At 53.9% G+C, this 229289-nt stretch carries 214 protein-coding genes, 12 tRNA genes, 1 other RNA gene, 2 pseudogenes and 1 riboswitch (1 of these 230 cut by a window edge); of the genes and pseudogenes, 112 read left to right on the forward strand and 117 right to left on the reverse strand.

Annotated elements, in window-relative coordinates; genetic code table 11:
- The 3 genes in view from fes to entF are tightly spaced (at most 10 nt apart) and all read left to right on the forward strand, a layout consistent with a single transcriptional unit that may run on beyond the window.
- A protein-coding gene (gene fes / locus ACT9TW_RS11020) for an enterochelin esterase (protein ID WP_446492377.1) crosses the window boundary here: on the forward strand, window positions 1-85 show its 3' portion. 1163 nt of this gene lie to the left of the window's left edge; the window shows 85 of its 1248 coding nt (coding positions 1164-1248); its start codon lies beyond the left edge, outside the window; it ends in the stop codon at window positions 83-85.
- 10 nt (window positions 86-95) lie between these two features.
- Entirely contained in the window at window positions 96-308 is a 213-nt protein-coding gene (locus ACT9TW_RS11025; protein ID WP_446492378.1) for an MbtH family protein, read from the forward strand.
- Window positions 305-4165 (forward strand): enterobactin non-ribosomal peptide synthetase EntF, encoded by a 3861-nt coding sequence (gene entF / locus ACT9TW_RS11030; RefSeq protein ID WP_446492379.1) that lies wholly within the window; start codon window positions 305-307, stop codon window positions 4163-4165. The genes ACT9TW_RS11025 and entF overlap by 4 nt, the downstream gene beginning before the upstream one ends.
- Window positions 4166-4224: 59 nt before the next feature.
- Here entF and fepC read toward each other — a convergent pair whose 3' ends face one another.
- The 3 genes from fepC to fepD are packed head-to-tail and all read right to left on the reverse strand — an operon-like array spanning window position 4225 to window position 7009.
- Complete coding sequence (gene fepC / locus ACT9TW_RS11035; protein WP_446492380.1) at window positions 4225-5019, reverse strand: iron-enterobactin ABC transporter ATP-binding protein; 795 nt, start codon at window positions 5017-5019, stop codon at window positions 4225-4227.
- Window positions 5016-6005, reverse strand: a complete 990-nt coding sequence (gene fepG / locus ACT9TW_RS11040; RefSeq protein WP_446492704.1) for an iron-enterobactin ABC transporter permease — start codon at window positions 6003-6005, stop codon at window positions 5016-5018. Before fepG ends, fepC begins: the two co-directional genes overlap by 4 nt.
- Window positions 6005-7009 carry a Fe(3+)-siderophore ABC transporter permease gene (gene fepD, locus ACT9TW_RS11045; protein ID WP_446492381.1) on the reverse strand — a complete coding sequence of 335 codons (1005 nt, stop codon included), beginning with the start codon at window positions 7007-7009 and terminating at the stop codon, window positions 6005-6007. Before fepD ends, fepG begins: the two co-directional genes overlap by 1 nt.
- A gap of 112 nt (window positions 7010-7121) precedes the next feature.
- On the opposite strand from fepD, the gene entS reads away from it, so the two are divergent.
- Window positions 7122-8375 carry an enterobactin transporter EntS gene (entS, locus tag ACT9TW_RS11050; protein ID WP_446492382.1) on the forward strand — a complete coding sequence of 418 codons (1254 nt, stop codon included), beginning with the start codon at window positions 7122-7124 and terminating at the stop codon, window positions 8373-8375.
- A gap of 60 nt (window positions 8376-8435) precedes the next feature.
- Here the strand turns inward: entS and fepB are convergent, their stop codons facing one another.
- Window positions 8436-9395: a Fe2+-enterobactin ABC transporter substrate-binding protein gene (fepB, locus tag ACT9TW_RS11055; protein WP_446492383.1), complete on the reverse strand. Its 960-nt coding sequence runs from the start codon at window positions 9393-9395 to the stop codon at window positions 8436-8438.
- Window positions 9396-9582: 187 nt separating this feature from the next.
- Here fepB and entC point away from each other — a divergent pair, with 187 nt between their 5' ends.
- The 9 genes from entC (at window position 9583) to ACT9TW_RS11100 (ending at window position 18002) form a co-directional block, all read left to right on the forward strand.
- Window positions 9583-10758 (forward strand): isochorismate synthase EntC, encoded by a 1176-nt coding sequence (gene entC / locus ACT9TW_RS11060; protein WP_446492384.1) that lies wholly within the window; start codon window positions 9583-9585, stop codon window positions 10756-10758.
- 9 nt (window positions 10759-10767) lie between these two features.
- Window positions 10768-12378, forward strand: a complete 1611-nt coding sequence (gene entE, locus ACT9TW_RS11065; protein ID WP_446492385.1) for a (2,3-dihydroxybenzoyl)adenylate synthase EntE — start codon at window positions 10768-10770, stop codon at window positions 12376-12378.
- 11 nt (window positions 12379-12389) lie between these two features.
- Window positions 12390-13244 carry an isochorismatase family protein gene (locus ACT9TW_RS11070; RefSeq protein ID WP_446492386.1) on the forward strand — a complete coding sequence of 285 codons (855 nt, stop codon included), beginning with the start codon at window positions 12390-12392 and terminating at the stop codon, window positions 13242-13244.
- The gene (gene entA / locus ACT9TW_RS11075; RefSeq protein WP_446492387.1) at window positions 13244-13999 is read left to right on the forward strand and encodes a 2,3-dihydro-2,3-dihydroxybenzoate dehydrogenase EntA; all 756 of its coding nucleotides are present in this window, start codon (window positions 13244-13246) and stop codon (window positions 13997-13999) included. The genes ACT9TW_RS11070 and entA overlap by 1 nt, the downstream gene beginning before the upstream one ends.
- Window positions 13999-14412: a proofreading thioesterase EntH gene (gene entH, locus ACT9TW_RS11080; protein WP_446492388.1), complete on the forward strand. Its 414-nt coding sequence runs from the start codon at window positions 13999-14001 to the stop codon at window positions 14410-14412. Before entA ends, entH begins: the two co-directional genes overlap by 1 nt.
- Before the next feature lie 158 nt (window positions 14413-14570).
- Window positions 14571-15089 (forward strand): LptM family lipoprotein, encoded by a 519-nt coding sequence (locus tag ACT9TW_RS11085; protein ID WP_446492389.1) that lies wholly within the window; start codon window positions 14571-14573, stop codon window positions 15087-15089.
- Window positions 15067-15429 carry an outer membrane protein assembly factor BamE domain-containing protein gene (bamE, locus tag ACT9TW_RS11090; protein ID WP_446492390.1) on the forward strand — a complete coding sequence of 121 codons (363 nt, stop codon included), beginning with the start codon at window positions 15067-15069 and terminating at the stop codon, window positions 15427-15429. The genes ACT9TW_RS11085 and bamE overlap by 23 nt, the downstream gene beginning before the upstream one ends.
- Window positions 15430-15639: 210 nt before the next feature.
- Entirely contained in the window at window positions 15640-17745 is a 2106-nt protein-coding gene (gene cstA / locus ACT9TW_RS11095) for a pyruvate/proton symporter CstA (RefSeq protein ID WP_446492391.1), read from the forward strand.
- A 59-nt stretch (window positions 17746-17804) separates the two neighbouring features.
- Window positions 17805-18002, forward strand: a complete 198-nt coding sequence (locus ACT9TW_RS11100; RefSeq protein WP_006809671.1) for a YbdD/YjiX family protein — start codon at window positions 17805-17807, stop codon at window positions 18000-18002.
- Here the strand turns inward: ACT9TW_RS11100 and ACT9TW_RS11105 are convergent.
- The 4 genes from ACT9TW_RS11105 to ACT9TW_RS11120 form a co-directional block, all read right to left on the reverse strand.
- Entirely contained in the window at window positions 17999-18403 is a 405-nt protein-coding gene (locus ACT9TW_RS11105) for a helix-turn-helix domain-containing protein (RefSeq protein WP_446492392.1), read from the reverse strand. The genes ACT9TW_RS11100 and ACT9TW_RS11105 overlap by 4 nt on opposite strands.
- Entirely contained in the window at window positions 18384-18680 is a 297-nt protein-coding gene (locus tag ACT9TW_RS11110) for a type II toxin-antitoxin system RelE family toxin (protein ID WP_446492393.1), read from the reverse strand. The genes ACT9TW_RS11105 and ACT9TW_RS11110 overlap by 20 nt, the downstream gene beginning before the upstream one ends.
- Window positions 18681-18863: 183 nt before the next feature.
- A complete protein-coding gene (locus tag ACT9TW_RS11115; RefSeq protein ID WP_182059982.1) occupies window positions 18864-19607 on the reverse strand; it encodes an SDR family NAD(P)-dependent oxidoreductase in 744 nt (247 codons plus the stop codon).
- A gap of 57 nt (window positions 19608-19664) precedes the next feature.
- Entirely contained in the window at window positions 19665-20753 is a 1089-nt protein-coding gene (locus tag ACT9TW_RS11120; RefSeq protein ID WP_446492394.1) for an oxidoreductase, read from the reverse strand.
- Between the two features lie 162 nt (window positions 20754-20915).
- Between ACT9TW_RS11120 and ACT9TW_RS11125 the strand changes: the two genes are divergently transcribed.
- The 4 genes from ACT9TW_RS11125 to ACT9TW_RS11140 all read left to right on the forward strand — a co-directional run bounded on the left by ACT9TW_RS11125 (window position 20916) and on the right by ACT9TW_RS11140 (window position 25836).
- Window positions 20916-22418: a sugar ABC transporter ATP-binding protein gene (locus ACT9TW_RS11125; protein ID WP_446492395.1), complete on the forward strand. Its 1503-nt coding sequence runs from the start codon at window positions 20916-20918 to the stop codon at window positions 22416-22418.
- Window positions 22415-23410: an ABC transporter permease gene (locus ACT9TW_RS11130; RefSeq protein WP_446492396.1), complete on the forward strand. Its 996-nt coding sequence runs from the start codon at window positions 22415-22417 to the stop codon at window positions 23408-23410. The genes ACT9TW_RS11125 and ACT9TW_RS11130 overlap by 4 nt, the downstream gene beginning before the upstream one ends.
- A 30-nt stretch (window positions 23411-23440) precedes the next feature.
- Complete coding sequence (locus ACT9TW_RS11135; RefSeq protein WP_446492397.1) at window positions 23441-24505, forward strand: sugar ABC transporter substrate-binding protein; 1065 nt, start codon at window positions 23441-23443, stop codon at window positions 24503-24505.
- Between the two features lie 89 nt (window positions 24506-24594).
- Window positions 24595-25836, forward strand: a complete 1242-nt coding sequence (locus ACT9TW_RS11140) for an LVIVD repeat-containing protein (RefSeq protein ID WP_446492398.1) — start codon at window positions 24595-24597, stop codon at window positions 25834-25836.
- Between the two features lie 90 nt (window positions 25837-25926).
- On the opposite strand, the gene mtnK is transcribed toward ACT9TW_RS11140, so the two are convergent.
- Window positions 25927-27126 carry an S-methyl-5-thioribose kinase gene (gene mtnK, locus ACT9TW_RS11145; protein ID WP_446492705.1) on the reverse strand — a complete coding sequence of 400 codons (1200 nt, stop codon included), beginning with the start codon at window positions 27124-27126 and terminating at the stop codon, window positions 25927-25929.
- Between the two features lie 105 nt (window positions 27127-27231).
- Between mtnK and mtnA the strand changes: the two genes are divergently transcribed.
- Together mtnA and ACT9TW_RS11155 are read left to right on the forward strand one after the other, a co-directional pair.
- Window positions 27232-28248 carry an S-methyl-5-thioribose-1-phosphate isomerase gene (gene mtnA / locus ACT9TW_RS11150; protein ID WP_315688101.1) on the forward strand — a complete coding sequence of 339 codons (1017 nt, stop codon included), beginning with the start codon at window positions 27232-27234 and terminating at the stop codon, window positions 28246-28248.
- A 43-nt stretch (window positions 28249-28291) separates the two neighbouring features.
- Entirely contained in the window at window positions 28292-28762 is a 471-nt protein-coding gene (locus ACT9TW_RS11155; protein ID WP_446492399.1) for an SRPBCC family protein, read from the forward strand.
- 59 nt (window positions 28763-28821) lie between these two features.
- Here the strand turns inward: ACT9TW_RS11155 and ACT9TW_RS11160 are convergent, their stop codons facing one another.
- Complete coding sequence (locus tag ACT9TW_RS11160) at window positions 28822-29094, reverse strand: helix-turn-helix domain-containing protein (RefSeq protein WP_446492400.1); 273 nt, start codon at window positions 29092-29094, stop codon at window positions 28822-28824.
- Between the two features lie 107 nt (window positions 29095-29201).
- Here ACT9TW_RS11160 and ACT9TW_RS11165 point away from each other — a divergent pair, with 107 nt between their 5' ends.
- On the forward strand, window positions 29202-29426 hold the full coding sequence (locus tag ACT9TW_RS11165) for a helix-turn-helix transcriptional regulator (protein ID WP_446492401.1): 225 nt from the start codon (window positions 29202-29204) through the stop codon (window positions 29424-29426).
- A gap of 592 nt (window positions 29427-30018) precedes the next feature.
- Here ACT9TW_RS11165 and ACT9TW_RS11170 read toward each other — a convergent pair.
- From ACT9TW_RS11170 to ACT9TW_RS11180, 3 genes are read right to left on the reverse strand one after another with little or no spacing between them, the layout of a single operon-like run.
- The gene (locus ACT9TW_RS11170; protein ID WP_182059991.1) at window positions 30019-30561 is read right to left on the reverse strand and encodes a 1,2-dihydroxy-3-keto-5-methylthiopentene dioxygenase; all 543 of its coding nucleotides are present in this window, start codon (window positions 30559-30561) and stop codon (window positions 30019-30021) included.
- Entirely contained in the window at window positions 30558-31247 is a 690-nt protein-coding gene (gene mtnC, locus ACT9TW_RS11175) for an acireductone synthase (protein WP_014069291.1), read from the reverse strand. The genes ACT9TW_RS11170 and mtnC overlap by 4 nt, the downstream gene beginning before the upstream one ends.
- Window positions 31244-31858, reverse strand: a complete 615-nt coding sequence (locus ACT9TW_RS11180; protein WP_446492402.1) for a methylthioribulose 1-phosphate dehydratase — start codon at window positions 31856-31858, stop codon at window positions 31244-31246. The genes mtnC and ACT9TW_RS11180 overlap by 4 nt, the downstream gene beginning before the upstream one ends.
- 125 nt (window positions 31859-31983) lie before the next feature.
- Here ACT9TW_RS11180 and ACT9TW_RS11185 point away from each other — a divergent pair, with 125 nt between their 5' ends.
- The gene (locus ACT9TW_RS11185; protein WP_446492403.1) at window positions 31984-33144 is read left to right on the forward strand and encodes a pyridoxal phosphate-dependent aminotransferase; all 1161 of its coding nucleotides are present in this window, start codon (window positions 31984-31986) and stop codon (window positions 33142-33144) included.
- Here the strand turns inward: ACT9TW_RS11185 and ACT9TW_RS11190 are convergent, their stop codons facing one another.
- From ACT9TW_RS11190 to citR, 3 genes are all read right to left on the reverse strand, one after another.
- The gene (locus ACT9TW_RS11190; protein ID WP_315688104.1) at window positions 33145-33783 is read right to left on the reverse strand and encodes an IbrB-like domain-containing protein; all 639 of its coding nucleotides are present in this window, start codon (window positions 33781-33783) and stop codon (window positions 33145-33147) included.
- On the reverse strand, window positions 33756-34979 hold the full coding sequence (locus tag ACT9TW_RS11195; RefSeq protein WP_446492404.1) for a phosphoadenosine phosphosulfate reductase: 1224 nt from the start codon (window positions 34977-34979) through the stop codon (window positions 33756-33758). The genes ACT9TW_RS11190 and ACT9TW_RS11195 overlap by 28 nt, the downstream gene beginning before the upstream one ends.
- A 174-nt stretch (window positions 34980-35153) precedes the next feature.
- Complete coding sequence (citR, locus tag ACT9TW_RS11200; RefSeq protein WP_315688106.1) at window positions 35154-36053, reverse strand: DNA-binding transcriptional repressor CitR; 900 nt, start codon at window positions 36051-36053, stop codon at window positions 35154-35156.
- A gap of 635 nt (window positions 36054-36688) precedes the next feature.
- Here citR and ahpC point away from each other — a divergent pair.
- Window positions 36689-37252, forward strand: coding sequence for an alkyl hydroperoxide reductase subunit C (gene ahpC, locus ACT9TW_RS11205; protein WP_062934976.1), 564 nt, complete (start codon window positions 36689-36691; stop codon window positions 37250-37252).
- 241 nt (window positions 37253-37493) lie between these two features.
- Window positions 37494-39059 (forward strand): alkyl hydroperoxide reductase subunit F, encoded by a 1566-nt coding sequence (ahpF, locus tag ACT9TW_RS11210; RefSeq protein ID WP_446492405.1) that lies wholly within the window; start codon window positions 37494-37496, stop codon window positions 39057-39059.
- A gap of 61 nt (window positions 39060-39120) precedes the next feature.
- Here the strand turns inward: ahpF and uspG are convergent, their stop codons facing one another.
- The 3 genes from uspG to rnk form a co-directional block, all read right to left on the reverse strand.
- The gene (gene uspG, locus ACT9TW_RS11215; protein WP_166717371.1) at window positions 39121-39549 is read right to left on the reverse strand and encodes a universal stress protein UspG; all 429 of its coding nucleotides are present in this window, start codon (window positions 39547-39549) and stop codon (window positions 39121-39123) included.
- Between the two features lie 129 nt (window positions 39550-39678).
- Window positions 39679-39768 carry a small membrane protein YldA gene (gene yldA / locus ACT9TW_RS11220; protein WP_446492406.1) on the reverse strand — a complete coding sequence of 30 codons (90 nt, stop codon included), beginning with the start codon at window positions 39766-39768 and terminating at the stop codon, window positions 39679-39681.
- Window positions 39769-39905: 137 nt separating this feature from the next.
- Window positions 39906-40316 carry a nucleoside diphosphate kinase regulator gene (gene rnk / locus ACT9TW_RS11225; RefSeq protein ID WP_446492407.1) on the reverse strand — a complete coding sequence of 137 codons (411 nt, stop codon included), beginning with the start codon at window positions 40314-40316 and terminating at the stop codon, window positions 39906-39908.
- Between the two features lie 253 nt (window positions 40317-40569).
- On the opposite strand from rnk, the gene ACT9TW_RS11230 reads away from it, so the two are divergent.
- Window positions 40570-41400: an alpha/beta fold hydrolase gene (locus ACT9TW_RS11230; RefSeq protein WP_446492408.1), complete on the forward strand. Its 831-nt coding sequence runs from the start codon at window positions 40570-40572 to the stop codon at window positions 41398-41400.
- 89 nt (window positions 41401-41489) lie between these two features.
- Window positions 41490-42107, forward strand: coding sequence for a flavin reductase family protein (locus ACT9TW_RS11235; protein WP_446492409.1), 618 nt, complete (start codon window positions 41490-41492; stop codon window positions 42105-42107).
- Here the strand turns inward: ACT9TW_RS11235 and rna are convergent.
- Together rna and dcuC are read right to left on the reverse strand one after the other, a co-directional pair.
- Entirely contained in the window at window positions 42101-42910 is an 810-nt protein-coding gene (gene rna / locus ACT9TW_RS11240; protein ID WP_446492410.1) for a ribonuclease I, read from the reverse strand. The two genes, ACT9TW_RS11235 and rna, sit on opposite strands and share 7 nt — an antisense overlap.
- Before the next feature lie 89 nt (window positions 42911-42999).
- The gene (dcuC, locus tag ACT9TW_RS11245) at window positions 43000-44373 is read right to left on the reverse strand and encodes an anaerobic C4-dicarboxylate transporter DcuC (protein ID WP_182060002.1); all 1374 of its coding nucleotides are present in this window, start codon (window positions 44371-44373) and stop codon (window positions 43000-43002) included.
- A 342-nt stretch (window positions 44374-44715) separates the two neighbouring features.
- On the opposite strand from dcuC, the gene ACT9TW_RS11250 reads away from it, so the two are divergent.
- The 7 genes from ACT9TW_RS11250 (at window position 44716) to cspE (ending at window position 52208) form a co-directional block, all read left to right on the forward strand.
- Window positions 44716-45117: a hypothetical protein gene (locus ACT9TW_RS11250; protein ID WP_446492411.1), complete on the forward strand. Its 402-nt coding sequence runs from the start codon at window positions 44716-44718 to the stop codon at window positions 45115-45117.
- Window positions 45118-45171: 54 nt separating this feature from the next.
- Window positions 45172-45486 (forward strand): copper-binding protein, encoded by a 315-nt coding sequence (locus tag ACT9TW_RS11255; protein ID WP_182060004.1) that lies wholly within the window; start codon window positions 45172-45174, stop codon window positions 45484-45486.
- Between the two features lie 11 nt (window positions 45487-45497).
- Window positions 45498-46754, forward strand: a complete 1257-nt coding sequence (locus ACT9TW_RS11260; RefSeq protein WP_182060005.1) for a TolC family protein — start codon at window positions 45498-45500, stop codon at window positions 46752-46754.
- The gene (locus tag ACT9TW_RS11265) at window positions 46751-47956 is read left to right on the forward strand and encodes an efflux RND transporter periplasmic adaptor subunit (protein ID WP_315688112.1); all 1206 of its coding nucleotides are present in this window, start codon (window positions 46751-46753) and stop codon (window positions 47954-47956) included. The genes ACT9TW_RS11260 and ACT9TW_RS11265 overlap by 4 nt, the downstream gene beginning before the upstream one ends.
- Window positions 47953-51069 (forward strand): efflux RND transporter permease subunit, encoded by a 3117-nt coding sequence (locus ACT9TW_RS11270; RefSeq protein WP_446492412.1) that lies wholly within the window; start codon window positions 47953-47955, stop codon window positions 51067-51069. The genes ACT9TW_RS11265 and ACT9TW_RS11270 overlap by 4 nt, the downstream gene beginning before the upstream one ends.
- A 163-nt stretch (window positions 51070-51232) precedes the next feature.
- A complete protein-coding gene (gene pagP / locus ACT9TW_RS11275; protein ID WP_446492413.1) occupies window positions 51233-51808 on the forward strand; it encodes a lipid IV(A) palmitoyltransferase PagP in 576 nt (191 codons plus the stop codon).
- A gap of 190 nt (window positions 51809-51998) precedes the next feature.
- Window positions 51999-52208 (forward strand): transcription antiterminator/RNA stability regulator CspE, encoded by a 210-nt coding sequence (gene cspE, locus ACT9TW_RS11280; RefSeq protein WP_000034825.1) that lies wholly within the window; start codon window positions 51999-52001, stop codon window positions 52206-52208.
- 220 nt (window positions 52209-52428) lie between these two features.
- On the opposite strand, the gene crcB is transcribed toward cspE, so the two are convergent.
- Window positions 52429-52812, reverse strand: coding sequence for a fluoride efflux transporter CrcB (crcB, locus tag ACT9TW_RS11285; RefSeq protein WP_446492414.1), 384 nt, complete (start codon window positions 52810-52812; stop codon window positions 52429-52431).
- A 67-nt stretch (window positions 52813-52879) separates the two neighbouring features.
- Here crcB and ACT9TW_RS11290 point away from each other — a divergent pair, with 67 nt between their 5' ends.
- Window positions 52880-53668: a deaminated glutathione amidase gene (locus tag ACT9TW_RS11290; RefSeq protein WP_446492415.1), complete on the forward strand. Its 789-nt coding sequence runs from the start codon at window positions 52880-52882 to the stop codon at window positions 53666-53668.
- 126 nt (window positions 53669-53794) lie between these two features.
- Window positions 53795-53998 carry a twin-arginine translocase subunit TatE gene (tatE, locus tag ACT9TW_RS11295; RefSeq protein ID WP_014069320.1) on the forward strand — a complete coding sequence of 68 codons (204 nt, stop codon included), beginning with the start codon at window positions 53795-53797 and terminating at the stop codon, window positions 53996-53998.
- Window positions 53999-54081: 83 nt separating this feature from the next.
- Here the strand turns inward: tatE and lipA are convergent, their stop codons facing one another.
- The 14 genes from lipA to leuS form a co-directional block, all read right to left on the reverse strand.
- Window positions 54082-55047 carry a lipoyl synthase gene (gene lipA / locus ACT9TW_RS11300; protein WP_006809637.1) on the reverse strand — a complete coding sequence of 322 codons (966 nt, stop codon included), beginning with the start codon at window positions 55045-55047 and terminating at the stop codon, window positions 54082-54084.
- Window positions 55048-55254: 207 nt separating this feature from the next.
- Window positions 55255-56208 carry a YbeF family transcriptional regulator gene (locus ACT9TW_RS11305; protein ID WP_446492416.1) on the reverse strand — a complete coding sequence of 318 codons (954 nt, stop codon included), beginning with the start codon at window positions 56206-56208 and terminating at the stop codon, window positions 55255-55257.
- Window positions 56209-56509: 301 nt separating this feature from the next.
- Window positions 56510-57151, reverse strand: coding sequence for a lipoyl(octanoyl) transferase LipB (gene lipB / locus ACT9TW_RS11310; protein WP_182060011.1), 642 nt, complete (start codon window positions 57149-57151; stop codon window positions 56510-56512).
- 92 nt (window positions 57152-57243) lie between these two features.
- A complete protein-coding gene (gene ybeD / locus ACT9TW_RS11315; protein WP_182060012.1) occupies window positions 57244-57507 on the reverse strand; it encodes a DUF493 family protein YbeD in 264 nt (87 codons plus the stop codon).
- Window positions 57508-57613: 106 nt separating this feature from the next.
- Window positions 57614-58825, reverse strand: coding sequence for a D-alanyl-D-alanine carboxypeptidase DacA (gene dacA, locus ACT9TW_RS11320; RefSeq protein WP_182060013.1), 1212 nt, complete (start codon window positions 58823-58825; stop codon window positions 57614-57616).
- 139 nt (window positions 58826-58964) lie between these two features.
- Entirely contained in the window at window positions 58965-60074 is a 1110-nt protein-coding gene (rlpA, locus tag ACT9TW_RS11325; RefSeq protein ID WP_446492417.1) for an endolytic peptidoglycan transglycosylase RlpA, read from the reverse strand.
- A gap of 16 nt (window positions 60075-60090) precedes the next feature.
- Window positions 60091-61203: a peptidoglycan glycosyltransferase MrdB gene (gene mrdB / locus ACT9TW_RS11330; RefSeq protein ID WP_182060015.1), complete on the reverse strand. Its 1113-nt coding sequence runs from the start codon at window positions 61201-61203 to the stop codon at window positions 60091-60093.
- Between the two features lie 2 nt (window positions 61204-61205).
- On the reverse strand, window positions 61206-63107 hold the full coding sequence (gene mrdA, locus ACT9TW_RS11335) for a peptidoglycan DD-transpeptidase MrdA (RefSeq protein WP_446492418.1): 1902 nt from the start codon (window positions 63105-63107) through the stop codon (window positions 61206-61208).
- Window positions 63108-63135: 28 nt separating this feature from the next.
- Window positions 63136-63603: a 23S rRNA (pseudouridine(1915)-N(3))-methyltransferase RlmH gene (gene rlmH / locus ACT9TW_RS11340; RefSeq protein WP_014069327.1), complete on the reverse strand. Its 468-nt coding sequence runs from the start codon at window positions 63601-63603 to the stop codon at window positions 63136-63138.
- A gap of 3 nt (window positions 63604-63606) precedes the next feature.
- Window positions 63607-63924, reverse strand: a complete 318-nt coding sequence (gene rsfS / locus ACT9TW_RS11345) for a ribosome silencing factor (protein WP_182060017.1) — start codon at window positions 63922-63924, stop codon at window positions 63607-63609.
- Window positions 63925-64193: 269 nt separating this feature from the next.
- Window positions 64194-64859, reverse strand: coding sequence for a nicotinate-nucleotide adenylyltransferase (gene nadD, locus ACT9TW_RS11350; RefSeq protein WP_446492419.1), 666 nt, complete (start codon window positions 64857-64859; stop codon window positions 64194-64196).
- Complete coding sequence (gene holA / locus ACT9TW_RS11355) at window positions 64852-65883, reverse strand: DNA polymerase III subunit delta (RefSeq protein ID WP_182060019.1); 1032 nt, start codon at window positions 65881-65883, stop codon at window positions 64852-64854. Before holA ends, nadD begins: the two co-directional genes overlap by 8 nt.
- The gene (lptE, locus tag ACT9TW_RS11360) at window positions 65883-66452 is read right to left on the reverse strand and encodes an LPS assembly lipoprotein LptE (protein WP_182060020.1); all 570 of its coding nucleotides are present in this window, start codon (window positions 66450-66452) and stop codon (window positions 65883-65885) included. The genes holA and lptE overlap by 1 nt, the downstream gene beginning before the upstream one ends.
- 14 nt (window positions 66453-66466) lie before the next feature.
- Entirely contained in the window at window positions 66467-69049 is a 2583-nt protein-coding gene (leuS, locus tag ACT9TW_RS11365; protein ID WP_182060021.1) for a leucine--tRNA ligase, read from the reverse strand.
- Window positions 69050-69263: 214 nt separating this feature from the next.
- Between leuS and ACT9TW_RS11370 the strand changes: the two genes are divergently transcribed.
- Window positions 69264-69746, forward strand: a complete 483-nt coding sequence (locus ACT9TW_RS11370) for a zinc ribbon-containing protein (protein ID WP_041162199.1) — start codon at window positions 69264-69266, stop codon at window positions 69744-69746.
- A 79-nt stretch (window positions 69747-69825) separates the two neighbouring features.
- Here the strand turns inward: ACT9TW_RS11370 and rihA are convergent, their stop codons facing one another.
- The 10 genes from rihA to miaB form a co-directional block, all read right to left on the reverse strand.
- The gene (gene rihA / locus ACT9TW_RS11375) at window positions 69826-70767 is read right to left on the reverse strand and encodes a pyrimidine-specific ribonucleoside hydrolase RihA (RefSeq protein ID WP_446492420.1); all 942 of its coding nucleotides are present in this window, start codon (window positions 70765-70767) and stop codon (window positions 69826-69828) included.
- Window positions 70768-70887: 120 nt separating this feature from the next.
- Window positions 70888-71613: an amino acid ABC transporter ATP-binding protein gene (locus ACT9TW_RS11380; RefSeq protein WP_014069335.1), complete on the reverse strand. Its 726-nt coding sequence runs from the start codon at window positions 71611-71613 to the stop codon at window positions 70888-70890.
- Window positions 71613-72287, reverse strand: a complete 675-nt coding sequence (gltK, locus tag ACT9TW_RS11385) for a glutamate/aspartate ABC transporter permease GltK (protein WP_182060023.1) — start codon at window positions 72285-72287, stop codon at window positions 71613-71615. Before gltK ends, ACT9TW_RS11380 begins: the two co-directional genes overlap by 1 nt.
- Window positions 72287-73027, reverse strand: coding sequence for an amino acid ABC transporter permease (locus ACT9TW_RS11390; RefSeq protein WP_182060024.1), 741 nt, complete (start codon window positions 73025-73027; stop codon window positions 72287-72289). Before ACT9TW_RS11390 ends, gltK begins: the two co-directional genes overlap by 1 nt.
- A gap of 154 nt (window positions 73028-73181) precedes the next feature.
- Window positions 73182-74087 (reverse strand): amino acid ABC transporter substrate-binding protein, encoded by a 906-nt coding sequence (locus ACT9TW_RS11395; protein ID WP_182060025.1) that lies wholly within the window; start codon window positions 74085-74087, stop codon window positions 73182-73184.
- A 371-nt stretch (window positions 74088-74458) separates the two neighbouring features.
- Window positions 74459-75997: an apolipoprotein N-acyltransferase gene (gene lnt / locus ACT9TW_RS11400; RefSeq protein WP_446492421.1), complete on the reverse strand. Its 1539-nt coding sequence runs from the start codon at window positions 75995-75997 to the stop codon at window positions 74459-74461.
- Window positions 75998-76002: 5 nt separating this feature from the next.
- Complete coding sequence (gene corC, locus ACT9TW_RS11405) at window positions 76003-76881, reverse strand: CNNM family magnesium/cobalt transport protein CorC (protein ID WP_182060027.1); 879 nt, start codon at window positions 76879-76881, stop codon at window positions 76003-76005.
- Window positions 76882-76970: 89 nt separating this feature from the next.
- Complete coding sequence (gene ybeY / locus ACT9TW_RS11410; RefSeq protein WP_003858677.1) at window positions 76971-77438, reverse strand: rRNA maturation RNase YbeY; 468 nt, start codon at window positions 77436-77438, stop codon at window positions 76971-76973.
- Window positions 77435-78481 (reverse strand): PhoH family protein, encoded by a 1047-nt coding sequence (locus ACT9TW_RS11415; RefSeq protein WP_217186159.1) that lies wholly within the window; start codon window positions 78479-78481, stop codon window positions 77435-77437. The genes ybeY and ACT9TW_RS11415 overlap by 4 nt, the downstream gene beginning before the upstream one ends.
- A gap of 154 nt (window positions 78482-78635) precedes the next feature.
- Complete coding sequence (gene miaB / locus ACT9TW_RS11420; RefSeq protein ID WP_182060029.1) at window positions 78636-80060, reverse strand: tRNA (N6-isopentenyl adenosine(37)-C2)-methylthiotransferase MiaB; 1425 nt, start codon at window positions 80058-80060, stop codon at window positions 78636-78638.
- A 135-nt stretch (window positions 80061-80195) separates the two neighbouring features.
- Here miaB and ubiF point away from each other — a divergent pair, with 135 nt between their 5' ends.
- Complete coding sequence (gene ubiF / locus ACT9TW_RS11425; protein WP_446492422.1) at window positions 80196-81371, forward strand: 3-demethoxyubiquinol 3-hydroxylase; 1176 nt, start codon at window positions 80196-80198, stop codon at window positions 81369-81371.
- Between the two features lie 92 nt (window positions 81372-81463).
- Here the strand turns inward: ubiF and ACT9TW_RS11430 are convergent.
- From ACT9TW_RS11430 to nagB, 12 genes are all read right to left on the reverse strand, one after another.
- Window positions 81464-81538, reverse strand: a tRNA-Gln gene (locus ACT9TW_RS11430).
- Between the two features lie 36 nt (window positions 81539-81574).
- A tRNA-Gln gene (locus ACT9TW_RS11435) sits at window positions 81575-81649 on the reverse strand.
- A 44-nt stretch (window positions 81650-81693) separates the two neighbouring features.
- Window positions 81694-81770 (reverse strand) — tRNA-Met (locus tag ACT9TW_RS11440).
- A 16-nt stretch (window positions 81771-81786) separates the two neighbouring features.
- Window positions 81787-81861 (reverse strand) — tRNA-Gln (locus tag ACT9TW_RS11445).
- 32 nt (window positions 81862-81893) lie between these two features.
- Window positions 81894-81968: transfer RNA gene (locus ACT9TW_RS11450), tRNA-Gln, on the reverse strand.
- A gap of 23 nt (window positions 81969-81991) precedes the next feature.
- Window positions 81992-82076: transfer RNA gene (locus ACT9TW_RS11455), tRNA-Leu, on the reverse strand.
- Window positions 82077-82084: 8 nt separating this feature from the next.
- Window positions 82085-82161 (reverse strand) — tRNA-Met (locus ACT9TW_RS11460).
- 226 nt (window positions 82162-82387) lie between these two features.
- The gene (gene asnB / locus ACT9TW_RS11465) at window positions 82388-84052 is read right to left on the reverse strand and encodes an asparagine synthase B (protein ID WP_182060031.1); all 1665 of its coding nucleotides are present in this window, start codon (window positions 84050-84052) and stop codon (window positions 82388-82390) included.
- Window positions 84053-84301: 249 nt separating this feature from the next.
- Window positions 84302-85054: a ribonucleotide monophosphatase NagD gene (nagD, locus tag ACT9TW_RS11470; RefSeq protein ID WP_166717394.1), complete on the reverse strand. Its 753-nt coding sequence runs from the start codon at window positions 85052-85054 to the stop codon at window positions 84302-84304.
- A gap of 45 nt (window positions 85055-85099) precedes the next feature.
- Entirely contained in the window at window positions 85100-86320 is a 1221-nt protein-coding gene (nagC, locus tag ACT9TW_RS11475) for a DNA-binding transcriptional regulator NagC (RefSeq protein WP_446492423.1), read from the reverse strand.
- 8 nt (window positions 86321-86328) lie between these two features.
- Window positions 86329-87477, reverse strand: coding sequence for an N-acetylglucosamine-6-phosphate deacetylase (gene nagA / locus ACT9TW_RS11480; RefSeq protein WP_182060033.1), 1149 nt, complete (start codon window positions 87475-87477; stop codon window positions 86329-86331).
- Between the two features lie 55 nt (window positions 87478-87532).
- A complete protein-coding gene (nagB, locus tag ACT9TW_RS11485) occupies window positions 87533-88333 on the reverse strand; it encodes a glucosamine-6-phosphate deaminase (protein ID WP_014069347.1) in 801 nt (266 codons plus the stop codon).
- A gap of 328 nt (window positions 88334-88661) precedes the next feature.
- Between nagB and nagE the strand changes: the two genes are divergently transcribed.
- The 4 genes from nagE (at window position 88662) to chiQ (ending at window position 94677) form a co-directional block, all read left to right on the forward strand.
- On the forward strand, window positions 88662-90614 hold the full coding sequence (nagE, locus tag ACT9TW_RS11490; RefSeq protein WP_446492424.1) for a PTS N-acetyl glucosamine transporter subunit IIABC: 1953 nt from the start codon (window positions 88662-88664) through the stop codon (window positions 90612-90614).
- 171 nt (window positions 90615-90785) lie between these two features.
- A complete protein-coding gene (gene glnS / locus ACT9TW_RS11495; RefSeq protein ID WP_182060035.1) occupies window positions 90786-92453 on the forward strand; it encodes a glutamine--tRNA ligase in 1668 nt (555 codons plus the stop codon).
- Between the two features lie 449 nt (window positions 92454-92902).
- Window positions 92903-94300, forward strand: a complete 1398-nt coding sequence (chiP, locus tag ACT9TW_RS11500; RefSeq protein ID WP_446492425.1) for a chitoporin ChiP — start codon at window positions 92903-92905, stop codon at window positions 94298-94300.
- Window positions 94301-94347: 47 nt separating this feature from the next.
- A complete protein-coding gene (gene chiQ / locus ACT9TW_RS11505) occupies window positions 94348-94677 on the forward strand; it encodes a ChiQ/YbfN family lipoprotein (protein WP_182063535.1) in 330 nt (109 codons plus the stop codon).
- Between the two features lie 109 nt (window positions 94678-94786).
- Here the strand turns inward: chiQ and fur are convergent, their stop codons facing one another.
- The 5 genes from fur to ybfF form a co-directional block, all read right to left on the reverse strand.
- Window positions 94787-95233, reverse strand: a complete 447-nt coding sequence (fur, locus tag ACT9TW_RS11510) for a ferric iron uptake transcriptional regulator (RefSeq protein WP_014069352.1) — start codon at window positions 95231-95233, stop codon at window positions 94787-94789.
- Complete coding sequence (locus ACT9TW_RS11515; protein ID WP_182063536.1) at window positions 95226-95312, reverse strand: ryhB-regulated fur leader peptide; 87 nt, start codon at window positions 95310-95312, stop codon at window positions 95226-95228. The genes fur and ACT9TW_RS11515 overlap by 8 nt, the downstream gene beginning before the upstream one ends.
- A gap of 212 nt (window positions 95313-95524) precedes the next feature.
- Window positions 95525-96055: a flavodoxin FldA gene (fldA, locus tag ACT9TW_RS11520; protein ID WP_003858653.1), complete on the reverse strand. Its 531-nt coding sequence runs from the start codon at window positions 96053-96055 to the stop codon at window positions 95525-95527.
- A 155-nt stretch (window positions 96056-96210) separates the two neighbouring features.
- A complete protein-coding gene (gene ybfE, locus ACT9TW_RS11525; protein WP_041162017.1) occupies window positions 96211-96498 on the reverse strand; it encodes a LexA regulated protein in 288 nt (95 codons plus the stop codon).
- 129 nt (window positions 96499-96627) lie between these two features.
- The gene (ybfF, locus tag ACT9TW_RS11530) at window positions 96628-97401 is read right to left on the reverse strand and encodes an esterase (RefSeq protein WP_446492426.1); all 774 of its coding nucleotides are present in this window, start codon (window positions 97399-97401) and stop codon (window positions 96628-96630) included.
- Between the two features lie 183 nt (window positions 97402-97584).
- Between ybfF and seqA the strand changes: the two genes are divergently transcribed.
- The gene (gene seqA / locus ACT9TW_RS11535) at window positions 97585-98133 is read left to right on the forward strand and encodes a replication initiation negative regulator SeqA (protein ID WP_014069356.1); all 549 of its coding nucleotides are present in this window, start codon (window positions 97585-97587) and stop codon (window positions 98131-98133) included.
- Between the two features lie 24 nt (window positions 98134-98157).
- Window positions 98158-99798 (forward strand): phosphoglucomutase (alpha-D-glucose-1,6-bisphosphate-dependent), encoded by a 1641-nt coding sequence (gene pgm / locus ACT9TW_RS11540; RefSeq protein ID WP_446492427.1) that lies wholly within the window; start codon window positions 98158-98160, stop codon window positions 99796-99798.
- Window positions 99799-99890: 92 nt separating this feature from the next.
- Here pgm and potE read toward each other — a convergent pair whose 3' ends face one another.
- The 9 genes from potE to kdpF form a co-directional block, all read right to left on the reverse strand.
- Complete coding sequence (potE, locus tag ACT9TW_RS11545) at window positions 99891-101204, reverse strand: putrescine-ornithine antiporter (RefSeq protein ID WP_446492428.1); 1314 nt, start codon at window positions 101202-101204, stop codon at window positions 99891-99893.
- Window positions 101201-103399, reverse strand: coding sequence for an ornithine decarboxylase SpeF (gene speF, locus ACT9TW_RS11550; RefSeq protein ID WP_446492429.1), 2199 nt, complete (start codon window positions 103397-103399; stop codon window positions 101201-101203). Before speF ends, potE begins: the two co-directional genes overlap by 4 nt.
- Window positions 103400-103655: 256 nt before the next feature.
- Window positions 103656-103760, reverse strand: a complete 105-nt coding sequence (gene speFL, locus ACT9TW_RS11555) for a leader peptide SpeFL (RefSeq protein ID WP_003858645.1) — start codon at window positions 103758-103760, stop codon at window positions 103656-103658.
- Window positions 103761-104037: 277 nt separating this feature from the next.
- Window positions 104038-104715 (reverse strand): two-component system response regulator KdpE, encoded by a 678-nt coding sequence (kdpE, locus tag ACT9TW_RS11560; RefSeq protein WP_014069360.1) that lies wholly within the window; start codon window positions 104713-104715, stop codon window positions 104038-104040.
- Window positions 104712-107399 carry a two-component system sensor histidine kinase KdpD gene (gene kdpD / locus ACT9TW_RS11565; RefSeq protein ID WP_446492430.1) on the reverse strand — a complete coding sequence of 896 codons (2688 nt, stop codon included), beginning with the start codon at window positions 107397-107399 and terminating at the stop codon, window positions 104712-104714. Before kdpD ends, kdpE begins: the two co-directional genes overlap by 4 nt.
- Complete coding sequence (gene kdpC, locus ACT9TW_RS11570; RefSeq protein WP_446492431.1) at window positions 107400-107975, reverse strand: potassium-transporting ATPase subunit KdpC; 576 nt, start codon at window positions 107973-107975, stop codon at window positions 107400-107402. It lies immediately after the preceding gene.
- A 12-nt stretch (window positions 107976-107987) separates the two neighbouring features.
- On the reverse strand, window positions 107988-110036 hold the full coding sequence (kdpB, locus tag ACT9TW_RS11575) for a potassium-transporting ATPase subunit KdpB (RefSeq protein WP_446492432.1): 2049 nt from the start codon (window positions 110034-110036) through the stop codon (window positions 107988-107990).
- 18 nt (window positions 110037-110054) lie between these two features.
- Window positions 110055-111734 carry a potassium-transporting ATPase subunit KdpA gene (gene kdpA / locus ACT9TW_RS11580; protein WP_446492433.1) on the reverse strand — a complete coding sequence of 560 codons (1680 nt, stop codon included), beginning with the start codon at window positions 111732-111734 and terminating at the stop codon, window positions 110055-110057.
- Entirely contained in the window at window positions 111734-111823 is a 90-nt protein-coding gene (gene kdpF / locus ACT9TW_RS11585; protein ID WP_014069365.1) for a K(+)-transporting ATPase subunit F, read from the reverse strand. The genes kdpA and kdpF overlap by 1 nt, the downstream gene beginning before the upstream one ends.
- Before the next feature lie 308 nt (window positions 111824-112131).
- Between kdpF and ACT9TW_RS11590 the strand changes: the two genes are divergently transcribed.
- The 7 genes from ACT9TW_RS11590 (at window position 112132) to nei (ending at window position 118242) form a co-directional block, all read left to right on the forward strand.
- Window positions 112132-112338, forward strand: coding sequence for a YbfA family protein (locus ACT9TW_RS11590; RefSeq protein ID WP_013097552.1), 207 nt, complete (start codon window positions 112132-112134; stop codon window positions 112336-112338).
- 602 nt (window positions 112339-112940) lie between these two features.
- Window positions 112941-114353, forward strand: a complete 1413-nt coding sequence (gene phrB / locus ACT9TW_RS11595) for a deoxyribodipyrimidine photo-lyase (RefSeq protein ID WP_446492434.1) — start codon at window positions 112941-112943, stop codon at window positions 114351-114353.
- Window positions 114354-114363: 10 nt separating this feature from the next.
- A complete protein-coding gene (locus ACT9TW_RS11600; protein ID WP_446492706.1) occupies window positions 114364-115107 on the forward strand; it encodes a type 2 GTP cyclohydrolase I in 744 nt (247 codons plus the stop codon).
- Between the two features lie 14 nt (window positions 115108-115121).
- Window positions 115122-115778, forward strand: a complete 657-nt coding sequence (gene pxpB, locus ACT9TW_RS11605; protein ID WP_182060050.1) for a 5-oxoprolinase subunit PxpB — start codon at window positions 115122-115124, stop codon at window positions 115776-115778.
- Window positions 115772-116704 carry a 5-oxoprolinase subunit PxpC gene (gene pxpC, locus ACT9TW_RS11610; protein ID WP_446492435.1) on the forward strand — a complete coding sequence of 311 codons (933 nt, stop codon included), beginning with the start codon at window positions 115772-115774 and terminating at the stop codon, window positions 116702-116704. The genes pxpB and pxpC overlap by 7 nt, the downstream gene beginning before the upstream one ends.
- Complete coding sequence (gene pxpA, locus ACT9TW_RS11615) at window positions 116691-117428, forward strand: 5-oxoprolinase subunit PxpA (protein WP_446492436.1); 738 nt, start codon at window positions 116691-116693, stop codon at window positions 117426-117428. Before pxpC ends, pxpA begins: the two co-directional genes overlap by 14 nt.
- 22 nt (window positions 117429-117450) lie before the next feature.
- The gene (nei, locus tag ACT9TW_RS11620) at window positions 117451-118242 is read left to right on the forward strand and encodes an endonuclease VIII (RefSeq protein WP_446492437.1); all 792 of its coding nucleotides are present in this window, start codon (window positions 117451-117453) and stop codon (window positions 118240-118242) included.
- 99 nt (window positions 118243-118341) lie between these two features.
- Here nei and ACT9TW_RS11625 read toward each other — a convergent pair whose 3' ends face one another.
- Window positions 118342-119625, reverse strand: a complete 1284-nt coding sequence (locus ACT9TW_RS11625; protein WP_182060054.1) for a citrate synthase — start codon at window positions 119623-119625, stop codon at window positions 118342-118344.
- A 639-nt stretch (window positions 119626-120264) separates the two neighbouring features.
- Between ACT9TW_RS11625 and sdhC the strand changes: the two genes are divergently transcribed.
- The 27 genes and pseudogenes from sdhC to pnuC all read left to right on the forward strand — a co-directional run bounded on the left by sdhC (window position 120265) and on the right by pnuC (window position 142264).
- Window positions 120265-120669, forward strand: coding sequence for a succinate dehydrogenase cytochrome b556 subunit (sdhC, locus tag ACT9TW_RS11630; RefSeq protein WP_020684965.1), 405 nt, complete (start codon window positions 120265-120267; stop codon window positions 120667-120669).
- A complete protein-coding gene (sdhD, locus tag ACT9TW_RS11635; protein ID WP_008501088.1) occupies window positions 120663-121010 on the forward strand; it encodes a succinate dehydrogenase membrane anchor subunit in 348 nt (115 codons plus the stop codon). The genes sdhC and sdhD overlap by 7 nt, the downstream gene beginning before the upstream one ends.
- Window positions 121010-122776 (forward strand): succinate dehydrogenase flavoprotein subunit, encoded by a 1767-nt coding sequence (gene sdhA, locus ACT9TW_RS11640; protein ID WP_014069375.1) that lies wholly within the window; start codon window positions 121010-121012, stop codon window positions 122774-122776. Before sdhD ends, sdhA begins: the two co-directional genes overlap by 1 nt.
- A 15-nt stretch (window positions 122777-122791) precedes the next feature.
- The gene (gene sdhB, locus ACT9TW_RS11645) at window positions 122792-123508 is read left to right on the forward strand and encodes a succinate dehydrogenase iron-sulfur subunit SdhB (RefSeq protein ID WP_182060056.1); all 717 of its coding nucleotides are present in this window, start codon (window positions 122792-122794) and stop codon (window positions 123506-123508) included.
- A gap of 269 nt (window positions 123509-123777) precedes the next feature.
- Window positions 123778-126585 (forward strand): 2-oxoglutarate dehydrogenase E1 component, encoded by a 2808-nt coding sequence (gene sucA / locus ACT9TW_RS11650; protein WP_446492438.1) that lies wholly within the window; start codon window positions 123778-123780, stop codon window positions 126583-126585.
- A gap of 14 nt (window positions 126586-126599) precedes the next feature.
- Entirely contained in the window at window positions 126600-127820 is a 1221-nt protein-coding gene (gene odhB, locus ACT9TW_RS11655) for a 2-oxoglutarate dehydrogenase complex dihydrolipoyllysine-residue succinyltransferase (protein WP_446492439.1), read from the forward strand.
- An 85-nt stretch (window positions 127821-127905) separates the two neighbouring features.
- The gene (gene sucC, locus ACT9TW_RS11660; RefSeq protein WP_014069379.1) at window positions 127906-129072 is read left to right on the forward strand and encodes an ADP-forming succinate--CoA ligase subunit beta; all 1167 of its coding nucleotides are present in this window, start codon (window positions 127906-127908) and stop codon (window positions 129070-129072) included.
- The gene (gene sucD, locus ACT9TW_RS11665) at window positions 129072-129941 is read left to right on the forward strand and encodes a succinate--CoA ligase subunit alpha (RefSeq protein WP_182060059.1); all 870 of its coding nucleotides are present in this window, start codon (window positions 129072-129074) and stop codon (window positions 129939-129941) included. Before sucC ends, sucD begins: the two co-directional genes overlap by 1 nt.
- Window positions 129942-130673: 732 nt before the next feature.
- A complete protein-coding gene (gene cydA / locus ACT9TW_RS11670) occupies window positions 130674-132242 on the forward strand; it encodes a cytochrome ubiquinol oxidase subunit I (protein WP_446492707.1) in 1569 nt (522 codons plus the stop codon).
- A 15-nt stretch (window positions 132243-132257) separates the two neighbouring features.
- On the forward strand, window positions 132258-133397 hold the full coding sequence (gene cydB / locus ACT9TW_RS11675; protein ID WP_014069385.1) for a cytochrome d ubiquinol oxidase subunit II: 1140 nt from the start codon (window positions 132258-132260) through the stop codon (window positions 133395-133397).
- Between the two features lie 14 nt (window positions 133398-133411).
- Window positions 133412-133525: a cytochrome bd-I oxidase subunit CydX gene (gene cydX / locus ACT9TW_RS11680; RefSeq protein WP_182060060.1), complete on the forward strand. Its 114-nt coding sequence runs from the start codon at window positions 133412-133414 to the stop codon at window positions 133523-133525.
- Window positions 133525-133815, forward strand: a complete 291-nt coding sequence (ybgE, locus tag ACT9TW_RS11685) for a cyd operon protein YbgE (protein WP_182060061.1) — start codon at window positions 133525-133527, stop codon at window positions 133813-133815. The genes cydX and ybgE overlap by 1 nt, the downstream gene beginning before the upstream one ends.
- 153 nt (window positions 133816-133968) lie before the next feature.
- Window positions 133969-134040, forward strand: a pseudogene (locus ACT9TW_RS11690) (tol-pal system-associated acyl-CoA thioesterase); the annotation flags it as partial.
- Complete coding sequence (gene tolQ, locus ACT9TW_RS11695; protein ID WP_182060062.1) at window positions 134037-134729, forward strand: Tol-Pal system protein TolQ; 693 nt, start codon at window positions 134037-134039, stop codon at window positions 134727-134729. The pseudogene ACT9TW_RS11690 and the gene tolQ, both read left to right, overlap by 4 nt.
- A 3-nt stretch (window positions 134730-134732) precedes the next feature.
- Entirely contained in the window at window positions 134733-135161 is a 429-nt protein-coding gene (gene tolR, locus ACT9TW_RS11700; RefSeq protein ID WP_003858589.1) for a colicin uptake protein TolR, read from the forward strand.
- A 41-nt stretch (window positions 135162-135202) separates the two neighbouring features.
- Window positions 135203-136501 (forward strand): cell envelope integrity protein TolA, encoded by a 1299-nt coding sequence (gene tolA, locus ACT9TW_RS11705; protein ID WP_446492440.1) that lies wholly within the window; start codon window positions 135203-135205, stop codon window positions 136499-136501.
- 134 nt (window positions 136502-136635) lie between these two features.
- Window positions 136636-137928, forward strand: coding sequence for a Tol-Pal system beta propeller repeat protein TolB (gene tolB / locus ACT9TW_RS11710; protein WP_446492708.1), 1293 nt, complete (start codon window positions 136636-136638; stop codon window positions 137926-137928).
- Window positions 137929-137963: 35 nt separating this feature from the next.
- Window positions 137964-138485, forward strand: coding sequence for a peptidoglycan-associated lipoprotein Pal (pal, locus tag ACT9TW_RS11715; RefSeq protein WP_003858578.1), 522 nt, complete (start codon window positions 137964-137966; stop codon window positions 138483-138485).
- Between the two features lie 9 nt (window positions 138486-138494).
- Window positions 138495-139289, forward strand: a complete 795-nt coding sequence (gene cpoB, locus ACT9TW_RS11720) for a cell division protein CpoB (protein WP_182060065.1) — start codon at window positions 138495-138497, stop codon at window positions 139287-139289.
- Window positions 139290-139450: 161 nt separating this feature from the next.
- Window positions 139451-139526: transfer RNA gene (locus ACT9TW_RS11725), tRNA-Lys, on the forward strand.
- A 127-nt stretch (window positions 139527-139653) separates the two neighbouring features.
- Window positions 139654-139729, forward strand: a tRNA-Val gene (locus ACT9TW_RS11730).
- A gap of 3 nt (window positions 139730-139732) precedes the next feature.
- A tRNA-Lys gene (locus tag ACT9TW_RS11735) sits at window positions 139733-139808 on the forward strand.
- A gap of 42 nt (window positions 139809-139850) precedes the next feature.
- A tRNA-Lys gene (locus tag ACT9TW_RS11740) sits at window positions 139851-139926 on the forward strand.
- A gap of 31 nt (window positions 139927-139957) precedes the next feature.
- A tRNA-Lys gene (locus ACT9TW_RS11745) sits at window positions 139958-140033 on the forward strand.
- 29 nt (window positions 140034-140062) lie between these two features.
- Window positions 140063-140188, forward strand: a non-coding RNA gene (locus tag ACT9TW_RS11750) — RtT sRNA.
- Between the two features lie 290 nt (window positions 140189-140478).
- Entirely contained in the window at window positions 140479-141522 is a 1044-nt protein-coding gene (nadA, locus tag ACT9TW_RS11755; RefSeq protein WP_446492441.1) for a quinolinate synthase NadA, read from the forward strand.
- Between the two features lie 22 nt (window positions 141523-141544).
- Window positions 141545-142264, forward strand: a complete 720-nt coding sequence (gene pnuC, locus ACT9TW_RS11760; RefSeq protein ID WP_182060067.1) for a nicotinamide riboside transporter PnuC — start codon at window positions 141545-141547, stop codon at window positions 142262-142264.
- Here pnuC and zitB read toward each other — a convergent pair.
- A complete protein-coding gene (gene zitB, locus ACT9TW_RS11765) occupies window positions 142261-143193 on the reverse strand; it encodes a CDF family zinc transporter ZitB (RefSeq protein ID WP_182060068.1) in 933 nt (310 codons plus the stop codon). The two genes, pnuC and zitB, sit on opposite strands and share 4 nt — an antisense overlap.
- Window positions 143194-143377: 184 nt before the next feature.
- On the opposite strand from zitB, the gene aroG reads away from it, so the two are divergent.
- Window positions 143378-144430 carry a 3-deoxy-7-phosphoheptulonate synthase AroG gene (aroG, locus tag ACT9TW_RS11770; protein ID WP_446492442.1) on the forward strand — a complete coding sequence of 351 codons (1053 nt, stop codon included), beginning with the start codon at window positions 143378-143380 and terminating at the stop codon, window positions 144428-144430.
- A gap of 61 nt (window positions 144431-144491) precedes the next feature.
- On the opposite strand, the gene gpmA is transcribed toward aroG, so the two are convergent.
- The 7 genes from gpmA to modE form a co-directional block, all read right to left on the reverse strand.
- On the reverse strand, window positions 144492-145244 hold the full coding sequence (gene gpmA, locus ACT9TW_RS11775) for a 2,3-diphosphoglycerate-dependent phosphoglycerate mutase (protein WP_014069398.1): 753 nt from the start codon (window positions 145242-145244) through the stop codon (window positions 144492-144494).
- 226 nt (window positions 145245-145470) lie between these two features.
- Window positions 145471-146514, reverse strand: coding sequence for a galactose-1-epimerase (galM, locus tag ACT9TW_RS11780; protein WP_446492443.1), 1044 nt, complete (start codon window positions 146512-146514; stop codon window positions 145471-145473).
- Entirely contained in the window at window positions 146508-147656 is a 1149-nt protein-coding gene (galK, locus tag ACT9TW_RS11785; RefSeq protein WP_446492444.1) for a galactokinase, read from the reverse strand. The genes galM and galK overlap by 7 nt, the downstream gene beginning before the upstream one ends.
- Window positions 147657-147661: 5 nt before the next feature.
- Window positions 147662-148708, reverse strand: a complete 1047-nt coding sequence (gene galT / locus ACT9TW_RS11790; RefSeq protein WP_446492445.1) for a galactose-1-phosphate uridylyltransferase — start codon at window positions 148706-148708, stop codon at window positions 147662-147664.
- A 9-nt stretch (window positions 148709-148717) separates the two neighbouring features.
- Window positions 148718-149734 carry a UDP-glucose 4-epimerase GalE gene (galE, locus tag ACT9TW_RS11795; RefSeq protein WP_182060073.1) on the reverse strand — a complete coding sequence of 339 codons (1017 nt, stop codon included), beginning with the start codon at window positions 149732-149734 and terminating at the stop codon, window positions 148718-148720.
- Window positions 149735-149933: 199 nt separating this feature from the next.
- A complete protein-coding gene (gene modF / locus ACT9TW_RS11800; protein ID WP_446492446.1) occupies window positions 149934-151406 on the reverse strand; it encodes a molybdate ABC transporter ATP-binding protein ModF in 1473 nt (490 codons plus the stop codon).
- A 67-nt stretch (window positions 151407-151473) separates the two neighbouring features.
- Window positions 151474-152262, reverse strand: a complete 789-nt coding sequence (modE, locus tag ACT9TW_RS11805; protein WP_446492447.1) for a molybdenum-dependent transcriptional regulator — start codon at window positions 152260-152262, stop codon at window positions 151474-151476.
- Window positions 152263-152389: 127 nt separating this feature from the next.
- On the opposite strand from modE, the gene ACT9TW_RS11810 reads away from it, so the two are divergent.
- The 4 genes from ACT9TW_RS11810 (at window position 152390) to modC (ending at window position 155241) form a co-directional block, all read left to right on the forward strand.
- Window positions 152390-152539: an AcrZ family multidrug efflux pump-associated protein gene (locus ACT9TW_RS11810; RefSeq protein ID WP_014069405.1), complete on the forward strand. Its 150-nt coding sequence runs from the start codon at window positions 152390-152392 to the stop codon at window positions 152537-152539.
- 178 nt (window positions 152540-152717) lie between these two features.
- Window positions 152718-153491 (forward strand): molybdate ABC transporter substrate-binding protein, encoded by a 774-nt coding sequence (modA, locus tag ACT9TW_RS11815; protein ID WP_446492448.1) that lies wholly within the window; start codon window positions 152718-152720, stop codon window positions 153489-153491.
- The gene (gene modB, locus ACT9TW_RS11820; protein ID WP_315688134.1) at window positions 153491-154180 is read left to right on the forward strand and encodes a molybdate ABC transporter permease subunit; all 690 of its coding nucleotides are present in this window, start codon (window positions 153491-153493) and stop codon (window positions 154178-154180) included. The genes modA and modB overlap by 1 nt, the downstream gene beginning before the upstream one ends.
- A 2-nt stretch (window positions 154181-154182) precedes the next feature.
- On the forward strand, window positions 154183-155241 hold the full coding sequence (gene modC, locus ACT9TW_RS11825) for a molybdenum ABC transporter ATP-binding protein ModC (protein ID WP_446492449.1): 1059 nt from the start codon (window positions 154183-154185) through the stop codon (window positions 155239-155241).
- Here the strand turns inward: modC and ACT9TW_RS11830 are convergent, their stop codons facing one another.
- Window positions 155242-156060 carry a pyridoxal phosphatase gene (locus ACT9TW_RS11830; protein ID WP_182060079.1) on the reverse strand — a complete coding sequence of 273 codons (819 nt, stop codon included), beginning with the start codon at window positions 156058-156060 and terminating at the stop codon, window positions 155242-155244.
- A 140-nt stretch (window positions 156061-156200) separates the two neighbouring features.
- On the opposite strand from ACT9TW_RS11830, the gene pgl reads away from it, so the two are divergent.
- Window positions 156201-157196, forward strand: coding sequence for a 6-phosphogluconolactonase (pgl, locus tag ACT9TW_RS11835; protein WP_182060080.1), 996 nt, complete (start codon window positions 156201-156203; stop codon window positions 157194-157196).
- A gap of 101 nt (window positions 157197-157297) precedes the next feature.
- Here the strand turns inward: pgl and ACT9TW_RS11840 are convergent, their stop codons facing one another.
- A complete protein-coding gene (locus ACT9TW_RS11840; RefSeq protein WP_446492450.1) occupies window positions 157298-158581 on the reverse strand; it encodes a putative acyl-CoA thioester hydrolase in 1284 nt (427 codons plus the stop codon).
- 224 nt (window positions 158582-158805) lie between these two features.
- On the opposite strand from ACT9TW_RS11840, the gene hutI reads away from it, so the two are divergent.
- From hutI to hutH, 5 genes are all read left to right on the forward strand, one after another.
- Window positions 158806-160029 carry an imidazolonepropionase gene (gene hutI / locus ACT9TW_RS11845; protein WP_446492451.1) on the forward strand — a complete coding sequence of 408 codons (1224 nt, stop codon included), beginning with the start codon at window positions 158806-158808 and terminating at the stop codon, window positions 160027-160029.
- A complete protein-coding gene (hutG, locus tag ACT9TW_RS11850; RefSeq protein ID WP_446492452.1) occupies window positions 160026-160964 on the forward strand; it encodes a formimidoylglutamase in 939 nt (312 codons plus the stop codon). The genes hutI and hutG overlap by 4 nt, the downstream gene beginning before the upstream one ends.
- 19 nt (window positions 160965-160983) lie before the next feature.
- The gene (locus tag ACT9TW_RS11855; protein ID WP_182060084.1) at window positions 160984-161718 is read left to right on the forward strand and encodes a histidine utilization repressor; all 735 of its coding nucleotides are present in this window, start codon (window positions 160984-160986) and stop codon (window positions 161716-161718) included.
- A gap of 136 nt (window positions 161719-161854) precedes the next feature.
- Window positions 161855-163540: a urocanate hydratase gene (gene hutU / locus ACT9TW_RS11860; protein WP_446492453.1), complete on the forward strand. Its 1686-nt coding sequence runs from the start codon at window positions 161855-161857 to the stop codon at window positions 163538-163540.
- Window positions 163540-165060, forward strand: a complete 1521-nt coding sequence (gene hutH / locus ACT9TW_RS11865; protein WP_446492454.1) for a histidine ammonia-lyase — start codon at window positions 163540-163542, stop codon at window positions 165058-165060. The genes hutU and hutH overlap by 1 nt, the downstream gene beginning before the upstream one ends.
- 85 nt (window positions 165061-165145) lie before the next feature.
- On the opposite strand, the gene ACT9TW_RS11870 is transcribed toward hutH, so the two are convergent.
- Together ACT9TW_RS11870 and bioA are read right to left on the reverse strand one after the other, a co-directional pair.
- Entirely contained in the window at window positions 165146-165622 is a 477-nt protein-coding gene (locus ACT9TW_RS11870; protein ID WP_446492455.1) for a kinase inhibitor, read from the reverse strand.
- A gap of 70 nt (window positions 165623-165692) precedes the next feature.
- Complete coding sequence (gene bioA, locus ACT9TW_RS11875; protein ID WP_446492456.1) at window positions 165693-166982, reverse strand: adenosylmethionine--8-amino-7-oxononanoate transaminase; 1290 nt, start codon at window positions 166980-166982, stop codon at window positions 165693-165695.
- 86 nt (window positions 166983-167068) lie between these two features.
- Between bioA and bioB the strand changes: the two genes are divergently transcribed.
- Genes bioB through bioD form a run of 4 tightly spaced genes read left to right on the forward strand, consistent with a single transcriptional unit; the run spans window position 167069 to window position 170696 of the window.
- Complete coding sequence (gene bioB, locus ACT9TW_RS11880; protein ID WP_446492457.1) at window positions 167069-168109, forward strand: biotin synthase BioB; 1041 nt, start codon at window positions 167069-167071, stop codon at window positions 168107-168109.
- The gene (gene bioF / locus ACT9TW_RS11885; RefSeq protein ID WP_446492458.1) at window positions 168106-169263 is read left to right on the forward strand and encodes an 8-amino-7-oxononanoate synthase; all 1158 of its coding nucleotides are present in this window, start codon (window positions 168106-168108) and stop codon (window positions 169261-169263) included. Before bioB ends, bioF begins: the two co-directional genes overlap by 4 nt.
- A complete protein-coding gene (bioC, locus tag ACT9TW_RS11890) occupies window positions 169247-170002 on the forward strand; it encodes a malonyl-ACP O-methyltransferase BioC (protein ID WP_446492459.1) in 756 nt (251 codons plus the stop codon). The genes bioF and bioC overlap by 17 nt, the downstream gene beginning before the upstream one ends.
- The gene (gene bioD, locus ACT9TW_RS11895) at window positions 169995-170696 is read left to right on the forward strand and encodes a dethiobiotin synthase (protein WP_182060092.1); all 702 of its coding nucleotides are present in this window, start codon (window positions 169995-169997) and stop codon (window positions 170694-170696) included. The genes bioC and bioD overlap by 8 nt, the downstream gene beginning before the upstream one ends.
- On the opposite strand, the gene ACT9TW_RS11900 is transcribed toward bioD, so the two are convergent.
- On the reverse strand, window positions 170659-171381 hold the full coding sequence (locus tag ACT9TW_RS11900) for an ABC transporter ATP-binding protein (RefSeq protein ID WP_446492460.1): 723 nt from the start codon (window positions 171379-171381) through the stop codon (window positions 170659-170661). The genes bioD and ACT9TW_RS11900 overlap by 38 nt on opposite strands.
- 751 nt (window positions 171382-172132) lie before the next feature.
- On the opposite strand from ACT9TW_RS11900, the gene uvrB reads away from it, so the two are divergent.
- Window positions 172133-174148 carry an excinuclease ABC subunit UvrB gene (uvrB, locus tag ACT9TW_RS11905; protein WP_182060094.1) on the forward strand — a complete coding sequence of 672 codons (2016 nt, stop codon included), beginning with the start codon at window positions 172133-172135 and terminating at the stop codon, window positions 174146-174148.
- Between the two features lie 674 nt (window positions 174149-174822).
- On the opposite strand, the gene yvcK is transcribed toward uvrB, so the two are convergent.
- Entirely contained in the window at window positions 174823-175731 is a 909-nt protein-coding gene (yvcK, locus tag ACT9TW_RS11910; protein WP_182060095.1) for a uridine diphosphate-N-acetylglucosamine-binding protein YvcK, read from the reverse strand.
- Between the two features lie 226 nt (window positions 175732-175957).
- A riboswitch (molybdenum cofactor riboswitch) is annotated at window positions 175958-176092 on the forward strand.
- On the opposite strand from yvcK, the gene moaA reads away from it, so the two are divergent.
- The 6 genes from moaA to ACT9TW_RS11940 all read left to right on the forward strand — a co-directional run bounded on the left by moaA (window position 176080) and on the right by ACT9TW_RS11940 (window position 179559).
- A complete protein-coding gene (gene moaA / locus ACT9TW_RS11915; protein ID WP_446492461.1) occupies window positions 176080-177069 on the forward strand; it encodes a GTP 3',8-cyclase MoaA in 990 nt (329 codons plus the stop codon). Its footprint overlaps the riboswitch before it by 13 nt.
- 24 nt (window positions 177070-177093) lie before the next feature.
- A complete protein-coding gene (moaB, locus tag ACT9TW_RS11920) occupies window positions 177094-177606 on the forward strand; it encodes a molybdenum cofactor biosynthesis protein B (protein ID WP_446492462.1) in 513 nt (170 codons plus the stop codon).
- A 3-nt stretch (window positions 177607-177609) separates the two neighbouring features.
- Window positions 177610-178095, forward strand: a complete 486-nt coding sequence (gene moaC / locus ACT9TW_RS11925) for a cyclic pyranopterin monophosphate synthase MoaC (RefSeq protein WP_166717434.1) — start codon at window positions 177610-177612, stop codon at window positions 178093-178095.
- Entirely contained in the window at window positions 178088-178333 is a 246-nt protein-coding gene (gene moaD / locus ACT9TW_RS11930; RefSeq protein WP_182060098.1) for a molybdopterin synthase sulfur carrier subunit, read from the forward strand. Before moaC ends, moaD begins: the two co-directional genes overlap by 8 nt.
- Before the next feature lies 1 nt (window position 178334).
- Complete coding sequence (gene moaE / locus ACT9TW_RS11935) at window positions 178335-178787, forward strand: molybdopterin synthase catalytic subunit MoaE (RefSeq protein ID WP_446492463.1); 453 nt, start codon at window positions 178335-178337, stop codon at window positions 178785-178787.
- Between the two features lie 64 nt (window positions 178788-178851).
- On the forward strand, window positions 178852-179559 hold the full coding sequence (locus ACT9TW_RS11940; RefSeq protein WP_182060099.1) for a Bax inhibitor-1/YccA family protein: 708 nt from the start codon (window positions 178852-178854) through the stop codon (window positions 179557-179559).
- Between the two features lie 91 nt (window positions 179560-179650).
- On the opposite strand, the gene ACT9TW_RS11945 is transcribed toward ACT9TW_RS11940, so the two are convergent.
- Genes ACT9TW_RS11945 through ACT9TW_RS11955 form a run of 3 tightly spaced genes read right to left on the reverse strand, consistent with a single transcriptional unit; the run spans window position 179651 to window position 182609 of the window.
- Window positions 179651-180613 carry a lysylphosphatidylglycerol synthase domain-containing protein gene (locus tag ACT9TW_RS11945; RefSeq protein WP_446492464.1) on the reverse strand — a complete coding sequence of 321 codons (963 nt, stop codon included), beginning with the start codon at window positions 180611-180613 and terminating at the stop codon, window positions 179651-179653.
- On the reverse strand, window positions 180613-181851 hold the full coding sequence (gene clsB / locus ACT9TW_RS11950; protein WP_446492465.1) for a cardiolipin synthase ClsB: 1239 nt from the start codon (window positions 181849-181851) through the stop codon (window positions 180613-180615). Before clsB ends, ACT9TW_RS11945 begins: the two co-directional genes overlap by 1 nt.
- Window positions 181848-182609 (reverse strand): endonuclease/exonuclease/phosphatase family protein, encoded by a 762-nt coding sequence (locus ACT9TW_RS11955; protein WP_446492466.1) that lies wholly within the window; start codon window positions 182607-182609, stop codon window positions 181848-181850. Before ACT9TW_RS11955 ends, clsB begins: the two co-directional genes overlap by 4 nt.
- A gap of 133 nt (window positions 182610-182742) precedes the next feature.
- Here ACT9TW_RS11955 and ACT9TW_RS11960 point away from each other — a divergent pair, with 133 nt between their 5' ends.
- The gene (locus tag ACT9TW_RS11960; RefSeq protein ID WP_182274205.1) at window positions 182743-183153 is read left to right on the forward strand and encodes a YbhQ family protein; all 411 of its coding nucleotides are present in this window, start codon (window positions 182743-182745) and stop codon (window positions 183151-183153) included.
- Here the strand turns inward: ACT9TW_RS11960 and ACT9TW_RS11965 are convergent.
- The 5 genes and pseudogenes from ACT9TW_RS11965 to cecR form a co-directional block, all read right to left on the reverse strand.
- Entirely contained in the window at window positions 183115-184221 is a 1107-nt protein-coding gene (locus ACT9TW_RS11965; RefSeq protein ID WP_446492467.1) for an ABC transporter permease, read from the reverse strand. The two genes, ACT9TW_RS11960 and ACT9TW_RS11965, sit on opposite strands and share 39 nt — an antisense overlap.
- A 9-nt stretch (window positions 184222-184230) precedes the next feature.
- A complete protein-coding gene (locus ACT9TW_RS11970; RefSeq protein WP_315688152.1) occupies window positions 184231-185364 on the reverse strand; it encodes an ABC transporter permease in 1134 nt (377 codons plus the stop codon).
- Window positions 185354-187093, reverse strand: a complete 1740-nt coding sequence (locus ACT9TW_RS11975) for an ATP-binding cassette domain-containing protein (protein ID WP_446492468.1) — start codon at window positions 187091-187093, stop codon at window positions 185354-185356. Before ACT9TW_RS11975 ends, ACT9TW_RS11970 begins: the two co-directional genes overlap by 11 nt.
- A complete protein-coding gene (gene hlyD / locus ACT9TW_RS11980; protein ID WP_446492469.1) occupies window positions 187086-188081 on the reverse strand; it encodes a secretion protein HlyD in 996 nt (331 codons plus the stop codon). The genes ACT9TW_RS11975 and hlyD overlap by 8 nt, the downstream gene beginning before the upstream one ends.
- Window positions 188078-188754, reverse strand: a pseudogene (gene cecR, locus ACT9TW_RS11985) (transcriptional regulator CecR). The gene hlyD and the pseudogene cecR overlap by 4 nt, the downstream one beginning before the upstream one ends.
- A 239-nt stretch (window positions 188755-188993) precedes the next feature.
- Here cecR and rhlE point away from each other — a divergent pair.
- Both rhlE and dinG read left to right on the forward strand, forming a co-directional pair.
- Complete coding sequence (rhlE, locus tag ACT9TW_RS11990; protein ID WP_182060109.1) at window positions 188994-190379, forward strand: ATP-dependent RNA helicase RhlE; 1386 nt, start codon at window positions 188994-188996, stop codon at window positions 190377-190379.
- Window positions 190380-190476: 97 nt separating this feature from the next.
- Window positions 190477-192654 (forward strand): ATP-dependent DNA helicase DinG, encoded by a 2178-nt coding sequence (gene dinG / locus ACT9TW_RS11995; protein ID WP_446492470.1) that lies wholly within the window; start codon window positions 190477-190479, stop codon window positions 192652-192654.
- On the opposite strand, the gene ACT9TW_RS12000 is transcribed toward dinG, so the two are convergent.
- The 5 genes from ACT9TW_RS12000 to ACT9TW_RS12020 all read right to left on the reverse strand — a co-directional run bounded on the left by ACT9TW_RS12000 (window position 192641) and on the right by ACT9TW_RS12020 (window position 197998).
- Window positions 192641-193141 carry a fimbrial protein gene (locus ACT9TW_RS12000; RefSeq protein ID WP_446492471.1) on the reverse strand — a complete coding sequence of 167 codons (501 nt, stop codon included), beginning with the start codon at window positions 193139-193141 and terminating at the stop codon, window positions 192641-192643. The two genes, dinG and ACT9TW_RS12000, sit on opposite strands and share 14 nt — an antisense overlap.
- Window positions 193142-193151: 10 nt before the next feature.
- On the reverse strand, window positions 193152-194141 hold the full coding sequence (locus ACT9TW_RS12005; protein WP_446492472.1) for a fimbrial protein: 990 nt from the start codon (window positions 194139-194141) through the stop codon (window positions 193152-193154).
- Window positions 194142-194158: 17 nt separating this feature from the next.
- Window positions 194159-196654: a fimbria/pilus outer membrane usher protein gene (locus ACT9TW_RS12010; RefSeq protein ID WP_446492473.1), complete on the reverse strand. Its 2496-nt coding sequence runs from the start codon at window positions 196652-196654 to the stop codon at window positions 194159-194161.
- A 74-nt stretch (window positions 196655-196728) separates the two neighbouring features.
- The gene (locus ACT9TW_RS12015; RefSeq protein ID WP_446492474.1) at window positions 196729-197403 is read right to left on the reverse strand and encodes a fimbrial biogenesis chaperone; all 675 of its coding nucleotides are present in this window, start codon (window positions 197401-197403) and stop codon (window positions 196729-196731) included.
- A gap of 61 nt (window positions 197404-197464) precedes the next feature.
- Complete coding sequence (locus ACT9TW_RS12020; RefSeq protein ID WP_182060114.1) at window positions 197465-197998, reverse strand: fimbrial protein; 534 nt, start codon at window positions 197996-197998, stop codon at window positions 197465-197467.
- A 346-nt stretch (window positions 197999-198344) separates the two neighbouring features.
- Between ACT9TW_RS12020 and ybiB the strand changes: the two genes are divergently transcribed.
- On the forward strand, window positions 198345-199307 hold the full coding sequence (gene ybiB / locus ACT9TW_RS12025; protein WP_446492475.1) for a DNA-binding protein YbiB: 963 nt from the start codon (window positions 198345-198347) through the stop codon (window positions 199305-199307).
- Window positions 199308-199423: 116 nt separating this feature from the next.
- On the opposite strand, the gene ybiJ is transcribed toward ybiB, so the two are convergent.
- The 3 genes from ybiJ to mcbA form a co-directional block, all read right to left on the reverse strand.
- Window positions 199424-199684 (reverse strand): DUF1471 family protein YbiJ, encoded by a 261-nt coding sequence (gene ybiJ / locus ACT9TW_RS12030; protein ID WP_446492476.1) that lies wholly within the window; start codon window positions 199682-199684, stop codon window positions 199424-199426.
- Between the two features lie 285 nt (window positions 199685-199969).
- Window positions 199970-200236, reverse strand: a complete 267-nt coding sequence (locus ACT9TW_RS12035; RefSeq protein ID WP_446492477.1) for a DksA/TraR family C4-type zinc finger protein — start codon at window positions 200234-200236, stop codon at window positions 199970-199972.
- A gap of 123 nt (window positions 200237-200359) precedes the next feature.
- Window positions 200360-200623, reverse strand: coding sequence for a DUF1471 family periplasmic protein McbA (mcbA, locus tag ACT9TW_RS12040; RefSeq protein ID WP_182060118.1), 264 nt, complete (start codon window positions 200621-200623; stop codon window positions 200360-200362).
- A 241-nt stretch (window positions 200624-200864) separates the two neighbouring features.
- Between mcbA and rlmF the strand changes: the two genes are divergently transcribed.
- Window positions 200865-201782, forward strand: coding sequence for a 23S rRNA (adenine(1618)-N(6))-methyltransferase RlmF (gene rlmF, locus ACT9TW_RS12045; RefSeq protein WP_182060119.1), 918 nt, complete (start codon window positions 200865-200867; stop codon window positions 201780-201782).
- A 41-nt stretch (window positions 201783-201823) separates the two neighbouring features.
- Here rlmF and ybiO read toward each other — a convergent pair whose 3' ends face one another.
- The 6 genes from ybiO to rhtA form a co-directional block, all read right to left on the reverse strand.
- Entirely contained in the window at window positions 201824-204037 is a 2214-nt protein-coding gene (gene ybiO, locus ACT9TW_RS12050; RefSeq protein ID WP_446492478.1) for a mechanosensitive channel protein, read from the reverse strand.
- A 135-nt stretch (window positions 204038-204172) separates the two neighbouring features.
- A complete protein-coding gene (gene glnQ / locus ACT9TW_RS12055; RefSeq protein ID WP_014069454.1) occupies window positions 204173-204895 on the reverse strand; it encodes a glutamine ABC transporter ATP-binding protein GlnQ in 723 nt (240 codons plus the stop codon).
- Window positions 204892-205551, reverse strand: coding sequence for a glutamine ABC transporter permease GlnP (glnP, locus tag ACT9TW_RS12060; protein WP_010428919.1), 660 nt, complete (start codon window positions 205549-205551; stop codon window positions 204892-204894). The genes glnQ and glnP overlap by 4 nt, the downstream gene beginning before the upstream one ends.
- A gap of 123 nt (window positions 205552-205674) precedes the next feature.
- A complete protein-coding gene (glnH, locus tag ACT9TW_RS12065) occupies window positions 205675-206418 on the reverse strand; it encodes a glutamine ABC transporter substrate-binding protein GlnH (RefSeq protein WP_014069455.1) in 744 nt (247 codons plus the stop codon).
- A 361-nt stretch (window positions 206419-206779) separates the two neighbouring features.
- A complete protein-coding gene (gene dps, locus ACT9TW_RS12070; RefSeq protein WP_182060121.1) occupies window positions 206780-207283 on the reverse strand; it encodes a DNA starvation/stationary phase protection protein Dps in 504 nt (167 codons plus the stop codon).
- Between the two features lie 301 nt (window positions 207284-207584).
- Window positions 207585-208472: a threonine/homoserine exporter RhtA gene (gene rhtA, locus ACT9TW_RS12075; RefSeq protein WP_182060122.1), complete on the reverse strand. Its 888-nt coding sequence runs from the start codon at window positions 208470-208472 to the stop codon at window positions 207585-207587.
- Between the two features lie 355 nt (window positions 208473-208827).
- On the opposite strand from rhtA, the gene ompX reads away from it, so the two are divergent.
- Window positions 208828-209352 (forward strand): outer membrane protein OmpX, encoded by a 525-nt coding sequence (gene ompX / locus ACT9TW_RS12080; protein ID WP_446492479.1) that lies wholly within the window; start codon window positions 208828-208830, stop codon window positions 209350-209352.
- Window positions 209353-209491: 139 nt separating this feature from the next.
- Here ompX and ACT9TW_RS12085 read toward each other — a convergent pair whose 3' ends face one another.
- Together ACT9TW_RS12085 and mntS are read right to left on the reverse strand one after the other, a co-directional pair.
- On the reverse strand, window positions 209492-211075 hold the full coding sequence (locus tag ACT9TW_RS12085) for a phosphoethanolamine transferase (protein ID WP_446492480.1): 1584 nt from the start codon (window positions 211073-211075) through the stop codon (window positions 209492-209494).
- A gap of 279 nt (window positions 211076-211354) precedes the next feature.
- Complete coding sequence (gene mntS / locus ACT9TW_RS12090; protein WP_182060124.1) at window positions 211355-211483, reverse strand: manganase accumulation protein MntS; 129 nt, start codon at window positions 211481-211483, stop codon at window positions 211355-211357.
- A 183-nt stretch (window positions 211484-211666) separates the two neighbouring features.
- On the opposite strand from mntS, the gene mntR reads away from it, so the two are divergent.
- The 6 genes from mntR (at window position 211667) to ACT9TW_RS12120 (ending at window position 218010) form a co-directional block, all read left to right on the forward strand.
- The gene (gene mntR / locus ACT9TW_RS12095) at window positions 211667-212140 is read left to right on the forward strand and encodes a manganese-binding transcriptional regulator MntR (protein WP_446492481.1); all 474 of its coding nucleotides are present in this window, start codon (window positions 211667-211669) and stop codon (window positions 212138-212140) included.
- Complete coding sequence (locus ACT9TW_RS12100) at window positions 212137-213237, forward strand: anion transporter (RefSeq protein ID WP_446492482.1); 1101 nt, start codon at window positions 212137-212139, stop codon at window positions 213235-213237. Before mntR ends, ACT9TW_RS12100 begins: the two co-directional genes overlap by 4 nt.
- Before the next feature lie 101 nt (window positions 213238-213338).
- Window positions 213339-214379 (forward strand): aldo/keto reductase, encoded by a 1041-nt coding sequence (locus ACT9TW_RS12105; protein ID WP_182060127.1) that lies wholly within the window; start codon window positions 213339-213341, stop codon window positions 214377-214379.
- A gap of 149 nt (window positions 214380-214528) precedes the next feature.
- On the forward strand, window positions 214529-215905 hold the full coding sequence (locus ACT9TW_RS12110) for a glycoside hydrolase family 1 protein (protein ID WP_446492483.1): 1377 nt from the start codon (window positions 214529-214531) through the stop codon (window positions 215903-215905).
- Between the two features lie 50 nt (window positions 215906-215955).
- Complete coding sequence (locus ACT9TW_RS12115; RefSeq protein ID WP_446492484.1) at window positions 215956-217278, forward strand: PTS sugar transporter subunit IIC; 1323 nt, start codon at window positions 215956-215958, stop codon at window positions 217276-217278.
- A gap of 15 nt (window positions 217279-217293) precedes the next feature.
- Window positions 217294-218010 carry a GntR family transcriptional regulator gene (locus ACT9TW_RS12120; RefSeq protein ID WP_446492485.1) on the forward strand — a complete coding sequence of 239 codons (717 nt, stop codon included), beginning with the start codon at window positions 217294-217296 and terminating at the stop codon, window positions 218008-218010.
- A gap of 15 nt (window positions 218011-218025) precedes the next feature.
- Here the strand turns inward: ACT9TW_RS12120 and ACT9TW_RS12125 are convergent, their stop codons facing one another.
- Window positions 218026-218835 (reverse strand): glycosyltransferase, encoded by an 810-nt coding sequence (locus ACT9TW_RS12125; RefSeq protein ID WP_182060130.1) that lies wholly within the window; start codon window positions 218833-218835, stop codon window positions 218026-218028.
- Between the two features lie 242 nt (window positions 218836-219077).
- Window positions 219078-219998, reverse strand: coding sequence for a L,D-transpeptidase (gene ldtB / locus ACT9TW_RS12130; protein WP_182060131.1), 921 nt, complete (start codon window positions 219996-219998; stop codon window positions 219078-219080).
- A 221-nt stretch (window positions 219999-220219) separates the two neighbouring features.
- Between ldtB and ACT9TW_RS12135 the strand changes: the two genes are divergently transcribed.
- The gene (locus ACT9TW_RS12135) at window positions 220220-221815 is read left to right on the forward strand and encodes an ABC-F family ATPase (protein WP_446492486.1); all 1596 of its coding nucleotides are present in this window, start codon (window positions 220220-220222) and stop codon (window positions 221813-221815) included.
- An 83-nt stretch (window positions 221816-221898) separates the two neighbouring features.
- Here ACT9TW_RS12135 and ACT9TW_RS12140 read toward each other — a convergent pair whose 3' ends face one another.
- Both ACT9TW_RS12140 and ACT9TW_RS12145 read right to left on the reverse strand, forming a co-directional pair.
- The gene (locus tag ACT9TW_RS12140; protein WP_446492487.1) at window positions 221899-224262 is read right to left on the reverse strand and encodes a TIM-barrel domain-containing protein; all 2364 of its coding nucleotides are present in this window, start codon (window positions 224260-224262) and stop codon (window positions 221899-221901) included.
- Between the two features lie 17 nt (window positions 224263-224279).
- Window positions 224280-225581, reverse strand: a complete 1302-nt coding sequence (locus ACT9TW_RS12145) for an MFS transporter (RefSeq protein ID WP_446492488.1) — start codon at window positions 225579-225581, stop codon at window positions 224280-224282.
- A gap of 290 nt (window positions 225582-225871) precedes the next feature.
- Here ACT9TW_RS12145 and ACT9TW_RS12150 point away from each other — a divergent pair, with 290 nt between their 5' ends.
- The gene (locus tag ACT9TW_RS12150) at window positions 225872-226945 is read left to right on the forward strand and encodes a LacI family DNA-binding transcriptional regulator (RefSeq protein ID WP_446492489.1); all 1074 of its coding nucleotides are present in this window, start codon (window positions 225872-225874) and stop codon (window positions 226943-226945) included.
- Here ACT9TW_RS12150 and ACT9TW_RS12155 read toward each other — a convergent pair.
- Window positions 226942-228204 carry a DUF1479 domain-containing protein gene (locus ACT9TW_RS12155; RefSeq protein WP_446492490.1) on the reverse strand — a complete coding sequence of 421 codons (1263 nt, stop codon included), beginning with the start codon at window positions 228202-228204 and terminating at the stop codon, window positions 226942-226944. The genes ACT9TW_RS12150 and ACT9TW_RS12155 overlap by 4 nt on opposite strands.
- 149 nt (window positions 228205-228353) lie before the next feature.
- On the reverse strand, window positions 228354-229169 hold the full coding sequence (locus ACT9TW_RS12160; RefSeq protein WP_014069478.1) for a Cof-type HAD-IIB family hydrolase: 816 nt from the start codon (window positions 229167-229169) through the stop codon (window positions 228354-228356).
- Window positions 229170-229289: the final 120 nt, after the last annotated feature.

Here is a 229289-nt window from a genome sequence, read left to right on the forward strand (position 1 = left end):
GGTTGACGGCGGACATGATGCGCTTTGCTGGCGCGGTGGGCTGACACAGGGGCTGATGACGCTCTGGCAGCCGCTTATTCAATAACGGAGTCTGTATGGAATTCAGTAATCCTTTCGATAATCCGCAGGGACAGTTCGCCATTTTGTGTAACGACCAGGTGGAATTCAGCCTGTGGCCGCAACAGTGCGCATTGCCTGCTGGCTGGCGTGTGGTGTGCGAACCGCAATCCCAGGAAGCGTGCCAGCAGTGGCTGGCAGAACACTGGCATACGCTTACACCTTCCCATTTTGCGGGAGAACGCGCATGAGCAAGCATCTTCCCCTCGTCGCCGCGCAGCCGGGGATCTGGATGGCAGAGCAACTTTCCACGTTGCCGAACGCCTGGAGTGTGGCGCATTACACCGAGCTGAAAGGCGATGTTGATGCGCCATTGCTGGCAAAAGCGATAGTCGCAGGCATGATGCAGGCCGACACATTACGCACGCGCTTTACAGAAGATAATGGCGAGGTGTGGCAGTGGGTAGACGATGCCATGTCGCTGCCTGAGCCGTCGATCGTAAAGGCCGGTTCTCACGCCGCAGCCGTGGCGCTGATGGAGGCCGATCTTAACCAGAACCTGCGCGTGGACAGCGGTCATCCGCTGGCGTTTCATCAGCTGATTCAGGTCGGTGAACGTCACTGGTACTGGTATCAGCGTTATCATCACTTAGTGGTGGATGGCTTCAGTTTCCCGGCCATTACCCGCCAGATCGCTGCCATTTATACGTCATTGAGAAAGGGCGAAACCCCGCCAGTATCACCCTTTACACCGTTTGCTGAGGTGGTGGATGAGTACCAGCGCTATCGCGACAGCGAGGCGTATCAGCGCGATGGCGCATTCTGGGCAGAGCAGCGTAAGCAGCTCCCTTCTCCGGTGTCGCTTTCTTCCGCGCCGTTGCCGGGGCGTGCAGCCACTACCGACATTCTGCGGTTAAAAGTGGTTGCCGATAGCCGCGCCTTTAGCCAGCTGGCACAGGCAGCAGGGCAGGTGCAGCGTACCGATCTGGCGCTCGCGCTGGTGGCGCTGTGGCTTGGGCGCTTGACCGGGCGGCTGGACTACGCCGCCGGGTTTATCTTTATGCGCCGCATGGGTTCGGCGGCGCTCACCGCAACTGGCCCGGTACTTAACGTCTTGCCGATGGCGGTCAATATCGCCCCGCAGGAGAGCCTGCCGGAGCTGGCACTGCGTCTTGCAAATCAGCTGAAAAAGATGCGCCGCCATCAGCGTTATGACGCCGAACAGATTGTTCGCGACAGCGGGCGTGCGGCAGGGGATGACGCCCTGTTTGGCCCGGTGCTTAACGTCAAAGTGTTTGACTACCAGCTGGACATCGACGGCGTGGAGGCCACGACCCACACGCTGGCAACGGGGCCGGTGAACGATCTGGAGCTGGCGCTATTCCCGGATGAACAGGGTGGGCTGAGCATTGAGATCCTTGCCAATAAACAGCGCTACGACGAGGCAACGCTCACACGCCACGTGGCGCGCCTGAACGCGATGCTGACGCAGTTTGCCGCCAACCCGGACCTGCGCTGTGGTGAAGTAGAAACCGTCTCTGAAGCAGAATATCAGCAGCTCGCGCGCATCAATGACACCGGGCTGGCGTTACCCTCTGCCACGCTTGCCCAACTGGTGGCGGAACAGGCGAGCAAAACGCCGGACGCGCCCGCGCTGGCGGATGCGCATATCGAGCTGAACTACCGCCAGATGCGCGAGCAGGTGGTGGCGCTGGCAACCCTGCTGCGTGAACATGGCGTGAAGCCGGGCGACAGTGTGGCAGTGGCCTTGCCGCGCTCGGTGTTCCTGACTCTGGCGCTGCACGGCATTGTGGAAGCGGGGGCCGCCTGGCTGCCGCTGGACACCGGCTACCCGGACGACCGCCTGCGGATGATGCTGGAAGACGCGAAGCCGTCTCTGCTTATCACCACCGACGAACAGCTTCCGCGCTTTAGCGATCTGCCGATAACGTCATTTAGTTACAACACACTATTGCCTGCTGCGGGCCACGAACCGCTCAACCTGGCGAAGCCGGAGCAGACGGCGTATATCATCTTTACCTCCGGCTCCACGGGCCGCCCGAAAGGGGTGATGGTCGGGCATACCGCCATCGTCAACCGCCTGATGTGGATGCAGGATCACTATCCGCTGGACGCGCGTGATGTGGTGGCACAAAAAACGCCGTGTAGCTTTGACGTGTCGGTGTGGGAATTCTGGTGGCCGTTTATCGCTGGCGCGAAGCTGGTGATGGCCGAGCCAGAGGCGCATCGCGATCCGCAGGCTATGCAGAGTTTCTTCGCCCATTACGGCGTCACCACGACTCACTTTGTGCCGTCGATGCTGGCGGCATTTGTGGCCTCGCTGACGCCGGAAAATGCCGACTGCTGCAAAACGCTGAAACAGGTGTTCTGTAGCGGGGAAGCGCTGCCAGCCGAACTGTGCCGCGAGTGGGAACAGCTTACCGGCGCACCGCTGCATAACCTGTATGGCCCAACGGAAGCGGCTGTGGACGTGAGCTGGTATCCGGCGTTTGGTCCTGAACTGGCGGCGGTTGACGGCAACAGCGTGCCGATTGGTTTCCCGGTGTGGAATACGGGGCTGCGCATTCTGGATGCGATGATGCGCCCGGTGCCGTTTGGCGTGGCGGGCGATCTGTATCTTACCGGGATTCAGCTGGCGCAGGGCTATCTGGGGCGCCCGGATCTGACGGCGAGCCGCTTTATTGCCGACCCGTTTGCGCCGGGCGAGCGTATGTATCGCACCGGGGACGTTGCCCGCTGGCTGGATAACGGCGCGGTGGAATATTTAGGCCGCAGCGACGATCAGCTGAAAATTCGTGGTCAGCGTATCGAGTTGGGTGAAATCGACCGGGCGATGCTCTCGCTGCCGGACGTGGCGCAGGCCGTGGCGCACGCCTGTGTGTTCAACCAGGCGGCGGCAACCGGCGGCGATGCCCGTCAGCTGGTGGGGTACATCGTTTCGGAATCCGGTTTACCGCTCGACAGGGAGGCGCTTCTGGTCGCGCTGAAAGCACAGTTGCCGCCGCATATGGTGCCGGTGGTGTTGTTGCAAATCAGTTCCCTGCCGCTCTCGGCCAACGGTAAGCTTGACCGCAAGGCACTGCCGCTACCGGAGCTGACCAGCAAAACCTCTGGCCGTACGCCGGAAAGCAAAACCGAAGTGGCCGTGGCGCAGGCGTTTTCCACCTTGCTGGGCTGCGAGGTGAATGATACTGAAGCCGACTTCTTTGCGCTTGGCGGGCATTCGCTGCTGGCGATGCGCCTGGCGGCACAGCTTAGCCGCGCGTTCGGGCGCAAGGTGACGCCGGGGCAGATTATGGTGGCCTCGACGGTCAGCAAGCTTAGCGGTTTGCTTGAGTCGCAGATGAGCGATGAACAGGCACAGCGTCTGGGGTATGAAACCCTGTTGCCGCTGCGTGAAAGCCACGGCCCGACGCTGTTCTGTTTCCATCCGGCATCCGGTTTTGCCTGGCAGTTTAGCGTGCTGGCGCGCTACCTCAGCCCGCGCTGGTCGATAACAGGCATTCAGTCCCCGCGTCCGGACGGGCCGATGCAGCAGTGCGCCGATCTGGATGGCGTAATCGGGCATCATCTGGCGACACTGCGCGCGCAGCAGCCGCACGGGCCGTACTATTTGCTGGGCTATTCGCTGGGCGGCACGCTGGCGCAGGGGGTTGCCGCGCGTCTGCGTGAGCAGGGTGAAACGGTCGCATTCCTCGGCCTGCTGGATACCTGGCCGCCGGAAACGCAAAACTGGGCGGAGAAAGAGGCCAACGGTCTTGACCCGGCAGTGCTGGCGGAAATTGAGCGCGAGCGTCAGGCGTTTATCGCGGCGCAGCAGGGGCAGGGTTCCAGCGAACTGTTTACCGCTATTGAAGGCAACTACGCTGATGCAGTGCGGTTGCTGACCACGGCACACAGTTCGCGCTTTGACGGCAAAGCGACGCTGTTTGTCGCCGAGCGCACGCGAACCCAGGACCCGCGTCAGGCATGGGCGCCGTGGGTGGGGGAACTTGAGGTTTACAGCCAGGATTGCGCCCACGTGGATATCATTTCACCGCAGGCGTTTGAGAAGATTGGGCCGGTATTGAAGGATATACTGGGATAGTGCGAATGCCCGTTGGGAGCACAATGTAGGCCGGGTAAGGCGAAGCCGCCACCCGGCGTTTACCGCCGTCCCAACGGCACCACCAGCGGCGTAGCCGCCACAGGATCTGCAATAATCATGCAGCGCATTCCGTAGATCCGCTCGATAAGCTCCGGCGTCACAATCTCTTTCGGCGCGCCCTGCGCCACAATCTGGCCATCCCGCAGTGCAATCAGGTGCGTGGCGTAACGGCAGGCCTGATTTAAATCATGCAGCACCGCCGCCAGGGTATAACCCTGCGTGCGGTTCAGTTCGCTTAACAATTCCAGCAGATCAATCTGGTGGCTGATATCAAGCCAGGTCGTGGGCTCGTCCAGCAGCATAATCGACGTTTCCTGAGCCAGCACCATGGCTATCCACGCGCGCTGGCGCTGCCCGCCGGAAAGGGTATCCACACTTTGCTGAGCGAGTTCAGTAATGCCCGTCGCCTGCATTGCGCGATTCACCGCGTCGTCATCCTCTTTACGCCAGCGGGTGAACAGCGGCTGATGGGGATAACGCCCGCGCGCCACCAGCTCCTGCACCGTGATATCCCCCGGCGTGGTGGCATTTTGCGCCAGCAGCCCGATGCGCCTGGCCACCTCTTTACTGGCAAAGCGCTGGATCTGCTCGCCATCAAGGTACACGCTGCCGTGAACCGGCGTCATCAGGCGGCTCAGCGTTCGCAGCAGGGTCGATTTACCGCAGCCGTTCGGCCCGATAATCGCCGTAAAATGGCCGTCCGGGATCGCCACGGTCAAATCCTTAGCAATGATTTTTTTACCGTAGCCGAGGGTTAAGTTGTCGCCGCGCAAGCGGGTTGCTGTCTCTGTCATTTCTTGCGTGACTCCTGAACTAACAAGATGATGAGGTAAATACCGCCCAGGCTGACAGTCACCACGCCCACCGGAAGTTGATAAGGCATAAACAGCTGCTGAGCGCACAGGTCGGCGGCCAGCAACAGCAGCGAACCGCACAGCGCGGCCTGGGTTAACCCCCAGCGTGCGGTGCCGGAAAGACGCCGGGCAATATGTGGCGCAACCAGCGCAATAAATGAAATTGGCCCGGCGATGGCGGTGGCGGCAGCGGTCAGCAGCACGGCCACCAGCATCAGTATCAGACGTGAACGCTCGACGCTGACCCCCAGCGCGCACGCGCTGTCATCACCCATCTCCAGTAAACGCATCCGGCGGACCAGTAGCAGCGCGCCGATAAACATCAGCAGGATCAGCGGTGCGGCAGGCCAGGTTTTAGCCCATGTCAGGCCGTTCAGCGAGCCGGCATACCACAGCCCTGCGGAAAGCGCCGTTTCCAGAGACGCCTGCAATAACAGCCAGGTGTTGAAGGCCATCAGCATGGCGCGCACGCCAATACCGATGATGATCAAACGGAAGGTGTCGATGCCGTTACGCCAGGCCAGCGCCCAGATAACCAGCGACGTCAAAATGCCCCCGGCCATCGCGGTAAAGGTAATGGCCGTCAGGTGCTGACCAAACAGTACCATCGCCACCAGCACGCCACTCCAGGCACCGGTATTGAGGCCCATCACGTCCGGGCTGCCGAGCGGGTTGCGCATCAGTGACTGGAAAATGGCCCCGCTGACGCCCAGCGCCGCCCCCACCAGAATGGCCATCGCGACGCGTGGCAGCCGCCATTCGGTGACGACCATGGTGATATTACGCGGTGCGCTGCCGGTCAGGGCGTTAAAGACCTGGGCAAAATCGAGCGTCACCGCGCCGCTGCGCAGGCTCCAGACCGCCAGCAACACGCTGGCGAGAGTCAGCAGGAACACGCTGGTGAGTAAACGACGGGACGGGGCCATCATGCGCCACCTCCACGTTTACGCCGTACCAGGAAAATCAGCACTGGCGCACCAATAAACGCGCTCACCACCGACACGCGCAGTTCGCCGGGAACCAAAAGGCGACCCACAACATCGGCAAATAACAGCAGGGCAGGGGTGGCAAGCAGCGTGACGGGTAGCGACCAGCGGTGATCGGCGCCCACCAGCCAGCGTGCCATATGCGGCATCATCAGGCCGATAAAGGCAATCGGGCCAACCACTGCCGTTGCGCTGCCGCACAGTACGGTGATCGCGAGAAGTCCAATTAATTGCGTGCGTGCTACCCGGTTGCCGAGAGCGGTGGCGGTGTCGCTGCCAAGACTCAGGCTATTGAGCGAGCGGCTCAACAACAGCGCCACGGCGGCAGCAAGCGTCACCGGGATGATGACGGCCTTCAGGGTCTCAAGCGTGCGGATATCCAGCGAACCGGCCTGCCAGAAACGCAGCTGATCGTAAACGTCCGGGTTCAGCAGGGCGATGCCGCTGGTTAACCCTTCCAGCACCGCCGCAAGGGCAACGCCCGCCAGCGTCAACCGTACCGGGCTGAGCTGCCCTCCGCCCTGGCTGCCGGTAAACGCCACCACCAGTGATGCCGCCAGTGCGCCGCAAAAAGCCATCACCAGTTGTTCAGAGGGCGACGTTAAACCAAACAGCGCTGCGCCAAGCACGATGGCAAAACTCGCGCCGGAGTTAACGCCCAGAATGCCCGGGTCGGCCAGTGGATTACGGGTGAGCGTTTGCATCAGTGCCCCGGCAAGACCCAGCGCGCCACCGGCCAGCAATCCGGCAAGAGTTCGGGGCAGGCGAGCATCCAGCACGATGGTGCAGTCGGCACTCTGACAGGTGCCAGAGAGCGCATCGGCAATAACGGAAGCCGGCAGCGATTTCGCGCCAACCAGCAAACTGAGTGCAATCGCAAGGATCAACAGCAGCAATAAAACGGGCACGGCAATGGCGCGCACCGCGGAAGAGGAAAACGACATAGCAACGTCCATGATTTGATAATGATAGTAATTATCGTTATCTATCTTATTTGGCTATGTTAGCATGTGCCGCCATGGAATTGGTATAAAAGAAACCAGACAAGGCCTTGTAATGACCCAAAAATCCTGGCTGCTCAACCTCAGCCTGCTCAAAACACATCCGGCGTTTCGCGCCGTCTTTATCGCCCGTTTTATCTCTATTTTATCCCTCGGCCTGCTCGGCGTGGCCGTGCCGGTACAAATCCAGGCGATGACGCACTCCAGCTGGCTGGTGGGGCTTTCCGTCACCTTAACCGGCGGGGCGATGTTTATTGGCCTGATGGTCGGTGGAGTGCTGGCAGACCGTTACGAGCGTAAAAAGCTGATCCTGCTGGCGCGCGGTACCTGTGGAGTGGGGTTTATCGGGTTGTGTCTGAATGCCATGCTGCCGGAGCCGTCGCTGATTGCGATTTACGCGCTGGGGCTGTGGGACGGCTTTTTTGCCTCCATCGGGGTGACGGCTCTGCTGGCGGCAACGCCTGCGCTGGTCGGGCGTGAAAACCTGATGCAGGCGGGGGCGATCACCATGCTGACCGTGCGTCTGGGCTCGGTGATTTCGCCGATGGTGGGGGGGCTGCTGCTGGCTACGGGCAACGTGGCCTGGAACTACGGCCTGGCAGCGGCGGGGACGTTTATCACCACCTTAACGCTGCTGCGTTTACCTGTTCTGCCGCCTCCGCCACAGCAGCGTGAGCATCCGCTGAAATCGCTGATGGCCGCGATCCGTTTTCTGTTCAGCAATCCGCTGATTGGCGGCATCGCCCTGCTGGGCGGTTTACTGACAATGGCGAGTGCCGTGCGCGTGCTCTACCCGGCGCTGGCAGGCGAGTGGCAGATGAGTGCCTCCGAGATTGGCGTGCTGTATGCGGCTATCCCGCTGGGTGCGGCGTTTGGCGCACTGACCAGTGGTAACCTGGCGCAGAGCGCGCGCCCGGGGCTGATTATGCTGGTGGCAACACTGGCTTCGTTTATCGCAATTGGCTTCTTCAGCCTGATGCCGGTGTGGGCGCTGGGCGTGATGTGTCTGGTTATCTTTGGCTGGTTGAGCGCCATCAGCTCACTGTTGCAGTACACCCTTATCCAGACGCAGACCCCGGAAGGGATGCTGGGGCGGATTAACGGCCTGTGGACGGCGCAGAACGTCACGGGTGATGCGATTGGCGCGGCGATCCTCGGCGGGCTTGGTGCAATGATGACCCCGATGGCATCGGCGAGCAGCAGCGGTTTTGCGTTGGCTGTTGTTGGTGGGATCCTGTTAATGGGATTAGCAGAATTGCGCCGGTTCAGGCAGGAGGGGGAAGGATTCTGTAGGTCGGGTAAGGCGTAGCCGCCACCCGACAAAACGCCCGGTGGCGCTGCGCTTACCGGGCCTACGGGAACGTGCCTCTTATTTGAGAATTGAATTCAAACGCTGCAAGACTAACATCGCGCTGTAATAATCCAGACGGAACGTCTCCGTGCCTAATGCCCAGACGCGTTTATTCTGCACCGCTGGCAGGTGTGCCAGAAGCGGATTGGCATAAATCGCGTCCACATCTTTCTGGTCACCGGCAAACAGGAACAGGCCTTCGCCGTTCAGCCCGGTCGCCAGATTTTCCCCGCCTAACTGAATAATGTCGTGGCGCTTACCCTGACTTTTTGAGGTCTGCAATCCGGCAGGCAATTGTGCAAGGGCAAAGCCCAGTTGATGCAGCAACTTGCCCTGCGCCGATTCAGCCGTCCACAGGTTTGCGCTGTGCGCGGCGGCGGTATAGACAATGGCATTCACCGGCTGCGGCGGCAGCTTCATCTGCTGTTTCACCAGGGCGAGCTGTTTATCAAATTCCGCAATGCGGGCCGCAGCCTGTTTTTCCTGCCCGGTAATGGTGCCGAGTTGTGTCAGCAGTTCCTGCCAGCTTTTGTCGTCGTAGTTGATGACAAGCGTTGGCGCGATGGCAGAAAGCTGTTCATAGAGGGCGAGGGCAGAATCACCGCCCGTAGCGCTAATCAGGATCAGGTCCGGCATCTGAGCGGCAACGGCTTCGGCGCTTGGCTCGCCAATATACAAACGCGTGAGCTTACGCTGTTTCGCGATATCCCCCCACTGACGCAAAAAACCCTGGACATCCGCCACCCGATTATTTGGCGTGGTCGCACCGCTGGCGATGACCGGCGCATCAATCGCCAGCAGAGAGCCGGTCAGGGTCACGCTGGTTGAAACAATGCGGGTGGGTTTGCTTTCAAGCGTGTGAATGCCGTGGCTGTCGGTCACCTGGCGTGGCCAGTCGGCGGCGGTGGCTGAGGTAAGTCCTAAAACAAAAAGTCCTGTTAAAAGAAGGGCATTACGGTAAACGGCAGGGAGTTTCACAACGTCACATCCTGTTTTTATTGAGGTTAATGCTTCTCATTTTCATGATTGCAGCGAAGGGATGCAAGCGATAGTCGCACAAGTTGTTTGCTCCGCGGTTGACACCGGGGCGTTGTACGATTAGGTTAGCCATCGAAATATAAATGATAATCATTATTACTGCTTTTATCATTTTAAGGAGGATGATATGGATACGTTATTGGCTGAGGACATCCAGCACACCGCGACCACGCTGCAATCAGACAGCTTTTTCTTTATGTCGCCTTATCGCAGTTTTACCACGTCAGGCTGTTTTACCCGCATATCTGAATCCGCCGTCGGCGGTGATGATCCGGCAGGTGCCTTCCAGCAAAAAGTCGCCCAGGCTTTCCAGAAAGCGAAAACCAGCGGAATTGCTCACCCGATCATGGTGGGGGCTATCCCGTTTGATACGCGCGAACCGTCGTCCCTGTTTATTCCGCAAAGCTGGCAGGCCTTCTCTCGCCCGGCGCGTCAGCAGTCTTCCCGTTATTTCTCTGACGCTCAGGCCCTGACAGTAAACACCCGCACTGACATTCCACAGCAGCCGGTCTTTGAACAGATGGTTGCGCGCGCGGCTGCGCTGACCGCCACGCCACAGGTGAACAAAGTGGTGCTGTCTCGACTGATTGATATCTCAACCGAAGAGAAAATTGACAGCGGCGCGTTGCTGGAACGGCTGATCGCGCAGAACCCTGCCAGCTTTAACTTCCACGTCCCGCTGGAAGATGGCGGCGTGTTGCTGGGCGCAAGCCCTGAACTGCTGCTGCGTAAAGAAGGCGCGCACTTTAGCTCGCTGCCGCTGGCAGGCTCGGCGCGTCGTCAACCGGATGATGTGCTGGACAGAGAAGCGGGCAACAAGCTGCTGGCCTCGGAAAAAGATCGCCACGAGCACGACCTGGTGACCCAGGCGATGAAAACTATTCTGACCCCACGCAGCCACCATCTGAGTATGCCGGCATCTCCGCAGCTCATCACGACCCCGACGCTGTGGCACCTGGCCACGCCGGTTGAAGGGGAAGCGCGTGAAAACGAAAACGCACTGACGCTGGCGTGTCTGTTGCACCCTACGCCTGCATTAAGTGGTTTCCCGCATCAGGCGGCAAAACAGCTGATCGCGGAGCTGGAGCCGTTCGACCGCGAACTGTTTGGCGGCATCGTGGGCTGGTGTGACAGCGAAGGTAACGGTGAGTGGGTGGTAACCATCCGCTGCGCGCGCATTCACGACAAGACCGTTCGTCTGTTTGCCGGGGCGGGCATTGTTCCTGCCTCATCACCGGTGGGCGAATGGCGTGAAACCGGAGTGAAGCTCTCCACCATGCTGAACGTTTTTGGTTTGCACTAAGGAACAATTATGACTGTCCCCTTTACCCGTTGGCCGGACGAGTTCGCCCGCCGCTATCGTGAAAAAGGCTACTGGCAGGATCTGCCTCTGACCCGCATTCTGACACGCCACGCCAATAATGACGCGGTGGCCATCATCGACGGTGAGCGCCGTTATAGCTACCGCCAGTTGAATGAGGCGGTGGATAACCTTGCCAGCGCGTTACAGTCCCGGGGGCTGAAACGCGGCGATACCGCGCTGGTGCAGCTGGGGAATGTGGCTGAGTTTTACATCACCTTCTTTGCGCTGTTGCAGGCGGGTGTTGCGCCCGTTAACGCGCTATTTAGCCATCAGCGCAGCGAGCTAAATGCCTACGCGATGCAGATCAAACCGGCATTGCTGATTGCCGATCGTGACCACGCGCTGTTTGCCGGCGATGAATTCCTCACGGCATTTGTGAATGAACATCGCTCGGTACGCGTGGTGTTGCTGCGTGGCGATAACGGCGAGCACGCGCTGGAGGCGGCGATTGCCCGTCCGGCGGATAATTTTATCCCCAACCCGACCCCTGCCGACGAAGTAGCGTTCTTCCAGCTTTCTGGGGGGAGTACCGGCACGCCGAAACTGATCCCGCGTACCCACAACGATTACGACTACAGCATTCGTCGCAGTAACGAGATTTGCGGCATTACCGCAGACACCCGTTATCTGAACGCGCTGCCTGCGGCGCATAACTACGCCATGAGCTCGCCGGGATCGCTTGGCATCTTTACGGCAGGCGGCTGCGTGGTGCTGGCGAACGATCCAAGCGCCACGCTCTGTTTCCCGTTGATTGAAAAACACCAGATTAACGTGACCTCGCTGGTGCCGCCTGCGGTCAGCCTGTGGTTACAGGCAATTGTTGAAGGCGCGGGCAACGCACAGTTGCGGTCGCTGAAGCTGTTACAGGTGGGGGGCGCACGCCTCTCTGCAACACTTGCCGCGCGAATTCCGGCAGAGATTGGCTGCCAGCTCCAGCAGGTATTTGGTATGGCGGAAGGGCTGGTGAACTACACCGCACTCGACGATTCCCCGGAACGGATCATGAACACTCAGGGCCGCCCGATGTGCCCGGATGACGAAGTGTGGGTAGCCGATGAGCACGGCAACCCACTGCCTCGCGGTGAAGTGGGGCGGCTGATGACGCGTGGGCCATATACCTTCCGTGGCTATTTCAACAGCCCGGCGCACAACGCCAGCGCCTTTGATGCCAACGGTTTTTACTGCTCCGGCGATCTGATCGCCATTGATGAACAGGGTTACATCACCGTGCAGGGGCGCGAGAAAGATCAGATCAACCGTGGTGGCGAGAAGATCGCCGCAGAAGAGATCGAAAACCTGCTGCTGCGCCACGCGTCGGTGATCCACGCGGCACTGGTGAGCATGGAAGACAGCCTGCTGGGTGAGAAAAGCTGCGCTTATCTGGTGGTGAAACAGCCGCTGCGCGCGGTCGAAGTGCGTCGCTTTCTGCGCGAACAGGGCGTTGCCGAATTCAAACTGCCGGACCGCGTGGAGAGCGTTGATGCGCTTCCGTTAACGCCCGTCGGCAAAGTCGATAAGAAACAGTTGCGCCTGTGGCTTGCTGAACGCGCCCAGGGCTGAGGAACAAGAACATGGCCATTCCAAAATTAACCGCTTACGCACTGCCCACTGCCGCAGACCTGCCGAACAACAAAGTGAACTGGGCGTTCGAACCAGAGCGTGCTGCGCTGTTAATCCACGACATGCAGGAGTATTTCCTGAACTTCTGGGGCGAAAACAGCCCGATGATGGTGCAAGTTGTGGCGAACATCGCCAAAATTCGCGCTTACAGCAAAGAACACAACATTCCGGTTTACTACACCGCCCAGCCGAAAGAGCAGAGCGATGAAGATCGCGCCCTGCTGAACGACATGTGGGGGCCGGGTCTGACCCGTTCGCCGGAGCAGCAGCGTATTGTGGCTGAACTGGCGCCAGATGAAGCCGACACCGTGCTGGTGAAATGGCGTTACAGCGCATTCCACCGCTCGCCGCTGGAATTGATGCTGAAAGAAACCGGCCGTAATCAGCTGCTGATCACCGGGGTTTACGCACATATCGGCTGCATGACCACCGCCACCGATGCATTTATGCGTGATATCAAACCGTTCTTTATTGCCGATGCGCTGGCCGATTTCACCCGTGAAGAACACCTGATGTCGCTGAACTACGTGGCAGGGCGTTCCGGCCGCGTGCTGATGACCGAGGAACTGCTGCCATCCATTCCGGTCTCAAAAGAGGCGTTGCGCGCCATTATTCTGCCGCTGCTGGATGAGTCCGACGAGCCAATGGATGACGAAAACCTGATCGACTACGGTCTGGATTCCGTGCGCATGATGGCGCTGGCCGCACGCTGGCGCAAAGTGCATGGCGATATCGACTTTGTAATGCTGGCGAAAAATCCAACCCTCGATGCCTGGTGGGCGCTGCTCTCCCGCGAGGTGAAGTAATGGAAGGATTCGATTTTACCGGCAAAACCGTCTGGGTGACGGGGGCAGGTAAGGGCATTGGTTACGCAACGGCCCTGGCATTTACCGGCGCAGGTGCGCAGGTGACCGGGTTCGATGTGGCGTTTCCGCTGGGGGATTATCCCTTCGCCACTGAAACCCTGAACGTGACGGACTCTGCGCAGGTGAGTGAGGTGTGTGGGCGAGTGTTCGCCTCTGTTGATCGCCTCGATGTGCTGGTCAATGCCGCCGGGATCTTGCGTATGGGCGCAACGGACCAGCTTTCGCAGGAGGACTGGCAGCAGACCTTCGCCGTGAACGTTGGCGGGGCGTTTAACCTGTTCCAGCAGACAATGGGCCAGTTCCGCCGTCAGCAGGGCGGGGTGATTGTTACCGTCGCGTCTGACGCGGCGCACACACCGCGTATCGGCATGAGCGCGTATGGTGCGTCCAAAGCAGCGCTGAGAAGCCTGGCACTCACCGTCGGGCTGGAGCTGGCGGGGAGCGGCGTGCGCTGTAATCTGGTGTCGCCGGGTTCAACCGATACCGATATGCAGCGCACGCTGTGGAAAAGTGACGATGCAGAACAGCAGCGTATTCGCGGTTTTGGCGAGCAGTTTAAGCTTGGTATCCCGCTGGGTAAAATCGCCCGTCCGCAGGAGATTGCCAACACCATTCTGTTCCTGGCATCCGACTACGCCAGCCATATCACCTTGCAGGATATTGTGGTGGACGGCGGCTCCACGCTGGGGGCGTAATGATCTGGAAACGTCATTTATCTCTCGAAGCGCTGAACGCGACCAGCCAGAACACCATGGTGGCGCATCTGGGTATTGTCTATACCAAAATCGGTGACGGCACGCTGGAGGCCGAAATGCCGGTGGATGTGCGCACGCATCAGCCGTTCGGGTTGCTGCACGGCGGCGCGTCTGCCGCACTGGCCGAAACGCTTGGCTCAATGGCCGGTTTTCTGATGACCCGCGACGGACAGAACGTGGTAGGCACAGAACTGAATGCCACGCATCATCGCGCGGTGTCTCAGGGCAAAGTGCGCGGCGTGTGTCAGCCGCTGCATCTGGGGCGTTCCAGCCAGAGCTGGGAGATTGTGGTGTTCGACGAACAGGGACGGCGCTGCTGTACCTGTCGGTTGAGTACCATGGTGCTGGGTTAAGAACAGGGCGAGGCGATCCTCGCCCTGAACATATTGCGCGACCTCACTAAAATTAGCCATATTATTTCCTTAAAACCCCTTTTTTAATACCAGCATGATGGCAGCGTTTAGTCATTGCCGATATGATGCCAGGCGGGATTAATTGACTGGAAAAAATAATGAAGAAAATGGGATTTATTTCGCTAGCGCTCGCCGCTACGTTTTTATTATCAGGGTGTGCAACCTACTGGGATAAAGTACCCTATACGCCGCCGCCAGAATCAGAGAAAAACATTGCTAATGTACGAATGATTGGCAATCCGCCAGGATTTACCATTAGTCAGAACGGTAATAAAGATGGTGCTGTTGATTTCACAAGCGTCGTTATTCTTCGTCCTACTCACGATCTTGGCTTCCCAAAAGCCAGCAACGATCCTGACCGCTATAAAGAAACGTATTACGATGCAAAAGTGTATGCCGGAACGCCAACCCGCGTAGGCTTCAGATTCCTCTACGGCTGTAGCTTTGTGAGCTATACCTTTGTGCCGCAAAAAGGGGAAACCTACGAGTTTCGCCTCTCTGTATCGGATAAAAGCGGCTACTGCGTGCTGTATGCAACCCATCTAAAATATGACAGTGAAAACCAGATCTACCTGGACGAAAAGGTTGAGCAATATGAAGGCTACACCAGTAAATAAGGGTCGTGTGTTGGTGGGGCTGCTTTTAATCTCTTTGCTGAGTGGGTGTATCGGCCATATCGACCGCACCCATGAGGGGAGTGTCAGTAAATTACAGGAAAGCGAACTGGATAAAAAACTGGTTCCGGGTAAGACGACGAAAAAAGAGGTATTACTTTTGCTGGGTCGTCCAGATATTCCTGCGGATTACAACCACCAGAATATGTGGTTTTATCATTCCAACACGAAAGGTCGTGCACTCTACGTGCTCGTTCCAGTGAATTATGATGAAACGATCACGTTGGTGTTGACCTTTGATGAAAATAAAATACTCACCCATCGTGAATATAAAAAAGTGTAATAACGAACCGTTACGCTTTCTCTTCTAAACATCCTCGCACTCTGCGGGGATTTTTTTTGGTCATCGGCCTCTGGTCGTGATCGGCTTAACAATGTGATGTAAATGTCTGGTTTGACCACACATTATTGCGTTTCAAAGTTGTTAAATTTTGGGCGTTGTTCTAGAAACAAAATGTAACATCTCACTGTTTCACAACAACGGATAACCACTATGAACAACTCAGGGAAATACCTTACATGGGCAGTGCTCTCCGTTGTGGGAGCATTTGCCCTGGGCTATATCGCCCTCAACCGGGGGGAACAGATCAATGCGCTCTGGATAGTTGTCGCCTCCGTCTGCATTTATCTGATCGCGTATCGTTTTTATGGCCGCTTTATCGCTAAAAATGTGCTGGCGGTTGATGCCACGCGCATGACGCCTGCCGTTCGTCATAACGACGGGCTGGACTATGTTCCCACCGATAAGAAAGTGTTGTTCGGCCACCACTTTGCCGCTATTGCCGGGGCAGGGCCGCTGGTGGGACCGGTGCTGGCCGCCCAGATGGGGTATCTGCCGGGGATGATTTGGATCCTGGCAGGCGTTGTGCTAGCAGGGGCGGTGCAGGACTTTATGGTGCTGTTCGTCTCTACCCGCCGCGACGGGCGTTCGTTGGGTGAACTGGTGAAAGAGGAGATGGGCGCAACCGCCGGTGTGATTGCGCTGGTGGCGACCTTTATGATTATGGTGATCATTCTGGCGGTGCTGGCAATGATCGTGGTGAAAGCGCTGACCCACAGCCCGTGGGGGACGTACACCGTCGCCTTTACCATTCCGCTGGCGCTGTTTATGGGTATTTATATCCGCTATCTGCGTCCGGGGCGTATTGGCGAGGTCTCGGTGATTGGCCTGGTGTTCCTGGTATTCGCCATTATCTCTGGCGGCTGGGTAGCGGAAAGCCCGACCTGGGCACCGTTCTTCGACTTTACCGGTGTGCAGCTGACCTGGATGCTGGTGGGCTACGGCTTTGTCGCGGCGGTTCTGCCGGTGTGGCTGCTGCTGGCCCCGCGTGATTATCTCTCCACCTTCCTGAAAATCGGCACCATTGTTGGGCTGGCTATCGGCATTCTGATTATGCGCCCAACGCTGACCATGCCTGCGTTGACTAAATTTATTGACGGTACTGGCCCGGTCTGGACCGGCAACCTGTTCCCGTTCCTGTTTATTACCATTGCCTGTGGTGCGGTGTCTGGCTTCCATGCGCTGATTGCCTCTGGTACCACACCGAAAATGCTCGCCAATGAAAATCAGGCCTGCCTGATTGGTTATGGCGGGATGCTGATGGAATCCTTCGTGGCGATCATGGCGCTGGTATCTGCCTGTATTATCGACCCCGGTGTGTACTTTGCGATGAACAGCCCGATGGCGGTACTGGCACCAGCCGGAACCGTAGACGTGGTGGCATCTGCCGCGCAGGTGGTGAGCGGCTGGGGCTTTGCCATTACGCCGGATACCCTGACCAGTATTGCTAATGAGGTGGGCGAGCAGTCGATTATTTCACGCGCGGGTGGTGCGCCTACGCTGGCGGTAGGGATGGCGTATATTCTGCACGGTGCGCTTGGCGGGCTGATGGATGTGTCGTTCTGGTATCACTTCGCCATTCTGTTTGAAGCCCTGTTTATCCTGACGGCGGTAGACGCAGGTACACGTGCGGCGCGCTTTATGTTGCAGGATCTGCTGGGCGTTATCTCACCGAACCTGAAGCGGACTGATTCGTTACCGGCCAACCTGCTGGCAACGGCGCTGTGTGTCCTGGCGTGGGGTTACTTCCTGCATCAGGGCGTGGTGGATCCTCTGGGCGGGATTAACACCCTGTGGCCGCTGTTCGGTATTGCCAACCAGATGCTCGCCGGAATGGCGCTGATGCTCTGTGCGGTGGTGCTGTTCAAGATGAAACGCCAGCGTTACGCCTGGGTCGCGTTGCTGCCAACCGCGTGGCTGCTGATCTGTACGCTGACCGCTGGCTGGCAGAAAGCCTTCAGCCCGGATAACAAAGTGGGCTTCCTGGCGATAGCTAACAAGTTCCAGGCAATGATCGACAGCGGTAAGATCCCGGTGCAGTATACGGAATCACAGCTGTCGCAACTGGTGTTTAACAACCGTCTGGATGCCGGGCTGACCATCTTCTTTATGGTGGTGGTCGTGGTGCTGGCGTTGTATTCTCTCAAAACCGCGCTGGCGGCGCTGAAAGAAGACAAGCCAACAGCGAAAGAGACACCGTATGAGCCAATGCCTGAAAACCTGGAAGAGATTGTGACCCAGGCGAAAGGGGCGCATTAACTTTTGTGCCGGGTGGCGCTCGCGCTTACCCGGCCTACATTCCCTGTGAGACCCATACTATGTTCGACACCCTCTCCAAAGCAGGCAAATACTTAGGCCAGGCCGCCAAAATGATGATTGGTGTGCCGGATTACGATAACTACGTCGAGCATATGCGCGTCAACCATCCCGACCAGACGCCGATGACCTACGAAGAATTTTTCCGCGATCGCCAGGATGCCCGTTACGGCGGCAAGGGTGGCGCGAAGTGTTGTTAACCCTCTTTCGGTAAATAGAGGCTTATCTGTTGCTGCTTACAGCCGTAGATTGCCGCGAGTTTTTCGCGGGTGCGCTTTTGCGGGCGGGAGTCCAGTGCTTCAAGTTGTGACACCGCAGACTGGCTGATGCCAAGTTTATCAGCCACCTCCTGCTGGGACATGCCGCGCAGAATGCGCCAGGCGGCCTGCAGGCTGACGTCCTGCCAGGTCATGATGCTGCACACTTCTCCGGGCAGTTCGACATTATCATACTCATCGTGTTCGACTTCGATATCCTCAAGATCCTCATCAGTTTCGTCGTCGATCTCTGCCATCTGTAAGCACATGCGAAAGTATTCATCATAGGGTATGACCACGTACTGCGTTTTTCCGTTATCGTCCTTAATTAGCTGAACAGCCATAGGGAGTTTTCTCCTCGTGAAGGTATGTCGTTGATGTTCTGCGTTTGACGGCTAAAACATAACAATCGTTATCGGGATCGTCCCGAAGTGTAATCAGAATGCGGTAATCGCCAACGCGTAGCCGAAAATGATTTTCTGTCGCCGATATTTTTTTGATATCGGGCCGGGGAGCCGAGCGGTCATCCAGCTCGCTAAGCTTTACCTCAATCCGGCGTTGATATCGCTCGTCAATTCTCGAAAATGCCTTCTTTGCACTATTGGACCAGACAATCTTCATCCGTACCTCCACTGTACGCCCACACAAAATATAAGGGAATAATAAGACTATTAGATAAATTCCGAATTTCTTATGGGGGACTGTAGAGCGGAGAAACGGCGGTGAATAGCGGCAAAACGCGGATCGTCGGGGTGGCTCGAAAACACCTCTGCCGGGCGGCAGAGGTGTGCATGAAAAGTGCGATCAGGCGTTCAAACCGCCATCGACATCCAGGCCCGTCCCGGAGATCTGCCCGGCGGCTGGGCTTGCGAGGAATGTGACGGCAGCGGCAATATCTTCCGGTTGGCCATAATGCCCTATGGCAATCATCTGGCGCTGGGCTTCTGCCTGCTCGCCATCTTCCGGGTTCATATCGCTATTAGTTGGGCCAGGATGCACAAGATTAACGGTAATACCGCGCGGCCCCAGATCGCGGGCAAGCCCCCGGGTGAAGGAGTTGAGGGCAGATTTGGTCATAGCGTAAACGGCGATACCGGGCATCGCCACGCGGTTAGCGAGGCAACTGCCGATGTTGATAATGCGCCCGCCGTCAGACATATGTACCAGCGCTTCCTGAGTGGTAAGCACCACACCACGAATGTTGACGTTAATCATCGCGTCAATATCCACAATCGTCAGGGCTTCCAGTGGGCCGCCGCGTGCAATCCCGGCGTTGTTAACCAGGATATCCAGGCCTCCGAGGGTACGCGCTGCGTGAGTTACGGCTTCCTGAATGGCCTCGGCGCTGGCGCTGTCGGCCTGAACCGCCTCGCTGTGCCGCCCAAGCGCTTTGATTTCACTGGCGACGGCCTGGGCTTTATCAGCGGATTTTTCATACGTAATAACCACATCGGCACCGGCGCGTGCCAGCGACAGTGCAATAGCACGACCCAATCCACGGCTGGCACCGGTGACCAGCGCCTTCTTACCTGTTAAATCGATCTGCATGATGACCTCGTTGCGAGAGTGATGAGAATCATCATTAGGTATAGACGTTTCGGTTGATTAGCGGTTGAAGGATTCCACTTTCTCAAACGCCGCGCGCAGAATTTCAGGCGTGAGCGTAACCGGCAAATAGTGAATCGACTCCACCGGGCGCAGGGTGTGGGCAATAATCTTGTCCAGCTCATCGTGGTTGTTGATATCGACGTCCAGCTCGCGAAGCCGGGTCGGCAGGTTAAAGCGTTGGTACGCTGCCACCAGTTGTGCCAGCACATCGTCCTGGCCTAGCAGGGCGCTTTGCACCAGGATGCCGTACGCCACTTTGGTACCATGAAGGTATTTTTCGGTTTGTGGCAACACGGTTAACCCGTTATGTACCGCATGAGCGGCCGCCACGCGGGTATAGCGTTCACCCAGACCGCCCACCATGCCGCCACCGGCGATAATTGCATCCACCACATCGCGGAATGCCTGCGTCTCTTCGCCATGCTGCTGGTCAGCCAGTGCCTCTTCGCTGCGCTCCAGCAGCACATCACGGATTGCCAGCGCGCCGTTGATCCCCAGACGCACGGTCAACGGCAGGTTTTCCGGCTGTGGTGCCAGCACCACCGCTTCGTACCATTTCGCGAGCGTATCGCCGATGCCCGCCAGCAGGTATTCCGCAGGGGCATTCAGGATGATTTTCGGCTCCACCAGCACCAGGAAGTTGGCATCGTCGAAGATTTCGAACTGCAGCGCCTGGCCTGCATCGTTATACCAGACGGAAAGCGGCGTCCATGCCGCGCAGGTAGCGGCAATGGTCGGGATCGCCACCACCGGCACACCCAGGCGGCGCGCCACGGCTTTGGCGGTATCGAGCAATGCGCCGCCACCGACGCCAATCACCACGCTGCGATCATCACCAGAGTCATTCACCAGATGGGTGACATCCCGCTCGCTACAGTGGCCTTTAAATAACAGATGCTTTGCGCCCGCAGCGTTAAAGCTCTCGGGCAGGAAAGGACGGGCACCCTCAATGGCGCGTTCGCCGTAAATCCACACCGCGCTGGAAAGCTGCTCCGGGGTAAAGAAATCATTCAGATGCGCAAGGCTTCCGGGGTGTGAGAAGTAATTTGCAGGGCCGGGAACGACGCGGATATCGGTATTGCTCATGGTGTTGTCCTTAATTTTAGGAAGCGCTAACCTGATGTTATGTCCGGACATCCAGATGGCTAATAATATTTTGCTTTATCTTATGCCTTTTCCGTCGTTGTCAGTCAACCAGAGCTGTGAAAAATTCAATAAATCAAAATATTAATGAAGGATTTAACGCGGATGGTTTCCAGTCGCCTTGAGATGCGCGGTATCAGCCTGGCCTTTTCTGGCTTTCAGGCGCTGTCGCGCGTGGATTTCACGCTGATCGGCGGAACCGTACACGCGCTGACCGGTGCTAATGGTGCAGGAAAATCGACGCTGATGGCGGTGCTGTGCGGGACTCACGATCATTATGAAGGCGAGATCTGCATAAACAACCAGCCGGTAACAATCCGCGAACCACTCGATGCCAAACAGCTGGGTATCCATCTGGTGCAGCAGGAAGTGGACGTGGCGCTGATCCCGGGTTTAAGCATTGCTGAAAACATTATGCTCGATCAACTGGCGCAGCCGGGACATGGCTACAACTGGCGTGCTATTCGCCAGCAGGCGCGACAGGCGCTGGCGCAGCTGGATGTGGCGCTGGATGTGCGCCGCGGTATAGACAGCTGTACCCTTGCCGAAAAACAGCAAATTTTGCTGGCGCGCGCGTTGTCGCATCACTGCCGTTTTTTGATCCTCGACGAACCCACCGCCCCGCTGGATGCCCATGAAAGTGAGCGTCTGTTTACGGTGGTCAAACGCCTGCAACAGCAGGGGATCGGCGTGGTGTTTATCTCCCACCGTATTCACGAACTGAAAGCCATCTGCGACACCTTAACGGTTCTGCGCGACGGCAAGCTGATTGAGTCTGGTCCAATGGCGACGCTCAGCGGCGAAGAAATTGTCGAGAAGATGCTTGGCCACGAGCTGAGCGATATCTACCCGCCGGCGCGCCCTCCTCACAGCGAAGAAACGCTGCTGCGGGTTGAAGGATTGCACGATGAAGCGCTGCTGAAAGATATCTCCCTGCATTTGCGTAAGGGCGAAATTCTTGGCATTGCGGGCCTGGCGGGGGCGGGGAAAACCGAACTCTGCAAAGCGCTGTTTGGGGCCAGCAAAAGCCGCGTGACGCGTGGTGAACTGAATCATCAGCCCTGGCAGCCGCGCAGCCCGGCAGATTCAGTACAGCGTGGTCTGGCGCTGGTGCCGGAAGAGCGGCGCAAAGAGGGCATTTTTATTGATGAACCGGTGAGCATGAATCTGGCGGTGACGGCGGATAACTCTTTTTCGCGCTGGAGCCTGTTTGGCCACCGCCAGGCGTGGCGCTGGGCGGAAGAGGTGATTGCCCGCGTGGGCGTCAGGGCGCGTGGGCCCGGCCAGGTGTTACGTCGGCTTTCCGGCGGTAATCAGCAGAAAGTCGCCATCGGCAAATGGCTGCGCAACGATGCCAGCGTACTGATTTTTGATGAACCCACCAAAGGCGTGGACGTGAAAGCCAAAACCGATCTGTTCCAGCTTATCGACGGGCTGGCGCGTGAGGGCAAAGGGGTGATTTATGCCTCCGGCGAATTTGCCGAGCTGGTGGGATTGTGCGATCGCATCTGCGTGCTGTGGGATGGCCGCGTTGTGGCGGAAATCGCCGGGTCCGAGGCCCGTGAAGAGACATTACTTTATTATTCAACCGGAGGAACGGCGTCGTGAGCAAGGCCCTTTCAGTGACTGCGGCGGCGTCTGGCCGTCAGCAAATTTTTGATTTTCTCTATAAGTGGGGCATGTTGCTGACTGTCGTCGCGCTGGTGGCCGTCTTTGGCCTGGCGTCGGACAACTTCCTCGATCCAAACAACATCATCAATATTCTGCGCTCAATTGCCATTGTGACGGTAATCGCCATCGGGGTGTCGATTTCGCTGACCATCGGCGGATTTGACCTCTCGGTAGGATCGACTGCGTCGCTGGCTAACGCGCTGGTCATTTCGCTGTTCGTCTGGCACGGCTTCGGCACCACGGAGTCGATTCTGATCACGCTTGCGCTCTGTACGCTGGTCGGGTTGTTCAATGCCTTTCTGATTGTCATCCTGCGTATTCCGGACATGCTGGCAACGCTTGCCAGCCTGTTTGTTATCCAGGGGGTGGCGATGACCTACAGCTATGGCGGGTCGATCACTGAAAACATGGTTCTGCCGAGCGGCGACATGGCGGAAGGGACCATTCCTGCGGCGTTCAGCCTGCTAGGGCAGGTGCCGATCATTGTCATCATCATGTTGGTGGTGACCATTCTGGCCCAACTGGGGCTGTCGCTGACTACCCACGGACGCCGCATGTATGCCATTGGCGGTAACCCGGAAGCGGCGCGTCTGTCGGGCATTCGCACCACGCGTTACAAGGTGGCGGCCTACGTGATTGCCTCTTTGCTGGCCGGACTCGGCGGCATTTTGCTGGCCTCACGTATTGGCTCATCGCAGGTGAATGCAGGTGGGGGATATCTGATGGATGCGGTGGCCGCCGCGTGGATCGGTTTCTCGCTGGCAGGCTCCGGTAAACCAAATGCGCTCGGGACGCTGGTCGGGGCGGTTATCCTCGGCGTGCTGTCGAACGGCCTGGTGATGCTGTCGGTGCCGTACTACGCAATGGACATTATAAAAGGGCTGGTGCTCGCAGTAGCGCTGGCGATTACTTACATACAAAAACGCTAACGACTTATAACAACACAACGGGATAACAGAATGAAAAAAATTGCACTCTCTTTGGTGGCATTAGGGTTATTGACTGCACTGCCAGGCTATGCGGCAACGCTGGCACCAGTTCCGGCAGCCATTGCAAACCACGACGGCCCGATCCGCATTGCCGTGATCCGAAATCTCGGCTCAGACGACAACACCACCCAGTTTGTCGCCGGTGCCATTCAGGAAGGGAAAAAGCTCGGCTTTAAGGTCAGCACCTTTTTAAGTAACGGTGATGACGCCAAATTCCAGGATTTCGTGAACCAGGCAATTAGCCAGAAGTATGACGGGATCATCCTCTCCCAGGGCCGCGATCCGTATTCGACCGCGCTGGTGAAGAAAGCGGTGGATGCCGGGATTAAAGTTTCAGTGTTTGATACCGCCGTTAACGGCGAGATCCCGGGCGTGACCGTTACCCAGCAGGATGACGCTTCTCTGACCAATCTCTCTTTCGGCCAGCTGGCGAAAGATTTCAACGGCAAGGCGAACATCGTCAAGCTGTGGGTAGCAGGCTTCCCGCCGATGGAGCGCCGCCAGGCTGCGTATAAAGAGCTGCAAAAGCAGTATCCGGATATCAAAGAGCTGGAATCCATTGGCGCAGTGTCTTCTGACGTGCAGGGCGACACCGCCAACAAAGTGGGTGCGATTCTGGCGAAATACCCGAAAGGCAAAATCGACGCTATCTGGGGAACCTGGGATGCGTTCAGCCAGGGCGCGTATAAGGCCCTGAAAGAGAATGGCCGCACTGAAATCAAACTCTACAGCATCGATATTTCTAACCAGGATTTGCAACTGATGCGCGAATCCGGCAGTCCGTGGAAAGTGAGCGTGGCCGTCGATCCGAAGCTGATTGGCGCGACGAACGTGCGTCTGGTTGCCAACAAGATTGCCGGTGAAACCACGCCTGCGACCTACGATTTCAAAGCCGCGGCGATCCCGCAGGCGCTGCTGACCGCGCAGCCAGGTGCGGTGAACGTGGCGTCGCTGGGTAAAATCATCCCGGGCTGGGGCCAGACCGAAGATTTTATCGCGCCGTGGTTTGCGACGCTGGAAGCGAAAAATAAATAAACCCCTGCCCGGTGGCGCTGCGCTTACCGGGCCTACGGATTTGTAGGCCGGGTAAGGCGCAGCCGCCACCCGGCAAAAAGGAGCCAGAAGTGACCCAATTACCGCCTCCTGAATACAGCCGCAATATGCGGCTGATTGGCCATAGCGACCAGGGTGGTCGCCCGGATGGCGTACAGCTGATGGTGCATCGCGGTTTTGCGTATATTGGCCATATGGTGTCGCAGGGGTTTTCGATTGTGGACGTGCGCGACCCGAAAAATCCAAAAGCGGCGGGCTACGTGCCTGCGCCACCCGGCACCTGGAATGTGCATCTTCAGGCGCACGACGACCTGCTGCTGGTGATTAACGCCCGGGATCTGTTTGCCGATGCTCGATTTGCGGATGAAAAGGTGTATTACACCCGCCAGGTGGGGGAAACCGTCAGCGACGTGCAGGATAAAGGCTGGAGCGCGGGGCTGCGGGTGTTTGATATCTCCACCCCGGATAAACCACGCGAAATCGGTTTTTTGTCGCTGAACGGCATCGGTATTCACCGTATCTGGTATGTAGGTGGACGCTGGGCGTACGTGTCAGCGCTGATCGACGGTTTTACCGATTACATCTTCCTGACCATCGATCTGACCGATCCGCGTAAGCCCGAGGTGGCGGGGCGCTGGTGGCTGCCGGGGATGCACCAGGCTGAAGGTGAGCAACCTAACTGGCCGGAAGGTAAACGCTATGCGCTGCACCACGCGATTATCGCCGGGGACACTGCCTACGGCAGCTGGCGTGATGGTGGGCTGACATTGCTGGATGTGAAAGACAGAACCCAGCCGAAGCTGATTAGCCATCGTAACTGGAGTCCGCCATTTGGTGGTGGCACGCATACTGCGCTGCCGTTGCCGGATCGCGACCTTCTGGTGGTGCTGGACGAAGCGGTGCTCGATAACCAGCAAGATGGCGAGAAGCTGATCTGGCTGTTTGATATTCGCGAGCCGTCGAACCCGGTGAGTATCTCTACTTTTCCGCAGCCGGATGAGATTGACTACGTGGCAAAAGGGGCGCACTTCGGCCCGCATAACCTGCATGAAAACCGGCCGGGAAGCTTTGTCAGTTCAACGCTGATTTTCGCCACATATCAGAATGCCGGTGTACGTGCGTATGACATTTCTAATCCGTTTCGCCCGGTTGAAACGGGGGCGCTGGTTCCTGCGGCACCGGCGAAGATGATGGATACGCGGCCGCATCGCCCGCAGGTGATCCAGTCGTGCGATGTGTTTGTGGACGCCCAGGGGATTATTTACAGCACGGATTATAATAGTGGGTTATCGGTGATTGAGTATTTGGGATGAGTTTTTGCCGGGTGGCGGCTTCGCCTTACCGGGCCTACATTCGAATCGTAGGCCCGGTAAGCGCAGCGCCACCGGGCACAAAGCCGGCACTCAGCTGTACTGACGCACTCGCGCCACCAGCTCTTCCGCGCTGTCGATGCGGTCGGCAATGACAATCAGCGCTTTACCGAGCGTTAACGCGTGGCGCAAGCACTCGTGGCGCATGGCCTCGTCCTGAATAGTGTCGATATCGGCCACGTGCGAGAGCCCTACGCTGCGGCGAATCAGTTCGGTGCCGCAAAAGCCGATGGCATCTTTCCACACTTTTTTCAGGAACTCAGAGGCATAACCTGGTGCGCTCAGCGCGGCATCGCGCGTTTTCTCATGTGCCAGCGCCTGGAAGCGTTCTGAGAAGGTATTCCACAGCACCTGGATATCGGTCAGGCGTTGTTCGCGGGCGGCGGCGGCGTCACGAATACCCAGATGTCCTGGCAGGCCGCAGAAGTTCAGCAGCAGGTTGCCGATAGCCGTACCCACGTCGAAACCGATCGGGCCGTAATAGCCAAATTCCGCATCGATAGCTTTCAGGCTACCGTCAGCCACGAAGATAGAGCCACTATGGATATCGCCGTGCAGCAAGGCTTCGGCCTGGGAGAAGAAACGGTGCTTGAGTGAGGCCACCGCGACTTTTAACTGAGCGTCATCACGCAGGGCGGCCACGTCGTTTTCCAGTGCGGCAGGGTAGTTGTTACGCTCGTGGATCTGATACGGATCGTTGAAGAACAGATCTTCGGTTATCTCGCACATCTCCGGGTTAATGAACTTCGCCACCTGCGCTTTTTTATCGTGCGGGTGCAGATAAAAGTCACTGGTGTGGAACAGCGTGTGGGCGAGATATTCCCCCAACTGGCGTGCGGCCTGTGGGTAGAAGGTGTTTTTAATCAGCTCGCCGCGCCAGATGTTATGGCTGGAGAGATCTTCCATCACCATTACTGCCAGTTCCGGGTCGAAGTGGTGAATTTTAACGGTGTGCTGCGGGCTGTGCTGGTAATGTTCAACCAGGGTTTGCGCCTCCAGACGGGCGCGGTCAAGCGTTAGCGGCCAGGACTCGCCAACACAGCGGACGTAAGGCAGAGCCTGTTTTACGATGATGCGGCTTACACCTTGCGTATCGTAAATTTTGAAAACCAGATTGAGGTTGCCGTCGCCCACTTCCTGCGCCTGTACCAGTGAGGAGGGATCGTCAAGGCCGCCAAACTGCTTTGCATACTCCACGGCGTCCTGGGCGGTAAAGGTACGGTATTGCGACATTGCCTGATCCTCACTGATTTTGGTAATAAAGACATTTAGACGTCTATACATCTGGATTTCATCCTGACACAATGTGATACATCAACGCAACAGAGAATTAACGACATGCAGACATTACAGACGACCAGCCTGCGGGTGGCGGAAAATCAGCTATTTATTCTCGATCAGCAGGCGCTTCCGCAGGAGAAACGCTGGCTGGATGCTTCCACCACCGAGGCGCTGGTGGGGCATATCCACGCCCTGCGCGTGCGTGGTGCGCCGTTGATTGGGCTTTCTGCAAGCCTGCTGCTGGCCCTGCTGGCTGAAAATGGCAAAAGTCGTGACGAGCTTTCGCAGGCGCTGGAAACGCTGCGCGCCTCCCGCCCGACGGCGGTTAACCTGATGAATAACCTCGACCGTATGAAGCTGGCTCTGTGGCAGGAAGATTTTGTTCCGGCGCTGGTGGCAGAAGCGCTGCGTCTGATTGACGAAGATAAGCAGTTGTGCGACGCCATTGCGAAAGCCGGTAGCGCGCTGGTTAAGCCCGGTAGCCGCCTGCTGACGCACTGCAATACTGGCGGGCTGGCGACTGCGGGTGTGGGTACGGCGCTTGGGGTGATTGCCCGTGCTCATCAGGAAGGCAATGTCAGCAACGTCTGGGTAGACGAAACACGTCCTCTGTTGCAGGGCGGAAGACTGACCGCATGGGAGCTGGGTGAGCTTGGCGTACCCTATCAGCTGATTACCGATTCCATGGCCGCCAGCCTTATGGCAAAAGGGCAGGTGGACGCCGTATGGGTAGGTGCAGACCGCATTGCCGCTAACGGAGACGTGGCGAACAAAATTGGCACTTACTCGCTGGCGGTACTGGCGAAATTCCATGGTATTCCGTTCTACGTTGCCGCCCCGCAAACCACGCTCGACCCGGACTGCCCGAACGGTGACGCTATCCCAATTGAACAACGCGCCGCCAGCGAAGTGACTGGCGTGGCGGGCAGCTTTGGTGCAGTGCAGTGGGCGCCTGAAAATGCGCAGGTTTACAACCCGGCATTTGACGTCACACCGGCGTCGCTTATCAGTGGGTGGGTGCTGGATACCGGCGTAGTGACGCCAGAGGACGTGGCAAAGGGGAAATTTGCCTGAGCCGGACTATCCTTTAAGGGTTTCCCTTAAAGAGGACCGTAACGTGACTCTTGATCCTGATACTGACCTAAAACTGGAACGCGTGGTGGATGCGCCACGCGACCTGCTGTGGCTCTGCTGGACCTCACCGGAACACATCAAAAACTTCTTCATCCCCGTTCCTCATAAAGTAACCGAATGCGACCTCGACCTGCGTGTGGGCGGGCGGTTTAACACCGTTTTTGAGGTGGATGGGCAACGGATGGACAACAAGGGCGTCTTTCTGGAAATCGACCCAGGCAGGAAACTGGTCTTTACCGATGGCTACACCGAAGACTGGAAACCGGCTGAAAAACCCTTTATGACGGCGATCCTGCTGCTGGAAGATGCGGGAGAAGGGAAAACCCGCTATACCGCGATTGCGCGTCATCCAACGGCGGAAATCCGTGAACAGCATGAACAGATGGGCTTCCACGAAGGGTGGGGCATTGTGCTGGATCAGCTTGTGGCGTATGTGAAAGGGCTAAAACTGTAGTGCTCTTAGACCCCCTCTCCCTGAGGGAGAGGGCTGGGGTGAGGGGGGGAATGCAGTGATTATGTTGAAGAAAGATTTCTCTTCTTGGTATTCCTCATCTGACGAAATATTGGCTCTCCCTTTTCATCGAAGTACCTTTCCGGCCATATCATATCCGGTGGAATGTTGAGCGCCTGAGTGATAAGTAATTCTCCTTTCGGCCAGGGACGGGAGAGTGCATTTGCTAGTGTGGATGAGGAAAGCCCAGCCTTACGGGACAATGCTGCGAGGCTTGTCCCATGTTTTTTTAGTGCAGCAATGATATCGGCAGGATGCCAGTTTTGATGGTGCATGTCGTACTCCTTTACTGGTGTTCGTTACGTATCTAATTATCCCATTTTGGGATAAAAACGCAATCAGAGGATATTCGATTTCAGGATATTTTTATGGAATCGGAACAATGGCGTCTGTCTACTCAGATGAATACCAGCGTGTTATCAATGCGTTGAAGAAAGCTCGTAAAGAGAAGGGAATTACTCAGGCACAACTAGCTGAGGCGCTGGGCAAACCGCAGTCGTTTATCGCTAAAGTGGAAAATGGTGAACGCAGGTTAGATGTGGTGGAGTTTGTGCATCTGGCGAGATTGGTTGGGGCGGATGTACAGAGGATTATTAACAGTATTTGATCTGCATCTGGAGGTGGGGAATTAGGTTGTGGTCTGATGCCCTCACCCCAACTCTCTTCCACAGGGCTGAGGGTTCCCCAGTAATGCTTGTCTTTATTCAGCGATGACATTACGCCATTGAAATGCAAGACTTACCGCGGCGCTATGGTCCGGGCGAAAATCGCCGAAGCGTTTCCTGTAGGCCGGGGCGAGGCGCAGGGATGCGCCGAGAGGGCGCGACTTGCATGGATGCTTCATCGCGCCCGACCCGAAAGCCGAAAGGAATAAGCTGAGGACAAAATTGCCAGGAGCAATTTTGGCCAGCGCTTGCGCTGGCCCCGAAGGGGTGAGCCCCAGGGATGGGGCGAACAATTCGCGTAGCGACGATTTTCTTGCCGGGAGCCCGGGTCGCCAGGGTAGCGGCGGTGAGCTACCCTGGCACGTTCACCGGTATTGTGGTGACAGAGTAGCAAGGAACGTAAAGTGAACGGAATGACCACCTGAGCCGTATGTTCCCCCTCACCCCAGCCCTCTCCCCAAAAAGGAGAGGGAGCCGTCCGTGCTCGTATTTTTGTGGGGATCCCTCAACCCACCGGGAGAGGGAGCTTAAGCATTACGCGAGTTTCGGATACCCATCCGCAATCGCATCACCGGTAAACTGTGCCACCCAGCCTTCCGGGTTATCGAAAATACGGATCGCCGTAAAGTTCGGCTCTGAACCCATATCAAACCAGTGCGGCGTGCCTGCCGGTACAGAAATCAGATCGTTTTTCTCGCACAGCACCTGATACACCTCGTTGCCAATATGCAGGCAAAACAGCCCGGCACCTTCCACAAAGAAACGCACTTCGTCTTCACCGTGGGTGTGCTCGTTCAGGAACTTCGCACGCAGCGCCTCTTTTTGCGGGTTATCGGCGCGCAGGCTGATCACATCCCAGCTCTGATAGCCTTTCTCGGCCACCAGTTTGTCGATCGCGTGCTGATAGGCGTTGATCACCGTTTCCGGCGCAGGATCGCGGCCTAAATCACGATCGGCGGCCCAGCGTTCAAAACGGACGCCTTTTGCATTGAGCTGTTGGGCGATCCCGTCGGCATCGGTGCTGTGCCAAAGGTGTTCGCTCGCGTCTTTATCAGAATAAATGGTTAATGCGCTCATGAAGGGATCTGCTCCGGGTTAATCTCGTCAAACTGGTGAACCTGATGGTGGTGGCTTGCGCCATCATCATCGCCACGAATCAGTTGCAGGGTACGAAAACCTGCCTGTTCGGCGGCGTCCAGCTCCTGATGAATATCCGACAGGAACAGGATCTGCGACGGGGCAATGCCCGTTTGCGCCGCAATATTCTGATATGACTGCACTTCTCGCTTGGCACCAATGTGAGTATCAAAATATCCGCTGAACAGATGAGTAATATCACCTTCGTCGCTGTAGCCAAATAACAGTTTCTGCGCGGCTACCGAGCCTGAGGAATAAACATAGAGATCAATGCCTTGCGCTTTCCATTTTTCCAGCGCAGGCAGCACATCCGGATAGAGATGGCCGGTAAAGTCGCCATTCACGTAGCCGTCATGCCAGATGATGCCCTGAAGGGCCTTCAGGGCCGTCGATTTACGGTCTTCATCCATAAACGCAAACAGCGCTTCGGTCAGTTCGCTGGCGCTGGCGTGCGGATTGCTAATTTCATCACGCAGGTTGTCCAGAATGGATTTGACCGGCTCGGCGTACTGCTGAGCGGTCACAAAGGCCGCCAGACGCTCACGCGCATAGGGGAACAAAACATTATGGACAAAACGGATATCGCTGGTAGTCCCTTCAATATCCGTCACAATCGCGCGAATCATACTCTCTCCAGTTGTCGTAAACGCATTTCGCATTCAAATAAGAATTCAAGGCCTTCCAGATGGCGGCGGGCTTCTGCCACGTCACGCCCCCAGCAGGTTAAGCCATGACCGCGCAGAAGAAAACCATAATTAAGCGTACGTTCTTGTGCGTAATGGGCGATTCGCGAGGCGAGGGTGTCAATATCCTGGTCGTTGTCGAAGACCGGGATCACAACCGTATCCAGATGCGTGGTCTGCCCGGAGAGGGATTTTTGCATTTCAAAACCGCTGATGTGCAGCTCTGGCGTTTTTACCAGACGCGACAGTACCGTGGCGTTTACGGTATGGACATGCAGCACGGCGTTGGCCTGCGGGAACAGGCGGTAGATCAGGGTATGCAGCCCGGTTTCTGCCGAAGGTTTACGCCCCGATGGCGCACGGTTCGTGGCGATCTCCACTTGCAGGAAATCATCCGTGGTAAGGCTGCCTTTATCTTTGCCGGATTCACTGAGCCAGCACAGAGCGTCGTCCTGGCGAACGGACATGTTGCCGCCGGTTGCCGGAGCCCAGCCTTTTGCGCCAATCCAGCGGCAGGCGTCAACCAGGTGTGTGAGTTGCAGGTTGTCTGTCATGTTCCTTTTACCCTCTGTCGGCCAGGAATAATTATATGATATAGACGTCTAAGCGTCTTGATTGCCAAAGACTAACATCGTGTTATAGTGGCAGCAACATAAGTATTACAAGCAGGCACGACACAATGAGCAATAACGCATTGATTCCGCAGAGTAAACTCCCCAACCTTGGCACAACAATCTTTACCCAGATGAGCGCACTGGCACAGCAGCACAATGCCATTAACCTGTCGCAGGGGTTCCCGGATTTTGATGGCCCGGCGTATTTGCAGGAGCGGCTGGCGTATCACGTTGCGCAGGGCGCGAACCAGTACGCCCCCATGACGGGCGCACCGGCATTGCGCGAAGCTATTGCGGATAAGACTGCGGAGTTATATGGCTACAAACCTGACGCTGGCAGCGAGATCACGGTAACGGCAGGGGCGACTGAGGCGCTGTATGCCGCCATCACGGCGCTGGTGCGTACGGGCGATGAAGTTATCTGTTTTGACCCAAGCTATGACAGCTACGCCCCGGCGGTTGAGCTATCCGGCGGTGTGGTGAAACGCGTGGCACTACAACCACCGCATTTCCGCCCGGACTGGCAGGCGTTTGCCGGGTTACTGAGTGATAAAACCCGTCTGGTGATCCTCAATACCCCGCACAACCCGTCAGCAACGGTCTGGCAAAAAGCCGATTTTGCTGCACTGTGGCAGGCGATTGCCGAACATGAAATCTACGTGCTGAGTGATGAAGTTTACGAGCACATCTGTTTTGCCAAAGAAGGCCACGCCAGCGTCCTGGCGCATCCTGAACTTCGCCAGCGCGCCATTGCGGTGTCGTCGTTTGGGAAAACCTACCACATGACCGGCTGGAAAGTGGGTTACTGCGTGGCCCCTGCGGCGATAAGCGCAGAGCTACGTAAAGTGCATCAGTATCTGACATTTGCCGTAAACACTCCTGCGCAGCTGGCACTGGCCGATATGTTAAGAGCGGAGCCTGAACACTACCGCGCGCTGCCGGAATTCTACCGGGCGCGTCGTGACCTGTTTGTGGATGCCCTGAGTGCCAGCCGTCTGGAGATTTTGCCGAGCGAAGGGACTTACTTCCTGCTGGTGGATTACAGTGCGATATCCGACCTGGACGACGTGAGTTTTTGTCAGTGGCTGACCAAAGAAGCCGGCGTAGCGGCGATCCCGTTGTCGGTATTTTGCGCCGATCCCTTCCCGCATAAACTGATTCGCCTCTGTTTTGCGAAACAGGAATCGACGCTGCTGGCGGCGGCAGAGCGCCTGAACCGACTCTGATTATTTCACCGTCCAGGCTTCTGAATAACGACGGTCTGCAAACAGTTCCAGCAGGCCGTTAATTTGCCTCAGACGTAACACCTCGTCATCGTCCATTCCCAGTTCTTTGCCGATTTTCGTATCGTCCCAGCCCAGTAATGCCAGCTCGCGCACCAGTTCTGACATGGCGTTAATCTGGTGTCGCCCGCGAGCGCGGTTGTGGCGGACAGTGGCCGCGATCTGGTCAAATTTTTGATGACGCTCTTTACGCAGGCAGGCGATCGGCTGATACCCTTTGAGCTGGCGCTTCATCGCGGCCCTGTTTTTACCGATCTCATGGCGGTGGAAACCGTCCACTATTTCGTAATGCTGCGGTTCATTTTCCGTCACCACGATGGGCTGAGTGAAACCGTCGAGTTCCAGCGATTTGCTGAGCAGGCGCATTTCAGGCGGCGCAACGTTGTTGGGGTTGTAATCATTCGCGGAAATATGCTCTTGCTTGACCCACAATACGCAGTCGATGGGCTGTTCGCGAAAGGGACTGTTGTTATGAATGGCCAGGCGAAATGCATTGATGGCATTGATACGCTCCTCTTCCGGGAGCGATTGCAGGTAGCTTTCCATTTCATTGATCAATCGTTGTTGCATAAGATCCCCCATTTCTGGCGTTTCGATTTCATCCGTTCACTGTAGCGCTGATAATGCTTGGGTTTGTTCGGGCTAAACGAGAGCGCCCGGCACCAGTAGTCGTTATTCAGAAGCACTTTGCAGACACGTCGCCAGGAGGGGATATCTTTTGTGCCGATGTCGCCTTCCTGAGTGTCGGGAATATCAGTCATCCCTCGCTTTTGATACCAGTGCAGATAGATGGCGATTTTATTGCGGTAATGTTCGGCGGTTTTTTGCGGCATACTCTCGAGCAGCAGCATGGCGTAATCTCGCCAACAGAGGTGGTCAGGCTTGAGGATTTTGCGGTGGCCATAAAAGTGGTTATCGTGCCCGGCGTAGATACCACCGCTACGTACACCGCTGACCCGTTCGCACATGGACGCCCAGCGTTCCGGCTCGACAACATGGTAGAGCCACAACCCCTGGCGCTGCTCGGGGCCAAAAGGTTCACAAATGCGCATATTACGCAGCGGAACACCCGCCTGAAACATCAGATTGTAGAGCGGGTTGTAGCAGTTGCCTGTTCTGGCAAGCCATGTCCAGATATCAGCGGTTTTCCAGTCATAGATCGGATAGATATACCAGGCATGACCGCCTGGCGCGGTGGTGGTCCAGGGTTTATCGTCGGCAAAACGCTGTTTATGCGCGTTCGCGATAGTCAGAAAACGGTTGTAGGATTCATCGGCACGAATGCCGACCATAACCGCAGCAGGGCGATTCTGGGCAAACCAGTCGGAAAATTCACGAACGAAGGCTTCAAATGTCATTCCTGACTGGTAAAAATCAAAATAGCCGGGGTCGGTAATCGCCTCTTCCGGGGGCTGGCGCACCCAGGTTACGCCAGACTCCCAGCACTGCCATTCGGGTTGATACTGAGACAGCGCATTTTGTGTGGTGAGTGGCAATGCCACCCACCAGCATTGCTCAATAACATCGGCGTATTGCTGCTTCATGTTATTCACGTGCTGAATGGTGCATGTGAACTGAGCTTCCCAGTCGATAAATAACAGATGAATTTTCTTGCCTTTTTTTCGGGCCAGTTGAGCCGTTAAATGCAGCATGATGGTGGAATCCTTCCCGCCAGAAAACGAAACGCAGACTCTGGGTAAATTATCAAAGACCCATGAAATACGGTCTATAGCGGCCTCAAGGACGTTTTTATCAAGTGGATATTTGTAGATTGACAAAAGCAAGCTCCTCCTGGAAATGAATACCGGATGGGTGTGTCAATACAAGAAGAGAGTAATAGTAGTGAAAAATTAATGCAGGTAAATGAAAAAAAGAATTGTTTTTATAAACTATAAATGAGAGCTATATTTTAACAAAAATGTAATAGCTGTGAGAACCACAGCTATCCTTGTTTATTTCTCGGTGATCTGCTCAATAAATGTAGCGAAAATCGAGCTGTTTAGTGCAGAGCGGTTATAAATCATGAACACTTCCATGACGGGGAGTGTGTAGGGGGCATCGATTTTTTTGAGTCTTAACACTTCCTTGTATTTTTCATACAGAACTTCAGGGATATATCCGATGAGGTGGGAAGCGCTGATCATGGTGAGAATTGTGAAGAGTGAGTCACAGCGAAAACCGATGGTTTTATTTGTATGTATTTGCTCGGCTTTGGACTGATACGTTTTGACGCCAGGTTCATCACTCAAGAATAACGAAAATTTCTCTTTCTGGAGTTCTTCCATCGTGGCGGAATCATGTATGCGCGGATGGTCCAGACTGCAGACCATGATCATGTTGTAGTTAACATACGGAACGCACACCATCGAACGGTTGTTTACCGGTGCCATTGAGAAAATTAAGTCTGCTTTGCGGTAAGCGAGCAGGTCTTCCGATGAGTCTGCTGATAGCAGCATATCATGTAGCTCGATTTCGTAATTATGCTCTCTCATCAATAGTTTCATTGGATTGAGAAGGTTATTTGTGGTCAGGATTTGTGGGCAATAGATGATAAAATTCTTCTTCAGCTCTGAACCATGCATGATGTTAATGGTCTGCTCAAGCTGGTTCAGGTTTTGCTCAAGATGATGATGCAGATTGACCCCCACAGTAGTCGGTGTGATCCCTTTACCGGAACGAATAAACAGAGGGTCGTTGAGCTGATTACGCAGCCGCTGGAGCGACTGACTGACTGCCGAAGGTGTGATAAAGAGTGTTTCAGCCGCCTTGCTGATGCTCAGGTGCTGGTAGATACACTCGAAAATCACCAGCAGGTTAAGGTCGAATTTTTTGAGATCATAAAGATTTGCCATGTTTCATCCTGAGTGAGTTGCATTGTGTTATCACATCACTGATAACTATAGAACGAAGTTAACCATTTACCATCCATGTGATTAATTCGCTTAAATCAATTTGAATGTTTACTTAATATATCATGGTGGCGGATTAATGAAATAGAGCTTCACGTAATATTAAGATAATTTTATCTTTAAAAGGTAAATGGAGCTTTAGTGAATGTGGTTTAATTTATGTGTTGATACTTAATTATCATTCATTTTTATTCTTCGTAGGGTTGTGAAACTATTCCCGATAGCAACAATGTTCGGTAAAACCTATCGCAGCTATAGATATGACTACCTCTCCATTGCATTGCTCTGTGCCTTTGTGGGTGGTGTAATCAGGGCGCTGTTACGGCCTTGATATAAAGGTATGTAGAGCGCAACGCAACGCCAGTGTTTCTGGCACTGAAAGTTCCTGTGGGAAGTTCAGGTAATAGGGCCGCCCACCAGGGCGGCCTTTTTACTTTGGGCTTTTATTCATTCAGTTCACATGGTGGTCTTGTTCGGGTTGTTAGGTATGGCTGATTGATTTGATAAAGCAAACGCATTAGCCCACTCAACGAAAGTTGGTTACCTTACATCTCAACGAAAACACGGAGGAAATACAGATGTCCTTAATTAACACTAAGATTAAACCTTTCAAAAACCAGGCGTTCAAAAACGGTGAGTTCGTAGAAGTGACCGAAAAAGATACCGAAGGCCGCTGGAGCGTCTTCTTCTTCTATCCGGCTGACTTCACCTTCGTATGCCCGACTGAACTGGGCGACGTTGCAGATCACTACGACGAATTGCAGAAACTGGGCGTGGATGTTTACTCCGTATCAACTGATACCCACTTCACCCACAAAGCATGGCATAGCAGCTCTGAAACCATCGCAAAAATCAAATACGCGATGATCGGCGACCCGACTGGCGCCCTGACCCGTAACTTCGACAACATGCGTGAAGATGAAGGCCTGGCCGACCGCGCCACCTTCGTTGTTGACCCGCAGGGTATTATCCAGGCTATCGAAGTTACCGCTGAAGGTATCGGCCGTGATGCATCTGACCTGCTGCGTAAAGTGAAAGCGGCTCAGTACGTTGCTTCTCACCCAGGCGAAGTCTGCCCGGCAAAATGGAAAGAAGGCGAAGCAACGCTGGCTCCATCCTTAGATCTGGTCGGCAAGATCTAAATTTCCGTCGTCTTTCACGCCATAGCTGCGTTGGCGTCGCCTGCTCACCCCGGTCACTTACTTCTGTAAGCTCCCGGGGATTCTCAGGCTAGCCGCCTTGCTCTGACGCGAAATACTTTGGAAATTATTTCAGTCATGGGCGCGCCCGCGCCCATTTCATTCCAGCACCATGATGCAAGTTGCATTCAGGCCGCCTGTATAAGGCAGCTTGCATGATGACGTTTTAAGAGAGGGAAGAACAATGCTCGACACTAATATGAAAACCCAGCTCAAGGCCTACCTTGAGAAACTGACTAAACCTGTTGAGCTGATTGCCACGCTGGACGACAGCGCTAAATCGGCAGAGATCAAGGAACTGCTGGCGGAGATCGCCGAACTGTCAGCGAAAGTGACCTTCAAAGAAGATAACAGCCTGGCAGTGCGTAAACCGTCATTCCTGATAACTAACCTAGGCTCTGACCAGGGGCCGCGCTTTGCCGGTTCCCCACTGGGTCACGAATTTACCTCACTGGTGCTGGCGCTGCTGTGGACCGGTGGCCATCCGTCGAAAGAAGCGCAGGCGCTGCTGGAGCAGATCCGCGATATCGACGGTGATTTCGAGTTTGAAACCTATTACTCGCTCTCCTGCCACAACTGCCCGGACGTGGTGCAGGCGCTGAACCTGATGTCGGTACTGAACCCGCGTATTAAGCACACGGCGATTGACGGCGGTACCTTCCAGAATGAAATCACCGATCGCAATGTGATGGGTGTTCCGGCGGTATATATGAATGGTCAGGAGTTCGGCCAGGGCCGTATGACCCTGACGGAAATCGTTGCCAAAGTGGATACCGGCGCAGAAAAACGTGCGGCAGAAGAGCTGAACAAACGTGATGCTTACGATGTGCTGATTGTTGGCTCCGGCCCGGCGGGTGCGGCAGCGGCGGTATACTCTGCACGTAAAGGCATTCGCACTGGTCTGATGGGCGAACGTTTTGGCGGCCAGGTGCTTGATACCGTGGATATCGAAAACTACATCTCCGTGCCGAAGACCGAAGGCCAGAAACTGGCAGGCGCCCTGAAGGCGCACGTCAGCGATTACGAAGTGGATGTGATCGACAGCCAGAGTGCCAGCAAGCTGGTTCCGGCGGCGGTTGAAGGCGGTTTACACCAGATTGAAACTGCCTCCGGTGCGGTGCTGAAAGCACGCAGTATTATCATTGCCACCGGCGCAAAATGGCGCAACATGAATGTGCCGGGTGAAGATCAGTATCGTACCAAAGGGGTGACGTACTGTCCGCACTGCGATGGCCCACTGTTTAAGGGGAAACGTGTTGCGGTGATTGGCGGCGGTAACTCCGGCGTGGAAGCGGCAATCGACCTGGCTGGCATTGTTGAGCATGTGACGCTGCTGGAGTTTGCGCCAGAGATGAAAGCGGACCAGGTGCTCCAGGATAAAGTGCGTAGCCTGAAAAATGTCGACATCGTGCTGAATGCGCAGACCACAGAAGTGAAGGGCGATGGCAGCAAAGTGACGGGGCTGGAATACCGCGACCGCGTAAGTGGCGATGTGCACAACGTTGCGCTGTCGGGCATCTTTGTGCAGATTGGCCTGTTGCCAAACACCACCTGGCTGGAAGGGGCAATCGAGCGTAACCGCATGGGTGAAATCATCATCGACGCGAAATGCGAAACCAGCGTGAAGGGCGTATTTGCGGCGGGCGACTGCACCACCGTACCGTACAAACAGATTATCATCGCCACCGGCGAAGGCGCTAAAGCCTCCCTGAGCGCATTTGATTATCTGATCCGTACGAAGACAGCATAATAAAAGAAAGTAAGACGACACCTGCAATACTAAAAGGCCACCGAAAAAGGTGGCCTTTTTTTTATCTTACAACCAGCACCGGGATGTGGGTGTGGCGGATCACGCTGGAAGCATTCGAGCCCAGCAGGTGAGTGGTAATTGATGGGTTACGTGAGCCGATGACGACCATATCAGCTTTCAGTTCGTTCGCCAGTTCATTCACGGCATCACGCACATTGCCAAATCTGACATGCGTTTTGATGCGGGCCGGATCGATGCTGAAATGTCCCACCATGGTTTGTAAGCGCGTTTCCGCTTCGTGTTGCAGATGCTCTTCGAAACGCCGTACGTCGGCAGCAAAGCGATGCAGGCTAAGACTGGCGGAACCCGGTAAAACATGCAAAAGATGAATAACTCCGTTCTGCTGCGCAAGGAACTCGGCGTGGCGTACAGCCTTATCGCTTAGCTCCATTTCAAAAACATCAACTGGCATAATGATTCTCTGATACATACCCGTTTCTCCTTGTTTATAAACGCTAAAACTATTAAAGCACAAAATAATTGTGGTTTCTGATAGCTGTCTGGCACTTTTTCATGTCATACATTTTTTACTATTTGAGAGGTTAAGCAGAAGGAGGGGTTACCAGTGACGTTCAAGATAAAGCACGGCCGTGACGATAATCGCCAATAAAAACAGAAAAACCAGTACGATAGCCAGTTCTTCAAGCATGACCGTCCCCGCGGCACCAAAACAGATTAAGCGTGGATTAAGGAGGTTTTGCGCGATATAAGACGAATGGGTGAATTTCGGAAAGAGGATGCGCGGGCATCCTCCGGGCAAAGCGGTGGTCGCTTGTTCAGAAGGGATTAACGAAGGTAATCGCCGGCCGCTTCTGGCTGGTAAAGCAGTTCGAGCACTTCAAGATGCGTAGCGGTACCGCCGGGCAATTCCCAGTGGATGGTGTCGCCGGTACGCAAACCAATTAACGCCGCGCCTACAGGAGCCAGAACGGAAAGCTGCGTGCTGCTGTCGGTCATTTGTGCTGGGTAAACCAGGGTGCGGGTACGCTCTTCACCGGTGGTCAGGTCGCGGAATTTTACCTTGCTGTTCATCGTCACCACATTCTGCGGCATCGACTCTGGCGTACACATTTGCGCCCGATCCAGCTCAGCATTCAGTGCATCTGCAATGGGCAGTGCAGCAAATTCTGGCTTTTCAAGAAGCCTGTCGATACGTTCTGCGTCGAGTTCATTAATGATAATAGTGGGTCTGGACATTTATTACTCCATGTCGTTAATGCTGCGTGTAACGCAGAAACCAATCCAAAAGAAAACCCTCGCCGTCTGGCAGCGAGGGTTTAACTCTCCCGATGATACTCACTGAGCACGCAAGTTTGAAGTGATGAAGGTCACATTCATCGGTCATATGAATTTTTGGCGAAAAACGTGATCACTCGCAAATTTGCATTATCCTTTTTAAGCGCCCTTATTCGGCGACTATCCGCATTCAGTGTTCCGTTAAGGAGATCTCATGAGCGATTACGACAAACTTACCTTGAAAGACGGCAGTTATTTGCATTTTAAAGACTGGGGAAGTGGGCAACCCATCGTGTTCAGTCACGGCTGGCCGCTGACGGCTGATGCCTTTGAAGATCAAATGTTGTTTCTGGGGTCAAAAGGATTTCGTGTGATTGCGCATGACCGACGTGGTCATGGCCGCTCGGCACAGCCTTGGGACGGGCATAATATGGATCAATACGCTGACGATTTGGCTGAACTGACGGCGCATCTTAATCTGAAAGATGCGGTGCATGTGGGTCATTCAACAGGCGGTGGGGAAGTGGCGCGCTATATTGGCCGTCATGGCACACAGCGCGTGGCGAAAGCCGTGCTGATTGGCGCTGTTACACCGATTATGATCAAAACCGATTTCAACCCGAATGGGGTGCCGAAAGAGGTCTTTGATGGTATTCGGGAAGGCGTGGTTAACGATCGTGCGGCATTCTTCTACGAGCTGACCGCCGCGTTTTACGGTTATAACCGCCCGGGCGCGAAAGAGTCAAAAGCGGTACGTGAAAGCTTTGTTGAGCAGGGGCTGCAGGGTTCTATTAAGGCACTGTACGACTGTATTAAAGCCTTTTCGGAAACCGACCTGCGTGGCGATCTGAAAAAGATGGCCATCCCGACGCTGGTCATTCACGGTGATGATGATCAAATCGTACCGATCGATACCTGTGGACGGGTGGCGGCGGAGCTCCTGCCTGATGCGCAACTCAAGGTGTATGCGGGTGGCTCACACGGTATCTGTACCACCCATAAGCACCAGATTAACGACGATTTGCTGAAATTTATTCAGTCTTAATTTCTGGCGGATTGCGTTACGCTGATTGTCCTGAAACAGGGCAATGAGCGAAGCGTAATTCGTGTACGCCCTATCCACCAGAGATAACTATGTACTTCTATGAACCTTCTCAGGGGCACGGCCTGCCGCATGACCCGCTGAATGCTATCGTTGGCCCGCGCCCGATTGGCTGGATCGCCTCCTGTGACAAAGAGGGGCGGCCAAATCTTGCACCTTATAGTTTCTTCAACTGCTTTAACTATCGCCCGCCGATCATTGGGTTTTCCAGCAATGGCTGGAAAGACAGCGTGCGTAATATTGTCGAAACGGGTGAGTTTGTCTGGAACCTTGCAACGCTGGATCTGGCGCATGCAATGAATGAAACCTCTGCAATGCTGCCGCAAGGTGAAAATGAGTTTGCCTTTGCCGGGTTAAAGACCGCCGAGAGCAAGCTGGTTAAGGCACCTCGCGTGGCAGAAAGCCCGGTGAATTTCGAGTGCCGCCTTTCACAGTGCATTCAGCTGACGGGGGCCGATGGGTCGCCAATAGAAACCTGGCTGGTGTTGGGGGAAGTTGTCGGGATCCATATTCAGGAATCGCTACTGGAAGAGGGGATTTACCAGACCGCCAAAGCCCGTCCAATACTGCGAGCGGGTGGGCCGACGGCCTATTATGCCATTAGCGACGAGCACCGGTTTGATATGGTGCGCCCGGGGGCAGGTCAGTAACCGACTTTATCGATAACGAATTGCTTACCGCAGTTACCGGGATGTGGCTGCGCGGCAAAAGAGGTCGCTGAAAGCGGATTGTTAATGGTGTCGGCGTTCAGCGAGAGCTGCAATTCAGTGAGATAGGCCGGATTACCGTTACAGGTCAGTTTGATGGCTTTGATACTCTCTTTCCCCCATCCTTTGCCGACGGCATCATCAAAATCGCTACGCTTAACGGTTTTCCCGTAGTTATTGGCCAGGAATTGCCCCAGCGGGCTGCTTTTCACTTCCTGATTCATCCGCACCATGGTGCCGAAATAGGCATCGGGGTCGAAGCCAAAGCAGACGCCATGTTTGGCATATTCGTAGCGCTCAAGACAAGAGTTACCACCGGCTCCCGGCATCACGCTGTTGAGTTTTGCTGCGCCCGACAGGGATAACCCGGTTTCGGCGGCTGAACATTTACGGCTGGCTTTCACTTCCGGCATGTTGGGGATCGGGCGAGTGGCGCAGCCAAAACGCATCCAGCGGCGTTCATCCACCCCGCGCGAGGCAATGGATTTTGGCAGGCCAGGCCACAGACCGTGCACGGTCAGGAAATCGGTTTTGGTCTTGCTCTCTTTTTGCAGGCGACACTCGTCCGGTTCGTTACGGTTGCGCTCGACCATGCTCTGACAAAACCCGGTTTGCCAGGAGAGCGCCAGAACGTAGCGATCGAAATCCCCGTACTGCGTTGCCTTAAGAGGTTCTGCCTGTGCGGAGAAAACGCAGAGTGCAAGCGCCATAGCGCCAGACGGAAAAACAATATCCTTCCTGAACATTTGAATTCCTGAATGATTGAAAACGGATTATTTCTGGAAGTTATTAAAGCACAAAAAGCGCCCGCAGGCGCTTTTTGCAGGTGAGTAACTTATCCCACCGCTGTGCCAGGCACCAGCACTTCGGTTGCAATGATGACCACGATCAGGCCAACAAGAACGGGAACAGAGGTACGTTTCACCACTTCAAACGGTGATATTTTTGCCATCCCGGCAACGGCAACCACCACACCGGAAACCGGAGAAATGGTGCGGCCCAGGTTGGATGCCTGCAACATCGGAATGGAAAGATAAGCCGGGTTGATACCGGAGGAGTGCGCCAGTTTAGGGATCATCTCAACAAAAGCGTAGAACGGTGCATTACCAGAACCGGTGGTCATTGCAGCCAGCATGGTCAGAATTACCAGCACCAGCATCAGGATAATGCTGGCAGAGCCGAAGGAGGTGGCAATGGAGATCAGGCTCTGGATAAAGCCGATGGTGCTCAGCCCCTGAGCAAACACGCCAGCAGCCACCAGCAGCATTACTACACCTGCAAAGGCATCCGCCATACCGCGGTAGGCCACTTCCAGCCCGGAAAACACCTTCTGAGTATTGAAGCCACGCACAAATTCCAGCATCGCCGCCAGCAGGATGCAGATAACCAGGATCGTAATGATATGCAGCTGTGGACCCCATTTGCCGTCAAAAATCAGCACGCCAATAATCGGTGTAAAGGGCAGGATGGCGTAAAAGGTTGGTGCGGTAGTGGTGATCTCACCCACATCCAGCATTTCGTGGCTGATGTTCTCTTTTTTGTCGAGATAGCGCTGCCAGAAAAAGTGGGCAATCGCCATGGCAATAATGGCGGCAATCGAGATAGGCAGCGTGGTTTTAAACGCAAAATCGATCAGCGACATTTCAGCGGCTTTTGCTGCCAGCACCACATCACCGGAAGTTGGTGAAAGAATAATGGCCGCCGGAGAGGCGCAAATAGCAGCAGCCGCGCCACGGCTGATCCCCACGTTGACCATGATGGGGAACAGTGTCGCCATTAATAGCACGCCAAGACCTGTGGCAGACGAGACGGCCAGTGACATCAGGCAGGCCAGGAAATAAGCGGCGATCATCAGCAGGTATGGGGAGTTGATGAATTTCAACGGCCGGGATGCCAGCTTAACGACCATGTCGTTCGCGCCGATGTGGGTCATAAATGCCGCAAAACCGCACAGCATCATGATCATCATACCCAGGTCGCCGCCACGGCTCATGAGCAGAATTTTAATGTATTCGACAATGTCGGTCGCGGTATAGCCCGTACTGGTTTCGCTGGCGGGTAAGACTTTATGGCCCAGTAAGGCGCTAATAATGAGCAGCGTCAGACCGCCGACAAACAAGACCCCAGTGGCTGAGTAGCCTTTAATGATGTAGCGGGCTACACCGACAATGACGACGACTCCGATAAGGAGCTCAATAAACGTAAGCATGGTTTCCCCTGTATCCCTGCTGCCCGAGAGCACAAATAATCAATAAAAAAAGAAGGATGAAATGTGCCGAATTAATGGCCTGTCATTGCTGATTAAAATCAATAAATATACTACTAAAGGAGAGAGTAACGATATTTTGCCATTACCCTATCATTTGCATCATGGGGTTATTGACTCAATGAATCATTATTATATGTCATATAAATGATATTGAAGTGTTAATGCATTTGGGGCTATTTATCAGGGGATTGATAAAGAACGTAAATCTCTTTAAAAGCACTTTCTATTCTTTCTTTTCCCTGCATATACTCTCAGCACTTTTTTCAACCTGATGACGCCGATATGCACGCCAGCTGGACTTATCGCCTGCGCTTTTTCAAAAAACATCTGCTGATGTTTTTGATAGCCTTTGGCTGGCTGTTGATCCAGAGTCAGGTTGCTGTTGCCTCTCACGATTGTTCTATCGACCTTCGGGGTAACGTCGCGGCAATTCAGCATATGGATATGATGGCTAAACCTGGCCCTGTTCATACCGCTGATGTTTCGCCGCTGTGTGAAAAACACTGTGTGCCCGATCAGGCACCAAAAGATCCTGCTCATCCTCAACTGGTGGCGCTACCTGCCACTATGACCCTTACCCTGAACACGCCGGAATGTACGGATGTAAGCCCGTCTGCGTGGTCAATCACCCCTCCCGCTGTGGGGCCACCGGCAACCATTCTTTTTTGCCGGTTCAGAGAATAAAAACCTGTTAATTCGTTGATTTTATTTTAATTTACGTTTAACAGGAGCTTTATCATGCGTGCTTTATTTCTTTCCGCGCTGCTTGGCGCGTCCGTCTCTTTTTCTTCTTTTGCCGTCCAGGCGAATGAGGTAACCACTCCGACTGCACAACGCTGGCAAGGCCATGGCGTTGTCCAGGCGTTTTCCGCCCAGTCTGTCACTCTCGAACATGACGCCATTCCTGAACTGAAATGGCCTGCCATGACGATGCCATTTACCTTGTCATCCGGTGCCGTGCTCAATGGTGCGAAACCCGGCGATCGGGTGACGTTCATCCTTGAACGTTCAGGTGACGGGTTTCAGATCGTCTCGCTGACACCACAGCGCTAAGCGAGGACTTCATGAAACAACACACACTGGGCCTATGGCTCGGTGGGGTGATGTTCGGGTTACTCAGCTCAGCCGTACAGGCAGAGCCGTGGACGCTCGACCAAACCCTGACCGAAGCGCAACGCTATTCCGCGGAGCTATCTGCCAGCCGTAATGAAGCACAGGCGCTGGATGCGATGGCGGATTCCGCGACCCAACTACCCGACCCCAAACTGAAGTTTGGTATTGAAAACGTGCCAGTACAGGGGAACAACGACAGGCGTCTGACGCGTGAAGGCATGACCATGCAAAAAATTGGCATCATGCAGAGCTATGTCAGTTCTGAAAAACGCGAACGTAAAGCGCAAACCTTCCAGGCGCAGGCACGAGGCGTGCTGGCAAAAGGGGAGGCTATCCGCGCGGTACTTCAGCGTGATACCGCTCAGGCCTGGCTCGAACTGGCGTTAACGCAGCAGGCGCTGAAAAAAGCGAAAGCGCTGGTCAGCGAAACCGGGCGTCAGCGCGGTGTGCAAAAGGCAAGCGTAGGGGCGGGCAGTTCTACGCCAGACAGCGTACTGGCGCTGCAAATGACCCTGAGCGCAATGCGCGATAAAGAGACGCTTGCTCAGCGCGATGTGCAACTGGCACAAAGCCGCCTGTTTCAGCTGACGGGGCAATCAATCACCGATGTGAGCGGGCCTTTGCCACGTTACCAGCGGCTCCCCGCCGATGAAAAAACGCTGGAAGAGGGGATAGTCCAACACCCGGAAGTGGAAGCCGCCCGACGGGAGGCCGACACCGCGAAAGCCCGTTCTGCACAATCGGCCATCGCCGCCATACCTGACGTGGATGTTGAGGTGTTCTACGCCCATCGTGCTGAAGGGTATGACGATATGGCAGGGGTCATGTTCAGCGTTGATTTACCGATCTTCCAGTCCAAAAGGCAGGACAAAGATTATGCCGCTGATGTCTCCCGGTCGATGCAGGCGGTAGACCAACTCACGCTGATTAAACGTGAGCATATCGCGCAGGTGCAGTCGCTGGTGGCGCAGTATCAGGCGGCGCAAACCTTATGGCAGCGCCAGAGCGAGGAGATCCTCCCGTTACAGCGCCAACGGCTGGAGGTGATGACGGCGCAATATCGTTCGGGGCAGTCAGAGCTGCCTGCATTACTGGAGGCGCGCCGAAGCGTACTGGATACGGAACTCGCGGCGAATCAGGCGGAGCGCGAGATGGCGCGGAACTGGGCGGCGATCCAATGGCTGATCCCACAGGAGCTGGCAAAATGAAAACAACGACCTTATCCGCAGTTGCGATTGCGGTGTTAGTGGCGGCCGGGGGCGGGTATTTTGTGGGGCAAAAGCAGTCTCATCAACCTGTGGCGCAGTCGCAGCCCACTGAGCGTAAAGTGCTTTACTGGTACGATCCCATGATGCCCGGACAGCGTTTTGATAAGCCCGGGAAATCACCCTTTATGGATATGCAGTTGGTGCCGCGCTATGCAGATGAAGAAAAGGCTGCGTCCGGTGTTGGGATCAGTGCGCAGCAGCAACAAAACCTGGGCATGAAGACAACGAAAGCGCAGCTACATCAGCTGAATGTCCCATTCTCCGCTTTTGCCACGGTATCAACGGATGAACGGGGGGTGACCGTGGTTTCGGCGCCCGCCAACGGCGTGGTGAAACAGTTGTATGTCAACGCCCCACAGCAGCAGGTGAAAGCCAATGAAGCGCTGGCGCAGCTCTGGATCCCACAATGGACTACCGCACAACAGGAGTATCTGGCCGTCCGTCAGCTTGGTGACGCCGGGTTGACACGCGCCGCACGTGAGCGACTGGCGCTGCAATTTATGCCGGAGGAGGTGATCCGGGCGCTGGAACGAAGCGGCAAACCGCAAACCACGCTGACACTTCGGGCGGCGAAAGCAGGATATGTCGTTAAGCTGGATGTGCGCGAGGGTGCGCAGATTACGGCAACGGCCCCGCTGTTCGAAATCGCCAGTCTTGACCCGGTGTGGCTGGTTATTGACTACCCGCAAACGCAGGCGCAATCCCTGAGTGTGGGCACTGAAGTGGTTGCCACGACACAGAGCTGGCCGGGCGAGCAATTCCACGGCACGGTCAGTGAGCTACTCCCGCAGATGGAAACCACCACGCGCACCCTGAAAGCACGCATCGTGCTGAACAACGCCGGGCAGAAATTAAAACCCGGAATGTATCTCAGCGTATCGCGCGCCCAGGCAGCACAACGTCCGCCAGCCCTTGCCGTACCTGAAGAAGCGGTCATCAACAGCGGGGAATCTACACGTCTGCTGCTGGCTACCGGGGACGGTTATTTCCGCCCGGTCAATGTCAAAACAGGGTTGACTGCCCAGGGCTGGACGGAGATCACATCGGGCCTGAAAGCGGGGGATGAAGTTGTCACCTCTGGTCAGTTCCTGATTGATTCAGAAGCGAATCTGCGCAGCGTGATGCCGGAGGTGACCCAATGATTGCTGCGGTGATTCGTGCCTCCTTACGTAACCGTCTGCTGGTGATCCTGGCTGCGCTGATCATGGCCGGGTGGGGCTGGTGGGCGGTGCAGCGTGCGCCGCTGGATGCACTTCCCGATCTCTCTGATGTGCAGGTTATCGTCAAAGCGAGCTATCCCGGCAAAGCGCCGCAGGTGATAGAGGATCAGGTCACCTGGCCGCTGACCACCTCGATGCTCTCTGTGCCTGGGGCTAAAACGGTGCGCGGCTTTTCCATGTTTGGTGATGCCTATGTCTACGTGCTGTTTGAAGATGGCACGGATTTGTACTGGGCTCGCTCCCGTGTACTGGAGTATTTAAGCCAGGTGCAGTCGCAATTTCCGGCGGGGGTTAAAGTCTCGCTGGGGCCAGACGCCACCGGGGTTGGCTGGATTTACGAGTACGCTCTTGTCGATCGCACTGGAAAACACAGTCTGGCAGACCTGCGAGCTATCCAGGACTGGACGCTGAAGTTTGAACTTAAAACCGTGCCGAACGTGTCGGAAGTCGCCAGCATTGGCGGGATGGTGCGCCAGTACCAGATTGTCGCCGATCCTGCCAGGATGCGCGCGCTGAACATTACGCACAGCCAGCTCTCCAGCGCGGTACAGGCTGCTAACAAAGAGGGTGGCGGCGCATTGCTGGAAATGGGAGAGGCCGAATATATGGTGCGAACCACCGGCTATTTGCGGTCGCTGGATGATTTTCGCAACGTGGTGATCACCAGCCGGGACGGTGTGCCTGTCCTGTTAAAAGACGTTGCGACCATTGGATTTGGCCCGGAGATCCGCCGGGGTGTGGCGGAACTGAATGGTGAGGGTGAGGTTGCCGGGGGCGTGGTCGTGATGCGCTATGGGCAGAATGCGCTGGACACCATTCACGCGGTGAAAGCAAAGCTCAGTGAATTGCAGAAAACGTTGCCAGAGGGTGTGGAAATTGTACCGGTCTATGACCGCTCAACCCTGATTGAAGAGTCGGTTAAGACGCTGACGCATAAGTTGCTTGAAGAGTTTGCGGTCGTGGTGGTGGTTTGTGCGCTGTTTTTATTCCATTTCCGTTCGGCGCTGGTGGCTATTGTCTCTTTGCCGCTGGGGATCCTGGGGGCATTCGTGGTGATGCACTATCAGGGGATCAACGCGAACATCATGTCGCTTGGCGGGATCGCCATTGCTATCGGGGCGATGGTCGATGCCGCGATTGTCATGATTGAAAACATGCATAAAGTGCTGGAGCAATGGCGACATGATAACCCGGATAAAACACCGTCGTCCGGGGATTACTGGCACCTTGCGGAGCGTGCCGCCGTGGAAGTTGGTCCGGCGCTGTTTTGTAGTCTGCTTATCATCACCTTGTCGTTCATTCCGGTGTTTTCGCTTGAGGCGCAGGAGGGGCGAATGTTTTCCCCGTTGGCATTTACCAAAACCTGGTCAATGGCGGTGGCGGCAGGCCTTGGCATTACCCTGGTGCCGGTGCTGATGGGCTATTTTATTCGCGGCAAGATCCCTGACGAAAAAGCCAACCCCATCAACCGGGTACTGATTCGCTTGTATGAACCTTTGCTGGATAAGGTGCTCTCGTTTCCGAAAACCACACTGATGCTGGCGTTTGCGCTTTTAGTGGCGACCCTCTGGCCGCTAAGCCGGCTGGGAAGTGAGTTTATGCCGCCTCTGGATGAAGGGGATTTGCTGTACATGCCATCCACGTTACCGGGGATTTCCGCCCGGGAAGCATCGCGGTTATTGCAGCAAACAGACCGGTTGATTAAAAGCGTGCCGGAAGTGGAAAGCGTATTTGGTAAGGCCGGAAGGGCGGAATCGGCAACCGATCCGGCACCGCTCACCATGCTGGAAACGACCATCCACTTTAAACCCCGCGCTCAGTGGCGCCACGGAATGACAACGCAAAAACTGGTAGAGGAGCTGGACAAAACGGTGTCCGTACCCGGAATTGCTAACGTGTGGGTGCCGCCTATCCGTAACCGGCTGGATATGCTGGCCACCGGGATAAAAAGCCCGGTAGGCATAAAGGTGAACGGCAATAATATCGTGGATATCGAGCGGGTCGCCCAGCAGATTGAACAGGTGGTGAAGCAGGTGCCTGGCGTCACCTCGGCCCTGGCGGAACGCCTGGCTGGCGGGCGCTATGTGGATATTCGTATCGACAGGCAAAAGGCTGCGCGATATGGCGTGTCCGTCGATGAACTGCAAAGTATGGTCTCTACGTTAGTGGGGGGCGATAACATTGGAGAAGTCATTCAGGGACGTGAACGTTATCCCATTAACCTGCGTTATCCACGAGACCTTCGCGATAATGTGGATAAATTGCGCCTCTTACCCGTGATTGCCGCGAACGGTAGCCAGATTGCGCTTGGCGAGCTGGCGGATATTGTGGTGACGGAAGGACCGCCAATGTTAAAAAGCGAAAATGCGCGACTGTCTAACTGGATTTATGTCGATTTGCGCGGGCGTGATCTGAAGTCAGCGGTAGATGAAATGCAAAAGCGGGTGGCGGAGCAGGTCGTTTTACCGCAGGGGGTGTCGCTCTCCTGGTCCGGGCAATTCGAATATCTTGAGCGGGCAACGGCAAAGCTAAAAATAGTCCTGCCAGTTACCCTCATGATTATATTTATACTGCTCTGGCTAACCTTTAAACGCGTGTCAGATGTCCTGATAATAATGGGGACATTACCTTTTGCACTTATTGGGGGGGTGTGGTTGCTGTGGCTGCTTGAATATAATCTGTCAGTGGCGGGGGCGGTAGGATTTATAGCACTTTCCGGTGTCGCGGCGGAATTCGGGGTAATAATGGTCCTCTATTTAAATCATGCGCTGGATAAGTATCGTCTGCGGGAGCCTGACGGCGGGAGTGCTATGGTGATGCGCGCTATCCATGAAGGTGCGGTGCTTCGAGTCCGCCCGAAAGTGATGACAGTTGCCACTATCATGGCGGGGTTGCTACCCATTATGTGGGGAGGCGGCAGCGGTTCGGAGGTGATGCAACGCATCGCAGCTCCTATGATAGGTGGCATGGTAACTGCGCCGTTGCTGTCAATGCTGGTTATTCCTGCACTTTATAAGTTGTTACATCGACGTTAAATATGCATCCTGTATGCGCTTATTCAGGCATACGGGATAATGTAACTTCGGAATATTCCCAGAATAAGTGGCATTAATTAGGAATAACGCTGATGTCGTTAAGTCACCATTCAACTATTCTATGGTAAACTTTGCCCCGAATACTAAGAATGGTAATTGCATTGTGATCGTACGAAATAATTTTTCCTTGATTTTATTGTTTATTTTTGGGTTGTTAACATTTTCTTCTGGTGCCATGGCAGAAGAAAGCGCGACGGATAAAGGTTGGTTCTCAACTTTTACGGATAACGTCGCACAAACCTGGAAGGAGCCAGAGCACTATGATCTTTATATTCCGACCATAACGTGGCACGCACGTTTTGCGTATGACAAAGAAAAAACAGACAAATACAACGAACGTCCGTGGGGGGCTGGTTTTGGCCAGTCGCGCTGGGACGAAAAAGGGAACTGGCACGGCATCTACCTGATGGCCTTTAAAGATTCCTTTAACAAGTGGGAACCGATTGGCGGCTACGGTTGGGAGAAAACCTGGCGACCATTAGCAGACGATAACTTCCACGTGGGTCTGGGCTACACCGCTGCGGTCACTGCGCGCGATAACTGGAATTACATCCCTATTCCGGTGATCTTGCCACTGGCGTCCATTGGTTACGGTCCTGCAACGTTCCAGATGACGTATATTCCAGGAACTTATAACAACGGTAACGTTTACTTCGCGTGGATGCGTTTTCAGTTTTAACTGAAAAAACTTTACGTGCTGGTGAAAAAGTGTACTGTCTTTGAATCGTAAAGGATAAAAATCCTTCAGTGAAAATTAACGCGACTTTTGTCACTTTTTATCAAAGATCCGCTGGACAAAACGTCCCACAATTGTTGTACTGATACCCGACACAGCATTTGTGTCGTTTTTTAATGTAAAGGTAATTTTGATGTCTAAGATTAAAGGTAACGTTAAGTGGTTTAATGAGTCCAAAGGATTCGGTTTCATTACTCCAGAAGATGGCAGCAAAGACGTGTTCGTACACTTCTCTGCAATCCAGACTAATGGTTTCAAAACCCTGGCTGAAGGTCAGCGCGTTGAGTTTGAAATCACTAACGGTGCCAAAGGCCCTTCTGCTGCTAACGTAATCGCTCTGTAATTCAGACGCGTCAGCAAGAATTTCAAAACCCGCTCCCTGAGCGGGTTTTTTTTCGTTTTGAATCAGCCAAGAAAATAGATTTTCAGGAAGCTGGCGATGATCAACACGCTCAGCAACACCATTCCTGCGCTCATCAAACTGTCTTTCATTCCGTCACCCTCGTTCAGTATTGCAACCAGAGTGACAGAGAAAAGTTAAGCCAACATTAACGCTCCCGACGTTACTGCGGGCTGGCTGAGGAAAATAACCAAAATGCGATAGCCGTCATCGCAAACGAACCCAGCATGTTGATTGCAATGTTCGTCAATGCCCAGGTGAATCGGCCTTCCTGGAACAGGAACACCACCTCGGCAGAGAAAGTAGAGAATGTTGTCAGACCGCCACAGAAACCGGTGGTGATCAAAACCTTCCACACCGGGTCGATATGCGTCATTCGGTTGAACCAGGCGAGCCCCATACCAATGATAAATGCGCCAATCAGGTTAGCAGTAAGCGTACCCATGGGGATCGCCTGATGCATGGGATTAAACCGCATACTTAAGAACCATCGCGCAACGCTCCCTGTACCACCACCAATAAAAACGGCTAAAAGTAGTTGTAACACGCTAAATACCTGCTATTTGATGTGTAAGAGCATCAAGTTTAACGCTGATTATGAGTAGGGGACAAATATGTATGTTGCGGTTGGGCAGTTTGCGGTAACGCCACTCTGGGAAGAGAATGCGCAAAAATGCGTGGCCCTGATGGCTCAGGCTCAGCAAAAGGGGGGGTTGTTGCTGGTGCTCCCTGAAGCGCTGCTGGCACGTGATGATAACGACCCAGATATGTCAGTGAAATCAGCTCAGCCGCTGGATGGCGGCTTTTTGCGGCTGTTGCTTCAGGAAAGTGCGGGTAATCAACTGACCACAGTTCTGACGGTCCATGTTCCGTCTTCGCCGGGAAGGGCGGTGAACACCCTTGTGGCGATCCGTGAAGGTGCGATTATCGCGAGCTACGCTAAATTACATCTCTACGATGCGTTCAGCATTCAGGAGTCACGCCTGGTTGACCCTGGAGACATCATTCCGCCATTGATTAACATCGACGGCATGAACATCGGATTGATGACCTGCTACGATGTACGCTTTCCTGAGATGGCGATGAGCCTCGCCCTTAAAGGGGCTGATGTGCTGGTATTGCCTGCGGCGTGGGTAAAAGGCCCGCTTAAAGAGCACCACTGGGCGACGCTGCTTGCCGCCCGTGCGCTCGACACCACCTGTTATATTGTGGCTGCCGGGGAGTGCGGGAATAAGAATATTGGCCAGAGCCGGGTTGTTGATCCGCTGGGGGTGACGGTCGCTGCAGCTGCGGAAGCACCGACGTTGTTGATGGCCGAGATATTTTCAGCCAGAATTTCTCTTGCGCGCCAGCAGTTACCCGTTCTGCAAAATCGTCGGTTTGCGCCACCGCAATTATTCTGATGTTTTTTTCAACAATGCTTGATTCACCTTGTTACAGATTGCTATTGTGTGCGCGCGTCAAATGACCGTTAATAAGATCAGGTTTTTGGCGCTGAATGCAGCCTGTTTTATGTAAAGAAGGTATCTATGGGTGAGATTAGTATTACCAAACTGCTGGTGGTTGCCGCACTGGTCGTCCTGCTGTTTGGTACCAAGAAGTTACGCACACTGGGCGGTGACCTGGGTGCAGCAATTAAAGGCTTCAAAAAAGCGATGAATGACGATGATGCGGCTGCGAAGAAAAGCGCCGAGGATGACGTCCCTGCTGAGAAGCTTTCTCACAAAGAGTAATAGCAATGCCTGAGGGCTTGCGAAAAAAAACCGGCTCAATGGCCGGTTTTTTTATGACGTAACTGTAAATAAATATTTCTATATTATTTAACTTCTTCGCCTTTCGCCTGCATATCAGCGTGGTATGACGAGCGAACAAACGGGCCACAGGCTGCATGGGTAAAGCCCATTGCCATTGCTTCAGCTTTCATTTCGTCGAACTCATCCGGGCTAACATAACGCTGTACCGGCAGGTGATGGCGGCTAGGCTGCAGATACTGGCCCAGCGTCAGCATGGTTACGCCATGACGACGCAGATCGCGCATCACTTCAATGATCTCGGCATTGGTTTCACCGAGGCCAACCATCAGGCCTGATTTGGTCGGGATATGCGGATGCGCTTCTTTAAAACGCTCCAGCAGCTTCAGGGACCAGTTGTAATCTGCACCAGGGCGAACCTGACGGTAGATACGCGGTACGTTTTCCAGGTTGTGGTTAAACACATCCGGCGGTGTTGCAGTCAGGATATCCAGCGCACGATCCATGCGTCCACGGAAGTCCGGTACCAGCGTTTCGATTTTAATGTTTGGACTTTTCTCACGGATAGCAGTGATACAGTCAGCAAAGTGCTGAGCGCCGCCATCACGCAGATCGTCACGGTCAACAGAGGTAATCACCACATAGCGCAGTGCCATGTCGGCAATCGTCTGAGCCAGTTTTTGCGGTTCGTTAGCGTCAGGCGCAACAGGGCGGCCATGCGCTACGTCGCAGAACGGACAGCGGCGGGTACAAATTGCACCCAGAATCATAAAGGTCGCTGTGCCGTGATTGAAACATTCAGCAAGGTTGGGGCAAGAGGCTTCTTCACAGACAGAGTGAAGGCCATTTTTACGCATCGCCGCTTTGATCCCCTGGATACGCGAAGAGTCTGCCGGTAGTTTGATTTTCATCCATTCCGGTTTTCTTAACAGCGCTTCGCGCTCTGTAGCCACGTTTTTAACCGGGATAAGGGCCATTTTATCGGCATCGCGGTATTTAACACCGCGTTCCATCACAATGGGTTTACTCATAGCGTGCGTGTTCCAGTTGCGAATATCGAAGGAAAGCGTTTCAATTCAAGGGAATGTTGTATTTATCAACTATTTTTGAACGAACGACAGGCAGTATATCATTGAAACGGTCGATAAAGCAGCCTGCCAGGTCGCCAAATTGTAAAATAGTTGTTGTTTTGTGCCTTTTGCCCCGCACCCGGCAGGGGCTTGTTCTGAATGAGCCTGTCAGAAGGCCTGGCGGATGACGTTGATGACGTTTTCGAGTACCGGATCGCGCAGGCTGAGTTTGTTGTAATGCAGGGAAATTTCAACAGATTCAGTGTTCAGCTGCGGTAAGGGGATGCTCTCCAGCGGCCAGCATTTACACAGTAAAGAGTACAGCCGGGCGGGCATAACGCAAAGCATGTCGCTGCTGCTAATCAGGGATGCCATCGTAAACATATTGTAACTGCTGAAGCTCACCTGACGTTCCGGGAAAAGCTCGTCTAAGCGCTGACGAAGAACGTTCATGCTTTGCCCTTCGGTCATGAACGATGAATGCTCGTAGCCACGTAAGTTTTCCAGCGTCAGTGGTTGACTGAGTGCCGGGTGATGCTGTCGACATACCAGCGTCAGGCTATCAGCATAGAGAACATTCTGCCCTAATGCTCTGGCGTTAAAATTATTGCTGTCGATAATTAGGTCAGTCTGAAACTGTGCGAGCTGAATTTCAGGCTCACTGACGGGAACATTACGTAGCAGCAGTTGTGGAGCGTGTTGTTTCACCGCCTGATAGATGATGGGCATAACCAGAACGCCAACAGAAGGCGATGTACCAATGGTAATCGTTCTTTGCTTGTCATAGCTTCCAGTCAGGTCCAGCGCGCCCAGAATCGATTCCAGCCCCTGGCTGATGTACTCATGCAGGTGAGTCGCATAGGCTGTGGGCGTTACGCCCTGGCCTTTACGTATAAATAAGGGGTCGGGAAATATGGCGCGCAATTTCTGAATTGACTGGCTAATTGCAGAGGGCGTGAGATTAAGAATTTTCGCAGCGTTAACGATACCCTTGTGGACATAAACTGCCTCAAAAATAGTCAGTAAATTGAGATCAATATTACGTAATGTCCGAAAAATTTGCGGTTTATCTTCACTACCGGGTTCATTCAGGCGTTTGGCTGGTAAATTATTATACTCCACGCTTTCACTCCGTATTCATTCACAATATGAATGATAGTTGAAATTATTTATTATGCCTGTAGAGATTCGTAAAGTGTTTTGTAGGTGTCACTTGTTTATCAAAAACAAACAGTTGTGTGATTATCACGCAAGCTACTTGAGCCTCTCAATCAGCTCAGGCAGTGGGCTAAATAATTTATAGCGCTAATATGCGGGTGCGTTCAGGCGCTTCGAAAATATAGAATCTGCGGATTATTGTAAAGCGTAAAAGCGGCAAATAAGTGATGGCTCGTCAAATAATCAAGCCATCATGTATGATATATTAAGCAGGGATATATTCGTGGGGTGGATTGTTAAGTAGCGCTAACAAGTTGTTCAACAGCACCGGTCGAATAATATCAGGTGTGGCTGTTTCGACCCACTGGCGCATTTGCGTCATTTCCATTCCGGCATATCCACACGGGTTGATACGTAAGAACGGCGCGAGATCCATATTAATATTTAACGCCAGCCCGTGAAACGAACAGCCCTTACGAATACGCAGACCCAGCGAACAGATCTTCATTTCTCCAACGTACACGCCTGGCGCATCGGCCCGGGGATGGGCATCAATACCGTATTCCGCCAGTGTGTTCACCACGGTTTGTTCCAGCAGCGTGACCAGTTCACGAACGCCAAGTTTTCTGCGTTTCAGGTTCAGAAGAACATACATCACCTGCTGACCCGGACCGTGATAGGTGACTTGCCCACCGCGATCGCTCTGAATGACTGGAATATCACCGGTCGTCAGCAGATGTTCTGCTTTGCCAGCTTGCCCCTGAGTAAACACCGGAAGATGTTCAACCAGCCAGATTTCGTCAGGTGTCGTTTCATCGCGGGAATCGGTGAAGTCATGCATGGCCTGGGAGACAGGCTCGTAAGGTTGCAGCCCGAGTTGGCGGACAAGAATTTTATCCTGGTACAAAACTGTGTCTCCGAAGACAGGGAGAAAAGATGAGGGGATTATACCACAGCGGGGAGAGGGGTTACCCGGCAAACCGGGTAACCGCAAAGGGACTACAGCACCATACGAACAATTTCGATATTGCCGAGCTCTTCGTACAGCGTCTCAACCTGCTCAATATGCGTGGCAGTGATGGTAATAGAAACCGAGTGGTAGTTGCCCTTGCTGCTTGGTTTTACTGACGGAGAGTAGTCGCCCGGCGCATGGCGCTGTACCACTTCAACCACCTGATCAACCAGCTCAGGCAACGCCTGCCCCATTACTTTGTAAGTAAATGAGGTAGGGAATTCAAGCAGTTCGTTAAGTTTGGTTTTCATGTCAGCTCCGGCGTAACGTCAAAAAATAATAACTCCCACATCAGGTGGGAGTTATCAGGATAGTTAGTATATGGGGATCAAAATCACACTTTCAAGTGTTCAATTTTTATCCAAACCAGTGATGGAACATCAATTTAATGTAATCAATGATTTTGCCGAAGAAATTGCCTTCAGGAATTTCTTGCAACACCACCAGTGGGCGCTGATCGATGGTTTTGCCATCCAGCTGGAAGTTAATGGTGCCCACAACCTGGTTTTTCTGCAGCGGAGCATGGAGTTCAGTGCTGTTCAGCACGTAGCTGGCTTTCAGATCTTTCATGCGGCCGCGTGGAATGGTCAGATACAGATCTTTGTCCACGCCCAGTGATGCACGATCGTTGTCACCAAACCAGACTGGCTCAGAAGCAAACTCTTTACCTGCTTTCAGTGGGTTCACGGTTTCGAAGAAACGGAAGCCCCAGGTCAGCAGTTTTTTGCTTTCGGTTTCACGACCTTTAAAGGTGCGACCACCCATAACGGCAGAAATCAGGCGCATCTGGCCTTCAGTGGCAGAGGCAACCAGGTTATAACCCGCTTTATCGGTGTGACCAGTCTTGATGCCGTCTACGTTCAGGCTGTTGTCCCACAGCAGACCGTTACGGTTGGTCTGGCGGATACCGTTGAAGGTAAACTCTTTTTCTTTATAGATGGAGTATTCGTTAGGCACGTCGCGAATCAGCGCCTGACCAATCAGCGCCATATCACGTGCGGAGCTGTACTGGCCATCAGCATCCAGGCCGTGAACGGTCTGGAAGTGGCTGTTTTGCAGACCCAGAGCGGTCACGTAGCTGTTCATCAGGCCAACAAACGCGTCCTGGCTACCGGCAGCAAAGTCGGCCATTGCCACACAGGCATCGTTACCGGATTGCAGGTTGATACCACGAATCAGCTGAGATACAGGAACCTGCATTCCAGGTTTAAGGAACATCAGGGATGAACCTTTAAACACCGGGTTGCCGGTCGCCCAGGCATCGTTACCGATAGTCACCAGATCGCTTTCTTTGAACTTACCGGCTTTCATGGCCTGACCGATAACGTAGCTGGTCATCATTTTGGTCAGACTGGCGGGATCGCGACGGGCGTCGGCATTCTGTTCTGCCAGAACTTTGCCAGAGTTGTAATCGATCAGGATGTAGGATTCCGCGTCGATTTGCGGAACGCCAGGGATCATGGTCTTGATATTCAGGTCATCGGCGTGAGCCGCAGAAAGTGCAGCTGCGCAAAGGGCCGTGGTCAGCGCCATGCGCTGCACAAAACGAGCAGAAAAAGTGGTCTTCATGGTCAGAACTACGACATCCGTGATGGAATTAAAAAAAGTGCCTTACTATAGCAAATGCTATACAGGCAGGCATCCGACTTTCAGTGCGAGTTTGTGAATGTTAGTTACACAAATCGACAATTCGGATACCGCCGATGAGTTATTTTGCAACAGCGATAAACGATTGCAATTGCGCTTCGCTTTGCAGGCGTTGTTGCAGGGCGGACGCCTGTGATTTGCTGGCAAACGGCCCCATCTGGATACGCCAGACTGCGCCATTTTGCTCAACACGCCCAGGAACGCTGAATTGCTGACTCAAACGCTGTTGATACTGTTTCGCTCGCGCCTGGTCACTTACCGCACCCACCTGAACGACAAAACCACCGCTTGCAGCAGCTGGCGCAGCAACTTCCGCGCTTTGTGTTGCCACTGGCGCTGTCACCGCAGCGGGTTGCGTTACCGGCGCTGCAACGACCGGTGCGGGTGTTGGCTCGCTACCTTCAAGTACACCTGACGCTAAGGTTGTTGGCGCACCGAGAAAACCACTGCTCTTCACTGGCGCGCCAGTGCTGTCATCGCTCTGCAAGGTATCATTGCTGATTGCACGGACTTCACCCTGCGGTGCAGCAGGCTCTGCCGGAGAAGACGCGCCACCCATACCACCGCTTAAATCCGGGCGTGAAGGAAGGGCATAGGTCTGTTTGGCAACGGTTGTACAGGCAGTACCCGGGCCAGACAGCGTACCATCCTGCGCCACGATGATAGGGTCGATACGCACCTTGGTGTTGTTAGACGTGTTCAGACGGTCAGCGGCAGCGCGAGACAGTGAAATCACACGGTCGTTACCGTAAGGACCACGATCGTTGATGCGCACGACAATCATGCGACCATTTGCCAGGTTCGTGATACGGGCATAGCTTGGGATTGGAAGCGTCGGGTGTGCCGCGGTGATCTGCGCGGGATCGAACGTTTCGCCAGAGGCCGTCAGGTTGCTACCCGGCTCTGCATCGTAGATGGCGGCAAAACCGGCCTGGCTAAAGCGTGACGGGTCTTGCACAATCTTGTAGCTCTTACCATCGCGCTGATAATCCTGATTTGCTGTTGCGTTCAGCGGCTCATAACTTGGATCGGCGCCGCTGATTTCAACAATCGGGCCGTTACAGACCGCAGGCTGCGGCGGCGCGACGGTCGCCTGCTGCTGACCATCATCACTTGAACAGGCTGCAAGCAAACTTGCTGCGATGCAGATACCCAGCCACTGCTTACGCATTGCGATCCCCTTATTTTTATACGCTTTTGGACAACATTTTTCTGTGGGTATGGATCGACATCACGATACCAAACCCGGCCATCAACACGATCAGTGCCGAGCCCCCGTAACTAACCAGCGGTAGCGGTACGCCTACAACCGGCAGAATACCACTCACCATACCAATATTTACGAAGACATAAACGAATAAAATCAACATCAACCCGCCGGCCATCACGCGGCCAAACGTGGTTTGCGCGCGCGCCGCAATCCAGAGCCCGCGCATAATAAGCAGCACGTAGAGCGCCAGCAGGATTAAGATGCCAACCAGCCCCAGCTCTTCCGCCAGAACCGCAAAGATAAAGTCGGTGTGGCGTTCTGGTAAGAACTCAAGCTGTGATTGCGTGCCGTGGAGCCAGCCTTTACCGCGCAGACCGCCGGAACCAATTGCAATCTTCGACTGAATAATATGATAGCCCGCGCCCAGGGGATCGGTTTCCGGGTCGAGAAGCATCATCACGCGCTGGCGCTGGTAATCATGCATCAGGAAGAACCAGAGGATCGGGATGAAGGCCGCGACCAGGACCACTGCGATACCAATCAGGCGCCAGCTCAGACCCGACAGGAACAGCACAAACAGACCGGAAAGCACGATAAGAATCGATGTCCCGAGGTCAGGCTGTGCGGCAACCAGCAAGGTTGGCAGGAAGATTAACGCCAGTGCGATGGCGGTGTTCTTCAATGAAGGCGGGCAGACGTCGCGGTTGATAAAGCGTGCCACCATCAGAGGGACGGCGATTTTCGCTATCTCTGACGGCTGGAAACGGACTATGCCCAGGTCCAGCCAGCGTTGCGCGCCTTTGGATATCGCACCGAAGGCATCTACCGCCACCAGCAGGATAATACAGAAAATATACAGATAGGGTGCCCAGCCTTCGTAGACGCGCGGCGGGATTTGCGCCATCACGACCATAATCACCAGACCCATCGCTATCTGGCCGACTTTACGCTCCATCATGCCGATATCCTGGCCGCTGGCGCTCCAGATAACCAGAGCACTGTAGAACAGCAGAGCCAGAAGGATCAGCAGCATGGCAGGGTCGATGTGGATTTTATCCCACAGCGATTTTTTATTTGGATTATCCGTCATGATTATTGGTCCTCCGTCGCTGCGGATGCCGGGTTTTCAGTCGGCAGTTCAGTGTTGTTGTCACCCAGCATAATATGGTCGAGGATTTGGCGCATGATCGTACCAACAGCCGGGCCTGCTCCGCCGTTTTCCAGGATCATTGCCACCGCAACCTGCGGGTTATCATAAGGGGCAAACGCCGTCATGAGCTTGTGGTCACGCAGACGCTCAGCAATACGGTGCGCGTTATAGGTTTCGTTCGCCTTCAGGCCAAATACCTGCGCGGTACCTGATTTAGCTGCCACTTTATACGGCGCACCGGCGAAGTATTTATGGGCCGTACCGTTCGGACGGTTGGCTACGCCGTACATACCGTCTTTTGCGATCTCCCAGAAACCAGAGTGAATATCCCCAACCGGCGCTTCATGTGGCTGGTTCCACGGCACTTTCTTACCGTCTTCCACCGTGCTCATGAGCAGGTGCGGCACTTTTACCACGCCATCGTTGATGAGGATCATCATCGCTTTGTTCATCTGCAACGGCGTTGCCGTCCAGTAGCCCTGGCCGATACCCACAGGAATGGTATCACCCTGATACCACGGTTTTTTAAAGCGCTTCAGCTTCCACTCACGGGTTGGCATGTTGCCAGAACGCTCTTCTGACAGGTCAACACCGGTGTAATGCCCGTAGCCGAACTTACTCATCCACAGTGAGAGCCGGTCAATACCCATGTCATAGGCGACCTGATAGAAGAAGGTATCCGCCGATTCTTCCAGCGATTTAGTGACGTTCAGATGACCGTGGCCCCATTTTTTCCAGTCACGGTAGCGTTTATCGGAACCTGGCAACTGCCACCAGCCGGGGTCAAACAGGCTGGTATTACGGTTAATGACACCCGCGCTCAGGGCCGAAACGGCAACATACGGTTTAACCGTTGATGCCGGAGGGTAAACACCCTGGGTCGCACGGTTTACCAGCGGGGTGTTCGGGTCGTTCAGCAGGCCAGAGTAGTCCTTGCTGGAGATCCCGTCGACAAACAGGTTCGGATCGTAGCTTGGCATAGAAACCATCGCCAGGACGCCGCCACTGCGAGGGTCGGTCACGACAACTGCGGCACGGCTGCCTGCCAGCAGGGTTTCGATATATTGTTGCAGTTTCAGATCGAGCGTAAGGTAAACGTCGTGTCCCGCCTGCGGAGGCACTTCTTTCAACTGGCGGATCACGCGACCACGGTTATTGACTTCAACTTCTTCATAACCGGTCTGGCCGTGCAGGACGTCTTCGTAATAGCGCTCAATCCCCAGCTTACCGATATCGTGCGTTGCGGCGTAGTTTGCCAGCTTGCCGTCTTTATCGAGCCTGTCGACGTCTTTATCGTTAATTTTGGACACGTAGCCAATAACGTGCGTCAGCGCCGAGCCGTACGGGTAGAAGCGGCGTTTATAGCCTTTAACTTCAACACCGGGGAAGCGGTACTGGTTGACCGCAAAACGGGCAACCTGGACTTCCGTCAGGTTCGTTTTTACCGGAATGGAGGTGAAGCGGTGTGAACGCGCGCGCTCTTTTTTGAAGGTTGCGATATCGTCATCGTTAAGATCGACAACGCTTTTTAGCGCGTCCAGCGTATTCTGCACATTGTCCACTTTCTCAGGCATCATCTCGATTTGGTAGATGGTGCGGTTGAGTGCAAGTGGCGTGCCGTTACGATCGTAAATAATGCCGCGGCTCGGGGCGATAGGAACCAGTTTGATACGGTTTTCGTTGGAACGCGTCTGGTAATCGGTAAAGCGGACAATTTGCAGATTATAAAGGTTGGCGATCAGCACGCCGGTAAGCAGCAAAATCCCCGTAAAGGCGACCAGCGCCCGGCGCACAAACAGCGCGGACTCAGCCGTATAGTCGCGAAAAGAATTCTGTAGTTTCATCCGCTGCTTAATCTACCCTGGTCAGTCACTACTCGCGGTGATATGGGTGGTTGGTAGTAATGCTCCACGCGCGATACAGGCTTTCTGCCACCAGTACCCGTACGAGCGGGTGGGGAAGCGTCAGCGCGGAGAGAGACCAACTTTGTTCTGCTGCCGCTTTACAGGCAGGGGATAACCCTTCTGGCCCGCCAATCAACAGACTGACGTCACGACCATCCTGCTTCCAGCGCTCCAGCTCGTGCGCCAGTTGCGGCGTATCCCAGGGTTTACCTGGAATATCGAGGGTGACGATGCGGTTTTTGCCTGCGGCAGCCAGCATCAGTTCGCCCTCTTTCTCGAGAATACGTTTGATATCAGCGTTCTTGCCGCGCTTTCCTGCTGGGATCTCCACCAGTTCGAACGGCATGTCTTTCGGGAAACGACGCAGATATTCAGTAAAACCCGTTTGTACCCAGTCTGGCATTTTTGTGCCGACGGCTACTAGCTGCAACTTCACGCATTAACCCCAGAGTTTTTCCAGCTCATACAGGCGACGGCTCTCATCCTGCATAACATGGACAATAACATCACCGAGGTCGACAACTACCCAGTCAGCGGTGGCTTCACCTTCAACGCCAAGCGGCAACAGCCCTGCTGCGCGCGATTCCTGAACAACGTGATCAGCAATCGAAACCACATGACGAGTAGACGTACCGGTGCAGATAATCATGCAGTCGGTGATGCTGGATTTACCCTTAACGTCGATAGTGATGATGTCCTGACCTTTCAGGTCATCAATTTTGTCGATAACAAAATCCTGGAGTGCTTTACCCTGCAAGTTTTCCCCCTGGGAGAGTGAGATTGTGCAACTATGAATTCGTGGCCAGACAGTATACCTGAACTGACGCCTGTGTCGGGACAAATGTCACCGGCCGGGCTTTTGAAGGCGGGTATCATCCCACCCTCCGCCTGAGATTGCATCGCCATTTTTGTAAAACAATTTCTGTAAAGCAATGATCGGCGGGAAAGTCTGGCAGCGGAGAATATCAGCATGGTCAGGCCTGTCAAGGCAGGATAGCGAATAACAGGGTTTTTCGTGCATCATGCTTATTCTTCGGTGCTTTTCTGATACAGCCCATGCTGGTGAATATATGCCAGTACAGCCGTTGGCAGCAGGTCATCACAGGCAAGCCCTTGTTGCAGGCGTTCGCGGATGATAGTAGCCGAAATATCAAACCAGGGTGTTTCTGCCAGATAAATCTTCCCGGCAGGCTGATTATGGAGATCTTCCACATTGTCTGTCAGGTGTGCTTCCAGCCACTGCTGATGCTGTTCTTCCCGCATGGTCAGCGGATAACCCGGACGGCGGCAAACCAGCAAATGACTGTTTTCCAGAATGGTTTCGTACTTATGCCAGCTGGGGAAATTGAGCAGAGAATCCTGTCCAATAATAAACGCCAGGGGCTGATGCGGCCCTTTTTCGACGCGCCATTCCTGCAAGGTTTCGGATGTCCAGGAGGGGGTGTCGCGGCGCAATTCCCGTTCATCAAGCGTAAACAGCGGCTTATCCTCTATTGCCAGCGCCAGCATTTCTTTGCGTTGTTCGCTTGTGGCTTCAGGCTGAGGGCGATGTGGCGGAACGTTATTTGGCATGATTATCACGCGTTGCAAGCCTATCTGATTCGCCAGTATTTCCACCGGTTTCAGATGCCCGTAATGAACCGGGTCGAAGGTGCCGCCATACAGTGCCTGAAGAGAATGCATATTATCCATCGATAAAAACGTCTGCCAGCGCCTTGTGGCAAAGCAGCAGAGAAAGGCTTTCCAGCTCAGCCCAGACCGACTGGCCATAATCCTGTTTTAGCGTCAATTCGGCACGCATCAGCAATTGCACGGCCTGGCGAAGCTGTTCATGACTGAGGCGGTTTACCGCCTCAGTGGTCATGGCGCGGCGGTTTTGCCACACGCGATGCTTGTCGAACAGGGAGCGCAGCGGCGTATGTGCAGATTGACGTTTCAGGTTGGTCAGCAGTAGCAGCTCGCGCTGAACCGTCCGCAGCAGGATAACCGGCTCACTGCCTTCAAGACGCAGCTGCTGCAAAATATGCAGGGCGCGTTTACTCTTTGCCGACAGCAGAGCATCAACCCAGTGGAAAGGGGTAAAGTGCGCGGCATCATTCACCGCCTGCTCAACGCGCGGCAGCGTAAGTTTGCCATCTGGCCACAGCAAGGAAAGTCTGTCCAGCGCCTGCGCCAGTGCCAGCAGGTTACCCTCGTAGCAGTAGCAAAGCAGCTGATTGGCTGCATCATCCAGCTGGAGATTGTGCTGTTTTGCCCGCGCGGCAACCCATTTCGGCAGATGTGCCTGTTCGGGTGTCTGACAGGTGATCAGCACAGAGTGCGCCGCGAGTTGGGTAAACCATGCCGCGTTTTCCTGAGCTTTGGTCAGCTTATTGCCGCGTACAATCAGCAGCAGATCGTTGTGTAACAAACTCACCAGCGTCGCCAGTTGTTCATTGATGGCCGCGTTAGGACCATTGTCTGGCAGCAGGATCTGAATCGTCTGGCGCGATGCGAACAGGCTCATCGCCTGGCAAAGCGAGAAGAGGGCATTCCAGTCTGTGTTGTTATCAAGCTGGAAGGTGTGGTGTTCATCAAAGCCCTGCACCGCCGCAGTCTGTTTGACGGCATCAAGACTTTCCTGAAGCAATAACGGATCGTTTCCGAGCAGCAGATACGCCGCGCGCAGCCCTTCATTGAGCTGCGCGCGGAGTTGTTCAGGATACAACCTGATCATCAGTTACCCATCGAGGTAGAAACCGGCAGCGCATTGGCATCCGGTTTATCGATGATATCAGCACCTTCTTTAGAAGTTGCCTCAATGCTAGGCAGTTTACGGATCAGCTGTTCTGCTGCTTTGTCGTACATTTCGTTAATGATAATTTGCTGCTCGGCGTCTTTTGCCAGCGCAGTTTGTGGGTTATCAAAGAACGAACGGTAGACCTTCGTGCTGATTGGATAAATGTCTTTACCCGGGATCAGTACAGCAGCGTTTACCGACATCACCATTTGGTACTCAGCGGTACGGCCGTCCTGGAAGATAGACGCCGTGTCTTTGCTCAGGGTCATACCCAGAACACGAAGAGACGGTACATCCTGGCGCAGCGTTCCTTTCTCGATAAGCTCAACACCGTTCAGGCGCAGCTGGCTACGAATTGCCCGGCTAAGCGGACCGTTTGGATCCGATGAATCGAAGATCATGGTTTTCATCTGGGCAGGCACTGCCGTGGTATTGCGCAGGTGCCAGCCACAACCAGCGGTGACAAGCACCGCCAGAGATAAGAGTATTGTTGCCAGTTGTCGCACGTTTCCTCCCGCGCTTAGCCAACGACCAGATTCAGCAGTTTACCTGGTACGTAGATAACCTTACGTACGGTAACGCCCTCAAGATACTTCGCAACCAGATGTTCCTGACCCGCGCGCTCGCGAACCTGTTCTTCGGTCGCATCAACAGCAACGGTAATTTTACCGCGTACTTTGCCGTTTACCTGCACCACCACAAGCGTAGTGTTTTCCACCATGGCTGATTCGTCGGCAACCGGCCACGGCGCGTTGTCGATATCGCCTTCGCCTTTCAGTTCATGCCACAGCGTGAAGCTTGCGTGTGGTGTGAACGGGTTCAGCATCCGCACGACGGCCAGCAGCGCTTCACGCATCAACGCGCGATCCTGCTCGCCTTCCTGTGGCGCTTTCGCCAGCTTGTTCATCAGTTCCATAATAGCCGCAATTGCGGTGTTGAAGGTCTGACGACGACCAATATCATCGGTCACTTTGGCAATAGTTTTATGAACATCACGGCGCAGCGCCTGCTGATCGTCGCTCAGTGCCGCCGCGTTCAGCGCAGGTGCATCGCCCTGAGAGGTGTGCTCGTAAACCAGTTTCCAGACACGTTTCAGGAAGCGGTTAGCACCTTCTACGCCAGATTCCTGCCATTCCAGGGTCATATCCGCAGGGGATGCGAACATCATGAACAGACGAACGGTGTCTGCGCCGTAACGCTCAACCATCACCTGCGGGTCGATGCCGTTGTTTTTGGACTTGGACATCTTGCTCATGCCGGTATAAACCAGTTCATGACCTTCGGCGTCTTTCGCCTTCACGATGCGGCCTTTCTCGTCGCGCTCAACGATGGCATCAACCGGAGAAACCCAGTTGCGCTCGCCGTTCACGCCAACATAGTAGAAGGCATCAGCCAATACCATGCCCTGACACAGCAGCTGTTTTGCTGGTTCATCAGAGTTCACAAGGCCTGCATCACGCATCAACTTATGGAAGAAGCGGAAGTAGAGCAGGTGCATGATAGCGTGTTCAATACCACCGATGTAGATATCAACCGGCAGCCAGTAGTTAGCAGCTTTCGAATCCAGCATCCCGTCCTGATACTGCGGGCAGGTGTAGCGCGCATAATACCAGGAAGACTCCATGAAGGTGTCAAAGGTGTCGGTTTCACGCAGCGCAGGCTGGCCGTTCACGGTGGTCTTCGCCCACTCAGGATCGGCTTTGATCGGGCTGGTGATGCCGTCCATGACCACATCTTCCGGCAGAATAACCGGCAGTTGATCTTCTGGCGTTGGCAGCACGGTACCATCCTCCAGAGTGACCATTGGGATTGGCGCACCCCAGTAACGCTGACGGGAAACGCCCCAGTCACGCAGACGGAAGTTCACTTTACGCTCGCCAACACCCTTCGCCGTCAGTTTGTCGGCAATAGCGTTGAAGCCGTCTTCAAAACTCAGGCCGCTGAATTCGCCAGAGTTAAACAGGGTGCCTTTTTCGGTCAGTGCTTGTGCGGACAGATCAGGTTCAGAACCGTCAGCCGCCAGAATGACAGGCTTGATGGACAGACCGTATTTGGATGCAAACTCGTAGTCGCGCTGATCGTGGCCCGGAACGGCCATCACTGCACCTGTGCCGTATTCCATCAGAACGAAGTTTGCCGCCCAGACTGGGATAGCTTCGCCAGTCAGTGGGTGAATCGCTTTAAAGCCAGTATCGACGCCTTTTTTCTCCATCGTTGCCATGTCGGCTTCGGCCACTTTAGTTGTGCGGCATTCGTCGATGAAGGTAGCCAGTACCGGGTTGTTTTCGGCGGCTTTCTGCGCCAGAGGGTGACCTGCGGCAACCGCCAGGTAGGTCGCGCCCATGAAGGTATCCGGGCGAGTGGTGTAGACGGTCAGCGTCTGATCGTAGTTTTCAACGTTGAAGGTGATTTCCACGCCTTCAGAACGACCGATCCAGTTACGCTGCATGGTTTTAACGGTATCTGGCCAGTGATCCAGATTATCCAGGTCATTCAGCAGTTCGTCAGCGTAGGCGGTGATTTTGATAAACCACTGCGGGATCTCTTTACGCTCAACTTTGGTGTCACAACGCCAGCAGCAGCCATCGATAACCTGTTCGTTCGCCAGAACGGTCTGGTCGTTCGGACACCAGTTAACGGCAGAGGTCTTCTTGTACACCAGGCCTTTTTTGTACAGCTCGGTGAAGAATTTTTGCTCCCAGCGGTAGTACTCCGGGGTGCAGGTTGCCAGCTCGCGGCTCCAGTCGTAACCAAAGCCCAGCATTTTGAGCTGGTTTTTCATGTAAGCGATGTTGTCGTAGGTCCACGGTGCTGGCGCGGTGTTGTTTTTGACCGCAGCACCTTCAGCAGGCAGGCCGAATGCATCCCAGCCGATAGGTTGCAGAACGTTTTTACCCAACATGCGCTGGTAACGCGCAATCACATCACCGATGGTGTAGTTACGCACGTGGCCCATGTGTAGTCGGCCAGAAGGATAGGGAAGCATCGACAGGCAGTAATACTTCTCTTTGCTCTCGTCTTCGGTGACTTCAAAAGTGCGCTTCTCGTCCCAGTGTTGCTGGACTTTAGATTCTATCTCTTCCGGGCGGTATTGCTCTTGCATGGCAGCCAGTGGTCCTGTTTTCAATACAGCTACAAATGTAGCCAATGGATGTGGTATCTCAGATCCGCATAGCATAGCCCAAACGCCCGCGTCAAAACAGCCTTTCACGCAAATGCGCTTTGCAGGAATTTACCGGGTCTGTGCTGTACCTGGCAAAGCGGCGATGAAATAAGGTCTACTATTAGAGATAGTTACTTACCCGGGAGGCAAAATGATGAACAAGGTTGCTCAATTTTACCGCGAACTGGTTGCCACACTCACGGAACGCCTGCGTAATGGTGAAAGAGATATTGATGCGCTGGTTGAACAGGCGCGAGTGAGAGTGATGCAAACGGGTGAGTTAACACGAACGGAAGTGGATGAGGTAACACGTGCTGTGCGGCGCGATCTGGAAGAGTTTGCGCGCAGCTACGAAGAGAGCCAGGACGAAATCACAGACAGCGTTTTTATGCGCGTGATTAAAGAGAGTCTGTGGCAGGAACTGGTCGATATCACTGACAAAACACAGCTGGAGTGGCGTGAGGTGTTTCAGGATCTCAACCACCATGGTGTATATCACAGTGGTGAAGTGGTGGGACTGGGAAATCTGGTGTGTGAGAAGTGCCATCACCACATTGCGGTTTATACACCTGATGTGCTGCCGCGTTGCCCAAAATGCGGGCACGATCAGTTCCAGCGCCGCCCGTTTGAGCCCTAGGTAAAAGCAAAACGGCAACTATGTTGCCGTTTTTAGTGTCTGCTCCCTCTCCCCGTGGGAGAGGGTTGGGGTGAGGGCATCAGGTCGCACAGTAGTAAGCCAATCTCTCCGCCAGCAAATCCACAAATGCCTGCCGATCGATATCCACCATTACCGTTGTATTCGGTTTATTCCCCGTCAGCGAGTAGTAGTCCACCACCGTCATGCCCTGGGTATATTTCCCCTGCGTCTCAACGCCAACCCACCTGTCCACCGTGGTAAACATCTCCGGTTTTAACAGCCAGGCGATCGTGCAGGGGTCATGCAACGGAGCGCCGTGGAATCCCCATTTCTCGGCTTTGTGATACTCCATAAAGAAATCAAGCAGCCCGGCCACGGTTATCGCGACCGGATTACCCACCGCACGGAAGCGCTCAATGTCGTCAGCCATAATCTGCGCCCGGTGGGTAACGTCCAGCCCCGCCATCACAATCGGTAAACCCGACTGGAAGACAATCTCCGCTGCTTCCGGGTCGACAAAGATGTTGAACTCCGCCGCAGGCGTCCAGTTACCAAGCCCCATCGCACCTCCCATAATCACAATGCGGGAGATTTTCTTATGCAGTTCCGGGTGACCGTTTAAGAGCAGCGCGACGTTGGTTTGCGGGCCGGTTGCCACCAGCGTGACGGGTTCAGCACTTTCACGCAGCACCTTTGCCATCAGCTCAACGGCCGTGCAGTTTTGCGGTGCAAATCCTGGTTCTGGCAGTACCGGGCCGTCAAGCCCTGATTCACCGTGCACATTGTCGGCAATGATCAACTCGCGCATCAGCGGCTTAACTGCACCGCCTGCCACTGGAATATCCGTGCGTTTTAACAGCGTGAGCATCCGCAGCACGTTACACAGGGTTTTATCCGGGGTCTGGTTTCCGGCCGACGAGGTGACAGCTTTTAAGTCCAGTTCAGGGGAGGCAAGAGCAAGGACGAGGGCGATCGCGTCATCATGACCTGGATCGCAATCGAGAATGATTGGCAGTGCCATAGAGTTCTCCATTTTTAGCGTTATTTTGTGACAAGGGTAACGCTGCAATGTGAGGCCGACGAGAAGAAGAGATGTAAAGCGTGAAGCAGTGCGCAATCCGCAGATTGCGCACTGAGAAGATTAATGCAGAATTTTGGCGAGGAAGTCTTTTGCGCGCTCAGATTTCGGGTTCGCGAAGAACTCTTCTTTTGGGGAGTCTTCAACGATCTTGCCTTCATCCATAAAGATCACGCGGTTGGCCACTTTACGGGCGAAGCCCATTTCGTGCGTTACCACCATCATGGTCATCCCTTCGTGCGCCAGTTCAACCATGACATCCAGCACTTCGTTGATCATTTCAGGATCGAGTGCAGAGGTAGGTTCGTCAAAAAGCATGGCTACCGGGTCCATACACAGCGCGCGGGCGATCGCTACACGCTGCTGCTGGCCGCCGGAGAGCTGCGCCGGGAATTTATCGGCGTGAGCGGAAAGCCCCACACGTTCCAGTAACTTCAGCCCTTTTTCGCGTGCGAGTTTTTTATCGCGCTTAAGCACTTTTACCTGCGCCAGGGTCAGGTTTTCGATAATGGAGAGATGCGGGAACAACTCAAAATGCTGGAATACCATCCCGACGTGGGAGCGCAGCTGGGCAAGGTTGGTTTTCTTGTCATTCACTTTGGTGCCGTTAACGAGGATCTCGCCTTGCTGCACCGGCTCCAGGCCATTGACGGTTTTAATCAGCGTGGATTTGCCGGAACCGGACGGCCCGCACACCACCACCACATCGCCTTTTTTCACTTCGGTGGAGCAGTCGGTCAGCACCTGAAAGTGCCCATACCATTTAGAAACATTTTTCAGGGAAATCATTATACAGTCCTTTTCTTCAGCCAGCTGACCAACAGCGACGCGCTTAAACTAATCACAAAATAGACCCCACCTGCGAAGAGGACCATCTCGACCTGCGTACCATCACGCTCACCGATGGTGGAAGCGGTACGGAAGAAGTCTGCCAGGCTTAGTACGTATACCAGAGAGGTATCCTGGAACAGCACGATGCCCTGAGTCAGCAGGAGTGGAACCATGGCGCGAAACGCCTGCGGCAGAATGATGAGCTGCATCGACTGCCAGTGAGTCATCCCCAGCGCCAGTGCGGCACTGGATTGCCCACGCGAAATACTCTGAATACCCGCACGGATAATCTCTGAGTAATAAGCGGCCTCAAACATGGAGAATGCCACCATCGCCGAGATCAGGCGGATGTCGGTTTTCGGTGACAGCCCCAGTACGTTCTGCAAGAAGCCTGGAACAATCAGATAAAACCACAACAACACCATCACCAATGGAATGGAGCGGAAGACGTTAACGTAGGCGGTGGCAAACCAGGCGAACGGCTTAAAGCTCGACAGGCGCATCACCGCAAGCAGGGTGCCCCAGACGATACCGATGATGATGGCAATAACTGTGATCTTTAACGTAATCACCAGGCCATCAAGCAGATACGGCATGGATGGAACAATGGAACTCCAGTCAAATTCGTACATTATTTGCCCCCCAGATTGCCCGGCAGGCGAATTTTGCGTTCAACCAGGTTCATCACCAGCATGATGACAGTGTTAATCAGAACATAGGCGAGCGTTATCGCGGTGAAGGATTCCCACGCATGGGCGGAGTAATCCAGCAGTTTGCCCGCCTGTGCCGCCATATCCACCAGACCGATAGTGGAGGCGATGGCCGAGTTTTTCACCAGGTTCATCATCTCTGAGGTCATCGGCGGAACGATCACGCGGTATGCGTTAGGCAGCAGCACATAACGGTAGGTTTGCGGTAGTGTCAGGCCCATCGCCAGACCGGCATTTTTTTGTCCGCGCGGCAGGGATTGAATGGCAGCACGTACCTGCTCGCACACGCGGGCAGCGGTAAACAGCCCCAGACATAGCATGGAGGAGACAAAGAACTGAATGTTCGGATCCAGTTCTGACTTAAACCACATGCCAATATTTTCAGGCAGCAGTTCAGGAACAACCAGATACCAGGTAAAGAATTGCACTATCAGAGGAACGTTACGGAACAGTTCCACATACAGGGTGCCGAGCGTTGAAAGAAAGCGGTTAGGGACGGTACGCAAAATACCGAACAGCGAGCCGACAAGAAACGCGATTATCCATGCCGTTATGGATAAAGCCACAGTGACCTGAAAACCGCTCCATAACCAGCCAAGATAGGTGGTGTTGCCGAACGGGGCTTGTTGCAGAAAAATGCCCCAGTTCCAGTCGATTGACATAATAAACTCCAGAAAAAAAAGGGTAGCAGCGCTACCCTCGAAGATTGGTGAGAAGCTAATTTTCGCGCTGAGTGGGGAACGACCACTCAACGTATAGTCTGTCCGTGCTTCCCGACAATCGAGAGGGCAGGAGGTCCTGCCCCTGTTGTTCTAATTAGTTAAGAGCCTTGTCGTTTGGTGATTTGAACAGCGCTTTCATGTCGTCAGACAGTTCAAAGTTCATGTTGAGATTTTTTGGTGGAATTGGATTCTTGAACCACTTGTCGAACCATTTTTCCGCTTCGCCGGAAGTCTGCGTTTGAGCGATGGTGTCATCGATCAGTTTTTTGAACTCAGCGTCGTCTTTACGCAGCATACAGCCGTAAGCTTCTTTGGATTGCGCAGTGCCTACGATTTCCCAGTTGTCTGGTTTCTTCGCTTTAGCACGCTCACCTGCCAGCAGTGCGTCATCCATCATGAATGCCACAGCACGGCCGCTTTCCAGTGTACGGAAAGAGTCGCCGTGGTCTTTCGCACTGATGATACGCATATCCATTTTCTTCTCGTCATTCAGCTTGTGCAGCAGAACTTCAGAAGTGGTACCGGATGTCACCACAACCGCTTTGCCTTTCAGGTCAGCAAAATCTTTAATCTCGCCGCCTTTCTTGGTCAGCAGGCGGGTACCTACCACGAAGATGGTGTCAGAGAACGCAGCCTGTTTCTGGCGCTCAAGGTTGTTAGTGGTTGAGCCGCACTCAAAATCGAAGGTGCCGTTTTGCAGCAGAGGAATACGGTTCTGCGAGGTGATAGGAATCAACTTCACCTGTAGATCAGGCTTGTTCAGCTTTTTCTTCACGGCTTCAACGATGGCGTTGGAGTAATCCTGTGAATAGCCCACGACTTTTTGCGTGTTGTCGTAGTAAGAGAACGGGACAGAAGATTCACGGTGGCCGACCACGATCACGCCGTTTTTGGCAATCTTGTCGAGAGTGCTCCCGGCAGCCGGAGCGTCTTCAGCGTGTACAACGCTTGCGGACATCCCCATAACCAGCATTGCTGTGGCCAGTTTACGTAATTGCATACCCAACTCCTTTTTTATCAGCGCCAGTGACGCATTGATACCCATTGTGATGTTGTTATATCTCGCGCTATGCGAGTGCAGTGTTATGCAAGCTTGTTAACATTTAGTTTGGCTTAATGTAAAGATTTTGCTGCGTTATTGTTTATTTTTGCGAAGCGCGCCGCACCATTCAGAGGCAAAAATCTCCCGTTGCACCGTTTTGGTGCTACCGGTGATCTACGCTGGTGCGACCAGGTTGCACGTTAAGCCAAATTGCGTTTGCGTTAATATACAAAGCAATAGACGTGCCAAAGTGGGAGTTTGGAGGAATTGTCGAACATGGGAAAACAGGCCGGGTAAACGTCAGCGCCACCCGGCAGGAGGAGGAAGGATTATCTGCGACGCTGACGAAGGCTCATCAGCACGGCACCGAAACCAAACAGCGCGGTCAGGATCCACAGCGGCCAGTTGCCGGTACGGGCATATGGCGTCAACCCGGTTGTCGGCGTGACCTTGGTGGTCAACACGTCGCGGGTGAACTGCGGAAGCATGGCCTGAATTTCGCCCTGCGGGCCAATCACGGCAGTAATGCCGTTATTGGTGCTACGCAGCAGCGGACGCGCCAGCTCCAGGGAGCGCATACGCGCCATCTGGAAGTGTTGCCACGGGCCAATCGATTTCCCAAACCACGCATCGTTAGAGATGGTCAGCAGATAGTCGGTATCCGGGCGGAAGTTATCGCGCACCTGCTCACCGAGGATAATTTCGTAGCAAATGGCGGCCGTCAACGCAAAACCGTGCGCGTGCAGCTGAGGTTGAACGTATGGACCACGGCTAAAAGAGGACATCGGCAAATCAAAGAACGGCGCCAGTGGACGCAGAATCGATTCCAGTGGAACAAATTCGCCGAAGGGGACCAGGTGATTCTTGTTATACCGATCGGTGGAGTTATAGCTGTATTCGCTGTCTTTGCCGAGCGTGATTATCGTATTGTACGTGTCATAACGGTTCTGCGGATTCAGACGCGCATCGACAATCCCGGTGATCAGCGTACTGCCACGCGCACGCAGCAAATTATCCATCATGCTCAGGAACGGTTGCTGATTGATTTCGAGGTCAGGAATGGCGGATTCCGGCCAGATAATCAGCTGTGATTTTCCCATCACCTGCTCGGTCGCGCCGGCATAGATTTTCAGCGTGTTGATAAGCTGCTTTTCGTCCCACTTCATTGCCTGCGGGATATCGCCTTGCACCATCGATACCTGCGTTGCCCGTGCGGGCTCCAGGGTAAACCACTGGATGTAACGCAGCGGGAAGGGCAGGGCGAACAGGACCAGTGCCGTAACCAGCGGTTTCCAGCTGCGCATCATAAGCGCAAGCACCAGCAGGCCACTGACCACCATCAACAGGAAGTTAATCGCCTCTACGCCCATTACCGGGGCCAGCCCTTTTAACGGACCATCAATCTGGCTGTATCCGAACTGCAACCACGGGAAGCCGGTTAATACCCACCCGCGCAGGAACTCCGTGATCTGCCAGACAACCGGTGCTGCGATAGCGACGCGAAGCCAGGTCGTTTTTGGCCACAGGCGAGAAAGGATGCCTGCGAACAGACCGGTGTAGAGTGAGAGATAGGCGGCAAGCAGCACAACCAGGAAGACGTTTACCGGGCCCGGCATCCCGCCAAACTGCGCGATGCTGACATAGACCCAGTTAATGCCGGAACCAAATAGCCCCAACCCCCAGAAGTAGCCAATTGCTGCGGCCTGCACAGGACGACGGTTCAGGGTTAACCCCTGTAGCCCCATCAGGGAGAGTATGGCGGCAGGCCAGATATCGTAAGGAGAAAAAGCCAGCGTACCGCTGGCTCCGAGTAACAGCGCCAGCAGCAGTCGGACGCGCTGGCGTTCAAGTAATGGGGCAAATGCCATTTAGATTAATCTTCCAGTTTTGGCACCGGTGAATCATCCGGCGTTCTGACATGAACCTGAATAATACGTCGGCTGTCGGCCATCGCGACTTTGAATTGGTAACCGTCGATGTCAACGGTTTCTCCGCGTGCCGGAAGGTGCCCAAAGGCCTGCATCACCAGACCGCCAATGGTATCGACCTCTTCATCGCTGAAGTGCGTACCGAAGGCGTCGTTGAAGTCTTCAATCGAGGCCAGCGCGCGCACGGTCCAGGTGTGGCGGCTGAGCTGACGGAAGTCGATATCTTCTTCTTCGTCGTACTCGTCTTCGATTTCGCCCACGATCAGCTCAAGAATATCTTCGATCGTGACCAGACCTGACACGCCGCCGAATTCATCAATAACAATCGCCATGTGGTAGCGTAGAGAGCGGAATTCTTTCAGCATCCGATCCACACGCTTGCTTTCCGGCACAACCACGGCCTGACGTAACACTTTTTCCATACTGAAGGCTTCGGCATCGCTGCGCATAAACGGCAGCAGATCTTTCGCCATCAAAATCCCTTCGATGTGATCTTTATCTTCGCTGATAACCGGGAAACGCGAGTGGGCAGACTCGATAATGACATCGAGGCACTCGTCGAGCGTTTGGTTGCGTTTCAGGGTGATCATCTGCGAGCGGGGGATCATGATGTCGCGGACGCGCTGGTCGGCGATGTCCATGACCCCTTCGAGCATTTCGCGCGTATCTTCGTCGATAAGGTCGTTTTGCCCGGAATCACGAATCAGCTCCAGCAACTCATCACGGTTTTTCGGTTCGCCGTGGAAAAGCTGGTTCAGAATGAGGGAGAAAAATCCCTTTTTACTGGTTGTCGTGTCGCTACTGTGTGAATTGTCGTCGCTCATGGCGTTTGTTAAGGGTTCTCTTGTAAGTTCAACGTTTACCGCCGCGCGATATCCTTACGCGGCGGCATGTTAGCCGGTCTGTTGACTGACTATTCTTTCTCGGCAATGTACGGATCCTCATAGCCCAGAGCAAGCATTATCTCTGTCTCGAGGGACTCCATCTCTTCCGCTTCGTCATCTTCAATATGATCGTAGCCCAGCAAATGCAGGCTGCCGTGTACGACCATATGTGCCCAGTGGGCCTCAAGCGGTTTTTGCTGCTCTTTGGCTTCCTGCTCTACCACCTGACGGCAGATGATCAAATCACCCAGTAGCGGCATCTCGATACCCGGCGGGGCTTCAAACGGGAAAGAGAGCACGTTGGTAGGCTTATCTTTACCGCGGTAGGTCAGATTAAGCTCATGGCTTTCCGCTTCATCCACCAAACGAATCGTGACTTCTGATTCTTCCTGAAACTGGGGGATGACCGCATCCAGCCATTTCTGAAATTGCGCCTCTTCCGGCATTCCAGAATTATCTTCACAGGCCAGCTGTAAATCGAGGATCACCTGACTCATTTTTGTTCTTGCTCCTGCGCTTCGCGCTTACGTTCTGCGGCCAGTTCGGCCTTTCGCTTCTGCTCTGCTTCTTCCCACGCTTCATAGGCGTTGACGATGCGCGCCACCACCGGGTGACGTACCACGTCTTCGCTGTGGAAGAAGTTGAAACTGATTTCGTCCACTTCGGCCAGCACTTCGATGGCGTGACGCAGGCCGGATTTGGTGCTGCGCGGCAGGTCAATCTGGGTCACGTCGCCGGTGATAACGGCTTTTGAATTAAAGCCGATACGCGTCAGGAACATCTTCATCTGTTCGATGGTAGTGTTCTGGCTCTCATCCAGAATGATGAAGGCATCATTGAGGGTACGGCCACGCATGTAAGCGAGGGGAGCCACTTCGATAACGTTACGCTCGATCAGTTTTTCAACTTTCTCAAAGCCGAGCATTTCGAACAGCGCGTCGTACAGCGGGCGCAGGTACGGGTCGACTTTCTGGCTCAGGTCACCTGGCAGAAAGCCCAGTTTCTCGCCCGCTTCAACTGCCGGACGGGTCAGCAGAATACGACGGATATCCTGACGCTCCAGCGCATCCACTGCCGCGGCGACCGCCAGATAGGTTTTCCCTGTACCGGCCGGACCCACGCCGAAGGTGATGTCATGGTCGAGGATATTCGCGATGTACTGCGCCTGGTTTGGCGTACGCGGTTTAATCACGCCACGCTTGGTCTTGATGTTAATCGCCTTGCCATAGTCAGGCACGCTTTCAGCGCTCTGCTCAAGCACACGTGCCTCTTTAATGGCGAGGTGGATCTGTTCTGGCTCGATATCCTGAGTCTGGCCGCGCATCGGGGCGGTATCGACATACAGACTGCGCAGAATGTCCGCAGCCGCATTGACGCAAATAGTGCGTCCGGTGAGTTTGAAATGGTTATCGCGACGATTGATTTCGATACCCAGACGTCGCTCCAGTTGTTTGATGTTGTCATCAAACGGCCCGCACAGGCTCAGCAGGCGAGCGTTGTCTGCAGGCTCAAGGCTAATTTCACGCGTGTCTATATTCAAACCGTTCCTCTTTGAGTGTTTTGTAGGTCTGGCATCATAAAACTGTCATTACCGAAAGTATTCACGCCACAGAATAAAGGCGCAAGCATTGCAATCGATATTGGGTGCGAAGAGAGGAAATACAAGGCCTGCCAGAAAGGCAGGCCTGAACGAATTAAGGCTGATAGATACCCACGCCAGAATCGTTTTCTTTACGGGTACGGGAGATAACGGATTCCGGAGATTCAGCAATGCGCAGGCCCATTTCATCCTCGGTACGCACAAGCTTCGCGCGCAGCGAGTTGGTCAGCACTTCGACAATCTCGACGTCCACGAATTTCCCGATCATATCCGGGGTGCCTTCGAAGTTCACCACGCGGTTGTTTTCGGTACGACCAGAGAGTTCCATAATGCTTTTGCGGGACGTGCCTTCAACCAGAATGCGCTGGACAGTGCCGAGCATCCGACGGCTCCAGGCGTTGGCCTGCTGGTTGATGCGCTCCTGGAGAATATACAGACGCTGTTTTTTCTCTTCTTCCGGTACATCGTCAACCATATCGGCTGCCGGGGTGCCAGGACGTGCAGAGAAGATAAAGCTGTAGCTGACATCGAAATTCACGTCACCGATCAGCTTCATGGTGCGCTCAAAGTCATCGGTGGTTTCGCCAGGGAAGCCGACGATAAAATCTGAGCTAATCTGGATATCCGGGCGTGCGTCAAGCAGCTTGCGGATGGTGGATTTGTATTCCAGGACCGTATGTGGGCGTCCCATCAGATTCAGCACGCGGTCAGAACCACACTGAATAGGCAGGTGCAGGAAGCTCACCAGTTCCGGCGTGTCGCGATAAACATCGATGATGTCATCGGTAAATTCCATCGGGTGGCTGGTGGTGAAGCGAATGCGGTCGATACCGTCAATGGCAGCCACCAGACGCAGTAGCTCAGCAAAGCTACCGGTGCTGCCGTCATAGTTCTCGCCACGCCAGGCGTTAACGTTCTGGCCCAGCAGGTTCACTTCGCGTACGCCCTGTGCGGCAAGCTGCGCAACTTCAAACAGAACGTCATCTGCCGGGCGACTGACTTCTTCACCGCGGGTGTAAGGCACCACGCAGTAAGTACAGTATTTGTTGCAGCCTTCCATGATAGAGACGAACGCGGTCGGGCCATCAGCGCGTGGCTCCGGCAGACGGTCGAATTTTTCGATTTCCGGGAAGCTTACGTCAACAACCGGGCTACGATTGCCGCGAACCTTATTGATCATCTCAGGCAGGCGGTGCAGGGTCTGAGGGCCAAAGACGATATCCACATAGGGGGCTCTCTGGCGGATCAGTTTCCCTTCCTGCGACGCAACGCAGCCGCCAACACCGATGATCAGGTCCGGATTTTTTCGTTTGAGAAGTTTCCAGCGACCTAACACATGAAAGACTTTCTCCTGCGCTTTTTCACGAATTGAACAGGTGTTCAGCAGCAACACATCGGCTTCTTTCGGATTTTCAGTCAGCTGGTATCCGTGGGTTGTATCCAGCAGATCGGCCATCTTGGATGAATCGTATTCGTTCATCTGACAGCCCCAGGTTTTTATATGGAGTTTTTTAGTCATCGACTTGCTCAGCTCAGGATTGCAAGCCGCGTATTGTAATGCTTTGGTGCGGTTGTGACCAGTATGAAGGTTGTCAACCTCCTGCCCCTAAAAATCCGGTAAACTTAAGGGATTCTGCAATAAGGAAAATTGACCATGACACTCCAACAAACCGAAATTGCCGTTGTCGGCGGCGGTATGGTCGGCGGCGCACTGGCGCTGGGACTGGCGCAGCAGGGATTTGAGGTAACGGTCATTGAACAGGCCGCGCCTGTGGCATTTGATGCGACAGCAAAACCCGATGTCCGTATTTCTGCGATCAGTGCCGCTTCTGTCGATCTTCTCCGTGGGTTAGGCGTATGGGATGCCGTGCTTGCGATGCGGGCGCATCCCTACAGTCGACTCGAGACATGGGAGTGGGAAAATGCCCATGTGGTGTTTGATGCCGCCGAGCTGAAATTACCGCGGCTGGGTTATATGGTGGAAAACAACGTCCTGCAACAGGCGTTATGGCAGGCGCTGGCGGCGCACCCGAAGGTGACGTTGCGTGTCCCTTCGTCGCTCAAGGCGCTGCATCGTCATGAAGGTGGATATCGCCTGACGCTGGATAATGATGATGAACTCGCCGTGAAGTTGGTGGTGGGGGCTGATGGCGCGAACTCGCAGGTCAGACAAATGGCGGGGATAGGCGTTCATGCCTGGCAGTATCAGCAATCCTGTATGTTAATCACCGTGCAGTGTGAAAATGACCCGGGTGAGAGCACCTGGCAACATTTCACGCCGACCGGTCCACATGCCTTTTTGCCGCTTTTTGACAACTGGGCATCCCTGGTGTGGTACGACAAACCGGCGCGTATTCGCCAGTTGCAGGGGCTTTCGATGGCACAACTGCAACATGAAGTTATGCGCCACTTCCCGGGTCATCTGGGGCATGTGACGCCGGTTGCTGCAGGAGCATTTCCGCTGACCCGCCGACACGCATTGCAATACGCTCAGGAAGGGCTGGCGCTGGTCGGGGACGCGGCGCATACCATTCACCCACTGGCAGGGCAGGGTGTCAATCTTGGATATCGTGACGTTGAAGCGTTGCTGGATGTATTAACCAGCGCACGTGCGCACGCTGAACCCTGGGCGAGCCAGCAGGTACTTAAACGTTATCAGACGCGTCGTATGGCGGATAACGTCGTTATGCAATCGGGGATGGATCTGTTTTACGCCGGGTTTAGTAACGACTTAGGGCCGGTGCGAATTTTGCGTAATATTGGGCTGATGGCGGCAGAGCGTGCCGGTGGTCTGAAGCGTCAGGCGCTGAAGTATGCGTTAGGCCTCTAAGACTTTTTCCCTCTCCTGCAGGGAGAGGGCATCAGGCCGGACGATACAACAAAAACAAAAAAGCCCGCAGAGCGGGCTTTTTTGTTACTAAGTGGCTGGGGTGCAGGGATTCGAACCCCGGAATGCTGGTATCAGAAACCAGAGCCTTACCGCTTGGCGACACCCCAATTGCGTTAAACAATCTGCTTAACGACTTTTTAAATTGGCTGGGGTACGAGGATTCGAACCTCGGAATGCTGGTATCAGAAACCAGAGCCTTACCGCTTGGCGATACCCCAACAATTTTTTCTAGCTTACCGATATAATCGATAATGTACTAATTTGGTGGCTACGACGGGATTCGAACCTGTGACCCCATCATTATGAGTGATGTGCTCTAACCAACTGAGCTACGTAGCCAGACTGCATTCTTCGATGGCTGGGGTACCTGGATTCGAACCAGGGAATGCCGGTATCAAAAACCGGTGCCTTACCGCTTGGCGATACCCCAATACCGCGGAGAACCGCAAAATCGAAGAAATATGGCTGGGGTACCTGGATTCGAACCAGGGAATGCCGGTATCAAAAACCGGTGCCTTACCGCTTGGCGATACCCCATCCGTGCAACGCTTACTTGGGAATGGTGCGGGAGGCGAGACTTGAACTCGCACACCTTGCGGCGCCAGAACCTAAATCTGGTGCGTCTACCAATTTCGCCACTCCCGCAAAAAAGATGGTGGCTACGACGGGATTCGAACCTGTGACCCCATCATTATGAGTGATGTGCTCTAACCAACTGAGCTACGTAGCCATCTTTTTTTCGCGTTACCTTATCGGCGTTGCGGGGCGCATTATGCGTATAGACCCTTGCAGCGTCAACACCTTTTTCATCGAAAATAGCCGGAATGTGACTGTTTGGTTAGGTTGCGAACAGCGTGGCCGAATATTCGGCAATTATTGGTTATTAATCATTTTTGTCCAGCAAAATACAGTGCAAAAAAAACAGGCCCCGGAGGGCCTGTTAGTCATACAGATGATCATTTATATGCCGACTGGTGAACACCTACAGCACGTCCTGACGGGTCGTTCATGGATTTAAACGATTCGTCCCATTCAATCGCTTTTGCGGAAGAACAGGCGACTGACGGGCCACCAGGCACACATTCCGCAGCACTTGGTACCGGGAACAGTTCTTCAAAGATTTCACGGTACAGATAGGCTTCTTTGGACCCCGGCGTGTTGTACGGGAAGCGGAAGCTGGCAGTTTCCAGTTGTTGATCGGAAACCTGTTTTGCCGCCACCTCTTTCAGGGTGTCGATCCAGCTGTAGCCTACGCCATCAGAGAACTGCTCTTTCTGACGCCACGCAACGCTTGCCGGCAGGTAGGACTCAAAACATTCACGAAGGATATGTTTTTCCATTTTGCCGTTGCCGCACATTTTATCCTGCGGATTAATACGCATGGCCACGTCGAGGAATTTCTTATCGAGGAACGGCACGCGAGCTTCCACACCCCAGGCCGACATCGCTTTGTTGGCACGCGCACAGTCAAACATATGCAGCGCCTGAAGTTTGCGGACCGTCTCTTCATGCAACTCTTTGGCATTCGGCGCTTTATGGAAGTACAGGTAGCCACCGAATACTTCATCAGAACCTTCGCCAGACAGCACCATCTTAATGCCCATCGCTTTGATCTTACGGGACATCAGGTACATCGGCGTAGAGGCGCGGATGGTGGTCACATCATAGGTTTCGATGTGATAGATAACATCACGGATCGCATCCAGGCCTTCCTGCACGGTGAAATGAATTTCGTGGTGCACGGTACCGAGGTGGTTTGCCACTTCCTGTGCAGCTTTCAGGTCGGGTGCGCCTTCCAGGCCAACGGCAAAGGAGTGCAGCTGTGGCCACCAGGCTTCCGAACGCTCCTGATCTTCCACACGACGTGCGGCAAATTTCTTGGTGATGGCGGAAATCACAGAGGAATCCAGACCACCGGAAAGCAGCACGCCGTAAGGCACGTCTGACATCAGGTGACTTTTAACGGAGTCTTCCAGCGCCTGACGCAGCTCGGCTTTGTCGGTCACGTTGTCTTTCACTGCATCATAGTCGAACCAGTCGCGCTGGTAGTACTGGCGGATCTCGCCGTCTTTACTCCACAGGTAGCTACCCGCCGGGAACTCTTTAATGGTGCGGCAAACCGGCACCAGGGCTTTCATTTCAGAAGCCACGTAGAAGTTACCGTGTTCATCGTGGCCCATATACAGCGGGATAATCCCGATGTGATCGCGGCCAATCAGGTAAGCGTCTTTTTCGCTGTCATACAGCACGAAGGCGAACATACCTTGCAGGTCGTCCAGAAACTCTGGCCCTTTCTCCTGATACAGCGCGAGGATAACTTCGCAGTCAGAACCGGTCTGGAAAGCGTAGCGGTCGCCGTATTCGGCGCGCAGCGCCTGATGGTTATAGATTTCACCGTTCACAGCCAGCGCGTGCGTTTTTTTCTCGTTATACAGCGGCTGTGCGCCCGCGTTGACGTCAACAATAGACAGACGTTCGTGCGCCAGAATAGCTTTATCGCTGGCGTAAACGCCTGACCAGTCCGGGCCGCGATGGCGCATCAGGCGGGACAGTTCAAGAGCCTTTTTACGCAGTTCGCCCGCGTCAGTTTTAATATCCAGCACGCCAAAAATTGAACACATAACCTTCTCCGTTAACCCTGTTGCTTTGTAATGTTGCTTGCTTATGAAAATGCCGCAAAGGGGAATGGCGCGCAAGGGTTTTACGGGGTAAAACGGAAATAGTGCAATGGCGATTAACGAATGTTGAAAAAAGAGTATGTCCTGAACGCTTTTATTGATGATTATGCAATGAATGGTGATTTTTGTTAGATGGTACTGTGTTTATCAGGGCCAAAAATGAAAAACCACGCCCTGAGGCGTGGTTTTGAGTCAGATGACGTCAATTTCATCGACAGAGGGGTAAATCCAGCTCGGCCGGAACGGCATGGAGTCGATATCGTCGAGTGTGGATACACCGGATAGTACGAGGATCGTCTCAAGACCGGCCTGGAAACCGGCCAGAATGTCGGTACGCAGGTTATCACCCACAATCACGGTCTGCTCGGAATGCGCCTGCATTTTGTTCAGTGCAGCGCGGATGATCCACGGGCTCGGTTTACCGACAACAAACGGTTTCCGGCCAGAGATTTTTTCGATACCGGCACACAACGCCCCGCAGGCAGGATAAAAACCACGGCCGTGGGTATCCGGGTTGGTTGCGATAAAGCGCGCACCGTTGGCGACAAAGTACGCTGCTTTATGCATCATCTCCCAGTTAAAGGAGCGCGTTTCACCCACAATCACAAAGTCCGGGTTCACATCAGTGATGGTAAAGCCCGCTTTATACAACTCGTGGATCAGCGCGCCTTCGCCCACCACGTAGGCTTTTTTCCCTTCCTGACGTTTCAGAAAATCAGCCGTTGCCATTGCTGAGGTATAAAACACAGTGTCCGGTACGTCGACACCCGCTGTAGCAAAACGGTTTGCCAAATCCTGACCTGTCTGGGAAGGGTAGTTCGTGAGAAGAACCAGTGGCATTCCTTTGTCGATGATGCGGTGTAAAAACTCCGCAGCACCCGGCACGGCAACGTTGTCGTGCATCAGCACGCCGTCGATATCACAAATTACATTCTTAATGGTCATGGACAATCCGACATCAAAAAAAGAAGGCGTTACTATAAGATCCGATCAGGATTCCAGCAAATGTTGCAGCAGGATCCCGTTAAGCATGGCGCGTTTTACCAGCGCGAAAGCACCAATCGCTGAGCGGTGATCCAGCGTTGAGCGCACCACCGGCAGGTTCTGGCGGAAAGCTTTCAGCGCCTGGGTGTTAATACAGCCTTCAATAGCCGGTAATAACACTTTTTCTGCTTCGACGATTTCGCCCGCGATCACCACTTTTTGCGGGTTAAACAGGTTGATGGCAATGGCAATGGTTTTACCCAGGTGGCGACCAACCTTTTCGATAACTTCGCAGGCCAGCGCGTCGCCTTTGTTGGCGGCTTTGCAAATTGCGCCAATTTTGCAGTCGTCGAGGGTCACTCGGCTTTGGTAGCCCTGTTCAAGTAAGTGACGGACCCGATGTTCTATCGCGGCATTGGCGGCGATAGTTTCAAGGCAGCCGAAATTACCGCAGTGGCAGCGCTCGCCAAGCGGCTCAACCTGAATGTGGCCAATCTCGCCAACGTTACCGTTGCGGCCAATAAAAATGCGACCATTAGAGATGATACCTGCGCCCGTACCACGGTGAACACGCACCAGAATAGAGTCTTCGCAGTCCTGACTCGCACCAAAATAGTGCTCTGCCAGCGCCAGAGAACGAATGTCATGGCCGACGAAGCAGGTCACTTTAAAGCGTTTTTCCAGCGCCTTGACCAGCCCCCAGTTCTCTACCTGAATATGTGGCATATAGCGAATCACACCACTTTCGGGATCGACCAGACCCGGCAGGATTACCGAAATAGCAATCAGCTCGCGGATCTTGCGCTGACAGGCTTCAATAAATTGCGCGATGGTATTAAGCAGCGCATGCTCCAGCGTTTCCTGGGTGCGTTCCGGCAGCGGATAATGTTCTTCGGCAATGGCTTTACTGCTCAGATCGTAGAGCGTAAGCGTGGTGTCATGACGGCCAAGGCGGACGCCAATAGCCTGGAAATTGCGGGTTTCGGTAACAATGGAGATAGCGCGGCGGCCCCCGGTAGAGGCCTGCTGATCGACTTCTTTTATCAGGCCGCGCTCAATAAGCTGACGTGTAATTTTTGTCACACTGGCAGGAGCAAGCTGGCTTTGTTCGGCTATCTGAATACGTGAGATTGGCCCGTGCTGGTCAATCAGGCGATAAACTGCCGCGCTGTTAAGTTGTTTAACGAGATCGACATTACCGATTTGAGCTTGTCCGCCTGGTGTCATACTTTTACTTACTCAGTGACGACCTCGTTACCATTAACGATGGTCTTAATAATTTTATATTCGTGTGTGAACGCTGTCAGGTTTGCAATCATACCTGGCGCAATCCCACCGAGTTGTTTATCCACGCCCATTGCGCGAGCCGGATAAAGTGTTGCCATGCGTAGCACTTCATCAAGCGCGATACCGCAATGTTCAACCAGGTTACGCACCCCTTCGATCATTGTCAGCGCAGAGCCACTCAGCGTGCCGTTTTCGTCCACACACAGTCCATTGCGGTAGTATATTGTTTTACCAGCAAAAATGAACTGGTCAATATTTGCCCCTGCCGGTGCAGTTGCATCCGTTACCAGACACAGCTTATCGCCTTTCAGACGCTTGGCATTACGGATGTTGGTGTAATCGACGTGTAACCCATCGGCAATAATACCGCAGTAAACGTCTGGCTCGTCCAGAATCGCGCCGACCAGACCCGGTTCACGGCCGGTAATGTATGGCATGGCGTTATAAAGATGGGTCGCAAAGGTAATGCCTGCACGGAAGCCGATTTTAGCTTCTTTCACTGTGGCATTAGAGTGGCCGGCAGACACCACAATCCCGGCCGCAGCCAGTTTGCTGATAACCTCTGGCCCGGTCATTTCAGGTGCCAGCGTCACTTTGGTGATCACATCGGCGTTGGCGCACATGTAATCGACCAGCTCGGCATCCGGTTTGCGCACATAATCCGGGTTATGCGTGCCTTTCTTGACCATATTCAGCCACGGCCCTTCAAGGTGCAGACCCAGTGCCTGATTAGGATATTTTGCCAGGTACTCGCGCATCACGCGGATACCTTTTTTCATCAGTTCATCGCTGCTGGTGATAAGCGTTGGCAGATAGCTGGTGCAGCCCGATTTCTCATTGGCTTTTTGCATGATTTCCAGCGTTTCAACGGTCACTGCTTCTGCTGTGTCGTTAAACTGCACACCGCCGCAGCCGTTAAGCTGAACATCGATAAAACCGGGGGAGATAATTGCTCCATTGAGTGAGCGTTGTTCAATCTCCGGCGGCAGTTCAGCCAACGGACAAATACGTTCAATCAGGCCATTCGCGATAACAATCGCGTGGTCATCCAGAATTTCATGGCCGGTATAAATCCGACCGTGGGTTAAAGCGTACATAACGACCCCCGGTTTAAAAATGCGACCGCCTCTTCGCAAAGAGGCGGTTATTCAATTACAGACCTTTGATGTTCTCAGCTTCTAACTCGTTGAAGTATTTCAGCGTCTTCACTTTCAGTTCCATGGTGGATGGTTCGTCGCACACAATAACTGATTTCGGATGCAGTTGGAGGCAACTGATGGTCCACATGTGGTTAACGTTGCCTTCAACGGCCGCCTGGAGCGCCTGCGCTTTCACGCCGCCCAGCACCAGAATCATCACTTCTTCGGCATCCAGCAGGGTGCCCACGCCAACGGTCAGGGCGTATTTTGGAACCTGGTTAACATCGCCGTCAAAGAAGCGTGAGTTTGCCACGCGAGTGTCATGGGTCAGCGTTTTAATACGCGTACGGGAAGCCAGGGAAGATGCGGGTTCGTTGAACGCGATATGCCCATCGTTACCTACGCCACCCATGAACAGGTGGATTTTACCGTATGCGCGGATTTTTTCTTCGTACTGACGGCATTCCGCATCAATATCAGGCGCGTTTCCATTCAGCAGGTTAATATTTTCAGCAGGGATATCAACGTGATCAAAGAAGTTGCGGTGCATGAAGCTGTGATAGCTCTCAGGATGTTCCTTTGGCAGGCCAACATATTCATCCATGTTGAAGGTGACAACATGTTTGAAGCTAACCTGGCCCGCTTTGTGCATTTCAACTAATGCTTTGTACGCAGTCAGCGGCGTGCCGCCAGTCGGAAGACCAAGAACGAAAGGACGATCGGCGGTTGGTTTGAACGCATTAATGCGGTTAACGATATGACGAGCGGCCCATTTACCGACTTGTTCAGCTGTTGCCAGGGGAATCAGTCTCATTGTTCACCTCTAGAGTTAAAGTAAAAAAGTGGGCGGATGATTACTGGAGCCTGAACTAAGCGTAACCTGGAACCTTTCAGGCCGGATCAATCCGTCTTGATTTTTTGAATGATAAAATAAGTTTTCGCTGTTAGCCAGTGAAAGGGAGGGTTAATAACGATATTTGGTGACAAAAATCACAAAAAGTACGCATTTAATTTGCGATACGAATTAATTTTTCACACACTCAGAATGCCAGTGAATCATTAACGGTACTTATAAGCCTGTAACACTATAAAAACAGTTTAGAACGAGCCTTAAAAACAGTGGGCCTCGTAGGGGGAATCGGATGAATATTTTAGGTTTTTTCCAGCGACTCGGTAGGGCATTGCAGTTGCCCATCGCTGTGTTGCCAGTGGCGGCACTGTTGCTGCGATTCGGCCAACCGGATTTATTAAACGTACCTTTCATCGCGCAAGCGGGTGGGGCTATTTTCGATAACCTTGCGCTGATTTTCGCCATTGGTGTCGCATCCAGCTGGTCCAAGGACGGTGCAGGTGCGGCAGCTCTGGCAGGCGCGGTGGGTTACTTTGTGTTGACTAAGGCAATGGTCACCATCAATCCTGAAATCAACATGGGTGTGTTGGCGGGTATCATTACCGGTCTGGTGGGGGGGGCGGTGTATAACCGCTGGTCCAACATCAAACTTCCGGATTTCTTGAGCTTCTTCGGTGGGAAACGTTTTGTGCCGATCGCGACGGGCTTCTTCTGCCTGGTATTAGCGGCCGTCTTCGGTTACGTCTGGCCACCTGTTCAGCATGGTATTCATGCGGGCGGTGAATGGATCGTTTCTGCGGGCGCTCTGGGTTCCGGCATCTTTGGTTTCATTAACCGTCTGCTGATCCCTACGGGCCTGCATCAGGTTCTGAACACCATCGCCTGGTTCCAGATCGGTGAATTCACCAACGCAGCGGGTGCTGTGTTCCACGGTGATATCAACCGCTTCTACGCGGGTGACGGTACCGCAGGTATGTTCATGTCAGGCTTCTTCCCAATCATGATGTTTGGTCTGCCGGGTGCGGCACTGGCGATGTATTTCGCTGCGCCGAAAGAACGTCGTCCAATGGTTGGTGGTATGCTGCTTTCCGTTGCGGTGACTGCATTCCTGACGGGTGTTACTGAGCCGCTGGAATTCCTATTCATGTTCTTGGCTCCGCTGCTGTACCTCCTGCACGCGCTGCTGACGGGGATCAGTCTGTTTGTTGCTACGCTGCTGGGTATTCATGCGGGCTTCTCCTTCTCCGCAGGCGCTATCGACTATGTGTTGATGTACAGCCTGCCGGCAGCCAGTAAGAACGTCTGGATGCTGTTGGTGATGGGGCTGGTCTTCTTCATGATTTACTTCCTGCTGTTCAGCGCGGTTATTCGTATGTTTAACCTGAAGACGCCGGGTCGTGAAGATAAAACCGATGACGTAGTGACTGAAGAAGCGAATAGCAATACTGAAGAAGGCCTGGCTCAGCTGGCGACCAGTTATATCGCCGCTGTAGGCGGTTCCGATAACCTGAAAGCTATTGATGCATGTATTACCCGTCTGCGTCTGACTGTTATTGATGCTACTCGTGTGAATGATGCGGCGTGTAAACGCCTGGGCGCATCTGGTGTGGTGAAACTGAACAAGCAGAGTATCCAGGTTATTGTGGGTGCGAAGGCGGAATCCATCGGCGATGAAATGAAAAAAGTCGTTGCACGTGGTCCGGTAGCCGCAGCGGAAGCGTCAGCTGCTCCAGCTGCAGCGGCGCCAGCAGCGGCAAAACCTCAGGCTGTACCAAATGCAACCACCATTGCTGCACTGGTTTCCCCAGTGACCGGTGAAGTGGTTGCCATTGAGCAGGTTCCTGACGAAGCCTTCGCCAGCAAAGCTGTCGGCGACGGTGTGGCGGTGAAACCAACGGAAAAAACCGTGGTATCTCCGGCAGCCGGTACGATTGTGAAAATCTTCAACACCAACCATGCATTCTGCCTTGAAACTGAAAAAGGCGCGGAAATCGTCGTCCACATGGGCATCGATACCGTTGCGCTGAACGGTAAAGGCTTTACCCGCCTGGTGGAAGAGGGTGCAGAAGTGGTCGCAGGCCAGCCGATTCTGGAAATGGATCTGGACTTCCTGAACGCCAACGCGCGCTCGATGATAAGCCCGGTTGTTTGCAGCAACATCGACGACTTCAGCGGCCTGGTGCTTCAGGCGAAAGGTCAGGTGGTTGCAGGTCAGACACCACTGTATGAGATTAAAGGCAAGTAATCGCTCCTGAGTAGAGTCTGTGCCTTAAGCGGCGGGGGTTATCCTCCGCCGCTTTTTTTTGCAGCATTTGCCCCCATTATTTACGTCCTGGACGTTTTAAAGGGTTGTCACTGCGCCCTGCTTATAAGATCATATGCCGTTATACGTTGTTTACGCTTTGAGGAACCTACGATGAGTGAGGCTGAAGCCCGCCCGAGTAACTTTATCCGTCAGATCATTGATGAAGATCTGGCCAGTGGTAAGCACACCACAATTCATACCCGTTTTCCGCCGGAGCCGAACGGCTACCTGCATATTGGTCATGCGAAATCTATCTGCCTGAACTTTGGCATTGCGCAAGACTATAAAGGGCAGTGCAACCTGCGTTTCGATGACACCAACCCAGTAAAAGAAGACATCGAATACGTTGAGTCCATCAAGAACGACGTGCAATGGCTGGGCTTCAACTGGTCTGGTGATATCTGCTACTCCTCTGACTATTTCGATCAGCTGTTTGCTTACGCAGTAGAGCTTATCAACAAAGGTCTGGCGTATGTCGACGAGCTTTCTGCCGACGAAATCCGTGAATACCGCGGCTCGCTGACCGCTCCGGGTAAAAACAGCCCATACCGCGACCGCAGCGTAGAAGAGAACCTGGCGTTGTTTGAAAAAATGCGTGCTGGTGGTTTCGAAGAAGGCAAAGCCTGTCTGCGCGCCAAAATCGATATGGCGTCACCGTTCATCGTGATGCGCGACCCGGTGCTATACCGCATTAAGTTCGCTGAACACCACCAGACGGGCAACAAGTGGTGCATCTACCCGATGTACGACTTCACCCACTGCATCAGCGATGCGCTGGAAGGGATCACTCACTCACTGTGTACGCTGGAATTCCAGGACAACCGTCGTCTGTACGACTGGGTGCTGGATAACATCACCATTCCTGTGCATCCGCGTCAGTACGAGTTCTCTCGTCTGAATCTGGAATACACCGTGATGTCCAAGCGTAAGCTGAACCTGCTGGTCACCGACAAGCACGTTGAAGGCTGGGATGACCCACGGATGCCGACCATCTCTGGCCTGCGTCGTCGTGGTTACACCTCTGCGTCAATCCGCGAGTTCTGCAAACGTATCGGCGTCACCAAGCAGGATAACACCATTGAGATTGCTTCTCTGGAGTCCTGCATCCGTGAAGATCTGAACGAAAACGCACCACGTGCGATGGCGGTTATCGATCCGGTTAAACTGGTTATCGAAAACTACCCGCAGGGTGAAAGCGAGCTGGTGTCTATGCCTAACCATCCGAGCAAACCGGAAATGGGCAGCCGTGACGTGCCGTTCAGTGCGGATATCTGGATTGACCGTGCTGACTTCCGCGAAGAAGCCAACAAGCAGTACAAGCGTCTGGTGTTAGGTAAAGAGGTGCGTCTGCGTAACGCCTACGTGATCAAAGCTGAGCGCGTAGAGAAAGACGCAGAAGGCAATATCACCACAATCTTCTGTACCTATGATGCAGAAACCCTGAGCAAAGATCCGGCTGATGGCCGTAAAGTGAAAGGCGTTATCCACTGGGTGAGCGCAGCACACGCGCTGCCGGTTGAAATCCGCCTGTACGACCGTCTGTTCAGCGTACCTAACCCAGGTGCTGCGGATGACTTCCTGGCTACCATCAACCAGGAATCTCTGGTTATCAAGCAGGGCTTTGCTGAACCTTCACTGAAAGATGCTGAAATCAGTAAAGCGTACCAGTTTGAGCGTGAAGGTTACTTCTGCCTGGACAGCCGTTACAGCACCGCAGAAAAACTGGTATTTAACCGTACTGTGGGTCTGCGTGATACCTGGGCTAAAGTCGGCGAATAATAACGCTTGCCTGGTCAATGAGAAACAAACGCCGCTTATTGCGGCGTTTTTTTTATTTAATGATCATGCCATTAACGGCATGGCAAAAGCGATATTGAGAAATATACAGGTCAATGAGCTGCTACTTATTTTTCTCAAAAAAAGTTTGTGAATTTACGGAAAGACAAAACAGGTGAAAATAAGTGCAAACCTCTGTTATTACCCTCTGAATTTAATCGCTTTCCCCCGTAAAACCTCGCTTCGCGCGAAGTGTTACAAATCGCTACCAATTATGTGCACTTCGTCATAATCCTGACTTTTGCCCGCTAAAAAGCATTGATAATTCGCGTCGCGAAAAATAACCTAAAGACGGTAGTTAATTCGAGGGTATTTCTAACTACCCCTGACCATTTGGTCTTTTATATTTTTCGCCGTTTTAGGCGTTTTAATTCGTCAAAGAGGAATAATCTATGCGTACGTTCAGTGGCAAACGTAGTGCGCTGGCGCTGGCTATTGCCGGTGTGACAGCAATGTCGGGCCTGGTTGTCGCTCCAGAAGCTAAAGCGGCAGGTTTCATTGATGATTCTACGCTCACGGGCGGTATCTATTACTGGCAGCGTGAACGTGACCGTAAAGACGTCACCGAAGACAAATACAAAACCAACCTTTCTCACTCCACCTGGAACGCCAACCTGGATTTCCAGTCGGGTTACGCCGCCGATTTGTTCGGCCTGGATATTGCGGCATTCACTGCAATAGAAATGGCGGAAAATGGCGACAGTGGTCACCCGAACGAAATTGCATTCTCTTCCAGCAACAAAGCGTATAAAGAAGACTGGTCAGGAGATAAGAGCGGAGTCAGCCTGTATAAGGCCGCTGCGAAATTTAAATATGGCCCGGTATGGGCACGTGCGGGTTATATCCAGCCAACCGGACAAACGCTGTTAGCGCCACACTGGAGCTTTATGCCAGGTACTTATCAGGGTGCAGAAGCTGGCGCGAATTTTGACTACGGCGATGCGGGCGCACTGAGCTTCTCGTATATGTGGACCAACGAGTATAAAGCGCCGTGGCATATTGAGATGGATAAGTTTTACCAGAACGATAAAAAAACCAAAGTTGATTATCTTCACTCGCTGGGTGCGAAGTACGATTTCAAAAACGACCTGGTTCTTGAAGCCGCATTTGGTCAGGCTGAAGGCTATATCGACCAGTATTTTGCCAAAGCAAGCTACAAGTTTGATATTGCGGGCAGCCCGTTGAGCACCAGCTATCAGTTCTACGGTACGCGCGACAAAGCCAGCAGCGGTACGGTAAACGATATATACGACGGCACGGCGTGGTTGCAGGCTTTAACCTTCGGCTACAAAGTGGGCCAGGTCGATTTACGTCTTGAAGGGACATGGGTGAAGGCTGAAGGCCAGCAGGGTTACTTCCTGCAACGTATGACCCCAACCTATGCGTCCTCTAATGGTCGTCTGGATATCTGGTGGGATAACCGTTCAGACTTCAACGCCGATGGCGAAAAAGCCGTCTTCTTCGGTGCCATGTATGACCTGAAAAACTGGAATCTGCCGGGCTGGGCGGTGGGGGCTTCCTACGCTTACGCATGGGATGCAAAACCTGGCGATATGGCCACACCAGACGCGTACTACGACCCGAACTATCGTCTGAAAGAGTCCTCTTACAGCCTGGATGCGATTTACACCCTTCAGGATGGTCGCGCGAAAGGCACGATGTTCAAACTGCACTTCACTCAATACGACAACCACTCCGATATCCCAAGTTACGCGGGCGGTTACGGCAACATCTTCCAGGATGAACGTGACGTGAAATTCATGGTGATTGCCCCGTTCACAATCTTCTGATGAACAGACCGGCGGGTTAAGTTCCGCCGGAATGGAGACTGAAAATGATGAAAAAAATCATAATCGTCGCGATGCTGGCATCGGGGCTGGTGGCTTGTGCGCAGACTCAGGCACCAAAAGAGGACTCACGTCTGAAAGAGGCTTACAGCGCCTGTATTAATACAGCTGAAGGCTCGCCAGAGAAAATCGAAGCCTGCCAGAGCGTGCTTAATGTGCTGAAGAAAGAGAAGGCGCATGAGCAGTTCGCAACTCAGGAAAACGTCCGCGTGATGGATTACCAGGCCTGTATCCAGGCGCGTAAAACCGGAAACGATCAGGAAGTGGCGAAGCGTTGCGATCAGATCTGGAAAGAGATCCGTAGTAATAACAGTAATTAACTCGCTGTTATCATGCCCGGTGGCGCTACGCTTACCGGGCTTTTTTTATGCCAAATAACTGGCAAAAAAAAGCCAACCTTTCGGCTGGCTCAGAGTATGAAAAGAGTACTTACTTCGCGTCGTGCGCGTGATCATTTTCGCGGCAATCGCCTTCCGCACAGTGGCCGTACAGGTACAGGCTGTGGTTGGTCAGACGGATGCCATGACGGGCCGCGATTTCACGCTGGCGCGCTTCGATAGAGTCATCACTAAATTCAATGACCTTGCCACAGTCGAGGCAGATCAGGTGATCGTGATGGTGTTGCTGAGTCAGTTCGAAAACAGATTTACCGCCTTCGAAGTTATGACGGGTAACAATGCCCGCGTCATCAAACTGGTTCAGCACGCGATAAACGGTCGCCAGCCCAATTTCTTCACCCATGTCGATAAGACGCTTATAAAGGTCTTCCGCACTGACATGGTGATTGTCTGGTCCCTGAAGCACTTCAAGGATTTTTAACCGAGGAAGCGTAACTTTCAGGCCAGCCTTCTTTAATGCGGTGTTGTTGTCAGTCATGCGGAATCTGTCCTGTTGCTAAACGATTCACTTCTAAGGAAGAAGTGACAGAGAATGCACTTGGGATAATGCGTATCATTATAGAACTGCCATGTCTAAATGAAAACTGCAAGTCTCAAGCAAAGTATGCTTATAAAAACGTGGTATCACCAACAAACTTGTTCGATGGCACCCACGTATTACCAGGGGGATATTGTACAGGTCTGAACGAAAAAGTTAAAAGTTTGTAGCAATTAATTTAATCGGTTTGACCCGGTCAAGCGGGCGCAACCGAAGTTGCGCCGCTCATTATCAGGCGTTAAGGATGTCGTCCAGGTTCAGTTCTTCGCGGACCTGTTTAACCCATTTTTCAACGCGTTCTGCAGTCAGTTCTGGCTGGCGGTCTTCATCGATGGCCAGACCCACAAAGTGATCGTCGTCGGCCAGGCCTTTAGAGGCTTCGAAGTGGTAACCCGCTGTCGGCCAGTGACCCACGATAGCTGCGCCGCGTGGTTCAATGATGTCGCGGATGGTGCCCAGCGCGTCACAGAAATATTCTGCGTAATCTTCCTGATCGCCACAACCGAACAGCGCAACCAGCTTACCGTTGAAATCAACCTCTTCCAGAGTCGGGAAGAAATCGTCCCAGTCGCACTGCGCTTCGCCGTAGTACCAGGTTGGAATACCCAGCAGCAGGATGTCATAGCCTTCGAGATCTTCTTTGCTGCTCTTGGCAATGTCATGCACATCGGCAACATCTTTACCGAGCTGTTTTTGAATGTTTTTTGCGATATTTTCGGTATTGCCGGTATCACTGCCGAAGAAAATGCCGATGATTGCCATGAGTAAAATAACCTCTTGAAACTTAATGGTATGGTGGCGCAATTTGTCCACGGATAAGGGCAATAATAGCAGAACAGACAACCCTGCGGAAACAGCTATCGCGCAGGACTGCACTCTGTGCTACATGAAAAGGGTGAGAAAGGGAGTTTTCTGACTTATGCCTTGCTGTGCAATTTTTCGAGTTGCGCGATCAACATCTCTTCAATCAGCTCGCTGCGGCTGATGTCGCGGGCGCTGGCAAGCTCGTTGAGTGCATCAACGGCATCGGCGTTGAGTTTCAGTTCGACACGCTTAAGCCCACGATTTTTATCGCGTTTAAGCTGGTTGCGTTTATTAATACGCAGCTGTTCATCGCGCGAAAGCGGATTTGTCTTGGGTCGTCCCGGGCGACGCTCATTCGCGAACAGATCTATTGTCGTACGGTCCGTTTGTTCTTTGGCCATGATTTTGAGACTTCGGGGGAAAACAAGCCGCCCTGCTATTGCCCGGGCGATAAGCGCGCCATCATACATCACCCACATCGGCACGCCAACGACTGGAAGCCCGCAGGCTTCCAGTCGCTGTCTTTTTAATCAATTCGTAGTATCAGAGAGATAGCGGCGGATCGCGCGAAGCACGGCTTCTGGTTTTTCAGCATGAACCCAGTGTCCGGCTCCGGCGATAACATGCGCGCGGGCTTCGGGGAACTGTCTGATCAATTCATCGCGACAGGCTTCGGTGACATACGGCGAATTGCCGCCGCGCACAAAGAGGGTAGGGTGTTGCCAGGCCGCAACCGGCTCCCAGCCGACAATTTCTGAGTATTGATCCCACAGCACCGGCACGTTGAAGCGCCACTGGCCGTCGACAAACGATTTCAGCAGAAACTGCACCACACCTTCTTCATTAAGATGGTCGCGCATGATGGCTGCGGCCTGCTGGCGGGTGGAAACACCGGCGTCTGTCACTGCATTAATAGCGGCAAAGATCTCATCGTGGCGACGCACGTCATAATCCACGGGCGCTACGTCTATTACGACCAGGCCGTTAATGTGCTCCGGCGCAAGTGCGGTCAGGGCCATAACGGCTTTGCCTCCCATTGAATGCCCAATCAGCGTCACCTTTTCGAGGTTGTTCGCCTTAAGCGTATCCAGAAGATCCTGCGCCATTGCGGCGTAAGTCATCTCTGGCGAGCGCCCTGAAAGACCATGGTTACGCATATCTACCTGCAAAATATCGTGATCGCTAACCAGATCCCGCGCCAGCACACCCAGGTTATCCAGGCTGCCAAAAAGACCGTGAACCAGTACGATGGGAGAATTATTGTTCGGCGATTGTGCAGATTGCGCTCGGGTATTCAATTTCATGGCAAAGTTCTTTTTTTACGTATGTCAGGTTAGGGTATCATGTTGACCATTCTGCCGCCCGGCTGCAAGGATCCAGTTTAATCTGACTTTTGCCGCCAACCTGGCTTGACGCTATCCGCTGTTGGGATTTGACCTTATAATCCCAACGACTTGTATTCAGATAAGATATCGCACTGGATTAAGATGAAAACAATCGAAGTTGATGACGAACTCTATCAGTATATCGCCAGCCAAACGCGGCATATCGGGGAGAGCGCGTCCGACATTTTACGGCGTATGCTTAAAATTTCCGCCGCCTCACAGCCTGTCACTCCTGTCGCGAAAGATGTCGTGTCTCAGCCGAGCGTTGCGGTGCAAGCCAAACCCGCTATGACACCTGCGAAAGACAAAGTTCGTGCGATGCGCGAACTGCTGCTGTCTGATGAATATGCAGAACAGAAAAAAGCGGTTAACCGCTTTATGCTGGTGCTGTCTACACTCTACTCACTGGATAACAAAGCGTTTGCTGAAGCGACTGAGTCGCTGCATGGCCGTACTCGCGTCTATTTTGCGGGCGACGAACAGACGCTGTTGCAAAATGGCAATCAAACCAAACCCAAACACGTGGCTGGTACCCCGTATTGGGTGATCACCAATACCAACACGGGGCGCAAGTGCAGCATGGTCGAACACATCATGCAGTCCATGCAGTTCCCGGCGGAATTGATTGAAAAGGTTTGCGGTACAATTTAACCCTTGCATAAGAAGGACCAGGCAATGGCAAATCACAGCCGTGCAGGCCAACCTGCACAACAAAGCGATTTGATTAACGTCGCCCAACTGACCGCTCAGTACTACGTGCTGAAGCCAGTGGTAGGTAACGCAGAACACGCAGTGAAGTTTGGTACATCTGGCCACCGCGGCAGTGCGGGGCGCCACAGCTTTAACGAACCGCATATTCTGGCCATTGCCCAGGCCATCGCGGAAGAGCGCGCTAAAAATGGCGTCACCGGTCCGTGCTATGTAGGGAAAGATACTCACGCCTTGTCTGAGCCTGCATTCATTTCCGTACTGGAAGTGCTGGCAGCCAATGGCGTAGACGTCATTGTGCAGGAAAACAACGGCTTTACCCCAACGCCGGCGGTGTCCAACGCGATTCTGGTGCACAACAAAAAAGGCGGTGCGCTGGCTGACGGTATCGTTATCACACCATCCCACAACCCGCCGGAAGACGGTGGTATCAAATACAATCCACCTAACGGCGGCCCGGCAGATACTAACGTCACCAAAGTGGTGGAAGATCGTGCTAACGCCCTGCTGGCAGATGGCCTGAAAGGCGTGAAACGTATTTCCCTGGATGCCGCGATGGCATCTGGTCGCGTGAAAGAGCAGGATCTGGTGCAGCCGTTTGTTGAAGGGCTGGCGGATATCGTCGATATGGCGGCTATCCAGAAAGCAGGCCTGAAACTGGGTGTAGATCCTCTCGGCGGCTCCGGTATCGAATACTGGAAACGCATCGCAGAGCATTACAAGCTGGATCTGACCATCGTTAACGATCACGTCGATCAGACCTTCCGCTTTATGCATCTGGATAAAGACGGTGCTATCCGTATGGACTGCTCCTCTGAATGTGCGATGGCTGGCTTGCTGGCGTTGCGCGACAAATTCGACCTGGCCTTTGCTAACGACCCGGATTATGACCGTCACGGTATCGTCACCCCGGCAGGGCTGATGAACCCGAACCACTATCTGGCGGTGGCCATCAACTATCTGTTCCAGCACCGTCCAAAATGGGGCAAAGATGTTGCCGTGGGTAAAACGCTGGTGTCCTCTGCGATGATTGACCGTGTGGTTGACGCGCTGGGCCGCAAGCTGGTGGAAGTGCCGGTTGGCTTCAAATGGTTTGTTGATGGTCTGCATGACGGAAGCTTCGGCTTTGGTGGCGAAGAGAGCGCGGGTGCATCCTTCCTGCGTTTCGACGGTACGCCATGGTCCACCGATAAAGACGGCATCATTATGTGTCTGCTGGCGGCAGAGATTACTGCCGTAACCGGGAAAAACCCGCAGGAGCACTACAATGAGCTGGCTGCACGTTTTGGCGCGCCAAGCTACAACCGTATTCAGGCTTCAGCGACCTCTGCGCAGAAAGCAGCGCTGTCTAAACTGTCCCCGGAAATGGTGAGTGCCAACACACTGGCTGGTGATCCTATCACTGCACGCCTGACGGCAGCGCCGGGTAACGGTGCGTCTATTGGCGGCCTGAAAGTGATGACCGACAACGGCTGGTTCGCTGCGCGTCCTTCCGGTACGGAAGATGCGTACAAAATCTATTGCGAAAGCTTCCTCGGCGACGAACACCGTAAGCTGATTGAGAAAGAAGCGGTAGAGATTGTCAGCGAAGTGCTGAAAAACGCGTAAGTGTTAATCTGGTGCGGGCTGATGCCCTCTCCCACAGGGAGAGGGTGAAAATATTAAAAACGGCAACCCTCGGGTTGCCGTTTTGCTTTTACCTAACTGTGTTTGTTCTTCAATTCAAATCGCGGTGACACTAAACCGTACAGCGTCCAGCCCATAAAGGTCACCATCGCGCCGTAGAGCATCGCTTCCTGGCCGGACGAATAGAGCGCATAGAAGCTGTAAATTGCCCCAATCAGCGCCACGATGTTGGCCACTCTGGCTTTGCCCGGATCGACTTTTGCCACCTTCTGAATAATCACCAGTGCCGCCATCGACAGGATGTACGGAATGATATTCGTCACCACTGCCAGGTTTACCAGCACGTTGAACTGGCTGTTCAGCGACGGACTGATGGTCATCAGCGACAAACCACTCTGGAAGATAACAATTGCTAACATACCCTGCACCGGCGCATCTGCTTTCGTCACGCGCGAGAAGATTTTCGGGAAATAACCTTCGTCTGCGGATGACTTAAACACCTGCGCAATGGTGAACTGCCAGCCGAGCAGTGAGCCGCAGCAGGACATTACCATCAGCCCCATGATCACTTTCCCGACGGTTGGGGTAAACATCTGCGCAAAGGCCAGCCCGAACGGCGCGGTGGAGTTGGCGAGATCCATGTTAGGCACAATCCCGGCAATCACGTTGGTTGAAACGATGTAGATTACGGCAGCGCCCAGCGTACCGCCCAGTACGGCAATCGGGACGTTCTTTTCCGGGTTTTCCACAACTTCGGCATTTGCACAGGCGGATTCCAGACCGAGGAATGCCCACAGCGTCATGGCGATAGATGACCCCACCGCAGTAAAGAACGGTACATTGTGCGGGTTCCAGGAGTTGGCATACAGCGTAGGGCTAAACCAGAACCAGCCGATGATGCACAATCCCACCACCGGGATGATCACCCCCCAGACGGTGATACTGCTGATCTGCCCGGTGATGCGCGCGCCACCGAAGTTCGCAATGGTACAGATCCACAATACACAAATGGTGGCGATACCGATTTGTACCGGACTGAGCGTGGCACCAAACAGCTCCGTACCGTAACCGACAGCCGAAATAGCAATCGCCACGTTGGCAATCAGCAACGACACACCATAGGTATAGTTGGCCATAAAGTTGCCCGACTTGCCGAAGGCATACTCCGCATAGCCACCCATGCCACCTGATTTACGGCTGAACATCCCGCACTTGGCAAAGGCCCACGCCAGCGCCATTGAGCCAACGGCAGTCACCATCCAGGAGATAATCGAGATCGTACCGACTTCTGCGAGCTTGGTAGGCAGCATGATAATTCCCGACCCCATCATGTTTACCATGGTGAGGATGGTCAGCTGCACCACGCCCATCTTGTTAGACTTACTCATAATTTTTCTCCTTTCAGCAACGACGGCTGAGTGGCAGGTTGCTTGATGACGTTACAGCGAACGTGTTTGCGGCCGTCACACTCTTCCACGTACACGCCCTGGAGCTCTGGCGCAAAGCCCGGCAACAGGTTGATCCCTTCTTCCAGCGCGGCAAAGTAGCGCAGCACTGAACCGCCCCAGACTTCACCTGGCACAACGCACAGCACGCCTGGTGGGTAAGGGAGAGCGCCTTCGGCGGCAATACGGCCTTCGGCATCGCGCAGAGACACCAGCTCCACCTCACCGCGCAGGTAGGCATAGTTGGCGTCCTGGGGTGACATCACCACGCGTGGGAAATGGGACTTACGGAACATCTCTTTTTGCAGCTGTTTCACGTTATTACGCGCATACAGGTCGTGCATTTCCTGGCAAATCTGACGCAGGGAGTAGTCGGCGTAGCGTTCCGGGTATTGCTTACAAATCGATGGCAGTACCTCTTTTAACGGCGCATCGGTCTGGAGCAGTTTTTCGAAGCGTACCAGCTGAGCCACAAGCTGCTGCAATTTGCCCATATCCTCTGCCGGGGTCAGCAGGAACAGGATGGAGTTCAGGTCGCATTTTTCCGGGACAATACCGTTTTCGCGCAGGAAGTTCGCGAGAATGGTCGCCGGGACGCCGAAATCCTCGTACTCACCGGTACGGGCGTTGATGCCCGGTGTGGTCAGCAGCAATTTGCACGGGTCGATAAAGTACTGATGCTCGGCATAACCTTCAAAGGCGTGCCAGTTCTCGCCGGGGACGAAGTGGAAGAAGCGCAGGTCAGTGGCAATTTCTGACGTATCCCAGCTTTCCCACGGGCGGCCATCTACGGTTTCCGGCACGAACGGGCGAAGGAACTGGCAGTTTTGCAGAATAAGTTTGCGCGCTTCGATACCCGTGACCACGCAATCCATCCACATGTTGCGACCGCTCTGGCCTTCATGCATCCGGGCGTTGATATCGAGCGCCGCAAACAGCGGATAAAACGGGCTGGTGGAGGCGTGCATCATAAAGGCGTTGTTGAGACGCTTATGCGGCACATAGCGCTGCTGGCCTTTGATGTGGCTGTCTTTCTTGTGGATCTGCGAGGTTTGCGAGAAACCAGCCTGCTGTTTATGCACGGACTGGGTCACCAGAATGCCCGGATCGTTCTCGTTTAGCTCCAGTAGCAGCGGCGAGCAGTCGGCCATCATCGGAATAAATTGCTCGTAGCCCACCCATGCAGAATCAAACAGGATGTAATCACACAGGTGGCCAATGTTATCCACCACCTGACGGGCGTTATAAATGGTGCCATCGTAAGTACCAAGCTGGATAACCGCCAGTCGGAACGGGCGTTCGTCACGGGCGCGACCCGGGGCAACTTCTGCGACCAGCTCGCGAAGATAGCTTTCTTCGAAGCAGTGCGCGTCAATCCCGCCAATAAAACCGTATGGGTTTCGTGCTGTTTCCAGATAAACCGGCGTCGCACCGGCCTGTAACAGCGCCCCGTGGTGGTTGGATTTATGGTTATTTCGATCGAACAGCACCAGGTCGCCAGGCGTCAGCAGGGCGTTTAAAACCACTTTGTTTGATGATGACGTACCGTTCAGCACAAAATAGGTCTTATCGGCATTGAACACTTTTGCGGCATGTTGCTGGGCAATACAAGGGGCGCCTTCGTGGATCAGCAGATCGCCCATGGCCACATCCGCGTTACACAGATCCGAACGGAACAGCGTTTCGCCAAAGAAATCCACAAACTGGTTACCGGCAGGATGACGGCGGAAGAACTGCCCCCCCTGATGGCCCGGGCAGTCAAACGCGCTGTTGCCCTGTTTGACGTAATCTACGAGGGCGCGGAAGAACGGCGGGCGCAGTTGGGTTTCGTACTTCTGCGCGGCAGCTTCAAGCTGGCGGCCATAGAAATCATTGCTGGTGTCAGAGCATTCAAAAACCCCCTGAATGCGGGACAAATATTCTGCCGGAACAATTTCTTCTTTATGTGTGGCAATAAAGACGGGAATACCAAATCCTGTTGCTTCTATTTCTTCTATCGCACCACTTGAAATATCGTTAATGGCCAAAACAACGGCAGCAACATCAATATAATCAGAAGCACTCACATCCACCATTTCGCGAGTGGTGGTAAAGCAATCAGGGCATGAACGGCTGGCAGCAATTTTTAAACTTTTCATCTTTATCTCTTTATTTTAGGCAATGGGAGGCCTTCGATTCTTTACAAGAAAAAAATCGATAATTTACCGGAATAAAAAGCAAAGCCTGACCTCTGATAAAAAATCAGTTAATTGCTTTTTACAGAATTAAATCCAGTCCGTCCGGCTACGAAAGAGCCTGGATCAAGAGAAATGAGCGCACGTGTTCACAGGCAGTTGCCTGTAAAATAAGGTTTTTTAGAATGACCTGTAAGCAGATGCGCCAGAAGTCGAAGGACTACCGGGCATTAAAGAGATGAAAGTCGAAGCAGTTACGGTGGGCAAACATCATAATATGAGTTGTCCGCCGTATGTGGGGCATTAAACGATTATTGTTTTCCATGTGTGTTTTCCTTTCAGTAATTGAAAGCATGGTCATTCTATCCAGGAAAGGGCGACAAACCGTGAAGGAGATCAACAATAATCGATCAGATCAGAAATAAATATTCTATTTTATTGAATATCGCAGATCAAAATGCTGTTTTGTATGATTAATGTTAACACTCTGTTTTTATATTGTTTTGATTGGCTAAAAATAAGCCGTAAATAATGGTTTTGCTATTTTCTAATATATACATAGGGTGTTATTTATTTTAATTAAAATCAAAATGAATAACTATTCAAATCATGAACCGATAACCGATACCGGTTTCAGTTAATAAATGACGAGGACGCGCGGGGTCGACTTCGAGTTTCTGGCGAAGATGTCCCATATATATGCGTAAATAGTGACTATGCTCAACTGCGTTTGGTCCCCAGACCTGATTTAACAGCTGACGCTGGGTGAGGACCTTACCATGGTTGTTGAGCAAAACGGCGAGCAGACGAAATTCAATCGGGGTGAGGTGGATCTCCTCTTCACCGCGCTGGATGCGCCGCGAAGCTAAATCGACCTGAATGTCGGAAAAGGTGTACACCGGCTCTGAAGGCGTTGTGGCACTGTGTCGGCGCAGCGCCACGCGTAGCCGGGCCTGAAGCTCGCCAATCCCAAAGGGCTTGATCAGATAGTCGTCAGCACCGGCATCGAGTGCCGCGATTTTATCTGTCTCTTCGGTACGGGCCGAGAGCACCAGAATGGGCATCTGACTCCACTGGCGCACTTCGCGGATGAAATCGATGCCATCGCCATCCGGCAGCCCCAGATCGAGAATGACCAGGTCCGGCTTGCGGGTTGCGGCTTCGATCAGGCCGCGCTGGAGCGTCCCCGCGTCATGAACGCGCAGGCCGTCTCCTTCCAGCGCGGCGCGCAGAAAACGGCTAATCGCGAGTTCATCTTCAACAATCAGGACGTTAATCACAAATCCTCTGGCAATTCATCAAGTTCTGGCGGGGGATCAAGAGGAAGTGTAACACAGAAATGCGCGCCACCTTCCGGGCGGTTCGCCGCTGAAATGGTTCCCCCGTGCACATCGATAATGGCCTGGCAGATAGCCAGCCCAAGCCCGACCCCCGGAATGGCAGACTCCTTATTTCCGCGCGCGAACTTCTCAAAAATGGCGTGCTCCTGCCCGGCAGGGATGCCAGGACCGGTATCCCAGACCTCGAGCTGCAAGGTGTGTGCTTCTACCGTTGCGTTAATGCCAATACGGGCTTTCTGCCCCGCATATTTGGCGGCATTTTCCAGCAGATTGATCAGCACCCGTTCGAACAGCGGCCCGTCAACGTGGATGAGCGTCAGCGGTTCTGGCAGGTTCAGCTCAATATGCCGACCGCCCATTCCGGGCTCGAGCATTTTTAAGGCGCTGCCAACCACTTCCTCGAGCGTCAGCCACTCTTTTTTGAGGTTAAAACCGCCGGACTGAATACGTGCCATATCCAGCAAATTATTCACCAGACGGGTGGTATTGAGTACATGCTGGCGTATTTCGCTGGCCTGCAAGGCGTGGCTGGAGCCTTCCGCCGCCAGGTCAAGCGTCAGGATCTCTGACTGACCAAACAGCACGGTGAGCGGGGTACGCAGGTCGTGTGAAAGTGCTGCAAGCAGGGAGTTACGAATGCTCTCGCGCTCGCTGGCAAGCCTTGCCTGTTCTTCGCTGCTGGTGAGCGCCAGACGTTCAAGCGCACTGGCAACCAGCAGGGTAAATGTCTCCAGCAGGCGTTGCTGCTCGGGGATCATCAGTTGGCGCAGGTTGGTAGGTTCGACAATCACCAGCCCCTGATTTTTGTCGGCACTGCGCAACGGCAGGATCTGGTAAGGCACGCCTGGCAACGTATCGGTCCCGGCGCCGGCGGGCAAACCTTTATCAAAACTCCAGCGAGCAATGGCTTCATCCCAGGGCGTCATCCCGGTGGCTGACGTCAGCGGGCGCAACACACCATGCTCGTTTGGTAACAAAATCAGGTTACTGGCGTGAAACGTGGAGCGAATAAACTGCTCGCTGGTCTGGACGATATCCAGAGGCGTGCGGCCTACTGCCAGGGATTTGGACATCTCGTATAGATGTCGAGTGCGCTGTTCGCGATAGCGGGCAATCCGCGCCTGATAGCGAACACCCGCGGTCAGATTCCCGATAACCAGCCCCACGGTAAGCATCACGCCAAACGTCAGGATGTACTGCACATCCGACACTGCCAGCGTGCCACGTGGGGCGATAAAGAACAGATCGAAGCTCACCACGTTGATAACTGTTGCCAGGACCGAAGGCCAGCGACCGTAGAAAAGCGCCACCACAACCACGCCCAACAGGTAAATCATCACCAGATTAGCGGCGTCAAAGGCGATCAGCCACTGGCTGGCAATGAGGGTTATCAGGGTGCAAAGTACAACGGCAACAAGGCAGCCGCGGATCTGAATACGCCATTTATCACTAAATGCCCGGGCATCCGGCAGGCGGCCTGGCAGGGGAGAGGGCTTGTCATCGAGTGCCACAATCACCAGATCCAGATCGGGTGCGCGTCGGGCCAGCTTATCGGCAAAAGATTCGCGGCTAAACCAGCGGCGATGCTGACGGCGACCAATAACGATTTTGCCGAGATTGTGTTCTCGCGCGTAGCGCAGAATGGCTTTGTCTTCCACCGGGTCGGAGAGAGTGGCGGTTTCAGCGCCAAGCTCCTGGGCAAGCCGGAGCGAGCCAAGGATCGCCCGGCGCTGGTTTTCCGGCAGCGCATGAAGACGAGGGGTTTCGACATACACCGCGTGCCAGACGCTGCCAAATTTTGCCGCCAGCCGGGCGGCAGTACGGATAAGCTTTTCGTTGCCACTGCCGTGATCAATGCACAGCAGAATGGCATCCCGCGTGTGCCAGACGCGCTCTTGTCCTTGCAGATCACGCCAGGCGCGCATCTGATCGTCAACGCGGTCGGCTGTGCGGCGCAGGGCCAGCTCGCGAAGGGCAATCAGGTTGCCCTTGCGAAAGAAATGCTCAATGGCGCGTTCGGCCTGGCCTGCGATGTACACTTTACCTTCGTGCAGACGCTGGCGCAGATCGTCGGGGGGAAGGTCAACCAGCACGACCTCATCGGCAGAATCGAAGAACGGATCCGGCACGGTCTCCCACACCTGAATACCGGTGACACCGCTGACTACGTCGTTCAGGCTCTCCAGATGCTGAACGTTCACGGTCGTAAAAACGTCGATGCCCGCTTCCAGAAGCTCTTCGACGTCCTGCCAGCGTTTAGGGTGGCGTGAGCCTGGTGCATTGCTGTGCGCCAGTTCGTCCATCAGGATAAGCGCCGGACGGCGGGCGAGGGCGGCGTCCAGATCGAACTCAGTGACCAGCCGCCCGCGGTGGCTGATACGGCGGGGCGGTTGCGCGGTAAGCCCGGCCAGCAGCGACGCTGTCTCTTTGCGCCCGTGAGTTTCAACGACGCCGATAAGAATGTCGAGCCCTTGCGCCCGTAACCGCTGTGCTTCAGTGAGCATGGCAAAGGTTTTCCCGACGCCCGCGCAGGCGCCGAAAAAGATTTTCAGTTTGCCGCGATGGGCTTCAGCGGTCTGTTCGAGCAGCCTGTCCGGGTCCGGGCGAATGGGCTCGTCGGTCATTTAGTTTTTCCTTAGCGCGTCCAGCGCCAGATTCAGCTCAACAATGTTCACGACTGGCATCCCGATGAAACTGACCAGCGGTTTTTGCGTATGCTCAGCAACCAGCTGGCTGACCTGTTCGGTGGTCAGCTGGCGGGCGGCAGCCACGCGCGGAATTTGCCATGCGACCGATGCCGGCATCAGGCTGTAATCCAGCCCGCTGGCGGAGGCGGTCACCAGCTCGACAGGCACCTCGCGGCTGGCCTGCGGATTAGCTGCACGCAGTGCGGCAACGCGTTCTGCAATCGCATGGTCCAGCTCCGGGTTGCTGCCGGCCAGATTACTGCCACCGGAGGCCATCGGATTATACGGGCTTTCAGCCGTGGCGGAAGGGCGACCCTGGAAGTAGCGGGCATCCGTAAAGTTCTGGCCAATAAGGCGTGAACCACGGGTTTCTCCATCCTGCATAATCAGCGAGCCGTTCGCCTGATCGGTAAACCACCACTGGCCCAGCGCGGTGGTCACCAGCGGGTATAGCCCGCCGGTAATCAGCGATAACAGAATAAACAGAAGTATAGCGGGGCGTAACATTGTCATTTGATTCACCTTTTAAACCAGCCCGAACAGGGTCAACAGCATGTCGATAACCTTGATGCCAACGAAAGGAACGACCAGCCCACCCAGCCCGTAAATCCACAGATTACGGCGCAGCATGGCGGCTGCAGTCAGCGGCTTGTAGCTCACGCCTTTCAGCGCCAGCGGGATCAGGAAGACGATGATCAGGGCGTTAAAAATCACCGCGCTGAGAATGGCCGACGCCGGGGAGTGCAGATGCATGACGTTTAGCGCGTTCAGTTGAGGATAGGTTGCCGCGAACGCCGCCGGGATAATGGCAAAATACTTCGCCACATCGTTGGCAATACTGAAGGTGGTAAGCGAACCACGGGTCATCAGCATCTGTTTACCGATGTGAACCACCTCAATCAGCTTGGTCGGGTTAGAGTCGAGGTCCACCATGTTGCCCGCTTCTTTCGCCGCCTGCGTCCCGGAGTTCATCGCAACTGCGACATCGGCCTGCGCCAGCGCTGGCGCATCGTTAGTGCCATCACCTGTCATCGCCACCAGTCGACCTTCAGCCTGATACTGGCGGATCAGCGCCAGTTTGGCTTCCGGCGTGGCTTCTGACAGAAAATCATCCACACCCGCTTCTGCGGCGATCGCGGCGGCAGTAAGACGGTTATCCCCGGTGATCATCACCGTTTTGATCCCCATCTTGCGTAGCTGGGCAAAACGCTCTTTGATCCCGCCTTTGACAATATCTTTCAGCGCAATAACGCCCAGCACATGCGACCCTTCAGACACCACCAGTGGAGTGGCTCCCTGACGGGCAACGCTGTCTACCAGTTTGTCCACTTCTGGCGGGAAATGGCCGTTGTTAGCTTCGATATGGCGACGAATGGCGTCGACGGAGCCTTTGCGGATCATCCGGTCCTGGATGTTAATCCCGCTCATACGGGTCTGGGCGGTGAAGGGCACAAAGGTGGCATGAAGACTCTGCACATCGCGCTGACGCAGGTTAAAACGCTGCTTAGCCAGAATCACGATGCTGCGGCCTTCCGGTGTTTCATCGGCCAGCGACGAAAGCTGCGCGGCGTCAGCCAGCGTTTTTTCATCCACGCCAGGCGCGGGTAAGAAATCCGACGCCTGACGGTTACCGAGGGTGATCGTCCCGGTTTTATCCAGCAGCAGAACGTCTACATCACCCGCGGCTTCAACGGCACGTCCGCTGGTGGCAATAACGTTCGCGCCCAGCATCCGGCTCATACCGGCCACACCAATAGCTGAAAGCAGCCCGCCGATGGTGGTCGGGATCAGACAGACAAGCAGGGCAACCAGCACAGTAATACTGACCGCGGTACCACCGTAAGCTGAAAACGGCCACAGGGTGGCGGTTGCCAGCAGGAAGACAATGGTCAGTGCAACCAGCAGAATGGTCAGGGCGATTTCGTTTGGCGTTTTACGACGCTGTGCGCCCTCGACCATGGCGATCATCCGGTCCAGGAAAGTTTCGCCAGGGTTAACGCTGCACTGAATAACCAGCCAGTCAGAGAGAATGCGCGTGCCGCCTGTGACGGAGGCAAAATCGCCGCCGGATTCACGGATTACCGGGGCGGATTCCCCGGTAATGGCGCTTTCGTCTACCGATGCCCCGCCTTCAATGACTTCACCATCGCAGGGGATGATATCCCCGGCTTCGACCAGCACCACATCCCCTTTACGCAGCTCATCCGCCGGGACGTGATCCATCTGTGCACCATATTTTGGCTCGCGCAATTTGCGGGCAAACGCGGTCTTTTTTACCCCTTTCAGGCTGTTGGCCTGCGCTTTACTGCGGCCTTCCGCCAGGGCTTCGGCAAAGTTGGCGAACAACACGGTGAACCACAGCCAGAGGCTGATAGCCCCGGTAAACAGCGCATTTCCCACCAGATGACCGGTCCCCATCGCCACTGCCAGTGCCGTGGTGAGCAGGCTGCCAACCCAGACGATAAACATCACCGGGTTATGCCACTGAACGCGCGGGCTTAATTTTTTCACCGCATCCATTAGCGCCTGGCGAACTAAAGACGGTTCAAGCAGGGCCAGTTGTTTACGACTCATGACAAATTCTCCGCAAAATCAGCGTAAAGAGAGATATTCCGCGACCGGGCCTAACGCGAGGGCGGGGATAAAGGTCAGGGCACCGACCAGCAACACGGTGCCAATCAGCAGTCCAGTGAACAGTGCACCGTGGGTCGGTAACGTACCGCTGGTGGTCGGTTGGATTTTTTTACTCACCAGCGAACCGGCAATGGCCAGCACGGGGACGATGACGCCAAAACGGCCGACAAACATGCAAAACGCCAGCAGACAGTTCCAGAACGGGGAGTTGGCGCTCAGGCCTGCAAAGGCGCTGCCGTTGTTGTTGGCGGCAGACGAGACGGCATAAAGCACTTCACTAAACCCGTGAATGCCCGGGTTGAAGATGCCGCTGCGTCCCGCTTCGGTCATCAACGCCAGCGCTGTGCCCAGCAGCACAAGTGCCGGAGTGACCAGGATAGCCAGTGCTGTGAGCTTCATTTCACGCACGTCGATTTTTTTACCCAGGTATTCCGGGGTGCGGCCAATCATCAGCCCGGCGATAAACACCGCCAGCAGAACAAACAGCAACATGCCGTACAGCCCGGAGCCTACGCCGCCAAACACCACTTCACCGATTTGCATCAACCACAGTGGGATCATGCCGCCCAGTGCCGTAAAGGAGTCGTGCATCGCGTTGACCGCACCACACGAGGCCGCTGTAGTGACAACCGCGTAAAGGCTGCTCGCCAGGATGCCAAAGCGGCTCTCTTTCCCTTCCATATTGATGTTGCTGCTGGCGCCCAACTGCATGAAGTGGCTGTTGCCATTCCATTCGGCCCACATCACCAGCGCTGCGCAAATTACGAAGATAAGGGACATCGCCCAGAGCAGGGTGCGGCCCTGGCGGCGATCGTTAACCACATCGCCAAACGCAAAGCACAGTGCGGCAGGGATCAGGAAGATCGCCAGCATTTGTACGCAGTTCGTCAGCGCCGTTGGGTTTTCAAACGGATGAGACGAGTTGGCATTGAAGAACCCGCCCCCGTTGGTGCCGAGCATTTTTATGGCCTCTTGCGAGGCAACCGGCCCCATTGGCAAAAGCTGTTTTGCCCCTTCAAGCGAGGTATAGCTTGTGTAGGGAAGCAGGTTTTGCAGCGTGCCTTGCTGAATAAAGAACAGGGCAATAATGAGGGAAATTGGAAGCAGCACCCACAGGATGATACGTGTCAGATCGACCCAGGCGTTACCCAACGTACCGACATTCTGACGCGCAAATGCTCGCGTCAGGGCGAAGATCACCGCAATGCCGCTGGCTGCAGAGAGGAAGTTCTGCACTGTTAAGCCAGCCATCTGGCTGAAGTAGCTCAGGGTGGTTTCACCGGCATAGGACTGCCAGTTGGTATTGCTGACGAAGCTGACCGCCGTGTTCAACGCCAGATGCCAGGACAGGCCCGGCAACTGCTGCGGGTTCAGCGGTAAAATGCCCTGAAGCATCAACATCGCGAACAGCGCAACCAGGCCGACAATGTTGAGCAGCAGGATAGCCATCAGATACTGGCACCAGTTCATCTCCTGGTCGCGTATTCCCAGTACGCGCCAGAGCCCTTTTTCAACGCTGCCAGCAACGGGCAGCGCCACGTTGTTTATCATCCTCGCAAGCAGGGTTCCCAGTGGTCTTGCAAGCAGGAACAGCAGCAGTAAAAAGCTGGCAATAAGCAAAAACGCCTGAGCAGCCATCAGAATGCCTCCGCATTAATCAGGGCATAAACCAGATAACCCAATAACAGGAACACCAGCACGATGCCGGCAATCAGACCTGCACTCACAACCCACCTCCGGGTGACATTTATATTTGTTCTAAAGATAGGATTTACGGCGCAAAGATTTCGCAAAAATCAGGAAGGGGGATGTAAAAAAAGTATAAAAATGAAAAAAACCACAATTTAACTGCTGATAAGTAAATCGTTAACTTTTTTGTAACTTAGTTACGGCGAGAGTGTAAATATTCACTAAATGGATGAAAATAAGTGGTCGGATGAGTAGTAAAATTACAAACAAAGCGATATTATTTTAGCCAGGTCACAGATTTTGAATTTTCCGGATGATGTTTCCGGCCAACTATAGGGGAGAAAATATGGATCTGTATAAAGAGTATCCGGCTCATATCGTTTTCATGCGTCGCGCTTTCGCCGTAGTGGCTGGCGTGCTGGCACTGCCGGTCATGCTTTTCTGGAAAGACCGCGCACGTTTTTATAGCTATCTGCACCGCGTCTGGGCGAAAACCAGCGAAAAGCCGGTGTGGATGGATCAGGCCGAAAAAGCGACCTGCGATTTCTACTAATACTAAGATTACACACAGCAATAAAAAAACCGCCAACAGCAATGTGGCGGTTTTTTTATCCCTCTGGATTCGCGGTCCGTTGGGTGGTCTTGCAGCCCCTACCCGGGATTTTCATCATACCCTACTGTAAACAGATGGCAATCCCTCTAAACCTTTATAAAATCCTAATTTTATTCGAATAATTTACCTTTGCTGGTGATGTTATTTATGATGCAGCGTCCCTTTCCGCCATCTCGCACATGGGCATCGGTCCAGGGAAAGGTGTTTTTACAGCCGTAAAGCAGCCCACCTACCCGGGCTTGTGTCCACCGACTTATCACCGGTGGTGAACGGTGGAGCGGTTAGCAGCAGGGACCGCATAATGAAACGCTATATATGCATTGCGTTCATTGTCGCCTGCGTACTCGTTGTTAAGCGTGATGAACCGACCGGGTTTGTTGCATTGACCACGATAGCGCAGGACAAGTAGCGTTAAGGCCGCCTCGGGCGGCCTTTTTTATTTCATCACGTCTACACTTCATGGCAAAGTACCGTAAAAGGCCGCCGCTTTTTCCTTTGGTGGCGTGCCCTTACGGACATAATGGATATTTGCCTGGAGTTTTATGCCCACCCATCTGGTTTGGTTTCGCGCCGATTTACGCGTACATGACAATCTCGCCCTCGCGGCGGCCTGCCTCGATAAGCACGCTCGCGTGCTGGCGCTGTTTATCGCTACCCCCGGTCAGTGGCAACAGCATGATGTGGCACCCCGACAAGCGGCATACCTTCGCTCGCATCTGAATCATCTGCAACATGCACTTGCCGAAAAAGGCATTCCGCTGATTTATAAAGAGGTGAGTGACTTTGCTGCGCAGCAAGCTGCGGTAATGGAAATCTGTCAGCAGCACGACGTTACGCACCTTTTTTACAACTATCAGTACGAGTTCAACGAGCAGCAGCGGGATCGTCAGCTGGAAAACATCGCAGAAGAGGTTGTATGCCAGGGATTTGATGACAGCGTGATGCTGCCCCCTGGCAGCGTGATGACCGGCAATCATGAGATGTATAAAGTCTTTACGCCGTTCAAAAATGCGTTTATCAAGCGTCTGAAAGAGGGATTGCCCGAGTGCGTTGCTGCGCCGGCCATCAGAGGTGAAGCCTTAACAGATTTGCCTGAACTCGCATTTAACTACCCGCAGGCAGCGTTTAACGACGCCCATTTTCCGGCATCGGAAAAAGAGGCTATCGCGCAACTGCGCCACTTCTGTAAACAGGGCGCGGCAGATTACGAAGCGCGTCGGGATTTCCCCGCCGTTGAAGGCACCAGCCGTCTGTCAGCCTGTTTAGCCCTGGGCGTGCTGTCACCGCGTCAGTGTTTGCATCGCCTGCTGGCGGAACAGCCGCGTACGCTTGACGGTGGGCCAGGTTCAGTGTGGCTCAACGAACTTATCTGGCGCGAGTTTTACCGCCATCTGATGACGTATCATCCTGCTTTATGCAAACATCGGCCATTCATCCGCTGGACGGATAACGTCAAATGGCAGCACAACGATGAGCACCTTCAGGCCTGGCAGAAGGGGGCAACGGGTTACCCGATTGTCGATGCTGCCATGCGCCAGCTCAATGAAACGGGATGGATGCATAACCGTCTGCGGATGATTACCGCCAGCTTCCTGGTGAAAGATCTGCTTATCGACTGGCGCGCCGGGGAGCGGTATTTTATTTCTCAGCTTATTGATGGCGATCTGGCCGCGAACAACGGCGGATGGCAGTGGGCAGCGTCCACCGGAACCGATGCGGCTCCCTATTTCAGGATTTTTAACCCTACAACGCAGGGGCAAAAATTTGATGCTGACGGTGAGTTTATCCGCCACTGGTTGCCCGCGCTCAAGGACGTTCCCGCTAAAGCGATCCACGACCCGTGGGCATGGGCGGATAAACAGGGCATAAGGCTCGATTATCCCCGTCCCGTCGTTGACCATAAACAGGCGCGAGTCGCCACGCTGGCGGCGTACGAAGCCGCTCGCAAAACTTAAGAGAGTGATGATGAAAAACACCGAACTGGAAAGCCTGATTAACGAAAAACTCAACACCGCCTCTTTCAGCGACTACGGGCCAAACGGTCTGCAGGTTGAAGGGCGCGAAACGGTGCAGAAAATTATCACCGGTGTGACGGCAAGCCAGGCGCTGCTGGATGAGGCCGTGCGTCAGGAAGCGGATGCAATCATCGTTCATCATGGCTATTTCTGGAAAAATGAATCCCCGATTATTCGTGGCATGAAGCGCAACCGGCTGAAAACGCTGCTGGCCAATGACATCAACCTGTATGGTTATCACCTGCCGCTGGATGCCCATCCTGAGCTGGGTAACAACGTACAGCTGGCGCAGCTGTTGGGCATTACCGTCATGGGTGAAGTTGAGCCGCTGGTGCCGTGGGGTGAGCTGGCCATGCCGGTCCCAGGGCTGGAGCTGGCTTCCTGGATTGAAGCCCGGCTTGGCCGCCGCCCGCTATGGTGCGGTGATACCGGGCCAGATACGGTTAAACGCATTGCCTGGTGCACGGGCGGCGGTCAGGGCTTTATCGACAGCGCGGCGCGTTTCGGTGTGGATGCATTCATCACCGGAGAAGTCTCTGAACAAACCGTTCACTCCGCACGTGAACAAGGGCTGCATTTTTACGCGGCCGGGCATCACGCAACAGAGCGCGGCGGCATTCGCGCACTCAGCGAGTGGCTGACGGAAAATACCGATCTGGATGTGACGTTTGTGGATATCCCTAATCCTGCCTGATGAGAGGTGTTTAAGTGCAGCGAGCGCGTTGTTATCTTCTGGGTGAAACGGCAGTGGTTCTGGAGCTTGAGCCTCCGGTGACACTTGCCACGCAAAAGCGTATCTGGCGGCTGACGCAGCGCCTGGCGGATGTACCGGAAGTGGTGGAAGCCATTCCGGGTATGAACAACATCACCGTTGTGCTACGTAATCCGCATACTCTGGCGCTGGACGCCATTGAGCGTTTGCAGTGCTGGTGGGAAGAAAGTGATGCGCTGGAGCCAGAATCCCGGTCGATTGAGATCCCGGTCGTTTATGGCGGTAAGGGTGGCCCGGATTTGTCTGTTGTGGCGCAGCACTGCGGGTTAACAGAAAAACAGGTTGTCGAACTGCACGCCTCGGTGAACTACGTGGTCTGGTTTTTAGGATTCCAGCCTGGCTTCCCCTATCTGGGCGGTTTATCACCCGAGCTGCATACGCCGCGTCGGGCTGAACCGCGCCTGAGCGTCCCGGCGGGGACCGTGGCTATCGGAGGGGAGCAAACCGGCATCTACCCGCTTGCCTCACCCGGTGGCTGGCAACTGATCGGACACACCTCTGCACCGTTATTTGAACCCGGGAAGGATGCGCCAATACTCCTTCGCCCTGGGGATACCCTGCGCTTTGTCCCGCAGAAGGAGGGGATATGTTAACGCTTATTCGCGCAGGACTTTATTCCTCGGTTCAGGATGCTGGCCGGTTTGGCCTGCGCCAGTCGGGCGTCAGCTATTGTGGCGCGCTCGACCGGCCGGCACTTGAAATTGCCAACCTGCTGGTGGGCAACCCTGGCAATACGGCGGCGCTGGAAATCACTCTTGGTCAGTGTGTATTGGAATTTAGCCAGGAAACCTGGTTTGCCCTGACCGGTGCAGGTTGCGATGCAACGCTTGATGGCAAAGCGGTGTGGACGGGCTGGCGGCTGCGGGCGAAAGCGGGCCAGCGATTGATGCTCAAACGCCCGTTACACGGCGTACGCAGCTATCTTGCGGTTGCCGGGGGTATCGATGTGCCGGAAGTGATGGGCTCGTCCAGTACCGATGCCAAAGCGGGCATCGGCGGGCATGAAGGGCGCCTGCTTCACGACGGCGATCGTCTTGACATTAAGCCATCATCTCGCCACTTCACCACAACCCAGGGGGTGAAACAACTGCTCTGGGGTAACCTGATTCGCGCCTTGCCAGGACCAGAATATCAGGAATTTGACGAGGTTTCTCAGGAGTCATTCTGGCGTTCTCCGTGGCACCTTAGCCCACAAAGTAACCGTATGGGTTATCGCTTGCAGGGGCAGCCGCTGACCCGTACGACAGACCGTGAATTGCTGTCCCACGGTTTGTTGCCTGGCGTCATCCAGGTGCCGGGAAACGGTCAACCAATTGTGCTGATGAATGATGCGCAGACAACAGGTGGTTACCCGCGTATTGCCTGTATTATCGATGCCGATCGCTACCATCTGGCGCAAATACCGCTTGGGCAGCCGATCCACTTCGTTCAATGCTCGCTGGAGGAGGCGCTGAAAGCGCGTCACGATCAGCAGCGATATCTGGAACAACTGGCGTGGCGACTCGATGGTAAAGATTGATTTAAACGCCGATCTGGGCGAGGGCGGCAGCGCAGATGCCGAACTGATGACGCTGGTCTCTTCGGTCAATATCGCCTGCGGTTACCATGCGGGCGATGCGCAAACCATGCTGGTGAGCGTGCGTAGTGCAATTAAAAATGGCGTAGCGATAGGTGCTCATCCCAGCTTCCCCGACAGGGAAAACTTTGGCCGCACGGCAATGGTTTTACCGCCCGAGACTGTTTACGCCCAGACGCTGTACCAGACCGGAGCGCTGGACGCGATTGTCCGCGCCCAGCACGGCGTAATGCGCCACGTGAAGCCGCACGGGATGCTTTACAACATGGCCGCACAGGATCCTGCTCTGGCGGACGCCATTGCCCGTGCCGTGTGGGATCACAATCCGCAGCTGATCCTGGTCGGGCTGGCGGGGAGTGAACTTATTCGCGCCGGTCAGCGCCTGGGGCTGGTCACTCGTCAGGAAGTGTTTGCCGACAGAGGGTATCAGCAGGACGGTAGCCTGGTTCCACGCGGTCAACCAGGAGCGCTTATCACTGATGACGCGCAGGCGCTGGTACAAACACTGGATATGGTGCGCACCGGGCGGGTGAGAACGATTAATGGTACTCAGGCAAACGTACAAGCTGAAACGGTGTGCTTACACGGTGATGGCGAGCACGCGCTGCTGTTTGCGCGTCGGCTGCGGGCGGCTTTTGCTGAACAGGGGATCCTCGTTCGCGCCTGAATTTTACAATAAGGACTGAAAGATGCCAGAAGGCCCGGAGATCCGCCGCGCGGCGGATAGCCTGGAGGCGGCGATAAAAGGCAAGCCCCTGACGAATGTCTGGTTTGCTTTCCCTCAACTTAAGCCGTTTGAAGCACATCTGCTGGGGCAAACGGTGACCCATATCGAAACGCGGGGCAAAGCACTGCTGACGCACTTTTCCCATAACCTGACGTTATATAGCCATAACCAGCTTTACGGTGTCTGGCGGGTGATTAATACGGGTGAGTCATTGCAAACCACCCGCGTGTTGCGTGTTAAATTACAAACGGCCGATAAAACCATCCTGCTGTATAGCGCCTCGGATATCGAAATGTTAACGCCGGAGCAACTGCTCACTCACCCGTTCCTGCAGCGTGTCGGGCCGGATGTGCTGGATATGCGGCTGACGGCGCGCGATGTTAAAGCCCGGTTGTTATCGCCCACCTTCCGCAACCGGCAGTTTTCGGGGCTGTTGCTCGATCAGGCGTTTCTGGCAGGTTTAGGCAATTACCTTCGCGTAGAAATTCTGTGGGCGGTAGGGTTGGCAGCACAACATAAAGCGTCGCAGTTGAATGATGCACAACTCGATGCGTTATCCCATGCGCTGCTGGATATCCCGCGCCTGTCGTACAACACGCGTGGCGTGGTGGATGACAACAAGCACCACGGGGCGCTGTTCCGCTTTAAGGTGTTTCATCGCGATGGTGAACTCTGCGAGCGGTGTGGCGGGGTGATTGAGAAGACAACGCTCTCTTCAAGACCGTTTTACTGGTGTCCTGTGTGCCAAAGGTAAAAGCAAAACGGTAACCCAAGGGTTACCGTTTTTAATGTTTGTTCCCTCTCCCCGTGGGAGAGGGTTAGGGTGAGGGCATCAGGCCGCACCCGAGTAACATTAGCGCTTAATATCAGACTTAAAATCACGCTGCTCGTAGCCGGTATACAGCTGGCGAGGACGGGCGATTTTCATGCCTTCGCTGTGCATTTCGTTCCAGTGCGCAATCCAGCCCACAGTACGTGCCATGGCGAAGATCACGGTGAACATGGAAGACGGAATACCCATCGCTTTCAGGATGATACCAGAGTAGAAGTCTACGTTCGGGTAGAGTTTCTTCTCTATGAAGTACGGGTCGTTCAGCGCGATGTGTTCCAGCTCCATCGCCACTTCCAGCAGATCATCTTTGGTGCCCAGCTCTTTCAGCACTTCGTGACAGGTTTCACGCATCACGGTTGCGCGTGGGTCATAGTTTTTGTAAACACGGTGACCGAAGCCCATCAGACGGAAGGAGTCATTCTTGTCTTTCGCGCGACGCACGAATTCAGGAATGTGTTCAACGGAGCTGATCTCTTCCAGCATCTTCAGTGCCGCTTCGTTCGCGCCGCCGTGTGCCGGTCCCCACAGGGAGGCAATGCCCGCAGCGATACAGGCGAACGGATTCGCGCCTGAAGAGCCAGCGGTACGCACGGTTGAAGTAGAGGCGTTCTGCTCGTGGTCTGCGTGTAGGATCAGAATACGGTCCATGGCACGTTCCAGCACTGGGTTCACTTCGTACTCTTCGCACGGTGTGGAGAACATCATACGCAGGAAGTTACCGGCATAAGAGAGGTCGTTGCGCGGGTAAACGAACGGCTGACCGATAGAATATTTGTAACACATCGCTGCCATGGTTGGCATTTTGGACAGCAGACGGAACGCCGCGATGTCACGGTGACGTGGGTTATTCACGTCCAGGGAATCGTGGTAGAACGCCGCCAGCGCACCGGTAATACCGCACATCACCGCCATCGGGTGAGAGTCACGACGGAACGCATGGAACAGACGGGTGATCTGCTCATGGATCATGGTGTGGCGGGTAACGGTAGTTTTGAATTCATCGTATTGAGCCTGCGTCGGTTTTTCGCCGTTCAGCAGGATGTAGCACACTTCCAGATAGTTGGATTCGGTGGCTAACTGATCGATGGGGAAACCGCGGTGAAGCAGGATACCTTCGTCACCGTCAATGAAGGTGATTTTGGATTCGCAAGATGCGGTAGAGGTAAATCCAGGATCGAAGGTGAAAACACCTTTAGAACCCAGCGTACGGATATCAATAACATCCTGACCGAGCGTGCCTTTTAGCACATCCAGTTCAATAGCATTGTCACCACCCAGGGTGAGCTTTGCCTTTGTATCAGCCATTTACGGTCTCCTTAGCGCCTTATGCTTAAGACTGCTGTTCACCGGATTTGCATTCAGCTGTTAATCACCGTTACCAGATTGTTATTTGGCTTACCGCTCAGCTCACGAGGAGAAACCAGGGTACAGAGCTATGGCGCCTTGCAGGTAAACGGATGAAATATCAGTGAAAACACAGCAAATCAGCGTTTTTGCAGTCCGAATTATTCAAACCTGTATATCACTAATAACTGTCCTGATAACTTCGGTCAATACCATCACACTGTTACATAACTATTTGTCAGGTGAAAGAGAGACCTCATAACTTTTGCGCATTATATGCCTTTTCTGATGACGTTTGTAACAATATTGTTTAACATTTGTCAAATCAGATGATTAAAATTTAAAAAGATGTTGTTATCGTGACCCTGATCACTGTTCCAGAGAAAACCCGACAAACTGTATGTAGGTTAATTGTAATGATTTTGTGAACGGCCTATACTGCCGCCAGGTCTCCGGAACACCCTGCAATCCCGAGCCACCCAGCGTTGTAACGTGTCGTTTTAGCATTTGGAAGCAATGTTTTGCATGACGCGCAGTTATAGAAAAGGAACGCTGCTTGACCCGCATCGCAGTCCGGAGGAAGGAAACAATAAGAACAGCATGTGGGCGTTATTCATGATAAGAAATGTGAAAAAACAAAGACCTGTCAATCTGGATCTCAAAACGATCCGATTCCCTGTAACAGCAATAGCGTCCATTTTGCACCGTGTTTCTGGTGTGATTACGTTTGTGGCGGTCGGTATTCTGCTATGGTTGCTGGGAACCAGCCTCTCATCTCCTGAAGGATTCCTTCAGGCCTCTGCCATTATGAACAGCTTCTTCGTGAAATTTATCATGTGGGGCATTCTGACTGCGCTGGCATACCACGTTGTAGTGGGTGTTCGCCATATGCTGATGGACTTTGGCTATCTGGAAGAAACCTTCGAAGCCGGGAAACGCTCCGCTAACATTTCGTTTGTGATTACTGTCGTGCTTTCACTTCTCGCAGGAGTTCTCGTATGGTAAGCAACGCCTCCGCATTAGGACGCAACGGCGTACATGACTTCATTCTGGTTCGTGCTACCGCCATCGTTCTCACCCTTTACATCATCTATATGATTGGTTTCTTCGCGACCAGCGGTACGCTGACGTGGGAAATCTGGAGCGGATTCTTCGGATCTGCCTTCACCAAAGTGTTCACCCTGCTGGCCCTGTTCTCCATCCTTATTCATGCCTGGATTGGCATGTGGCAGGTGTTGACCGATTACGTTAAACCACTGGCTATTCGCCTTCCTCTGCAACTGGCTATCGTTGTTGCTCTGGTGGTTTACGTCATTTATGGATTCGTTGTGGTGTGGGGTGTGTAATGAAACTGCCAGTCAGAGAATTTGATGCTGTAGTAATTGGTGCTGGTGGCGCAGGTATGCGCGCAGCGCTGCAAATTTCCCAGAGCGGCCAGACTTGTGCGCTGCTCTCTAAAGTCTTCCCGACCCGTTCCCATACCGTTTCTGCGCAGGGTGGTATCACCGTTGCGCTCGGTAATACCCATGAAGATAACTGGGAATGGCACATGTACGATACGGTAAAAGGTTCCGATTACATCGGTGACCAGGATGCCATCGAATACATGTGTAAGACCGGCCCGGAAGCGATTCTGGAACTGGATCATATGGGTCTGCCGTTCTCCCGTCTGGAAAATGGCACCATCTATCAGCGTCCGTTTGGCGGCCAGTCGAAAAACTTCGGCGGTGAGCAGGCGGCACGTACTGCGGCGGCAGCTGACCGTACCGGTCACGCACTGCTGCACACTCTGTATCAGCAGAACCTGAAAAACCACACCACTATCTTCTCCGAGTGGTACGCGCTGGATCTGGTGAAAAACGCCGATGGCGCAGTTGTCGGTTGTACCGCGCTGTGCATCGAAACCGGTGAAGTGGTTTACTTCAAAGCCCGCGCAACCGTGCTGGCGACCGGCGGCGCAGGCCGTATTTATCAGTCCACCACTAACGCCCACATCAACACCGGTGACGGCGTTGGCATGGCTATCCGTGCTGGCGTACCGGTGCAGGATATGGAAATGTGGCAGTTCCACCCAACCGGTATCGCCGGTGCGGGCGTTCTGGTGACAGAAGGCTGCCGTGGTGAAGGTGGTTATCTGCTGAACAAACACGGTGAGCGCTTCATGGAGCGTTATGCCCCGAATGCGAAAGACCTGGCGGGTCGTGACGTGGTGGCGCGTTCCATCATGATCGAAATCCGTGAAGGCCGCGGCTGTGACGGCCCATGGGGTCCTCACGCCAAGCTGAAACTGGATCACCTGGGTAAAGAGGTTCTGGAATCCCGTCTGCCTGGCATCCTGGAGCTGTCCCGTACCTTCGCCCACGTTGACCCGGTAAAAGAACCGATTCCGGTTATCCCAACCTGTCACTACATGATGGGCGGTATTCCGACCAAAGTTACCGGTCAGGCACTGACCGTGAACGAGCAGGGCGAAGATGTGGTTATCCCTGGCCTGTTCGCGGTAGGTGAAATTGCCTGCGTATCCGTACACGGTGCCAACCGTCTGGGCGGTAACTCACTGCTCGACCTGGTGGTATTTGGCCGTGCGGTGGGTCTGCATCTGCAAGAGTCGATTGCTGAACAGGGCGACCTGCTTGACGCGACCGACGCTGAAATCGATGCCTCTCTCGAACGTCTGAACCGCTGGAACGGTAACCGTAACGGTGAAGATCCGGTGGAAATCCGTAAAGCGCTTCAGGAATGTATGCAGCACAACTTCTCGGTATTCCGTGAAGGTGATGCGATGGCGAAAGGGCTTGAGCAGCTGAAAGCGATCCGCGAGCGTCTGAAAAATGCCCGTCTGGACGACACCTCCAGCGAGTTCAACACCCAGCGCGTTGAGTGTCTGGAGCTGGATAACCTGATGGAAACCGCTTACGCCACTGCGGTGTCGGCAAACTTCCGTACCGAGAGCCGTGGGGCACATAGCCGCTTCGACTTCCCGGATCGTGATGACGAAAACTGGCTGTGCCATTCCCTGTATCTGCCAGAGTCGGAGTCCATGACGCGTCGTAGCGTCAATATGGAACCGAAACTGCGTCCGGCGTTCCCGCCGAAGATTCGTACTTATTAATGCGGAGACAGGACAATGAAACTCGAATTCTCAGTTTATCGTTATAACCCGGATGTAGACGATGCTCCGCACATGCAGGATTACACCCTGGAAGCGGAAGAAGGTCGCGACATGATGCTGCTGGATGCCTTAATGCAGCTTAAAGAAAAAGATCCGACACTGTCGTTCCGTCGTTCGTGCCGTGAAGGGGTGTGTGGCTCTGATGGCGTGAACATGAACGGCAAAAATGGTCTGGCCTGCATCACACCAATTTCCGCGTTGCAGCGCCCGGGTCAGAAAATTGTTATCCGTCCTCTGCCAGGCCTGCCGGTTGTGCGTGATTTGGTGGTGGACATGGGGCAATTCTATGCACAATATGAGAAGATTAAGCCTTACTTATTGAATAATGGGCAAAATCCACCCGCTCGTGAGCACTTACAGTCTCCTGAGCAGCGTGAAAAACTCGATGGGTTGTACGAGTGTATTCTCTGTGCATGTTGTTCGACGTCTTGCCCATCGTTCTGGTGGAACCCGGACAAATTTATCGGCCCGGCGGGTCTGCTGGCTGCCTATCGCTTCCTGATCGATAGCCGCGATACCGAAACCGATAGCCGTCTGGAAGGACTGAGTGACGCTTTCAGCGTATTCCGCTGCCATAGCATCATGAACTGCGTCAGTGTTTGTCCTAAGGGGCTGAACCCTACGCGCGCCATCGGCCATATTAAGTCGATGTTGTTGCAGCGCAGTGCATAAGTAGTGAGAGGGGAGCGCTGTTCCCCTCACCCTAACCCTCTCCCACAGGGAGAGGGAATAGATTGCAGGAAATCTTTAAAAACTGCCGACGACCTTCCCCCTCTCCCTGTGGGAGAGGGGCGGGGTGAGGGGAAACCCTTAAGACAGTTTCTAAAGGTTCCTTCGCGGGCCAAATGAAAAGAGCTCGCAGGTGAACCCCGGCACGTACACGTGGTGTGCGTGGTAGTTTCTACGGCGAAAGTAAGCATAAAAATGCTTAAGGGATCACGATGCAGAACGGCGCAATGAAAGCCTGGCTGGACTCTTCTTTCCTTTCTGGTGCGAACCAGAGCTGGATCGAACAGCTCTATGAAGACTTCTTAACCGATCCTGACTCAGTGGACGCAAACTGGCGTTCCATGTTCCAGGAGTTGCCTGGCACGGGAGTCAAACCGGATCAATTCCACTCCAAAACACGTGATTATTTCCGCCGTCTGGCGAAGGATGCCTCACGTTACTCTTCTGCGATTTCCGACCCTGACACCAATGCGAAGCAGGTTAAAGTCCTGCAACTTATCAATGCTTACCGCTTCCGTGGTCACCAGCACGCGAATCTCGATCCGCTGGGACTGTGGCAGCAAGACCGTGTAGCGGATCTTGATCCGGCTTATCACGATCTGACCGAGGCTGATTTCCAGGAAAGCTATAACGTAGGTTCTTTTGCTATCGGCAAAGACACGATGAAGCTGGGCGATCTGATTGATGCGCTCAAGCAAACCTATTGCGGCTCCATCGGCGCGGAATACATGCACATTACCTCTACAGAAGAAAAACGCTGGATCCAGCAGCGTATTGAATCTGTGGCAGGCCATGCGACCTTCTCTGTTGAAGAGAAAAAACGCTTCCTGAGTGAACTGACCGCAGCAGAAGGCCTAGAGCGCTATCTGGGCGCGAAATTCCCGGGCGCAAAACGCTTCTCGCTGGAAGGCGGCGATGCATTAGTGCCAATGCTCAAAGAGCTGATTCGCCACGCAGGTAACAGCGGTACCCGTGAAGTGGTACTGGGCATGGCGCACCGTGGTCGTCTGAACGTACTGATCAACGTGCTGGGTAAAAAGCCGCAGGATCTGTTCGACGAATTCGCGGGCAAACATAAAGAACATCTCGGTACCGGTGACGTGAAGTACCACATGGGCTTCTCGTCTGATATCGAAACCCAGGGTGGCCTGGTTCACCTGGCGCTGGCGTTTAACCCGTCGCACCTGGAGATCGTCAGCCCGGTGGTTATCGGTTCCGTGCGTGCGCGCCTGGATCGTCTGGACGAGCCAAGCAGCAACAAAGTTCTGCCAATCACCATTCACGGTGACGCAGCCGTAACCGGGCAGGGCGTGGTTCAGGAAACCCTGAACATGTCCAAAGCGCGTGGTTACGAAGTGGGCGGTACGGTTCGCATCGTTATCAACAACCAGGTGGGCTTCACCACGTCTAACCCACTGGATGCGCGTTCTACCCCGTACTGCACCGACATCGGCAAAATGGTACAGGCACCTATCTTCCACGTTAACGCAGATGACCCGGAAGCCGTTGCTTTCGTGACCCGCCTGGCGCTGGACTTCCGTAACACGTTCAAACGCGATGTGTTCATCGACCTGTTCTGTTACCGCCGTCATGGCCACAACGAAGCTGATGAGCCAAGTGCAACCCAGCCGTTGATGTACCAGAAAATCAAAAAACACCCAACGCCGCGCAAAATCTATGCTGACAAGCTGGAAGCGGAAAAATTGTCCTCGCTGGAAGATGCGACCGAAATGGTCAACCTCTACCGCGACGCGCTGGATGCGGGTGAATGCGTAGTGAAAGAGCTGCGCCCAATGAACATGCACTCCTTTACCTGGTCGCCATACCTCAACCACGAGTGGGATGAGAGCTACCCGAACAAGGTTGAGATGAAGCGTCTGCAAGAGCTGGCAAAACGTATCAGCACTGTGCCAGAAGCTATTGAGATGCAGTCTCGTGTGCAGAAAATCTATTCCGACCGTCAGTCTATGGCGGCAGGTGAGAAGCTGTTCGACTGGGGTGGTGCTGAAAACCTGGCTTATGCAACGCTGGTTGACGAGGGTATCCCTGTTCGTCTGTCCGGTGAAGATGCGGGCCGTGGCACCTTCTTCCACCGTCATGCCGTGGTGCATAACCAGACCAACGGTTCTACCTATACCCCGCTGCAGCACGTACATAACGGCCAGGGCCAGTTCAAGGTCTGGGACTCGGTACTGTCTGAAGAAGCGGTGCTGGCATTTGAATACGGCTACGCCACCGCAGAACCACGCACCCTGACCATCTGGGAAGCGCAGTTCGGTGACTTCGCCAACGGTGCGCAGGTGGTTATCGACCAGTTTATCTCCTCCGGCGAGCAGAAGTGGGGCCGTATGTGTGGCCTGGTGATGCTGCTGCCGCACGGTTATGAAGGGCAGGGGCCGGAGCACTCCTCCGCGCGTCTGGAGCGTTATCTGCAACTCTGTGCTGAACAGAACATGCAGGTGTGCGTGCCGTCTACCCCGGCTCAGGTTTACCACATGCTGCGTCGTCAGGCGCTGCGCGGGATGCGTCGTCCGCTGGTGGTGATGTCTCCGAAATCGCTGCTGCGTCATCCGCTGGCAGTATCCAGCCTGGATGAACTGGCTAACGGCACCTTTATGCCAGCCATCGGCGAGATTGACGAGCTGGATCCGAAAGCCGTGAAGCGCGTCGTAATGTGTTCTGGTAAGGTTTATTACGACCTGCTGGAACAGCGCCGCAAGAACAATCAGAAAGATGTCGCCATCGTGCGTATCGAACAGCTTTATCCATTCCCGCATCAGGCGATGCAGGAAGTGCTGAAACAATATGCTCACGTTCATGATTTTGTCTGGTGCCAGGAAGAGCCGCTTAACCAGGGCGCATGGTACTGCAGCCAGCATCATTTCCGTGAAGTGATTCCATTTGGGTCTGCCCTGCGTTACGCAGGTCGCCCGGCCTCCGCCTCTCCGGCGGTAGGGTATATGTCCGTTCACCAGAAGCAGCAACAAGATCTGGTCAATGACGCGCTGAACGTCGATTAATTAAAGGATACATAATGAGTAGCGTAGATATTCTTGTTCCCGACCTGCCTGAGTCTGTAGCAGATGCGACCGTCGCCACCTGGCACAAAAAACCGGGCGATGCCGTTAAGCGCGATGAAGTGCTGGTAGAAATCGAAACTGACAAAGTGGTACTGGAAGTACCGGCTTCGGCGGATGGTGTTCTGGATGCAGTGCTGGAAGATGAAGGCACGACCGTAACCTCTCGTCAGATTCTGGGACGCCTGCGTGAAGGCAACAGCACGGGCAAAGAGTCCAGCGCGAAATCTGAAGAGAAAGCCTCTACCCCAGCGCAGCGCCAGCAGGCCTCCCTGGAAGAGCAGAGCAACGACGCGCTCAGCCCGGCGATCCGTCGCCTGCTGGCAGAGCACAACCTGGACGCGGCTGCCATTAAAGGCACCGGTGTGGGTGGTCGTCTGACGCGCGAAGACATTGAGAAACACCTGGCGAAAGCACCTGCCAAAGCAGAAGCTAAAGCCCCTGCGGCAGCACCAGCGGCACAGCCTGCTCTGGGCGCGCGCAGCGAAAAACGTGTACCGATGACCCGTCTGCGTAAGCGTGTGGCTGAGCGTCTGCTGGAAGCGAAAAACTCCACCGCGATGCTGACCACCTTCAACGAAGTGAACATGAAGCCAATCATGGACCTGCGTAAGCAGTACGGTGACGCGTTTGAAAAACGTCACGGTATCCGTCTGGGCTTTATGTCCTTCTACGTGAAAGCGGTTGTTGAAGCGCTGAAACGCTACCCGGAAGTGAACGCATCTATCGATGGCGATGATGTGGTTTACCACAACTATTTCGACGTCAGCATGGCGGTTTCTACTCCACGTGGTCTGGTAACCCCAGTTCTGCGTGATGTGGATACTCTGGGTATGGCTGACATCGAGAAAAACATTAAAGAGCTGGCAGTGAAAGGCCGCGACGGTAAGCTGACCGTAGACGACCTGACCGGCGGTAACTTCACTATTACCAACGGCGGCGTATTCGGGTCACTGATGTCCACGCCAATCATCAACCCACCGCAGAGTGCGATCCTCGGAATGCACGCCATCAAAGATCGTCCGATGGCGGTAGACGGTAAAGTTGAGATCCTGCCAATGATGTACCTGGCGCTCTCTTACGATCACCGTCTGATCGATGGCCGCGAGTCCGTAGGCTTCCTGGTAGCCATTAAAGAGCTGCTGGAAGATCCAACGCGTCTGCTGCTCGACGTCTAGTTTTAGCAGTCTTGCCCGGCGGTGCTGAGCTTGCCGGGCCTACAAAAGCAATACCTAACGATTACCTGAAGGATGGATAGAACACATGAACTTACATGAATATCAGGCCAAACAGCTGTTTGCCCGGTATGGCTTACCGGCTCCGGTGGGTTATGCCTGTACTACCCCGCGTGAAGCAGAAGAAGCCGCATCTAAAATCGGTTCCGGCCCTTGGGTAGTTAAATGTCAGGTTCACGCTGGTGGCCGTGGTAAAGCGGGCGGTGTGAAGGTTGTTAAGAGCAAAGAAGAGATCCGTGCTTTTGCTGAACATTGGCTCGGCAAGCGCCTGGTAACTTATCAAACAGATGCGAACGGCCAGCCTGTTAACCAGATCCTGGTAGAAGCGGCGACCGATATCGCAAAAGAACTGTACCTCGGCGCAGTTGTAGACCGTAGCTCCCGTCGCGTGGTGTTCATGGCGTCTACTGAAGGCGGCGTGGAAATCGAAAAAGTGGCAGAAGAAACCCCTCATCTGATCCACAAAGTGGCCATTGATCCGCTGGCAGGCCCAATGCCTTACCAGGGTCGTGAGCTGGCGTTCAAACTGGGTCTGGAAGGTAAACTGGTTCAACAGTTCACCAAGATCTTCATGGGGCTGGCGACTATCTTCCTGGAGCGCGATTTGGCTCTGATCGAAATCAACCCGCTGGTTATCACCACGCAGGGCGATCTGATCTGCCTCGACGGTAAACTGGGCGCTGACGGCAACGCACTGTTCCGCCAGCCGGATCTGCGCGAAATGCGCGACCAGTCTCAGGAAGACCCGCGTGAAGCTCAGGCTGCACAGTGGGAACTGAACTACGTTGCACTTGATGGCAACATCGGCTGCATGGTTAACGGTGCGGGCCTGGCAATGGGCACCATGGACATCGTTAAGCTGCACGGTGGTGAGCCAGCGAACTTCCTCGACGTAGGCGGTGGCGCAACCAAAGAGCGCGTAACCGAAGCGTTCAAAATCATTCTCTCTGACGACAATGTGAAAGCCGTTCTGGTTAACATCTTCGGCGGTATCGTACGTTGCGACCTGATCGCTGACGGTATCATCGGCGCGGTGGCAGAAGTGGGCGTTAACGTCCCGGTTGTTGTGCGTCTGGAAGGTAACAACGCTGAACTCGGCGCGAAAAAATTGGCTGACAGCGGCCTGAATATTATTGCAGCGAAAAGTCTGACGGATGCAGCTCAGCAGGTTGTTGCCGCAGTGGAGGGGAAATAATGTCAGTTTTAATTAATAAAGATACCAAGGTTATCTGCCAGGGCTTCACCGGTAGCCAGGGGACTTTCCACTCCGAGCAGGCGATTGCCTACGGTACGCAGATGGTTGGCGGTGTAACGCCAGGTAAAGGCGGTACAACTCACCTGGGTCTGCCAGTGTTCAACACCGTACGCGAAGCAGTAGAAGCGACGGGTGCAACCGCGACCGTTATCTACGTTCCGGCGGCATTCTGCAAAGATTCCATTCTGGAAGCGATCGACGCAGGCATCAAACTGATCATCACTATCACCGAAGGCATCCCGACCCTGGATATGCTGACTGTGAAAGTGAAGCTGGATGAAGCTGGCGTGCGTATGATTGGCCCGAACTGCCCAGGTGTTATCACCCCGGGCGAGTGCAAAATCGGCATCATGCCAGGCCACATTCACAAACCGGGCAAAGTGGGTATCGTTTCCCGCTCTGGTACCCTGACCTATGAAGCGGTTAAGCAGACCACTGACTACGGTTTCGGCCAGTCCACCTGTGTGGGCATCGGTGGTGACCCGATCCCTGGCTCTAACTTCATCGACATTCTGAAGCTGTTCCAGGAAGACCCGCAGACTGAAGCGATCGTGATGATCGGTGAAATCGGCGGTAGCGCAGAAGAAGAAGCCGCTGCGTACATCAAAGATCACGTGACCAAGCCTGTTGTGGGCTACATCGCGGGCGTAACTGCGCCGAAAGGCAAACGTATGGGCCACGCAGGCGCAATCATCGCGGGCGGTAAAGGTACAGCGGATGAGAAATTCGCTGCACTGGAAGCTGCTGGTGTGAGAACTGTGCGCAGCCTGGCCGATATCGGCGAAGCACTGAAATCCATCATTAAGTAAGTCCTCTCTGCTCCCAGGACTGGGAGCTTTGAAATAAAAATGTCCGTTTCGACATGGTTGGCCGCTGAAAAGCGGCCTTTTTTATTACGCGCGGTCTGTCATGAAATAGTCACAAACTGGTGTTAATTTACGGACTTATAAAGGTAAAATATTTGTTATTTATTTGCGTTAAAGAAAGCGAGTGGAAAAATACGTAAGACCAACTAAAATTAATGTCCTGCCTGTCTCCACATGCCTGCGTCACAATAGTTAATCAAAATCACCTCTGTTTATATTAATTATCCCATTCGATAACTTCAGATGTATTTACGTATACATATATTTAACATGGTTTTTACTCTGTTTACCGTAGCGGTACACAATTAACATAAAGCCTTAATTTTGATTTAAATCAATGTTTAATATTTGGAAAAAGGCACCAAAAAGCGCTAAATTGTGCCAGATCAAAATGGCTGAAAAGTGGTAGTTTTGCTATAAGTTGATCACCGTCGTAAAACGTAAATGTGATTCAATAAAAACCTGTTTATTGTAAGGGTTTTGCAGCGTATTATATTTGCGGGATCAATTTGGGTTTTTTATTAACGTATTTGCAACTTTTCATCACTGCTTTTTCCTCTCGTAGCGAATAAGGACTGAAGAAGGGAAGCAGATAACTTTGTATTGGGGCATGTGTGTGGATCTCTCTTACGGGGTTCACTCTCGGAGTCTTCATGCGATGAGCAAGGAGTCATGATGTTAGATATAGTCGAACTGTCGCGCTTACAGTTTGCCTTGACCGCGATGTACCACTTCCTGTTTGTGCCACTGACGCTCGGTATGGCGTTCCTGCTGGCCATCATGGAAACGGTCTACGTCCTCTCCGGCAAACAGATTTATAAAGATATGACCAAGTTCTGGGGCAAGTTGTTTGGTATCAACTTCGCACTGGGCGTGGCTACCGGTTTGACCATGGAGTTCCAGTTCGGGACTAACTGGTCTTATTATTCCCACTACGTTGGGGATATCTTCGGTGCGCCGCTGGCCATTGAAGGTCTGATGGCCTTCTTCCTCGAATCCACCTTTGTAGGTCTGTTCTTCTTCGGTTGGGACCGTCTGGGCAAAGTCCAGCATATGGCGGTAACCTGGCTTGTGGCATTGGGTTCCAACCTGTCCGCACTGTGGATCCTGGTGGCGAACGGCTGGATGCAAAACCCAATCGCATCTGATTTCAACTTCGAAACCATGCGAATGGAGATGGTCAGCTTTGCCGAGCTGGTCCTGAACCCGGTAGCCCAGGTTAAATTCGTTCACACCGTGGCATCTGGCTACGTTTGTGGTGCGATGTTCGTTCTGGGTATCAGCTCCTACTATATGCTGCGCGGCCGTGACTTTGCTTTCGCTAAGCGCTCCTTTGCTATCGCTGCTAGCTTCGGTATGGCTGCAATCCTCTCCGTTATCGTACTGGGTGATGAATCCGGTTACGAAATGGGTGACGTGCAGAAAACCAAACTGGCTGCCATCGAAGCTGAGTGGGAAACCCAACCGGCTCCGGCTGCCTTTACCCTGTTCGGTATCCCGGATCAGGATGCGCAGCAAAACCACTTCTCGATTCAAATCCCTTACGCGCTGGGCATCATCGCAACCCGCTCCGTCGACAAACAGGTTACTGGCCTGAAAGATCTGATGGTGCAGCATGAAGGCCGTATCCGTAATGGTATGAAAGCTTACTCACTGCTGGAACAGCTGCGTGCCGGTTCTACCGATCAGGCTATACGCGATCAGTTCAACAGCGTGAAGAAAGACCTGGGTTATGGGCTGCTGCTCAAACGCTATACCCCGAACGTCTCTGACGCGACGGAAGCGCAAATCCAGCAGGCCACTAAAGACTCCATTCCACGCGTAGCGCCGTTGTATTTCGCGTTCCGTATCATGGTGGGCTGCGGCATCCTGATGCTGCTTATCATCGCGGCGTCCTTCTGGTCTGTTATTCGTAACCGTGTCGGTCAGAAAAAATGGCTGCTGCGTACCGCGATGTACGGTATCCCACTGCCGTGGATTGCTATCGAATCCGGTTGGTTTGTGGCGGAATATGGCCGTCAGCCATGGGCGATAGGTGAGGTGCTGCCAACGGCGGTAGCGAACTCCTCCCTGACAGCGGGCGATCTGATCTTCTCCATGCTGCTGATTTGTGGTCTGTATACCCTGTTCCTGGTGGCTGAACTGTTCCTGATGTTCAAGTTCGCGCGCCTTGGCCCAAGCAGCCTGAAAACCGGTCGCTATCACTACGAGCAGTCTGCTGCGACTACTCAGCCGGCACGCTAAGACAGGAGTCATCAAATGATCGATTATGAAGTATTGCGTTTTATCTGGTGGCTGCTGGTTGGTATTTTGCTGATTGGCTTTGCTGTCACCGACGGTTTCGACATGGGGGTGGGGATGCTCACCCGTTTCCTCGGTCGTAATGACACCGAGCGTCGAATTATGATCAACTCCATTGCCCCGCACTGGGACGGTAACCAGGTGTGGCTCATCACTGCTGGCGGAGCGCTGTTCGCCGCCTGGCCGATGGTCTACGCGGCTGCGTTCTCCGGCTTCTATGTGGCGATGATTTTGGTGCTGGCGTCTTTATTCTTCCGTCCGGTGGGTTTCGACTACCGTTCCAAGATTGAAGACACCCGCTGGCGCAACATGTGGGACTGGGGCATCTTCATTGGTAGCTTTGTTCCACCGCTGGTGATTGGTGTGGCGTTCGGTAACCTGTTGCAGGGTGTTCCGTTCCACATTGATGAGTACATGCGTCTTTACTACACCGGTAACTTCTTCCAGCTGCTGAATCCGTTTGGTCTGCTGGCGGGCGTGGTGAGTGTGGCGATGATCATTACTCAGGGCGCGACTTACCTGCAAATGCGTACGGTAGGTGAACTGCATCTGCGTTCACGTGCAACCGCTCAGTTGGCTGCCCTGGTGACGCTTGTTTGCTTCGCACTGGCCGGTGTCTGGGTGGTGTACGGTATTGATGGCTACGTGGTGACTTCTGCGATGAACCATGCTGCGCCGTCTAACCCGCTGACGAAAGAAGTTGTGCGTCAGGCTGGTGCCTGGATGACTAACTTCAACAATATGCCTGTGCTGTGGGTTATCCCGGCTCTGGGTGTTCTGTTGCCGTTGCTGACTGTACTGACGTCCCGTCTGGAAAAAGGCGCTCTGGCGTTTGTGTTCTCTTCACTGACGCTGGCGTGCATCATTCTGACGGCGGGTATCGCGATGTTCCCATTCGTTATGCCGTCCAGCACCATGATGAACGCAAGTCTGACCATGTGGGATGCAACGTCTAGCCAGCTGACACTGAACCTGATGACGTATGTTGCGTGTGTGTTCGTACCGATTATCCTGCTCTACACCACCTGGTGTTACTGGAAAATGTTCGGTCGTATCACGAAAGAAGACATTGAACGCAACACTCATTCCCTGTACTAAGTAAGGAGCTGAATATGTGGTATTTCGCATGGATTTTGGGGACGCTTCTTGCCTGTGCATTTGGCATCATTACTGCCCTGGCGCTTGAGCACGTTGAAGCGTCCAAAGCGGGTGACGAAAAACACTAATGAACATTATCGCGATGCTTTACGCGGTAATGGATAAGCGCCCGTTAAGGGCGCTTTCTTTAGTGATGGCATTACTGCTGGCAGGTTGTATTTTCTGGGACCCTTCGCGTTTTGCAGCGAAGACCAGCGAGCTCGAGATCTGGCACGGTTTGTTCATCATGTGGGCCGTGTGCGCAGGTGTTATTCACGGCGTTGGCTTTCGTCCGAAAGCCATTCACTGGCAGGGTATTTTCTGCCCGCTGATTGCCGATCTGGTGCTTCTCGCTGGGCTGATTTTCTTCTTCTTCTGAATAAGAAATGTCCGTTAATCATATGGGCTTACCCGAGCCCATAAAAATTTACTCTCCGTTTACTTTCTCCCATTCCAAACCACCTTTCCCGCGCGTATAGTAGCGAAGTTTAAAAGAGTTAACTTTTGTTGCATTACCGGGATGTAAAGTGAAGTCTGTGTTGATCCACTCATCATGAAGCCTCGTGCGCTTCCTAAGTCTATTGTCGCGGAGTTTAAGCAGTGACTGACATGAATATCCTTGATTTGTTCCTGAAGGCAAGCCTTCTGGTTAAACTTATCATGTTGATTTTGATTGGTTTTTCAATCGCATCCTGGGCCATCATCATCCAGAGAACGCGTATCCTCAATGCCGCTAGCCGCGAGGCTGAAGCGTTTGAAGACAAGTTCTGGTCTGGTATCGAACTTTCCCGTTTGTATCAGGAAAGCCAGGGGCGTCGGGATAACCTCGCAGGCTCCGAACAAATTTTTTACAGCGGTTTCAAAGAATTTGCCCGTTTGCATCGTGCTAATAGCCATGCGCCGGAAGCGGTTGTTGAAGGTGCGTCGCGTGCGATGCGCATTTCCATGAACCGTGAACTGGAAACCCTTGAAACGCATATTCCTTTCCTTGGCACAGTAGGTTCCATCAGCCCGTATATCGGCCTGTTCGGTACGGTGTGGGGGATTATGCACGCCTTTATCGCCCTGGGTGCGGTGAAGCAGGCGACATTGCAGATGGTTGCTCCGGGTATTGCAGAAGCACTGATCGCGACCGCTATCGGTCTGTTCGCCGCTATCCCGGCGGTTATGGCGTATAACCGTCTGAATCAGCGTGTGAACAAACTGGAACTGAACTACGACAACTTTATGGAAGAGTTCACCGCGATTCTGCACCGTCAGGCGTTTACCAGCACCGAGAGTAACAAGGGGTAAACCATGGCCAGATCGCGTGGACGAGGTCGTCGCGAGCTCAAGTCCGAAATCAATATCGTTCCGCTGCTGGACGTACTGTTAGTGCTGCTGCTTATCTTTATGGCAACAGCGCCGATAATCACCCAGAGCGTGGAAGTGGATCTGCCGGATGCGACAGAATCACAGGCGGTAAGCACCAATGACGATCCTCCGGTTATCATTGAGGTTTCCGGCGTAGGGCAATACAGCGTGGTGGTAGAAAAAGATCGTATGGATCAGTTACCGCCAGAGCAGGTGATTGCTGAAGCGCAGCGCCGCCTGGAGTCAAATCCGAAGACGGTCTTCTTAATCGGTGGTGCGAAAGATGTGCCTTACGATGAAATTATAAAAGCGCTGAACTTGCTCCATAGCGCGGGCGTTAAGTCTGTTGGCTTAATGACGCAGCCTATTTGATCACCTGCTAGCAGTGGGATACGAGTTTTTGGGAACCGATAGTGTCAAAGGCAACCGAACAAAACGATAAGCTTAAGCGAGCGATAATTATCTCCGCAGTGCTGCACGTTATTCTTTTTGCGGCACTGATCTGGAGTTCGTTCGACGAGCATATAGATGCATCAGCTGGCGGTGGTGGGGGGTCTTCCATCGATGCCGTCATGGTGGATCCTGGTGCAGTAGTACAAAACTATAATCGCCAGCAACAACAGCAGGCGAGTGCAAAACGTGCTGAAGAGCAGCGTGATAAACAGGCGCAACAGCAAGCTGAGGAACTGCGTGAAAAGCAGGCCGCAGAGCAGGAGCGTTTGAAGCAGCTCGAGAAAGAACGTTTGCAGGCGCAGGAAGCAGCAAAAGAGCAAGCGGAACAGCAGAAACAGGCTGAAGCCGCCGCTAAAAAAGCGCAGGAACAGCAGAAACAAGCCGAAGAAGCCGCAGCAAAAGCGGCTGCTGACGCGAAAGCTCAGGCTGACGCACAGGCAAAACTGGCCGCAGAAGCTGCGAAGAAAGCCGCAGCGGATGCCCAGAAACAGGCTGAGGAAGCAGCGAAGAAAGCGGCTGCCGATGCTCAGAAGAAAGCTGAAGCAGAAGCTGCGAAAAAAGCCGCAGCAGATGCCCAGAAGAAAGCTGAAGCAGATGCAGCGAAAAAAGCCGCTCAGGAAGCTGAGAAGAAAGCTGCCGCCGACGCTGCTAAGAAAGCGGCTGCCGCTGAGAAAGCCGCTGCGGAAAAAGCCGCTGCTGCTGAGAAGGCTGCCGCCGCTGCTGCGGCCAAGAAAGCCGCCGCCGCTGAGAAGGCTGCTGCCGATAAAGCTGCTGCCGCTGAAAAAGCTGCTGCTGATAAGAAAGCTGCTGCGGCTGAAAAAGCTGCTGCTAAAAAGGCTGCCACGGAAAAAGCCGCTGCTGCCTCGGGAGTGGATGACCTGCTGGGCGACCTGAGTTCTGGTAAGAATGCGCCGAAAGGCACAACCAGTGGTAGCGCAGGTGGTTCATCTCCTGCTAAAGGAAGTAAGCCGGGGCAGGGTGGTGCATCTCAGGCAGAGATTGCTTCGTACATATCACAGGTTCAGGCAGCCATTCGTGGTCACCTTTATGACTGGGATACCTACAAAGGCAAAACCTGTACTTTGCGTGTAAACATTGGTTCAGACGGCTCGATACTTAGCGTGAAATCGGAAGGTGGGGACGATGCGTTCTGTCAGCAGATGCTGTCTGCGACCAGCAGAATGACTAAGTTCCCTAAACCGCCATCTCAGGCTGTGTATGAAACGTTTAAAAATGCACCACTGGACTTCAAACCTTAAGTTACATTTTCCCCGTGCAAACGGGGAAAAATAGGCCAGGTTTAGTCACAGGGTTCTGGTAGTTTTGTCTATTTGAGTTTGTTAACATTCTGCTAAATTATCGCGGGTAAGGTTACCCAGATAAGGGAGATATGATGAAGCAGGCATTACGTGTAGCATTTAGTTTCTTAATGCTGTGGGCAGCTGTGCTGCACGCAGAAGTACGTATCGAGATCACCCAGGGGGTGGACTCGGCACGCCCAATTGGTGTTGTTCCGTTCCAGTGGGCCGGTCCTGGCGCTGCACCAGAAGATATTGGTGGCATCGTTGCGGCTGACCTGCGTAACAGCGGTAAATTCAACCCGTTAGATCGTTCTCGTCTGCCTCAGCAGCCGGGTACTGCGCAGGAAGTTCAACCTGCAGCATGGTCTGCGCTGGGTATTGATGCGGTTGTTGTAGGCCAGGTTACTCCTGGCCCGGACGGCGGCTATAACGTGGCTTATCAGCTGGTGGATACCGGCGGTGCGCCAGGTACCGTTCTGGCTCAGAACTCTTACAAAGTGAACAAGCAATATCTGCGTTATGCTGGCCACACGGCGAGTGACGAAGTGTTCGAAAAGCTGACCACGATTAAAGGCGCTTTCCGTACTCGTATCGCTTATGTGGTACAGACCAACGGTGGTCAGTTCCCGTATGAGCTTCGCGTGTCCGATTACGATGGTTACAACCAGTTCACTGTTCACCGTTCTTCACAGCCGCTGATGTCTCCGGCATGGTCACCAGACGGTTCTAAACTGGCTTATGTTAACTTTGAAAGCGGTCGTTCTGCACTGGTTATTCAGACGCTGTCTAACGGTGCTGTACGCCAGGTTGCGTCCTTCCCGCGTCACAATGGTGCGCCTTCATTCTCACCGGATGGTTCTAAACTGGCATTTGCCCTGTCTAAAACCGGTAGCCTGAACCTGTACGTGATGGACATTGGTTCTGGTCAGATCCGCCAGGTGACGGATGGTCGTAGCAACAACACTGAGCCGACCTGGTTCCCGGATAGCCAGAACCTGGCGTTTACTTCCGACCAGGCAGGCCGTCCACAAATCTATAAAGTGAATGTCAACGGCGGTGCTCCGCAGCGTATTTCCTGGGAAGGTACACAAAACCAGAACGCAGACGTGAGCAGCGACGGTAAGTTTATGGTAATGGTCAGCTCCAACGGTGGGCAGCAACACATTGCCAAACAAGATCTGGTAGCGGGTGGCGTTCAAGTTCTGTCGTCAACGTTCCTGGATGAAACGCCAAGTCTGGCACCTAACGGCACTATGGTAATCTACAGCTCTTCTCAGGGGATGGGATCTGTGCTGAATCTGGTTTCTACAGATGGGCGTTTCAAAGCGCGTATTCCGGCTACTGATGGACAGGTAAAATCACCTGCCTGGTCGCCGTATCTGTAAATAATAATTAATTGATTACTAAAGGAATCATAGAAATGCAACTGAACAAAGTGCTGAAGGGGCTGATGATCGCTCTGCCTGTAATGGCAATCGCAGCGTGTTCTTCTAACAAGAACGCAAGCAATGACCAGAGCGGCGAAGGCATGATGGGTGCCGGCACCGGTATGGACGCGAACGGCAATGGCAACATGTCTTCTGAAGAGCAAGCGCGTCTTCAGATGCAGCAGCTGCAGCAGAACAACATCGTTTACTTCGATCTGGATAAGTACGACATCCGTTCTGACTTCGCTGCGATGCTGGATGCTCACGCTAACTTCCTGCGTAGCAACCCATCTTACAAAGTCACCGTAGAAGGTCACGCGGACGAACGTGGTACTCCAGAGTACAACATCTCCCTGGGTGAGCGTCGTGCTAACGCTGTTAAAATGTACCTGCAAGGTAAAGGCGTTTCTGCTGACCAGATCTCCATCGTTTCTTACGGTAAAGAAAAACCAGCAGTACTGGGTCATGACGAAGCGGCTTACTCCAAAAACCGTCGTGCCGTACTGGTTTACTAAGAGAATTGCATGAACAGTAACTTCAGACATCATCTGTTGAGTCTGTCGTTACTGGTTGGAATAGCGGCCCCCTGGGCCGCTTTTGCTCAGGCACCAATCAGTAGTGTCGGCTCAGGCTCGGTTGAAGACCGTGTCACTCAACTCGAGCGTATTTCTAATGCTCATAGCCAGCTTTTAACCCAACTCCAGCAGCAACTTTCCGATAACCAAACCGATATTGATTCTTTGCGTGGGCAGATCCAGGAAAGTCAGTATCAGCTTAATCAGGTTATGGATCGTCAGAAGCAGATCATGTTGCAAATCGATAGCCTTAGCAACGGTGGTGCAGCTGCACAGCCAGCAGCGGGCGATCAGAGTGGTGGTGCTGCGGCAACACCGGCTCCGGCAGCAGATGCTTCAGCCTCGACAGGTGCGCCTGTACAGAGCGGTGACGCGAATACGGATTACAACGCGGCCATTGCACTGGTACAGGACAAATCTCGTCAGGAAGATGCAATCGTTGCGTTTCAAAACTTCGTCAAGAAGTACCCTGATTCTACTTACCAGCCAAACGCGAATTACTGGCTTGGTCAGCTGAATTACAACAAGGGTAAGAAGGATGATGCGGCGTTTTATTTTGCCTCCGTGGTGAAAAATTACCCAAAATCACCTAAAGCACCTGATGCGATGTTCAAGGTCGGCGTGATCATGCAGGACAAAGGTGATACCGCAAAGGCAAAAGCAGTCTACCAACAGGTTGTGACGAAGTTCCCTGGTACCGAAGGTGCCAAACAGGCGCAAAAACGTCTGAGTTCGATGGGATGATTACCGCACGACCAGAAATCGCCTTATTTCTGGTCGTGCAGCATGATTACTAAGCAGTTAAGTGATCTTCATCGAAATTTTTGTTGCGCAGAATTCTTAAATCAGTAATATATGCCGCCGTTGCCACGGGATATCAAACAACGTGAAAGCAGCGCAAAAGTGGGTCGTTAGCTCAGTTGGTAGAGCAGTTGACTTTTAATCAATTGGTCGCAGGTTCGAATCCTGCACGACCCACCACTAATCTGGTGGATAGTAGTAATTAAACGTGAAGGATAACGTTGCGTAAGCAACGGCCCGTAGGGCGAGGCAAAGCCGAGTCATCCTGCACGAACCACCAATTAAAGCAGTACCGGTAATACAGAGTGGGTGATTAGCTCAGTTGGTAGAGCATCTCCTTTACACGGAGGGGGTCGGCGGTTCGAGCCCGTCATCACCCACCACTCGGGTCGTTAGCTCAGTTGGTAGAGCAGTTGACTTTTAATCAATTGGTCGCAGGTTCGAATCCTGCACGACCCACCAATTCTTATTGGTTCCGAGTGATAATTCAGGCAATACCCAGATGGGTCGTTAGCTCAGTTGGTAGAGCAGTTGACTTTTAATCAATTGGTCGCAGGTTCGAATCCTGCACGACCCACCAGCCTGAATAAATTTGAAGTACATCCCGCAAGGGGTCGTTAGCTCAGTTGGTAGAGCAGTTGACTTTTAATCAATTGGTCGCAGGTTCGAATCCTGCACGACCCACCAATGTAAAAAAGCGCCCTAAAGGCGCTTTTTTGCTATCTGCGATTTGAACGATTCGAACCTGCCGCAGGTTCGGGCCGAACAACGTGAGGCAGCGGAGCCGTTTACGGCGACGACCCGAAGGGCGAGCGAAGCGAGTCATCCTGCACGACCCACCAATGTAAAAAAGCGCCCTAAAGGCGCTTTTTTGCTATCTGCGACTCCAGAGCCTAAAGCACATTGCCTGATGGCGCTGCGCTTATTAGGCCTACGAAAAACAAAACTCAGGCCCTGTCATGTCGGATAAGGCAAAGCCGCCACCCGACAAATGCTGCACGCACCTAATTCCGGTGACTTTTAAGCTCAAATTCGCTATCTTGTTTAGTATACAAAACACAATTGCCACCTGTTTTGCTATGTCATGCAAAAGAAAGGCAATATTGTTAAGCCAGTAAAACGAGAAGCCAAAATGAGTGTGATGTTCGATCCAGAAGCCGCGATCTATCCTTTCCCGCCAAAACCCGTCCCGCTAACCCTGGATGAAAAACAGTTTTACCGTGAGAAAATCAAGCGACTTCTCAAAGAGCGCGATGCTGTGATGGTGGCGCATTACTACACCGACCCTGAAATTCAGCAACTGGCGGAAGAGACCGGCGGTTGTATCTCCGATTCCCTGGAGATGGCGCGTTTCGGCGCAAAACATCCGGCTTCCACGTTACTGGTAGCGGGCGTGCGTTTTATGGGGGAAACGGCAAAGATCTTAAGCCCGGAAAAAACTATCCTGATGCCGACGTTGAACGCCGAATGTTCACTCGATCTCGGTTGCCCTATCGAGGAATTCTCCGCGTTCTGCGATGCGCATCCTGACCGTACTGTCGTGGTCTACGCCAATACCTCTGCCGCGGTCAAAGCACGTGCAGACTGGGTCGTGACCTCCAGCATTGCGGTAGAATTGATTGAACATCTCGATAGCCTGGGTGAAAAAATTATCTGGGCACCCGATCGTCATCTTGGGAACTATGTTCAAAAGCAAACCGGTGCCGATGTTCTCTGCTGGCAGGGGGCATGTATTGTGCATGATGAATTCAAAACGCAAGCGCTGGCACGCATGAAAGGGTTATACCCACAGGCGGCTATTCTCGTTCACCCGGAATCACCACAGTCGATTGTTGATATGGCGGATGCCGTTGGGTCAACCAGTCAGCTGATTAATGCTGCGAAAACGCTGCCGCACAAGCAGCTTATTGTGGCCACCGATCGCGGCATCTTCTATAAGATGCAACAGGCCGTGCCGGAAAAAGAGCTGCTGGAAGCACCGACCGCAGGAGAGGGCGCAACATGCCGTAGCTGTGCCCATTGTCCGTGGATGGCCATGAACGGCCTGAAAGCCATTGCGGAAGGGTTAGAAACGGGAGGTGCAGCCCATGAAGTTCATGTTGATGCTGCGTTGCGTGAAGGCGCGTTAATTCCGCTTAACCGAATGCTGGATTTTGCGGCTACACTACGTACTTAATTCAAAACGCCCAGGGGAAAAGATGGATTTTTTTAGCACGCAAAACATTCTGGTTCATATACCGATTGGTGCGGGTGGCTACGACCTGTCATGGATTGAAGCTATAGGCACTCTGGCTGGCCTGCTTTGCATCTGGCTGGCCAGTCTGGAGAAGATCAGCAACTACGCGTTTGGGCTTATCAACGTCACGTTGTTTGCGATTATTTTCTTCCAGATCCAACTCTATGCCAGCCTGCTATTACAGCTGTTCTTCTTTGCCGCGAATATTTATGGCTGGTATGCCTGGTCGCGTCAGAACAGCCAGCAGGAAGCAGAACTCCAAATCCGCTGGTTGCCGCTGCCCAAGGCAATCGCCTGGTTTGCGGCCTGCGTTGTCGCCATCGGCTTTATGACTGTGTTTATCAACCCGGTGTTCGCCTTCCTGACGCGCATTGCGGTGTCAATAATGTCTGCGCTTGGGTTGAATGTCACCCTGCCAGAGCTCCAGCCTGATGCCTTCCCGTTCTGGGATTCCTGCATGATGGTGCTGTCGATTGCGGCAATGATCCTCATGACCCGCAAGTACGTCGAAAACTGGCTGCTGTGGGTCATCATTAACGTCATTAGCGTGGTGATTTTTGCCCTGCAAGGTGTTTACGCTATGTCGCTGGAATATCTGCTGTTGACCTTCATTGCGCTGAACGGTAGCCGCATGTGGATAAACAGCGCGCGTGAACGTGGCTCACACGCGCTATCCAGTTAATGCTGGTGATGATGTGAATGACCGGACTGCATCTCGTTAAGATGGCAGTCCGGTCCATTACAGGGCTGATATTCCATCTGAATGGTTGCGTGAGCAATCTCGTAGTGGTGTTCCAGGAAATGCTGAATGCGTTCAAGTAGCGCATCATGATCGTGAGGTGGTATCACCTGGACGTGCAGCGTCATAATTGGTTTTTCACCGACCAGCCAGACATGAACATGATGCACGTTTCGCACCTCAGGGATCGAGCGGCACAGATTGCGCTTGAGAGCCGGGATATCCAGCGAAGTGGGTGCTCCCTCCAGTAACTCATTGACGCTCTCCTTCAAAAGCCGCCAGGCACTGCGCAAAACAAGGCACGAAACCAGCACCGACAGAATCGGGTCAATAGGCGTCCAGCCTGTATAGAGGATAACCAGCGCAGCCACAACAGCCCCTACCGAACCGAGCAAATCCCCCAGCACATGAAGGGCTGCAGCCCGCACGTTCATATTCTTTTCGCCGCTACCGCGATGCAAGATCCAGAATGCCAGGATATTGGCAAGGAGCCCGGCAATGGCAATAACCATCATGGTTGCACCGGCTACAGGCTGCGGGTGTCTGAAACGCTGGAACGCCTCCCAGACGATAAGAATGGTAATAACAACCAGTGCAATGGCGTTAACAAAGGCTGCAAGGGTCGTGAGTCTGAGCCAGCCAAACGTATGACGGGCATTTGGCCGCCGGCGTGCAAACTGTACCGCCAGCAGTGCAAACAGCAGGGCGGCTGCGTCGGTAAGCATATGCCCGGCGTCTGCCAGCAGCGCCAGAGAGCCTGAAACCACCCCACCGATGACCTCGATGACCATAAAGGTTGCAGTAACCCCGAAAGCCAGCGCCAGCCGTTTGGCGTTGTCATCGGCCCAAGCGTGTGAATGGGAGTGTGCCATATCTATTTTCCTGGTTCATTTTTAGGTTAAGTGTAGATTTTTTAATGTGTTACACAAACGTGTTTTTTGGCCTGTCCCTGCAAACCCCGGAGAGAGTGTAAAAGGCGGTTTACACTAAGCGGTGGGCAAGTTAGATTGAAAGCATTGCATTCAATACTAGAGTTATGGCAGAGCTGAATAGAAAATGAATTATCAGAATGACGATTTACGCATTAAAGAGATCAATGAGTTATTACCTCCAGTAGCACTCCTTGAAAAATTCCCCGCCACAGAAAACGCTGCAAACACGGTTTCCCATGCCCGCAAAGCGATCCATAAGATCCTGAAAGGTAATGACGATCGTCTTCTGGTGGTAATTGGTCCATGCTCCATCCACGATCCTGCGGCGGCCAAAGAGTACGCTTCCCGCTTGATTAAACTGCGTGATGAGCTGAAAGGTGAGCTGGAAATCGTGATGCGCGTTTATTTTGAAAAACCGCGCACTACCGTGGGCTGGAAGGGGCTGATTAACGATCCACACATGGATAACAGTTTCCAGATCAATGACGGCCTGCGCATCGCGCGTAAGCTGCTGCTGGAAATCAACGACAGCGGTCTGCCAGCTGCCGGTGAATTCCTGGACATGATCACCCCACAGTATCTCGCCGACCTCATGAGCTGGGGTGCCATCGGTGCACGTACCACTGAATCTCAGGTACACCGTGAACTGGCGTCCGGCCTTTCTTGCCCGGTTGGTTTTAAGAATGGGACTGACGGCACCATCAAAGTGGCCATTGACGCGATCAATGCTGCAGGCGCGCCACATTGCTTCCTGTCAGTGACCAAATGGGGTCACTCTGCCATCGTGAACACCAGCGGTAACGGTGACTGCCACATCATCCTGCGCGGCGGTAAAGAGCCTAACTACAGCGCAAAACATGTGGCGGAAGTGAAAACCGGTCTTGAGAAAGCAGGACTGGCACCACAGGTGATGATCGACTTCAGCCACGCTAACTCTAGCAAGCAATTCAAAAAGCAGATGGACGTGGGCACGGACGTTTGTCAGCAGATTGCGGGCGGCGAAACCGCAGTCATTGGTGTGATGATCGAAAGCCACCTGGTGGAAGGCAACCAGAACCTGGAAGGCAGCGAGCCACTGGTATATGGCAAGAGCGTGACGGATGCCTGCATTGGCTGGGAAGATACTGACACGATTTTGCGTCAGCTGGCGGAAGCGGTAAAAGCACGCCGCGGCTGATACGCATTTTGGCAATAAAAAAGCGTGGATTGCTCCACGCTTTTTTTATGTCTGGCGAAAATTACTTCGCTTTACCCTGGTTCGCTACTGCCGCCGCTTTTGCAGCGATTTCATCAGCGTTACCCAGATAGTAGTGTTTGATTGGTTTGAAGTTTTCGTCGAACTCGTACACCAGCGGTACGCCAGTTGGGATGTTCAGTTCGAGGATCTCGTCTTCACCCATATTATCCAGGAATTTCACCAGCGCGCGCAGGGAGTTACCGTGAGCTGCGATGATAACGCGCTCACCGCTTTTCAGGCGTGGCAGAATGGTTTCGTTCCAGTAAGGCACAACGCGGTCGATGGTCAGCGCCAGGCTTTCAGTCTGTGGCAGTTCAGCATCGGTCAGTTTCGCGTAGCGCGGATCGTGGCCCGGGTAACGCTCGTCATCTTTGGTCAGCTCTGGCGGAGTCACCGCGAAGCCACGACGCCATTGTTTAACTTGCTCGTCACCGTATTTCTCAGCGGTTTCAGCTTTGTTCAGGCCTTGCAGAGCACCGTAGTGACGCTCGTTCAGTTTCCAGGATTTCTCAACTGGCAGCCATGCCTGATCCAGCTCGTCCAGGACGTTCCACAGAGTGTGGATGGCACGTTTCAGCACAGAGGTGTAAGCAAAATCAAAGCTGAAGCCTTCTTCCTTCAGCAGTTTACCCGCCGCTTTCGCTTCGCTTACGCCTTTCTCGGACAGGTCAACATCGTACCAACCGGTAAAGCGGTTTTCGTTGTTCCACTGGCTTTCGCCGTGGCGCACCAGAACCAGCTTAGTAATAGCCATCTCTTACTCCTCAAGCATTTTGAATGATAACAATTCTCATTATATTGCCGTGACCATGCCAGCGGCAACGCTTAACCATAACCATAGCGAAAATAGTCTCTCAGTGTAAGCTGCTTGTGAATCCAGGGTTATGATTTTGTCTATGAGTGGCGCTATTTTCAGCAAGATGGGCAAAAAAAGCCCTCATGGCGAGGGCTCTACTTTTACTGCCGGATGACACCTGGTGTTATGCGTGAGGGATAAAATGATATTCCGTAACGCTAACGTACTCTTCACCCGGGCGCAGCACGCAGTCTGGCTGCGGCCATTCTGTATGGTTAGGGCTGTCCGGGAGGAACTCGCTTTCCAGCGCCAGACCCTGCCAGTCGCTGTACTCGTTATGCGTGCGGGCTGGCGTGCCGTCGAGGTAGTTGCCCGAATAAAATTGCAGGGCAGGGGCCGTGGTGTAGACCGTCATCTGCAACTTTTCATCCGCTGACCAGACATGGGCCGCAGGCTGCTTCACGTCGCCTTTTGCCTGTAACAGGAAAGCGTGATCGTAACCTTTCACTTTGCGCTGATCGTCATCGCTCAGGAAATCCTGGGCGACAGATTTTGTCGCGCGGAAATCAAAGCTGGTGCCGCTCACCGATTTCAGGCCCTGATGCGGGATACCCATCTCATCGACCGGCAAATAGTCATCCGCCAGCAGCTGAAGCTTATGCTGGCGAACATCGCACTGGTTACCGTCGAGATTGAAATACGCGTGGTTAGTCATATTGACCGGGCAGGCTTTATCGGTCGTTGCGCGGTACTCAATCGCAATACGGTTATCTTCCGTCAGGGTAAAACGTGCCGTGGCGGCGAGATTACCCGGGAAGCCCTGATCACCATCGGGGGAGTCCAGCGAGAACAGCACTTCGCCATCATTCTGCTGAACAATCTGCCAGCGGCGTTTATCAAATCCTTCCGGCCCGCCGTGCAGCTGGTTTTCGCCCTGGCTTGACAGCAGCGGATAGCTCACGCCATCCAGTACAATACGGCTTTTGGCGATGCGGTTGGCGTAACGTCCCACGGATGCGCCGAGATAGGCCGCCTGAGTGATGTATTGTTCCGGCGATGCGCAGCCGAGCAGGGTTTCACGCACGCTGCCATCAGGCATTGGCACACGTGCGGAGAGTAATGTTGCGCCCCAGTCCATCAGCGTAACCACCATCCCTGCGCTGTTGCGCAGGGTTAACAGGCGATACGGCAGACCATCCGGTGCGAGAGTTGGCGTTTCGTTTAGCACTGTCCCGCTCCTTGTGTTGCTTTACACACATAGAAGGTTTCTTTGATGCCAGTTTTGGCTTCGTATTGTTTTGCTACTGCATCCTGAACGTCCGGAACCAGCTCTTCAGGAACCAGTGCCACGATGCAGCCGCCAAAACCGCCGCCAGTCATGCGCACGCCGCCTTTGTCACCGATGGTGGCTTTAACAATCTCAACCAGCGTGTCGATTTGCGGCACGGTGATTTCGAAATCATCACGCATAGAGGCATGAGATTCGGCCATCAACTCACCCATGCGTTTCAAATCGCCTTTTGCCAGCGCTGAAGCGGCTTCAACCGTACGGGCGTTTTCCGTCAGAACGTGGCGAACGCGTTTAGCCACCACCGGATCAAGCTCATGGGCAACTTTGTTGAATTCATTGATTGAAACGTCGCGCAGGGCAGTCTGCTGGAAGAAACGCGCGCCGGTTTCACACTGCTCACGACGGGTGTTGTACTCGCTGCCTACCAGGGTACGCTTGAAGTTACTGTTGATGATAACGACCGCCGCGCCCTTTGGCAGCGGAACCGCTTTGCTTCCCAGCGAGCGACAGTCAATCAGCAGCGCGTGTTCTTTCTTGCCGAGGGCAGAAATCAGCTGGTCCATAATGCCGCAGTTGCAGCCAACGAACTGGTTTTCTGCTTCCTGGCCATTCAGCGCGATTTGTGCGCCGTCCAGCGGCAGATGGTAAAGCTGCTGGAACACAGTACCTACCGCCACTTCCAGCGAAGCCGATGAACTCAGCCCGGCACCCTGCGGGACGTTGCCGCTGATCACCAGATCGGCGCCGCCGAAGTTTTTATTGCGCTTTTGCAGATGCTTAACAACGCCGCGCACGTAGTTCGACCATTGCTGGGTATCGTGGGCAATAATCGGGGCATCAAGAGAGAATTCGTCGGTCTGGTTGTCATAATCCGCCGCTACCACGCGAACCTTGCGGTCATCACGTTTAGCGCAGCTGATCACCGTCTGGTAATCAATGGCGCAGGGCAGCACGAAACCATCGTTATAATCTGTGTGTTCGCCAATCAGGTTAACGCGGCCAGGCGCCTGAATAACGTGGGTGGCAGGGTAGCCAAATGCTTCAGCAAACAGGGATTGTGTTTTATCTTTCAGACTCATTTTTTTTAGACTCCTGATTCGCGATAGTGGACGTCGCTAACGGCACGCAGACGTTCTGCTGCTTGTTCTGCCGTCAGGTCACGCTGGGTTTCTGCCAGCATTTCGTAGCCCACCATAAATTTACGTACCGTCGCGGAACGCAGCAGCGGCGGGTAGAAGTGGGCATGTAACTGCCAGTGTTGGTTTTCTTCACCGTTAAACGGCGCGCCGTGCCAGCCCATCGAGTAAGGGAAGGAACACTGGAACAGGTTGTCGTAGCGGCTGGTCAGTTTTTTCAGCGCCAGCGCCAGGTCATCGCGCTGCGCATCGCTGAGGTCGGTAATGCGTTGCACATGTGCTTTTGGCAGCAGCAGCGTTTCAAACGGCCAGGCAGCCCAGTAGGGTACAACGGCCAGCCAGTGCTCGGTTTCGACTACGGTACGGCTGCCATCTGCCAGCTCGCGTTGGGTGTAATCCACCAGCATTGGCGAGCCATTCTGCGCGTAATACGCTCTTTGCAGACGGTCTTCGCGTTCGGCTTCATTTGGCAGGAAGCTGTTTGCCCAAATCTGGCCGTGCGGGTGCGGGTTAGAGCAGCCCATCGCCGCACCTTTGTTTTCAAACACCTGCACCCAGGGATAGGTTTGGCCTAACTCTGCGGTCTGTGTCTGCCAGGTGCTCACTACCTCTTTCAGGGCCTCGATGCTCAGTTCCGGCAGCGTTTTGCTGTGATCGGGCGAGAAGCAGATCACGCGGCTGGTGCCACGTGCGCTTTCGCAACGCATCAGCGGATCCTGGCTTTCCGGGGCATCCGGGGTGTCGGTCATCAGGGCCGCAAAATCGTTGGTGAAAACGTATGTGCCCTTGTATTCCGGGTTGGTATCGCCCGTGACGCGTGTGTTGCCCGGACACAGAAAACAGTCTGGATCATGCTGAGGCAGCGTCTGTTTTGCAGGCGTTTCTTGCGCCCCCTGCCAGGGGCGCTTAGCGCGATGCGGTGAAACCAAAATCCATTGCCCGCTGAGCGGGTTAAAACGACGATGTGGGTGATCGACGGGATTGAATTGCGTCATGACAAATCCTTAATTCGGATAGCCCTGCGGATGGCGTGACTGCCAGTGCCAGGTATCCTGTGCCATTTCATCGAGCGTGCGCGTTACACGCCAGTTAAGCTCTTTATCGGCTTTGGTTGCGTCAGCCCAGTAAGCCGGAAGGTCGCCATCGCGGCGGGGGGCGAAGTGATAATTCACCGGCTTGCCACACGCTTTGCTGAAGGCATTAACCACATCCAGCACGCTGCTTCCGACACCCGCGCCAAGGTTGTAAATATGCACACCCGGTTTGTCTGCCAGCTGCTGCATCGCCGCAACGTGACCATCGGCCAGGTCCATGACATGAATATAGTCACGCACGCCGGTGCCATCTTCGGTTGGATAATCGTTACCAAAAATCGCCAGTGAATCGCGACGGCCAACGGCCACCTGCGCGATATACGGCATCAGGTTATTTGGAATGCCCTGCGGGTCTTCACCCATATCGCCTGATGGATGCGCGCCAACCGGGTTGAAGTAACGCAGCAGGGCGATGCTCCAGTCAGGCTGTGCTTTTTGCAGGTCGGTCAGGATCTGTTCCACCATCAGCTTGCTTTTGCCATACGGGCTTTGCGGCGTGCCGGTAGGGAAGCTTTCGGCGTAAGGGATTTTGGGCTGATCGCCATATACGGTAGCTGACGAGCTGAAGATAAAGTTTTTAACGTTTGCCGCGCGCATGGCTGAAATTAAGCACAGCGTACCGTTGACGTTGTTGTCGTAATACTCAAGCGGTTTTGCGACCGATTCGCCAACTGCTTTCAGACCCGCGAAGTGAATCACGGTTTCAATGGCGTGGTCGTGAAGGATTTCAGTCATCAACGCTTCGTTGCGAATATCGCCTTCGACGAAGGTAGGTTGTTTGCCGCCAAGACGTTCAATCACAGGCAGCACACTGCGCTTACTATTGCACAGGTTGTCGAGGATGATGACATCATGACCGTTTTGCAGCAGCTGCACGCAGGTATGACTACCGATGTAACCGCTACCACCTGTTACCAGAACTCGCATATTTCGCTCCATTGGGCTTATGGTATGAATTAACCATAGCATAACAGAGACGCGAAAAGTGTGACATGGGATAAAATAGTGGAATCGTTTACACTAATCATCGCACCTTAATTTTGAATGGACGGTAGCATTCTAGATCAAAGAGATAACGTTGTAATGTTGCAGGTAATCTGAAAAGCGGGGGCAGAGCCCCCTTTGATTAATCGATTTTGCTCAGGAGATAGCGATAGCACTCACCATCCGGGATGAATTCCAGGCGGTGGGTAATGCAGGAAGGGGCATCTTCGGCATGATGTGAAACAAACAACAGCTGGGTTTCACCTTCCCCGATCAGAACATCCACAAAGCGTCTAATCAACTGGCGATTGAGCGGATCAAGCCCCTGGAGCGGTTCGTCGAGAATCAACAAAGTTGGGTGTTTCACCAGCGCACGGACGATAAGCGCCAGCCGCTGCTGCCCCCACGACAGGCTATGAAACGGCGCGTCAGCGACCCTGTTATCCATACCCAGAATATCCAGCCACTGTTGCGCCAGCTTATGCTGTTTGTCCGAAACCGCCTGATAAATGCCGATGGAATCGAAGAACCCCGACAAAATGACGTTACGCACCGTAGTACTGACACGGTAGTCCAGATGCAAACTACTACTAACGTAGCCAATATGCTTTTTGATGTCCCAGATGGTTTCGCCGCTTCCGCGACGACGGCCAAACAGGGTGAGATCGTTACTGTAACCCTGCGGATGATCGCCGGTTATCAGGCTCAGTAGCGTCGATTTCCCCGCTCCGTTAGGGCCCGTAATCTGCCAGTGATCGCCTGGGTTTACTGTCCAGCTCAGCTGGTTAAGGATAGGGCGATCGTTATAAGAAACCACACCGTTATGTAATACAATGCGCGGCTGGTGGGGATCTAAGCCGTGGCGGGCAGAAGGGGCGTCGGGCTCCGGAAGCGAAATACCGTCCAGTTTTTCACTGTGCGCCAGCTGCGCAATCAGGGCCTGTTTCAGTAATGCGGCTTTTTCACCGGTTTCGGTCAGGCTACAGTCGGCTAAGACCCCGGCATGCTGCACAAAATCCGGGATTTCATCAAAGCGGTTAAGCACCAGAACCAGGGTGTAACCTTGCTGATTGAGCTTTTCCAGCAGGGCTGCCAGCTGGGCACGGGATTGCACATCCAGCCCGTCGAAGGGCTCATCCAGGATCAGCAGTTCCGGTTCACTCATCAGCGCCTGGCAGAGCAGCGTTTTTCGCGTCTCGCCGGTTGAAAGATATTTAAAGCGTCTGTCCAGGAGGGTGGTGATGCCGAATTGTTCGGCCAGATGCTGGCAGCGTGCGCTGTCTTTTATTTCATCCTGGATTATTTCTGCCGTGGTGCGACCGGTATCTTCTTCACCAGGGCTGAGTAAGTCGGTGTTGTTACGTTGCCACTCATCGCTGACCAGCTTTTGCAGTTGCTCAAACGAGAGGCGAGTCAGGCGTGTAAAACCGCACTGACGCTCACCTTTAAGCTGAGTTAGCTCGCCTGCCAGCGCGCGCGCCAGGGCGGATTTACCGCTACCGTTTGTGCCGACAAAGGCCCAGCTTTCACCTGCGCGTAACGTTAAATCAGGAAGCGCCAGCGTTCGGGTATCGCTAAGACGAAACGTGCCTTGCGAAATATGCAATGATGACATGATTTATCCCATTTTTTGCAGCAATAAGCGTCAGGGATACGCACAGTCGGCACGCTTGTCAATGCGCTTAGCATAATGTGGCGATAATCACCCGGTCTGCGTTGAAATATGCGGTGACGACAGCACCTTCTTCTAACTCATCTGCGTCGATGACCGGCACCGTGGCACACAGAATTTGCCCATCCGGTAACGTCATGAGCACCTCACACTGCTCCTCGCCGCGTTCAATGTGGCTGATTGCGCCGTGCAGTTGGTTATCGGCGCGTTTTGCCTGGTCAGGGTCGCGCGTGATGCTGACCCAGGGAGCTTTCAGTAACACCAGAACTTCTTTGCCTTCATCCAGCCCGAGACGCTCTCCGCTTTGCGCGGTGATGGCCGCTTTCAGACGCGTAGCGCCGTCAGCCAGCAGGATCTCGATATGCTGCTGTACCTGCGAGTTGTCCCTGGCCGTGACGGTACCAAACCACTGGTTGCGGGCACTGGTCTGGAGCGAAAAACGGGAAATGGCGGCCAACAGGCTGTCCAGCGGTACGTTGTCGTCGTCGCTTAAGACATCAAACGCTTTTTGCTGTATCTGCGCCAGCAGATCGTAAAGCTGAATCAGACGCTGACCGTAGCGAGTCAGTACCGCTCCGCCACCGCCCTTACCGCCGGTTGCTCTGTCGACCAGCGCCTGCTCGCTCAGGGTGTTCATCTCATTGATGGCATCCCAGGCGCTTTTGTAGCTGATGCCAGCGTTTTTTGCCCCCTGGCTAATTGAGCCAGTTTGCTCTATTTGTTTAAGCAGGGCGATACGTCGCGGATCGGCGAAAAGCTTCTGCTGAAGTCGTAGGGTGAGGAGAATTTCGGCCTGCATAACAATGTCCTGGCAAAAAGTGTATTGTGACCCAAATGCCCCTGCGGGCAAAGTGCACCGCACAAAAGGGGATGTTTTTCTCACTTGAAAGGGTAGAATAAGCCGTTCACAATGTCTGGAGAAAACCATGTTAGAGTTGTTGAAAAGTCTGGTATTCGCCGTGATCATGGTACCAGTAGTGATGGCTCTCATCCTCGGTGCTATCTACGGCCTGGGTGAAGTGTTCAACGTGTTTTCGAACATCGGTCATAAAGACCAGCCTAAAAAGCAGCATTGATTCCCTACAAAACGCCCGGTCAGTCCGGGCGTTTTGCTCTCAAGTTTCTTCCTTTCACGCCGATATTATTCACAACATCGGTTGAGTTTACTCATTAATCGGTACGATTTATCGCTAGGATATCCCTACAGTTGTCGTTATATTCATGTGTATATAACGAAACTCACAGGAGCTACAGATGGCACGTACATGGTTACGCCTTTTTGCAGGGGCAACACTGACACTTTCTCTGGCGGGTCACGCACTGGCTGAAGACGGTAAAATCACGGTCTTTGCAGCGGCGTCTCTGACTAACGCTATGCAGGATATTGCAGCGGAATACAAAAAAGAGAAGAACGTTGAGGTTGTCTCCTCTTTTGCATCCTCTTCTACGCTGGCGCGCCAGATTGAAGCCGGTGCGCCTGCCGATCTGTTCATTTCTGCTGACCAGAAATGGATGGACTACGCGGCAGAGAAAAAATCTATCGATACGGCAACCCGTGCAACTTTGCTGGGTAACAGCCTGGTTGTTGTGGCACCAAAGGCCAGCGCGCAGGCTGAAATCGCCATCAACAAAGAGACAGACTGGACTCACCTTTTGAACGGTGGCCGTCTGGCGGTGGGCGATCCTGAGCACGTACCTGCGGGTATTTATGCGAAAGAAGCCCTGCAAAAACTGGGCGCGTGGGAGGCGTTATCCCCTAAACTGGCACCGGCGGAAGACGTGCGCGGCGCACTGGCGCTGGTTGAACGCAACGAAGCACCGCTGGGTATTGTTTACGGCTCTGATGCTGTGGTCAGCAAAGGTGTAAAAGTGGTTGGTACGTTCCCGGAAGATTCCCACAAGAAAGTGGAATATCCTGTTGCTGTGGTTGATGGACATAAAAATGCGACAGTCAGCGCCTTCTACGACTACCTGAAGGGCCCGCAGGCGTCTGCAATCTTTAAACGTTACGGATTTACGACTCACTAATGATATTGACCGATCCTGAATGGCAGGCCGTGCTGCTGAGCCTTAAAGTCTCTTCCCTGGCCGTTGTGCTGAGTTTGCCTTTTGGGATCTTCTTTGCCTGGTTACTGGTTCGCTGTAAGTTTCCAGGCAAAGCCCTGCTCGACAGTATTCTTCATCTTCCTCTCGTTTTACCCCCGGTTGTGGTGGGTTACCTGTTGCTGATTGCGATGGGGCGGCGCGGTTTTATCGGTGAAAGGCTCTATGACTGGTTTGGCCTGACGTTTGCGTTTAGCTGGCGCGGGGCGGTACTGGCGGCGGCAGTGATGTCCTTCCCGCTGATGGTGCGGGCGATCCGCCTGGCGCTGGAAGGTGTTGACCTCAAACTTGAACAGGCGGCACGTACGTTAGGCGCAGGGCGCTGGCGCGTGTTTCTGACCATTACCTTACCGCTCACGCTGCCGGGCATTATCGTCGGTACCGTGCTGGCCTTTGCCCGTTCACTGGGCGAGTTCGGGGCGACCATTACTTTTGTGTCAAACATTCCGGGCGAAACGCGCACCATTCCATCGGCTATGTATACCCTTATTCAGACGCCTGGCGGTGAAAACGCGGCGGCAAGGCTTTGTATTATCTCTATTGTTCTGGCGCTGGTTTCACTGCTGGTTTCAGAATGGCTGGCGCGCATCAGCCGTGAACGGATGGGGAAATAACCATGCTGGAGCTGAATTTCAGCCAGACGCTTGGCGACCATTGTCTGACGCTGAACGAAACCCTGCCGGCGAGCGGCATTACGGCTATTTTTGGCGTCTCTGGCGCGGGGAAAACCTCGCTGATTAACGCCATTAGCGGTCTGACTCGCCCTCAGTCAGGTCGTATCGTATTGAATAAGCGCGTCTTAAATGACGTGGAGAACAAAATTTACCTGTCACCGGATAAACGGCGCATCGGTTACGTTTTCCAGGATGCAAGGTTATTCCCGCACTACAGCGTGCGCGGTAATCTGCGTTACGGCATGGCGAAAAGCATGGCCGGGCAGTTTGATAAGCTCGTTGCGTTGTTGGGCATTGAACAACTGCTCGACCGCCTTCCGTCTTCGCTTTCTGGCGGTGAGAAGCAGCGTGTTGCCATTGGCCGTGCATTACTGACCGCACCGGAGCTGTTGTTGCTGGATGAGCCGCTGGCATCGCTGGATATCCCGCGTAAGCGCGAACTGCTGCCGTATCTGCAACGCCTGGCCCGCGAAATTAATATCCCGATGCTCTACGTCAGCCATTCGCTTGATGAAATTCTGCATCTGGCAGACAAAGTGCTGGTGCTGGAAAACGGCAACGTGAAAGCGTTCGGCAATCTGGAAGAGGTGTGGGGCAGTAGCGTTATGCATCCGTGGCTGCCGAAAGAGCAACAGAGCAGTATCCTGAAGGTCAGTGTGCTGGAGCATCATCCGCACTACGCAATGACCGCGCTGGCGCTCGGCGATCAGCATTTGTGGGTCAATAGGATTGATAAACCGCTTCAGTCTGCGTTGCGTATTCGCATTCAGGCCTCGGATGTCTCTCTGGTGCTGCAACCACCTCTGCAAACCAGCATTCGTAATATTCTGCGCGCCAAAGTGGCTCAGTGTTTTGATGATAACGGCCAGGTGGAAGTGCAGCTCGAGGTTGGCAGCAAAACGCTGTGGGCGCGTATCAGCCCGTGGGCCAGAGATGAGTTGGGGATCAAACCTGGCCTGTGGCTTTACGCGCAAATCAAGAGTGTCTCGATCACCACCTGATCACAGCAGGTGGGTATAGATATACTGCGCAATGCTGTCGGTGGTATTGTCGCCAATTACCACGTTGGCGCGTGCTTTAATGGCATCATCGGCATTGCCCATCGCCACGCCGGTGCCTGCGGCTTCCAGCATACTGATGTCGTTATAGTTGTCACCAAAGGCAATCACGTTCTGCATTGACCAGCCCTGAGACTCCACATACTGCGTCAGACGTTTGCCTTTGCTGTTGCCTTTGCGGGCAATATCCACCTGATCGTGCCATGACCATTCGCATTCCAGACCGAGCGTCTGCTCGACGTGTTTTGCAAAGCCGTTCAGTTTGGTGGTGTCTTCGTCCGTCAGGGCGAATTTCCAGATAGCGTCAACATCCGCAGCCGCCTGGCGCAAAGAGGCAACCTGAGTAAAGACCGGACGCTGTGCTTCAGGCAACGATAACGCCCAGTTGCTGGTACGGATAACGTGGCCTGTTGGGCGTTCATACACCATCGCGTTATCTACATACATCAGGCCATGAATGTTGTGTTCATCCAGCAGATCAATCAATTGCAGCGCCTGAGGAACAGGCAGTGGATCAGACTCCAGAACCTTTTTTGCCTGATAATCATACAAATAAGTGCCATTACAACAAATTGCAGGTGTATCTAACGCCAGTGCCTGATAAAAAGGATGAATGGCAACGTGATGTCGACCCGTTACGATCAGGAGTTGATATCCCGCTTCTTTTGCACGCTTTAGCGCATCGAGAGAAGAGGGCAGCAGGGTTTTTTGAGGGGTAAGCAGTGTACCGTCTAAATCCAGTGCAATCACACGCGAGGTCATTTGTTCTTCCGGGTTAATATTGAATTTAAGGTCTTAGGGGATGGTACACCGAGTGAAGATCGCTGCAAAATTCCTGGCTAAAATTCAGCATTCACCGTTAAAAATAATCACTTTCACGCGCAGTGAGGAAAGGAGTATTCATGAAACAAACCGTTTATACCGCCAGTCCTGAAAGCCAGCAGATCCATGTCTGGCGTTTGAATGCAGAAGGTTCACTCACGCTGGTTCAGGTTGTTGATGTTCCCGGACAAGTTCAGCCGATGGTCGTCAGCCCGGATAAACGTTTTCTCTATGTTGGCGTGCGCCCTGAATTTCGCGTACTGGCTTACCGCATCGCCCCGGATGATGGCGCACTGACCTTCACCGCCGAAGCTCCGCTGCCGGGTAGCCCAACCCATATTTCGACCGATCACAAAGGCAACTTCGTGTTCAGCGGCTCCTATAACTCCGGCTGCGTCAGCGTGACGCGTCTGGAAGATGGCATCCCGGTTGAAACTGTCGATGTGGTCGAAGGGCTGGAAGGGTGCCACTCTGCCAATATCACCCCGGACAACCGCACGCTGTGGGTTCCTGCGCTGAAGCAGGATCGCATTTGCTTGTTTACCCTGAGTGACGATGGTCACCTGGTTACGCAAAACCCGGCTGAAGTGACGACCGTTGAGGGCGCAGGCCCACGTCACATGGTGTTCCATCCCAATCAACAGTACGCCTATGTGGTGAACGAGCTGAACAGTTCTGTGGATGTGTGGGAGCTGAAAGATCCAAACGGCGAGATTGAGTGCGTACAGACACTGGATATGATGCCGTCAGACTTCTCCGACACTCGCTGGGCTGCGGATATCCACATTACACCGGATGGCCGTCATCTCTACGCCTGTGACCGCACCTCAAGCCTGATTACCGTGTTCAGCATCTCTGAAGACGGCAGCGTGCTGGCGATTGAAGGCTTCCAGCCAACGGAAACCCAGCCACGCGGTTTTAATATCGACCACAGCGGGAAATACCTGATTGCGGCGGGACAAAAATCCCATCACATTGCGCTGTATGAAATCAAAGGTGAGCAGGGCTTGCTGGAAGAGAAGGGGCGTTATGCCGTAGGCCAGGGGCCAATGTGGGTTGTCGTTAACGCGCACTAAGCGGTGTAAAACAAAAAACCTCGCCGATGCGAGGTTTTTTTATGCCCAGTGAATGGGTTTCGTAGGCCGGGTAAGGCGAAGCCGCCACCCGGCAAAACAGATTACTGCTTCGGCTCTGCAACCACTTTGCTACCCAGACCGCGGTTGTTGTATTCCCACATGCGGTTGAAGTTAGCGTCGTTCAGGTTGCGCTGCACGTTGCCTTTATCATCCACAGCACCGGTGTTGCCGGAGAATGGACGTTTAGACACTGCGGCGTCTGCCCACGGTTTTGCCGTGTTGAAACCTTCGTTGATCACGCTGTCGCGGATAACAACCTGGCCGTTGGTGGCAGAGTCCACATCCAGAGAGCGACCCAACTGCGCAACGGCATTACCGGACGCGGTGAAGCGGCTGTTCACCGCCAGGAAGCCGTAGAACAGGCTGGACTGTGTTGCCGGCGCGAACACATAACCTTCCTGCTGTGTACGGGAGTTCACTACGCGGAATTCAGTGTTATTAAACACCACGGCGCCACGACCAGAAACGAGGTCTACATCGCCTTCAACGTAGCTGTTGGTGACCAGAGTACGGGTCAGACGGTTATTCACAATCGCGTTCTGTACACCGCTGTTGGTCACGAAGAAGGTGTTCTGACGACCCAGAATGTTCACGTTATTAATCTGAACCTGATCGCCATCACTGCGCAGTGCAACCGCCTGATGAGTACCTGCGTCCACGCTATCACCCAGGGTGTTTTGAATGGTCAGGTTCTGCAACTGAAGGCCGTTGTTCTGCGACCAGAATACCGCAGAGCACATCATACCCACGGTCGCGGTACGTTTGCTCTGGCAGTTATCGAACATATACCATGCAGGTTTGCCAGGCATATATTTCCCGGCCGGGTTCACCAGACGACGCCAGGTGTTGCTGTCGATTTCGGAGTCAATCGCCAGACCAATTTTCACGTCGACGGCTTTTTCACCCGTACCGTACAAGGTAATGCTGCCTGGCGCGGCAGGCACGTACACGGTGCCTTCGTATTCGCCTGGCAGGATCGCGATGTACTGGCGGGATGCGCTGTGTTTGGTGATTGCTGCGTCAACCGCTGCCTGAATAGAGGTGTGCGTGACACCCTGCGTACCTGCCGGGCCGACGACGAAGTCAGGCTGCTTAGGCAGGTTGATTGAAGACGGGCTCCACGGTGCCCCATTTGGGTCCATTGCCGTGAAGTAACGCGCCTGGCTGAAGTTTTTCGCTTCATCAGCAGACAGTACCGGACGAGATGCGGTGCCCGGTGCAACCTGCTCAGAAGGCTGCTGGTCCGGTGGGGTTGAGCTACATGCGGATAATGTCACGCCAAAGGCAAGTGCTAACGCCAGACGGGAAATCCTGGAAATGTTCAAGGTAAAGCTCCTGGGTATGCAAGTCTTAACGAGATAGACGAAATAGCCTGCTTTTTTATACTAAGTTGAGCGAAACGGGAAGTTTAAATGGTAAAAAGTTGCATTTTTCGCCCAGCGGATGCGGGAAAGTAATCACAAATAAATAACATTTTCCGTAAAGGCGGTTGACAGCGGCAAACAGATGAAAATAAATGTCTATACAACCCATGACAAGTGGAAGCCCCATGCAGCAGCTCTATCCCGACGATGTTATCTGGCGTAATGCGCGACTGGCGACAATGGATCCCGACCATCCCGCCCCTTATGGACTGACTGAACACTCTGCGCTGGTGGTCCGCGGCCGGACGATCCTGGCCGTGATCCCCGAAGCAGACATCCCTCACGGGCACGCTAACAGCAAGGATTTAGCGGGAAGGCTGGTTACGCCGGGGCTTATCGACTGCCATACCCATCTGGTATTTGGCGGCGATCGCGCGGCGGAATGGGAGCAGCGGTTAAACGGTGTCTCTTATCAGACCATAAGCGCACAGGGCGGCGGGATTAACGCCACCGTGACCGCAACCCGCAACAGCACCCCGGAAGCGTTACTGACCCTTGCACAGCAGCGCCTGCAACGGCTGATGAATGAAGGCGTGACAACCCTTGAAATCAAGTCAGGATACGGTCTGAATGCCGAAGCCGAAGAGAAAATGTTGCAGGTGGCGCGCCAGCTCGGCCATGAAAATCCGGTGGAAATTAGCCCGACGCTGCTTGCGGCTCATGCGGTGCCCGCGGAATACCGCCACGACCCGGATGCCTATCTCACGCTGGTGTGCGAGCAGATAATGCCTGCCCTGTGGCAAAAAGGGTTGTTCGAATCGGTAGACGTTTTTTGTGAAAACGTCGGATTCACCCCAGCGCAAACCGAGCGGGTATTCCAGGCCGCGCTCGCGCTGGGTATTCCGGTGAAAGGGCATGTCGAGCAGCTTTCTAATCTGGGCGGCGCGGCGTTGGTCAGCCGTTACCAGGGGCTTTCCGCCGATCATATTGAATATCTTGATGAGGCCGGGGTTCAGGCGATGGCAGAAAGTGGCACGGTTGCAGTACTGCTACCCGGCGCTTTCTATTTCCTCCAGGAGCGCCAGCGCCCGCCGGTTGAACAGCTCAGAAAACAGGGCGTTGCTATGGCGGTCGCCACCGACTACAACCCCGGGACCAGCCCGTTTGCCAGCCTGCATCTGGCGATGAATATGGCCTGTGTCCAGTTTGGCCTGACCCCCGAAGAAGCCTGGGCTGGTGTGACGCGACATGCCGCATGCGCACTCGGACGTGGTGCAACACACGGGCAGTTAAAGGCAGGTTTTGTGGCTGACTTTATCGTCTGGGATGCTAAGCACCCTGTCGAAATGGTGTATGAACCTGGGCGTAACCCGCTGTATCAACGTATCTTTCGTGGGGAGGTAATATGACGTTATGGCGGCCCGTTTCTGAACAGGTCTGGCAGGGGCGGGATGACAGCGCAGAGGCCAGCAATGCCACACGCATTTTCCAGACCATCCGGCAGCAGGCGCAGTTTGCGCCCGAATCCTCAGGTATTGCGCTGCTGGGCTTCGGGTGTGATGAAGGCGTAAAACGCAACCACGGCAGACCGGGTGCCGTGCAGGCTCCCGATGTCCTGCGCAAAGCGCTGGCAAATATGGCCAGCCATCAGGGGCATGAGCGGCTTGTGGATATGGGCACGATTGATGTCGAGGGTGAAGCGCTTGAAGCCGCGCAGCGGGCGTTAAGCGATGCGGTTACAGCCAGCCAGCGTGCCGGGATGCATACGCTTGTTTTTGGCGGCGGACATGAAACCGCCTGGGCGCACGGGCGCGGCGTACTGGATGCCTTCCCGCATGAGCGTGTGGCCATTATTAACCTTGATGCCCATCTTGATCTGCGCAAGGCAGAACGTGCCACCTCCGGCACGCCGTTTCGTCAGCTTGCGCACTACTGTGCTGAACAGTCTCGCGCGTTTCAGTATGCCTGTTTTGGCGTAAGCCGGGCGGCAAATACTCAGGCGTTGTGGGATGAAGCCGAACGGTTGGACGTGACGCTGGTTGAAGATCTCCATTTCCGTCGCGACGCATTATCCGCGCTTGAGGCGGTTCTGGCCCGGGCAGACAGCGTTTATCTGACCATCGACCTTGATGTGTTGCCCGCCGGTGAGATGCCCGCCGTATCAGCCCCTGCGGCGTTAGGTATTCCTGCACTGGACTTGTTGCCGGTCATCGAACGCATCTGCCGCAGCGGAAAACTGCGGGCGGCAGATTTAGTTGAATTTAATCCACATTACGACCGGGACGGTCAGGGGGCGAAACTCGCCGCCCGTCTGGCCTGGCAAATTGCTCACTGGTGGGCATAACACAGGTTAAGGAGTCACCATGTTTTCACGCTCACCTCAGACCCAACCGAGCCCGCCTGCGCCGTTTTACGAAAAGGTGAAGCAGGCGATCAGCGAAAAAATTGCCAGCGGTGTATGGCGCCCGCACGACCGTATCCCGTCAGAGGCTGAGCTGGTGGCGCAGTTTGGTTTTAGCCGCATGACCATCAACCGCGCGCTGCGTGAGCTGACCGATGAAGGCTTGCTGGTGCGCCTGCAAGGGGTGGGGACCTTTGTGGCTGAACCAAAAGGACAATCGGCCCTGTTTGAAATCCGCAGTATTGCCGATGAGATTGCCGCGCGTAACCATCAGCACCATTGCGAAGTGCTGGTGCTTGAAGAGACCCAGGCCAGTGCCGAACAGGCTCTGGAGCTGAACGTCAAAGAGGGAACGCGGGTGTTCCATTCGATAATGGTTCACTTTGAAAATGACGTTCCAGTGCAGATTGAAGATCGCTGCGTCAACGCGCTGAGCGTGCCCGAATATCTTGAACAGGATTATACCCGCACCACACCGCACGCGTATCTGTCGCTGGTGGCACCGCTCACGGAAGGGGAGCATATCGTGGAAGCAGTGCGCGCTACACAGCAGGAGTGGGAACTGCTGCGGATTAAAGAACACGATCCCTGTCTGCTTATCCGCCGCCGCACCTGGTCATCGTCCCAGATAGTGTCACACGCCAGGCTGCTGTTCCCGGGTGATCGTTACCGGTTGCAGGGCCATTTTATGTCCTGAGGGTCATAAGAAGTAAAAGCGTGATAGCTAACTCAATATAACAAAATTGTATCTTTTTTGTTAAAACCATCCTTGTGTGTGCTTGTCTATACAAGTATATCTATTTGTATCATCTGTCCCGTATGAGGAGCACACAATGTCGTCAGGTAAATACCGCCAGCAGGATGTCCGCGCCGCGCGTGGCACCACGCTCACTGCAAAAAGCTGGCTCACCGAAGCACCGCTGCGCATGTTGATGAACAACCTTGATCCTGAGGTCGCAGAAAATCCCCATGAGTTAGTGGTCTACGGCGGCATTGGCCGCGCTGCGCGCAACTGGGAGTGCTACGACGCCATTGTAGAAGCCCTGACTCAACTGGAGAACGACGAAACTCTGCTGGTGCAATCCGGCAAACCGGTCGGCGTATTCAAAACCCACAAAAACGCGCCGCGCGTGCTGATTGCAAACTCAAACCTGGTGCCACACTGGGCGACCTGGGAACACTTCAACGAGCTGGACGCGAAAGGGCTGGCGATGTACGGCCAGATGACCGCAGGTAGCTGGATCTATATTGGCAGTCAGGGGATTGTGCAGGGAACCTATGAAACCTTCGTTGAGGCCGGTCGTCAGCACTATAACGGCTCGCTGAAAGGCCGTTGGGTACTGACTGCGGGCTTGGGCGGAATGGGCGGCGCACAGCCGCTGGCCGCAACGCTTGCCGGTGCCTGTTCCCTGAACATTGAATGCCAGCAGAGCCGCATCGATTTCCGTCTGCGTACCCGCTATGTCGATGAGCAGGCCGAAAACCTTGATGACGCGCTGGCACGCATTAAAAAATATACCGCTGAAGGCAGAGCTATGTCGATTGCCCTGTGCGGTAACGCGGCGGATATCGTCCCGGAACTGGTGGCTCGTGGTGTTCGCCCGGATTTAGTCACCGACCAGACCAGCGCACATGACCCGCTCCACGGCTATCTGCCTAAAGGCTGGACGTGGGAAGCCTATCAGCAAAAAGCCGAAACCGACCCTGAAGGCACAGTGCTCGCGGCAAAACAATCCATGGCAGAGCACGTGAGCGCCATGCTGGCGTTCAGCAAAATGGGCATCCCTACCTTCGATTACGGCAACAACATCCGCCAGATGGCCAAAGAGATGGGCGTTGCCAACGCCTTTGATTTCCCGGGCTTCGTACCGGCTTATATCCGCCCGCTGTTCTGTCGTGGTATTGGCCCGTTCCGCTGGGTGGCCCTGTCCGGCGACCCGGAAGATATCTACAAAACGGATGCAAAAGTTAAAGAAATTGTCGCAGACGACGAACACCTGCATCACTGGCTGGATATGGCCCGCGAACGCATTAACTTCCAGGGCTTACCTGCGCGCATCTGCTGGGTAGGGCTGGAATGGCGTCAGAAGCTGGGCCTGGCGTTTAACGAAATGGTGCGCAGCGGTGAAGTCTCCGCGCCGATTGTTATCGGACGCGACCACCTCGATTCCGGTTCGGTCGCTAGCCCTAACCGTGAAACCGAAGCCATGCGTGACGGTTCGGATGCGGTATCCGACTGGCCATTACTGAATGCGTTACTGAACACTGCCAGCGGTGCAACCTGGGTATCGCTGCACCACGGCGGCGGCGTAGGAATGGGCTTCTCCCAGCATTCTGGGATGGTCATTGTCTGCGACGGTACTGACGAAGCGGCCGCGCGTATCGCTCGCGTGCTGCATAACGACCCGGCAACCGGCGTGATGCGTCACGCGGATGCGGGTTACGAGATAGCGGTTGAATGTGCCAAAGAGCAGGGGCTAAACCTGCCGATGATCCCTGCCACACAAGGAAAGCTTTAATGAACGCTCTTACACTCACTCCCGGTTCACTGACGCTAAAACAGCTGCGTAACGTCTGGCGTCACCCGGTGACACTGGCGCTGGATGAAAGCGCCCATCGCGCAATTAACGACAGCGTTGCCTGCGTCGAGGCCATTGTGGCCGAAGGGCGCACCGCCTACGGTATCAACACCGGATTTGGCCTGTTAGCCCAGACGCGAATTGCGACTCACGATCTGGAAAACCTGCAACGCTCGCTGGTGCTTTCCCATGCGGCGGGTGTGGGTCAGCCGCTGGATGATGAGATTGTCCGTCTGATGATGGTGCTCAAAATCAACAGCCTGGCGCGTGGTTTTTCTGGCATCCGACTGAGCGTTATCCAGGCGCTGATGGCGCTGGTGAATGCAGGCGTTTATCCGTGGATCCCGGCGAAAGGCTCTGTGGGCGCCTCCGGCGACCTGGCTCCGCTGGCGCATATGTCTTTGCTGCTGCTGGGTGAAGGCAAGGCGCGCTGGCAGGGGGAGTGGTTACCTGCAACAGAAGCGCTAAAAAAAGCCGGTCTGGCACCGATTACGCTGGCGGCGAAAGAGGGCCTGGCGCTGCTCAATGGGACGCAGGCATCCACTGCGTTTGCCCTGCGCGGTCTGTTTGAAGCCGAAGATCTGTTTGCCTCGGCGGTGGTGTGCGGTGCATTGACCACCGAAGCTGTGCTCGGCTCACGTCGTCCGTTTGATGCTCGTATTCACGAGGTGCGCGGTCAGCGTGGGCAGATTGATGCCGCTGCGATGTACCGTCATTTACTCACGGATACCAGCGACATTGCCGAGTCTCACCATAACTGTGACAAGGTGCAGGATCCGTATTCCCTGCGCTGCCAGCCACAGGTGATGGGGGCGTGTCTGACTCAACTTCGTCAGGCGGCAGAGGTATTGCTGGTGGAAGCCAACGCGGTGTCGGATAACCCGCTGGTGTTTGCCCAGGAAAACGAAGTGGTGTCCGGTGGTAACTTCCACGCTGAGCCTGTGGCAATGGCAGCAGATAACATTGCGCTGGCGATTGCCGAAGTGGGGGCGTTATCTGAACGCCGTATCGCGCTGATGATGGACAAACATATGTCTCAGCTGCCACCGTTCCTGGTGCGTAACGGCGGGGTGAACTCGGGCTTTATGATTGCCCAGGTGACGGCCGCGGCGCTGGCAAGTGAGAACAAAGCACTGTCGCATCCGCACAGCGTGGACAGCCTGCCGACATCGGCAAACCAGGAAGATCACGTTTCTATGGCTCCGGCTGCCGGGCGTCGTCTGTGGGAAATGGCCTCTAACACCCGTGGAGTACTGGCGGTTGAGTGGCTGGCAGCCTGTCAGGGAGTTGACCTGCGTGAAGGGCTGAAATCCAGTGCGTTACTGGAGCAGGCACGCCATGTTCTGCGCGAGCATGTCACGCATTACGATGACGACCGTTTCTTTGCCCCGGATATTGATAAGGCGATGCAGCTTCTTGAAGAAGGGCGGCTGGTGGGATTGTTACCGTCGGTGCTGTAATTGTTTGCCCGGTGGCGCTGCGCTTACCGGGCCTACGGGTGCAAAATATCGGCCGGGTAAGGCGAAGCCGCCACCCGGCTTTTTATCAGGAGTACATCGCCGTTATCGACGCACTTCCAAGCGTTTGGAAGTGCACGTTAAAGCCCACCATCGCGCCGCTGGCACCTTCGTCCACTTCTATCCTATCCACATCCAGTGCATGAACCGTGAAGATATAGCGGTGGGTTTCCCCTTTTGGTGGCGCAGCGCCGCCGTACCCCGCTTTACCAAAGTCGGTACGCGTCTGGAGCGCGCCCTCTGGCAGGGCGGCAACGCCAGAACCCGAACCCTGTGGCAGTACGCGCGTGCTGGCAGGCAGGTTGGCGACAATCCAGTGCCACCAGCCGGAGCCTGTTGGTGCGTCCGGGTCGTAGCAGGTGACGACAAAGCTTTTGGTTCCCTCAGGAACGTCATCCCAGGCCAGATGCGGGGATAAATTATCCCCCTGATATCCCATTCCGTTAAATACGTGGCGCTCAGGCAATTTCTCGCCGTCGCGCAGATCCTGACTGATGAGTTTCATTCGTTTTCTCCGTACTGAGCCGTGCAAAAAGTGTAATGCATAAACAGAGTACCGAAGCTAACGCCCTGGATTAAATCGCAAAATGTGCGGGAACCTTAACCGCTTCGACAACCGCGGCGGTCAGCTTGCGCAGCTGATCCCCGGTAATGAGATATGGCGGCATCAGATAGATAAGCTTACCGAAAGGACGAACCCAGACGCCACGCTCGACGAAGAAGCGTTGTAGCGCGGCCATATTCACTGGATGTGTTGTCTCAATCACGCCAATAGCGCCAAGCACGCGCACATCTGCAACAAACTCAGAGCCCGATGCCGCGCTGAGCTCCTGCTGAAGCTGCGCTTCAATTGCAGCCATCTGGGTTTGCCATTCGCCGCTCTCAAGGATGGCAAGGCTTTCGCTCGCGACCGCACAGGCCAGTGGATTTCCCATAAACGTCGGGCCATGCATAAAGCAACCTGCTTCACCGTCGCTGATGGTATCGGCAACGTGGCGTGTGGTGAGCGTGGCGGAAAGCGTCATCGTGCCGCCGGTCAGCGCTTTACCCAGGCACAGAATATCCGGCGCAATACCGGCATGTTCACAGGCAAACAGTTTGCCGGTGCGGCCAAAGCCGGTGGCTATCTCATCGGCAATCAGCAGAATGCCCTCGCGATCGCACATCTTACGAATACGTTTCAGCCACTCGGGATGGTACATGCGCATCCCGCCTGCACCCTGCACAACAGGCTCGAGGATCACCGCGGCTATCTCATGGCGGTGCGCGGCCATCAGTCGCGCAAAGCCGACCATGTCCATCTCGTTCCACTCACCACCGAAACGGCTTTGTGGCGCCGGGGCAAACAGGTTTTCCGGCAGGTAGCCCTTCCACAGGCTGTGCATCGAGTTATCCGGATCACAGACCGACATCGCGCCGAAGGTATCCCCGTGATAACCGTTGCGGAAGGTGAGGAACCGCTGGCGGGCCTCGCCTTTTGCGTGCCAGTACTGCAGCGCCATTTTCATCGCCACTTCAACGGCGACTGAACCCGAGTCCGCGAGGAAAACGCATTCCAGAGAGTCAGGTGTCATCGCTACCAGACGGCGGCAAAGGTCAACCGCAGGCTGATGAGTGATGCCGCCGAACATCACGTGCGACATCTGGTCAATCTGCGCTTTCATCGCCGCGTTCAGACGCGGATTGTTGTAGCCGTGAATGGCGGCCCACCAGGAGGACATCCCGTCAACAAGCCGCTCTCCGCTGGCAAGATGCAGTTCGCAGCCGTGGGCAGAGGCCACCGGGTAAACGGGCAGCGGGTTCGTCGTGGAAGTGTAAGGGTGCCAGATATGCAGCTTATCGAAGGCGAGATCGTCCTGGGTCATAATCGACTTGTAAACCATTTTGAAAAGTTTTAGGTTTACGAGTATAAACCGAACCGAAAATTAACAAAACCCTTTGGAGAAGCCCGATGGCTCACCACGCACGCTGGACAATGTCGCAAGTCACTGAATTATTTGATAAGCCTTTCCTTGATCTGCTGTTTGAAGCGCAAACGGTACACCGCCAGCACTTCGACCCGCGTCATGTGCAGGTCAGTACGCTGCTGTCGATCAAGACGGGCGCGTGCCCGGAAGATTGCAAATATTGCCCGCAAAGCGCTCGCTATAAAACCGGTCTTGAATCCGAACGCCTCATGGAAGTGGAGCAGGTTCTGGATTCTGCGCGTAAAGCGAAAAACGCAGGATCGACCCGTTTTTGCATGGGTGCTGCGTGGAAGAACCCACACGATCGCGACATGCCCTATCTGGAACAGATGGTGAAAGGCGTGAAGGAGATGGGGCTGGAAGCCTGTATGACGCTGGGAACGCTGAATGACGATCAGGCGCAACGTCTGTCTGCTGCGGGTCTGGATTACTACAACCATAACCTCGACACCTCTCCCGAGTTTTACGGCAACATCATCACCACGCGTACCTACCAGGAGCGCCTGGACACCCTGGATAAAGTACGTGATGCGGGCATCAAAGTGTGTTCTGGCGGTATCGTTGGCCTGGGCGAAACGGTGAAAGATCGCGCCGGTCTGCTGCTGCAACTGGCCAACCTGCCAACCCCACCAGAAAGCGTGCCAATCAACATGCTGGTGAAGGTGAAAGGTACGCCGCTGGCGGATAACGACGATGTCGATGCGTTTGATTTTATCCGCACCATTGCGGTCGCGCGCATCATGATGCCGACCTCATTTGTGCGCCTGTCTGCCGGGCGCGAGCAGATGAGCGAACAGACGCAGGCGATGTGCTTTATGGCTGGTGCGAACTCTATCTTCTACGGCTGCAAACTGCTGACCACGCCAAACCCGGAAGAGGACAAAGACGTCCAGCTGTTCCGTAAATTAGGGCTGAATCCGCACCAGACTGATGTGCTGACGGGCGATAACGAGCAACAGCAGCAGCTGGAGCAGCAAATTTTCAACGCCGATACTGACCAGTTTTACAACGCGGCAGCTGTATGACCTGGCAACAACGCATAAACACCGCCCTGGAGGAACGCCGGGCGGCGGAGGCTTTTCGCGTACGCAGGGTTGTGGAAAACGGTGCAGGCCGTTTTCTCACCCGCGACAATCAGCGTTTTTGCAACTTCTCCAGTAACGATTATCTGGCCTTAAGTCAGCATCCGCAGATTGTCCGCGCCTGGCAGCAGGGAGCCGAACGTTACGGCGTGGGCAGTGGGGGATCAGGCCACGTCAGCGGTTACACCACAGCCCATCAGGCGCTGGAGGAAGAGCTTGCCGACTGGCTGGGATATCCCCGTGCGTTGCTGTTTATCTCGGGTTTTGCGGCCAATCAGGCGGTGATTACCGCCCTGATGGGGAAAGACGACAGAATTGTGGCCGACCGTTTAAGCCATGCCTCGCTACTGGAGGCGGCAAACCTGAGCCCGGCGCAGCTTCGCCGCTTTGCCCATAATGACGCCACCCCGCTTCACGCTTTGCTGGACAAACCCTGTGACGGCCAACAGCTGGTGGTGACGGAAGGGGTGTTTAGCATGGACGGCGACAGCGCACCGCTAAACGCCCTGCATGACGTTGCGCAGCAGCATAACGCCTGGCTGCTGGTGGATGATGCCCACGGGATCGGCGTGGTGGGTGATGAAGGGCGCGGAAGCGCGTATCACCAGGGCATGAAACCCGAATTGCTGGTGGTGACGTTCGGTAAAGGATTTGGTGTCAGCGGAGCGGCGGTGCTGTGCAGTGAAACGGTTGCCGATTATTTACTGCAATTCGCACGACACTTGATTTACAGCACCAGTATGCCGCCTGCGCAGGCCGTGGCGTTATCTGCGTCAAAGCAGGTAATACGTGGGGATGACGGAGAAGCACGTCGGCAGCGCTTAGCGCAACACATCCGGCATTTCCGCCAGGGCTTAAGTACGCTGCCTTTCCAGAGCACTGACTCACTGAGTGCAATTCAGCCGGTGATCGTAGGGGATAACGGCCGGGCACTGAAGCTGGCGCAAATGCTACGCGAAAAGGGCATGTGGGTGACGGCGATCCGCCCGCCGACCGTACCTCCTGGCACGGCGCGGTTACGCCTTACGCTCACAGCGGCTCACGAAACGCAGGATATCGATACGCTGCTGGAGGCGCTGTATGCCGCCCGTCAATAAAGAGGCCATTGCCGCTGCGTTTGGCCGCGCGGCGCAGAGCTATTCACAACACGATGCACTGCAACGTCAGAGCGCGCGTGGGTTGCTCAGCGCGCTGGGCGAGAGCCATTTCCCGCAGGTGCTGGATGCCGGATGTGGCCCGGGCGCGAACAGCCGCTACTGGCGCGCCGCGGGAAGCTGTGTGACAGCTATCGATCTCTCTTCGCAAATGCTTGACGAAGCACGCCAGCAACAGGCAGCTGACCGCTATCTGGTCGCGGATATTGAAGCCATTCCCCTGCCAGACGGGCAGTTTGACCTGGTGTGGAGCCACCTTGCAGTGCAGTGGTGCAGCAGCCTGCCTCAGGCGTTGCATGAGCTGTATCGCGTGGCACGATCCGGCGGAAAAATCGCATTCACCACGCTGCTTGAAAGCTCTTTGCCGGAGCTGAATCAGGCCTGGCACGTGGTGGATGCCGGGACGCACGCTAACCGGTTTTTATCGCTGGATGAGGTGCTCCAGGCGCTGAAAGGCTGGCGTAACCGCAGCGTGGTGCAGACCATTACGCTCAGTTTTAGCGATGCCCTCAGCGCCATGCGCTCGCTGAAAGGCATTGGGGCGACGCATTTGCATTCAGGGCGGGACGTAAAACCGCTTACCCGTGGTCAGTTGCACCGTTTAGAGATGGCCTGGCCGCAGCAACAGGGCGAGTTTCCGCTCTCTTATCAACTTTTTCATGGGATTATCGAACGTGACTGAACGTTATTTTGTCACCGGCACCGATACGGAAGTCGGTAAGACGGTTGCCAGCTCGGCGCTATTGCAAGCGGCGAATCTGCAAGGGTTTATCACCGCGGGCTACAAACCTGTGGCCTCGGGCAGTGAGATGACAACAGAGGGATTACGCAATACGGATGCGCTGGCGTTGCAACGTAACAGCAGCCTTACGCTGAGCTACTCGCAGGTGAATCCCTACACATTCGCCGAGCCAACCTCGCCGCACATCGTCAGTGCAGACGAAGGCCGGGCGATTGATTTCGCGGTGTTGTCGAAGGGATTACGCGCTCTGGAGCAACAGGCAGAGTGGGTACTGGTGGAAGGAGCTGGCGGCTGGTTTACACCACTTTCGGATCAACAAACCTTTGCCGATTGGGTACAGGCCGAACAGCTCCCGGTTATCCTGGTGGTGGGGGTGAAGCTTGGCTGCATCAACCACGCTATGCTGACTGCGCAGGCCATCCAGCAGGCGGGGTTGCGCCTGGCGGGCTGGATAGCCAACGATGTGGTCGCACCAGGCAGGCGTCATCAGGAATATCTGGCAACACTAAAACGCGTGCTGCCCGCGCCATGCCTGGGTGAGATCCCCTGGCTTGCTGAGGGGGCCGACAGTGCCGAAACTGGTCACTATCTGGATCTCAGCGTCTTGCCTCCAGTGTCATCCAGTGGGCAATAAGCTCATCATTCAGCTCGTTAACGTGGCCCTGTGCCACGTTACGCCCGCGATACAACATGCAGAAGCGGTCCGCAACCCGACGGATAAACGACAGCTGCTGCTCCGCTAACAGTACCGTCATACCCAGCTCACGGTTCAGCCTTATCAACAGTTGCCCAAGCTTCTGGGCAAAGCTCGGCCCTGCGCCGTGCATCGGTTCATCCAGAATCAACACCCGCGGGCGATTCACCAGGGCGTTGGCTATCGCCAGCTGATACTGAATATCGGGCGATAACCCGTTGGCGCGTGTCTGGCGCAGCGTATAGAGCTGCGGGAAAAGCGCGTAAACCTCGCTTTTGGCGGAGGCATCAGGCTTTCCCGTGGCCCGCATCGCGATATGCAGATTCTCTTCAATGGTCAACTGCGAGAAAATCCGTCTGTCCTGCGAGACGTAGCCAATGCCAGGTCGGTTTCTCTGTTCAGGTGGCTGGCTGAGCAGATCGCGCGGTGGTGCCCCCGCTTCATGCCAGATGATGGTTCCGCTCTCAACGGGTAAATTGCCCGCGATGCAGTTCATCAGCGTGGATTTCCCCATACCCGGCAGGCCAACGACCCCCGTACACAGGCCTGGCGGTAAATCTAAATCAACATTCCATAGCGTATGTTGGCTTCCGTAAAACTGATTAACTGCACGCAGACTCAACATATTTCTCTCCTTAAAAATCGATGTGGGTATGGCTCGTACGGATTGTGCAAAACTCCTGCCAGAACCGTTAAGTTGATTAAAAAAGAGACTTTTTTAGGAATGAGCCTGGGGCAAAGTAGGGATGCGGCACGGAATTGCACAGTGGCAGTGCTGGCGGTGTTGAGTTGTGGTGCAGCGATAAAATCACTGAATTGTGATTAAGATCTCACCAATCCGTTATGTCTGACGCAACTGATTATCATCAAAAAACAGCTATAAAATTTTTTTGTCACCCCACCGGTGGGAAAAACCGGGAATTAGCTGAGTGGCGGTCTATACGGGCTGGAAGCAGTTATCCACTATTCCTGTGGATAACCATGTGTATTAGAGTTAGAAAACACGCGATAAGCGAGAGAACACGCGGCTTACACCTGAATTGGTGCGAAACGCGGCTTTAGAAAATATCGGTTAAAAATCAAATTGTTATATAAAAGCAATTAGCGTAATGAAACTGTCACTGGTTGCCACAAAACTTTCATTACACGGCTTGACAAATGTTAAAAAAGAAAAAGTTCTGGGGATAACCCGGGTTCGCTGGTGTTTTATTTTGTCGCAGTCTAAATTTTGACCTGGATTACGCTAATCAATCGGACGCTACTCTAAATATCCTGACACGCCACTGGTTTTTCATCCAGTATTTTTTACTGGCAATCCTGGCAGCTGCGAGTAAAATTACTCACCTGCCGCTAATTACGTCATCAGGTCATCGCCCATGAGTAAACCGTTCAAATTGAATTCTGTTTTCAGCCCTTCAGGCGACCAGCCTGAGGCGATCCGTCGCCTGGAAGAGGGGCTGGAAGACGGTCTGGCACATCAGACGCTTCTGGGCGTTACCGGCTCGGGTAAGACCTTTACCGTTGCCAACGTCATTGCGGATCTCCAGCGCCCCACTATGGTGCTTGCCCCGAATAAAACCCTGGCGGCTCAGCTTTATGGTGAGATGAAAGAGTTCTTCCCGGAGAACGCGGTGGAGTACTTCGTTTCTTACTACGATTACTACCAGCCAGAAGCGTATGTCCCAAGCTCCGATACCTTTATCGAAAAAGATGCGTCGGTGAACGAACACATCGAACAAATGCGTTTGTCGGCAACCAAAGCGCTGCTGGAACGCCGCGATGTGATTGTGGTGGCTTCGGTGTCAGCTATCTACGGTCTGGGCGACCCGGACCTGTACCTGAAGATGATGTTGCACCTTACCCAGGGGATGATCATCGATCAGCGTGCGATTTTGCGCCGCCTGGCAGAGCTGCAATACACCCGCAACGACCAGGCCTTCCAGCGTGGTACGTTCCGCGTGCGCGGCGAAGTTATCGATATCTTCCCGGCAGAGTCAGACGATATTGCACTGCGTGTTGAACTGTTCGATGAAGAGGTTGAGCGGCTGTCGTTGTTTGACCCGCTGACCGGGCATGTGGAATCGGTCATTCAGCGTTTCACGGTTTACCCTAAAACGCACTACGTGACCCCGCGTGAACGTATTGTGCAGGCGATGGAAGATATTAAAGACGAGCTGGCAGACCGCCGTAAGGTGCTACTGGCGAATAACAAGCTGCTCGAGGAGCAGCGTTTAAGCCAGCGTACCCAGTTTGATCTGGAGATGATGAACGAGCTGGGTTACTGCTCCGGTATCGAAAACTACTCGCGCTTCCTCTCTGGCCGCGGGCCGGGCGAGCCACCGCCAACCCTGTTTGACTACCTTCCGGCGGACGGCCTGCTGGTGGTGGATGAATCCCACGTGACGATTCCGCAGATTGGCGGCATGTATCGCGGCGACAGGGCGCGTAAAGAGACGCTGGTAGAGTACGGTTTCCGCCTGCCATCAGCGCTGGATAACCGCCCGATGAAGTTTGAAGAGTTTGAAGCACTTGCTCCGCAAACTATCTACGTGTCGGCAACGCCGGGCAGCTATGAACTGGAGAAATCGGGCGACGAGGTGGTGGACCAGGTGGTGCGTCCTACCGGTCTGCTGGATCCGATTATCGAAGTACGCCCTGTTGCTACGCAGGTTGACGATCTTCTGTCTGAGATTCGTATCCGCGCTGCCATCAATGAACGCGTTCTGGTGACGACCCTGACCAAGCGCATGGCGGAAGACCTGACTGAATATCTTGAAGAACACGGTGAGCGCGTGCGGTATCTGCACTCGGATATCGATACCGTGGAGCGTATGGAAATTATCCGTGACCTGCGTCTGGGCGAGTTCGACGTACTGGTGGGGATCAACCTGCTGCGAGAAGGTCTGGATATGCCTGAAGTGTCGCTGGTCGCGATTCTGGACGCCGACAAAGAGGGCTTCCTGCGTTCTGAGCGTTCCCTGATCCAGACCATTGGCCGTGCCGCGCGTAACGTGAACGGTAAGGCGATCCTCTACGGCGATAAGATAACCCCATCGATGGCGAAAGCGATTGGTGAAACGGAACGTCGACGCGAGAAACAGCAGCGTTATAACGAAGAAAATGGTATTACGCCGCAAGGGCTGAACAAGAAGGTGGTGGATATTCTGGCGCTGGGTCAGAACATCGCCAAAACAAAAGCAAAAGGGCGGGGCAAGGCGCGTTCAGTGGTAGAAGAAGATACTGTCGTGCTGACACCAAAAGCGCTCCAGCAGAAAATTCATGAGCTGGAAGCGCAGATGATGCAACACGCGCAGAATCTGGAGTTTGAAGAGGCTGCGCAAATCCGTGACCAGCTGCATCAGTTGCGGGATCTGTTTATTGCGGCATCGTAACAAAAGCAAAATGGCAGCCAAAAGCTGTACTGCTTGTCAGTTAAGCACGGTGCATGATTCCGTTCACCTTAATATCAGCAGAAAATAATTCGTTCAGAACCTGTGAACGGGATAAGGGGGCCACCGCGGCCCCCTTATCAATCCCCGCGGCCCGCAATGAAATCGGTGCTTCGCACTGCGCTCACCTCCCGACCGTCTGCCTGCGGTTCGCCGATTTCTGCGGGACTCAACAACCGTGCCATTTTCAGGCCGCAGAGAAGGTTGAGGGTGCGTGAGTCCGGCTGAAAATCGCCGAAGCGTTTCCTGTAGGCCGGGGCGAGGCGCATGGATGCGCCGAGAGGGCGGATTTACAGGGACGTTACCTCCGCCCGTCCCCGATAAGCCGGAAGGAATAAGCTGAGGGTACCGCGAAGCGGTGATTTTCTTTGCCGGGAGCCCGGGTTGCCAGGGTAGCGGCGGTGAGCTACCCTGGCACGTTCACGGGTATTGTGGTGACAGAGTAGCAAAGAACATAAAGTGAACGGAATAACCACCACAGCCGTATGTTCCCCCTCACCCCAGCCCTCTCCCCAAAAAGGAGAGGGAGCCGTCCGTGCTCGTATTTTTTGTGGGGATCCCTCAACCCTGTGGGAGAGGGGCGGGGTGAGGGCACCAGACCGCACTGAAGCAAAACCTTAACCCAACGCCTGAATCGCCTTCTCCAGTGCTTCACGCAGCAGATGACGATCGTGGCGATACTGAATATCGCTGGCTTCCAGTGGCTCCTGCACCACGACGCGTGCGCCGATCCCCGACACATCAGCTTTCGGCCCAACCACAACCGCGTCGATGATTTTTTTCCCGACGTACTGCTCCATGATACCGAGCTTGTCCGCAAGCGTCAGGCTTGCTGCCGCCGGGCTCAGTTCACGCCCTAAATTACCGATATAGACCACCGGAGCTGGTGTTCTGCGCAGGGCCTGAGCCAGCTCTTTTACCAGCAGAATGGGCATCAGGCTGGTGTAAAAACTTCCCGGCCCAATCAGGATCAAATCCGCTTCGCCGATAGCATCGACGGCTTCACGCGTAGCGGGAACGCCCGGATATGTCATGAGCTCTTTCGGCGGCAGGGTCAGCTGGTCAATATTCACTTCGCCGTAAACTTCATGGCCTTCCACATCAATTGCCATCAAGTCGACCGGTTGTTCAGACATCGGAATCAGGAACGCATCAACTTTAAGCAGATTACGTATTAAATTGATGGCTTCAAGAGGACGCACGCTCAGGTGATCCAGCGCCTTTAACATCAGGTTTCCGAGGTTATGGCCAGAAAGTTCGCCATTACCGGCAAAACGGTACTCAAACATCGCTGACGCCACGCTCGGTTCGGTAATTAACTGATTTAAACAGTTACGCATATCGCCCCACGCGATACCGCCTTCCGAACGACGAATGCGCCCTGTAGAACCGCCGTTATCGGTTGTAGTGACTATCCCTGTAAGCCTGGATCCAAGAGAGGAAAGTGAAGACATCACCCGCCCCAGACCGTGGCCTCCGCCAAGAGCGACAACCCGATCAAGATCCGCAAAAGTGCGATTGCGCATACCTATTCCTTATCACGTTCGAACAGCGTAACAGTAACCTAACTACCCCTAAAAGACGATGCTTCACCCGGTGCAAAATGACGTATATCAATGCGAAAGTACCGTTTTTGCGTATTCTGTTACGAAAATGCACGATCATGTCGCTATATATGAAATTATATAGCGAAAACCGATAATGGCGAAGAGCTGATTTCCGCGCTACTATCGCCTTAACCACGTTTTCGAATTTGAAAACATACACTCTAGCCTTTGTGCCTGTGTCGAAAGATATGGCGCTCTGGCCGTGGCGGATTTGCCACCAGGGTACAGAAAGAAATGACTGTGCCTCCCGTATCTGGAAAGGTGTACATGGCTTCACAACTTACTGATGCTTTCGCGCGTAAGTTCTTTTACTTACGTCTGTCGATTACCGATGTGTGCAATTTCCGTTGCACCTACTGTCTGCCTGACGGTTACAAACCTGGCAGTACCACCAATAATGGCTTTCTCTCCGTGGATGAAGTGCGCCGCGTCACGCGTGCGTTCTCTGAACTCGGCACCGAAAAAGTGCGGCTGACCGGGGGAGAACCTTCTCTGCGTCGCGACTTTCCCGACATTATCGCTGCGGTGCGCGAAAACGACCGTATCCGTCAAATTGCGGTAACCACCAATGGGTATCGCATGGCACGGGACGTGGCGAACTGGCGTGACGCTGGCCTGACGGCGATCAACGTCAGTGTCGATAGCCTTGATGCACGCCAGTTCCATGCAATTACCGGCCAGGATAAGTTTCGGCAGGTGATGGACGGCATTGATGCGGCGTTTGCTGTCGGTTTCGAGAAGGTGAAAGTCAATACGGTGCTAATGCGCGATGTAAACCACCATCAACTGGACACCTTCCTGGCGTGGATCAAATCACGCCGCATTCAATTGCGTTTTATTGAGCTGATGGAAACCGGCGAGGGCAGCGAGCTGTTCCGTCGTCATCACATCTCCGGCATGGTGCTGCGCGACGAACTGCTGAAACGCGGCTGGATCCACCAGATCCGCCAGCGCAGCGACGGCCCGGCGCAGGTCTTTTGCCACCCTGATTACGAAGGGGAAATCGGGCTTATCATGCCTTATGAGAAAGAGTTCTGTGCCAGCTGTAATCGCCTGCGCGTCTCGTCTGTGGGCAAGCTGCACTTATGCCTGTTCGGGGATGGCGGCGTAGACCTTCGCGATCTGCTGGAAAACGATGCTCAACAGGGCGCGCTTGAAGCGCGCATTTCCGAAGCGCTGACGCATAAAAAACAGACCCACTTCCTGCATCAGGGCAACACCGGAATTACTCAGAACCTGTCATACATTGGCGGGTAATCAGTCTTAAGAAGGAACCAGAAGATGAGTCAGGTAAGCGCAGAATTTATCCCGACACGCATTGCTATTCTTACCGTTTCTGAACGCCGTGGTGAAGAGGATGATACCTCTGGCCACTGGCTGCGCGATGCGGCACACGAAGCCGGGCACCATATTGTGGATAAAGCGATTGTTAAAGAGAACCGCTACGCCATCCGCGCCCAGGTTTCCCAGTGGATCGCCGGCGATGACGTGCAGGTGGTGCTGATCACCGGCGGGACCGGTTTTACCGCAGGGGATCAGGCTCCCGAAGCGTTGATTCCTCTGTTTGATCGCGAAGTGGAAGGCTTTGGCGAAGTGTTTCGGATGCTCTCATTTGAAGAGATTGGCACCTCAACCTTGCAGTCCCGCGCGGTGGCGGGGCTGGCGAACAAAACGCTGATCTTTGCCATGCCAGGCTCCACCAAAGCGTGTCGTACCGCGTGGGAGAACATCATCGCGCCGCAGCTCGATGCCCGCACCCGTCCGTGTAATTTCCATCCCCATTTAAAGAAATAAGTTATGTCGCAACTAACCCACATTAACGCCGCAGGCGAAGCGCATATGGTGGATGTGTCTGCCAAAGCCGAGACGGTGCGCGAAGCGCGTGCTGAAGCTTTCGTTACCATGTTGCCTGAAACCCTGGCGATGATTATCGATGGCAGCCACCACAAGGGTGATGTGTTTGCTACCGCACGCATTGCCGGTATCCAGGCCGCGAAACGGACCTGGGATTTGATCCCACTGTGCCACCCGTTGATGCTCAGTAAGGTTGAGGTAAACCTGCTGGCGCAGCCGGAACACAACCGCGTGCGAATTGAATCACTTTGCCGTTTAACCGGGAAAACCGGCGTTGAGATGGAAGCGCTGACGGCGGCCTCTGTCGCCGCGTTGACCATCTACGATATGTGTAAAGCCGTGCAAAAAGACATGGTGATTGGCCCGGTTCGTCTGCTGGCAAAAAGCGGCGGGAAATCTGGTGATTTTAAGGTGGACAGCCATGATTAAAGTGCTCTTTTTTGCTCAGGTCCGCGAGCTGGTCAACACCGATAGTCTGACCCTGGAAACCTCATTCGATAACGTTGCCGCACTGCGCGCACATCTGGCAGAACAAAGCGACCGCTGGGCGCTGGCGCTGGACGAAGGCAAATTACTGGCAGCTGTTAATCAGACTCTGGTGGATTTTAACCATCCGCTGAAGGCCGGTGACGAAGTGGCGTTCTTCCCGCCGGTAACAGGAGGCTGAAATGGCTGAAACCCGAATTCTGGTAGGTCATGACCGCTTCAGTGTCGGTACAGAATACAACTGGCTGGCAGAGCGCGACGAAGATGGCGCAGTTGTCACCTTCACCGGCAAAGTGCGTAACCACAATCTTGGCGACAGCGTGAAAGCGCTCACGCTGGAGCACTACCCGGGCATGACCGAAAAATCGCTGGCGGAGATCGTGGAAGAGGCGCGCGGACGTTGGCCGCTCGGGCGCGTCACGGTTATCCACCGCATTGGCGAAATGTGGCCGGGCGAAGAGATCGTGTTTGTTGGCGTGACCAGTGCGCATCGCAGCAGCGCGTTTGCGGCGGGCGAATTTATTATGGACTACCTCAAAACCAAAGCGCCATTCTGGAAGCGTGAAGCGACGCCAGAAGGTGAGCGGTGGGTGGAATCGCGTGACAGCGATGAACAAGCTGCTGGTCGTTGGTAGTCAGTTTATGTGGATGTGTTAGTCTTAAAACGTGTGTCTACTTAATCTTAATCAGGAGTGAATCATGGACCGATTTCCGCGTTCCGATTCTATAGTGCAGCAGACCCGAACCGGGCTGCAAACGTATATGGCCCAGGTGTACGGCTGGATGACAGTCGGCCTGCTGCTGACCGCGTTTATTGCGTGGTACGCCGCAAATACACCTGATCTGATGATGTTTATCTTTTCCAGCAAAATCACCTTCTTTGGGTTGATCATCGCCCAACTGGCGCTGGTGTTTGTCCTCTCAGGCCTGGTGCAAAAGCTCAGCGCCGGCATGGCGACCACGCTGTTTATGCTGTACTCGGCGCTGACCGGGCTAACGCTTTCGAGTATTTTCATCGTTTACACCTATTCCTCCATCGCCAGTACATTTGTGGTGAGCGGCGGGATGTTCGGCGCGATGAGCCTGTACGGTTACACCACAAAGCGCGATTTGAGCGGTTTTGGCAGTATGCTGTTTATGGCGCTGATTGGGATCGTGCTGGCATCGCTGGTGAACCTGTGGCTGAAGAGTGAAGCGCTGATGTGGGCGGTGACCTACATTGGGGTGATTGTCTTTGTCGGGCTGACGGCCTACGACACCCAGAAACTGAAAAATATCGGCGAGCAGATTGATGTACGCGATAGCTCAACGTTGCGCAAATACTCCATCCTTGGCGCACTGACGCTGTATCTGGACTTTATCAACTTGTTCCTGATGTTGCTGCGGATTTTGGGCAACCGTCGCTAGAGGTTGGTGCGGCCTGGTGCCCTCACCCTGACCCTCTCCCACGGGAAAGGGAACAAACACTAAAAACGGCAACCTTGTTGCCGTTTTGCTTTTATTTTGCCAGTGCCTTCTCATTCTTCTCCCGCAACTTTTTCGCCCGGCTCTCCAGCAGCAAATAACAGACCGTCGCCAGCGCCAGCGGCAGGAAGTAATAGAGCATTCGATACGCGAGCAGGGCGGCGATAATCGTTCCCTGAGAGACGTGCTCCCCGGCAAGCAGGGCGATAAACACCGCTTCCAGCACGCCAATCCCTGCCGGAATATGGACAATTACACCCGCGATACTGCTCACCAGCAGCACGCCAAGCACAAAGAAGTAATTCACGTCTTCGCCAATCAACAGCCCTATAATCGCCCCCATTGCCATCCAGTTGGCGCTGGAAATCGCCATCTGTAATACCGCGAACTTCCATGATGGCAGCACCAGTTTTTGCCCTTTGATGGTTATATGGCGGCGTTTAGCAAACGTGCAGGCCCACAGATAGAAGGCGATAATCAGCAGCAGCACCATGCCAAGAATCCGCAGTGTGGTTTCGTCGACATACCAGTGAGCAGGCAACTGCACCACGCCGGTGGTGAAGATCACCCCGCCGAGCAGAATGTAACCCAGCCAGTTGGTCGTGATGCTCAGTGAGAAAATGCGGGTGATGGTGCCGCTGGGCAGTCCAAGACGCGAATAGAGGCGGTAGCGCATCCCGATGCCGCCCACCCAGGTGCTGAGCGTCAGGTTGAAGGCATAGCAAATAAACGACACCAGCATCACCTGCCGTTTCGCCAGTTTATGGCCGCAGTACTTTCGCCCCAGCAGGTCGTAACAGCCGTAAATCAGGTAACTTACAATCACCAGTCCAGACGCGCCCAGCAGTACCATACGGTTGTAGTTGCGGATAACCTTCCACACCTCTTCCCAGTCGACTGTCCGGGCGTACACCACCAGCAGCACCGCGACGGCGATAAAGAAAAGCCAGGTGAGGATTTTCTTAGCCAGGCGCCAGCGAGGATGGGAGTGTGACATCAGGTTTTTCCTCCATCTTCCACTTCAACGCGATCCTGTGTTTCCATTTCAGGCTGTACCGGCGGGTTGACCAGCGCAAGCTTAGGTGTGTGTGCGGGCAGCCAGCCGACCATGGCCGGGAAATGGCGCAGGAAGTGGAACACCACCACGCCGATACCGAGGTTCCACCAGGTGCGTTTGGGCACCATAGAGTCATCCACTCGCACGCAGTCGTTAACGATCAGCCCCTGAAGGTTATCGCGCAGGGTCTGGTTGAACTGGCGATCGTGGACGATCAGATTGGCTTCCAGATTGAGCGACAGGCTCAGAGGGTCGAGATTACTGGAGCCCACGGTCGCCCAGTGATCGTCCATCAGTGCGACTTTTCCATGCAGCGGTCGGCGGCGGTATTCGTAAATTTGCACACCACCTTTCACCAGATAGTTATACAGCAGACGTGCGCCGACTTTGACAATCGGCATATCGGGCTCGCCCTGCACAATCAGTTTCACCCGCACACCGCGACGTGCTGCATTGCGCATGGCGTGCAACAAGCGGTAGCCGGGGAAGAAGTAGGCGTTGGCAATAATTACCTCGCGCTTCGCATTCGCCAGCATCTTCAGATAATGACGCTCAATATCATCCCGGTGCTCGCCGTTATCCCGCCAGACAAACAGCGCCTGCGCTTCGCCGGGCTTGCGGTTCTCTTCCGGACGATGGCGGCGCTTCCACCAGCGTCGCACAGTATTATTACCCGGCAGGTTTTCCAGTTCGAACAGTAAGATGTCCTGAACCACCGGGCCTTCGATACGGATCGCGTAATCCTGCTTGGCCTCCGGGCCATAGTCAGACATATGTTCTGCGGAATAATTAATGCCGCCGACAAAGGCGACCGCTTCATCAACCACCACAATTTTGCGGTGCATACGGCGAAAGAGATTGGTGCGCATGCCAAACAGACGCGAGCCGGGATCGTAGTAGCGGAATATCACGCCCGCCGACGTGAGTTCATTGACGAATTCGTCGCTCAGATCCGGAGAGCCATAGCCGTCGAGCAGCACTTCGATTTTAATGCCGCGCAGGGCGGCGCGCAGCAGCACGCTATGTAACTGTTTCCCCACCTCGTCCTCGAACCAGATAAAGGTTTCGAGGATCACTTTCTGCTGCGCATGGTCAATGGCCTTGAACACCGCAGGATAATAGTTATCGCCATTTTCCAGCAGCGTGATGCGGTTTCCTTCCTGCCATGAGCATCTCATAAGTGGATCTCCGCGCTAAGCGGGGCGTGGTCGGAAAGATGGCGCCAGTTGAGTAACGCCAGGGCAGTCGGGGTGCTGGCATGGGCATTTTTCACGTAGATGCGGTCAAGTCGCAGCAGGGGAAAGCGCACCGGGAACGTCCGCGCGGGGCGGCCATTGGCGCGGGTAAAAATCTCCTCCAGCCCGGCATCCACCTTCAGTGGGTGATTGGCCCGCTGACGCCAGTCGTTAAAATCACCCGCCACCACCACCGGCTCACCTTCTGGTAGGGCATTGCTCCATTCGGCCAGCATCTTTAGCTGCGCCTTACGGTGCGCTTCACGCAGGCCGAGATGCACGCAGCCAACGTGAACGGGAAATTCCAGTTCGGGTGGGATAATGCGACAGTAAAGCAGCCCGCGTTTTTCGCTTTCGCCCACGGAAACGTCGCGGTTTTCGTAATATTCGATCGGGAAACGCGATAGCACCGCGTTGCCGTGGTGGCCTTCAGGGTAAACCGCGTTACGCCCATAGGCATAATCACTCCACATCGTATCTGCCAGAAATTCGTAGTGCGGCGTGTCGGGCCAGTTTTCGACATGCATTGGGTGCACGTCGTGGGCACCCATCACTTCCTGTAGGCAGACGATGTCCGCGCTGACGGTGCGTACAGCGTCGCGCAGCTCCGGTAACATGAAGCGGCGATTAAATGCTGTGAAGCCTTTGTGAATGTTAATTGTCAGCACTTTAAGCGATAAATGCTGCGTTTTATGCGTCATAAGCACCTTCCAGGGTGACTATCCTGATGAAAATAAAGTGTAGTAGGCGTCACAAAAAGATGCGGTGTTACGGAATTTTCCGTAAAGTGCGGTAGTCTGAATTAGCAGAGAAATGTTCTTCAGGAGAGAAGCCATGAAGTGGCAACAACGTGTTCGTGTCGCAACTGGACTGAGTTGCTGGCAGATAATGTTGCATTTACTGGTCGTGGCCGTACTGGTGATGGGCTGGATGAGCGGTACGCTGGTGCGTGTTGGCTTAGGGTTATGTGTTCTTTACGGTGTTACCGTACTGTCGATGCTGTTTTTGCAGCGCCACCATGAAGCGCGCTGGCGCGAGGTGGGTGATGTGCTCGAAGAGCTCACCACCACCTGGTATTTTGGTGCGGCAATGATCGTGCTTTGGCTGTTGTCGCGTGTGCTGCAAAACAACCTGCTGCTGGCCCTGGCGGGTCTGGCAATTCTTGCAGGGCCTGCGGTTGTCTCACTGCTGACCAAAGAGAAAAAGCTACGCAATGTTTCGTCTAAACATCGCGTACGCCACTGAGCCTGTCGTGGCCGCTATAACCAAAAGCGGCCACAAACTTCCCCAGATAATCCCCATACTTGCATCCTTAAGATAAATTTGTTTGGTGATATCCGTAAAGTGCCTGATGGGGTTAATCCATGTAAGATCCTGCAACCACACCGGCATGTTCTCGATGGGGGAAACATACCCCGAGAGCAAGATCGCCGGCATCATAAAGACGAATACCCCGATAAACGCCTGCTGTTGCGTGGAGCACAGCGCTGAAATCAACAGACCAAATCCCACCAGTGACAGACCGTAAATCACCATAGTGAAGTAGAACAGGGCCAGCGATCCGGCAAAGGGAATTTGATATGCCCAGATCCCCACGCCCAGCACAATCGTCGCCTGGAAGGTGGCAACAATCAGCGCCGGAACGGCTTTACCGACAAAAATCTGCCAGGTGGCCAGCGGGGAAACCAGCAGCTGATCGAGCGTGCCTTGCTCGCGTTCACGGGCGACCGACAACGAGGTTACTATCATCACGCCAATGGTGGTGATCATGGCGATAAGCGACGGCACCACAAACCATTTGTAGTCCAGGTTCGGGTTATACCAGTTACGCACCACCAACTGGCTGTTGTTGGGTTTAGGTTTGCCTTCCATCAGCTCCTGCTGATAGTCCTTGACCACCTGTTGCAGGTAATTTGCGGCAATTTGCGCGCTGTTCGAGTTACGCCCGTCCAGAATCAGCTGCATCGGTGCAGTCTGCCAGGTATCCAGGTTGCGGGAAAAGTCGGCCGGGAAACGCACCAGCAGCAGCGCTTTTTGCGTGTCGATGGTGGGCTGGATCTCCTGGGGGCTTTTCAGCAGCAGAATGTGGGTAAAGGCTTTCGCCCGGGCAAAACGCTGCGTCAGCTCTACGGAGTGTTTCCCGCTGTCCTCGTTGTAGATGGCAATGGTGGCGTTCGTCACCTCAAGCGTCGCAGCAAACGGGAACAGGAATACCTGGATCAGCACGGGCAGGATCAAAATGGCGCGGGTTTGCGGCTCGCGCAGCAGCGATTGCAGCTCTTTGCGGATCAATGTCCATAAACGGTGAAACATGCTCGCTCCTTAATCCAGTCGCCGTTTGGTTTTTACCCACGTCAGCCCAATAAACATTACCGCTGACACCATCAAAAACAGGATGTTGACAATCAGCACCGCCGGAATATTCCCGGCCAGGAACAGGCTTTGCAGCGTACTGACGAAATAACGCGCTGGAATGATATAGGTCACCGCACGGATGACGGCTGGCATACTGTCTATCTGGAAGATAAAGCCCGACAGCATGATAGACGGCAAAAAGGCGGCGTTTAGCGCAACCTGCGCGGCGTTAAACTGGTTACGGGTGATGGTTGAAATCAGCAGCCCCATGCCCAGGGTGCTCAGTAAAAACAGACTGGTGATAAAGAACAACAGCACCAGCGAACCGCGATAAGGCACTCCCAGAATGAACACCGACACCAGCATACAGAGCAGCATGGCCAGCATTCCGAGGAAGTAGTAGGGGATAAGCTTACAGAGCAGCAGCTCCACCCGCGTGACCTCGGTTGAGAGCAGCGCTTCCATGGTACCGCGCTCCCACTCGCGGGCGATCACCAGCGACGTGAGGATAGCCCCGATCACCGTCATGATAATGGTCACCGCACCCGGAATAATAAAATGCTGGCTGATGGCGGCAGGGTTAAACCAGTAGCGGGTCTGTATGTCGATCAGCGGTTCGAAGGTTTCCCCCCTGTCTTCCGCCCGCTGTTTCTGCCAGAGCTGCCAGATGCCTTCGACATAGCCCTGCACAAAGTTGGCGGTGTTAGGCTCGCTACCGTCGGTGATGACCTGAATCGGCGCGTCGGTATTTGCGCGCGCCATGTTGGCGGCGAAATCGACCGGGATAACCACCAGGCCGCGAATTTTCCCGGCCTGCATTTTCTGGATCAACGCCTGGCGATCGTCGCTGATGGTGGCGTCAATGTAAGGCGAGCCGGTCATGGCGTGGGTGAAATCCAGGGCCTCTTCGCTGTGCTGCTCCAGCAAAATCCCCACCCGCAGCTTGCTGGAGTCGAGGTTTATCCCGTAGCCAAAGATAAACAGCAGCAGCAGCGGGATCACTACCGCAATCAGCCAGCTGCTGGGATCGCGTACGATCTGGCGGGTTTCTTTGATGCATAACGCCCGCACCCGGCGCCATGAAATCGCGTTATGACTCATTAGCGTGTTCCTTATCCCAGTCGTGAATGAGCGTGATAAACGCCTGCTCCATGGTGGGGTCCGGTTGCTTATCGTCGGCGGCCTGGCTTTTCAGATCATCCGGCGTGCCGTGGGCGATCAATTTGCCGCGATACACCAGCCCGATGCGGTCGCAATATTCCGCTTCATCCATAAAGTGAGTGGTCACCATGACGGTAACGCCTTTCTCCACCATGCTATTGATGTGCAGCCAGAACTCGCGGCGGGTGAGGGGGTCAACCCCAGAGGTTGGCTCATCAAGAAACAGGATGTCAGGCTCATGCATCAGCGAGCAGGCCAGCGCCAGACGCTGCTTGAAGCCGAGCGGCAGGTCGTCAGTGGCGTGAGAGGCAATGTTAGTCAGGCTGAACGCGTCGCTCATGCGGCTGATTTTCTCGTTTTGCGCCCGCCCGCGCAGGCCGTAAACGCCGGAGAAAAAGCGTAAGTTCTGTTCAACGGTCAGGTTGCCGTACAACGAGAATTTTTGCGCCATGTAGCCGAGGTGTTGCCGCGCCTTTCCGGAACTCACTTTCAGGTCCATATCCAGCACCAGCGCCTTACCAGAGGTCGGCACCAGCAGGCCGCACATCATTTTAAAGGTGGTGGATTTCCCCGCGCCGTTAGGGCCCAGCAGGCCAAAGATCTCGCCGCGTTTCACCGCGAAATTGACGTTGTCGGTGGCGGCAAAATCGCCAAACTTTTTGGTCAGGGATTTGGCTTCAATAACCGTTTCGCCTGGTGTGCCCTCAACGGTATGCAGGATCGCCCCCAGCGGGGATTCTGACGTTCCTGCACCGCCCAGCAGGTCGATAAACGCGTCTTCAAAACGCGGGGCGGTCTCTTCTATCTCCACATCCGGCATTCCCTGCGCCTGGCGAATGTCGTCCACCGTGGCCTCTTTTTTGAGAATGACCCGCACGGATCGCCCCTGAATCATCCCGTCGCTGACCTGCGGCAGTTTCAACACTCGCTGGAGCAGCTTGCGGTTGGACTCCTGCGGGCTGTGCAACAAGAAGCTGCGCCCGGCCATGCTTTGCGTGAGCTTTGTCGGTTCGCCCTGATAAAGAAGCTCCCCTTCGTTCATCAGCAAGACATCGCGGCACTGTTCCGCTTCGTCGAGGTAAGAGGTGCTCCAGAGAATAAGCATCCCGTCGCCCGCCAGCTCGTGCACCATTTGCCACAACTCACGGCGCGAGATGGGATCCACACCCACGCCGGGTTCATCAAGCAGCAGCACTTTTGGCTCGCCTACCAGGGTGCAGGCCAGCCCGAGTTTTTGCTTCATCCCGCCGGATAACTTACCCGCGAGGCGCTCCGTGAACGGCCCGAGCGAGGTAAATTCCAGCAGGCGGGCGAAGGTTTTTTGCCGCGCTTCCCCGGTGACGCTGCGCAAATCGGCGTACAGATTCAGGTTTTCCATCACCGTTAAATCTTCGTACAGACCGAATTTCTGCGGCATGTAGCCCAGCATGGCGTGAAGGGCGCTGTCGTCCTGGACGGGATCAAGCCCCAGCACGCTTGCACGTCCGTCATCAGGTTTGAGCAACCCGGCGAGCATTCGCATCAGCGTGGTTTTGCCCGCGCCATCGGGGCCAACCAGCCCCGTGACATAGCCTTTTTGCAGCGTACAGTTCAGCGGCGCGACGGCGGGTTTATCCATGCCCGCGAAGCGTTTTACCAGGTTGTCGAGTTGAATAACCGCGTCATTCATGTCGTTCCCCGTCGGTGAATTTCACGGTAACCGGCATCCCCTGACGCAGGGAGTCGTCAGCGTCAGTCACGACGATGCGCAGGCGATAGACCAGGTCAGTACGCAGGTCTGGCGTTTCAACGGTTTTCGGCGTGAACTCGGCGGTTGGCGACACAAAGCCCACCTTGCCGTGGTAAGGCTTGTCAGGGCGACCATCGGTATAGAGCAGCAGCTCACGCCCAGGCCTGACCTGACTGAGGTTCGGCTCGTCGATATAGGCACGCACCCACACCGGGCGCGTCAGCGAAAGGGTCAGGACGGTGCTGCCTGCGCTTAACATGCTGCCGGGCTCTACGGCGCGGGTCATTAGCGTTCCGTCGGACGGGGCAATCAGCGTGGTGTCATGTAAATCCAGTTGTGCCTGCGCCAGCTGCGCCTGGGCCTGCTCAAGGCTGGCTTTGGCCTGTGCGATATCCTGCGGGCGATTACCGGTGTGATACTGGCTTAATTTATCCTGCGCGGATTTAAGCGTTGCTTGCGCCTGGTCGCGGGAAGAACGGGCATTTTCCAGGTCGTTGGCGGAAATGGTTCGGCTTTTCCACAACCCCTGCTGACGAGCGTAGAAGTTTTGCGCATAGTCGTAGGCGGCCTGCGCCTGTTTAACTGCCGCCGCGGCCTGGGCAATTTCTTCATCGCGATAGCCTGCCAGCATCAGGTCATACTGTGCCTGGGCGACGGAAACGCCTGCTTTTGCCTGCATCAGCGCGTTCTCGTAAGGCGCGGTGTCCAGCACGCCTAACGTCTGCCCGGTTTTAATCGTGTCACCTTCATCAACAGAAAGCGAAGCCAGGCGGCCGCCAACGCGGAAACTCATGTTCACCGTTCGAATATCGACGTTGCCGTACAGCGTCAGGCCGTTGTCTTGTCGGCTCTGATACCACAGCCAGCCACCGATCCCCGCAGCAAGCAGAATAACGACCACCAGAATGATGGCGACAGGTTTTTTCATGACTTCAGGCTCCTTAGCGTTAAGCCTTGCAGGATCAGATCAAGGTGACAGGTGATCACCTGGCTAATCTGCGCGGCTTTATCCTCATCAAATTGTGTCCAGCCGGTGCGTAACAAAATGGTTTCCCGGCCCAGGCGAAAAGCCAGTACTTCGCCCAGCAGGGCGTGGGTATGCAAAATGGTCTCAGTATCGCTGGCATCACGGCCGGTATAGGCCGCAATGAGCCGGGTCAGGTGCGTGTGCATTGGGGAGATCACCTGATCGTGAACCAACTGGTAGGCGGCGGAAGGCGAGAGTTGCTCGCGTGAGATAAACTTACTCAGGTTCAGCGTATCGTCGTGCGTCAGCAGGCGGATCATATTATGGCAGGCGTTAAGGATAACTGACGGATGGCGGCCCGGTCAGGCGAGGGCTGGCTGAACAGCGCGGTGGTTTCGTCAACATGCTGGCGAAAATGCGTGCCGATAAAATCGGCAATCCACTGTGCGCAGGCGAGGTACAAATCCTCTTTTGAGCCAAAATAGTAGGTAATGGCCGCTATGTTCTGCCCGGCCTGCGCGGCAATATCGCGCGTGGTGGCATGAAGTCCATACTCGCCAAACTGCGCCAGGGCGGCGGCGATAAGCTGGCTTTTGGCCTGTTCGCCTTTGGTTGTTGTCGGGGTTGTATTCATAGCAGTACTTAAAATTAATCAATCGATTGATTAAGATTATGCCCGGTTCACAATTTTGTCCAGTTGCACTCTTGTGCGGGAAATATTTCGTCGATGAATCACAGAGGGATATTTTATGCGCCACGTCACAAAAGCTGCTACACTCCGCTGCTTCGCGACATTGTGGTTTTTGTCCTCTCATATTCGTTATATCTCCCTGAAAACTACACCTGTGATGGTCGGGGCGGTTCGGAGTTTTTATGTCTTTTGATTCCCTTGGCCTGAACCCGGAAATTCTGCGCGCGATTGCAGAGCAGGGCTACGTTGAGCCTACCCCAATTCAGACGCAGGCAATCCCTGCCGTGCTGCAAGGCCGCGACCTGATGGCCAGCGCCCAGACCGGTACCGGTAAAACCGCTGGCTTTACCCTGCCGCTCCTGGAGCTGTTGGTTAAAAACCAGCCGCACGCAAAAAGTCGTCGCCCGGTGCGCGCCCTGATCCTCACGCCAACCCGTGAACTGGCAGCACAGATTGGTGAGAACGTGCGTGAGTACAGCCGCTATCTCAACATTCGCTCACTGGTGGTCTTTGGCGGGGTTAGCATTAACCCGCAGATGATGAAACTGCGCGGTGGCGTAGACGTGCTGGTGGCAACGCCGGGTCGTCTGCTGGATTTGGAACACCAGAACGCGGTGAAGCTCGATAGCATCGAAATCCTGGTGCTGGATGAAGCTGACCGGATGCTGGACATGGGCTTCATTCATGATATTCGTCGTGTGCTGGCTAAGCTGCCGTCACGTCGCCAGAACCTGCTGTTCTCTGCGACCTTCTCTGACGAAATCAAAGCCCTTGCTGAGAAACTGCTGCATAACCCGCTGGAAGTGGAAGTGGCGCGCCGTAACACGGCCTCCGAGCAGGTGACCCAGCATGTGCATTTCGTTGATAAAAAACGTAAGCGGGAACTGCTCTCGCAGATGATTGGCCAGGGCAACTGGCAGCAGGTGCTGGTGTTCACCCGTACCAAACATGGTGCCAACCACCTGGCGGAACAGCTGAATAAAGACGGCATTCGCAGCGCCGCTATTCACGGTAACAAGAGCCAGGGCGCGCGTACCCGTGCGCTGGCAGATTTTAAATCTGGTGATATTCGCGTGCTGGTGGCAACCGACATCGCCGCGCGTGGTCTGGACATTGAAGAGCTGCCACACGTGGTGAACTACGAGCTGCCAAACGTGCCGGAAGACTATGTTCACCGTATCGGCCGCACCGGTCGTGCCGCGGCAACCGGTGAAGCGCTGTCTCTGGTCTGCGTTGATGAGCACAAACTGTTGCGTGACATCGAACGTCTGCTGAAAAAAGAGATCCCACGCATCGAAATCCCGGGCTACGAAGTGGATCCGTCCATTAAAGCCGAGCCGATTCAGAACGGCCGTCAGGGTGGCGGTGGCCGTGGTCAGGGTGGTGGCGGTCGTGGCCAGCAACCGCGTCGTGCTGAAGGTGGCGCGCCAAAAGCATCAGGCAAACCGCCGCGTCGCAACAACGAGGCAAAACCAGCGGGTGAAAACCCGTGGCGCAGTGGCGAAGGGAAACCGGCAGGAGAAGGCCAACGCCGACGCCGCCCGCGTAAACCTGCCAGCGCGCAGTAATCTGGAAGCCCGGCCGTAAAGCCGGGCTTTTCTTTTTGCGACAACGAAAAGAAAGTGCCACAATAGTGGCTGTTTATACAGTGTTTCAGGTTTTCCGATGGCTTTAACCGCTGCGCTAAAAGCGCAAATTGGCGCCTGGTATAAGGCGTTACAACAGCAGATCCCCGACTTTATCCCCCGAGCGCCGCAGCGGCAGATGATTGCTGACGTGGCAAAAACGCTCGCCGGGGACGGCGGGCGACATCTGGCGATTGAAGCTCCCACGGGGGTCGGGAAAACTCTGTCGTACCTGATCCCCGGCATTGCCATCGCCCGTGAAGAACAAAAAACGCTGGTGGTCAGTACCGCCAACGTGGCGTTGCAGGATCAGATCTACAGCAAAGATTTACCGCTGCTGCGCAAAATTATCCCGGATCTGCGCTTTACGGCGGCATTTGGGCGCGGGCGTTATGTTTGCCCGCGTAACCTGACGGCGCTTGCCAGCAGCGAGCCCACGCAGCAGGATCTGCTCGCATTTCTGGATGACGAGCTGACGCCGAATAACAAAGCCGAGCAGGATCTCTGCGCCACGCTGAAAGTCGACCTTGATGGCTATAAATGGGATGGTCTGCGTGACCATACCGATAAAGCCGTCAGCGATGATTTGTGGCGCAGATTGAGCACCGATAAAGCCAGCTGCCTGAACCGTAACTGCCACTACTACCGCGAGTGTCCATTTTTTGTCGCGCGGCGCGAGATCCAGGAAGCTGAGGTCGTTGTCGCCAACCACGCGCTGGTGATGGCGGCACTGGAGAGCGAAGCGGTGCTCCCGGAGCCTAAACACCTCCTGCTGGTGCTCGATGAAGGACACCACCTGCCCGATGTGGCGCGGGATGCGCTGGAAATGAGTGCGGAAATCACCGCCCCCTGGTTCCGCCTACAGCTGGATCTGTTCTGCAAGCTGGTTGCGACCTGCATGGAACAGTTCCGCCCAAAAACCACGCCGCCGCTGGCGGTGCCGGAGCGGCTGAGCGATCACTGTGAAGAGGTGTATAGCCTCATCTCCTCGCTCAATAACATTTTGAATCTGTATCTTCCGGCGACCCAGGAAGCAGAACATCGCTTTGCGATGGGAGAGCTGCCGGAAGAGATCATGGAGATTTGTCAGCAGCTGGCAAAGCATCTTGAAAAGCTGCGCGGGCTGGCGGAGATGTTTTTAAACGATCTCAGTGAGAAAACCGGTACGCATGATGTGGTGCGATTGCACCGCATCCTGCTCCAGATGAACCGCGCGCTGGGGATGTTTGAAGCGCAAAGTAAGCTGTGGCGACTGGCCTCGATGGCGCAGGCCTCTGGCGCGCCTGTCACCAAATGGGCCACCCGTGAAGTGAAAGACGGCCAGGCACATCTGTTTTTCCACTGCGTGGGGATCCGCGTGGCCGATCAGCTGGAAAAACTTATCTGGCGTAGCGTGCCGCATGTGGTGGTGACGTCGGCCACGCTGCGTTCCCTGAACAGTTTTTCACGTTTGCAGGAGATGAGCGGCCTGAAAGAGAAAGCGGGCGATCGCTTCGTGGCGCTGGACTCGCCGTTTAACCACTGCGAGCAGGGGAAGCTTGTGATCCCGCGCATGAAGTACGAACCGCTTATCGACAACGAAGAGCAGCATATTGCCGAGATGGCCGCCTACTTCCGCGAGCAGGTTGAGAGCAAAAAACACTCCGGGATGCTGGTGCTGTTTGCCAGCGGGCGCGCGATGCAGCGCTTCCTGGAACATGTTACTGACCTGCGGTTGTTGCTGCTGGTGCAGGGCGATCAGCCGCGCTATCGGCTGGTGGAGCTGCACCGCAAACGCATCGACAACGGTGAACGCAGCGTGCTGGTTGGATTGCAGTCATTTGCAGAAGGGTTGGATCTGAAAGGGGACTACCTGACGCAGGTCCACATTCATAAAATTGCCTTCCCGCCTATCGATAGCCCGGTGGTGATCACCGAAGGCGAGTGGCTGAAAAGCCTGAATCGTTATCCGTTTGAAGTACAAAGCCTGCCTGCGGCATCGTTTAACCTGATTCAGCAAGTGGGGCGTTTGATTCGTAGCCACGGCTGCTGGGGCGAGATTGTCATTTATGACAAACGTCTGCTGACCAAGAACTACGGCCAGCGCTTACTGAACGCGCTGCCGGTGTTTCCGATTGAACAACCGGACGTTCCGGAAGTGAAAAAAAGCCCGACAAAAGTGGCCGCCGGGCGTAAAAAAAGCATCCGTGCTAAGGGGCGCGGTCCTACTGGTAAGTAAAGGTGGCTTGCACAACGCTGCTGAAGGTGCCCGCCGTGACGGGCATTGAGGTCGCGTAATAGCGTGCCGCCATCGGAAAATCGGCCATGTGCGTGCTGGCATCAATGACCGCACTGAATCTGGCCTGGGGTGCAAGCACGATATAATCCAGACGATCGGCTAACTCTAATGCCATTCCTTTTGCGGTCCCGCTATTGGCGAACTTAAAGGGATGTATGGCATCGCGCTGACCATCAACAGAGATAGTGGCAACCGCCAGCGTTGGCGGGCAATTTGTCAGTTTTAAATCAAAATCTTTCCACGGACCGGTATCGCCGACATTCTTGAAATCAGTGGACACGGCCTGCCCCAGATCCACCACCATATTCTGGCTGGCACTGTCGACCTCGCAGGTCGTGTCGTAAATGTTGCCCTCGATATTCAGCGTAACGTCAGTCGCGCCCGCGGAGAGGCTCATCAACGCGAGTAAAAATAGTAACGCTCTCATCATCGCTCCATTACTGGTATTCAAGATCGATTGTGGCAATCGTGTTAGCTTTACCCGCGGTAACGGTGGCGTCCGTCTGGTAATACTGTACGGCGAAGCGGATGACATCCGGAACGTTAGGTTCGGTTTTTCCACCGACCGGGATAGGGTAGTCGTATCTGAGATCGACACCGTCAAGCAGCATTCTCACACCAACGCCCGTAGCGCTGTCGCTCCCCGGAGTGAGGTTCAGGACATCATCAAACTGACTATTAATGCCATTCGCGCTGGTCACCGAGGCCGTGAGATTGACCACTTCTGTACAGGTGGCGGTGATATTGAAATACTTCCACGCCGTATAGCTGCCCACGTGAGTAAATTGTGAAACCGGGAAGTCACCTAACGTCACCGTCAGGTTCAGAGGATCGATGGAGCAGGTTGCCGTTCTTTCGGTCACCGTGGCGGAGTAGTAGCTTGAATTTCGATCGCCAGAAATACCGACGGTATTAAAAACACCGAATCCAAAGCGATCGTCTGTGCTTGACACGGTTCCGCTCCCGATATGTGTCGCGGTTTTGATTAACCGTTCGGTGTAGCTGAAAGAAAACGTTTGTCCACTGTCGCTGCTGACGGTTCCCATTGGCGTCGCGGTTGTGTCGCATGAGTAGCCTTGTCCGCGAACGATCTGTCCGCTGCTGTTTAACAGTTCAATGCCGATACCGTCAATATTGGTGGCGTATACGCCCGGCATGCCTGAAACTTCCGCACTCGCTCCGTAATAGCAGGAAATAATGGTGTGACTCACTAGCTTTCCGGTGCAACTGCCTGTCACGGTGTGCGTTTTTGCCGAACCCGGGATGACGCTGCCAACATCAAGGGTGGTAGGGACAGAAAGCGTACCGGCAGCAATAGTATAGGGCAGGTCTGGAGAATCACAGGTTGTCGCCGCATGAGCATGCGGCATCAGACACGCGCTCGTGAGGAGGACAACCAGCGCAAAGGCATATTTAAACATGTTCATTTTTTCCTCGGATAGTTTTATACGCACTGCGCCGTGATGTTAATAACTGCACCGTCATCTTTCGTTGGCAGGTGATAGGTTGCGGCGCAATGGCTGTCGGCAGTTTGTCCCCAGCTAACGTCAACCGTGCCTTTTTCCTGCATGCCGGTCAGATAAACCTGCCCGCCATCGCCCACGATAAACTCGCCATCCTGATGAGCCTGAGATGCCGTTGCGCCGAACGGGATAGCGCTGCCATCAGCGCGTTTCAGCGTCATTAATACCCGGCTGCCAACGTGCGTTTCATAATGTGCGCGCACGATGGCGCCGCGCGTTGGCGTCACGGTTTTGGCCGCCTGGTCAACATCCGCATTTCCCGGCAGCGTTTCGGTGTTGAGTGCAAGGGTGTTGTGACGGTACGGCGACACGTACGGCACAATGGCATAGCCGCGGAAATCGGTATTCACGCCGGTCTGATTGGTGATGTTGGTGTCGTCTGCACCCGGAGCTTCGACCAGCGCGGCCGTCTCGCCCATTGGCTGACCCAGCGTGATGCCGTGCGCATGGGCGATCATACTTCCCTGCAACCCAACGTTAAGCTGTTGCTGCTGGTTATCCTGGGAATATCCGGCATTCACTTCCCCGTAAGTACCTTTGTAATCTGCATTCAGGCTGGTGCTGTCGCCGCTGCTCTGACTGTGGCCTTGCTGAACACCCCAGCTCAGGTTATTGCCTGCAAGTGCGGTGCCGTTCAGACCCACGCTTTGGGTGGTATCGTGTTTTGTGCTGTTCAGGTTGTAGTTCACCCAGGTGTTGCTGAGCCAGTGGTCAAGAGGAACGGAGACGTTGAAGGCGATGTTTTGTTCGCTCGTTTTTTCGTTGTTATCGTCACCGCCATCACGCGTGTTTTTATCCAGTCCATAACTGAGCCCGTAGCTGATGCCGTGCCATGAGTTGTTGTAGCCAATGTTCATTGAGGTCATCCCCTGGCTTGCGTTCCAGTAGCTTTCTTTAACCAGGCTTAATGTCAGGGACCCAAACGTACCGCCCAGAGACTGATCGACCGTGGCCTCCTGGCGGTCGCGGCGGGTATCGGGCGCTTCCCAGTCATCATTAAGGGTGTGCGAATCCAGGGTGTCTTGCAGGGTGTAAAAGCCTTTACTGCTGTAGCGATATCCGGCAATGGCAAAATGGGTGCCCGTGGTGGCAAAATCTTTGCTGTAGCGCACGCGCCACGATTGCCCTTGCGTAGGATCGCGATCCTGCATGGCAGACTTAGCGTCGGTGACGTCAACGGAGAAGGCACCGAAATCGCCGATGTTTTTACCGATCCCGAATGCCAGCGCATCATAATACTGGCTGGCCTGAAGGCCGCCGTAGGTCGTTAAGCCATAAGGCAGCCCGTAGATGACCGTTCCCTGCATGAAAGGGGTTTTTTCGACGTCATTATCGTAGCTGCGGTAACGCCCGGCCGTCAGGCTATACTTGAGGCGGCCTTCGCGCTGAAGCACCGGGACAGAGGCATAGGGCACCACGAAATGCTGCTCGCTGCCGTCCGTCTCTTTCACGGTGACGTTGAGATCGCCGCTTCCGCCGGTAGGGTAAAGATCGTTAATTTCGAACGGGCCTGGGGCGACATAGTTCTGATAAATCACATACCCATTTTGACGTACAAGAACCTGCGCGTTGCTGTGTGCTGTGCCGCGAATCACTGGGGCAAACCCTTTCATACTTTCCGGCAGCATGTCATCATCCGACGCAAACTGCGCGCCGGTGTAGGAGATACTGTCGAACACATCAGAAGGCGACGAGCTTTGACCGAAGGTCAATTCCCCACCTAAAGGTGCAATATCGCGCTGGGCGTAGGTATACACCGAAGAAAAATCACTTTCGGTATCGCTGTTGCCACTGGTTTTACTCCAGGTTGAATAGTTGCGAAAACGCCACGCGCCGAGGTTGAGCCCCGGTCGAAGATTGAGAAATGCGCTACGCTGGTCGGTGCTGTTTTCCCCTTTCCCGTGATTATCACCGGCGGTGAAGCTGTAGTTCAGCAGTAAGGCATTAATCCCTTCGTCGAACTCCTGGGGATCGACGTAATCGCGTGGCACTTGCGTAATAGCAGTCTGAGGAATGCTCAGCAGCAGTTGCTGCGGGTTAACGTGGAACGTTGCGCTGGCGGAAGGGATTACGCTCAGGTCGACACACTGCGCGTTTTCATCCTGGGTAAATTTATCGCTTTGAATACCTAAGCTTTTTAATTGAGCAATGCTCAGGCACGGTTGGAGGCTCGATTTACCCTCGGCATCTTTCTTCAATGTAAATTCAATTTCTTTATTGGCGACTTTATTATTATTTACGTAGACGTCGACATGGTATTTTCCCGGGGCTTGCCCTGGGCCAATCTCATAAATACTGAGATCGGTTTTTTCCTGGGACGGATTATCAATGTCCAGTAAGGCCGGGTTGAAATAATCTTCGGCAAGAGCTGTTTGTACACAAACACCCAGCAGCGCGCAGCCCAGTGCAATAAGCATTGAGCGACTGTGCTGCTTTGGTTGTTTTGTTGTATATTCCCAGCCCATAATGGTATCCGATAATGAATGATGATTTATTTTATCTGTGCAGTCCAGGATGGAGTGATTCCGCCATAATCATTTATGATTTTCCAGCTTACTGCATGTGCGGAGATATTTCCCGGGATGGCGAAATGAGTTTCGCCTTTCGGACTGGCATACGTCACCTTATCGATTTTTTTTCCGTCCAGTTTGATTTCCTGGAAGTTCATATAAAATGGTGTCGGGTTATCAACAACCAACTGGTTCCCTTGTTTATGCCAGACTAAATGTGAGGCAACATCTTCAGGTTTGTCTGTAATACCAGAGGGGCGATACAGCAATTTAATACGTGTCTTAATTGCTATTTGCAGCGTATTAACATTTTCCTTGCGACTGGATGAAGGAATGGATTTAATATTCAGCCAGAACAGCGATTCACGATCTGCCGGTAGGCTACCGTTGGTTCTGATGATACGCAGAACGTTACTCTGTTCTGCATCAAGACGGAACAGGGGTGGGGTAATCAGGAACGGTGCCTTCTCGCGAGTCTTGTCTTCCGTTTCGACCCATGACTGCACCAGGTAGTCGAGGTCATCCGGGTTGGTGATACTAATGGACGATTCTTTTTTATTTTCCGGATAGACCACGCGGGTACCGCCGATGGTAATACCCGCATGAGCGGCGGAGGTGAGCAATAATAAGGACGAAACCAGAAGGAATTTACGCATAGATTTACCGTAATAAAGGGAAAAAAGATATTAGCCACGGAGATGACTAATATCTTTTTCATTAGTTGTAAACGATGGTGAACGTGGATACCGAATTTGCCGGGCCAGCCGTAACGCTGCTGCCGGTCTGAATATAACGGGCACCAAATTCCAGGTCATTGGTGGTTGTTCCTGATGTCAGTGTATATCCGGCAGAAGCCGTATATAAACTCAGTGGATTTTCAGTTTTATCTAATAACTGAATACCAACACCGGTTGCAGTACCTGTACCTGCTGTTACCGCCAGCACATCACTGTTACTGCCATCTGGGGTTCCACCAAATTTCACAGCAGCACTGGTTACGGTTTCAGGACAATCTTTAAGTTGAATACTAAAGCGGGTAGTAGCTGTGGTCGATCCGGATCCCGTAAATGCAGATTTAGCAACTTTACCTAATGAAACATCAAGTGGGCTACTTAATCCATTCACAACGGTACAAGCAGAGTCAATAATTTCACCTGTGAAATTAATTTGTCCTTCACCGCTTGCAGCAAATGCGGATACGGAAGCACATGCCATCCCGGCAACAATGCCCGCAATAATAAGTTTTTTCATTGTGATCCTCTGAATGAAAGTGAGTCATTTTGGCTTTAATCATCACCTGGGTGATTGATTCGCGAGGAACTATGTATGATAACTATGCCTTGTTCAATTAACCTTCTCTGAATCATAAATTTAATGAATTTAATGTGTGTTGCTAATTATTTAAATAAATAAAAAAAGGCTTATAAAACAATAAATAAATATGGGGCGTTGACACGTCACTTAACGGCTGTGATGAATATCGCGACTCTTTTTCTCCTGAAAGTCTGTTTAGCGAAGGGAAAGCAAAAGGAAATGATTACCCGTATGTTATTTATCAGGGCTATAGTATCTGCAAAGCGTTATAAGGAGAGGTACCATGGATTATCGCAAAATTATCAAAGAGGTAGGCCGGGGTAAAAATCATGCCCGGGATCTGGATCTCGAGACAGCGCGTGAGCTGTACACCCAGATGCTGAACGGTGACGTGCCGGACCTGGAGTTGGGTGGCATTCTGATTGCGCTACGCATTAAAGGTGAAGGCGAAGCAGAAATGCGGGGTTTTTATGAAGCCATGCAGGCGCAAACATTCCACCTGACACCACCCGTGGCAAAGCCCATGCCGATTGTGATTCCCAGCTATAACGGCGCGCGTAAGCAGGCGAACCTGACACCGCTTCTGGCCATTCTGCTACACAAGCTTGGATTTCCGGTGGTGGTTCACGGTGTCAGCGAAGATCCAACCCGTGTTCTGACAGAAACCATTTTTGAGATGCTGGGTATCGAACCGACGCTGCACGCAGGCCAGGCGCAGGCAAAACTGGACGGACATCAGCCGGTGTATATTCCGGTAAAAGCGCTCTGCCCGCCGCTGGAAAAGCAGCTGGATATGCGCTGGCGAATGGGGGTGCGTAACAGCGCCCACACGCTGGCGAAACTGGCGACGCCATTTGCTGAAGATGCAGCGTTGCGCCTTTCCAGTGTGTCGCATCCCGAGTATGTCACGCGCGTTGCTAACTTCTTTGATGATATTGGTGGACGGGCACTACTGATGCACGGAACCGAAGGCGAGGTTTACGCCAATCCGCAGCGTTGTCCGCAACTTATGCTGATTGATTCAGCAGGTGCGCGTGTCGTTCTGGAACGCGGTGAAGAGAATGTAGACGTGGTGTTGCCGTCAGCGAAAGATCCGCATACGACCGCACACTGGATTGAACAATGCCTTGCCGGGAATGTACCCGTCCCGCATTCCATTAAGCTGCAAATGGCCTGTTGCCTGTTTGCAACGGGTGAAGTTGAAACGGTGGAAGCCGGGCTCCAGCGCGTTGAGCAGTCATTTTAGGCAAAAAAAAGCCCGTCCAGTGGCGGACGGGCAAGCAAGGGTAACAACAACAGGGTCAATGAGGGTGGAGCAACTCGCCAGAGGGTATAGCGAGTGTGGAGCATAATTCCGTTCGGTTATTTGTAGATAACCGCAGTACCGCTAAGTTTGTTGTTGGTGTTTGCGGACGTAATGGTATAGCCGCTTGCACCCGCTGCTTCTGCTTTTGCAGCCAGTTTGGCTTCCAGGCCGTCCAGAGTGGTTGCACCTTCAGCACTTACCACACCGATTTTATTCATGCTCTGCGCCTGAGAAGAGGAGACGGCTTCTGCGGCGAATGCGCCAAAGGAAAGAGCAGACAGGGCAACAGCAGCAACAGCATATTTGATGGTTTTCATAGTTAATCTCTCGCAGGTTATTCTGTTAAGGGGACGATGTTCCGTCGATGTGATAAGTATCACGTTTTTTTGCGGAGGATAAAATCGAAGAGAATTGACGACGTTACTCAAAAAAATTGAATGACAAATAAGTTATTGAATATTAATAAATTCGAAAGCTCAATTTACACTTCTTGTCGCTGCGCTTTACAGAGTCATAGTGAAGGGCACATTTTGCTACGCGTGGTGCAGAATTTCGTGAGAGTAAAGGAAACCGCTTGCGCGGTTATCTTATGTAAATGAAAGTCAACGTAACTGGCTATCTTTCGATCCTCTGCGATTATATCCTGTATAGGATGATTTTTGTGAATCTTTATCCTGTTGGCATGTGATGCATAACCTTACGCCGGGAATGGCTTTACGCCGCGCCTCAGGGATTGGATCGCCGCACTCTTCACATACTTCTAAACTTTCACCCTGCGGTATCTCACCGCGAGCGCGTGCGACAGCATCTTCAATTGTACTGTTGATCTGTTTGTTGACCGCGTCGTCATTTGCCCAACCGGAAGCCATTGCCTACTCCTGTACAGGGGATGTACCTCATAAGATTACTATGGGGTTAAAAAACGTACAGTCAAGGTGGGGAAAAGAGAACTGCATCTGCAAGTCAGATGCAGTTCTTTATCAGGAGGGAGCTTATTTGTAGATAGTGGCTGTACCGTACATACGGTTTGTACCGCCGGCAGAATTGACCACAATGCCTTTAGCACCTTCTTCACGCGCTTTTTCGGCGAGTTTCGCTTGCAGGTCGTCAAGATTGGCTGCACCTGTTACAGAAACAGTGCCCGAAGGGCGCAACTGCCCGGTATCGTCATGCGATAGTGTTTCAACAGACCATGCGGAGAAAGATGCTCCTGCCAGTGCGCCTGCAATGACGATGAGTGTCAGGTATTTTTTCATAATCACATCCTCTGAATGACAACGGGTGATCCACAGTAAGTTTAGAAGCTTGCAGAGTGTGATTTGGAGCAAATATTTGATGATGATCTGCTTATTTTTTGAACGATATAAATTGACAAACCGCTGACAGATCATAGACATACAGGCTACTGATTTTTTTCGCAATTTTGTGCCCCGCACAGAGATATTTACCCTGGAGGCATCAAAGGGTATCTTACGCCGCTGTTTAAAGGAGAATGCCATGACTTCCCAAAAGCCGGGGTTGCACCCGCGTAACCGTCACCGCAGTCGTTATGATATGCAGGCACTATGCCTGAGCTGCCCACCGTTGCAGGACTTTATTGTGCAAACGCCTGCGGGTGAACCGTCGGTTAACTTTGCCGATCCGCAGGCTGTCAAAATGCTCAATAAAGCGTTGCTTGCCCACTATTACGGCGTTGCGCACTGGGACATTCCCGAAGGCTTTCTCTGCCCACCCGTGCCGGGGCGTGCGGATTATGTCCATCATCTTGCCGACCTGCTGGCGGAAGATAACGCAGGCGTTATCCCGAAACAGGCCACGATTCTGGATATTGGCACCGGGGCGAACCTGATTTATCCGCTGATTGGCGCGCATGAATACGGCTGGCGTTTTACCGGAACGGAAATTGACGCCAGTGCCTTCGCCAGTGCACAGGCGATTATCAGCGCCAATGCCGGGCTAAGCCGCGCCATTCGACTGCGTCGGCAGAAAGATGCCGCAGACATTTTTAACGGCATTATTCATAAGAATGAGCAGTACGATGCCACCTTGTGCAACCCGCCATTCCATGACTCTGCGGCATCTGCCCGTGCAGGAAGCGAGCGTAAACGCCGTAATCTGGGGCAGGCGGAAGATGGTGCGCTGAATTTTGGTGGCCAGCAGCAGGAACTGTGGTGCGAAGGGGGGGAAGTGGCCTTCATTCTCAAAATGATCGCCCAAAGTAAAGCATTTGGCCGCCAGGTGAAATGGTTTACAACCCTCGTTTCCCGCGGGGACAATCTGCCGCCGCTGTATCGCGCGTTAACGGAAGTGGGTGCGGTTAAAGTGGTGAAAAAAGAGATGGCGCAAGGCCAGAAGCAGAGCCGCTTTATCGCATGGTCGTTTATGGACGATAACAAACGCAAAAAGCAGGCCTGAACCCGTAGGCCCGGTAAGCGCAGCGCCACCGGGCAATAAGGCTACAACGTCGGCTCCTGTGGCGGTGGCGCTGATGCCGGTGATGATAATACCTGATATGTCTGCACCGGCATTCGTACATCCGCCAGATCAAAGTGTTTTTTTACCATGCTGTCGAGCGCGAATCGCACGGTCCACTGTTTAAGCGGTTGGGTGGTGAACGACACGCGCAAAGTGAACGCCGTATTGGTGAGCCCGACAATACCTGCAAACGAGGGCTCGCCAATGATAAGCCCCCGAATGCCGTCCATCTCCAGCAACTCTTCCACCGCGGCCTTTAGCGCCTGTTTTGCTTTATCTGCATCTTCATGACGATCGACATCATAATTCGCCACCACTGAGCCAATACCGCGCACGAAATTAGCGAAGGTGGTAATCGATGACCACGGAATAATGTGGTACGCGCCGGTGTCCTGGCGCACGCCGACGGAGCGAATGGACATCCGCTCGACCGTGCCGGTTAATGGCCCGATAGTCACCAGATCCCCGGTGTTCATCCCGTTCTCAAACTGAATGAAGATTCCGGTAATAATATCCTTCACCAGCGTTTGTGACCCGAAGGAAATCGCCAGCCCCAGTGCGCCTGCACCGGCCAGCAGCGGGGCGATATTCACACCTATCTCTGACAGCACAATCATAATGGTAATGGTGCTGATAATGACCGCCAGCGCATTGCGAAACAGGGTTAACAGCGTGCGGGCGCGGGCGCTCGGCAGCGGCCTGCCGTGAATATCTGAAACCAGACGGTTCTCTATCAGGCTCGCCAGCAGCGTCCAGCCTACAGCGGAGAAGAACAGGATCAGCGCGATGCGAATCAGAATATCGACGGTCTTTTCCCCCGTGCCATTGTGCAGCCAGTTCCAGAAATCAAAAAGTCCCCAGGCGTTTAGCAGCAGCATCACGGCAATGCAGACGGTGAGAATTCTCGCCACCTTAAGTGAAACCGACGCCCAGCCATTCACCCTTTTTTGCAGCTCCGGGTAGTTGCGCTGAACCTGCGCCGACAAAGTGATAGTTTTTGAGATCCAGCGTGACAGCAGGCCCGAAACGAAGGCGGCTATACCGATAATGGCCAGACTTTTGAACGTTGCCCCCATCATAAATTTCAGGCTGTTGCCCGGGTCAAAGAGCGAGAAGAAACAGAGCACAATAAAGTAAGCGCTTGCCAGCCAGTGCCACACCAGCGCGAAGGCGCGTATGAACAGACTAAAGAACGACAGGGAACGGTCGGCCAGTTGTAGCAGGCTTTCAGTGATGCCTTTTTTATTATGAAAGATAAGGTACAACGCCCAGACGGTAATACAGAGCATGATCAACACATTGGCCAGTGCGCCGAACTGGACATTTACCTGATTAGAAATGATCGGCACGGCAACCAGCAACCCGTAGCCAATCAACCCGCTGAGAATACTCAATCGCATGGCCCAGTATCTGGCGCTCTTATCCTGAATGGCGAATGGGCGAAGCTCCGACACGCCCGGGCAAAAAATGAGTCGTAGCAGCGCCTTAAAGAACTCAATCAGGGCAAATGCGTTCAGGAACAGCGCCTGCTGAAAGGCGATGGTTTTACTGCCTGCATTTAGCGCGTCGCTCGATATCTGTCCGATAAACAGGGTGAGGGCCAGTAACAGTAAATCAATGGCAAATGCGCCAGTGATCATCAGCGGTAACGGAAACCAACTGCCCTTGTCGCGGTTCTTTTTTCTCCCCCACTGACCCATTTTGCGGTACAGCGGCCAGGCGCACAGGCGTGCCAGCCAGTAAAAAGCAAACACAATGGCTGCCAGCATCAGGAAATGGCTTACTGCACTGGTAAAGGTCTGAGGATTGAAGGGTTTATGCGGAGAGCCAATCAAATTGCGCCAGAGCTGGGCAAAGCGTGACGAGAGGGCTTCACTGTAGTGTCGGCTCACCTCGGTGACGTTTTCAAGCACCGTTTTTTGTTCTGCTGCCTCTGGCGGCGCAATCGCGGGAACGGGCTCCTGAGACGGCGTAGCGGCAACTTTACGTAACTGGCCGATGAGCGCCTGGCGTGAGGTATCATTCTCAAGGATATCGGCCAGCGCGCTATAGGCCGCTTTTTTCTGCTCGACATCCGGTTCTGGCGGGGGCGTATTCTGCGCGGTGGACGGTGTTCCGGTAGTGACGCCCGGGATAGCGACCGCAAGAGAAGGGGCGCAAAACAGGCTAAGTACAAGCAACAGTATCCACGGCACGGCTTCCTCCGGTGAAAATGTCGAATGAAATGATAAGTATAGAAGGCAGGGGAAGGCGGAGGATTTTTGGGAACAATCTGGCAAAAAAAGCCGGGTGCAGCTTTCGCTTACCCGGCCTTGTGGCTGAAAGGTGTATCAGGAAACGTGTTGCAGGAACTCCTGCAAACGCTGGCTTGGTGGGTTCGCAATAAGCTCTTGCGGGTTGCCATCTTCAGCGATACGGCCTTTATCAATGAAAATCAGGCGAGACGCCACTTTCTCGGCAAAGCCGATTTCGTGGGTAACGATAACCATCGTCATCCCTTCTTCCGCCAGATCCTGCATGACTTTCAGCACCTCGTGACGCAGCTCAGGATCGAGTGCAGAGGTTGGCTCATCAAAGAGCATCATTTTAGGTTTTACTGCCAGCGCGCGGGCAATCGCCACACGCTGCTGCTGGCCGCCGGACAGCTCAGAAGGGTAGTGGTGCGCACGCTCTGCCAGGCCAACTTTCGCCAGCAGATCTTTCGCCAGCGCTTCTGCCGCCGCTTTGTTTGCCCCGCGCACGCGCAGTGGGCCAAACATCACGTTTTCCAGCGCCGTCAGGTGCGGGAACAGGTAGAACTGCTGGAACACCATTCCTGCTTCCTGACGGATCAGACGGTCGTCCACTTTCGGGTCATTGACTTTCAGACCGTCGACAATCAGATCACCGCTGGTTATCTCTTCCAGCTTGTTGATGCAGCGCAGCAGGGTAGATTTACCGGAGCCGGATGGCCCGATAATGACCACGACTTCGCCCTGTTTAATGTTTAAATCGATATTGTGCAGCACCTGGGTTGGACCAAAGTGCTTGGAAACGTTTTTAAATTCAATCACAGGATTTTCATCCTTCTTTCAAGACGACGCAGAACAAAGCTCAGAACCAGAGTGATAATCAGATAGACAACGGCTACCGCACTCCAGATTTCCAGCGCACGGAAGTTGCCAGCAATGATCTCCTGGCCCTGACGGGTCAGTTCAGCAACACCGATAACGATAAACAGCGACGTGTCTTTAATACTGATGATCCACTGGTTACCCAGCGGCGGCAGCATACGGCGCAGCGCCAGTGGGAGGATAACGTGGCGGATCGTTTCGCGACGTGAAAGCCCCAGAGCCAGGCCCGCTTCGCTGAAACCTTTATGAATCGACAGTACTGCACCACGGGTGATTTCCGCGATGTACGCACCGGAGTTAATCATAATGGTGACAACGGCCGCGCTGAACGGATCAATGCGCAGGTCGTTGAATGCCATAGGCAGGGCGAAGTAGATGAACATGACCTGTACGACGATTGGCGTACCGCGGATCACTTCGATGAAAACCAGTGCGATGTGGTTAGCAATCCAGCCACCGTAGGTGCGGGCGAAACCGGCGACAAGGCCGATAATCAACCCGCCAACCAGACCGAGGACCGAAATCCACAGGGTCATTTTGGCGCCTTCAAGCAAGAGAGGAATGGCAGGCCAGATGGCGCTCCAGTCAAACTGCATGATAATTTCCTGTTACTGTTACCGTGGTAAAAACAAAAAGTTAGCCAGAGGGATAACTAAAATTGTAGGCCCGGTAAGCATAAGCGCCACCGGGCTTTACTGTACCTGATGGATCAGGTTGATTTATTTAGGTTCAGTACCGAACCATTTTTTGTAGATTTCGTTGTACGTGCCGTTCTCTTTCAGGGTTTTCAGCGCGCCGTTAACTTTAGTGCGCAAGTCGTCGCTGCCTTTAGGGAACGCAATACCGTATTGCTGTGCTTCCAGAGATTCACCCACTGCTTTGAACTTGCCGTTACCCGCAGTTTTGATGAAGTAGAGGATGTTTGGCGTATCATGCAGAACGGCATCAGCACGGCTGGTACCCAGTTCCATGTATGCGTTGTCGATGTTCGGGAACTGACGCAGGTCTTTGGTTTTGATGTTTGCTTTTGCGTAGTCAACAGAACCGGTACCGCCTTTTACAGCAACCACTTTACCGTCGAGATCTTTAACGCTTTTAATGTCGTTATTGTCAGCTTTAACCATCACCAGCAGGCCGCTTTTGTAGTAGCCGTCAGAGAAGTCGATCGCTTTTTTACGTTCGTCAGTAATGGTGATACCTGCCAGCGCCAGGTCAACGTTTTTGGTTTGCAGTGCCGGGATGATGCCGCTGAAATCCATAGGTTTCAGGGTGTAATCCAGTTTGAGTTCTTTTGCGATAGCGGCCCACAGATCCACATCGAAACCAACGTATTTGTCACCCTGTTTGAATTCAAACGGAACGAACGCCGTGTCGGTCGCCACAACCAGTTTGTCGGCGGCCTGAGAAGACACCGCAAAAGCCAGGGTAAGTGCAGCCAGTGAAACTTTTAATACAGACTTCATAGCATTTCCTTTTATATCCACGGGGCGATCCCCTGCGAGAACAACAGGCACTATGAAAAAATCGTGCCAACTTTACAACTTATTGTTTTGCAAAGGGGATGATGTCATACGTTGCACAATAAACGTGGCAATCATGTTTTATTGCACCAAGATGGAGCACCCTTTTGGTGCGCTTCGTTTTGGTCAACTGACAGGGGGATATTTAGCGCGGGTTCTGACGAAAAAACAATCTTCTATTAACGGTTGTGTGAGGTGATTATTACATTTCGTTCACTTTTGCAGGGTGTAAACAAAAAAATGCGCACCATAAAAGTGCAAAACCCCCGCCGTAAGCGAGGGTTTAATAGAAAAATCGTATGGATTACTCGATGTTAGACTCGATAAACCACAAGAATTTATCCAGATCGCGGGAAGCTGCGGTGAAGATGTCGGCAGTGTCTTCGTCTTTGGTTTCACCGATGGCTTTACGCACGTCATTGGCGACAATCGCATACCTGTCCGCCAGCTCTTTCAGGTGATCCTGAACGGTGTGGATATCCAGCGGGTAACTTTTCAGCGGCGTTTTGCTGTTGATGACCTGCGTTGTACCTAGTGCAACACCACCTAACTGAACAGCGCGTTCGGCCATGGTATCCAGGTGGTCGGTCAGTGCAGTACGGAATCCATCCAGCATTTCATGTACGGCAATAAAGTTTGCGCCGCGCATGTTCCAGTGAGCCTGTTTCGTTATCAGCGACAGATCAATGAACTGGATCACCTGGCGATTCAGCAACTCAACAGTCGCTTTCTTATCACTATCTGATACATCGTTACGGGTATAAAGCAGATTAGATGATTTCGTTTTTACCAATTTAGCGGTACTCATAATCTCATATCCTCTTGATGTTTGTGTCCCAGGTAATTAACGAAATTGAGTATAGCACCCGTTTAGTACATTGCAGTTTTGATCCTGCCTATCAGTTTAATAGCGTAGAGTGTCTTGAGATGTAAATGTCTTTATTATCATTGCGATAATGTATTGGTTGCGAAGATGTTACTATTTTCCATCGAGCGAAACAGCGGTGCAATGATATTTCAGAATAATGCGAAAATTGTGAGTGAATAATACAGGAAGGGATACTGGCTTATATTCTGCATGGCCATTTTGCCATGCAGAATCATGTTCATCAGTTAATATCGATTTTTTCGACTTTGCTTTCGCGGCGCAGGGTCAGCGTGGAGCCCATTGACGCGGCAATAATAGAGCAGAGTGCAAGTGTCTGGGTGAAGGTCAACGTCTCTCCGAGGAACACCATCCCGGAGATCGCCGCCAGCGCGGGCTCCATACTCATCAACGTTCCAAAGATCCTTGTCGGCAGACGCGTAAGGGCAATCATCTCCAGAGAATAGGGCAGAGCCGTAGAAAGAATGGCAACCGCAAGCCCGATTGGCATGACAGACCATTGCCAGATGGATTCTGTGGCCTGTGCCATGCCAATAGGAACAAAGACGATCGCGGCAATTAATGAACCCAGGGCCACCGTTGCCGGGCCATGCTCTTCACCCGCACGTTGGCCTGTAAGGATATAGACCGCCCAGCAGGCTCCTGCGCCCAGCGCCAGTGCAGCGCCCGTTAAATCAATCTGCGACACATCCTGGCCAAGCGGCAGCAGGAACCACAAACCCAGTACGGCTAACACCACCCAGATAAAGTCTACCGGACGGCGGGAGGAGAAAAGCGCCACGGCCAGCGGGCCGGTGAATTCGAGAGCAACGGCAATCCCAAGCGGTATGGTCTGAATAGAGAGGTAGAACATATAGTTCATGGCGCCCAGCGACAGCCCGTAAAACAGCAGGGGCAGGCGTTGCTCTTTTTTGAAGCGCAACCGCCAGGGTTTGAAAATGACCACCAGTATCGCCGTACCCAGCACGATACGCAGCGCGGTTACGCCAGGCGCACCAACCAGCGGAAAAAGCGATTTTGCCAGCGACGCGCCACTTTGAATGGAGAGCATGGCGATGAGTATGACTGCAACCGGCATCCAGACCGACGTTTTGCGGGATAACCCTGGCATCCTTTCTCCTGTCATTTTATGTCAAGTGAAGTAAAAGCCGCAGTGTATATGGAAATATGCTGCAACGGTTGAGACTCCGTTGAAAAAAAAAGGCGTGAAATCCGTAAAATGGTTAAGCGTTGATGGATTTATCGACTGTCAGATTAAGAATAATCTGGATGAATGCAACGGCATGGACGCGCAGTATTAGCTTTTTGATGCGAAAATTCTGCGTTATTTGAAAGAGATAGCTGAGGATGGAAACGTTCTGTTACAGGAAAGACATCTTTAGACATCACGAATCAGAAAGAGTTTCACAAGATTTTTTGATATATTTAAAACTTACGGATTTACTTGAAGCACATTTGAGGTGGTTATGAAAAAAATTGCATGTCTTTCAGCACTGGCAGCTGTTCTGGCTGTTTCCGCAGGTACCGCTGTAGCTGCTACTTCTACTTCTACTGTTACTGGTGGTTACGCTCAGAGCGATATGCAGGGCGTGATGAACAAAGCTAACGGTTTCAACCTGAAATACCGCTACGAGCAGGACAACAACCCACTGGGTGTGATCGGTTCCTTCACTTACACTGAGAAAGACCGTTTCGACAACAGCGCTTACAACAAGAGCCAGTACTACGGTATCACCGCTGGTCCAGCTTACCGTCTGAACGACTGGGCAAGCATCTATGGCGTTGTGGGTGTTGGCTACGGTAAATTCCAGCAGACTGAAAACGAAGGTGCTAACCGCACTGCAAGCACCAGCGACTACGGTTTCTCCTACGGCGCGGGCTTACAGTTCAACCCAATCGAAAACGTTGCTCTGGACTTCTCCTATGAGCAGAGCCGTATTCGCAGCGTTGACGTTGGCACCTGGATCGCGGGCGTAGGTTACCGCTTCTAATCACTCCGGTGAGCCAATAAAAAATCCGCCCAATGTGGCGGATTTTTTTATGGAAAGTAAAAGCAAAACGGCAACCCAGGGTTGCCGTTTTTAGTGTTTGTCACCTCTCCCACAGGGAGAGGGCATCAGACCGCGCAGGTCACTTACTCTTTATATCGAAGATATCCGTTCCCAAATGGGTATAGTCAACTTTCTGTAACTTGAAGTTGGTAATGTACACTGAGGGAGCCTTCTTACCCGAAACAAACGGGTAATCATTTTTTATCTCTTGTGCGGAAATCCCGGTCCACTGGGAGAAGAACTCAAGGAAATCATTCGCCGAGCGGCGTGCCTTCACGATCCGATGCGTTTTATCATCGCTCGACAGCACCATAAACGGAACCTGGAAGTTCTGCTGGTACTTGTCATCATGCGCCAGGTACTGCACCTCTTTTCCACGTTCTTTAAACGCTAATCCATGGTCAGAGAAATAGACCATCGAGAAACTTTCCCCGGTATTACGCAACTGATCATAGAGCTTGCTCAGCAGATCGTCCGTTTGCGTCATGGTATAGAGGTAGCAGGAGGTTTCCTTCGACTGAACGAATTCCGCGTATTTCCCCTGCGTGCGGTCACAGGCCTGTGGGTGTGAACCCATCAGATGCAAGACAATCAGCTGTGGCTGTGTGCGCGGGTTGGCAAAGACCTGAGCGGTCATTTTCAGTAGCGCATCATCTTTGGTGTTTTTATCGGCTTCAAAATCACCGCTTTTCAGGAACTGAACTTCATCAGCACGCTTTGCAATACTGGCGATAGCCGTATCGTACTCGCCAATCTGCCCCTGATTAGAGAACCACCATGTCTGGAAACCGGCTCGGTTAGCCAGAGTAACAAAGTTATCCTGATACTGCGGTTTACCATCGACCACACGGTTTAATGTCAGACCGAGCGATTTTTGCGTCGAGCCGCTGGCGGCGATGTAATCGGTAAATAAGGTGCCATTAACCGAGCTGGCAAACGGCGTGTTATCCCAGTGGCCGCCAAACGCTCCCATCGCATCACGACGGGCGCTTTCACCAATCACCACCACATAGGTATGGTATTTCGGTTTGACCGCCAGCACGTTCCAGGTGTCTTTCATATTTGAAAGCTCAGCCATGCGCGCCTGCTCATCAACAACTTCCTGGTTATTGACCACCACGTCTTTCACGAAGCGGAAAACCGGGTAACCGGTATCTTTGAGCTTAAATACGCCACCCCAGGCAAGGTTTTGAACCGGGGCGACAAAGAAGGTCGCCACGCCAACGACCAGACACAGGTGTTCGATTTTACCCCAGTTTTTTTTCTCTTCGGGTTTACGGCGAATGGCAATAACGCCCAGCGCAAAAATGAAGAGGCCCACTACATAGCTATACCACGGGAAAATCGTCAGTATTTCTGTCGACTCTTCCATATTGGTGGAGTGCAGTGCCAGCAGGGTATTAAAGTTCGGCGAGCCATAGGCCTGGCCAAACGGGAAATAAAACGCAGCGACCAGAGAACAGATCCCGACTAACGTTTTCTGTGCGCGCGGAGCAGTACGCCACAACACGTGGAGTATGCAGGTAAAAGCTACGGCATAAAGCAGGCTAAATGGATAGCCAAGCGCAAAGTTAATCAGCAGCGATTGCAGAAAGTAGAATCCCGTCCACGGGCTTAAGGCCCGGCTGCGGGTAACAAGTGTATCTTTCAGGGTTAAATTCATAGGTCACTATCATGAAAACGCCATGTGCTCACCCTGGCGTCAAGGGTCAAAGCCTGCCTGACAGTGCGTGGAAAGGGAATGTGGGTCCGCTTCAGCGAGCCGCAAATAGTGCAGGGCTGCACGAAGATAGTGCTAGTGGTAAATAAGATCAACAGTTGCTAAGCAGATGTTTTGCGAGGGGGATTGCAAATCCGCAAAAAAGTACGGGAATTAGGCGGCTAAAAGCCAGTTTACACGGGGATTGTGACGAAAAAATGAAGCGGCGTACCGCGACGCCGCTTAGTGGGATGGTTTATCGCCCTGCTGCGGTTTGTTGTTAAAAATGTCGCACAGCATAGACAACAGCATTAACCGTACTTTAAAGGGAGAGTGAGTAAACACGTTCATACACCTCTTGAATTCGTTCATAAGACCTCCTGATTTAAGATCCCTTCGATCCGTGAAGGGTGACTGCATTACATACAGATATAGCACAGGCTATATTGTATAGCTATGGCTATTTCGTTAATTTTTTGTGCTTGTACAGCTATGGTTTACAATGGCGCTCTCGTTACACGGCGCTGGAAGCGTCACCCCCATTGAGGACATACAATGAACCGTCGCGCAGGTAAGCCAACAATAAAAAAAACGACGCAACTGGTTAATGTTGAAGAGCATGTTGAAGGATTTCGTCAGGTGCGCGAAGCGCATCGTCGTGAGTTAATTGATGACTACGTAGAGCTGATCTCGGATTTGATTCGTGAGGTTGGGGAAGCGCGCCAGGTGGATATGGCCGCGCGTCTGGGTGTTTCGCAACCGACTGTCGCGAAGATGTTAAAACGCCTGGCCTCTGTGGGCTTAATTGAAATGATCCCCTGGCGCGGAGTATTCCTTACGCCTGAGGGCGAAAAGCTTGCCCATGCGAGCCGCGAGCGCCACCAGATCGTTGAGAACTTTTTACTGGTACTGGGCGTGAGCCAGGATATTGCGCGCCGGGATGCCGAAGGCATGGAACATCACGTCAGTGAAGAGACGCTGGTGAAATTCCACGAATTCACTGTCAAATACGGACCATCTGCGGAATGACGTTCCCGGGATTGCAGGCGCTGAAGCGCGATCGTTTCTTTCATCTCTTATTGATTATCGGGGCTGGGCTAAGCGTATTTGTCCCTTTTGCACCGCACACCTGGCCTGCGGCTATCGACTGGCGCACGATCATCACGCTTAGCGGTTTAATGATGCTCACCAAAGGTGTCGAGCTGAGCGGCTATTTTGACGTACTGGGGCGCAAAATGGTGCGCCGCTTTGCCACCGAGCGCAGGCTGGCGCTGTTTATGGTCTTGTCGGCTGCTGTGCTTTCGACCTTCCTGACCAACGATGTAGCGCTGTTTATCGTTGTGCCGCTGACTCTTACGTTACGTAAACTCTGCGAGATCCCTGTCACCCGGCTAATCATTTTTGAAGCACTGGCGGTTAATGCGGGTTCACTTTTAACGCCCATCGGTAACCCGCAAAATATTCTGCTGTGGGGGCGTTCCGGGCTGTCGTTTGCTGCATTTACCTGGCAGATGATGCCCCTGGCACTGGCGATGATGGTGTCGTTGCTGGTGGTCTGCTGGTTTGCATTCCCGGATAAGAGATTGCAGTACCACAGCGGAACAACAGGCCCGGAGTGGAAACCCCGGCTGGTCTGGAGCTGCCTGGCACTGTATATCGTCTTCCTGACCGCGCTGGAGATGAAACAGGAACTGGCAGGCGTAGGGCTGGTTGCCTGCGGGTTTTTAATTCTCGCCAGACGTGTTCTGGTCAGTGTGGACTGGACGCTATTGCTGGTATTTATGGCCATGTTTATTGATGTCCATCTGCTTATCCAACTGCCGGTTCTACAGAATCTCCTGCACAGCGTCAGCGGTTTGTCGCAGGCAGGTTTGTGGCTCACAGCAATCGGTTTGTCGCAGTTTATCAGCAATGTTCCTTCAACTATTTTGCTCCTCAACTATGTGCCTCCGACCGTGTTACTGGCCTGGGCGGTAAACATTGGTGGCTTTGGTCTTCTGCCTGGTTCGCTTGCCAATCTGATTGCCCTGCGGATGGCTAACGACCGCCGTATCTGGTGGCGATTCCATTTATGGTCACTGCCCATGCTGGCTTGGGCCGCACTGGTCGGTTTCCTGCTGCTTTAGAGGAATGGGCAAGAAATAGACAGAAACGCCACATTCGCAATTCCGCTCAGAAAGGTATAACTCACTTGTACCCATTGAACGAACATTGCGAGGAGCGTTGTATGCGTTATCAAAAACTGGGCAATACCGGTCTGTTTGTTTCTGAACTGTGCCTCGGCACCATGACATTCGGTGGTGAAGGCGGTATGTGGGGCAAGATTGGCCAGCTGCGCCAGAGTGAATCAGAGCAGCTGGTAGGGCGCGCACTGGATGCCGGGATCAACTTTATCGATACGGCGAACGTCTACTCAGAAGGGCGTTCGGAAGAGATAACCGGCCAGGCGCTGAAAAACCTGAAAGTCCCGCGCGAAAACGTGGTAGTCGCCACCAAAGTGTTCGGCGAAACGGGCACGGCAGGGGTGAATTCCCGGGGTAACTCTCGTTACCATATCATCAGCAGCGTGAAAGAGAGCCTGCGCCGCCTTCAGCTTGATCATATCGATCTCTATCAGTTACACGGCTTCGATCCGGCCACGCCGGTTGAAGAAACGCTTTATGCGCTCGATAACCTGGTGCAGCAAGGCCACGTGCGGTACATCGGCGTTTCCAACTGGGCAGCCTGGCAAATCATGAAAGCGCTTGGAATTTCCGAGCGGCTTGGGCTGGCGCGTTTTGCGTCGTTGCAGGCCTATTACACCATTGCCGGGCGCGACCTGGAGCGTGAGCTGGTGCCGATGATGCAAAGCGAAGGTGTCGGGCTGATGGTCTGGAGCCCGCTGGCGGGAGGTTTGCTGAGCGGGAAATATGGCCGTGACGGGCAGGGCGAGGCTGGCAGCCGCCGCCTGGAATTTGATTTCCCGCCGGTTAACAAAGATCGCGCGTTTGACTGTGTGGACGTAATGCGCACCATTGCCGGGAGTAAAGGCGTATCCGTTGCACAAATTGCCCTGGCGTGGCTGCTGCATCAGAAGGCGGTCAGCAGCGTCATTATTGGTGCCAAACGTGTGGACCAGCTTGATGATAATATCGCGGCTACCCACATCCGTTTAAGCGAAGATGAGCTAAAACAGCTGGATGCCGTTAGCGAGCTGCCGCGCGAATATCCGGGCTGGATGCTGGAACGTCAGGGCGAGTATCGTCGTAATCAATTAGCGCAGCAATAACCCCGCTTTCCTCGGCAGCATTCGCCTGCCGGGGTCACTATTTTTCCCGCACTGCTCACAAAAAACGATCCTTCTCTTTGATTGATTTTTCATCTTCACCTATATGACTAGTCATGAAATTTAAATGACTAGTCATATAGGGGGAGTCCATGAAGAAATTACTGCCAGCCAACTTTTTATGGGGAAACTCGGTTTCCAGTATGCAGACCGAAGGCGCATGGAATGAGGGCGGAAAAGGGATGTCGGTGTACGACATTCGGGAAGCGAGTGAGCACGCCTCTGACTGGAAAGTGGCAACCGATTCTTACCATCGTTACCGCGAAGATTTTGATTTAATGCAGGATTTGGGCATGAACTGCTATCGGTTCCAGATAGCCTGGAGCCGAGTGTGTCCGCAGGGTGACGGCGAATTTAACGAAGAGGGAATCGCCTTTTACGATCGCTTCATCAACGACCTGATTGCCCGCGGTATTGAGCCGATGATTTGCCTCTACCACTTTGATATGCCGCTGGCGCTGGCGCAGGAGTACAACGGTTTTAACGATCGCCGCGTTATGGACGCGTTTATCCGTTATGGCAAAAAGATGATCGACTGCTATGGCGATCGCGTGAAGTACTGGCTGACGTTTAACGAGCAGAACATTTTCCATATGCCGGAAGCCTTCAGAATTTCCGGTTACATGAAAGGGGAGAAAACCCTGCGCGAACTGTATGAGCTCCAGCATCATACGATGGTGGCGCATATGGCTTTGACAGAATATCTGCACCAGACCAAACCGGGCAAGCTGATGGGCGGGATGCTGGCACACCAGCTTATCTATCCGACCACCTGCAAACCGCGCGATATCTTCTGTGCCCAACAGTATGACGAGTTCCTTAATCAAAACCTGTTGCGCGTCTTTGCAGGCCAGGGCTATAGCCCGGCGGTGATGGCTGTTGCCGAACAACAGGGCTTCGGGGATATCTACCATCCTGAGGATTTGGCGCTGCTGGCGCGTACCAAAAACGACTACGTGGCGTTCAGCTATTATGCCAGTAAAACCCTCGACAGCGACGCTATCCCGTATGGGACGCCGGTAAACTATTACCTGCTGCATGGCGACAAAAACAATCCGTACCTCAAAGCGACTGAGTGGAACTGGCAGATTGATCCGTTGGGCTTCCGCACCATTATCACCCGCTACTACAACGACTGGCGTCTGCCGGTATTCCCGATTGAGAACGGAATTGGGGTGATTGAATCCTGGGATGGCGTTAACCCGATTGACGATACCTACCGCGTTGATTATCACCGCGCGCATATCGAGGCAATGAAAGAGGCCATTTTTGAAGACGGGGCGCAGGTTATTGGCTATCTCGGTTGGGGTCTTATCGACATTCTGAGTTCGCAGGGCGACATGCGTAAACGGTACGGTGTGGTGTATGTGAACCGCGAGAATCATGACCTGCGGGATATGAAGCGCGTGCCGAAAAAGAGCTATGCGTGGTTAAAACAGGTTATCCATACCAACGGGCGCGAGATGTAAGTTGTACGCTGCCGGGCCGTTTTTGTGACTGATGAATGGGAATATCCGCTATGTCTGAAACAAAAATTACACCTGCGATGCAGTCCTTCGTCGACAGATTTGTTGAGTTTTCGGCACGCCTTGCCAATCAGGTGCACCTGCGTTCCTTGCGCGATGCCTTCGCCACGGTAATGCCCATTTTTATCCTCGCCGGTTTAGCGGTGCTGGTGAACAATGTGGTATTTCCGTGGCTATTTCACGGCGACACGCTGACGCAATTTAAAGTGTGGGGAGAGGCGATTATCAACGGTACGCTGAATATCGCCGCACTTTTGCTTGCACCGATGATTGCCTGGTCGCTGGCACGCAACATAGATTTCGACAACCCGGTTTCGGCAGTGGTTATCGCGGTCAGCAGTTTTATCATCATGATGCCAATGCATCTGCAACTTACCCCGGTCGGAAGCCAGACCACGGTCAACGTCACGCAGGTGCTGACGTTTGCCAACATCGGCTCCACCGGGATTTTTGCCGGCGTACTGATTGGTTTACTCTCGACGGAAGTGTTTATCGCCATTTCCCGACTGAAGGCACTGCACATCTCGCTGGGGGAAAATGTGCCGCCGGCGGTGAGTAAATCCTTTACCGCGCTGATCCCAACCATCCTCACGCTTTCGTTATTTGCCGTACTGGCCGCGGTGCTGGCAACCGTGATGCATACGGATCTTATCCATCTGATTACCACTTTTATTCAGCAGCCTTTGCGTCTGATTAACACCAGCCTGCCGGGCACTATTTTTATCTATAGCTTCGGTAATTTTTTGTTCACGCTCGGTATACATCAGTCGGTGGTAAACAGCGTGGTACTCGAGCCGTTCCTGCTGATTAATACCAATGAGAACATGCTGGCCTTCGCCAACGGTCAGCCGATCCCACATATCATCAACAATATCTTTGTGCCGACATTTGGCATGGTGGGCGGTACCGGCAGCACCATCTCACTGCTGATCGCTATTTTTGTCTTCTCACGGCAAAAATCAGCCAAACAGGTTGCACGCCTGTCTTTGGCACCAGGTTTATTCAATATCAACGAACCCGTGATTTTTGGTCTACCGATTGTATTTAACCTGCCGCTGATGATCCCGTTTGTCCTGTTGCCTGCCATTGGCATTTACTTTGCCTGGCTCTGTACGACGCTCGGGTTAATGTCACGTTGTGTGGTGATGATCCCCTGGACAACACCGCCTATTCTGAGCGCCTGGCTGGCGACGGCAGGGGACTGGCGGGCCGTGGTTGTGCAGTTGGCAATCATTGTATTTGGTGTATTCTTCTACCTGCCTTTCCTCAAGATTGCCGAGAGAGTGGCGTTAAGAAACAGCGGGACAGAAAACTAACGGAAGGAAAGGACGATGGCGGCGAAGTACATCACCATAGCGCGTGAAATTAAAAAACGTATTATCAGCCAACAGTATGCCGCCAATGAACCGCTGCCGGACCAGTTTGCGCTGGCAGCGGAGTTCAGTACCAGTCGTATGACTATTCAGCAGGCCATGCGGCAGTTGATTGTTGAAGGACTGGTGTATACCCGTCAGGGGCAGGGGACGTTCATCCGCAAGAATTTCCTGCAACTCTCGCAGTGGGATCTTTCAGGAAGCGACTACTTTGGCGCGACAAAAACCTGGGAGCATCTGGGCACGGTCAGCAGCCAGGTTGTCCATTTCGAACTGCGTTTTCCCAATGAGAAAGAACAAGCCTCTCTGATGATTAACGGTGATGCGCCCGTGTACGACTTTGTACGCCTGCGGTTGCTTAATGGCGAGCCAATGTCGCTGGATTCAACCGTAATGCCGCTCAATCTGGTGCCCGGCCTGAATAAAACACATCTGGAAAGCTCGGTATTTCAATACGTGCAGGAGACGCTGGGCCTGAAAATCATGGGATCGTACCGTGTGGTGCGTGCGCTAAAACCGAATGCACTGGATATGCAGCACTTGGTTTGTGAACAAACCGATCCGGTTCTGGAGGTTGAGCAGGTTATCTATCTGGAAGATGGTACACCGCTGGAGTATGCCCACTGTCACTATCGTTACGATCACGGCGGGATCGTGATCGTAAATAATGGGTAATGTGCTATTCAGCTTTCAGGCACACGACTCAAAGTAACTGTCAGTGTCTTTAATATAGAGATCGTTCTGGCATAAATAGTGGATCTGACCAGGCTTAAACGTAAATCGAATTTTTTGAAAGAGTGAACGTTTAATTTTACTGGTATTTGCGCGGGACAAACCGTAATCATGGATGATTTCATGAACAAAACGGATGCTCTGAGCCGAAACATAGACAGGCGTTTTGGTTAACTGAATAAGCTTACTGATCCAGATGTCATCCGCACGAGGACAGACTTTAAGGAAGTCCTCATTGTAGTGAAAATACTCCGGGATCATACTTTTCTTGAGCACCACACCACCCAGACCGGTGATGATATAGTCCTGCTCAATTACTTTCGGCACCGTAATTAACGGGAAATTGCGATAGGTATCGAGGATATCTTTCTTCTTCTTTACCGTCTTACGCACGCGGGCCGCGACAACACATTTTTGATTATGACGATAAAAGTCATCAAGAAGGGTTTGCGCCCAAATTTCGTTATAAATGGCATCGTCATCGGCATAGATCAGAATATCGTCATCCGTGGCAACTTGCAGTGCCGGGAATAATTTACGATAAGGTCCTGTATTCTTTACCCATTTAAAGACAAGGTTAGTGCCTGTCTGGCGGATTTTATCCGCCCACTCTGGCTCTTCAGTGATGCCATCGTCACTGAGATATGCTGTGCTGGAAACCCAAACAACAATTTGATCGACCCTGGTACTCTGGTTCGCAAGTGACCACACTGTTTGCGAACAGAGATAAAGGCGCGATTTTGTTGTTGTTAAGTTAATACTGATCATCGTGACTAAGCGGGCTCCAGAAAGAATTTACAACCCTACAAAATGCAGAAAAAGCTGATTTTATAAGTTGGCGCATGATAGCACTTAGATGAAAAGAAGTAACCCCGAAGCTTTAGCAGAAAATGGCGGCAATGGGGGATATAGCAATTAATGTCTTTTAGCCGTGGCAGGAATGTGGGATCGCGCAAATAAAAAACCCCGACAGCGCGGGGTTTTTCGGATTATCTAAATAGCGGGTGTATTTAGTTTAAACGCACAGGCATCCCGGAACGGTTTTGAACTGCCTGGTCAACAACCGTGGATTCTACGTCAGCCTGAGAAGTCACAGATTGTACTGCGCTGTTCAGCGTAATTGGCACGATTTCGTTGTTGTTGAACTGGTCTTCGCTAGTAGACAGCGGGTTGTGAACCTCGATGTAACGGCTGCCGTCCGGCTCGGAAGTGGCTTTTACAGGCTCGTTGATGAACTGCACGCGAGTTCCGACCGGTACGTTTTCGAACAGGAACTTGATGTCGTCGTTACGCAGACGTACACAACCGTGGCTCACACGCAGGCCGATACCAAAGTTGGCGTTGGTCCCGTGAATCGCATACAGACGGCCGATGTACAGGGCATACAGACCCATTGGGTTATCCGGGCCTGCCGGTACAACGGCTGGCAGCGGCTCGCCTGCGGCAATATATTCCGCGTGCATTTTCGCCGTTGGGGTCCAGGTTGGGCCTGCTTTCTTACGCTCAACTTTGGTGGTCCAGTTCAGCGGGGTGTCTTTACCCAACTGGCCGATACCGATAGGCAGCACGATCACGGTGTTGGTGCCTTTCGGGTAGTAGTACAGACGCATTTCGGCGCTGTTGATCACAATACCTTCATGCACGGTATCTGGCAGGATCAGCTGCTGCGGGATGTTTAGTACGGTGCCGGCTTTTGGCAGGTACGGGTCAACACCCGGGTTTGCTTCCAGCATGTTTGACAGGCCGAGCTGGTATTGTGCAGCAAAATATTCCAGTGGCTGGGAGTTACCCTCTTCAACGGTGACAACCTGGTTTTGACCCACCAGACGGCTACCGTCTGTCGGCAGAGGATAAGTCACCGCAGAAGCGGTTTTGCAAAAACCTACTACGGCTAACGCCGCCGCAAAAAGCGTTTTTAATTTCATGTTCATGTTGTGCGAGGTATCTGAGCCACTCTGGCGATTAGTTGATAAGTCTGAATCTGTGATGGGAGCGCATTATATGTGCATTCCCTCTCGCAGGGAATTCAGATGTGTACGAAATCACACTTTTTTCGATTTTGTTAAAGTTTAGTGGAAAGCTGCAACACGGGATCTCATTTCGGAATTGTGGCATAATGCCGTGTTTATCACACTTTTCGCAGGAATCTCCCGTGTTAGTTACCAGCAACGTCACTATGCAGTTTGGCAGTAAGCCGCTGTTCGAAAATATTTCCGTCAAATTTGGCGGCGGCAACCGTTACGGCCTGATTGGTGCCAACGGTAGCGGAAAATCCACCTTTATGAAGATCCTCGGCAGCGATTTAGAGCCGACGCTTGGCAACGTATCGCTCGATCCTAACGAGCGTATCGGTAAGCTGCGTCAGGATCAGTTTGCCTTCGAAGAGTTCACCGTGCTTGATACGGTGATCATGGGACACGCGGAGCTGTGGGAAGTGAAGCAGGAGCGCGATCGTATCTACGCGCTGGCTGAAATGAGTGAAGAAGATGGCTACAAAGTGGCCGATCTTGAAGTGCTGTATGGTGAAATGGATGGCTACTCTGCGGAATCACGCGCGGGTGAGCTGCTGCTGGGCGTCGGTATTCCTGTTGAACAGCATTACGGCCCGATGAGCGAAGTCGCACCGGGCTGGAAGCTGCGTGTGCTTCTGGCGCAGGCGCTGTTCTCTAACCCGGACATTCTGCTGCTCGACGAACCAACGAACAACCTGGACATCGACACCATCCGCTGGCTGGAGCAGACGCTCAACGATCGCGACAGCACCATGATTATCATTTCGCACGACCGTCACTTCCTGAACATGGTCTGTACGCATATGGCGGATCTGGACTACGGCGAGCTGCGCGTTTACCCGGGCAACTACGACGAATACATGACAGCGGCAACCCAGGCCCGTGAGCGTCTGCTGGCCGATAACGCCAAGAAAAAAGCACAGATTGCTGACCTGCAATCCTTCGTCAGCCGCTTCAGCGCCAACGCCTCTAAATCGCGTCAGGCAACCTCTCGCGCCCGTCAGATTGATAAGATCAAGCTCGATGAAGTGAAAGCCTCCAGCCGTCAGAACCCGTTCATCCGCTTCGAGCAGGACAAGAAACTGTTCCGTAACGCGCTGGAAGTGGAGGCCCTCACCAAAGGCTTCGAAAACGGTCCACTGTTTAAAAACTTCAACCTGCTGCTGGAAGTGGGCGAGAAGATCGCCATTCTGGGTGCTAACGGCGTGGGTAAATCCACCATGCTGAAAACGCTGGTCGGCGAGCTGCAGCCGGATAACGGAACCGTGAAGTGGTCCGAAAACGCGCAGATTGGCTACTACGCGCAGGATCACGAATACGAGTTTGAAAACGATCTGACGGTCTTCGACTGGATGAGCCAGTGGAAGCAAGAAGGCGATGACGAGCAAGCAGTGCGCAGCATTCTGGGGCGTTTGCTGTTCAGCCAGGACGATATCAAGAAGCCAGCGAAAGTGCTCTCCGGTGGTGAGAAGGGGCGTATGCTGTTCGGTAAGCTGATGATGGAAAAACCGAATATTCTGGTGATGGATGAACCGACCAACCACCTGGATATGGAATCTATCGAATCGCTGAACATGGCGCTGGAAATGTATCAGGGTACGCTGATCTTCGTTTCCCACGACCGTGAGTTCGTGAGCTCGCTGGCAACCCGCGTGATTGAGATTACGCCTGAGCGCGTGGTGGACTTCACCGGTAACTATGAAGATTACCTGCGCAGTAAAGGTATCGACGGCTAAAAAAAAGCCCGGTGGCGCTACGCTTACCGGGCCTACGAGTTAGTTTGTAGGCCGGGTAAGGCGAAGCCGCCACCCGGCAATGTTCAGAGTTCCCACTCACCCCTTTCAACACCATTCACCAGCAGTTTGCGTTTTTCCCCTGCCGGTAACGACACCTTCAGCGCTTTCCATGCCGGACGATAATCCCCACGCGCATTGACCTTCAGGTTAATGGTTGCGCCATCGCACACCATTTCCCACTCAACCCACAGTGCATTACCTTTCTGATAACCCCAGCTTTCGCCGTCATCTTCAAACACCAGGCCGGTCGTCGTACCCACGCCTTTCACCGGGAACAGTTTCAGTTCGCGGGTATCGTCTTTTTCGGTGCTCACATGGGTAATACGTTCGCTAAGCGGCAGACCAGCCCCGGCGCGTACCAACAACGGCAGTTTTTCTAGCGGCGCATCGCGGGTGATCCACTGGCCGCCAGAGAACCACTCGTGGGTGTAAAAATCATACCAGCCGGTTTCGTTATCCGGCAGCCAGACGCGACGTTCGCGCTGCCCGGCTTCGACCACGCTCGCCACCAGCACATCGCGGCCCAGCAAGAAGTCATCGCACTCTTCAAAGGTCTGAACATCATGTTCATGATCGAGGAAGGTTGGGCGCAACATCGGTTCATCGTCCGCATGTGCCTGCCAGAGCAGGGTATAAAGGTAAGGCAGCAGGCGATAACGCAGTTCAATGGCGCTACGGATTGCAGGCGTCACACCCGGATACATCCACGGTTCGTTCACCGTATGATCGTCATTCCATGAGTGAATGGTAAAACGGGGGTGCATCACACCGTTTTGTACCCAGCGGACAAACAGCTCAGCGTCTGGTTTATCCCCGGAGAAACCGCCGACATCATGGCCCACGTTAAACAATCCGGACAAGCTCATCCCCAGCCCCATACGAGTGTTAAAGCGTAGCGTGTCCCAGTTGGTGCGGTTATCGCCACTCCAGCTCTGCACGTAGCGCTGCATCCCGGCACAACCGGAGCGGGAGATCAGATACGGGCGTTTATCCGGGGCAAAACGCTGCTGCGCTTCCAGCGAGGCGCGCATCATCAGCAGCGGCATCACCGGGCGAATATGCTTGATGGCGATCTCCTTGCCGAAACCAAAGCAACGTGCTTCGCCGTCCCACACTTCATATTCGTTATTGTCGTTCCAGGTGGAGTCGATCCCCATTTCCAGTAGCTGTGTGGTCACGCCGTTCTGCCACCACTGCACCGTCTGAGGGTTGGTAAAGTCGAGGTGCGATCCTTCGTCATCCCAGAAGCTGGAGCGTTCTGGTGCATCGGTTTCTGAATCGCGAATGAACAGGCCGCTTTCAGCGACTTCGTTATAGCGCGGATGATCCTGCAACAGGCACGGTTTGATGTTCGCGGCAAGCTTCAGTCCCGCATCGTGGAATGCCTGGCTCATCACTTTCGGCTGCGGCACCTTGTCGTAATTCCAGTTAAAGACGTAACGCTTGCCGTTAATGGAGGTATAACCCGACGACAGCTGGAACGAGTCGCATGGAATGGCGTGCTCTTCGCACAGGCGGATAAAGTTCATCAGCTGGTTTTGCGCGTCCGGCGCATCGGTGTAATGCATGGTTGAACCGCTGTAACCCAGGCTCCATTTTGGCCCAAACAGCGTTTTCCCGGTCAGGCGCACGAAGGCTTTGGTGATATCCAGTACCTTTTTGCCGGTAAAGATGTAGTAATCGATGTCGCCTGCTTCCGCCTGCCAGCGGCGATAGGCGGTGTGGTAGTTGTCGATTTCGTTACCCAAATCCAGCCAGCAGCTGCTCAGGTTGTCATAAAACAGGCCGTAACTCACGTCATCACGACGGGCGATAGTGAACGGAATATGTTTGTAGAGCGGGTCGGTACTGACCGCGTTATAGCCCATTGCGTCAAGGTTACGCATCTCATAGCGCTTACCGTTACGCTGTAAATCACCGGCTTTTTCACCCAGACCGTAGAAACGCTCGTCTTTACGACGGCTCAGGTAGTGCGCGACGCCATCACCATGGGCGTTCAGCAGATAGGCGCTGGTCGGGCGGTCATTCACCAGCGGCTTCCACTCGCCCGCTTCATTTCGGTAATGCCACTCCAGCCATAGCGGCTGATGCACTGTCACACGCAGCTGTTCCGTGGCGACCATCAGGGTATCGCCCTGTTGTGTCAGCGTCCAGGCAGGGCAGGAAAAACCGCTGAGATCGTCGCGGCGACGGCCTTCCCACGGCACATCTTTCTCTGGCGCGATGCTCCAGGTGCGGTCCAGTGCCAGCTCGCCTTTGCGTTTAATCAGCACGCGGAACAGGTTCTCTTCCAGCACATACAGACACAGGCGGTGCTGATTATCCACCACCAGTTCCAGATGGTTTGCCGACTGCTTATCTACGGTCCAGCTTTTCAGGGTTTTCATATGCAATACATCCACTATCAGGCGCGTTTAGCGCGACGTTCAGCAATAAATGCCACCAGGAAAACAGCGCCAATCAGGTCAAAGAAACCCATGGCAATGAATAGCGGGTTAAAGCCGATTTTGTCGGCGGTAACACCAATCAAAAGAGAGAACAGGAAACTGGCGATCCACGCCGCCGATCCGCGCATCCCGTTGACGGTGGCCATCTGGCCCTTATCAAATGACTCCACCACCAGAGCGCTTAACATGCAGGAGATAATCTGATGCCCAAAACCCCCGATGGAGATCAGCACAATAGTGATATACGGGTCGCGGGTAATGGCGACGATACCTAATGAGATCATCAGGAACGCGCCGGTAACGGAGCTGGCCACCACCGAGTTCACGCGGGAGCAACCGAACAGCCGGGTATACAGACGCGTGAGATAACCACTGGCCACGCTGCCGAGATCTGCGGCAAGGAACGGCAGCCAGGCGAACATCGCAATCTGCTTCAGGTCCATGCCGTGCTCTTTGGCAAGGTACAGTGGCACCCAGAAACTCAGCACCGCCCAGGCCGGCTCAGCCATAAATGCCGGAATAGCGATACCGTAAAAACGTTTGTTTTTAGAGACGGTTTTAAGAGCGGTCAGGAACGGCAGTTTCACCGCGGGTGGTTCGTTATCCTGCTTGATAAACGCCAGCTCATCTTTGCCAAGATTCGGGTGTTGTTCCGGGTTGTGGTAGAACGCCCACCAGAGGATCACCCACAGCAGCGCCAGCACGCCGGTGAACATAAATGCACCCTGCCAGCCGAACGAGGCATGGGCAAAGTAGATAATCGGTGGCGCAAGCATCGCGCCAATCGAAAAGCCGACACCCGCCCAACCGGCGGCCACAGGGCGTTCAGATTTCGGGAACCATTCACCGATGGTTTTGGCGTTCGCCGGGGTGGCAGCCGCTTCCGAGGCCCCCATAAAGAAGCGCAGGATCGCAAGATGCAGCCAGCTTCCGGCTCCCGCATGGAAAATACACATCAGCGCCCAGAGACCCGCACAGACCATAAAGCCAATCTTCAGGCCGATGACATCAATCAGCCAGCCACACAGCGGCTGGAAAATGGTGTAGGCAATCTGGAACGCGCCCACTATCCAGGAGTATTGCTCGGTGGTGATGCCCAGGCTCTCTTTCAGCTCAGGTGCAAGAATTCCCAGTGAGTTACGGGTGATGTAGTTGACGGTGACGCCAAGTAAAAACAGGGCCAGTACGTACCAGCGCAGGTTTTTAATGACCCGGCGGGTTTTACTTGCCGTTGCAGTGTTATTGATATCCTGACTCATTTCTCTCTCCACTAGAGGGACGGTAGGGGGCAGACGTTTCGGATGTCACACACATTTTTATATGACTTTGATAGTTATCCGTTTTGCTGATAAAAGTTGCTATACAACTAGTATGGAAGCTGTGTGACAAATTCACATTAAGGGAGAAAATAGGCAGGCAATAGCGGATTTTGTGCAAGCTTTCTCATAACTGGCCGCAATCATTTGGCATTATTGTATTTAACGCACTGTTTACCTGATATTCACGTTATGAAAATTTTTTCATTTCGCAAATGGAGCGAGATCACAAAATGGATAAAAGACTAAAAATCGCTGAAATTGCTGCCCGCACTCAGCTTTCCATTAGTACGGTTTCGCGGGTGCTGGCAGGCAAGGCGAACACCAGTGAAAAAGCGCGCTGCAAAGTGCTGGAGTGCGCGCGGGCACTGGGCGTGATGGATGGCATGGCAGCGGGCAGACTGCTGCTGAACAGCCTGATGGTCTTTGCGCCGCAGCGAGCATTTGATGAGCGGTCCGACATCTTTTACTACCGGGTTATCCAGAGTGTGAGTAAAGGGCTGGCGTCTCATGAAGTCCGGCTGCGCTATTGCGCGCTGGAAGAGAACGACAGTGACGCCCAGCTGTTTCTGGCACGCATGAATGAAGCCGATACGCAGGCTGCGATTTTACTGGGGATAGACGACCCGCATATCCACGATCTCGCGGTGGATGTGGGTAAACCTTGTATGCTGATCAACTGCCGCGATCGTCTGATGCGTCTGCCCGCGGTTGCCCCTGACCACCGGGCCATCGGTGAACGCGCGGCTGAGTATCTGTTTGAAATGGGGCACCGTGAAGTGATGACTGTGTTGTGCCTGCGTCGTTACACCATGGAGCTACGTCTGGCGGGCATTCGTGAAGCGTGGCAATACCATAATCTGAAATTTACGGACAAGCGTGACCTGTTGGTGGTACCAAGCTTTAGCGCGAAAGAGACCGAACAGTTGGTCAGCGAATGGCTCCGTCAGCGAGAGGGGAAAGACCTGCCCACGGCGTTTTTAGTTGGCGGTGATTTTATGGCTGCGGGAACCATAAGCGCCTTGCAAAAGCACGGGCTGCGTGTTCCGCAGGATGTGTCGGTGATGAGTATTGATGGTTTTAATCTGGCGGCCATCCAGGATGTGCCACTCACGGCGATACACGTTCCACGCGATGAGCTCGGGACAGAAGCGGTGCATATGCTTCAGCAGCGACTGATGCGCCCGACAGCGCCGATTGGTACGTTATTGTTAAATGGGACGCTGACGATTCGGGAATCAGTACGGCGGATACGTCAGGGGAAACGACGCACCGCCGTTGAGCGGGAAGGGTTATACGACAGTTAGACCATGCCCAGCGCACGCTTACCGTGGATATTCAGGTCATTCACGGTAAAGCGATCCTGCCAGGTGGTTTCATAATCTTCACGCGGGAAATCACCCGGAGATGCGCCGGTTTCCAGCGCCGCTTTCACCTTTTTCGCATAGGCGAGGTTTTTCTCACACATCGGCGCGGCAGGGATATACATCACGTTACCCCAGCCTTGTTGTTCCTCAACCGGGGCGACGGAGTGGATCACGTCACAGTGCCACCAGACAGAATCACCCGCTTCCAACGCCGGAATGCTGGTTAACGCTTCGATTAACAACGGATGCCATTTTTCAGAGATCGGCAGCACGCGACCTGGCGCCACGCCACAAAGTTCATCTTCCGGTACGTCGTCCAGCAGTGGGCGCAGCAGAATGTAAGCCATCGCTTCCGGGATAGGCACTACGTGCAGCAGGCCCTGGCCCGGGATCATATCCGACAGTGCCGTCCAGCCCTGGAAGGTGCGGAACACAGAACACTTCGTGGTGTTATCTACAGTGTACTCTTCCACTTCCGTACGGTGCGCAGCATTCCACGGATCGTATTTTTCCACATTGCCATCAAACACGCGAGCGAACACCTGCTGATAAGCCGGCAGCAGCCAGCGCTCAAGCGCACCGGAATCGGTGTGCGCGCCCAGGCCTTTGGAGGTGGTTCCCGGCGGGCGGCGGCGAATACGGTCAGGGTAAATGACGCTCACATCCGGATTGAACCACTGTTTACCGTTGCTTTCGAATGTCCATAAACGGTTCAGGAACGATTGTACCTGCGCCATCTCTTCGCTCTGGCGGGCCTGCATCTGCGCCTGGGACCAGTAAATAGGGTAAATCTCCGGGCGGGAAGCCGTTAAGGTGCCGAAGAAGTTATCGCCCGGGCCTTTATAGACATCATCAAACTGATTGAGATCGAGGTAGTCGAGCATCGAGTTATCCCATGCCAGCGCCTGCTCGCGAGGGAAGTGACCTTTGATCACCGCACAGCCACGGCGTTTTACTGCGTCCCGCTGTGCATCCGTGATCTGACTGTTTTTGACATCCGCAAACGGGATCACCGGCCAGACGGACTCGCCCTTATTTTTCAGCGCGTTAATCTCTGCCACACGGGTGGCGATTTTATCACTGAGCTTATCGAACACCGCCTGAACGTCACCGATCTGCGCACGTAACTCACGTTTCATCTGACGGATTGCTGCTTTGTGGTCCGCAGGCAAAATTTCACTGGTAAACGTCAACGTCATAACTGCCTCGCATCTTTCATTCGAAAGTAAAAGTGTCTACAAGTGATACTTTAAGTTAAAAAAAAGTTAATGCAAGTTTAAAAACTTGACGTGCAGCACAGGATGGAAAAAGAGTGAGGTGCCGGGGCAAGTACCCCGGCGGAAGGCAATCAGAGGTCGAACGGGGAATGTGTGTCGAGCACGGCCTGAATGACATTCAGCGCGCCCTGATGGTTGTTATCGTCGGTGCTATAGCGGCTGATGTCTTTAATGCTCTGTGCGGCGTTGCCCATCGCAAACGAGAATTTCACCAGCTTCAGCATTTCTGCATCGTTGCCGCTGTCGCCGATGGCTACGCACTCCTGCGGGGAGATTTTCCAGCGTTTCAGCAGTCGGCTAATGCCGTTGGCTTTGTGCAGGCCCGGGATAATCAAATCAACAAAGCCGAAGCCGCTGGTGACAGGTTTCATAATACCGTCCAGCGAGACATGCAGTTTGTCGATAAGGTTCGGGATATCGCTGTCCGGCAGGTTCAGGGAGAACTTAAACAGAATGTCGTCGATTTCTCGGTAATCGCTGATGCGTTTTAAGCGGTGATAGTGCTTTGACATCAGTTTAACGAATTCCTCGGGGGCCTGATCGCTGACGTAAGCACTTTCGAGCCCGCAGGCCACGAAATTCAGCCCTTTGTCTTTCAGCAGCTCGCCGACGACGATTTGCGACTCATGACGGGTGAGCTCGCCGTGGAAAATTTGTTCGCCATGATCGAAAACCAGAGCGCCGTTTTCCGCCACGAAGGAGATCTGCTCTTTCAGCTCCGGGAAGAAGGAGATGAGCTGGTAATACTGGTTTCCGCTGGCGACAACGAATTCAATATTACGGGCTTTAAGCTGCTCAAACTGTGCCTGAAAGCGGTCTCTGTCGTACTGCTTGGCATCATCAAGGAAAGTTCCGTCCATATCGGTGACGATAACTTTAACGGTCATACTGTGCTCCTGGGTCACTGCGTTTGAAACATTCTAATAACAAGGTGACGGGGAGCACAAATTTAATTTCGAATGAAAGTCAGTAAGCCGGGTGGCGGCTTCGCCTTACCCGGCCTACGG

The organism is Enterobacter sp. C4G1 (assembly GCF_052886895.1).

Coding starts and splice junctions, on each gene's coding strand:
- hutG (WP_446492452.1), top strand. CDS start 160,026: ATGACGTTATGGCGGCCCGTTTCTGAACAGGTCTGGCAGGGGCGGGAT.
- sucC (WP_014069379.1), top strand. CDS start 127,906: ATGAACTTACATGAATATCAGGCCAAACAGCTGTTTGCCCGGTATGGC.
- rlpA (WP_446492417.1), bottom strand. CDS start 60,074: ATGCGTAAGCAGTGGCTGGGTATCTGCATCGCAGCAAGTTTGCTTGCA.
- tatE (WP_014069320.1), top strand. CDS start 53,795: ATGGGTGAGATTAGTATTACCAAACTGCTGGTGGTTGCCGCACTGGTC.
- mtnA (WP_315688101.1), top strand. CDS start 27,232: ATGCAGACATTACAGACGACCAGCCTGCGGGTGGCGGAAAATCAGCTA.
- ACT9TW_RS11600 (WP_446492706.1), top strand. CDS start 114,364: ATGAAAAACACCGAACTGGAAAGCCTGATTAACGAAAAACTCAACACC.
- moaB (WP_446492462.1), top strand. CDS start 177,094: ATGAGTCAGGTAAGCGCAGAATTTATCCCGACACGCATTGCTATTCTT.
- entH (WP_446492388.1), top strand. CDS start 13,999: ATGATCTGGAAACGTCATTTATCTCTCGAAGCGCTGAACGCGACCAGC.
- ACT9TW_RS11230 (WP_446492408.1), top strand. CDS start 40,570: ATGAGCGATTACGACAAACTTACCTTGAAAGACGGCAGTTATTTGCAT.
- ACT9TW_RS11180 (WP_446492402.1), bottom strand. CDS start 31,858: ATGACAGACAACCTGCAACTCACACACCTGGTTGACGCCTGCCGCTGG.
- odhB (WP_446492439.1), top strand. CDS start 126,600: ATGAGTAGCGTAGATATTCTTGTTCCCGACCTGCCTGAGTCTGTAGCA.
- hutI (WP_446492451.1), top strand. CDS start 158,806: ATGCAGCAGCTCTATCCCGACGATGTTATCTGGCGTAATGCGCGACTG.
- ACT9TW_RS12105 (WP_182060127.1), top strand. CDS start 213,339: ATGCGTTATCAAAAACTGGGCAATACCGGTCTGTTTGTTTCTGAACTG.
- bioC (WP_446492459.1), top strand. CDS start 169,247: ATGCCGCCCGTCAATAAAGAGGCCATTGCCGCTGCGTTTGGCCGCGCG.
- leuS (WP_182060021.1), bottom strand. CDS start 69,049: ATGCAAGAGCAATACCGCCCGGAAGAGATAGAATCTAAAGTCCAGCAA.
- tolR (WP_003858589.1), top strand. CDS start 134,733: ATGGCCAGATCGCGTGGACGAGGTCGTCGCGAGCTCAAGTCCGAAATC.
- kdpA (WP_446492433.1), bottom strand. CDS start 111,734: ATGGCTGCTCAGGCGTTTTTGCTTATTGCCAGCTTTTTACTGCTGCTG.
- ACT9TW_RS11515 (WP_182063536.1), bottom strand. CDS start 95,312: ATGATACGCATTATCCCAAGTGCATTCTCTGTCACTTCTTCCTTAGAA.
- ACT9TW_RS11395 (WP_182060025.1), bottom strand. CDS start 74,087: ATGCAATTACGTAAACTGGCCACAGCAATGCTGGTTATGGGGATGTCC.
- ACT9TW_RS11625 (WP_182060054.1), bottom strand. CDS start 119,625: ATGGCTGATACAAAGGCAAAGCTCACCCTGGGTGGTGACAATGCTATT.
- mcbA (WP_182060118.1), bottom strand. CDS start 200,623: ATGAAAAAATACCTGACACTCATCGTCATTGCAGGCGCACTGGCAGGA.
- nei (WP_446492437.1), top strand. CDS start 117,451: ATGCCAGAAGGCCCGGAGATCCGCCGCGCGGCGGATAGCCTGGAGGCG.
- ybiJ (WP_446492476.1), bottom strand. CDS start 199,684: ATGAAAACCATCAAATATGCTGTTGCTGCTGTTGCCCTGTCTGCTCTT.
- ACT9TW_RS11830 (WP_182060079.1), bottom strand. CDS start 156,060: ATGACCTCGCGTGTGATTGCACTGGATTTAGACGGTACACTGCTTACC.
- modB (WP_315688134.1), top strand. CDS start 153,491: ATGATATTGACCGATCCTGAATGGCAGGCCGTGCTGCTGAGCCTTAAA.
- dps (WP_182060121.1), bottom strand. CDS start 207,283: ATGAGTACCGCTAAATTGGTAAAAACGAAATCATCTAATCTGCTTTAT.
- ACT9TW_RS12155 (WP_446492490.1), bottom strand. CDS start 228,204: ATGACGTTGACGTTTACCAGTGAAATTTTGCCTGCGGACCACAAAGCA.
- hutH (WP_446492454.1), top strand. CDS start 163,540: ATGAACGCTCTTACACTCACTCCCGGTTCACTGACGCTAAAACAGCTG.
- rhtA (WP_182060122.1), bottom strand. CDS start 208,472: ATGCCAGGGTTATCCCGCAAAACGTCGGTCTGGATGCCGGTTGCAGTC.
- mtnC (WP_014069291.1), bottom strand. CDS start 31,247: ATGATTCGCGCGATTGTGACGGATATTGAAGGGACTACCAGCGATATC.
- ybgE (WP_182060061.1), top strand. CDS start 133,525: ATGAACATTATCGCGATGCTTTACGCGGTAATGGATAAGCGCCCGTTA.
- glnH (WP_014069455.1), bottom strand. CDS start 206,418: ATGAAGTCTGTATTAAAAGTTTCACTGGCTGCACTTACCCTGGCTTTT.
- fepD (WP_446492381.1), bottom strand. CDS start 7,009: ATGTCGTTTTCCTCTTCCGCGGTGCGCGCCATTGCCGTGCCCGTTTTA.
- modC (WP_446492449.1), top strand. CDS start 154,183: ATGCTGGAGCTGAATTTCAGCCAGACGCTTGGCGACCATTGTCTGACG.
- ACT9TW_RS11265 (WP_315688112.1), top strand. CDS start 46,751: ATGAAAACAACGACCTTATCCGCAGTTGCGATTGCGGTGTTAGTGGCG.
- ACT9TW_RS11070 (WP_446492386.1), top strand. CDS start 12,390: ATGGCCATTCCAAAATTAACCGCTTACGCACTGCCCACTGCCGCAGAC.
- tolB (WP_446492708.1), top strand. CDS start 136,636: ATGAAGCAGGCATTACGTGTAGCATTTAGTTTCTTAATGCTGTGGGCA.
- fepG (WP_446492704.1), bottom strand. CDS start 6,005: ATGGCCCCGTCCCGTCGTTTACTCACCAGCGTGTTCCTGCTGACTCTC.
- ybfE (WP_041162017.1), bottom strand. CDS start 96,498: ATGGCCAAAGAACAAACGGACCGTACGACAATAGATCTGTTCGCGAAT.
- sucD (WP_182060059.1), top strand. CDS start 129,072: ATGTCAGTTTTAATTAATAAAGATACCAAGGTTATCTGCCAGGGCTTC.
- bioA (WP_446492456.1), bottom strand. CDS start 166,982: ATGACCCAGGACGATCTCGCCTTCGATAAGCTGCATATCTGGCACCCT.
- chiQ (WP_182063535.1), top strand. CDS start 94,348: ATGAAAAAAATCATAATCGTCGCGATGCTGGCATCGGGGCTGGTGGCT.
- nagC (WP_446492423.1), bottom strand. CDS start 86,320: ATGACACCAGGCGGACAAGCTCAAATCGGTAATGTCGATCTCGTTAAA.
- holA (WP_182060019.1), bottom strand. CDS start 65,883: ATGATCAGGTTGTATCCTGAACAACTCCGCGCGCAGCTCAATGAAGGG.
- ACT9TW_RS12110 (WP_446492483.1), top strand. CDS start 214,529: ATGAAGAAATTACTGCCAGCCAACTTTTTATGGGGAAACTCGGTTTCC.
- mntR (WP_446492481.1), top strand. CDS start 211,667: ATGAACCGTCGCGCAGGTAAGCCAACAATAAAAAAAACGACGCAACTG.
- pnuC (WP_182060067.1), top strand. CDS start 141,545: ATGGATTTTTTTAGCACGCAAAACATTCTGGTTCATATACCGATTGGT.
- ACT9TW_RS11960 (WP_182274205.1), top strand. CDS start 182,743: ATGAAGTGGCAACAACGTGTTCGTGTCGCAACTGGACTGAGTTGCTGG.
- ACT9TW_RS11100 (WP_006809671.1), top strand. CDS start 17,805: ATGTTCGACACCCTCTCCAAAGCAGGCAAATACTTAGGCCAGGCCGCC.
- ACT9TW_RS12145 (WP_446492488.1), bottom strand. CDS start 225,581: ATGAGTCAGGATATCAATAACACTGCAACGGCAAGTAAAACCCGCCGG.
- ACT9TW_RS11085 (WP_446492389.1), top strand. CDS start 14,571: ATGAAGAAAATGGGATTTATTTCGCTAGCGCTCGCCGCTACGTTTTTA.
- entC (WP_446492384.1), top strand. CDS start 9,583: ATGGATACGTTATTGGCTGAGGACATCCAGCACACCGCGACCACGCTG.
- rlmF (WP_182060119.1), top strand. CDS start 200,865: ATGACTTCCCAAAAGCCGGGGTTGCACCCGCGTAACCGTCACCGCAGT.
- bioB (WP_446492457.1), top strand. CDS start 167,069: ATGGCTCACCACGCACGCTGGACAATGTCGCAAGTCACTGAATTATTT.
- modF (WP_446492446.1), bottom strand. CDS start 151,406: ATGTCATCATTGCATATTTCGCAAGGCACGTTTCGTCTTAGCGATACC.
- nagA (WP_182060033.1), bottom strand. CDS start 87,477: ATGTACGCTTTAACCCACGGTCGGATTTATACCGGCCATGAAATTCTG.
- sdhA (WP_014069375.1), top strand. CDS start 121,010: ATGAAACTGCCAGTCAGAGAATTTGATGCTGTAGTAATTGGTGCTGGT.
- galT (WP_446492445.1), bottom strand. CDS start 148,708: ATGACGCAATTCAATCCCGTCGATCACCCACATCGTCGTTTTAACCCG.
- gpmA (WP_014069398.1), bottom strand. CDS start 145,244: ATGGCTATTACTAAGCTGGTTCTGGTGCGCCACGGCGAAAGCCAGTGG.
- moaC (WP_166717434.1), top strand. CDS start 177,610: ATGTCGCAACTAACCCACATTAACGCCGCAGGCGAAGCGCATATGGTG.
- mntS (WP_182060124.1), bottom strand. CDS start 211,483: ATGAACGAATTCAAGAGGTGTATGAACGTGTTTACTCACTCTCCCTTT.
- speF (WP_446492429.1), bottom strand. CDS start 103,399: ATGAAAAGTTTAAAAATTGCTGCCAGCCGTTCATGCCCTGATTGCTTT.
- clsB (WP_446492465.1), bottom strand. CDS start 181,851: ATGAGATGCTCATGGCAGGAAGGAAACCGCATCACGCTGCTGGAAAAT.
- ybiB (WP_446492475.1), top strand. CDS start 198,345: ATGGATTATCGCAAAATTATCAAAGAGGTAGGCCGGGGTAAAAATCAT.
- chiP (WP_446492425.1), top strand. CDS start 92,903: ATGCGTACGTTCAGTGGCAAACGTAGTGCGCTGGCGCTGGCTATTGCC.
- ACT9TW_RS11390 (WP_182060024.1), bottom strand. CDS start 73,027: ATGTCAATCGACTGGAACTGGGGCATTTTTCTGCAACAAGCCCCGTTC.
- hlyD (WP_446492469.1), bottom strand. CDS start 188,081: ATGAAAAAACCTGTCGCCATCATTCTGGTGGTCGTTATTCTGCTTGCT.
- cspE (WP_000034825.1), top strand. CDS start 51,999: ATGTCTAAGATTAAAGGTAACGTTAAGTGGTTTAATGAGTCCAAAGGA.
- lipA (WP_006809637.1), bottom strand. CDS start 55,047: ATGAGTAAACCCATTGTGATGGAACGCGGTGTTAAATACCGCGATGCC.
- cydX (WP_182060060.1), top strand. CDS start 133,412: ATGTGGTATTTCGCATGGATTTTGGGGACGCTTCTTGCCTGTGCATTT.
- ACT9TW_RS11115 (WP_182059982.1), bottom strand. CDS start 19,607: ATGCAGATCGATTTAACAGGTAAGAAGGCGCTGGTCACCGGTGCCAGC.
- moaE (WP_446492463.1), top strand. CDS start 178,335: ATGGCTGAAACCCGAATTCTGGTAGGTCATGACCGCTTCAGTGTCGGT.
- nadD (WP_446492419.1), bottom strand. CDS start 64,859: ATGGATAATATGCATTCTCTTCAGGCACTGTATGGCGGCACCTTCGAC.
- ACT9TW_RS12120 (WP_446492485.1), top strand. CDS start 217,294: ATGGCGGCGAAGTACATCACCATAGCGCGTGAAATTAAAAAACGTATT.
- ACT9TW_RS11105 (WP_446492392.1), bottom strand. CDS start 18,403: ATGGCTGTTCAGCTAATTAAGGACGATAACGGAAAAACGCAGTACGTG.
- moaA (WP_446492461.1), top strand. CDS start 176,080: ATGGCTTCACAACTTACTGATGCTTTCGCGCGTAAGTTCTTTTACTTA.
- ACT9TW_RS12005 (WP_446492472.1), bottom strand. CDS start 194,141: ATGAACATGTTTAAATATGCCTTTGCGCTGGTTGTCCTCCTCACGAGC.
- ACT9TW_RS11965 (WP_446492467.1), bottom strand. CDS start 184,221: ATGTTTCACCGTTTATGGACATTGATCCGCAAAGAGCTGCAATCGCTG.
- rnk (WP_446492407.1), bottom strand. CDS start 40,316: ATGTCCAGACCCACTATTATCATTAATGAACTCGACGCAGAACGTATC.
- ybeD (WP_182060012.1), bottom strand. CDS start 57,507: ATGAAAACCAAACTTAACGAACTGCTTGAATTCCCTACCTCATTTACT.
- yldA (WP_446492406.1), bottom strand. CDS start 39,768: ATGCTTGAAGAACTGGCTATCGTACTGGTTTTTCTGTTTTTATTGGCG.
- ACT9TW_RS11160 (WP_446492400.1), bottom strand. CDS start 29,094: ATGCACCATCAAAACTGGCATCCTGCCGATATCATTGCTGCACTAAAA.
- modE (WP_446492447.1), bottom strand. CDS start 152,262: ATGCAGGCCGAAATTCTCCTCACCCTACGACTTCAGCAGAAGCTTTTC.
- pgl (WP_182060080.1), top strand. CDS start 156,201: ATGAAACAAACCGTTTATACCGCCAGTCCTGAAAGCCAGCAGATCCAT.
- ACT9TW_RS11255 (WP_182060004.1), top strand. CDS start 45,172: ATGCGTGCTTTATTTCTTTCCGCGCTGCTTGGCGCGTCCGTCTCTTTT.
- ACT9TW_RS12020 (WP_182060114.1), bottom strand. CDS start 197,998: ATGAAAAAACTTATTATTGCGGGCATTGTTGCCGGGATGGCATGTGCT.
- ahpC (WP_062934976.1), top strand. CDS start 36,689: ATGTCCTTAATTAACACTAAGATTAAACCTTTCAAAAACCAGGCGTTC.
- ACT9TW_RS11235 (WP_446492409.1), top strand. CDS start 41,490: ATGTACTTCTATGAACCTTCTCAGGGGCACGGCCTGCCGCATGACCCG.
- ACT9TW_RS11260 (WP_182060005.1), top strand. CDS start 45,498: ATGAAACAACACACACTGGGCCTATGGCTCGGTGGGGTGATGTTCGGG.
- pxpC (WP_446492435.1), top strand. CDS start 115,772: ATGTTAACGCTTATTCGCGCAGGACTTTATTCCTCGGTTCAGGATGCT.
- kdpD (WP_446492430.1), bottom strand. CDS start 107,399: ATGACCGACGAGCCCATTCGCCCGGACCCGGACAGGCTGCTCGAACAG.
- ACT9TW_RS11945 (WP_446492464.1), bottom strand. CDS start 180,613: ATGTCACACTCCCATCCTCGCTGGCGCCTGGCTAAGAAAATCCTCACC.
- ACT9TW_RS11940 (WP_182060099.1), top strand. CDS start 178,852: ATGGACCGATTTCCGCGTTCCGATTCTATAGTGCAGCAGACCCGAACC.
- ahpF (WP_446492405.1), top strand. CDS start 37,494: ATGCTCGACACTAATATGAAAACCCAGCTCAAGGCCTACCTTGAGAAA.
- cydA (WP_446492707.1), top strand. CDS start 130,674: ATGTTAGATATAGTCGAACTGTCGCGCTTACAGTTTGCCTTGACCGCG.
- ACT9TW_RS11190 (WP_315688104.1), bottom strand. CDS start 33,783: ATGGGGGATCTTATGCAACAACGATTGATCAATGAAATGGAAAGCTAC.
- ACT9TW_RS11855 (WP_182060084.1), top strand. CDS start 160,984: ATGTTTTCACGCTCACCTCAGACCCAACCGAGCCCGCCTGCGCCGTTT.
- entF (WP_446492379.1), top strand. CDS start 305: ATGAGCAAGCATCTTCCCCTCGTCGCCGCGCAGCCGGGGATCTGGATG.
- ubiF (WP_446492422.1), top strand. CDS start 80,196: ATGACACTCCAACAAACCGAAATTGCCGTTGTCGGCGGCGGTATGGTC.
- galK (WP_446492444.1), bottom strand. CDS start 147,656: ATGAGTCTGAAAGATAAAACACAATCCCTGTTTGCTGAAGCATTTGGC.
- ompX (WP_446492479.1), top strand. CDS start 208,828: ATGAAAAAAATTGCATGTCTTTCAGCACTGGCAGCTGTTCTGGCTGTT.
- ACT9TW_RS12115 (WP_446492484.1), top strand. CDS start 215,956: ATGTCTGAAACAAAAATTACACCTGCGATGCAGTCCTTCGTCGACAGA.
- ACT9TW_RS11900 (WP_446492460.1), bottom strand. CDS start 171,381: ATGTTGAGTCTGCGTGCAGTTAATCAGTTTTACGGAAGCCAACATACG.
- bamE (WP_446492390.1), top strand. CDS start 15,067: ATGAAGGCTACACCAGTAAATAAGGGTCGTGTGTTGGTGGGGCTGCTT.
- cydB (WP_014069385.1), top strand. CDS start 132,258: ATGATCGATTATGAAGTATTGCGTTTTATCTGGTGGCTGCTGGTTGGT.
- ACT9TW_RS11165 (WP_446492401.1), top strand. CDS start 29,202: ATGGCGTCTGTCTACTCAGATGAATACCAGCGTGTTATCAATGCGTTG.
- nagB (WP_014069347.1), bottom strand. CDS start 88,333: ATGAGACTGATTCCCCTGGCAACAGCTGAACAAGTCGGTAAATGGGCC.
- ACT9TW_RS12015 (WP_446492474.1), bottom strand. CDS start 197,403: ATGCGTAAATTCCTTCTGGTTTCGTCCTTATTATTGCTCACCTCCGCC.
- sdhD (WP_008501088.1), top strand. CDS start 120,663: ATGGTAAGCAACGCCTCCGCATTAGGACGCAACGGCGTACATGACTTC.
- sdhB (WP_182060056.1), top strand. CDS start 122,792: ATGAAACTCGAATTCTCAGTTTATCGTTATAACCCGGATGTAGACGAT.
- aroG (WP_446492442.1), top strand. CDS start 143,378: ATGAATTATCAGAATGACGATTTACGCATTAAAGAGATCAATGAGTTA.
- rihA (WP_446492420.1), bottom strand. CDS start 70,767: ATGGCACTGCCAATCATTCTCGATTGCGATCCAGGTCATGATGACGCG.
- ACT9TW_RS11270 (WP_446492412.1), top strand. CDS start 47,953: ATGATTGCTGCGGTGATTCGTGCCTCCTTACGTAACCGTCTGCTGGTG.
- glnP (WP_010428919.1), bottom strand. CDS start 205,551: ATGCAGTTTGACTGGAGCGCCATCTGGCCTGCCATTCCTCTCTTGCTT.
- sucA (WP_446492438.1), top strand. CDS start 123,778: ATGCAGAACGGCGCAATGAAAGCCTGGCTGGACTCTTCTTTCCTTTCT.
- galE (WP_182060073.1), bottom strand. CDS start 149,734: ATGCGAGTTCTGGTAACAGGTGGTAGCGGTTACATCGGTAGTCATACC.
- hutU (WP_446492453.1), top strand. CDS start 161,855: ATGTCGTCAGGTAAATACCGCCAGCAGGATGTCCGCGCCGCGCGTGGC.
- mrdA (WP_446492418.1), bottom strand. CDS start 63,107: ATGAAACTACAGAATTCTTTTCGCGACTATACGGCTGAGTCCGCGCTG.
- bioF (WP_446492458.1), top strand. CDS start 168,106: ATGACCTGGCAACAACGCATAAACACCGCCCTGGAGGAACGCCGGGCG.
- ACT9TW_RS11955 (WP_446492466.1), bottom strand. CDS start 182,609: ATGACGCATAAAACGCAGCATTTATCGCTTAAAGTGCTGACAATTAAC.
- cpoB (WP_182060065.1), top strand. CDS start 138,495: ATGAACAGTAACTTCAGACATCATCTGTTGAGTCTGTCGTTACTGGTT.
- ybfF (WP_446492426.1), bottom strand. CDS start 97,401: ATGAAATTGAATACCCGAGCGCAATCTGCACAATCGCCGAACAATAAT.
- kdpC (WP_446492431.1), bottom strand. CDS start 107,975: ATGACAATGTTACGCCCCGCTATACTTCTGTTTATTCTGTTATCGCTG.
- corC (WP_182060027.1), bottom strand. CDS start 76,881: ATGAGCGACGACAATTCACACAGTAGCGACACGACAACCAGTAAAAAG.
- entE (WP_446492385.1), top strand. CDS start 10,768: ATGACTGTCCCCTTTACCCGTTGGCCGGACGAGTTCGCCCGCCGCTAT.
- ACT9TW_RS11135 (WP_446492397.1), top strand. CDS start 23,441: ATGAAAAAAATTGCACTCTCTTTGGTGGCATTAGGGTTATTGACTGCA.
- ACT9TW_RS12085 (WP_446492480.1), bottom strand. CDS start 211,075: ATGAATTTAACCCTGAAAGATACACTTGTTACCCGCAGCCGGGCCTTA.
- pxpA (WP_446492436.1), top strand. CDS start 116,691: ATGGTAAAGATTGATTTAAACGCCGATCTGGGCGAGGGCGGCAGCGCA.
- moaD (WP_182060098.1), top strand. CDS start 178,088: ATGATTAAAGTGCTCTTTTTTGCTCAGGTCCGCGAGCTGGTCAACACC.
- lnt (WP_446492421.1), bottom strand. CDS start 75,997: ATGGCATTTGCCCCATTACTTGAACGCCAGCGCGTCCGACTGCTGCTG.
- entA (WP_446492387.1), top strand. CDS start 13,244: ATGGAAGGATTCGATTTTACCGGCAAAACCGTCTGGGTGACGGGGGCA.
- ACT9TW_RS12160 (WP_014069478.1), bottom strand. CDS start 229,169: ATGACCGTTAAAGTTATCGTCACCGATATGGACGGAACTTTCCTTGAT.
- nagD (WP_166717394.1), bottom strand. CDS start 85,054: ATGACCATTAAGAATGTAATTTGTGATATCGACGGCGTGCTGATGCAC.
- mrdB (WP_182060015.1), bottom strand. CDS start 61,203: ATGACGGATAATCCAAATAAAAAATCGCTGTGGGATAAAATCCACATC.
- rhlE (WP_182060109.1), top strand. CDS start 188,994: ATGTCTTTTGATTCCCTTGGCCTGAACCCGGAAATTCTGCGCGCGATT.
- ybeY (WP_003858677.1), bottom strand. CDS start 77,438: ATGAGTCAGGTGATCCTCGATTTACAGCTGGCCTGTGAAGATAATTCT.
- dcuC (WP_182060002.1), bottom strand. CDS start 44,373: ATGCTTACGTTTATTGAGCTCCTTATCGGAGTCGTCGTCATTGTCGGT.
- pal (WP_003858578.1), top strand. CDS start 137,964: ATGCAACTGAACAAAGTGCTGAAGGGGCTGATGATCGCTCTGCCTGTA.
- ACT9TW_RS11170 (WP_182059991.1), bottom strand. CDS start 30,561: ATGAGCGCATTAACCATTTATTCTGATAAAGACGCGAGCGAACACCTT.
- phrB (WP_446492434.1), top strand. CDS start 112,941: ATGCCCACCCATCTGGTTTGGTTTCGCGCCGATTTACGCGTACATGAC.
- sdhC (WP_020684965.1), top strand. CDS start 120,265: ATGTGGGCGTTATTCATGATAAGAAATGTGAAAAAACAAAGACCTGTC.
- nadA (WP_446492441.1), top strand. CDS start 140,479: ATGAGTGTGATGTTCGATCCAGAAGCCGCGATCTATCCTTTCCCGCCA.
- yvcK (WP_182060095.1), bottom strand. CDS start 175,731: ATGCGCAATCGCACTTTTGCGGATCTTGATCGGGTTGTCGCTCTTGGC.
- kdpB (WP_446492432.1), bottom strand. CDS start 110,036: ATGAGTCGTAAACAACTGGCCCTGCTTGAACCGTCTTTAGTTCGCCAG.
- entS (WP_446492382.1), top strand. CDS start 7,122: ATGACCCAAAAATCCTGGCTGCTCAACCTCAGCCTGCTCAAAACACAT.
- ACT9TW_RS11590 (WP_013097552.1), top strand. CDS start 112,132: ATGGATCTGTATAAAGAGTATCCGGCTCATATCGTTTTCATGCGTCGC.
- cstA (WP_446492391.1), top strand. CDS start 15,640: ATGAACAACTCAGGGAAATACCTTACATGGGCAGTGCTCTCCGTTGTG.
- ACT9TW_RS11810 (WP_014069405.1), top strand. CDS start 152,390: ATGTTAGAGTTGTTGAAAAGTCTGGTATTCGCCGTGATCATGGTACCA.
- speFL (WP_003858645.1), bottom strand. CDS start 103,760: ATGGAAAACAATAATCGTTTAATGCCCCACATACGGCGGACAACTCAT.
- uvrB (WP_182060094.1), top strand. CDS start 172,133: ATGAGTAAACCGTTCAAATTGAATTCTGTTTTCAGCCCTTCAGGCGAC.
- ACT9TW_RS11025 (WP_446492378.1), top strand. CDS start 96: ATGGAATTCAGTAATCCTTTCGATAATCCGCAGGGACAGTTCGCCATT.
- uspG (WP_166717371.1), bottom strand. CDS start 39,549: ATGTATCAGAGAATCATTATGCCAGTTGATGTTTTTGAAATGGAGCTA.
- mtnK (WP_446492705.1), bottom strand. CDS start 27,126: ATGTCGCAATACCGTACCTTTACCGCCCAGGACGCCGTGGAGTATGCA.
- ACT9TW_RS11185 (WP_446492403.1), top strand. CDS start 31,984: ATGAGCAATAACGCATTGATTCCGCAGAGTAAACTCCCCAACCTTGGC.
- dinG (WP_446492470.1), top strand. CDS start 190,477: ATGGCTTTAACCGCTGCGCTAAAAGCGCAAATTGGCGCCTGGTATAAG.
- fur (WP_014069352.1), bottom strand. CDS start 95,233: ATGACTGACAACAACACCGCATTAAAGAAGGCTGGCCTGAAAGTTACG.
- ACT9TW_RS12100 (WP_446492482.1), top strand. CDS start 212,137: ATGACGTTCCCGGGATTGCAGGCGCTGAAGCGCGATCGTTTCTTTCAT.
- ACT9TW_RS11290 (WP_446492415.1), top strand. CDS start 52,880: ATGTATGTTGCGGTTGGGCAGTTTGCGGTAACGCCACTCTGGGAAGAG.
- ACT9TW_RS12125 (WP_182060130.1), bottom strand. CDS start 218,835: ATGATCAGTATTAACTTAACAACAACAAAATCGCGCCTTTATCTCTGT.
- seqA (WP_014069356.1), top strand. CDS start 97,585: ATGAAAACAATCGAAGTTGATGACGAACTCTATCAGTATATCGCCAGC.
- rna (WP_446492410.1), bottom strand. CDS start 42,910: ATGTTCAGGAAGGATATTGTTTTTCCGTCTGGCGCTATGGCGCTTGCA.
- fldA (WP_003858653.1), bottom strand. CDS start 96,055: ATGGCAATCATCGGCATTTTCTTCGGCAGTGATACCGGCAATACCGAA.
- nagE (WP_446492424.1), top strand. CDS start 88,662: ATGAATATTTTAGGTTTTTTCCAGCGACTCGGTAGGGCATTGCAGTTG.
- ACT9TW_RS11975 (WP_446492468.1), bottom strand. CDS start 187,093: ATGAATGACGCGGTTATTCAACTCGACAACCTGGTAAAACGCTTCGCG.
- ACT9TW_RS12010 (WP_446492473.1), bottom strand. CDS start 196,654: ATGCTTATTGCACTGGGCTGCGCGCTGCTGGGTGTTTGTGTACAAACA.
- ldtB (WP_182060131.1), bottom strand. CDS start 219,998: ATGAACATGAAATTAAAAACGCTTTTTGCGGCGGCGTTAGCCGTAGTA.
- pgm (WP_446492427.1), top strand. CDS start 98,158: ATGGCAAATCACAGCCGTGCAGGCCAACCTGCACAACAAAGCGATTTG.
- ACT9TW_RS11970 (WP_315688152.1), bottom strand. CDS start 185,364: ATGAGTCATAACGCGATTTCATGGCGCCGGGTGCGGGCGTTATGCATC.
- potE (WP_446492428.1), bottom strand. CDS start 101,204: ATGAGTAAGTCTAACAAGATGGGCGTGGTGCAGCTGACCATCCTCACC.
- asnB (WP_182060031.1), bottom strand. CDS start 84,052: ATGTGTTCAATTTTTGGCGTGCTGGATATTAAAACTGACGCGGGCGAA.
- modA (WP_446492448.1), top strand. CDS start 152,718: ATGGCACGTACATGGTTACGCCTTTTTGCAGGGGCAACACTGACACTT.
- ACT9TW_RS11120 (WP_446492394.1), bottom strand. CDS start 20,753: ATGAGCAATACCGATATCCGCGTCGTTCCCGGCCCTGCAAATTACTTC.
- dacA (WP_182060013.1), bottom strand. CDS start 58,825: ATGAAGACCACTTTTTCTGCTCGTTTTGTGCAGCGCATGGCGCTGACC.
- gltK (WP_182060023.1), bottom strand. CDS start 72,287: ATGTACGAATTTGACTGGAGTTCCATTGTTCCATCCATGCCGTATCTG.
- zitB (WP_182060068.1), bottom strand. CDS start 143,193: ATGGCACACTCCCATTCACACGCTTGGGCCGATGACAACGCCAAACGG.
- glnS (WP_182060035.1), top strand. CDS start 90,786: ATGAGTGAGGCTGAAGCCCGCCCGAGTAACTTTATCCGTCAGATCATT.
- ACT9TW_RS11125 (WP_446492395.1), top strand. CDS start 20,916: ATGGTTTCCAGTCGCCTTGAGATGCGCGGTATCAGCCTGGCCTTTTCT.
- ACT9TW_RS11870 (WP_446492455.1), bottom strand. CDS start 165,622: ATGAAACTCATCAGTCAGGATCTGCGCGACGGCGAGAAATTGCCTGAG.
- ACT9TW_RS11370 (WP_041162199.1), top strand. CDS start 69,264: ATGAACAAGGTTGCTCAATTTTACCGCGAACTGGTTGCCACACTCACG.
- ACT9TW_RS12000 (WP_446492471.1), bottom strand. CDS start 193,141: ATGAGAGCGTTACTATTTTTACTCGCGTTGATGAGCCTCTCCGCGGGC.
- ACT9TW_RS11110 (WP_446492393.1), bottom strand. CDS start 18,680: ATGAAGATTGTCTGGTCCAATAGTGCAAAGAAGGCATTTTCGAGAATT.
- citR (WP_315688106.1), bottom strand. CDS start 36,053: ATGGCAAATCTTTATGATCTCAAAAAATTCGACCTTAACCTGCTGGTG.
- ACT9TW_RS12150 (WP_446492489.1), top strand. CDS start 225,872: ATGGATAAAAGACTAAAAATCGCTGAAATTGCTGCCCGCACTCAGCTT.
- ACT9TW_RS12035 (WP_446492477.1), bottom strand. CDS start 200,236: ATGGCTTCCGGTTGGGCAAATGACGACGCGGTCAACAAACAGATCAAC.
- ACT9TW_RS12140 (WP_446492487.1), bottom strand. CDS start 224,262: ATGAAAACCCTGAAAAGCTGGACCGTAGATAAGCAGTCGGCAAACCAT.
- ACT9TW_RS11380 (WP_014069335.1), bottom strand. CDS start 71,613: ATGATTTCCCTGAAAAATGTTTCTAAATGGTATGGGCACTTTCAGGTG.
- ACT9TW_RS11250 (WP_446492411.1), top strand. CDS start 44,716: ATGCACGCCAGCTGGACTTATCGCCTGCGCTTTTTCAAAAAACATCTG.
- miaB (WP_182060029.1), bottom strand. CDS start 80,060: ATGACTAAAAAACTCCATATAAAAACCTGGGGCTGTCAGATGAACGAA.
- fepC (WP_446492380.1), bottom strand. CDS start 5,019: ATGACAGAGACAGCAACCCGCTTGCGCGGCGACAACTTAACCCTCGGC.